The organism is Streptomyces sp. NPDC036815 (genome assembly GCF_055609205.1).
The window spans coordinates 1-230,686 of record NZ_JBVJPW010000009.1 but is presented as its reverse complement, the minus strand read 5'-3'; the positions used below and the strand labels follow the sequence as shown (position 1 = coordinate 230,686).

187 protein-coding genes, 1 tRNA gene and 5 pseudogenes (1 of these 193 cut by a window edge) are annotated in these 230,686 nt (G+C 72.0%); 112 read left to right on the top strand and 81 right to left on the bottom strand.

Going from position 1 to position 230,686, the window contains the following annotated elements:
* The 4 genes from ACZ69I_RS20475 to ACZ69I_RS20460 all read right to left on the bottom strand — a co-directional run.
* Nucleotides 1-624: the 5' portion of a hypothetical protein gene (locus ACZ69I_RS20475; protein WP_470833707.1), read on the bottom strand. It extends 549 nt beyond the left edge of the window; 624 of the gene's 1,173 nt are visible here — the first part of the coding sequence; its start codon is at nt 622-624; its stop codon lies beyond the left edge, outside the window.
* Complete coding sequence (locus ACZ69I_RS20470) at nt 621-2,759, bottom strand: DegT/DnrJ/EryC1/StrS family aminotransferase (protein ID WP_470833705.1); 2,139 nt, start codon at nt 2,757-2,759, stop codon at nt 621-623. Before ACZ69I_RS20470 ends, ACZ69I_RS20475 begins: the two co-directional genes overlap by 4 nt.
* A gap of 6 nt (nt 2,760-2,765) precedes the next feature.
* The gene (locus ACZ69I_RS20465) at nt 2,766-4,016 is read right to left on the bottom strand and encodes a radical SAM protein (RefSeq protein WP_470833703.1); all 1,251 of its coding nucleotides are present in this window, start codon (nt 4,014-4,016) and stop codon (nt 2,766-2,768) included.
* 1,007 nt (nt 4,017-5,023) lie between these two features.
* Complete coding sequence (locus ACZ69I_RS20460; RefSeq protein ID WP_470833702.1) at nt 5,024-7,810, bottom strand: helix-turn-helix transcriptional regulator; 2,787 nt, start codon at nt 7,808-7,810, stop codon at nt 5,024-5,026.
* Between the two features lie 136 nt (nt 7,811-7,946).
* On the opposite strand from ACZ69I_RS20460, the gene ACZ69I_RS20455 reads away from it, so the two are divergent.
* The gene (locus ACZ69I_RS20455) at nt 7,947-9,023 is read left to right on the top strand and encodes an NAD(P)H-dependent amine dehydrogenase family protein (RefSeq protein WP_470833700.1); all 1,077 of its coding nucleotides are present in this window, start codon (nt 7,947-7,949) and stop codon (nt 9,021-9,023) included.
* Nucleotides 9,024-9,026: 3 nt separating this feature from the next.
* The gene (locus ACZ69I_RS20450) at nt 9,027-9,518 is read left to right on the top strand and encodes a carboxymuconolactone decarboxylase family protein (RefSeq protein WP_470833699.1); all 492 of its coding nucleotides are present in this window, start codon (nt 9,027-9,029) and stop codon (nt 9,516-9,518) included.
* A 16-nt stretch (nt 9,519-9,534) separates the two neighbouring features.
* Here ACZ69I_RS20450 and ACZ69I_RS20445 read toward each other — a convergent pair whose 3' ends face one another.
* Nucleotides 9,535-11,172, bottom strand: a complete 1,638-nt coding sequence (locus tag ACZ69I_RS20445) for a GMC oxidoreductase (RefSeq protein WP_470833697.1) — start codon at nt 11,170-11,172, stop codon at nt 9,535-9,537.
* Between the two features lie 124 nt (nt 11,173-11,296).
* Nucleotides 11,297-12,748 carry an amidase gene (locus ACZ69I_RS20440; protein ID WP_470833853.1) on the bottom strand — a complete coding sequence of 484 codons (1,452 nt, stop codon included), beginning with the start codon at nt 12,746-12,748 and terminating at the stop codon, nt 11,297-11,299.
* Between the two features lie 135 nt (nt 12,749-12,883).
* Between ACZ69I_RS20440 and ACZ69I_RS20435 the strand changes: the two genes are divergently transcribed.
* Complete coding sequence (locus ACZ69I_RS20435; RefSeq protein ID WP_470833695.1) at nt 12,884-13,507, top strand: TetR/AcrR family transcriptional regulator; 624 nt, start codon at nt 12,884-12,886, stop codon at nt 13,505-13,507.
* A gap of 36 nt (nt 13,508-13,543) precedes the next feature.
* Here the strand turns inward: ACZ69I_RS20435 and ACZ69I_RS20430 are convergent, their stop codons facing one another.
* The gene (locus tag ACZ69I_RS20430) at nt 13,544-14,254 is read right to left on the bottom strand and encodes a TetR/AcrR family transcriptional regulator (protein ID WP_470833694.1); all 711 of its coding nucleotides are present in this window, start codon (nt 14,252-14,254) and stop codon (nt 13,544-13,546) included.
* 141 nt (nt 14,255-14,395) lie between these two features.
* On the opposite strand from ACZ69I_RS20430, the gene ACZ69I_RS20425 reads away from it, so the two are divergent.
* The 4 genes from ACZ69I_RS20425 to ACZ69I_RS20410 all read left to right on the top strand — a co-directional run bounded on the left by ACZ69I_RS20425 (nt 14,396) and on the right by ACZ69I_RS20410 (nt 21,325).
* Nucleotides 14,396-16,645 carry an MMPL family transporter gene (locus ACZ69I_RS20425; RefSeq protein ID WP_470833692.1) on the top strand — a complete coding sequence of 750 codons (2,250 nt, stop codon included), beginning with the start codon at nt 14,396-14,398 and terminating at the stop codon, nt 16,643-16,645.
* A 158-nt stretch (nt 16,646-16,803) separates the two neighbouring features.
* Nucleotides 16,804-18,723, top strand: a complete 1,920-nt coding sequence (locus ACZ69I_RS20420) for a helix-turn-helix domain-containing protein (protein WP_470833690.1) — start codon at nt 16,804-16,806, stop codon at nt 18,721-18,723.
* Nucleotides 18,724-18,797: 74 nt separating this feature from the next.
* Nucleotides 18,798-20,444 carry a cytochrome bc1 complex cytochrome b subunit gene (gene qcrB / locus ACZ69I_RS20415; RefSeq protein ID WP_470833688.1) on the top strand — a complete coding sequence of 549 codons (1,647 nt, stop codon included), beginning with the start codon at nt 18,798-18,800 and terminating at the stop codon, nt 20,442-20,444.
* A gap of 29 nt (nt 20,445-20,473) precedes the next feature.
* Entirely contained in the window at nt 20,474-21,325 is an 852-nt protein-coding gene (locus tag ACZ69I_RS20410; RefSeq protein ID WP_467673894.1) for a metallophosphoesterase family protein, read from the top strand.
* 9 nt (nt 21,326-21,334) lie between these two features.
* On the opposite strand, the gene ACZ69I_RS20405 is transcribed toward ACZ69I_RS20410, so the two are convergent.
* Together ACZ69I_RS20405 and ACZ69I_RS20400 are read right to left on the bottom strand one after the other, a co-directional pair.
* A complete protein-coding gene (locus tag ACZ69I_RS20405) occupies nt 21,335-23,221 on the bottom strand; it encodes a potassium channel family protein (protein WP_470833852.1) in 1,887 nt (628 codons plus the stop codon).
* A 99-nt stretch (nt 23,222-23,320) separates the two neighbouring features.
* On the bottom strand, nt 23,321-23,926 hold the full coding sequence (locus ACZ69I_RS20400; RefSeq protein WP_470833687.1) for a flavodoxin family protein: 606 nt from the start codon (nt 23,924-23,926) through the stop codon (nt 23,321-23,323).
* 656 nt (nt 23,927-24,582) lie between these two features.
* Here ACZ69I_RS20400 and ACZ69I_RS20395 point away from each other — a divergent pair.
* From ACZ69I_RS20395 to ACZ69I_RS20380, 4 genes are all read left to right on the top strand, one after another.
* Complete coding sequence (locus ACZ69I_RS20395) at nt 24,583-25,425, top strand: TetR/AcrR family transcriptional regulator (RefSeq protein ID WP_470833685.1); 843 nt, start codon at nt 24,583-24,585, stop codon at nt 25,423-25,425.
* Nucleotides 25,426-25,525: 100 nt separating this feature from the next.
* Nucleotides 25,526-26,419 (top strand): beta-keto acid cleavage family enzyme, encoded by an 894-nt coding sequence (locus ACZ69I_RS20390; protein ID WP_470833684.1) that lies wholly within the window; start codon nt 25,526-25,528, stop codon nt 26,417-26,419.
* Nucleotides 26,420-26,527: 108 nt separating this feature from the next.
* Nucleotides 26,528-27,511, top strand: coding sequence for a 3-hydroxyacyl-CoA dehydrogenase NAD-binding domain-containing protein (locus ACZ69I_RS20385; protein WP_470833682.1), 984 nt, complete (start codon nt 26,528-26,530; stop codon nt 27,509-27,511).
* Nucleotides 27,508-27,999, top strand: a complete 492-nt coding sequence (locus ACZ69I_RS20380; RefSeq protein WP_470833681.1) for a thioesterase family protein — start codon at nt 27,508-27,510, stop codon at nt 27,997-27,999. The genes ACZ69I_RS20385 and ACZ69I_RS20380 overlap by 4 nt, the downstream gene beginning before the upstream one ends.
* Nucleotides 28,000-28,053: 54 nt before the next feature.
* On the opposite strand, the gene ACZ69I_RS20375 is transcribed toward ACZ69I_RS20380, so the two are convergent.
* Both ACZ69I_RS20375 and ACZ69I_RS20370 read right to left on the bottom strand, forming a co-directional pair.
* Complete coding sequence (locus ACZ69I_RS20375; RefSeq protein WP_470833679.1) at nt 28,054-29,352, bottom strand: MFS transporter; 1,299 nt, start codon at nt 29,350-29,352, stop codon at nt 28,054-28,056.
* A 78-nt stretch (nt 29,353-29,430) separates the two neighbouring features.
* Entirely contained in the window at nt 29,431-30,291 is an 861-nt protein-coding gene (locus ACZ69I_RS20370; protein WP_467673381.1) for a hypothetical protein, read from the bottom strand.
* A gap of 142 nt (nt 30,292-30,433) precedes the next feature.
* Between ACZ69I_RS20370 and ACZ69I_RS20365 the strand changes: the two genes are divergently transcribed.
* Together ACZ69I_RS20365 and ACZ69I_RS20360 are read left to right on the top strand one after the other, a co-directional pair.
* On the top strand, nt 30,434-31,774 hold the full coding sequence (locus ACZ69I_RS20365) for a 6-phospho-beta-glucosidase (RefSeq protein ID WP_470833677.1): 1,341 nt from the start codon (nt 30,434-30,436) through the stop codon (nt 31,772-31,774).
* 33 nt (nt 31,775-31,807) lie between these two features.
* Entirely contained in the window at nt 31,808-32,197 is a 390-nt protein-coding gene (locus ACZ69I_RS20360) for a (2Fe-2S) ferredoxin domain-containing protein (protein ID WP_470833675.1), read from the top strand.
* Nucleotides 32,198-32,219: 22 nt separating this feature from the next.
* Here the strand turns inward: ACZ69I_RS20360 and ACZ69I_RS20355 are convergent, their stop codons facing one another.
* Complete coding sequence (locus tag ACZ69I_RS20355) at nt 32,220-32,720, bottom strand: FBP domain-containing protein (RefSeq protein ID WP_470833673.1); 501 nt, start codon at nt 32,718-32,720, stop codon at nt 32,220-32,222.
* A gap of 82 nt (nt 32,721-32,802) precedes the next feature.
* A complete protein-coding gene (locus ACZ69I_RS20350) occupies nt 32,803-33,726 on the bottom strand; it encodes an NADP-dependent oxidoreductase (RefSeq protein ID WP_470833672.1) in 924 nt (307 codons plus the stop codon).
* 181 nt (nt 33,727-33,907) lie between these two features.
* Here ACZ69I_RS20350 and ppk2 point away from each other — a divergent pair, with 181 nt between their 5' ends.
* A complete protein-coding gene (gene ppk2, locus ACZ69I_RS20345) occupies nt 33,908-34,867 on the top strand; it encodes a polyphosphate kinase 2 (protein WP_470833670.1) in 960 nt (319 codons plus the stop codon).
* Between the two features lie 42 nt (nt 34,868-34,909).
* Here ppk2 and ACZ69I_RS20340 read toward each other — a convergent pair whose 3' ends face one another.
* Nucleotides 34,910-36,157, bottom strand: a complete 1,248-nt coding sequence (locus ACZ69I_RS20340) for a serine hydrolase domain-containing protein (RefSeq protein WP_470833669.1) — start codon at nt 36,155-36,157, stop codon at nt 34,910-34,912.
* Nucleotides 36,158-36,266: 109 nt separating this feature from the next.
* Nucleotides 36,267-39,017, bottom strand: coding sequence for a magnesium-translocating P-type ATPase (gene mgtA / locus ACZ69I_RS20335; RefSeq protein WP_470833667.1), 2,751 nt, complete (start codon nt 39,015-39,017; stop codon nt 36,267-36,269).
* A 502-nt stretch (nt 39,018-39,519) separates the two neighbouring features.
* Between mgtA and ACZ69I_RS20330 the strand changes: the two genes are divergently transcribed.
* The 3 genes from ACZ69I_RS20330 to ACZ69I_RS20320 all read left to right on the top strand — a co-directional run bounded on the left by ACZ69I_RS20330 (nt 39,520) and on the right by ACZ69I_RS20320 (nt 45,327).
* Nucleotides 39,520-41,577, top strand: coding sequence for a phosphocholine-specific phospholipase C (locus ACZ69I_RS20330; RefSeq protein WP_470833666.1), 2,058 nt, complete (start codon nt 39,520-39,522; stop codon nt 41,575-41,577).
* Between the two features lie 68 nt (nt 41,578-41,645).
* Complete coding sequence (gene valS, locus ACZ69I_RS20325) at nt 41,646-44,246, top strand: valine--tRNA ligase (RefSeq protein ID WP_470833664.1); 2,601 nt, start codon at nt 41,646-41,648, stop codon at nt 44,244-44,246.
* An 88-nt stretch (nt 44,247-44,334) separates the two neighbouring features.
* Nucleotides 44,335-45,327: an LURP-one-related family protein gene (locus ACZ69I_RS20320; protein WP_470833662.1), complete on the top strand. Its 993-nt coding sequence runs from the start codon at nt 44,335-44,337 to the stop codon at nt 45,325-45,327.
* Between the two features lie 81 nt (nt 45,328-45,408).
* On the opposite strand, the gene ACZ69I_RS20315 is transcribed toward ACZ69I_RS20320, so the two are convergent.
* The gene (locus ACZ69I_RS20315; RefSeq protein ID WP_470833660.1) at nt 45,409-46,347 is read right to left on the bottom strand and encodes a DMT family transporter; all 939 of its coding nucleotides are present in this window, start codon (nt 46,345-46,347) and stop codon (nt 45,409-45,411) included.
* Nucleotides 46,344-47,246 carry a phosphatase PAP2 family protein gene (locus ACZ69I_RS20310; protein WP_470833658.1) on the bottom strand — a complete coding sequence of 301 codons (903 nt, stop codon included), beginning with the start codon at nt 47,244-47,246 and terminating at the stop codon, nt 46,344-46,346. The genes ACZ69I_RS20315 and ACZ69I_RS20310 overlap by 4 nt, the downstream gene beginning before the upstream one ends.
* 160 nt (nt 47,247-47,406) lie before the next feature.
* Between ACZ69I_RS20310 and ACZ69I_RS20305 the strand changes: the two genes are divergently transcribed.
* Nucleotides 47,407-47,991, top strand: a complete 585-nt coding sequence (locus ACZ69I_RS20305) for a TetR/AcrR family transcriptional regulator (RefSeq protein WP_467673355.1) — start codon at nt 47,407-47,409, stop codon at nt 47,989-47,991.
* Nucleotides 47,992-48,141: 150 nt separating this feature from the next.
* Here the strand turns inward: ACZ69I_RS20305 and ACZ69I_RS20300 are convergent, their stop codons facing one another.
* From ACZ69I_RS20300 to ACZ69I_RS20285, 4 genes are all read right to left on the bottom strand, one after another.
* Nucleotides 48,142-49,071, bottom strand: a complete 930-nt coding sequence (locus tag ACZ69I_RS20300; RefSeq protein WP_470833656.1) for a DUF2510 domain-containing protein — start codon at nt 49,069-49,071, stop codon at nt 48,142-48,144.
* A 65-nt stretch (nt 49,072-49,136) separates the two neighbouring features.
* Entirely contained in the window at nt 49,137-50,321 is a 1,185-nt protein-coding gene (locus tag ACZ69I_RS20295) for an anhydro-N-acetylmuramic acid kinase (RefSeq protein ID WP_467673351.1), read from the bottom strand.
* Between the two features lie 124 nt (nt 50,322-50,445).
* Nucleotides 50,446-51,453 carry an acyl-CoA dehydrogenase family protein gene (locus ACZ69I_RS20290; RefSeq protein WP_470833654.1) on the bottom strand — a complete coding sequence of 336 codons (1,008 nt, stop codon included), beginning with the start codon at nt 51,451-51,453 and terminating at the stop codon, nt 50,446-50,448.
* A complete protein-coding gene (locus ACZ69I_RS20285) occupies nt 51,453-52,742 on the bottom strand; it encodes an acyl-CoA dehydrogenase family protein (RefSeq protein WP_467673347.1) in 1,290 nt (429 codons plus the stop codon). The genes ACZ69I_RS20290 and ACZ69I_RS20285 overlap by 1 nt, the downstream gene beginning before the upstream one ends.
* Nucleotides 52,743-52,888: 146 nt before the next feature.
* Here ACZ69I_RS20285 and ACZ69I_RS20280 point away from each other — a divergent pair, with 146 nt between their 5' ends.
* The 4 genes from ACZ69I_RS20280 to ACZ69I_RS20265 all read left to right on the top strand — a co-directional run bounded on the left by ACZ69I_RS20280 (nt 52,889) and on the right by ACZ69I_RS20265 (nt 58,385).
* A complete protein-coding gene (locus tag ACZ69I_RS20280; protein ID WP_470833653.1) occupies nt 52,889-53,671 on the top strand; it encodes an SDR family oxidoreductase in 783 nt (260 codons plus the stop codon).
* A 15-nt stretch (nt 53,672-53,686) separates the two neighbouring features.
* Entirely contained in the window at nt 53,687-54,337 is a 651-nt protein-coding gene (locus ACZ69I_RS20275) for a TetR/AcrR family transcriptional regulator (RefSeq protein ID WP_470833651.1), read from the top strand.
* A 46-nt stretch (nt 54,338-54,383) separates the two neighbouring features.
* Nucleotides 54,384-55,541, top strand: coding sequence for an acetyl-CoA C-acetyltransferase (locus tag ACZ69I_RS20270; protein ID WP_470833650.1), 1,158 nt, complete (start codon nt 54,384-54,386; stop codon nt 55,539-55,541).
* Nucleotides 55,542-55,739: 198 nt separating this feature from the next.
* A complete protein-coding gene (locus ACZ69I_RS20265) occupies nt 55,740-58,385 on the top strand; it encodes an ATP-binding protein (protein WP_470833648.1) in 2,646 nt (881 codons plus the stop codon).
* 65 nt (nt 58,386-58,450) lie between these two features.
* Here the strand turns inward: ACZ69I_RS20265 and ACZ69I_RS20260 are convergent, their stop codons facing one another.
* Genes ACZ69I_RS20260 through ACZ69I_RS20245 form a run of 4 tightly spaced genes read right to left on the bottom strand, consistent with a single transcriptional unit; the run spans nt 58,451 to nt 61,975 of the window.
* Nucleotides 58,451-59,497 carry an NAD(P)H-dependent flavin oxidoreductase gene (locus ACZ69I_RS20260; RefSeq protein ID WP_470833850.1) on the bottom strand — a complete coding sequence of 349 codons (1,047 nt, stop codon included), beginning with the start codon at nt 59,495-59,497 and terminating at the stop codon, nt 58,451-58,453.
* A 38-nt stretch (nt 59,498-59,535) separates the two neighbouring features.
* Nucleotides 59,536-60,312 (bottom strand): CoA-transferase subunit beta, encoded by a 777-nt coding sequence (locus ACZ69I_RS20255; RefSeq protein ID WP_467673339.1) that lies wholly within the window; start codon nt 60,310-60,312, stop codon nt 59,536-59,538.
* Nucleotides 60,309-61,205 carry a CoA transferase subunit A gene (locus ACZ69I_RS20250; RefSeq protein WP_470833646.1) on the bottom strand — a complete coding sequence of 299 codons (897 nt, stop codon included), beginning with the start codon at nt 61,203-61,205 and terminating at the stop codon, nt 60,309-60,311. Before ACZ69I_RS20250 ends, ACZ69I_RS20255 begins: the two co-directional genes overlap by 4 nt.
* Nucleotides 61,202-61,975, bottom strand: coding sequence for an enoyl-CoA hydratase family protein (locus tag ACZ69I_RS20245; protein WP_470833645.1), 774 nt, complete (start codon nt 61,973-61,975; stop codon nt 61,202-61,204). Before ACZ69I_RS20245 ends, ACZ69I_RS20250 begins: the two co-directional genes overlap by 4 nt.
* Nucleotides 61,976-62,043: 68 nt before the next feature.
* Here ACZ69I_RS20245 and ACZ69I_RS20240 point away from each other — a divergent pair, with 68 nt between their 5' ends.
* From ACZ69I_RS20240 to ACZ69I_RS20230, 3 genes are all read left to right on the top strand, one after another.
* Nucleotides 62,044-62,808: an SDR family oxidoreductase gene (locus ACZ69I_RS20240; RefSeq protein ID WP_470833643.1), complete on the top strand. Its 765-nt coding sequence runs from the start codon at nt 62,044-62,046 to the stop codon at nt 62,806-62,808.
* A 21-nt stretch (nt 62,809-62,829) separates the two neighbouring features.
* Complete coding sequence (locus tag ACZ69I_RS20235) at nt 62,830-63,756, top strand: SDR family oxidoreductase (RefSeq protein WP_470833642.1); 927 nt, start codon at nt 62,830-62,832, stop codon at nt 63,754-63,756.
* A gap of 100 nt (nt 63,757-63,856) precedes the next feature.
* The gene (locus ACZ69I_RS20230) at nt 63,857-64,609 is read left to right on the top strand and encodes a type 1 glutamine amidotransferase (RefSeq protein ID WP_470833640.1); all 753 of its coding nucleotides are present in this window, start codon (nt 63,857-63,859) and stop codon (nt 64,607-64,609) included.
* Here the strand turns inward: ACZ69I_RS20230 and pcaDC are convergent.
* From pcaDC to ACZ69I_RS20200, 6 genes are all read right to left on the bottom strand, one after another.
* Nucleotides 64,606-65,751, bottom strand: a complete 1,146-nt coding sequence (gene pcaDC / locus ACZ69I_RS20225; protein WP_470833639.1) for a bifunctional 3-oxoadipate enol-lactonase/4-carboxymuconolactone decarboxylase PcaDC — start codon at nt 65,749-65,751, stop codon at nt 64,606-64,608. The genes ACZ69I_RS20230 and pcaDC overlap by 4 nt on opposite strands.
* Complete coding sequence (gene pcaB, locus ACZ69I_RS20220; protein WP_470833637.1) at nt 65,748-67,082, bottom strand: 3-carboxy-cis,cis-muconate cycloisomerase; 1,335 nt, start codon at nt 67,080-67,082, stop codon at nt 65,748-65,750. The genes pcaDC and pcaB overlap by 4 nt, the downstream gene beginning before the upstream one ends.
* On the bottom strand, nt 67,067-67,681 hold the full coding sequence (pcaG, locus tag ACZ69I_RS20215; RefSeq protein ID WP_470833636.1) for a protocatechuate 3,4-dioxygenase subunit alpha: 615 nt from the start codon (nt 67,679-67,681) through the stop codon (nt 67,067-67,069). The genes pcaB and pcaG overlap by 16 nt, the downstream gene beginning before the upstream one ends.
* Nucleotides 67,678-68,454, bottom strand: a complete 777-nt coding sequence (gene pcaH, locus ACZ69I_RS20210) for a protocatechuate 3,4-dioxygenase subunit beta (RefSeq protein ID WP_470833634.1) — start codon at nt 68,452-68,454, stop codon at nt 67,678-67,680. Before pcaH ends, pcaG begins: the two co-directional genes overlap by 4 nt.
* A 108-nt stretch (nt 68,455-68,562) precedes the next feature.
* A complete protein-coding gene (locus tag ACZ69I_RS20205) occupies nt 68,563-69,210 on the bottom strand; it encodes a CoA transferase subunit B (RefSeq protein ID WP_467673319.1) in 648 nt (215 codons plus the stop codon).
* Entirely contained in the window at nt 69,210-69,992 is a 783-nt protein-coding gene (locus ACZ69I_RS20200) for a CoA transferase subunit A (RefSeq protein WP_470833633.1), read from the bottom strand. The genes ACZ69I_RS20205 and ACZ69I_RS20200 overlap by 1 nt, the downstream gene beginning before the upstream one ends.
* A gap of 168 nt (nt 69,993-70,160) precedes the next feature.
* Here ACZ69I_RS20200 and ACZ69I_RS20195 point away from each other — a divergent pair, with 168 nt between their 5' ends.
* Complete coding sequence (locus ACZ69I_RS20195; RefSeq protein ID WP_470833632.1) at nt 70,161-70,628, top strand: MarR family winged helix-turn-helix transcriptional regulator; 468 nt, start codon at nt 70,161-70,163, stop codon at nt 70,626-70,628.
* A gap of 6 nt (nt 70,629-70,634) precedes the next feature.
* Here ACZ69I_RS20195 and ACZ69I_RS20190 read toward each other — a convergent pair whose 3' ends face one another.
* From ACZ69I_RS20190 to ACZ69I_RS20175, 4 genes and pseudogenes are all read right to left on the bottom strand, one after another.
* Complete coding sequence (locus ACZ69I_RS20190; RefSeq protein ID WP_470833630.1) at nt 70,635-71,582, bottom strand: DUF3048 domain-containing protein; 948 nt, start codon at nt 71,580-71,582, stop codon at nt 70,635-70,637.
* 43 nt (nt 71,583-71,625) lie between these two features.
* Nucleotides 71,626-73,410 (bottom strand): hydroxysqualene dehydroxylase, encoded by a 1,785-nt coding sequence (locus ACZ69I_RS20185; protein ID WP_470833629.1) that lies wholly within the window; start codon nt 73,408-73,410, stop codon nt 71,626-71,628.
* A gap of 163 nt (nt 73,411-73,573) precedes the next feature.
* Nucleotides 73,574-74,644, bottom strand: coding sequence for an ATP-dependent DNA ligase (locus tag ACZ69I_RS20180; RefSeq protein WP_470833628.1), 1,071 nt, complete (start codon nt 74,642-74,644; stop codon nt 73,574-73,576).
* Nucleotides 74,645-74,681: 37 nt separating this feature from the next.
* Nucleotides 74,682-74,801: pseudogene (locus ACZ69I_RS20175) on the bottom strand (winged helix-turn-helix transcriptional regulator); the annotation flags it as partial.
* A gap of 54 nt (nt 74,802-74,855) precedes the next feature.
* Between ACZ69I_RS20175 and ligD the strand changes: the two are divergent.
* Nucleotides 74,856-75,887, top strand: a complete 1,032-nt coding sequence (gene ligD, locus ACZ69I_RS20170; protein ID WP_470833626.1) for a non-homologous end-joining DNA ligase — start codon at nt 74,856-74,858, stop codon at nt 75,885-75,887.
* Between the two features lie 113 nt (nt 75,888-76,000).
* Here the strand turns inward: ligD and ACZ69I_RS20165 are convergent, their stop codons facing one another.
* On the bottom strand, nt 76,001-78,178 hold the full coding sequence (locus ACZ69I_RS20165) for an OmpL47-type beta-barrel domain-containing protein (protein ID WP_470833848.1): 2,178 nt from the start codon (nt 78,176-78,178) through the stop codon (nt 76,001-76,003).
* A gap of 59 nt (nt 78,179-78,237) precedes the next feature.
* Nucleotides 78,238-80,763: a ThuA domain-containing protein gene (locus ACZ69I_RS20160; protein ID WP_470833624.1), complete on the bottom strand. Its 2,526-nt coding sequence runs from the start codon at nt 80,761-80,763 to the stop codon at nt 78,238-78,240.
* 214 nt (nt 80,764-80,977) lie between these two features.
* Here ACZ69I_RS20160 and ACZ69I_RS20155 point away from each other — a divergent pair, with 214 nt between their 5' ends.
* Nucleotides 80,978-82,033 carry a multicopper oxidase domain-containing protein gene (locus ACZ69I_RS20155; protein WP_470833847.1) on the top strand — a complete coding sequence of 352 codons (1,056 nt, stop codon included), beginning with the start codon at nt 80,978-80,980 and terminating at the stop codon, nt 82,031-82,033.
* Nucleotides 82,034-82,552: 519 nt separating this feature from the next.
* Nucleotides 82,553-83,584, top strand: coding sequence for a LacI family DNA-binding transcriptional regulator (locus ACZ69I_RS20150; RefSeq protein WP_470833623.1), 1,032 nt, complete (start codon nt 82,553-82,555; stop codon nt 83,582-83,584).
* A 15-nt stretch (nt 83,585-83,599) separates the two neighbouring features.
* Here ACZ69I_RS20150 and ACZ69I_RS20145 read toward each other — a convergent pair whose 3' ends face one another.
* Nucleotides 83,600-84,838, bottom strand: a complete 1,239-nt coding sequence (locus tag ACZ69I_RS20145; protein ID WP_470833622.1) for a glycoside hydrolase family 64 protein — start codon at nt 84,836-84,838, stop codon at nt 83,600-83,602.
* Nucleotides 84,839-85,075: 237 nt separating this feature from the next.
* On the opposite strand from ACZ69I_RS20145, the gene ACZ69I_RS20140 reads away from it, so the two are divergent.
* The 4 genes from ACZ69I_RS20140 to ACZ69I_RS20125 all read left to right on the top strand — a co-directional run bounded on the left by ACZ69I_RS20140 (nt 85,076) and on the right by ACZ69I_RS20125 (nt 88,498).
* Nucleotides 85,076-85,879, top strand: coding sequence for a VOC family protein (locus tag ACZ69I_RS20140; RefSeq protein WP_470833621.1), 804 nt, complete (start codon nt 85,076-85,078; stop codon nt 85,877-85,879).
* A 282-nt stretch (nt 85,880-86,161) separates the two neighbouring features.
* Nucleotides 86,162-86,410, top strand: a complete 249-nt coding sequence (locus ACZ69I_RS20135) for a WhiB family transcriptional regulator (protein ID WP_467673294.1) — start codon at nt 86,162-86,164, stop codon at nt 86,408-86,410.
* Nucleotides 86,411-86,537: 127 nt separating this feature from the next.
* Nucleotides 86,538-87,272 (top strand): FadR/GntR family transcriptional regulator, encoded by a 735-nt coding sequence (locus tag ACZ69I_RS20130; protein ID WP_470833619.1) that lies wholly within the window; start codon nt 86,538-86,540, stop codon nt 87,270-87,272.
* The gene (locus ACZ69I_RS20125; protein ID WP_470833618.1) at nt 87,269-88,498 is read left to right on the top strand and encodes a CynX/NimT family MFS transporter; all 1,230 of its coding nucleotides are present in this window, start codon (nt 87,269-87,271) and stop codon (nt 88,496-88,498) included. Before ACZ69I_RS20130 ends, ACZ69I_RS20125 begins: the two co-directional genes overlap by 4 nt.
* A 165-nt stretch (nt 88,499-88,663) precedes the next feature.
* On the opposite strand, the pseudogene ACZ69I_RS20120 reads toward ACZ69I_RS20125, so the two are convergent.
* Nucleotides 88,664-89,032: pseudogene (locus ACZ69I_RS20120) on the bottom strand (AMP-binding protein); the annotation flags it as partial.
* A 130-nt stretch (nt 89,033-89,162) separates the two neighbouring features.
* Between ACZ69I_RS20120 and ACZ69I_RS20115 the strand changes: the two are divergent.
* A pseudogene (locus tag ACZ69I_RS20115) lies at nt 89,163-89,684 on the top strand (SDR family oxidoreductase); the annotation flags it as partial.
* 40 nt (nt 89,685-89,724) lie between these two features.
* On the top strand, nt 89,725-89,994 hold the full coding sequence (locus ACZ69I_RS20110; protein ID WP_470833865.1) for a hypothetical protein: 270 nt from the start codon (nt 89,725-89,727) through the stop codon (nt 89,992-89,994).
* A 43-nt stretch (nt 89,995-90,037) separates the two neighbouring features.
* Here the strand turns inward: ACZ69I_RS20110 and ACZ69I_RS20105 are convergent, their stop codons facing one another.
* From ACZ69I_RS20105 to ACZ69I_RS20085, 5 genes are all read right to left on the bottom strand, one after another.
* Nucleotides 90,038-92,509: a hypothetical protein gene (locus tag ACZ69I_RS20105; RefSeq protein ID WP_470833617.1), complete on the bottom strand. Its 2,472-nt coding sequence runs from the start codon at nt 92,507-92,509 to the stop codon at nt 90,038-90,040.
* Between the two features lie 168 nt (nt 92,510-92,677).
* Nucleotides 92,678-93,649, bottom strand: coding sequence for an acyl-ACP desaturase (locus ACZ69I_RS20100; protein ID WP_467673286.1), 972 nt, complete (start codon nt 93,647-93,649; stop codon nt 92,678-92,680).
* Between the two features lie 160 nt (nt 93,650-93,809).
* Nucleotides 93,810-94,586: a dimethylargininase gene (gene ddaH / locus ACZ69I_RS20095; protein WP_470833616.1), complete on the bottom strand. Its 777-nt coding sequence runs from the start codon at nt 94,584-94,586 to the stop codon at nt 93,810-93,812.
* 61 nt (nt 94,587-94,647) lie between these two features.
* The gene (locus tag ACZ69I_RS20090; protein WP_470833615.1) at nt 94,648-96,951 is read right to left on the bottom strand and encodes an ATP-binding cassette domain-containing protein; all 2,304 of its coding nucleotides are present in this window, start codon (nt 96,949-96,951) and stop codon (nt 94,648-94,650) included.
* 10 nt (nt 96,952-96,961) lie between these two features.
* A complete protein-coding gene (locus ACZ69I_RS20085) occupies nt 96,962-98,605 on the bottom strand; it encodes an ABC-F family ATP-binding cassette domain-containing protein (RefSeq protein WP_470833614.1) in 1,644 nt (547 codons plus the stop codon).
* Between the two features lie 303 nt (nt 98,606-98,908).
* On the opposite strand from ACZ69I_RS20085, the gene ACZ69I_RS20080 reads away from it, so the two are divergent.
* Nucleotides 98,909-99,592, top strand: a complete 684-nt coding sequence (locus ACZ69I_RS20080; protein ID WP_470833612.1) for a GOLPH3/VPS74 family protein — start codon at nt 98,909-98,911, stop codon at nt 99,590-99,592.
* Between the two features lie 14 nt (nt 99,593-99,606).
* Here ACZ69I_RS20080 and ssgD read toward each other — a convergent pair whose 3' ends face one another.
* On the bottom strand, nt 99,607-100,023 hold the full coding sequence (gene ssgD / locus ACZ69I_RS20075) for a spore wall synthesis regulator SsgD (protein WP_467673276.1): 417 nt from the start codon (nt 100,021-100,023) through the stop codon (nt 99,607-99,609).
* 222 nt (nt 100,024-100,245) lie between these two features.
* On the opposite strand from ssgD, the gene ACZ69I_RS20070 reads away from it, so the two are divergent.
* Nucleotides 100,246-101,346, top strand: coding sequence for a WD40/YVTN/BNR-like repeat-containing protein (locus ACZ69I_RS20070; protein ID WP_470833845.1), 1,101 nt, complete (start codon nt 100,246-100,248; stop codon nt 101,344-101,346).
* Between the two features lie 14 nt (nt 101,347-101,360).
* On the opposite strand, the gene ACZ69I_RS20065 is transcribed toward ACZ69I_RS20070, so the two are convergent.
* The 3 genes from ACZ69I_RS20065 to ACZ69I_RS20055 form a co-directional block, all read right to left on the bottom strand.
* Nucleotides 101,361-101,660, bottom strand: a complete 300-nt coding sequence (locus tag ACZ69I_RS20065) for a YciI family protein (RefSeq protein WP_467673274.1) — start codon at nt 101,658-101,660, stop codon at nt 101,361-101,363.
* Between the two features lie 50 nt (nt 101,661-101,710).
* Nucleotides 101,711-102,124 carry an ATP-binding protein gene (locus ACZ69I_RS20060; protein WP_470833611.1) on the bottom strand — a complete coding sequence of 138 codons (414 nt, stop codon included), beginning with the start codon at nt 102,122-102,124 and terminating at the stop codon, nt 101,711-101,713.
* A gap of 177 nt (nt 102,125-102,301) precedes the next feature.
* On the bottom strand, nt 102,302-103,468 hold the full coding sequence (locus ACZ69I_RS20055) for a PP2C family protein-serine/threonine phosphatase (protein WP_467673270.1): 1,167 nt from the start codon (nt 103,466-103,468) through the stop codon (nt 102,302-102,304).
* Nucleotides 103,469-103,573: 105 nt separating this feature from the next.
* On the opposite strand from ACZ69I_RS20055, the gene ACZ69I_RS20050 reads away from it, so the two are divergent.
* The 6 genes from ACZ69I_RS20050 (at nt 103,574) to ACZ69I_RS20025 (ending at nt 108,412) form a co-directional block, all read left to right on the top strand.
* The gene (locus ACZ69I_RS20050; RefSeq protein WP_467673268.1) at nt 103,574-104,074 is read left to right on the top strand and encodes a MarR family winged helix-turn-helix transcriptional regulator; all 501 of its coding nucleotides are present in this window, start codon (nt 103,574-103,576) and stop codon (nt 104,072-104,074) included.
* Nucleotides 104,075-104,349: 275 nt separating this feature from the next.
* On the top strand, nt 104,350-105,231 hold the full coding sequence (locus ACZ69I_RS20045; RefSeq protein ID WP_467673266.1) for an STAS domain-containing protein: 882 nt from the start codon (nt 104,350-104,352) through the stop codon (nt 105,229-105,231).
* Nucleotides 105,232-105,239: 8 nt separating this feature from the next.
* On the top strand, nt 105,240-105,635 hold the full coding sequence (locus ACZ69I_RS20040) for an STAS domain-containing protein (RefSeq protein ID WP_467673264.1): 396 nt from the start codon (nt 105,240-105,242) through the stop codon (nt 105,633-105,635).
* 118 nt (nt 105,636-105,753) lie between these two features.
* Nucleotides 105,754-106,137 carry an anti-sigma regulatory factor gene (locus tag ACZ69I_RS20035; protein WP_467673884.1) on the top strand — a complete coding sequence of 128 codons (384 nt, stop codon included), beginning with the start codon at nt 105,754-105,756 and terminating at the stop codon, nt 106,135-106,137.
* Entirely contained in the window at nt 106,134-107,138 is a 1,005-nt protein-coding gene (locus ACZ69I_RS20030; protein WP_470833610.1) for a SpoIIE family protein phosphatase, read from the top strand. Before ACZ69I_RS20035 ends, ACZ69I_RS20030 begins: the two co-directional genes overlap by 4 nt.
* Nucleotides 107,135-108,412, top strand: coding sequence for a PP2C family protein-serine/threonine phosphatase (locus ACZ69I_RS20025; protein ID WP_470833608.1), 1,278 nt, complete (start codon nt 107,135-107,137; stop codon nt 108,410-108,412). Before ACZ69I_RS20030 ends, ACZ69I_RS20025 begins: the two co-directional genes overlap by 4 nt.
* Here ACZ69I_RS20025 and ACZ69I_RS20020 read toward each other — a convergent pair.
* Both ACZ69I_RS20020 and ACZ69I_RS20015 read right to left on the bottom strand, forming a co-directional pair.
* Nucleotides 108,384-109,817 (bottom strand): flotillin family protein, encoded by a 1,434-nt coding sequence (locus ACZ69I_RS20020; protein ID WP_470833606.1) that lies wholly within the window; start codon nt 109,815-109,817, stop codon nt 108,384-108,386. The genes ACZ69I_RS20025 and ACZ69I_RS20020 overlap by 29 nt on opposite strands.
* Before the next feature lie 100 nt (nt 109,818-109,917).
* Complete coding sequence (locus ACZ69I_RS20015; RefSeq protein WP_467673882.1) at nt 109,918-110,433, bottom strand: hypothetical protein; 516 nt, start codon at nt 110,431-110,433, stop codon at nt 109,918-109,920.
* A gap of 180 nt (nt 110,434-110,613) precedes the next feature.
* On the opposite strand from ACZ69I_RS20015, the gene ACZ69I_RS20010 reads away from it, so the two are divergent.
* Both ACZ69I_RS20010 and ACZ69I_RS20005 read left to right on the top strand, forming a co-directional pair.
* Complete coding sequence (locus ACZ69I_RS20010; protein ID WP_470833605.1) at nt 110,614-111,345, top strand: endonuclease V; 732 nt, start codon at nt 110,614-110,616, stop codon at nt 111,343-111,345.
* 27 nt (nt 111,346-111,372) lie between these two features.
* The gene (locus tag ACZ69I_RS20005) at nt 111,373-112,818 is read left to right on the top strand and encodes a glyceraldehyde-3-phosphate dehydrogenase (RefSeq protein ID WP_470833604.1); all 1,446 of its coding nucleotides are present in this window, start codon (nt 111,373-111,375) and stop codon (nt 112,816-112,818) included.
* 59 nt (nt 112,819-112,877) lie between these two features.
* On the opposite strand, the gene ACZ69I_RS20000 is transcribed toward ACZ69I_RS20005, so the two are convergent.
* Together ACZ69I_RS20000 and ACZ69I_RS19995 are read right to left on the bottom strand one after the other, a co-directional pair.
* Nucleotides 112,878-114,098: a saccharopine dehydrogenase family protein gene (locus ACZ69I_RS20000; protein ID WP_470833602.1), complete on the bottom strand. Its 1,221-nt coding sequence runs from the start codon at nt 114,096-114,098 to the stop codon at nt 112,878-112,880.
* A gap of 78 nt (nt 114,099-114,176) precedes the next feature.
* Entirely contained in the window at nt 114,177-114,626 is a 450-nt protein-coding gene (locus tag ACZ69I_RS19995) for a 2-thiouracil desulfurase family protein (RefSeq protein ID WP_470833600.1), read from the bottom strand.
* Nucleotides 114,627-114,772: 146 nt separating this feature from the next.
* Here ACZ69I_RS19995 and ACZ69I_RS19990 point away from each other — a divergent pair, with 146 nt between their 5' ends.
* The 5 genes from ACZ69I_RS19990 (at nt 114,773) to ACZ69I_RS19970 (ending at nt 121,834) form a co-directional block, all read left to right on the top strand.
* Nucleotides 114,773-115,933 carry a CaiB/BaiF CoA transferase family protein gene (locus ACZ69I_RS19990; RefSeq protein WP_470833598.1) on the top strand — a complete coding sequence of 387 codons (1,161 nt, stop codon included), beginning with the start codon at nt 114,773-114,775 and terminating at the stop codon, nt 115,931-115,933.
* Nucleotides 115,933-116,958 carry an LLM class F420-dependent oxidoreductase gene (locus tag ACZ69I_RS19985; protein ID WP_470833597.1) on the top strand — a complete coding sequence of 342 codons (1,026 nt, stop codon included), beginning with the start codon at nt 115,933-115,935 and terminating at the stop codon, nt 116,956-116,958. Before ACZ69I_RS19990 ends, ACZ69I_RS19985 begins: the two co-directional genes overlap by 1 nt.
* 44 nt (nt 116,959-117,002) lie before the next feature.
* Nucleotides 117,003-118,145: an acyl-CoA dehydrogenase family protein gene (locus tag ACZ69I_RS19980; RefSeq protein WP_467673244.1), complete on the top strand. Its 1,143-nt coding sequence runs from the start codon at nt 117,003-117,005 to the stop codon at nt 118,143-118,145.
* 36 nt (nt 118,146-118,181) lie between these two features.
* Nucleotides 118,182-119,396 carry an acetyl-CoA C-acetyltransferase gene (locus ACZ69I_RS19975; protein ID WP_467673242.1) on the top strand — a complete coding sequence of 405 codons (1,215 nt, stop codon included), beginning with the start codon at nt 118,182-118,184 and terminating at the stop codon, nt 119,394-119,396.
* Nucleotides 119,397-119,650: 254 nt separating this feature from the next.
* A complete protein-coding gene (locus ACZ69I_RS19970; RefSeq protein WP_470833595.1) occupies nt 119,651-121,834 on the top strand; it encodes a 3-hydroxyacyl-CoA dehydrogenase NAD-binding domain-containing protein in 2,184 nt (727 codons plus the stop codon).
* 63 nt (nt 121,835-121,897) lie between these two features.
* On the opposite strand, the gene ACZ69I_RS19965 is transcribed toward ACZ69I_RS19970, so the two are convergent.
* Nucleotides 121,898-122,626, bottom strand: a complete 729-nt coding sequence (locus ACZ69I_RS19965; RefSeq protein WP_467673238.1) for a MerR family transcriptional regulator — start codon at nt 122,624-122,626, stop codon at nt 121,898-121,900.
* Nucleotides 122,627-122,832: 206 nt separating this feature from the next.
* On the opposite strand from ACZ69I_RS19965, the gene ACZ69I_RS19960 reads away from it, so the two are divergent.
* The 5 genes from ACZ69I_RS19960 to ACZ69I_RS19940 all read left to right on the top strand — a co-directional run bounded on the left by ACZ69I_RS19960 (nt 122,833) and on the right by ACZ69I_RS19940 (nt 128,864).
* Nucleotides 122,833-124,638, top strand: a complete 1,806-nt coding sequence (locus ACZ69I_RS19960) for an AMP-dependent synthetase/ligase (protein ID WP_470833593.1) — start codon at nt 122,833-122,835, stop codon at nt 124,636-124,638.
* Between the two features lie 158 nt (nt 124,639-124,796).
* Nucleotides 124,797-126,266 (top strand): amino acid permease, encoded by a 1,470-nt coding sequence (locus tag ACZ69I_RS19955; RefSeq protein ID WP_467673234.1) that lies wholly within the window; start codon nt 124,797-124,799, stop codon nt 126,264-126,266.
* A 133-nt stretch (nt 126,267-126,399) separates the two neighbouring features.
* On the top strand, nt 126,400-126,915 hold the full coding sequence (locus ACZ69I_RS19950; protein WP_470833592.1) for a hypothetical protein: 516 nt from the start codon (nt 126,400-126,402) through the stop codon (nt 126,913-126,915).
* A 71-nt stretch (nt 126,916-126,986) separates the two neighbouring features.
* Complete coding sequence (locus tag ACZ69I_RS19945; RefSeq protein WP_470833591.1) at nt 126,987-127,790, top strand: alpha/beta fold hydrolase; 804 nt, start codon at nt 126,987-126,989, stop codon at nt 127,788-127,790.
* A gap of 186 nt (nt 127,791-127,976) precedes the next feature.
* Nucleotides 127,977-128,864, top strand: a complete 888-nt coding sequence (locus tag ACZ69I_RS19940; protein ID WP_470833844.1) for an oxygenase MpaB family protein — start codon at nt 127,977-127,979, stop codon at nt 128,862-128,864.
* A gap of 30 nt (nt 128,865-128,894) precedes the next feature.
* On the opposite strand, the gene ACZ69I_RS19935 is transcribed toward ACZ69I_RS19940, so the two are convergent.
* Nucleotides 128,895-130,397: a M1 family metallopeptidase gene (locus ACZ69I_RS19935; RefSeq protein WP_470833590.1), complete on the bottom strand. Its 1,503-nt coding sequence runs from the start codon at nt 130,395-130,397 to the stop codon at nt 128,895-128,897.
* Nucleotides 130,398-130,599: 202 nt separating this feature from the next.
* On the opposite strand from ACZ69I_RS19935, the gene ACZ69I_RS19930 reads away from it, so the two are divergent.
* The 3 genes from ACZ69I_RS19930 to ACZ69I_RS19920 all read left to right on the top strand — a co-directional run bounded on the left by ACZ69I_RS19930 (nt 130,600) and on the right by ACZ69I_RS19920 (nt 135,661).
* A complete protein-coding gene (locus ACZ69I_RS19930; protein WP_470833589.1) occupies nt 130,600-132,570 on the top strand; it encodes a Xaa-Pro dipeptidyl-peptidase in 1,971 nt (656 codons plus the stop codon).
* Nucleotides 132,567-133,847: a M14 family metallopeptidase gene (locus tag ACZ69I_RS19925; RefSeq protein WP_470833588.1), complete on the top strand. Its 1,281-nt coding sequence runs from the start codon at nt 132,567-132,569 to the stop codon at nt 133,845-133,847. Before ACZ69I_RS19930 ends, ACZ69I_RS19925 begins: the two co-directional genes overlap by 4 nt.
* A 134-nt stretch (nt 133,848-133,981) precedes the next feature.
* On the top strand, nt 133,982-135,661 hold the full coding sequence (locus ACZ69I_RS19920) for a BCCT family transporter (RefSeq protein WP_470833843.1): 1,680 nt from the start codon (nt 133,982-133,984) through the stop codon (nt 135,659-135,661).
* A gap of 9 nt (nt 135,662-135,670) precedes the next feature.
* Here ACZ69I_RS19920 and ACZ69I_RS19915 read toward each other — a convergent pair whose 3' ends face one another.
* Nucleotides 135,671-136,624, bottom strand: a complete 954-nt coding sequence (locus ACZ69I_RS19915) for an FAD-dependent oxidoreductase (protein ID WP_470833587.1) — start codon at nt 136,622-136,624, stop codon at nt 135,671-135,673.
* 66 nt (nt 136,625-136,690) lie between these two features.
* On the opposite strand from ACZ69I_RS19915, the gene ACZ69I_RS19910 reads away from it, so the two are divergent.
* Together ACZ69I_RS19910 and ACZ69I_RS19905 are read left to right on the top strand one after the other, a co-directional pair.
* Entirely contained in the window at nt 136,691-137,722 is a 1,032-nt protein-coding gene (locus ACZ69I_RS19910; protein WP_467673218.1) for an oxidoreductase, read from the top strand.
* Nucleotides 137,723-137,756: 34 nt separating this feature from the next.
* Nucleotides 137,757-139,400 carry an ABC-F family ATP-binding cassette domain-containing protein gene (locus tag ACZ69I_RS19905; RefSeq protein WP_470833584.1) on the top strand — a complete coding sequence of 548 codons (1,644 nt, stop codon included), beginning with the start codon at nt 137,757-137,759 and terminating at the stop codon, nt 139,398-139,400.
* Between the two features lie 20 nt (nt 139,401-139,420).
* Here ACZ69I_RS19905 and ACZ69I_RS19900 read toward each other — a convergent pair whose 3' ends face one another.
* The 3 genes and pseudogenes from ACZ69I_RS19900 to ACZ69I_RS19890 form a co-directional block, all read right to left on the bottom strand.
* Nucleotides 139,421-141,868, bottom strand: a complete 2,448-nt coding sequence (locus tag ACZ69I_RS19900) for a Tex family protein (RefSeq protein ID WP_470833583.1) — start codon at nt 141,866-141,868, stop codon at nt 139,421-139,423.
* A gap of 111 nt (nt 141,869-141,979) precedes the next feature.
* Nucleotides 141,980-142,111 (bottom strand): annotated as a pseudogene (locus ACZ69I_RS19895) (LPFR motif small protein); the annotation flags it as partial.
* A gap of 91 nt (nt 142,112-142,202) precedes the next feature.
* Nucleotides 142,203-143,093: an SCO6745 family protein gene (locus tag ACZ69I_RS19890; RefSeq protein WP_470833582.1), complete on the bottom strand. Its 891-nt coding sequence runs from the start codon at nt 143,091-143,093 to the stop codon at nt 142,203-142,205.
* A 134-nt stretch (nt 143,094-143,227) separates the two neighbouring features.
* Between ACZ69I_RS19890 and ACZ69I_RS19885 the strand changes: the two genes are divergently transcribed.
* Nucleotides 143,228-144,253: a GlxA family transcriptional regulator gene (locus ACZ69I_RS19885; RefSeq protein WP_470833580.1), complete on the top strand. Its 1,026-nt coding sequence runs from the start codon at nt 143,228-143,230 to the stop codon at nt 144,251-144,253.
* A gap of 7 nt (nt 144,254-144,260) precedes the next feature.
* The gene (locus tag ACZ69I_RS19880) at nt 144,261-144,893 is read left to right on the top strand and encodes a DJ-1/PfpI family protein (protein WP_470833578.1); all 633 of its coding nucleotides are present in this window, start codon (nt 144,261-144,263) and stop codon (nt 144,891-144,893) included.
* A 16-nt stretch (nt 144,894-144,909) separates the two neighbouring features.
* Here the strand turns inward: ACZ69I_RS19880 and ACZ69I_RS19875 are convergent, their stop codons facing one another.
* Entirely contained in the window at nt 144,910-145,662 is a 753-nt protein-coding gene (locus tag ACZ69I_RS19875) for an enoyl-CoA hydratase/isomerase family protein (protein ID WP_467673206.1), read from the bottom strand.
* A gap of 122 nt (nt 145,663-145,784) precedes the next feature.
* On the opposite strand from ACZ69I_RS19875, the gene ACZ69I_RS19870 reads away from it, so the two are divergent.
* Both ACZ69I_RS19870 and ACZ69I_RS19865 read left to right on the top strand, forming a co-directional pair.
* Nucleotides 145,785-146,441, top strand: a complete 657-nt coding sequence (locus ACZ69I_RS19870; protein WP_470833576.1) for an HdeD family acid-resistance protein — start codon at nt 145,785-145,787, stop codon at nt 146,439-146,441.
* 129 nt (nt 146,442-146,570) lie between these two features.
* On the top strand, nt 146,571-147,044 hold the full coding sequence (locus tag ACZ69I_RS19865; RefSeq protein WP_467673878.1) for an ATP-binding protein: 474 nt from the start codon (nt 146,571-146,573) through the stop codon (nt 147,042-147,044).
* Between the two features lie 30 nt (nt 147,045-147,074).
* Here the strand turns inward: ACZ69I_RS19865 and ACZ69I_RS19860 are convergent, their stop codons facing one another.
* The 9 genes from ACZ69I_RS19860 to galE all read right to left on the bottom strand — a co-directional run bounded on the left by ACZ69I_RS19860 (nt 147,075) and on the right by galE (nt 156,534).
* Nucleotides 147,075-148,211, bottom strand: coding sequence for an LCP family protein (locus tag ACZ69I_RS19860; RefSeq protein ID WP_470833574.1), 1,137 nt, complete (start codon nt 148,209-148,211; stop codon nt 147,075-147,077).
* A gap of 29 nt (nt 148,212-148,240) precedes the next feature.
* Nucleotides 148,241-148,744, bottom strand: coding sequence for a transglycosylase SLT domain-containing protein (locus ACZ69I_RS19855; protein WP_470833572.1), 504 nt, complete (start codon nt 148,742-148,744; stop codon nt 148,241-148,243).
* 375 nt (nt 148,745-149,119) lie between these two features.
* The gene (gene gndA / locus ACZ69I_RS19850) at nt 149,120-150,559 is read right to left on the bottom strand and encodes an NADP-dependent phosphogluconate dehydrogenase (RefSeq protein WP_470833570.1); all 1,440 of its coding nucleotides are present in this window, start codon (nt 150,557-150,559) and stop codon (nt 149,120-149,122) included.
* 88 nt (nt 150,560-150,647) lie between these two features.
* Nucleotides 150,648-151,529: a glycoside hydrolase family 16 protein gene (locus ACZ69I_RS19845; protein WP_467673198.1), complete on the bottom strand. Its 882-nt coding sequence runs from the start codon at nt 151,527-151,529 to the stop codon at nt 150,648-150,650.
* A 198-nt stretch (nt 151,530-151,727) separates the two neighbouring features.
* Nucleotides 151,728-152,159, bottom strand: coding sequence for a GNAT family N-acetyltransferase (locus ACZ69I_RS19840; protein ID WP_470833569.1), 432 nt, complete (start codon nt 152,157-152,159; stop codon nt 151,728-151,730).
* A 66-nt stretch (nt 152,160-152,225) separates the two neighbouring features.
* Nucleotides 152,226-152,819, bottom strand: coding sequence for an isopentenyl-diphosphate Delta-isomerase (idi, locus tag ACZ69I_RS19835; protein ID WP_467673194.1), 594 nt, complete (start codon nt 152,817-152,819; stop codon nt 152,226-152,228).
* Nucleotides 152,820-152,929: 110 nt separating this feature from the next.
* Nucleotides 152,930-154,186 carry a GNAT family N-acetyltransferase gene (locus ACZ69I_RS19830; protein ID WP_470833567.1) on the bottom strand — a complete coding sequence of 419 codons (1,257 nt, stop codon included), beginning with the start codon at nt 154,184-154,186 and terminating at the stop codon, nt 152,930-152,932.
* 248 nt (nt 154,187-154,434) lie between these two features.
* Nucleotides 154,435-155,373, bottom strand: coding sequence for a cation diffusion facilitator family transporter (locus tag ACZ69I_RS19825; protein WP_470833565.1), 939 nt, complete (start codon nt 155,371-155,373; stop codon nt 154,435-154,437).
* A 177-nt stretch (nt 155,374-155,550) separates the two neighbouring features.
* Nucleotides 155,551-156,534, bottom strand: a complete 984-nt coding sequence (gene galE / locus ACZ69I_RS19820; RefSeq protein WP_470833563.1) for a UDP-glucose 4-epimerase GalE — start codon at nt 156,532-156,534, stop codon at nt 155,551-155,553.
* 301 nt (nt 156,535-156,835) lie between these two features.
* Between galE and ACZ69I_RS19815 the strand changes: the two genes are divergently transcribed.
* The 18 genes from ACZ69I_RS19815 (at nt 156,836) to ACZ69I_RS19730 (ending at nt 176,877) form a co-directional block, all read left to right on the top strand.
* Nucleotides 156,836-158,650: a DUF5941 domain-containing protein gene (locus ACZ69I_RS19815; RefSeq protein WP_470833841.1), complete on the top strand. Its 1,815-nt coding sequence runs from the start codon at nt 156,836-156,838 to the stop codon at nt 158,648-158,650.
* Nucleotides 158,647-159,384 carry a phosphocholine cytidylyltransferase family protein gene (locus ACZ69I_RS19810; RefSeq protein ID WP_467673186.1) on the top strand — a complete coding sequence of 246 codons (738 nt, stop codon included), beginning with the start codon at nt 158,647-158,649 and terminating at the stop codon, nt 159,382-159,384. The genes ACZ69I_RS19815 and ACZ69I_RS19810 overlap by 4 nt, the downstream gene beginning before the upstream one ends.
* Nucleotides 159,372-160,439, top strand: coding sequence for an iron-containing alcohol dehydrogenase family protein (locus ACZ69I_RS19805; protein ID WP_467673184.1), 1,068 nt, complete (start codon nt 159,372-159,374; stop codon nt 160,437-160,439). Before ACZ69I_RS19810 ends, ACZ69I_RS19805 begins: the two co-directional genes overlap by 13 nt.
* A complete protein-coding gene (locus ACZ69I_RS19800) occupies nt 160,417-161,196 on the top strand; it encodes a CDP-alcohol phosphatidyltransferase family protein (protein ID WP_389712071.1) in 780 nt (259 codons plus the stop codon). Before ACZ69I_RS19805 ends, ACZ69I_RS19800 begins: the two co-directional genes overlap by 23 nt.
* 17 nt (nt 161,197-161,213) lie before the next feature.
* A complete protein-coding gene (locus ACZ69I_RS19795) occupies nt 161,214-162,086 on the top strand; it encodes a glycosyltransferase family 2 protein (RefSeq protein WP_467673873.1) in 873 nt (290 codons plus the stop codon).
* Nucleotides 162,087-162,181: 95 nt separating this feature from the next.
* A complete protein-coding gene (locus tag ACZ69I_RS19790) occupies nt 162,182-163,120 on the top strand; it encodes an ABC transporter permease (RefSeq protein ID WP_389712070.1) in 939 nt (312 codons plus the stop codon).
* Nucleotides 163,113-163,898 (top strand): ABC transporter ATP-binding protein, encoded by a 786-nt coding sequence (locus ACZ69I_RS19785; protein WP_389712069.1) that lies wholly within the window; start codon nt 163,113-163,115, stop codon nt 163,896-163,898. The genes ACZ69I_RS19790 and ACZ69I_RS19785 overlap by 8 nt, the downstream gene beginning before the upstream one ends.
* A gap of 349 nt (nt 163,899-164,247) precedes the next feature.
* The gene (hpnC, locus tag ACZ69I_RS19780) at nt 164,248-165,141 is read left to right on the top strand and encodes a squalene synthase HpnC (protein WP_470833560.1); all 894 of its coding nucleotides are present in this window, start codon (nt 164,248-164,250) and stop codon (nt 165,139-165,141) included.
* The gene (gene hpnD, locus ACZ69I_RS19775) at nt 165,138-166,088 is read left to right on the top strand and encodes a presqualene diphosphate synthase HpnD (RefSeq protein WP_470833558.1); all 951 of its coding nucleotides are present in this window, start codon (nt 165,138-165,140) and stop codon (nt 166,086-166,088) included. The genes hpnC and hpnD overlap by 4 nt, the downstream gene beginning before the upstream one ends.
* Before the next feature lie 124 nt (nt 166,089-166,212).
* Entirely contained in the window at nt 166,213-167,622 is a 1,410-nt protein-coding gene (hpnE, locus tag ACZ69I_RS19770; RefSeq protein ID WP_470833839.1) for a hydroxysqualene dehydroxylase HpnE, read from the top strand.
* Nucleotides 167,619-168,752, top strand: coding sequence for a polyprenyl synthetase family protein (locus ACZ69I_RS19765; RefSeq protein ID WP_467673177.1), 1,134 nt, complete (start codon nt 167,619-167,621; stop codon nt 168,750-168,752). The genes hpnE and ACZ69I_RS19765 overlap by 4 nt, the downstream gene beginning before the upstream one ends.
* 135 nt (nt 168,753-168,887) lie before the next feature.
* Nucleotides 168,888-170,912: a squalene--hopene cyclase gene (shc, locus tag ACZ69I_RS19760; RefSeq protein WP_467673175.1), complete on the top strand. Its 2,025-nt coding sequence runs from the start codon at nt 168,888-168,890 to the stop codon at nt 170,910-170,912.
* Entirely contained in the window at nt 170,912-171,565 is a 654-nt protein-coding gene (locus ACZ69I_RS19755; RefSeq protein WP_467673173.1) for a phosphorylase family protein, read from the top strand. Before shc ends, ACZ69I_RS19755 begins: the two co-directional genes overlap by 1 nt.
* Before the next feature lie 5 nt (nt 171,566-171,570).
* Complete coding sequence (gene hpnH / locus ACZ69I_RS19750; protein ID WP_467673171.1) at nt 171,571-172,593, top strand: adenosyl-hopene transferase HpnH; 1,023 nt, start codon at nt 171,571-171,573, stop codon at nt 172,591-172,593.
* Nucleotides 172,594-172,679: 86 nt separating this feature from the next.
* The gene (gene dxs / locus ACZ69I_RS19745) at nt 172,680-174,590 is read left to right on the top strand and encodes a 1-deoxy-D-xylulose-5-phosphate synthase (protein ID WP_470833556.1); all 1,911 of its coding nucleotides are present in this window, start codon (nt 172,680-172,682) and stop codon (nt 174,588-174,590) included.
* On the top strand, nt 174,587-175,972 hold the full coding sequence (locus ACZ69I_RS19740) for an aspartate aminotransferase family protein (protein ID WP_467673167.1): 1,386 nt from the start codon (nt 174,587-174,589) through the stop codon (nt 175,970-175,972). Before dxs ends, ACZ69I_RS19740 begins: the two co-directional genes overlap by 4 nt.
* An 84-nt stretch (nt 175,973-176,056) precedes the next feature.
* On the top strand, nt 176,057-176,707 hold the full coding sequence (locus ACZ69I_RS19735; RefSeq protein ID WP_467673165.1) for a helix-turn-helix domain-containing protein: 651 nt from the start codon (nt 176,057-176,059) through the stop codon (nt 176,705-176,707).
* A 53-nt stretch (nt 176,708-176,760) separates the two neighbouring features.
* The gene (locus tag ACZ69I_RS19730; protein ID WP_389712427.1) at nt 176,761-176,877 is read left to right on the top strand and encodes a DUF6126 family protein; all 117 of its coding nucleotides are present in this window, start codon (nt 176,761-176,763) and stop codon (nt 176,875-176,877) included.
* 25 nt (nt 176,878-176,902) lie between these two features.
* Here the strand turns inward: ACZ69I_RS19730 and ACZ69I_RS19725 are convergent, their stop codons facing one another.
* Nucleotides 176,903-177,709, bottom strand: a complete 807-nt coding sequence (locus tag ACZ69I_RS19725; protein ID WP_470833554.1) for a tyrosine-protein phosphatase — start codon at nt 177,707-177,709, stop codon at nt 176,903-176,905.
* A 234-nt stretch (nt 177,710-177,943) separates the two neighbouring features.
* On the opposite strand from ACZ69I_RS19725, the gene ACZ69I_RS19720 reads away from it, so the two are divergent.
* Complete coding sequence (locus ACZ69I_RS19720; RefSeq protein WP_470833553.1) at nt 177,944-178,993, top strand: aldo/keto reductase; 1,050 nt, start codon at nt 177,944-177,946, stop codon at nt 178,991-178,993.
* A 22-nt stretch (nt 178,994-179,015) separates the two neighbouring features.
* Here ACZ69I_RS19720 and ACZ69I_RS19715 read toward each other — a convergent pair whose 3' ends face one another.
* Nucleotides 179,016-179,804: an ArsR/SmtB family transcription factor gene (locus ACZ69I_RS19715; protein WP_470833551.1), complete on the bottom strand. Its 789-nt coding sequence runs from the start codon at nt 179,802-179,804 to the stop codon at nt 179,016-179,018.
* A 156-nt stretch (nt 179,805-179,960) separates the two neighbouring features.
* On the opposite strand from ACZ69I_RS19715, the gene ACZ69I_RS19710 reads away from it, so the two are divergent.
* The 3 genes from ACZ69I_RS19710 to ACZ69I_RS19700 all read left to right on the top strand — a co-directional run bounded on the left by ACZ69I_RS19710 (nt 179,961) and on the right by ACZ69I_RS19700 (nt 184,458).
* Nucleotides 179,961-182,051: an alpha-galactosidase gene (locus ACZ69I_RS19710; RefSeq protein WP_470833549.1), complete on the top strand. Its 2,091-nt coding sequence runs from the start codon at nt 179,961-179,963 to the stop codon at nt 182,049-182,051.
* 129 nt (nt 182,052-182,180) lie between these two features.
* Complete coding sequence (locus ACZ69I_RS19705) at nt 182,181-183,014, top strand: SGNH/GDSL hydrolase family protein (protein ID WP_470833547.1); 834 nt, start codon at nt 182,181-182,183, stop codon at nt 183,012-183,014.
* Nucleotides 183,015-183,252: 238 nt separating this feature from the next.
* On the top strand, nt 183,253-184,458 hold the full coding sequence (locus tag ACZ69I_RS19700; protein WP_470833546.1) for an MBL fold metallo-hydrolase: 1,206 nt from the start codon (nt 183,253-183,255) through the stop codon (nt 184,456-184,458).
* Nucleotides 184,459-184,491: 33 nt separating this feature from the next.
* Here the strand turns inward: ACZ69I_RS19700 and ACZ69I_RS19695 are convergent, their stop codons facing one another.
* Complete coding sequence (locus tag ACZ69I_RS19695) at nt 184,492-185,010, bottom strand: CGNR zinc finger domain-containing protein (protein WP_470833545.1); 519 nt, start codon at nt 185,008-185,010, stop codon at nt 184,492-184,494.
* 308 nt (nt 185,011-185,318) lie between these two features.
* On the opposite strand from ACZ69I_RS19695, the gene ACZ69I_RS19690 reads away from it, so the two are divergent.
* The 5 genes from ACZ69I_RS19690 (at nt 185,319) to ACZ69I_RS19670 (ending at nt 189,174) form a co-directional block, all read left to right on the top strand.
* Complete coding sequence (locus ACZ69I_RS19690; protein WP_470833543.1) at nt 185,319-187,142, top strand: sensor histidine kinase; 1,824 nt, start codon at nt 185,319-185,321, stop codon at nt 187,140-187,142.
* 83 nt (nt 187,143-187,225) lie between these two features.
* On the top strand, nt 187,226-187,660 hold the full coding sequence (locus tag ACZ69I_RS19685; RefSeq protein WP_356259690.1) for a roadblock/LC7 domain-containing protein: 435 nt from the start codon (nt 187,226-187,228) through the stop codon (nt 187,658-187,660).
* 2 nt (nt 187,661-187,662) lie between these two features.
* The gene (locus ACZ69I_RS19680; RefSeq protein ID WP_470833541.1) at nt 187,663-188,034 is read left to right on the top strand and encodes a DUF742 domain-containing protein; all 372 of its coding nucleotides are present in this window, start codon (nt 187,663-187,665) and stop codon (nt 188,032-188,034) included.
* Nucleotides 188,012-188,605 (top strand): GTP-binding protein, encoded by a 594-nt coding sequence (locus ACZ69I_RS19675; protein WP_470833540.1) that lies wholly within the window; start codon nt 188,012-188,014, stop codon nt 188,603-188,605. Before ACZ69I_RS19680 ends, ACZ69I_RS19675 begins: the two co-directional genes overlap by 23 nt.
* The gene (locus tag ACZ69I_RS19670; RefSeq protein ID WP_470833538.1) at nt 188,602-189,174 is read left to right on the top strand and encodes a GAF domain-containing protein; all 573 of its coding nucleotides are present in this window, start codon (nt 188,602-188,604) and stop codon (nt 189,172-189,174) included. The genes ACZ69I_RS19675 and ACZ69I_RS19670 overlap by 4 nt, the downstream gene beginning before the upstream one ends.
* 50 nt (nt 189,175-189,224) lie before the next feature.
* Here ACZ69I_RS19670 and ACZ69I_RS19665 read toward each other — a convergent pair whose 3' ends face one another.
* Nucleotides 189,225-191,105: a DUF2264 domain-containing protein gene (locus ACZ69I_RS19665; protein WP_470833537.1), complete on the bottom strand. Its 1,881-nt coding sequence runs from the start codon at nt 191,103-191,105 to the stop codon at nt 189,225-189,227.
* 386 nt (nt 191,106-191,491) lie between these two features.
* On the opposite strand from ACZ69I_RS19665, the gene ACZ69I_RS19660 reads away from it, so the two are divergent.
* From ACZ69I_RS19660 to ACZ69I_RS19645, 4 genes are all read left to right on the top strand, one after another.
* A complete protein-coding gene (locus tag ACZ69I_RS19660; RefSeq protein ID WP_470833535.1) occupies nt 191,492-192,676 on the top strand; it encodes a Gfo/Idh/MocA family protein in 1,185 nt (394 codons plus the stop codon).
* Nucleotides 192,677-192,803: 127 nt separating this feature from the next.
* Nucleotides 192,804-193,832 (top strand): L-threonine 3-dehydrogenase, encoded by a 1,029-nt coding sequence (tdh, locus tag ACZ69I_RS19655; RefSeq protein WP_467673134.1) that lies wholly within the window; start codon nt 192,804-192,806, stop codon nt 193,830-193,832.
* Between the two features lie 46 nt (nt 193,833-193,878).
* Complete coding sequence (locus ACZ69I_RS19650) at nt 193,879-195,090, top strand: glycine C-acetyltransferase (protein ID WP_470833534.1); 1,212 nt, start codon at nt 193,879-193,881, stop codon at nt 195,088-195,090.
* A gap of 75 nt (nt 195,091-195,165) precedes the next feature.
* Nucleotides 195,166-196,065, top strand: coding sequence for a LysR family transcriptional regulator (locus ACZ69I_RS19645; RefSeq protein ID WP_470833532.1), 900 nt, complete (start codon nt 195,166-195,168; stop codon nt 196,063-196,065).
* Nucleotides 196,066-196,083: 18 nt separating this feature from the next.
* On the opposite strand, the gene ACZ69I_RS19640 is transcribed toward ACZ69I_RS19645, so the two are convergent.
* Entirely contained in the window at nt 196,084-197,154 is a 1,071-nt protein-coding gene (locus ACZ69I_RS19640; RefSeq protein WP_470833531.1) for an NADP-dependent oxidoreductase, read from the bottom strand.
* A 206-nt stretch (nt 197,155-197,360) separates the two neighbouring features.
* On the opposite strand from ACZ69I_RS19640, the gene ACZ69I_RS19635 reads away from it, so the two are divergent.
* The 11 genes and pseudogenes from ACZ69I_RS19635 (at nt 197,361) to ACZ69I_RS19585 (ending at nt 203,984) form a co-directional block, all read left to right on the top strand.
* Entirely contained in the window at nt 197,361-197,933 is a 573-nt protein-coding gene (locus ACZ69I_RS19635) for a TetR/AcrR family transcriptional regulator (protein WP_470833530.1), read from the top strand.
* A 73-nt stretch (nt 197,934-198,006) separates the two neighbouring features.
* Nucleotides 198,007-198,639 (top strand): hypothetical protein, encoded by a 633-nt coding sequence (locus ACZ69I_RS19630; RefSeq protein WP_470833528.1) that lies wholly within the window; start codon nt 198,007-198,009, stop codon nt 198,637-198,639.
* A gap of 133 nt (nt 198,640-198,772) precedes the next feature.
* Nucleotides 198,773-199,783 (top strand): aldo/keto reductase, encoded by a 1,011-nt coding sequence (locus tag ACZ69I_RS19625; protein ID WP_470833526.1) that lies wholly within the window; start codon nt 198,773-198,775, stop codon nt 199,781-199,783.
* 66 nt (nt 199,784-199,849) lie between these two features.
* Nucleotides 199,850-200,413 (top strand): helix-turn-helix domain-containing protein, encoded by a 564-nt coding sequence (locus ACZ69I_RS19620; RefSeq protein ID WP_470833524.1) that lies wholly within the window; start codon nt 199,850-199,852, stop codon nt 200,411-200,413.
* Nucleotides 200,410-200,985, top strand: a complete 576-nt coding sequence (locus ACZ69I_RS19615) for a GNAT family N-acetyltransferase (RefSeq protein ID WP_470833523.1) — start codon at nt 200,410-200,412, stop codon at nt 200,983-200,985. The genes ACZ69I_RS19620 and ACZ69I_RS19615 overlap by 4 nt, the downstream gene beginning before the upstream one ends.
* Nucleotides 200,986-201,299: 314 nt before the next feature.
* Nucleotides 201,300-202,280: an alpha/beta fold hydrolase gene (locus ACZ69I_RS19610; protein ID WP_470833522.1), complete on the top strand. Its 981-nt coding sequence runs from the start codon at nt 201,300-201,302 to the stop codon at nt 202,278-202,280.
* Between the two features lie 47 nt (nt 202,281-202,327).
* A complete protein-coding gene (locus tag ACZ69I_RS19605) occupies nt 202,328-202,708 on the top strand; it encodes an MmcQ/YjbR family DNA-binding protein (protein WP_470833520.1) in 381 nt (126 codons plus the stop codon).
* Nucleotides 202,709-202,875: 167 nt separating this feature from the next.
* A pseudogene (locus ACZ69I_RS19600) lies at nt 202,876-203,166 on the top strand (MFS transporter); the annotation flags it as partial.
* A gap of 228 nt (nt 203,167-203,394) precedes the next feature.
* Entirely contained in the window at nt 203,395-203,604 is a 210-nt protein-coding gene (locus ACZ69I_RS19595; protein ID WP_470833519.1) for a hypothetical protein, read from the top strand.
* Entirely contained in the window at nt 203,601-203,837 is a 237-nt protein-coding gene (locus ACZ69I_RS19590; RefSeq protein WP_470833837.1) for a hypothetical protein, read from the top strand. Before ACZ69I_RS19595 ends, ACZ69I_RS19590 begins: the two co-directional genes overlap by 4 nt.
* A 73-nt stretch (nt 203,838-203,910) precedes the next feature.
* A tRNA-Pro gene (locus ACZ69I_RS19585) sits at nt 203,911-203,984 on the top strand.
* 383 nt (nt 203,985-204,367) lie between these two features.
* Here the strand turns inward: ACZ69I_RS19585 and ACZ69I_RS19580 are convergent.
* Nucleotides 204,368-204,646 (bottom strand): hypothetical protein, encoded by a 279-nt coding sequence (locus ACZ69I_RS19580; protein ID WP_470833518.1) that lies wholly within the window; start codon nt 204,644-204,646, stop codon nt 204,368-204,370.
* Nucleotides 204,647-205,070: 424 nt separating this feature from the next.
* Between ACZ69I_RS19580 and ACZ69I_RS19575 the strand changes: the two genes are divergently transcribed.
* Nucleotides 205,071-205,832, top strand: coding sequence for a ZIP family metal transporter (locus tag ACZ69I_RS19575; RefSeq protein ID WP_470833516.1), 762 nt, complete (start codon nt 205,071-205,073; stop codon nt 205,830-205,832).
* A gap of 69 nt (nt 205,833-205,901) precedes the next feature.
* On the opposite strand, the gene ACZ69I_RS19570 is transcribed toward ACZ69I_RS19575, so the two are convergent.
* Nucleotides 205,902-206,663: a helix-turn-helix domain-containing protein gene (locus ACZ69I_RS19570; protein ID WP_467682520.1), complete on the bottom strand. Its 762-nt coding sequence runs from the start codon at nt 206,661-206,663 to the stop codon at nt 205,902-205,904.
* A gap of 311 nt (nt 206,664-206,974) precedes the next feature.
* Here ACZ69I_RS19570 and ACZ69I_RS19565 point away from each other — a divergent pair, with 311 nt between their 5' ends.
* Nucleotides 206,975-208,333 carry a cytochrome P450 gene (locus ACZ69I_RS19565; RefSeq protein ID WP_470833514.1) on the top strand — a complete coding sequence of 453 codons (1,359 nt, stop codon included), beginning with the start codon at nt 206,975-206,977 and terminating at the stop codon, nt 208,331-208,333.
* A 122-nt stretch (nt 208,334-208,455) separates the two neighbouring features.
* On the opposite strand, the gene ACZ69I_RS19560 is transcribed toward ACZ69I_RS19565, so the two are convergent.
* From ACZ69I_RS19560 to ACZ69I_RS19540, 5 genes are all read right to left on the bottom strand, one after another.
* A complete protein-coding gene (locus ACZ69I_RS19560; RefSeq protein WP_470833512.1) occupies nt 208,456-209,034 on the bottom strand; it encodes a dihydrofolate reductase family protein in 579 nt (192 codons plus the stop codon).
* Nucleotides 209,035-209,192: 158 nt separating this feature from the next.
* Nucleotides 209,193-209,510, bottom strand: a complete 318-nt coding sequence (locus ACZ69I_RS19555; protein ID WP_467682523.1) for an acyl carrier protein — start codon at nt 209,508-209,510, stop codon at nt 209,193-209,195.
* A 33-nt stretch (nt 209,511-209,543) separates the two neighbouring features.
* Nucleotides 209,544-211,907: a type I polyketide synthase gene (locus ACZ69I_RS19550; protein ID WP_470833510.1), complete on the bottom strand. Its 2,364-nt coding sequence runs from the start codon at nt 211,905-211,907 to the stop codon at nt 209,544-209,546.
* 125 nt (nt 211,908-212,032) lie between these two features.
* Complete coding sequence (locus ACZ69I_RS19545; RefSeq protein ID WP_470833508.1) at nt 212,033-212,947, bottom strand: alpha/beta fold hydrolase; 915 nt, start codon at nt 212,945-212,947, stop codon at nt 212,033-212,035.
* A 38-nt stretch (nt 212,948-212,985) separates the two neighbouring features.
* Nucleotides 212,986-213,852 (bottom strand): SAM-dependent methyltransferase, encoded by an 867-nt coding sequence (locus tag ACZ69I_RS19540; protein WP_470833507.1) that lies wholly within the window; start codon nt 213,850-213,852, stop codon nt 212,986-212,988.
* 209 nt (nt 213,853-214,061) lie between these two features.
* On the opposite strand from ACZ69I_RS19540, the gene ACZ69I_RS19535 reads away from it, so the two are divergent.
* A complete protein-coding gene (locus ACZ69I_RS19535; protein WP_467682526.1) occupies nt 214,062-215,594 on the top strand; it encodes a DHA2 family efflux MFS transporter permease subunit in 1,533 nt (510 codons plus the stop codon).
* A 13-nt stretch (nt 215,595-215,607) separates the two neighbouring features.
* Nucleotides 215,608-216,183 (top strand): acyl-CoA-like ligand-binding transcription factor, encoded by a 576-nt coding sequence (locus tag ACZ69I_RS19530; protein WP_467682527.1) that lies wholly within the window; start codon nt 215,608-215,610, stop codon nt 216,181-216,183.
* Between the two features lie 220 nt (nt 216,184-216,403).
* Here ACZ69I_RS19530 and ACZ69I_RS19525 read toward each other — a convergent pair whose 3' ends face one another.
* Nucleotides 216,404-217,186, bottom strand: coding sequence for a thioesterase II family protein (locus ACZ69I_RS19525; RefSeq protein WP_470833505.1), 783 nt, complete (start codon nt 217,184-217,186; stop codon nt 216,404-216,406).
* A 289-nt stretch (nt 217,187-217,475) separates the two neighbouring features.
* Between ACZ69I_RS19525 and ACZ69I_RS19520 the strand changes: the two genes are divergently transcribed.
* Complete coding sequence (locus ACZ69I_RS19520; protein WP_470833835.1) at nt 217,476-226,442, top strand: type I polyketide synthase; 8,967 nt, start codon at nt 217,476-217,478, stop codon at nt 226,440-226,442.
* Between the two features lie 6 nt (nt 226,443-226,448).
* A partial coding sequence (locus ACZ69I_RS19515; RefSeq protein WP_470833504.1) for a type I polyketide synthase occupies nt 226,449-230,686 on the top strand: 4,238 nt, incomplete at its 3' end.

Here is a 230,686-nt window from a genome sequence, read left to right as displayed (position 1 = left end):
CCCGGCGCCGCCGTACACGACCTGCCGGTCCGTGAGGCGCAGCAGCCCCTTCAGGGTTTTGTGGGCGGCGGGGTACAGGCCGAGGCGGGCCGGGGGCCAGCCGGCCGCGAGGAGGGCGGCGACGAGCCGGGCGGCGGAGAGCGGTTCGCGGCGGCTCGGGCGCACCCATACGCCGGCCGAGCGCTCGGCCTGATCGCAGACCGAATCCAGGCAGGTGAAGGTGTTGCCCGGCAGGGCGACCAGAGCCAGGTGGCCGTCCGGCTCGGGGGCGTCGCCCCGTGCGGCGAGGCCGTCACGGAGCATGGCGCACCACCGGTCGACCAGCGGACGCGGCAGCCCCGCGCTCTCCCAGAGGGCCGCGCGGAAGCCCTCGGCGCTCTGCTCGCCGATGCCGCCCACCGCGAGGGTCGCGTGGTCGAACAACTCCACTGCCTTGAGCAGGAGTTCACGGCGGCCCGTGAGTGGGGGCAGGCCGGGAAGCGTGCTGTCCCACCACCGGCGGTCCGCGTCGGCGACGATCTCCGGCACCAGGGAGAGCTCCCTGCCCGATGGCCCGGGCAGGGGCTCCCGGTCCAGCGACGACCGCCACTCACCCCTGCGGAACGCACGGAGCACCGCGGTCACGGCAGCTCGCTGCGGAGCGCGGCGGCCACCCGTAGCTGCTCGACCTCGGTGAGGGACGGGTACAGCGGCAGAGCGATGTGGTGCCGTGCGAACCAGCGGGCCCGCTCGAAGGGGCCGTCCCCGGCGTCGTGGCGCCGTCGTGGCGCGAAGTACGGGTGGTCGCACAGCAGTTGGTCGTAGACCTCACCGGCCAGGGACACGCCGTGCCGCTCCCGCAGCCGCTTCTTCAGGAGCGGCCGGTCGAGGGGGCCGTCCGCGTCGAGGTAGACGAGGTACTTGTAGAAGTTGCTGCCCGCGGCCCCGGGCACGACGTGCGGCCGGACGCCCGGCACCTCGGCGAGCAGCGCGTCGTACCGGGCGGCCAGCGCACGGCGGGCCGCGAGCGTACGGGAGAAGCGCTCCAGGTCCACCGTGCCGACGGCGGCGTGCAGTTCGCTCAGCCGCCAGTTGCCGCCGGGCCGGTCGTGCAGCGTGGAGCCCTGGGCGCTCTTGCCGTGGTCGCGCCAGCGCCGCACCTGCTCCAGGTCGTCCGCCGACGGGGCGCACAGCAGCCCGCCCTCGCCGCTGACGGCGACCTTGGTGGGGAAGAAGGAGAAGGCGCCGAACCGGCCGAAGCTCCCGGCCGGGCGCCCGTCGAGGGTGGCGCCGAGGGCGTGCGCGGCGTCCTCCACCACGGGGATGCCACGGTCCCGGGACTCGGCGAGCACCGCTTCGAGCGCGGGTGAGACGATGCCGCCGATGTGCACCGGCAGGACGGCGGCGGTGTCGGGGTGCCGGTCGAGAGCGGCGCGCAGGGCGTCCGGGTCCATGCCGAGCCCGTCGAGCTCGATGTCGACGAAGCGCACGGACGCCCCGGCGCGGACGGCGGCGGCCGCCGTGGCGAAGAACGTGTTGACCGGTACGAGTACCGTGCGGCCCGCCACGCCGATGATGCGCAGCGCGATCTCCAGCGCCGCCGAGCCGGAGGCGACCGCCGCCGTGTCCGCCCCGGTCCAGGGGCGGGCGAGCTCCTCGAAGCGGGCCACCTGCGGGCCCTGCGTGAGGATGCCGGAGGCGAGCGCGGCGTCGACGCGGTCGAGTACGGCGCGCCGGTCGGAGACCGCGAAGTGGATGCGCTGCGCGGGCACTTCGCCCCCGGCGGCCGGTCCCGAGGTGCTCGTGGCGGCCGGTTCGGGCAGCGTGCGGGTGAAGAAGTCCGCCGCGTGGCCGACGTGGGTGCCGTGCCCCATGGGGAGGCCGTGGATCTCCGCGTCGGCTCCGACGGCCGCGTACGTCTCCCGGACGCTGTCCGCGGCGGCCCGTGCGTCGGCCGGTTCCAGGTAGGAGTCGGCGGTGCCGTACTGGAGCTGGAGCGGGGCCGGGGCTAGGGCGCCGTACAGGTCGGGCAGGTCGGCGTACTCCAGGATGCCCGGGAGCACCGCGCCCTCGTAGCCGGTCAACAGCCGTTCGTACAGGGCCGGATAGCTGCCGACGTGGCTCGCCGCGCAGAGCGGGATGCCCCGGCGCTCGGTGAGCAGCGCCGTGTGCAGGGCGACCGCCGCGCCCAGGCTGTGGCCGAAGAGCCCGACGCGGCGCGGGTCGACGAGCGGATGCGCGGCGAGCACGTCGAGCGCGCCCAGGGCGTCGCCGACGAGGGCGCCGAGCAGGGAGCGGCCGGTGAGGGCGAACGCGTGGGCCAGCAGGGCTCCTTCGTCCCGCCCGGCCCTGCGGGCGGCGTCCATGCCGCCGCCGATGCCGTGGTCGAAGGAGAGCGTGACGAAGCCTGCCCGCGCCAGGTGTTCGGCGACGTTGCGGTCGGGGTGGTCCGGCGGCACGTCCCCGGTGAGCTGGTCGAGGCGGGCGTTCTTGCCGCCGAGGACGAGGACGGCCGGGCCGGGCGCGATGTCCCGCGGTGCGAGGAGGGTGCCGTGGAAGGAGCCGCGTACGGGGGATTCGAACAGGAGCCGTTCGTGGTGGAGGCCGTCGCGCGCCGAGACGGTCGATCCGGCGATGGCGAGCGGGGCCCGCTCCACGCGGGCAAGCCGCTCGACGACGGCACGGACCCGGCGGGCCCGGGCCGCGTGCTCGTCGGTGCTCTTGGCGTGCCGCAGGGCCGGCTCGGCGGCGAGGAGCCTCTGGACGTGACGTAGCTGCATGCGCGCTCAGACGAAGTCGCCGTGCAAGGTGCTCGGCACTTCCAGCGCGTAGGCGTCCAGGGCCTCGTCCAGTTTGATCTGGCCGCGTTTGAGGAGTTCCAGGAGTTCGTTCTGCGGCCGGTAGAAGCAGGATTTGCAAAGGTCGGTCCTGCGCGGGTTGGACGCCTCCCACTCGGCGCGCGGTCCGCCTTCGAGGACTTCCGCGTATCCTTGTTCGACGACATTGCCGATCAGATAGCGGCTGTTGAGATGCACCTGTGGGCAGGGATAGAGATTGCCGTCGGCGCCGACGGCCGTGACGAAACGGCTGTAGTGGCAGCGCTCGAAGTCGCCCTCGACCTCTTCGACCTGGTCCATCGGGCCGCGGTCGAGTTTCGGCACCGACACTTCGAAGGCGTCGGTGGAGAGTTCGGCGGCGCGGGTGAGGGATTCGGAGATCTCCGGCATCACGGATTCGATGGTCTCGTGGCCGAGCGCGCTGTAGAACTCGGGCTCGAAGCGCACGTAATGTGCTCCGGACTCATGGGCGATACGGGCCGCCTCCATGATTTCCCGGTAGTTCTGCAGGGTGATCACGTAGTTGAAGCCGATGCGGAAGTCGGGGTCGACGGCCCGCTCCCTGAGTTTGCCGACCGAGCCGATGAACTTCGAGAAGGTCTGCTCACGGTCCCGCGTGATGTCGTCGAAGGTGGCTTCCGTGCCGGCGTTCAGGCCGATGCGGACCCAGGTGTGCGTCTCGGCTACGCAGTCGGCGACCTTCGGGCGGCCCAGCCGCGAGCCGTTGGTGATCAGGCCGATCCGCAGCCCGGCCGCGTGTCCGGCCCGGCAGATCTCCGCGTACCCGGGGTGGATGGTGCACTCGCCGCTGCCGCAGAAGGTGACCGCGCGTCCGTCGTTCTCGGCGAATTCGCGCAGCAGTGTGACCGCCTTGTCGGTGGCGATCGAGTCCTTGAACGAGAACAGGTCGTAGAACTGTTCCTCGTTGGGAGAGTGGAAGTTGCAGAAATTGCACCGCATGTTGCAGGCGCCCATGATGCCGATGCGCATGTGGACCGGCTTGATCTCCTGGTCCGCCACGAATCGCCGCAGCAATTCGCCGTGGGCGAGGACTTTCTGGGGCGAGTGCGCCTGATCGAGGCTGACAATTGGCAGACCTTCACGATTTTGGGGGGCTGCCATTCCAATTTCGCCGACACCTGGTGTGCTGTTCACGAACCCCCCACGCATGATCGATGTGCGGTGACGTTGTTCGAGCATATTCCGGTATTAGGGACACTAGGGAGCGCCAGAAGTGCTGTCAATGGGTCTAGACAACCGGGTAGTTGATGGCGGAATCAGGCACCCCGGTCTGTTGGAAGGGCCGCCTCGAGCGGCGGCGGAGCGGGTCCCCTGAGCCGCGAGGATGTCCGTTCCGAACTACTCCGGTGCCCGGTTGCCGTGCAGGTGGAGCGTGGCGGGCCCGGGGCGGCCGGGGCCGCGGGGGAGGGCGGCGGCGCACACCCGAAGCGCATATGCCTGGTGCCCGTCAAGAGGCGGAAACTCGTCGCCCGTGGTCCGCGACGGTGCATGCGGGCCGGTGGGGGCGGGGTTGGTGGGGCCGACGGGACGGATGAGGCCCCGCCGCCGTCGACATCCTGGTCAACAGCGTCAACAGCGTCAACGGCGCGGGCACCCAGCACATCGCCCCCATCGAGGAGTTCGATCAGGCCCGCTTCGACCAGGCCCGCTTCGAGCACGCCGCGCTCGAAGGCGCCGCGCACGGCATCGCCCGGCAGTACGCCGGGCCAGAGGAAAACCCTGGGTTCGGGGGCCGCGCACAGTGGTTGAACCCCAAAACCACCGGCTCACCGACCTGGCGTTCGAGGCCGTACGTCGTGTGCGCCCCACCCGCACCGTGAGGCCCGGTCGCCCACCCGAGCACCCGTACCCGGACTCCAGGGTTTTCACGGTCGCCCCCGCCCGCGTACGGGGCGAAGGTATACCCACGGTCGCGGAGACGCGGCGGACCTGAACACCGGGATGGGGGAGCTGGGCCGGTGATCCGGACGTACCACGGGGGTGTACGCACGGAGGGTCAGTCGTGGATCGGGGGAGCGACCGTCGCGAGGGCGGGGGACGGGGGTGCCCGGAGGCACCCCCGTTCGGGTGCCGGACGTGGCCGTGACCGAGGCCTGCCGGCCCGACGGTCCGGCCGAGACCCGGACTGCCCCGCCCAGCCCTCTCACTCCGTTCCGACAGCCCCGGCTCCGACGCTCCCCACGGGCTCAGACCTCCGACACCTCGGGGGCCTCCGCGGCCTGGGCGAGCAGGCGGACCAGCTGCGCCCTGCGGTGCACCCCGTCGAGCTTGCGGTAGATGTTGGACAGGTGGAACTCGACGGTCTTCACGCTGAGGAAGAGCCGCTCCGCCACCTCGTGGTTGGTGAGACCCCGGCCGACCACCAGCGCGACCTGCAACTCCTGCGGGGTCAGCCGCTCCAACGGGGCCCGCTCGGGCCGCACTTCGGTGCCGCCCGCCGCGTGCAGCTCCGCCGCCACCCGCGCCGCCCACCCCGTCGCCCCGAGCCGCTCGAACGTGGCGAGCGCCCGCTCCAGGAGGCGCCGGGCCTCGCTGCGCCTGCCCTGCCTGCGCAACTGCTCGCCCCAGGCGAACTCGGTCCGGCCCCGCTCGAAGGGCACCGGACGTTCGGAGAGCAGCGCGAGGGACCGCCTCATGTGGCGCGAGGCGGCCTCCGGGTCCCCGGGTTCGAGCAGTCCGCGGCACCGGGCCGCGGCCCCCGCGGTGACGGGCCGGTGGCCGCGGCCCGCCTCGTACTCCAGGACGTCGAGGACCTCGCGGGCCTCGGCGGTCCGGTGCAGGTGGACGTAGGCGTCGGCCAGGTCGGCCGCCCACGTCAGGTACAGCCCGTCGCCCCGGCCGTGCCGCTGCGAGAAGGTCCGCACCTCCTCCAGGTGGCGCACCGCCTCCTCGAAGCGCCCGAGGCCCAGTTCGAGCAGGCCGAGGCCGCCGAGCGCCCGCGCCGCGTCCAGTTGCAGCTCGGTGGAGGCGGCCCACTCCATGGCCTGCGCCGCGTGCCGTCGGCAGTCCTCCTCGCGGTTGAGCGCGGCCTCGGTCCTGACCAGGGCGGCGAGGCCGCGCGAGACCTCGATGACCTGCCCGGTGGCCTCGGCCAGGCGCACCGCCTCGTCGGCGCTGGCGAGCGACGGCGTCCAGCGGCCCCGCCAGAACTCGACGACCGACAGCGTGCCGAGGAGGTGCGAGAGCAGCCCCACCGCACTGGAACCGCGCGCCGTGTACGCGGCGCGGTCCAACAGGCCGTGCGCCTCGTCGAGTTCCTCCGCCGCGAGGTGGCAGAGGCCGCCGACCCCGGCGACCGGATAGGGAAAGGTGGGGTCGGGGGAGGCGAGCGGCCCCGCCAGTTCGCGCAGGAGCGCCCGGCCCGCCTCGGCGTCCCCGCCGAGCAGCAGCACCAGGGTGCGCAACAGCCGTACGGGGACGAGCGGTTCGTGCGCGGCGTCGGCCAGCTCGACGGCCGTGGCGGAGGTGCGGTGGGCCGCCGTGAGGTCGCCGATCGCCAGCTCGGTCAGCGCGATACCGCCGAGCATCACCGCGGCGAGCGCCGGGTCGACTTTCTCCGCCTCGTCGACGGCCGACCTGAGCAGCTCGCGCGAGCGCGTGGGACGGCCCCGCTGCACGTCCAGGTAGCAGCGGAGCTGACGTATGTCGAGCTGGGTGCTCAGCTGTTCGGCGTGTTCCAGGGCGCGGTCCAGGATCGCGGCCGCTTCGTTCAGGGCCCCCGCGGCCTGCGAGGCGCGGGCTGCACAGAGCAGCCGCTCCGCCTTGCGCTGCCCCTCGGGGGTGAAGCGCGCGGCGCGCTCGTACAGCCGCGAGGCCAGCGGGTACGCGAGCGTCTCGGGGGCACCGGCGGCGGCGTTCTCCAGGAGGGACGCCACGTGCTCGTCCGGCTCGGCACCCGAGGCGGCCAGGTGCCAGGCGTACTGTTCGAGCGCCGGAGCGGTGGCTCCCTGGAGCGAGCGGGCGATGGCGTGGTGGGCCCGCCGCCTGCGCACGGGTGTCGCGCTGTGGTAGACCGCCGAGCGCACCAGCGGGTGCCGGAAGGCGTACCCGTCCCGCTCCTCGACGACCAGGCCCGCCCCCTCGGCGGCCTCCAGCGATTCGTAACTGAGCCCGTGCGCCCGCAGCGCCGCCTCCGTGCCCGCGAGGGGCCGCGTGCCGAGGACCGCGAGCAGCAGCATCGCGTCCTGCGCCTCCGAGGGCAGCCTGGCCACGGCGCTGCCGAACGTGTGCGCCAGCATCTCGCCGATGGGCAGGGGCGCCCCGGCGTCCTCGTCGTCGGCGCAGCTCCCGGCGAGCAGCGCGGGCAGTTCGATCAGGGCCAGCGGGTTGCCGCGCGCCTCCGTGAGCAGCCGGGCGGCCTCCCGCTCGGTGAGCTCGGCGGTGCCCTCCTCGGCGATCAGCCGGTGCGCGGACTCGGGGTCGAGACCGGTGAGGGTGAACGTGTCGATGGAGGCGAGCCGGGAGGCGGCCTCCTCCTGTTCGTCGCGGGCGGTGAACAGGACGACGACGCCCTCGCGGCCGAGCCTGCGGGTGGCGAAGGCGAGCGCGTCCAGGGAGTACGGGTCGAGCCACTGCGCGTCGTCGACGGTGACGAGGACCGGGTTGTCCTCGGCGAGCGCGCCGAGCAGGCTGAGCGTGCCCGCGGCCACCGCGAAACGGTCCTGGGCGACGGCGGGGCCGAGGGCCAGTGCGCCGGTGAGGGCGTCCGCCTGCCGGGCCGGGATGCGGTCGAGGAAGTGCAGGACGGGGCGCAGCAGATCGGCGAGGCCCACGTACGGCAGGTCGGACTCGACCTCGACGCCGCGGGTGGAGAGCAGCAGCAAGTCGTCGGCCTGCGCGGCGACATGGCTGACCAGGCTGGTCTTGCCGATCCCGGCCTCCCCGCGAATGAGCAGGGCGCCGCTCTCGCCCCCGCGTGCCTTGTCGATGAGAGCGAGAAGACGAGCGCATTCCGCGGAACGCCCAAGGAGCATACGTAAAGCGTACCGGCGGTAGGTGACTTCGGAGAGGGAGGGAAATGGACGTATCTCTTCTTCTCGGGCCGCGCCTCTGTCAACTTCTCGGGCCGCGCCTCTGTCAACCGTCGCCGCCCCTCGCTACCCTCCGCGCATGATTCCCACGGTGGTCTGGGGGACCGGCAACGTCGGCCGTGCGGCGGTGCGTGCCGTCGAGGCCCATCCCGGTCTGAGCCTCGCGGCGGTGCTCGTGCACGACCCCGCGAAAGTCGGCCGCGACGCGGGTGAACTGGCGGGCACGGCAACGCGGTTGGGGGTGGCCGCGACCGACGACATCGAGGCGGTGCTGGCCGCCCGGCCGCGCGCCGTGGTCTACGCGGCCTCCGGCGACCTGCGCCCCGACGAGGCGCTCGCCGACGTCGTGCGGGCGGTGCGGGCCGGTGCCGTGGTCGTCACGCCCGCGCTGTACCCGCTCTACGACCAGCGCGGCGCACCGGCGGAGTTCAGGGACCCGGTGCTCGCGGCGGTCGCGGAGGGCGGCGGCTCGCTGTTCGTCTCCGGCGTGGACCCCGGCTGGGGCAATGACGTGCTGCCGCTGCTGATCAGCGGACTCGGCTCCACCCTCGACGCGATCCGCTGCCAGGAGATCTTCGACTACTCCACGTACGACCAGGAGGAGTCGGTCCGGCACCTGATCGGCATGGGCCACCCCATGGAGTACGAGCCGCTCATGCTCGCGCCCTCGGTCCCGACCATGGTGTGGGGCGGGCAGATACGGCTGATGGCACGGTCGCTCGGCGTCGAACTCGACGCGATACGCGAGACGTTGGAGCGCCACCCGCTGGACACCACGGTGCGCACGCGCACGATGGGGGAGTTCGCGGCGGGCACCCAGGGCGCGGTGCGCTTCGAGGTGCGGGGCATCGTCGGGGGCGAACCCCGCATCGTCATCGAGCACGTCACCCGCATCCACCCCTCCTGCGCGCCCCACTGGCCCTCGCCCCCCGACGGCGGCGACGGCGCCCACCGGGTGATCATCGAGGGCCGTCCGCGCATCGAGGTCACGGTCGAGGCGACCGACGAGGGGGAGAACCGCTCCGCGGGCGGCAACGCCACCGCCGTGGGCCGCCTGGTGAACGCCGTCGACTGGCTGGCGCAGGCCGAACCGGGCCTCTACGACGCGCTCGACGTCCCGCTGCGCCCGGCGGCGGGCCGACTGGGAAGGAAGTGACCCATGACCGGACCCCTGCGCATCGACATCCCCGAGGGTCAGGAGGCGATCCCGTACGTGTGGGGCGACATGGTGCCCGAGATCGGGACGGCCGCGTCGAACTTCTCGCTCGCGGTGTACGCCCACACGACGCTCGGTCTGCGCGAGTTCGAGGCGGCCCGGCTGCGCGTCGCACAGATCAACGGCTGCGTGTTCTGCCAGGACTGGCGGACCGAGCGGGACGGCGAGAAGGTCGACGACGCGTTCGCCGACGCGGTCACCCAGTGGCGTACCACCGACGCCTTCGACGACCGCACGAGGCTGGCCGCGGAGTACGCGGAGCGGTACGCCCTGGACCACCACAACCTCGACGACGCCTTCTGGGCGCGGATGGCCGCGCACTACAGCCAGGCCGAGATCGTGGAGCTGAGCATGAGCATCGGATCGTGGCTCGCCTTCGGCCGGCTCAATCATGTGCTGGGGCTCGACACGGTGTGTGTGCTGCCGAAGCCCTGACCGGCCCGCGGCGGGATCACAGATCCGTCGCGACGATCTTCTCGATGTTCCGTTCGGCGAGCGCCGTGATGGTGACGAACGGATTGACGCTGGTGTTGCCGGGGATCAGGGCGCCGTCGATCACGTAGAGCCCCGGATAGCCCTGCAGGCGCCCGTAGTTGTCGGTGGCCCTGCCGAGCACCGCGCCGCCGAGCGGGTGGTAGGTGAGGTGGTCGCCCCAGATCTTGTACGTCCCGAAGAGGTCGGTCCGGTAGATCGTGCCCTCCTTGGAGTTGATCTTGTCGAAGATCGTCTTGGCGGCGTCGATGGACGTCTGTTTCCAGGCGGTCTGCCAGTTCAGCTCGGCCCGGTCCGCCGCGGCGTTCCAGGTGAACTCGGCGCGGTGCGGGGTCCTGGTGATCGACAGGTAGAACGAGGCGTACGTCTCGATGCCGGTGGGCAGCGGCGCGACCTCGGCGAAGGCACCGCCCGCGGCCCAGTTGTCGATGCCCGCCGTCGGGATGGACGACTGGAGCTTGCCGGTCGGGTCCCACAGGTGGTTGGCGCGGCCGCACATGACGTTGCCGTTGTCGCCCCAGCCCTTGCCGACCTCGCCGTTGAGGCGGGGCAGCGCGCCGGTGGCCTTCAGCTTGACCAGGAGCTTGCTGGTGCCGACGCTGCCCGCGGCGAAGAAGACCTTGCCCGCCGTCACGGACTTGGTGGCGGTGGTGTCGCCGCTGGTGTCGAGCTGGTCCATGGTGACCGTGTAGCCGCCGCCGGCCGCCGGAGCGACCGAAGTGACGCGGTGCAGCGGGGAGATGGTGACCCGCCCCGTCGCCCTGATGCGGGCGAGGTAGGTCTGCTGCAGGGACTTCTTGCCGTAGTTGTTGCCGTACAGGATCTCGCCCGCGAGCGCCGACTTCGGGACGGTGCCCGCCTGCTCCTTCTTCATGTACTCCCAGTCGTACACGTCGGGCACGAAGGTGAACTGGAAGCCGGAGCGCTGTGCGTGCTTGCGGCCGACCCGGGCGTACTGGTAGCACTCGGCCGTCTCGAACCAGGCGGGGTCGATGGTGTTCACGCCGAGCCCCGCGTTGGCGCGCGGGTAGTAGGTGCCGTACATCTCTCCCGCGTCGACCGTCGGCAGGACGGCGCCGAAGTTCTCGCGCTTCGGCGTGACCGCCATGCCGCCGTTGACCAGTGAGCCGCCGCCGACGCCGCGGCCCTGGTAGACGATGATGCCGCCGAACTCCTCGGCGTCCAGGATGCCGGTGTGCCGGGGGACGTCCTTGTCGATCGGGAAGCCGAGGAAGTTGCTGATCGGCTGCTTGGTCCTGCTGCGGAGCCAGAAGGAACGCAGGTCCGGTGCCGTGGTGTTGGCGAAGATCTTGCCGTCGGACCCGGGGGTGTCCCAGGCCATGCCCATCTCGACCATGTGTACGTCGACGCCCGCCTCGGCGAGCCGCAGGGCCGCGACGGAACCGCCGTACCCGGTGCCGATCACCAGGACCGGCACGTCGGCCCCGTCGGCGACCGGTGCGGCGGCGGCCCTCGCACGGGCCGGGCCGGCCTGACCGGCCAGCACGACCGCTCCCAGAATAGAACTCGTTCCAGCAATAAATCTTCGGCGTGACACACCGTCAATTCCGGTGTCACGCGCGGCAGATGCACTCATGTGATCTTCCTCACGTTTGGCTGAATCGAAACGAGTTCTACTGCGGAGCGAGTGTGAAGTCACGACATACCTGTAAGTAATTTCGAGCCGCCCCCGCAGTGGGCAGTGGGTCAGTGGGCAATGGTCAGTGGCCCGGCTGGTTCCCCGCCCACACCGCGGGGGTCCGGCCCGACCACGGGCTCGCCTGCTCCAGCTGGCCCGCGAGCCGGAAGAGCAGCCCCTCCCTCCCGTACCCGGCGGCGAACTGCATGCCGACCGGGAGCCCCGTGGCGGCGTCGGCCGTCACCGGCACGGACATCGCGGGCGCGCCGGTGACGTTGAACACCGCGGTGAACGGCGACAGGTCGAAGAGGCGGCGGAGCCAGCCGAGGCCGTCCATCGCCGCCGCGCCCTCGGCGTGCGTGCCCAGGGGCACGGGCAGCTCCGGCAGTGTCGGGGTGAGCAGCACGTCGTGCGTGCCGAAGTACCGTGCCAGGCTGCGGGCGACCCGGTTGCGGACCGCGAGAGCAGCGACGAACTCGGTGCCGCCGACCCGCTGCCCGTAGTGGTAACTGGCCAGTACGGGCGGCTCCAGGGTCGAGGAGTCGACGGGGCGGCCGAGGGCGGCGGCCAGTTCGTCGACCTGGGCCGCGAGGTTGGCCGTCCACTGCCGGGCGTTGGACAGGAGGAACTCCTCCCAGTCGGCGCCGAGTTCGACCTGCGTCTCTTCGACCCGGTGGCCGAGGGATTCGAGCAGCCGCACCGTGCGCGAGAGTGCGTCGGTCACGGGCGCGGTGGTGCGGTGACCGCCCCACGCGTGCGTGAGAACACCTATCCGCAGCGTGCCCGGGTCGCGGGTGACCTCCTCCGCGTACGGCCGGGGCGGCTCCTGGGCGGCGTAGGGGTCGCCCGGCTCGGGGCCGCTGATCCGGTCGAGGAGTGCCGCGCTGTCGCGCACGGTGCGGCTGACGCCGCCCTGCACGGCCAGGCCGTTGAAGATCTCGTCGAAGTCGGGGCCGACGGAGACGCGGCCGCGGGTGGGCTTCAGGCCGAAGAGACCGTTGTACGAGGCGGGGACCCGGATCGAGCCCGCGGCGTCGGTGGCGTGGGCGAGCGGGACCACCCCGGCGGCGACGGCCGCGCCCGCGCCCCCGCTGGACCCGCCCGCGCTGCGCCCGAGGTCCCACGGGTTGCGGGTCGCGCCGTACAGCACTGGTTCCGTCGTGGTGCTGTAGGCCATCTCCGGCGTGGCCGTCCTGCCGAACGTCACGAGACCCGCGCGGCGCAGGCGCCGCATCAGGAAGGAGTCGGCGGCGCTGACGTGGCCGGCCGCGAGGCGGCTGCCCAGTTCCATGCGCCTGCCGGCCATGGCGACCGCGATGTCCTTGATCAGGAAGGGCACACCGGCCAGCGGTGAACTGCCGGGCCGGGGCTCGTCGTCGGTCTGCCAGGTCTCCACGACGGCGTTGATCCGCGGATTGACCGCCCGCGCGGCCTCGCGGGCGGCGGCCTCCAGTTCGGCGGGGGTCACCTGCCCCGCGGCCACCAGCTCCGCGAGCCCGACCGCGTCGAATTGCACGTACTCGGTGATGCGCACTGTCACTCCCAGCAGAACAGCAGAGGAAACGATACCTAGTGGTGCCATCCGATACCGATCGGTATCGGATGGCACGGGCTGGTACCGTAGCAGGGGGTCAGAGGCCCAGCAACGAACCGACGTCACGGAGCAGCCATGGCATCCACCGTCAGCAGGCCGGACCGGGTGGCCCAGCTGCCGCCGCGTGAGCGCATCCTCGACGCGGCGGAGGAGCTCTTCCAGAGCGAGGGCATCCGGCGGGTGGGCGTCCAGGCGATCGCCGAGCGGGCAAGCACCACCAAGATGGCGATCTACCGGCACTTCGAGACCAAGGACGCGCTGGTCGCCGAGTGGCTGCGGATCGTGGCCGCCGACTACCAGGCCGCCTTCGACCGGGTCGAGGCCGACCACCCCGGACGCCCCGAGGAGCAGATCCTGGGCCTGGCGCGCTTCATCGCCGAGGGCCTGCCCGCGCTCTCGCACCGCGGCTGCCCGTTCATCAACTCCCTCGCCGAACTGCCCGACCGCTCCCACCCCGCCCGGCAGGTGATCGAGGAGCACAAGGCCCGCCAGACCCGCAGGCTGGTCGGCATGTGCGCCGCCGCCGGGCTGCCCGACCCCGAACAGGTCGCCGCCGAGATCACCTTCGTACTCGAAGGCGCCCAGGTCAGTACGCAGAACGGAAGCATCGACCGGCCGGGGGAGCGGCTGATGCGCATCGTCGAGGGGATCGTGGACCGGCACGGGACCGCCCCCGGGGCGGCGGCGACCGCCGGCTGACCGTCCGGCATCCGCACCGGGAACACGGCGCAGCTCTCAGGCGGCGGGAATCCTGCGGTGGATGTCGTCGAGCAGGTTGAGCATCGACACCCGGAAGATCTCGGCCTGGTGGTCGCCGAGGAACGACGTGTGCCCGAACACCTCCAGGACCACGAGGCCGTGCATGTGGCCCCACGCGCTCATGAACAGCGCGATCGCGGGTGGCGGCAGTTCGCCGAGGCCGGTCGGCGGCAGGCCCGCCATGTGCGCCCGCAGCGGCGCGGAGAGCGGGGGAGTGGTGGCCGCGGCGAGCTGCGCCCCGGTGAAGTCGCCGAACAGCACGCGTTCGAAGAGCGTGCTCATGCGGCGCGTCGCCCGGGTGGTCGGGCCGTCGGCGGGCGCCTCGTAGCCCCGCAGCGGTGTGCCGTAGAGGAGTTGGAAGCGCTCGGGATGGGCGAGCGCCCAACTGCGATAGCCCTCGGCGAGGATCACCAGGCGCGGCAGGTCCGGGCCGTCATCGGCGGTGTCGACGGCGGCCTCCAGGGCGTCGGCCAGGTCGTCGTACGCCTTGGTGAGGAGCACCGTGAGAAGGGCGTCCCGGTTCGGGAAGTAGTGGTAGAGCGCCTGCACGGTCATGCCGAGGGTGCGGGCGACGGCGCGCAACGACAGGGCGGCGGGCCCGACTTCGGTGATCTGCTGCTCGGCGGCCTCGACGATCTCCCGGGTGGCGGTGGCCCGGCGCCGTTCGCGCAGGGAGAGCTGGGGCATCGCGGGTTCCTCCCCCTGTGGAAGCCTGAGTGTTCGGAAAATCTAACACTGCCAAAACTTCTGTGCCCTCACTAGCGTCGTGCACGGCGGCGAGGCGTGCGTTTCGCGCCGTTTTCGTAGGGACACCGAAGGAGATCGGGCGTGTTTGAACGCATAGCCGACATGGCGATTCGCCGGTCACGGTTGGTACTCGTCGTCGCCGCCGTGGTGGTGGCCCTCATGGGCGCCCTGGGCGCGGGTGCGTTCGGGAAGCTGCAGGACGGCGGCTTTGAGGACCCGGCCTCGCAGTCCGCCCGCGCCCGGACCGTCATCGACGAGAAGTTCGGCGGCGAGACGAACCTGGTGCTGCTCGTCCGCGCCGCCGAGGGCCGCGTCGACGCCCCGGCCACCGAACTCACCGGCAGGGCCCTGGTGTCCGACCTCAGGAAGGAGCGGGGCCTGGAGAACGTGGTCTCGTACTGGGACACCGACAACCCCGACCTCCGCTCCGAGGACGGCCGCGAAGCCGTGATCCTCGCCCGGGTGAAGGGCGACGACGCGGAGCGGAAGGACAACGCCGAGAGCGTCATCGGCGACTACGCGGGAACGTACCGGGGCGACCTCACCGTCAAGGCCGGCGGCAGCACCGGCGTGAGCCACGAGATGGGGCCCCAGACCGGCAAGGACCTCGTCCTGGCGGAGAGCATCGCCGTGCCGCTGATCCTCCTGCTGCTCCTGGTCGTCTTCGGGAGCGTGGTCGCCGCGCTGCTGCCGCTGGCCATCGCGCTCATCGCCATCGTGGGCGTGTTCGCCCAGCTCTTCCTGCTCGGCAGCGTCACCGACGTCTCCATCTTCGCGGTCAACCTGACCACGGCACTCGGCCTCGGACTCGGCGTCGACTACGGCCTGTTGATGATCAGCCGGTTCCGCGAACAGCTCGCCGCCGGGGCGCGCGTGGAGGACGCCGTACGGACGACGATGAGCACCGCGGGCCGCACCGTCGCGTACTCCGCCGCGACCGTGGCGGCCGCACTCGCCGCGCTCATGGTGTTCCCGCAGTACTTCCTCCGCTCGTTCGGCTACTCCGGGGTCGGGGTCGTCGTCATCGCGGCCCTCGGCACCCTCTTCGTGATGCCGGCCCTGCTCAACGTCCTGGGGGACCGGGTCAACAACGGGCGGATGCCGTGGGTCGAGCCGGGGCGCGCCGCGGCCGCCGGAACGTCCGCGTGGGGCCGCCTCGCCCGCACCGTCATGCGGCGGCCCGCGCTCACCGCGCTGCCGGTCCTCGCGGTGCTCCTGGTGGCGGCGAGCCCACTCCTCGGCATCACCTTCGGCACGGCGGACGAACGCGTACTGCCGGAGGGTGCCGAGAGCCGCCAGGTGTCGGCGTCGCTGCGGGAGAACTTCAACGGCAACGACGCCGCTGCCCTGCACGTCGTCATCGACAAGGCCGTCGGCAAGGCCCCCTTGGCGCGGTACGCGGCCGGGCTCTCCGCGCTCGACGGGGTCGCCCGCGTCGAGACCGGCACCGGCGTCCACACCGACGGGCGCCCCCAGGCGAAGACACCCGGCAACCCGGCACTCGCCCGCCCCGCCGCACAGCAGCTCAACGTGGTGAGCACCCTGACGCCCAAGTCGGACGCCGCCCAGAACCTGGTCGACGAGGTCAGGGCGGCCACCCCGCCCGTAGGGACGCACCCGCTCGTGGGCGGCGCCGACGCCGAACTCGTCGACTCCAACGACTCCATCGGTGGCCAACTCCCGCTCGCCGTAGGCCTCATCGCCGTCACCACCTTCCTGCTGCTCTTCCTCTTCACCGGCAGCGTGGTGCAGCCGGTGCGTGCCCTGGTCCTCAACATGATCAGCCTGGGCGCGACCCTCGGCGCCATGACCTGGATCTTCCAGGACGGCCACCTCTCCTCGCTGCTCGGCTTCACCCCGCAGCCGATGGAGACCTCGATGACGGTGCTGATGTTCTGCGTCGCCTTCGGCCTCTCGATGGACTACGAGGTGTTCGTCACCAGCCGGATCAAGGAACTCCACGAGCAGGGCGAGGACAACGAGTCCGCCGTGGCCAACGGCCTCGGGCACACCGGGCGCATCGTCAGCGCGGCGGCCGTCCTGCTCGCGGTGAGCTTCTTCGCCTTCGGTACGGCCGAGATCAGCTTCCTGCAGCTGTTCGGCCTGGGCAGCGGCCTCGCCATCCTCATCGACGCCCTGGCCGTACGCGGCATCCTGCTGCCGGCCGCGATGCGGCTGCTCGGCCGCTCGGCCTGGTACGCGCCCGGCTTCCTGCGGAGGTTCCACGCCCGGTTCGGCCTCAGCGAGAAGGCCCCCGAGCCCGTGCGGGCGCCCGCCCCCGCCGTCTCCGCGGCCGAGCCGCCGTACGCCAACAGCTCGACGGACGCCTGAGAGCCTGGCTCTGAACCCGCCGAGCCCTCGATCGCGGTGCCCGCCTCCCTCCCCCGGAGGCGGGCACCGCTCTGCGCGCGGCGTCCCTCCCGGCGACCGCGCGGCGGATCCGGAACAGGCCATCGACCGCACCCACCCCGCCGGGAGACCATCGCCCCATGCTTCCCACCACCAAGGGCGCGGACCCCACCGACCCCCGGGGGGCCCTGCGCTGCCTGCTCGACCTGCTCGACCGGGGCGCACCCGCCGAGGAATTCGCGCGCCCCGCCGCCCGCGCCCGCGAGGCCGGCGCCACCACCGCGGACCTCGCCGCCCTCGACGAGGCCACCGACGTGGCGCTGCGCATCCACCGCACCCTGGGCACGCACCGCCGCCGCGAGGCCGAACTCACCGCCCTGTTCGACACCGCGAGCGACCTCGCGGCCCTGCGCGACGCGGACGCCGTGCTGCACGCCATCGTGCGCCGCGCCAAACTCCTCCTCGGCACGGACGTCACCTACCTCTCCCTCAACGACGAGGCGGCGGGCGACACCTACATGCGGGTGACCGACGGCAGTGTCGCCGCGGCCTTCCAGCAGTTGCGGCTCGGCATGGGCGAGGGACTCGGCGGGCTCGTCGCCCAGACCGCCCGCCCCTACGTCTCCGGCGACTACCAGCGGGACCCCCGCTTCCACCACACCGACGCCATCGACAGCGCCGTCCGCCAGGAGGGGCTGCGGGCCATCCTCGGCGTGCCGCTGCGCCTCGGCTCGCGCGTCATCGGCGTGCTGTACGCGGCCGACCGCGCCGCCCGCGAGTTCGCGACCGAGGAGATCGTGCTGCTCTCCTCCCTCGCCGACCACGCCGCCATCGCCATCGACGGGGCGCGCCTCCTGGAGGAGACCCGCGCCGCGCTCGTCGACCTCAACGCCGCCACCGAGACCATCCGCGCGCACAGCAGGGCCCTGCGCCGGGCCGAGCGGGCCCACGACCAGCTCACCGATCTCGTCCTGCGGGGCGGCGGCGCGGGCGACGTGGCCGACGGCATCGCCGCCCTCCTCGACGGCGGGGTCCTCATCCACGACGCGGACGGCGTCGAACTGGCCCGCACCGGCACCGGACCGCTGCCCCCGCCCGCGCCCGCCGTCGCGGCGTCGCGTGCCAGCGGCCGTGCCGTCCCGCAGGACGGCACCTGGGTGTGCGCGGTCCTGGCGGGACCCGAACTCCTCGGCAGCATCGCCCTGACCGGACGGCCCGAACTCGCCGACGCCGACCGGCGGTTGTTCGAGCGTGCGGGCGTCGTCACCGCCTTGCTGCTGCTCCTTCGCCGGTCGGTCGCCGAGACCGAGGACCGGGTCCGCGGCGAGCTCCTCGGTGACCTGCTCGGAGCCAACGGCGATCCGGCCGGCCTGGTCGGCCGCGCCCGCCGCCTCGGCGTCCGGCTCGACCGGCCGCACACGGTGTTCGTCGCCCACGGCGAGAGCGCGCCCCGGCCGCGGCTGCTCGCCGCGGCGCACCGCACCGCCCGCGCCCACAGCGGCCTTGCAGGCCTCCACCACGACAACGTGGTGATCGTGGCCCCCGCCGGCGTGCCCGGCACCGACGCCCGGGCGCTCGCCGCCGCACTGGGACAGGTCGTCGGCGCCCCGGTCACCGTGGGCGCGGCGGGTTCGGCCGCCGGGCCCACGGGGCTGCCCGATGCGCACGCCGAAGCCCTGCGCTGCTTCTCCGCACTGCGGGCGCTCGGCCGCACCGGCCACGGTGCGACGCTCGCGGACCTCGGCTTCGTCGGACTGCTCATCGGCGAACAGGCCGACCTGGGCGCCTACGTCCGGGCCACCCTCGGTCCCGTCCTGGACTACGACAGCGACCGCGGCACGGAGCTGCTGCGCACCCTGGAGGTGTACTTCGGCCAGGACCGCAGCCTCACCAGGGCCAGGACCGCGCTGCACGTGCACGTGAACACCGTGGTGCAGCGACTGGAACGCGTGGCGCGGCTGCTCGGCGACGACTGGAACACGCCGGCCCGCACTCTGGAGATCCAACTCGCCCTGCGCCTCCACCGGTTGGCGCCACTGGCGCGTGAGCCTCGCCCCTGATGAGTTGACACTTCCGCGCCTGTTGGATCCGTCACCCGGGCGACCTACCCTGGAACCGCCTGAAGGGGAGTCGCATGAGCGGACGCACTGAGCGCACCGGGACCGACGCACGACCTGTACGGCTCGGCAAAGGGGAGCGGATCGCCGACTGGGCGGACGGGAGACTCGGGATCAACTCCCTGGCCAAGAGCCAGATGCGCAAGATCTTCCCCGACCACTGGTCGTTCATGTTCGGGGAGATCTGCCTCTACAGCTTCATCATCCTCATCCTGACCGGGACCTACCTCACCCTGTTCTTCGATCCGAGCATGGCCGAAGTCGCCTACGACGGACGGTACGTGCCGCTCAAGGGCGTCCTGGTCTCCCGGGCGTACGAATCCACCGTGGACATCAGCATGGAGGTGCGCGGCGGACTGCTCATCCGGCAGATCCACCACTGGGCCGCGCTCGTCTTCGTCGCCGGGATGCTCGTGCACATGATGCGGGTGTTCTTCACCGGGGCGTTCCGCAAGCCGCGCGAGCTCAACTGGCTGTTCGGCTGGACCCTGTTGTTCCTCGGCATCCTCACCGGCCTCACCGGCTACTCGCTCCCCGACGACATGCTCTCCGGCACGGGCATCCGCTTCGCGCAGGGCGCCATCCTGGCCACCCCCGTCGTCGGGACGTACCTCTCCTTCTTCCTGTTCGGCGGGGAGTTCCCGGGGCAGGACATCATTCCGCGGCTCTACCCGATCCACGTACTGCTGCTGCCGGGCATCATGCTGGGGCTCGTCGTCGCCCACCTGATCCTGGTCTTCTACCACAAGCACACCCAGTTCGCCGGGCCCGGCAGAACCGAGAAGAACGTGGTCGGGGCGCCGCTCCTGCCCGTTTACATCGCCAAGGCGGGCGGCTTCTTCTTCCTCGTCTTCGGTGTGCTCGCGATCATGGGCGCGGTCGCCTCCATCAACCCGGTCTTCGCGATCGGCCCCTACCGGCCCGACATGGTCTCCACGGGCGCTCAACCCGACTGGTACCTCGGCTTCTCCGAGGGGCTGATCCGGGTGATGCCCAGCTGGGAGATCAATGCCTGGGGGCACACGCTCGAACTGGGCGTCTTCATCCCCTTCTCGCTCTTCCCGCTGATCCTGTTGGCCATCGGCGTCTATCCGTTCATCGAGTCCTGGGTCAAGGGGGACAAGAGGGAGCACCACATCGCGGACCGGCCGCGCAACGCACCCGTGCGCACCGGGCTCGGCGTCGCCTGGCTCGCCCTGTTCGGCGTGCTGATGGTCGGCGGCGGCAACGACCTGTGGGCCACCCACTTCCACCTCTCCATCAACGCGATCACCTGGTTCGTGCGGATCAGCTGCTTCCTGGCGCCCGCCCTCGCCTTCTTCGTCACCCACCGCGTCTGCCTCGGCCTGCAGCGCAAGGACCAGGAGAAGGTGCTGCACGGCCGGGAGACGGGCACCGTCAAACGCCTACCGCACGGCGAGTACGTGGAGATCCACGAACGCCTGCCGCAGGCCGAGCTGTACCGCCTGACCGCCCACGAACAGCCCCGGCCCTACGAGGTCGGCCCCCTGGTCGACGCCAACGGCGTAACCCGCAAGGTCCGAGCCTCCCAACGCCTGCGCGCCCGCCTCGCCCGCGCCATGTACGGCCCCAAGGCGCAGGTGCCCAAGCCGACGAAGGAGGAGTACCTGGCGATCCAGCGAGGCGAGGGCGACCACCACTGACCGTGCCGCTCGGTTAGCCTCGCAGCGTGATGGCATCCGAGAAGACTCCGAAACTGCTGGCGATCAGTGATCTGCACGTGGCGTACGCGGAGAACAGGAAGTACACCGAGACCATCCGGCCCCAGTCGGACGGGGACTGGCTGATAGTCGCCGGTGACGTCGCCGAGCGCATGGCCGACATCGAGTGGACGCTGCGCACGCTCGCCGGGCGCTTCGCCAAGGTGGTGTGGTCACCGGGCAACCACGAACTGTGGACGCCCAAGGACGATCCGGTCCAGCTGCGCGGCGAGGAGCGATACCGCCACATCGTCGAACTCTGCCGCGAGATGGGGGTGGCGACGCCCGAGGACCCCTACCCCGTGTGGCGCGGCGCGGGCGGCCCGGTCATGGTCGCCCCGCTCTTCCTCCTCTACGACTACACCTTCCGCCCCGAGGGCACGCACACGAAGGAGCAGGCGCTGGAGGTCGCCCACGAGGCGGGCGTCGTCTGCACGGACGAGTACTTCCTGCACCCCGACCCGTACGCGACCCGCGACGACTGGTCCCGCGCCCGGGTCAAGTACACCGAGGAGCGGCTCGCCGAGCGGCCCGAGGGAATGCGGACCGTCCTGATCAACCACTGGCCGCTGCTGCGCGAACCCACCCGCGTCCTGCGCTACCCCGAGTTCGCCCTGTGGTGCGGCACCGAGCGCTCCGCCGACTGGCACGTGCGGTACGAGGCGGCCGCCGTCGTCTACGGCCACCTGCACATACCGCGCACCACCGTGCACGACGGGGTGCCCCACATCGAGGCGTCCGTCGGCTACCCGCGCGAGTGGCGCAGGGACTTCCACCCCGACCCGCACCTGCGGCAGATCCTGCCGGTGCCCGAGGAGGACTGACCGGGCCGCTCAGAGCCGGTCCGGCAGCGGCCTGCGGGCGAGGAGTTCGGCCAGGCCCTGCCGGGTCGCGGCCAGGACGACGCGGTCCTGGGGGCGCAGCTCGTAGTCCGGGTCGAGCTCCCACTCCAGGCCCGAGGTGAGGCCGGTCCCCTCGCCCGGGGCGCGCTCCAGGGCGACGACCCGCCGCGCCCCGGGCTGGAACACGTCGGCGATCCTGCGGCCGGTCAGCTGCGGCTGCGACGAGACGTCCAGCGCGGCGAAGAGCAGCACGGACCGCTCCACGGGAAGCGCGCCCAGGATCTGGCGCCCCATCATCGCCCCGGCGAACGCGGGCGCGGCCAGCGCCGACACGCTGCGGCTGCGGGTGAGGGCGTTCGGATGGGCGGCGCGCAGGGTGCGGTAGACGGCGGTCGCGAACTCGTCGTCGTACAGCCGCAGCGCCACCCGCAGATCGGGCTTCACCGACCGTGCGTACAGGGCCGCTTCGAGGTTTATGGTGTCCGCGCTGGTCAGCGCGAGCAGCGCGTGCGCGCGGTGCACCTTGGCCGCCTCCAGGACGCCCTCCTCCGTCACGTCGCCGATCACGGTGGGCACGCGCAGGCGCCGCGCCAGGGAGATGCCGCGCGCCTCGGGGTCGGCCTCCACGCACACCACGGGAATGTCCAGCTCGCGCAGCCGGGCGAGCACCCGGGTGCCGATCTTTCCCAGGCCCAGCAGGACCACGTGGCCCGAGAGGCCGCGGGGCGGGCGGCGCAGCGAGGAGGCGGTGCGGAAGGTGCCGAGGGCCTCAAGGACGGCGGCGAAGAGGATCGGCAGGAGCAGCAGCCCGACGAGACCGGCGAGGAGCTGCAGGACCTGACGGCTCATCGGGCCGTCCGTGGCCGGGTCGTTGATGGAGAACAGGTCGAGGAGCGTCAGGTACGTCGCGTGCAGCGGAGTGGTGTCCTCGGTGGTGACGATCGACGCGATGGCCATGCCGACGACGGCCGCCGCGAACCCGGCCACCGACCAGCGCAGCCGCCGCGAGAACAGCTGGCGTAGCGGCACGCCGCGCCCGGCGAGGAACCCGGGCGGCGGAGTGGACCCCGAATAGGAGACGGCCTCGAGGACCAGGGCGCCCCGCCCCGGTGCGGCCGCCACGGCGTCGTCGTCCGGCAGCAGCCGCGGCCCGGCTCCGGAGTCCGCGTCGTCCGAACCCTCCGCCCCCGCCGGGTCGTTGGCGGTGGACGAGAGCAGCGCGAGGGTGGCGAGGCCGCGCGGTGCCACCTCGCCCGGCGCCGGTGGTGTGCGCTCCACCGCGCGCAGGAGCAGCCCGTAGGCGTGGACGACCTTGCTGGTCCCGGCGACCGCGGTGGCGGCGAGCGCCGGGGCGGCGGTGTCCGCGTCGGACAGGACGGTGACGCTGGCATCGGTGGTGGCGAGGCCCGCCACGACGGCTGCCTGGTCGAGCAGTTGCTCCAGGTGCTGGCCCAACTTCCGGTTGTACAGCCGGATCACGAGCCGCAGCCGGGGGTTGAGCCGCCGCGCGGCCAGCGCGGTGCGGATGTTGGTCTCGTCGTCGTCGTGCATCAGCGCGAGGGCGGCGGCCTGCGGGACGCCCGCGTCGACGAGCACGTCGTCGGTGAGCTCGACGGCCTCCAGGGTCCGTGGCGGGTCACTCGTGCCGCCGCCCTCGCCTTCCCCGTTCGCGGTCCCGTTCACCGCGCCCGCGGTGCGTGAGACGGCGGCGGTGATGCGGCCGAGCAGCAGCGCCGTGGTCCTGGCCCGGCCCGTCAGCCGGTTCCGCTCGCCGCGGCCCGCGGGCGGGACGACGAGGACGACCTGTTCGCCGTAGACGCCGCGGAGTTCGGCGGCGAGCCGGTGGGCCAGGACGTTGTCACCGCCGCACACGACCATGTGGCCGGTGGCGGGCGGTGAAGGGCGCTGTGGAGGGAGCGAGGATGCGTGCGACACAGACAGAAGAGTGCCTCACGTGCCACCCCGGTTCCGCGCGGACTACTCGGTGGGCGCCTGGTAGGGGGCGTCGCGCAGGAGGCGGGCGAGGTGGACCGTGTTGGCGGCCAGGGTGCGGGTGGTGCTCGCGACGCTGTCGGGGGTCTCGTCGAGGTCCTGGTAGTCGGTGCCCTGCATGGCCTCTCCCACCCAGTACGTGACGGCACCCGGCGCGAGGGAGAAGCCGACGTCGTTGAGGCCCTGGAAGACGTCGGCGCTCACCTTGTGGGCGCCGTCCTCGTTGCCCACCACCGCCACGGCGGCCGCCTTGCCGTAGAACAGCGGGCGCCCCTGGTCGTCGGTCTCGGAGGAGTCGGCGTTCAGACGTTCCAGGACGCGCTGACAGATGCTCGACGGGTGACCGAGCCAGATCGGCGTGGCCACCAGCAGGATGTCGGCCGCAAGGACCTTCTCCCGCAGGGCGGGCCAGGCGTCGCCTTCGCCCATGTCGGCGCCGATGCCGGGCTTCACGTCGTGGTCGGCGATCCGTACGGACTCCACCGTCACCTCCCGCTTCGCCAGCTCGGCGAGGACCTGCCCGGCCAGGCGGTCGCTGCTGGAAGCGGCGGGGGAGGGGGACAGGGTGCAGACGAGTGCCAAGGCGCGCATGGGAGCTCCTTCTTGTGGGGGTCGTGGTCGTGGTCGTGATGGACGGCGAGCGGCCGACACCTCCAGTCCCCTTGATCGTCGGCCGTGAAACACGTCCGGTCGCGCGGGCCCGGCGGGGTCGGGTGGGCTCGGGTCATCGGAGTTGTCGGTGATGAACGCGTAGGTGCCCGCGGACACGGCGGGTGCCCCGGGCGCGGCGGATGCCCCGGGCGCGGCGGATGCCCCGGGCGCGGCGGCACCGCGGCCGCCGGGCCCGACGGCGCCATGGCCGCCGTCAGAGCCGCCGAGGCCAGCGCCGAGAACACCGCGGTCACCCCTCGCCGCCACCGCCCGCACGGCGGCCTGTCCACCGGCTCCACCTGCTGGTCCACGTCCAACGCTCCTCGTCGCCCCCGCGCACCGACCGCGGCACGGATCCGGCCAAGACCACCACAGCGACCAGGACCGCCCCGCGTCCCCGACGCGCGACACCCGCCGACCACCCGTCCAGCCGCATGCGGACCTCCGACCTCTTGCCCGCGGAAGCCCGGGAGATCTATGTCACCTACTGATGCATCAGTCAGAATCGCAATCGCGGTCGCTTCTCGTTCTGTTTCTTGGAGACACAGCCATCACCTCGTTGCGTTCATCGCAACGCGCGAGTAGGGTCGACGACCATGCAGTACGACCCCGAGGTGGCGGACCGCGTCCGCAAGGTGATCGCCGACGCCGGTGTGACCCAGCGCGAATTCGCGCGCCGCATCGTCATGGACCCCTCCAAGCTCTCCCGCTCGCTGGGCGGCACCCGGCGCTTCACGGCGGCGGAGCTCGCCCGCGTCGCGGACACCGGCGGGGTCGACGCGGGCTGGCTGCTCGGCGCCGCCGCCCGCGGCCAGGAGCCTGCCGCGCGGCGCGAGCGCGCCGCGCCCCCCGAGGGCGGCCGCCCCCTGCAGATCGTCCGCGAGACCGTGCGCCTCATCGCGGAGCGCGGCTTCCACGCCGTCCGCGTCCAGGACATCGCCGCGGCCTGCAGCACCAGTACCGCCGCCATCCACTACCACTTCCCGGGCCGCGACGACCTCCTCGAAGCCGCCGTGCGCTGGTGCATGGACGAGGACACCGCGCGCCGGGCGGCCCGGATAGCGGACGCCGCCGACACCGCCGACGAACTGCGCCAGCTCATCGAGCTGCAGATCCCGCGCACCCCGCAGCAGCGCTGGCAGTGGAGCGTCTGGCTCGACCTGTGGGCGGAGGCCGCCCGCTCCACCGCCGTGGGCCGACTGCACGCCGACTACTACCGGCAGTGGCGCGGCACCGTCGCCGACGTCATCCGCCGCGGCATCGACGGAGGCGTCTTCCGCCCCGCCGACCCCGACTCCGCCGCGCTGCGCCTGACCGCGCTGATCGACGGGCTCGCCACCCAGGTGCTCGCCTCGGCCTCCGACGGCTCCGGCACAGGCCCCGACGACATGCACGAGGCCCTCACCGCCTACGTCGACGCGACGCTGACCGTGCGCTGACGGCGCGACTCCCTTGTTCGTCAATGCGTCAATGGTTCGACGTGTCTGGTCGTCGCATCCCCCGTACACACAACACCCCACCCCCGAGGGAGAGTTCCGCATGCCCGTGAACGACAACGTCATCATCACCTGCGCCCTGACCGGCGCGGGCGACACCGTGCGCAAGAGCCCGCACGTGCCCGTGACGCCCGAGCAGATAGCCGCCTCGGCGGTCGAGGCCGCCGAGGCGGGCGCCGCCGTCGTGCACATCCACGTCCGCGACCCCGAGACCGGTGCCCCCTCCCGCGACCCGCGGCTGTACCGCGAGGTCGTCGAGCGCATCAAGGAGACCGGTACCGACGTCGTCATCAACCTGACGGCGGGCATGGGCGGCGACCTCGTCATCGACCCGGACGAGCCGCTCAAGCACCTCCCCGGCACCGACCTCGTCAGCGGTCTCGACCGGCTCCCGCATGTCGAGGACCTGCTCCCCGACATCTGCACCCTGGACTGCGGCTCCCTCAACTTCGGCGACGGCAGCAACCTCTACGTCTCCACCCCCGACATGCTCCGCCAGGGCGCCAAGCGCATCCAGGAGCTCGGCGTCCGCCCCGAGCTGGAGATCTTCGACACCGGCCAGCTCTGGTTCGCCAAGCAGCTCCTCGCCGAAGGCCTGCTCGACGACCCGACCGTCTTTCAGCTCTGCATGGGCGTCCCGTGGGGCGCCCCCGCCGACCCGGGCGTCCTGCAGTCCATGGTCAACATGCTTCCCGAAGGCGCCCAGTGGGCCAGCTTCGCGCTCGGCCGCATGCAGATGCCGTGGGTCGCCCAGTCGATCCTGCTCGGCGGTCAGGTCCGGGTGGGCCTGGAGGACAACCTCTACCTCGGCAAGGGCAACAAGGCGACCAACGGACAACTCGTCGAGCGCGCCGTCCGGATCACCGAGTCGCTCGGCTCGCGCGTCGCCACGCCCGACGAGGCCCGCCGGAAGCTGGGCCTCAAGCCCCGCGGGTGATCGCCGCGCGCCGACTCGTCCGGGGGCCGCCCGTGCCCGGTCGCGCAGTCCCCCCACGCCCCCGAAGGGGCACCCCCACGCGCAGCCACGAAAGGATCCCCCATCCCAATGACCCCCACCTCCATGCCCCCCACCCCCATGACCACCACCCCTGAAGAAGTACGCCGCGTCGCCTGCATAGGTGCCGGTGTCATCGGCGGCGGCTGGGTCGCCCACTTCCTGGCCCGCGGCTACGACGTCACCGCCTGGGACCCGGCGCCCGGCGCCGAGCGGAAGCTGCGGCGGCTCGTCGAGGCCGCCTGGCCCGCCCTCACCCAGCTCGGCCTCGCCGACGGTGCCTCGCAGGACCGCCTCACCATCACCTCGTCCCTCGAAGAGGCCGTCGCCGACGCTCAGTTCGTGCAGGAGAGCGCCCCCGAGAAACTGGAGCTCAAGCGCGATCTGCTCGCGAAGCTGGACGCCGCCGCGCCCGCCGGTGTCGTCATCGCCTCCTCCACCTCGGGCTACCCGATGACCGACATGCAGACCGAGGCCGCCACCCCGGGCCGCCTCGTCGTCGGGCACCCCTTCAACCCGCCGTACCTGATCCCCCTCGTCGAGGTCGTCGGTGGCGAACTGACCGACGCCGACGCCGTGGCGTGGGCGTCCCGCTTCTACGAGGTCGCGGGCAAGTCCGTGATCACGATGAAGAGCGAAGTCCCGGGCTTCATCGCCAACCGCCTGCAGGAGGCCCTGTGGCGCGAGGCCCTGCACATGGTCGCCAACGGCGAGGCCACGGTCCAGGAGATCGACGACTCCATCACCGAGGGCCCGGGCCTGCGCTGGGCGTTCATGGGCCCCATGCTGACCTTCGCGCTCGCGGGCGGCGAGGGCGGCATGGCCCACATGCTCGACCACTTCGGCCCGTCCCTGAAGTCCCCGTGGACGCGCCTGGAAGCCCCCGAACTCGACAAGAAGCTGTACGACGCCGTCGTCGCCGGGTGCGACGAGGAGGCGGGCGGCCGCACCATCGCGGAGCTCGTCGCCGAGCGCGACCAGGGCGTCATCGACGTCCTGCGCGCCACGGGCCGCCTGAACGGAGGCAAGAAGTGAGCGAGTCCCTGCCCCTGCTGCACCGGACCGTGCGGCCCGAGTGGATCGACTACAACGGCCACATGAGCGAGGCCTTCTACGTCCTGGTCTTCGGCCACGCCACCGACGCCATGATGATCGAGACGGGTCTGCACGCCGGCTACCGCGAGTCCACCGGCTGCTCCCTCTACACGGTCGAGGCCCACGTCCGGTACCTGAACGACGTCGGTGAAGGCGCCCATCTCGCCATCCGCACCAGCCTGTTGGGCGCGGACGCCAAGAAGACGCGCCTCACGCACGAGATGTTCGTGGTCGAGGACGAGGGCGCAGACCCGGCCCCGGACGCCGCCCCCGTGGCGACCACCGAACTGCTCGCCCTCCACGTCGACCAGAACGCGGGCCGCACGACCCCCTTCCCGGCAGAGATCCGCGACCGCCTGACGAGCCTGGTGCAGACGCCCCCGGAGTGGGCGGGGCGCTCGATCGCCGAGGTGCCCCGGGCAGCTTAGGGGCGCGGGGAACCGCGCGCCCAGCCACCACGTAGCCGCACCCAGAGGACAGCCTCACCGCTCGAGAGGCTTGTGCGCAGTCTCCGGCAACCGCGAGTAGACAACCGAAGAGACCACACACAGCACGGCCACGTACGCGGGAAAGAGCCCGGGAGACCCGATCTCCTTGAACAGCGTTCCCACGTACGGGGCCGTGCCCCCGAACACCGCCACGGTCAACGAGTACGGAAACCCGATCCCGGCCGCCCGGACCCGCGCAGGGAACACCTCCGCGTTCACCGCCGCCGAGATCGACGTGAACCCGGTGAGCAGCACCATCCCCGCGCACTGCACGAGCAGCAGCGAAGTGAACGAACCGGTGAGGGACTTGAGCAGCGGCACGCTCAGGACGGCGAAGCCGATGCCGAAGAACAGCAGCAGCGGCCTGCGCCCCACGCGGTCCGAGAGCAGGCCGCCGACCGGCTGGAGCAGCGCGAAGAAGGCCAGTGAGACCGTGCCCGCGAGGAGCGCCTGGCTCTTGCCGATGTCCGTGTTCAGCTCGGCGTACGTCGGCAGGTACGACGTCCAGGTGTAGTAGGCGAGGGTGCCGCCCGCGGTGATGCCGCAGATCAGCAGGGACTGGCGCGGGTGGTGGCGCAGCGCGTCGAACAGGCCGGGGCGGTCGCCGTCGTCGGCGGGCGCCCGGTGGGTCTCGTGCGCGCCCTGCCTGATCCAGAACCCCACGAGGCTGAGCGCGGCACCGGCCAGGAAGGGCAGCCGCCAGCCCCAGCCGTCCATCTGCCCGTCGGAGAGCGTGGCGACCAGGAGCGCCGCGACGCCGGACGCCGCGAGCTGGCCCGCGCTCGTGGAGACGTACTGGAAACTGGAGAACAGCCCGCGCCGCCCGGGACCCGCCGACTCGACCAGGAACGTCGTCGACGCGGCGAACTCACCGCCCACCGACAGGCCCTGGAGCAGCCGGGCGAACACCAGGAAGACCGGGGCGAACACGCCCGCGGCCGCGTACGTGGGGGTCAGGCCGACCAGCAGGCTGCTGCCGCCCATGAGCAGGATGGTGACGGTCAGCGCGGCGCGCCTGCCGCGCCGGTCGGCGACCGCGCCCATGAGCAGGCCGCCGACGGGACGCATGAAGAAGCCCACCGCGAAGACGGCGAAGGTGGCGAGCAGCGGGACGAGGGAGTTGCCGGAACCCTTGGGGAAGACCTGGCCGGCGATGTACGTGGCGAGGAAGGTGTAGGCGTACCAGTCGTACCACTCCACGGCGTTGCCGACCGATGCGGCGAGCAGCTGCCGTATCGGGCGCCGCTCAGGAGCGGGGACGGTGGTCATCACCTGCTGGTCGTGCTGTGTCATGATCACGACCTTCCCCCACGCCGCGGCGCCCCACACGTCCTGTCCGGCAGGCGGACGGGGCGAGCGCTCGGAGCCGGCTCAGCCGGTGGTCGGCCGGTACGCGTGTACCGCCGTCGTCACCAGGCACGGCGCGGGCGGCACCACCTCGACGCGCAGGGTGCGGCGCGCGGCGTCGTAGTCGATGCCCTCCGTCTCGAACGTGCCGGAGCAGACGCTGCGCTGCGGGGCGGCGAAGAGGCTCGTGACGCGGCCGGTCACCGGCTTGCCGTCGAGCGGGCGCTCCAGGTCGACCTGGAGGACGGGGCGGTCCTCGGGCCACAGCTCCTTGGAGGCGTCGTTCGAGGCGCACACCAGACGGGAGGCGGAGACGAAGTCGCAGCCCTGGACGTCGCGGACCGGCTTGTCGAGCGAGATCTGCCCGGCCTGGGGGAGTGCGCCGCCGGTGGGCGGGGTCGAGGAGTTGAGGAGCGGGGCGGGGAAGACCTGGAGCCGGTTCTGGTCGCCCCACTCGCCGGAGACCAGCCACTGGTTGTCGGGGGAGAGGGCCGCGAAGGAGTTGTTGAGCTTCTCGCCCGCGTCGAGCTCGTGCTCGTAGAGATAGCGCTGCCCGCCCGGCGTCGTGACCGCGTACATCTTCGACCGCGCGCTGTCGCCGCCCTGGTAGGCGTCGAAGGTGTGGCCGTTCGCCACGTCCGGGTCGCCTATGTGGCCCCAGCCCTTCACGCGCAGGTCGAGCGGTATCGAGCCGAGCCCCCGGTAGAGGAGGCTGCCGTCCGCGCGGCTCGCCAGACCCTGGCTGCCGGTGAGCGAGTTGACGTACGAGGTGCCGGACTCCTGCCAGCCACCCGGCGCGGCGGGCGCGGCGGAGGCGCCGCCGCCCGTCATCACCGCCAGGGTGACGGCGCCGAACAGGGCGGTTGATGCCTTCCAGACGGTCATCGGGCGCTACCTCCGTGGGGGGTCGGAACGCTGCGGCGTCATCGTACGTAACGTGCGCCCCGGCGGCGTGCGTTACGCCGAGCCCGGTGCGGTACGTAACGTGAACATCGGTGATATCGGTCCGACAGAAGGCGGTTCAGACGTGAAACTGGCAATTCTCGGCGGGGGCGGGTTCCGCGTGCCGCTCGTGTACGGGGCTCTCCTCGGCGACCGCGCCGAGGGCCGCGTCACCGACGTCGTCCTGCACGACCTGGACGCCGCCCGGCTCGACGCCGTCGCCCGCGTCCTCGCCGAGCAGGCCACCGGAGTCCCGGACGCACCCACCGTCACCGCCACCACCGACCTCGACGAGGCGCTGCGCGGCGCCGACTTCGTCTTCTCCGCGATCCGCGTCGGCGGCCTGGAGGGGCGCGCCGCCGACGAGCGCGTCGCGCTCGCCGAGGGCGTCCTCGGGCAGGAGACGGTCGGCGCGGGCGGCATCGCGTACGGGCTGCGCACCGTGCCCGTCGCCGTCGACATCGCGCGCCGCGTCGCCCGGCTCGCCCCCGACGCCTGGGTCATCAACTTCACCAACCCGGCGGGCCTGGTCACCGAGGCCATGGCCCGTCACCTGGGCGGCCGCGTCATCGGCATCTGCGACTCGCCGGTGGGCCTCGGGCGCCGGGTCGCGCAGGTGCTCGGCGGCAACCCCGACGAAGCCTTCATCGACTACGTGGGCCTCAACCACCTCGGCTGGCTGCGCGGGCTGCACATCGCGGGCCGCGACGAACTGCCGCGGCTGCTCGCCGACCCCGGGCTCCTCGGCTCCTTCGAGCAGGGCAGGCTGTTCGGCGCCGACTGGCTGCGGACGCTCGGCATGATCCCCAACGAGTACCTGCACTACTACTACTTCAACCGCGAGACCGTGCGCGCCTACCAGCAGGCCGAACGGACCCGCGGCGCCTTCCTCCACACCCAACAGGCCCGCTTCTACGACGAGATGCGCAGCTCCGACACCCCGGCCCTCAAGACCTGGAACGCCACCCTCGCCGAGCGCGAGGCGGCGTACATGGCGGAGAACAGGGAGGCGGCGGGCGTGGGGGAGCGGGCCGAGGAGGACCTGGAGTCCGGCGGGTACGAGAAGGTCGCCCTCGCCCTGATGCGGGCCATCGCGCGCGACGAGCGGGCCACGCTGATCCTCAACGTCCGCAACGGCACGACCCTCGCCGCCCTCGACGCGGACGCCGTCATCGAGGTGCCCTGCTCCGTCGACGCCAACGGCGCCCACCCCATGGCGGTGGCCCCGCTGCCCGGCCACGCCACCGGCCTGGTGTGCGCGGTCAAGGCGGTCGAGCGGGAGGTGCTCGCGGCGGTGGACAGCGGTTCTTCGGCCACCGCCGTCAAGGCGTTCGCGCTGCACCCGCTCGTCGACTCCGTGACGGTCGCGCGGCGTCTCGTGGAGGGCTACCGGGGCGTGCATCCCGGACTCGCGTACCTGAGGTGATCACGGCCTTCGGGCACCTGAGATGATCACGACATGAGTCCCGTCGTCTCCATCGGTGCCGCCGCCCGCCGCCCCTGCACGCTCGTCGTGTGCCGGGGCTGCTGCTGCGGTGACGCGCGCAAGAACCCCGGCATCGACCACGCCTGGCAGCTGGAGCGGATGCGCTCCGCGGCGGCGGCCTCGCGCGGCCGGTTCACGGTGCGCACGAGCGACTGCCTCGGGCCGTGCGGGCAGGCCAACATCGTCGTGGTCCAGCCCTCGTACGAGGGGCGCAGGCGGGGCGGCCGGGCGGCCTGGGTCGGCTTCGTCACGGACGACGAGTCGCTCGAGGGGATACTCGCCTGGGCCGCCGCGGGCGGCCCGGGCCTGGCCGAGCCGTCGGCCGCGCTCGCGCTCCAGATGGTCGATCCCCGCGCGGTTTAGGGCCTGACCCGAACGAAAGGCCCTAGCCCGCGAGGATCTGGTCCAGGAAGCCGTCCAGGTTCCGTACGGTCCTGGCGTTCTGCTCCTCCGGCGTGAGGCTTTCCTCCAGGCGGCGCGTGAGCACCGTGGTCTTCTTCCCGCGTACGTAGAGGGAGCAGGCCAGATCCGCGCAGATGTACATGCCGACGGAGTTGCCCTGGCGGCCCGCCACCCCCGCCTTCGGGGCCACGAGCAGCGCGATCCCGGAACCGGACTGCGGCGTCACGCACACCGAACAGATGCTGGACTTGAGCAGGCTCTTGCGCGCCCCGGTCGAGGCGCGCAGGGCGATGCCCACGGGCTGACCGTCCCGCCACGTCACCACATAGCCGCGGTCGGGCGCCTTGGGGTCGCGCCAGCCGAGGAAGTCCAGGTCGGACCAGGGGGTGTCGGCGAAACCGGCAGGGAGGGTGAGTCTGCGGGCTTCGCCCTTGGAACAGTTGACGAAGGACGCGCGGATCTCGTTCTCACTGACGGACTTCATGATCCGGAAGGTACCAACGGGCCGTACCGGCCGTCGTGCCATTTTCTCCCGCCGCGGCTCCCCCGGACACCGGCGCCGGGTCTCACGCGGACACCTCGATCACGACCTTGCCCCGCGCGTGACCACCCTCCACCGCGCGCAGCGCCTCGTCCGCGCGCTCCAGGGGGTACCTCGCCGTCACGTGCGGGCGCAGCACTCCCGCCGCGGCGAGGAGCGCGACCTCGTCGAGGACCGCCGACGTACGGGCCCGCGCGACGGGGGCGCCGCCCAGTTCCGCCACGGTCTCCTTGGCCGCCGCCGTGATCAGCTTGCCGCGGTCGGTCAGGAGCTCCGCGAGCCCGGCCAGGTCCGCGCCGCCGACCAGGTCGAAGACCGCGTCGACGCGGTGGTCCGGCGCCGCCTCCCGAACGCGCTCGGCGAGCCGGGGCCCGGGCGGCACGTGCACGGCGCCGAGCGACTCGACGAACTCCTTCTTGCCCTCGCTCGCCGTGCCCACCACACGCAGCCCGAGGTGCCGGGCGATCTGCGTCGCGGCCACCCCGACACCGCCGCCGGCCCCGGTGACCAGCAGCGTCGACCCCGCGGGCAGATCGAGCTGCCGCAGCCCGTCGTAGGCGGTCGCCGCCGCCACGGGCAGCACCGCCGCGTCCGCGAAGGAGAGGACGGCCGGCTTGTGCGCGGCGATGTCCGCGGGGATCAGGGTGAACTCCGCGTACCCGCCGGTGACCGGATTGCCGAAGACCGCGTCGCCGGGCGCGAACCCCTCGACCCCGGCGCCGACCCGCTCCACGGTGCCCGCGACCTCGCTGCCCAGGACCTCGGGGCCGGTCAGGGGCGCCTGGCCGGGACGCCGTTTGCCCGCCCGCAGCTTCCAGTCGACCGGATTCACACCGGCTGCGCGCACCGCCACGAGCAACTGCCCGGGGCCGGGCTCCGGCTCGGCGAGGTCGAGGAACGCCTCCACCTCGGGACCGCCGTGTGCGGTGAATCCGTACGCCTTGGGCATCTGGCTCCCTCTCTCCGATCACCTGCCGACCGCCCGCCGCTCACGCGGCCGCCCGTCGGCTCACAGAGATGACGACCATCAGGATTCGTTGGCTATTCCCGCCCGCGGGTGCTGAGCCGCGGTCCTGGGGGCAAGCTGACGTTGAACGGGCCAGGGAGTACGCGAGGGAGAGGTCAACGCGGTGGAGCCGACCGATGGGAATGCCGACGATCTGCTCGAAGGGCTGTCCGTGGACGACGCCCGCCCGGAGCGCCCGGTGCTCCTGGACGAACAGGGGCGGCCCCTGCAGAGCTGGCGGGAGAACTACCCGTACACGGAGAAACTGGGCCGGCGGACGTACGAGCGGCACAAGCGGATACTGCAGATCGAGCTCCTGAAGCTGCAGAAGTCGGTGCGTGAGCGGGGGTGGCGCGTCGTCGTGCTGTGCGAGGGGCGTGACGCGGCCGGCAAGGGCGGCACGATCAAACGGTTCACCGAGCGCCTGAATCCGCGCGGCGCGCGGACGGTGGCGCTGGACAAGCCGAACGAGCAGGAGGCCGGCCAGTGGTACTTCCAGCGGTACGTCGCCCAGCTGCCGTCGGCGGGCGAGATCGTCTTCTTCGACCGGTCCTGGTACAACCGCGCCGGGGTCGAGCCGGTGATGGGGTTCTGCACGCCCCGTGAGCACCTGCACTTCCTGGAGCAGGCGCCGCTGTTCGAGAAGATGATCACCGATGACGGCATCATCCTCATCAAGTTCTGGTTCTCCGTCTCCAGGGCCGAACAGCGGACGCGCTTCGCGATCCGGCAGGTCGATCCGGTGCGCCAGTGGAAGCTCTCCTCCACCGACCTCGCCTCGCTGGACCTGTGGGACGCCTACACCTACGCGAAGGTGGAGATGTTCCGGGCCACAGACACGCCGCACGCCCCCTGGACCGTGGTGAAGACCAACGACAAGCGGCGCGGCCGCCTGGAGGCCATGCGCCACCTCCTGCTGCGGATCGACTACGAGGCCAAGGACCCCGAGGCGGTCGGCAAGGCCGATCCGCTGATCATCGGCCCCGCCAACACGCTCCTCGAACCGGGCGAGGACGCCACGGACCTCTCACCGAGCAAGCTCGCCCCCGACGAGCGAGGGCCGGGCCGCCACCCGCGCGCGTGAGGCCACCGCACACCCGTCCCTTCCGCGTGGCGTCATGCACCCTCAGCGCTCCCCGCCCCGGCCCTGCGCGCGGAGCTCCCGGTAGAGGGCGCCGACCAGGTGGATGCTGCGCAGATCCTCGCCCGAGGTCCCGGCACCCAGGCGGTTCATCACGTACGCGTACGAGACGCCGTTCTCCGGGTCGGCGAAGGCGTACGACCCGCCCATGCCGCCGTGCCCGAAGGCGCGGGGGTTGGGGCCCGCCTGCCCGAACTGGTTGAGCATGTAGCCGAGGGCCCACGGCCAGGTGTCGGCGAGCGGGGTGCCCGCCCGCAGGACGATGTCCGGCTCCTCGCCGTCGCTCTGGAGGGTGCGCAGCCGCTCCAGCGTGCCGGGGGAGAGGAGTCGTCCGCAGGCCAACTCCGCGTACACCGAGGCCAGTCCGCGCGCGGTGGCGTGGCCGTTGACCGCGGGGATCTCCGCGCTGCGGTAGGCCGCGCTGTGCACGTCGCCGAGCGGCAGATAGTGCAGCGCGAGGGTGACCGGCGCCATCGGATGGTCCGTGAGACCGCCGACCGGCGGCTTCGGGGCCTCGCCGAACGTGCTGCTCGCCGCCGACGAGGATGAGGATGAGGATGAGGACGAGGGCGACGACGGCTCGGCGGCACGCACGGGCGGCGCCAGCTCCGCGCACCGGGCGTGCTCGCTCGCCGGTGTGCCGACATGGACGTCGGCGCCCAGCGGACCGGTCAGCTCGGTGCGCAGGAACGTCCCGAGCGAGACGCCGCTGACGCGCCGCACCACCTCGCCGACCAGGAAGCCGAACGTCACCGCGTGGTAGCCCTGCGCCGTACCCGGCCGCCACCACGGCCGCGTCGCGGCCAGCGCCTCGGTGACCTTCTCCCAGTCGTACACCGCGCCCGGCGCCATGGGCTCGCTCGGCGCGATGAGCCCGGAGCGGTGACTCAGCAGCCAGCGCACCGGGATGTCGGCCTTGCCGGCCCGCGCGAACTCCGGCCAGTACCGCGCGACCGGCGCGTCCAGGTCCAACTCGCCCCGCTCGACGAGCAGATGGGCGCAGAGCGCGGTCATGCCCTTGGTGGTGGAGTAGATGTTCACCAGCGTGTCCCGCTCCCAGGGGCGGGTGCCCGTACGGTCCGCGTCGCCGCCCCACAGATCGACGACGACCTCACCGCCGACCGTGGCCGCGACGGACGCCCCGAGCTCGTCGCGCTCGGCGAAACTCCGCTCGAACTCCTCGCGCACGCCCTCGAATCCGGGGGCGCAGGTGCCGTGGACGTGCACAGTCATGACTCTCCTCGGTGGCCGGAGCGGGCAGACGGACGTGCCGTGGGCCACCATCCTTCCGCATGGTTGCCCATGGCACCTACCCCTGCGGCGCGCCGAGTGCGCCGTACGGCTACAGCCAGTCGTGACAGCGCCGGATGTACCAGCCCTTCACCACCTGGGTGAGCGCGCAGTACGCGAGCAGCGTCATGGCCAGCCACGGGAAGTAGCTCATCGGCAGCGGCTGCATCGACAGCGCCGCGGCCAGCGGTGAGAACGGCAGCCAGAGGCCGAAGGCCATGACCGCGCCTGTCATCAGGAGGACCGGCAGGGAGGCGCGGGACTGGAGGAACGGGATCTTCCGGGTGCGGATCATGTGGACGACGAGCGTCTGCGAGAGCAGGCCCTCCACGAACCAGCCCGTCTGGAACAGGGTCTGCTCCGCGGGGCTGTCGGCCCGGAAGACGTGCCACATGACCAGGAACGTCGTGATGTCGAAGACCGAGCTGACCGGGCCGACGCGCACCATGAACCGGCCGATGCCCCTGGCGTCCCAGGTCCGCGGCTTCTTCAGGTACTCCTTGTCCATGCGGTCCCAGGGGATCGCCAGCTGGCTGATGTCGTAGCAGAGGTTCTGCACCAGCAGGTGGATGGCGAGCATCGGCTGGAAGGGGAGGAAGGCCGAGGCCACCAGGACCGAGAAGACGTTGCCGAAGTTCGACGACGCCGTCATCTTGATGTACTTGATGGTGTTGCCGAACGTCTGACGCCCCATCAATACGCCCTGCTCCAGGACCGTCAGGTCCTTCTTCAGCAGGATGATGTCCGCGGACTCCTTGGCGATGTCCACGGCCGTGTCGACGGAGACGCCCACGTCCGCCTCGCGCAGCGCCGCCGCGTCGTTGATGCCGTCCCCGAGGAAGCCGACCGTGTGCCCTCCGGCCTTCAGGGCGCGCACGATCCGTGCCTTCTGGACCGGGTTGACCTTCGCGAACACCGTGGTCGTACGGGCCAGTTCGAGCAGTTCGCCGTCGTCCACGAGGTCGACTGTCGCGCCGGTGATCAGCTCGGTTGCGTCCAGGCCGACGTCGGCGCAGACCCGCGCGGCGACCAGTTCGTTGTCGCCGGTGACGACCTTGACGGCGACACCGCTCCCGGCGAGCGCGCGCAGGGCGTCTCCCGCGTCCTTCTTCGGCGGGTCGAGGAAGGCGAGGAAGCCGATGAGCGTCAGATCGGTCTCGTCCGCCACGGAGTAGGTGTCGCGCTCCACGGCGTCGGGGCCGGCGGGGAACGTGCGGGTCGCGACCGCAAGGACTCGCAGCCCTTCCCGGTTGTGGCGCTCGCCGAGGCGCGCGACCTGGGCGCGCAGCCGCTCGGTCAGCTCCACACGTGCGCCGCGGTCCATCAGGTGGCCGCACCGGTCCAGGACCTCCTCGACCGCTCCCTTGGTGATGAGGGTGTGCTCGGGGGCGGGTTCGGGGCCGTCGAGTCCGTCGCGGCGCAGGACGACGGACATCCGTCGCCGGGCGAAGTCGAAGGGGATCTCGTCGACCATCGTGAAGAGGTGGTCGACGACAACCTCCTCGGCCTCGTCGACGCGGTCGATGACGGCCTGGTCCATGAGGTTGCGCAGGCCCGTCTGGAAGTGGGCGTTGAGGTAGGCGTACTCCAGGACCTCGCGGTCCTCCTCGCCCCGCGCGTCGAGGTAGCGGTCGAGGACGACGCGGTCCTCGGTGAGCGTGCCCGTCTTGTCGGTGCACAGCACGTCCATCGCCCCGAGGTTCTGGATCGCGTTGAGCCGCTTGACGACGACCTGGCGCCTCGACATGGCGACGGCGCCGCGCGCCAGGTTCGCGGAGACCACCATCGGCAGCATCTCGGGGGTGAGCCCGACCGCCACGGAGATCGAGAACAGCAGCGCCTGGCCCCAGTCGCCCTTGGTGAAGCCGTTGATCGCGAAGACGACCGGGACCATCACCAGCATGAAGCGGATCAGCAGGAGGCTGACCCGGCGCACGCCGAGGTCGAAGGCGGTCTGCGGGCGTTCGCCGGTGAGCGCGCTCGCCATCGAGCCGAAGTAGGTGTGGGCGCCGGTCGCGACGACGACCCCGGTCGCCGTGCCGGAGGTCACCGACGTGCCCATCAGGCACAGGTTGTCGGCCTCGACGGGGTCCGTGGTCTCCTGCTGTCCGAGGTCGCGGGCGCGGGTGTCGGCCTTGGCGACCGGCAGCGACTCGCCGGACAGCGCGGCCTGAGCGACCATCAGGTCCTTGGCGGCGATCAGGCGCAGGTCGGCCGGGACCAGGTCGCCGGCGGCGAGCTTGACGAGGTCGCCGGGGACGACCTGCTCCATCGGGACCTCTTCGGCCGCCGCGGTCTCGCTCCACCGCCGCTGGACCGCGCACGAGGTGGTGACCAGGGCCTTGAGCGCCTCGGCCGACCGGGTCGAGCGGACCTCCTGCCAGAACCGGAGCAGGGCGCTGATCAGCACCATCGAAGAGAGAATCCAGACGCCGGGGTCGGCCGGGTCCTGCCAGTACATGACCGCGGCGAGCACGACGAGCACGCCGATGAAGGGATTCCGGAAGGACCCCGCGAGCTGCGCGGTCCAGTGCGGCGCGCGCTCATGGGCGACGGTGTTCGCGCCGTACCGCTCGACGCGCTCAAGGACCTGGTCCTGACGCAGGCCGCGGGTGGATGCGCCGAGGTCGCGCAGCACGTCGCGGGCGGGCCGCGCGCTGAACTCGGCCAGCCGGGCACCGACTTCACGGGTGCGGGCGTCCAGTTCGGCGGCCTTGCGGGTACGGGGGGTACGAGGGATACGGGGGGTACGGGGGTTCTCGCCTGGCGGGGCCAGGCGGACCTGGGGAATCAGCTTGTTCATGGCAGACCTCCCTTCGTGCGGGGACGTGGCGAAGCGCGCCCGTGCACGAGGACGTAGATGTGGTGTGAATGTGCCGTGAATACGCTCCTGGGCGTGCCGACGGTGGGCACGTCCGCGACGAGGCAGGGGTCACCGCCGTGACGTCAGATGACGGACAAACGTGACATCAGCCCGGCGGGGCGAGGGGGAAAGGCGGCGGAGAGCGGCCTCAGAGAAGCGCACCGGCGGCGCAAGGACTTCCTTCGGGACTCATCCCGAACACCTCCTTGCGGTCGCGGGACACGAGGACAGCGCCACGGAACGGCGCGCCGCCCCGTCAGGCATGCGCTTTGCCTTATGTCAAATATGGGACTTTGGTCCCGAAATGACGATGACTTGTGTCCCGCCCATCAGAGGTTGGACTTCTCTTCACACACCGGTCACCGGCTCTTCCGTATTGCTTGCTCCCCTTGGCACACTGCACCCGCTCGCGTCCCCCACATCCCACGAGGTCGGATCACACATGCCTGAACTCAATCGGCGTCGCTTCATGCAGCTGACCGGCGGCACCGCCGCCTTCGCGATGCTCAACCAGAGCATCGCGAAGGCCGCGTCCCTGCCCGCCAGGCGCGCCACCGGCACCATCAAGGACGTCGAGCACGTTGTCGTGCTGATGCAGGAAAACCGTTCCTTCGACCACTACTTCGGCACCATGAAGGGGGTACGGGGCTTCGGCGACCCGCGCCCGGTGACGCTGCCCAACGGCAAGCCGGTGTGGAACCAGCCGAGCGGCGCCAAGGAGGTCCTGCCGTTCCACCCGGACGCCAAGGACCTGGGGATGCAGTTCATCGCGGGCCTCGACCACGACTGGGCCGGTGGCCACAAGGCGTTCAACAACGGCGCGTACGACCAGTGGATCCCGGCGAAGTCCGAGCGGACGATGGCGTACCTCGAACGGGACGACATCCCCTTCCACTACGCCCTCGCCGACGCCTTCACGGTCTGCGACGACTACCACTGTTCGTTCATGGGGGCCACCGACCCCAACCGCTACTACATGCTGTCGGGCCACGTCGGCAACGACGGCAAGGGCGGCGGCCCGGTCCTCGGCAACCAGGAGGCGGGCTACGACTGGACGACGTACGCCGAGCGCCTGGAGCGGGCGGGCGTCTCCTGGAAGGTGTACCAGGACATCGGTGACGGTCTGGACGCGGCCGGACACTGGGGCTGGATCGACGACGCCTACCGGGGCAACTACGGCGACAACTCGCTGCTCTACTTCAACACGTTCCGCAACGCCAAGCCGGGCGACCCGCTCCACGAGAAGGCCCGCAAGGGAACCAACGCCAAGGCCGGTGACGGCTACTTCGACATCCTCAAGGCCGACGTGAAGGCGGACCGGCTGCCGCAGGTCTCCTACGTCGCGTGCCCCGAGGCCTTCACCGAGCACCCCAACTGGCCCGCGAACTACGGCGCCTGGTACATCTCGCAGATCCTGGACGCGCTCACCTCCAACCCCGAGGTGTGGGCGAAGACGGCGCTGTTCGTCACCTACGACGAGAACGACGGCTACTTCGACCACATCGTGCCGCCGTACGTGCCCAAGGACGCCAACCAGGGCAAGTCGACCGTGGACACCACGCTCGACTACTTCCCGGGCAACGCCTCCTACGCGGCCGGGCACTACGGCCTCGGCCAGCGCGTCCCGATGATCGTCGTCTCCCCGTGGAGCACCGGCGGCTACGTGAACTCCGAGGTCTTCGACCACACGTCGATCATCCGGTTCATGGAGCGGCGCTTCGGCGTCAAGGAGCCCAACATCTCGCCGTGGCGCCGGGCGATCTGCGGCGACCTCACCTCCGCCTTCGACTTCGGCGGCAAGGACACCGACCCGGCGGAGCTCCCCGACACCGCGTCCTTCGAGCCGCCGGACCACGAGCGCCACCCCGACTACCGGCCCAAGGCGCCCGGCTCCCCGATGCTGCCCAAGCAGGAGCGCGGCTCCCGGCCCGCCCGCGCGCTGCCGTACGCGCCGCTGGTGGACGGTGCGGCGGACGTCGCCGCGGGCAAGTTCACGCTCACCTTCAGCGGCGGCGCCAAGGCCGGCGTCTGCTTCCACGTCCGCTCCCAGAACCGCACCGACGGCCCCTGGACGTACACGGTGGAGGCGGGCAAGACGCTCTCCGACACGTGGAACTCGGCGTACTCCGGCGGATCGCACGACCTCTCGGTGTTCGGCCCCAACGGCTTCCTGCGCACCTTCAAGGGCCCCGGCAAGAAGGCGGGCCCCGAGGTCGTGGCCCGCCACGACGCCAGGACCGGCAACATCAGGCTGACCCTGAAGAACGCGGGCAGCACCGATGTGAACCTCACGGTGACCAACGCCTACGGCGGTGCGGGCCAGACCTTCAAGGTGAAGGCCGGAGCCTCCGTGGAGCACACCGTCGACCTGCGGCCCAGCAAGCGCTGGTACGACCTGACGGTCAAGTCCGACGCGGACAGCGGTTTCCTGCGGCGCCTCGCGGGCCACGTGGAGACCGGCGCGGCGGGCGTCAGCGACCCGGCGCTCATCACGGCCTGACCCATCCGGTGCCCCGGGCCGGAAAAGAGGAGGCCCCGGCCCGGGGCCGCTGGATAGCATCCACGGGCATGGCCCTCACCCCTCGCCGTGCCGGCGTCCCCGAGAAGCCCGTCCTCGACGGGCTCGAAGAGAAGTGGTCCCGGCGGTGGGACGCGTCGGGCGTGTATGCCTTCGACCGTTCACGGACGCGGGACGAGATCTTCTCCATCGACACCCCGCCGCCCACGGTCAGCGGCTCGCTGCACGTCGGCCACGTCTTCTCGTACACGCACACCGACGCCCTCGCCCGCTACCACCGCATGCGCGGCAAGGAAGTCTTCCATCCCATGGGATGGGACGACAACGGCCTGCCGACCGAGCGGCGTGTCCAGAACCACTTCGGCGTCCGGTGCGACCCCGCTCTCCCGTACGACCCGGACCTCGTCCCTCCCGCGCGGCCCGGTAAAGAGCAACTCCCCGTCTCCCGGAGGAACTTCATCGAGCTGTGCGAGCTGCTCACCGCCGAGGACGAGAAGGCCTTCGAGGAGCTGTGGCGGCGGCTCGGCCTCTCCGTCGACTGGTCCCGCACCTACCGGACCATCGACGCGGACGCCCGCGCGACCTCGCAGCTGGCGTTCCTGAACAACCTCGCGCGCGGTGAGGCGTACGTCGCCGAGGCGCCCACGCTGTGGGACGTCACGTTCCGGACGGCGGTCGCCCAGGCCGAGTTGGAGGACCGGGAGCGGCCCGCCGCCTATCACCGGCTCGCCTTCCACCGCGCGGACGGCGACGCCGTCCTCATCGACACGACCCGCCCCGAACTGCTCCCCGCGTGCGTCGCCCTCGTCGCGCACCCGGACGACGCGCGCTACCGGGACCTGATCGGCACGACGGTCCGCACCCCGCTGTTCGGCGTCGAGGTCCCTGTCGTCTCGCACCGCCTCGCGACGCCCGAGAAGGGCACCGGCGCCGCGATGGTCTGCACGTTCGGCGATACCACCGACGTCACGTGGTGGCGCGAACTCCGGCTCGCCACCCGGCCGGTGATCGGCTGGGACGGCCGCTTCCTCGCCGAGCCGCCGCAGGGCGTCGAGGCACCGGCCGCCGTCGCCGCGTACCAGGAGCTCGCCGGTGCCACCGCGCACACCGCCCGGGAACGCGTCGTCGGGATGCTGCGCGAGAGCGGCGACCTGACGGGCGAGCCGCGGGCCGTCACGCACGCGGTCAAGTTCTTCGAGAAGGGCGACAAGCCCCTGGAGATCGTCACGACCCGCCAGTGGTACGTCCGCAACGGCGGCCGGGACGCGGCCCTGCGCGAGCGGCTCCTCGCCCGGGGCACCGAGCTGGCCTGGCATCCGCCCCACATGCGGGTCCGCTACGAGAACTGGGTCGGCGGCCTCAACGGCGACTGGCTGATCAGCCGTCAGCGGTTCTTCGGCGTCCCGATCCCCGTCTGGTACCCGCTCGACGGCGCCGGACGGCCGGACCACGACCACCCGATCGTCCCCGACCGCGCCGCGCTGCCCGTCGACCCGAGCGCGGAGACCCCGCCCGGCTACCGTGCGGAGCAGCGGGGTGAACCGCACGGCTTCATCGGCGACCCGGACGTCATGGACACCTGGGCGACGTCCTCGCTCACCCCGCAGATCGCCGGCAAGTGGCTCGCGGACCCCGACCTGTTCGCACGGGTCTTCCCGATGGACCTGCGCCCCCAGGCCCACGAGATCATCCGTACCTGGCTGTTCTCCACGGTCGTGCGCGCGCACACCGAGCACGACGCGCTGCCCTGGCGCCACGCGGCGATCTCGGGCTGGATCCTCGACCCCGACCGCAAGAAGATGGCGAAGAGCAAGGGCAACGCGGTCACCCCGGACCACCTGCTCCGCCAACACGGCTCGGACGCGGTCCGCTACTGGGCGGCGAGCGGACGCCCGGGCACGGACACGGCCTTCGACGTCGGCCAGATGAAGATCGGCCGTCGGCTCGCCACGAAGCTGCTGAACGTCGGCAAGTTCGTCCTGAGCCTCGACGCACCGGGCCTCGACGAACCGGGCCTCGACGCACCGGGCCTCGACGCACCGGAGCCCCGGGCCGCCGTCACCGAGCCGCTCGACCGGGCGCTGCTCGCCGAGCTCGCGTCGACCGTCGAGGAGGCGACGCGCGCCTTCGACGCCTTCGACTACGCCCGCGCCCTGGTCCGTACGGAACAGCTCTTCTGGCGCTTCTGCGACGACTACGTGGAGCTGGTCAAGGCCCGCGCGTACGGCGACCACGGCGACGCGGCGGCGACCGGGTCGGCGCGGGCCGCGCTGCGTACGGCGCTCGACGTCCTGCTGCGGCTCTTCGCGCCGGTCCTGCCCTTCGTCACGGAGGAGGTCCGGTCGTGGTGGCAGGAGGGGTCGGTCCACCGCGCGAAGTGGCCGGACGCCACCGGGCTGCGGGCCCGCGCGGGCGACGCGGGGGTCCTGACGGTGGCCTCGGATGCCATCGCTGCCGTCCGCAAGGCCAAGTCGCAGGCCAGGCTGTCGATGCGGACGGAGGTCGCGAGGGTGACGGTCACGGCGCCGCGCGCCGCACTGGACCGCTTCGCGGCGGCCGCGGCCGACGTGCGGGCGGCGGGCAGGATCGGGGCGGTGGAGCTGCGGGAGGCCGGAGAAGCGGAGCCGTTGCGGGTCGATGTGGTGTTCTGAGCGGCTGGGGTGCGCTCCGGTTGAGGCGGACATCACAACTCTGCACGGGGCTGGCGGGCGGCCCGCACCCGGAGGGTAGGGTCACCGGGTGACCACGCATTCGAACACTCCTGCAGGCTGGTACCCGGACCCGCACGGCGCAGCCCAGCTCCTGCGCTGGTGGGACGGCTCCCAATGGACGGAGCACACCACCCCGGCCCAGCAGCAGGCCCCACAGGTCCCGCAGCAGGCGCAGCAGCAGCCCGCGCAGGCCCCGGCCGCCGCCCAGCAGCAGGCGCAGCCCGCCCAGCAGCAGGGCCAGTTCGGCCAGGCCCAGGCCCCGGCCCAGCAGGGCCAGTTCGGCCAGGCCCAGGCCGTCCAGCAGCAGGGCCAGTTCGGGCAGCCGCAGGCGCACCCGCAGGCCGCACCGGCCGTCGACCCGGCCAAGGTGCAGCGCCAGGTGCAGAAGCAGGCGGGCGTCGCGCCTTCCGCGCAGGGCGGCGGCACGCTGTTCACGGAGCCGGTCCTGGTCGTGAACCAGAAGGCCAAGCTCATCGAGCTCACGAACGAGTACAGCGTCATGGACCAGGCGGGCAACACGCTCGGCTCGGTCGTCCAGGTCGGCCAGAGCACGCTGAAGAAGGTCGCGCGCTTCGTCGCCAGTGTCGACCAGTTCATGACGCACAAGCTGGAGATCCGCGACGCGTACGGCCAGCCGCAGATGATGCTGACCCGCCCGCGGAAGTTCATGAAGTCGCGGGTGATCGTCGAGCGCCCGGACGGCCAGCAGGTCGGCGAGATCGTCCAGCAGAACATGATCGGCAAGATCAACTTCGGCATGATGGTCAACGGCCAGCAGGTCGGCGCCATCAAGGCGGAGAACTGGCGCGCCTGGAACTTCTCGATCGTCGACCACGCCGACAACGAGGTCGCCCGGATCACGAAGACCTGGGAAGGCCTCGCCAAGACGATGTTCACCACCGCGGACAACTACGTCCTGCAGATCCACTACCAGCTGCCCGAGCCGCTCCTGAGCCTGGTCGTGGCCACCGCGCTCACCGTGGACACGGCGCTGAAGCAGGACGCCCGGGGCCTCGGTTAACCGCACCCCCTCTCGTACGACAACGGCGCCGGTCGCCCCCTTCCGCAAGGGGGCGACCGGCGCCGTTGTCGTTTCTCCGGGTCAGACGCTCTGCAGGCCGGACGTGGCTGGTCGCGCGGTTCCCCGCGCCCCTTCGGGTGACCCGGGCCGGCCGGGAACGGCGAGCAGGGAGACCGGTTCCGGCTCGGCTGTCGGCTTCTGCGGCGACCGGGTGAGCACCACGACCCCGTACGCCGCCACCGCCGCCCCCGCCACCGCGAGCAGGATGCCGACGATCCCGCCCTGGAGGCGTTCGCCGAGCAGCGTCACGCCGATCACCGAGGCCGCGAGGGGGTTGGAGAGCGTCACCACGGCCAGCGGCGCGCCGAGGCCGCCGCGGTAGGCGGTCTGCGAGAGCAGAAGGCCACCGGCGGCGAACGCCGCGACGAGGAGGGCCACGACGATCACCTGCGGGCTGAGCAGCGGTCCCGAGCGGTCCGTCACGGCGACCGTCACGGTCTGCGTGAGCGCGGACGCGACGCCGGAGGCGAAGCCGGACGCGGTCGCGTGGCGCAGCCCCGGGCGGGTGCCGGGCCGGGAGAGGACCCCGATGACGGCCATGGTCGCGGCGGCCACGGTCAGCGCCTCCGGCACGGTCAGGCTGTCGTCGGGCGCGGGTCCCGACGCGGTCAGGAGCAGCGCGCCGAGGCCGATGAGCGTGAGGCCGGTGCCGCGCCACTCCAGGCGGGTCACCCGCCGTCCCGCGAGCCGGGCGCCGAGCGGCACCGCGGCGACCAGGGTGAGCGCGCCGAGCGGCTGGACCAGCGTGAGCGGCCCGTACTTCAGGGCCGCCACGTGCAGCAGCGCCGCGGACGCGTTGAGCCCGACCGACGACCACCACGGGCCGCTGCCGAGCATCCGCAGGACGCCGCTCTCGCCCTCGGTGACGCGCGAGGCGAGCCGCTCCTGCGCGACCGCCGCGGCGGCGTACGCGGCCGCCGAGACGAGGGAGAGTGCGACGGCCAGAAGCGTGGCGCTCATCGGCGGGCTCCCGAGGTGATGAGTTCCGGTGCGGGTGCGGGTGCGGGTGTGGGTGCGAGTGTGGCTGTGGGTGCCGGTGCAGGCACCGGCTGCGGCGCCGGTGCGGAGCCGCGTACGACCGTGGAGCGGCTCGCGCGCGGCAGCCGGAGCACCGCGAGCGCGATGCCGAGCAGCGCGGTCGCCACGAGGGCGTCGAGCCAGTAGTGGTTGGCGGTGCCGACCACCACGAGCAGGGTCAGCAGCGGGTGCAGCAGCCACAGCCAGCGCCACCGCGTCGAGGTGGCGACGATCATGCCGACGGCGAGCATCAGCGCCCAGCCGAAGTGCAGGGAAGGCATGGCCGCGAACTGGTTGGCCATGGTGTCGGTCGCGGGCTTGGCGGCGTACACGGACGGCCCGTAGACCTGCGCGGTGTCCACGAGGTGCGCGGCGCCCAGCATCCGCGGCGGCGCGAGCGGGAAGCCGAGGTGCAGCACGAGCGCGGCCGCGGTCAGCGCGGCGAGCACCCGCCGTGTCCAGACGTAGTGCCGGGGCCGGCGCAGGTACAGCCAGACCAGGAACAGCAGCGTCGCCGGGAAGTGCACCGTCGCGTAGTAGGTGTTCGCGACGTGGATCAGCGTGTCGCTGCTGAGCAGGGCGTCCTGCACGGCGCCCTCGCCGGGCAGGCGGAGCGTGCGCTCGGCGTCCCACACGCGGTGCGCGTTGCGGAAGGCCTCGCCGGTGTGTCCGTTGGCGAGCTGCCTGCCGAATTTGTAGACGAGGAAAAGTCCTACGACGAGGAGGAGCTCGCGGACGAGGGGCGGTCGGGCAGATGTGTCCGGCTTCCGGGCGGCGGTCGCGCCCGGCTCCCGGACCTCTATGTCCGGCTCCCGTTCGGCAGGCTCGGTTCGGGATTCCATCCCCCGGCCCCTTTGCGTGATGACTGGGTAGTGCGGTGCTGAGCGGAGGATCGCCCCACTCATCGATACGCCAGTGTACCGATACGGAGGCGTACCGGTACACTGGCGTATCGAAAGGTGTCGATCGAGCCGATCGGCTGCCGTACCGAGGAGAAGAGTCATGACGTCGACGTCGAGCCGCTCGAAGATCACGCCCGAGCGTGAGCAGGAGTTCTACGACGCCGTCCTCGAACAGCTCCGCGAGTGCGGGTACGACTCCCTGACCATGGAGGGCGTGGCCGCCCGCACCCGCTGCAGCAAGTCCACGCTCTACCGCCAGTGGAAGACCAAGCCCCAGTTCGTGGCCGCCGCGCTGCGCGCCAACCGCTGCGTGCGCTTCGCCGGGATCGACACCGGCAGTCTCGCCGGGGATCTGCGGGAGGCCGCCCGGGCCGCGGGCGAGCAGTCGGGGCGGGACACGATGCTGGTCCAGGCGCTCAGCCACGCGGTCCTGCAGGACGAGGAGCTGCAGCGGGCGCTGCGCGAGACGCTGGTCGAGCCGGAGCTCCAGGCCGTGGCCGCGATCATCCGGCGCGGCGTCGAGCGCGGCGAGATCGCCGAGGGCCACCCCGCCGTGGAGTTCCTCTCGGTGCAGCTGTTCGGCGTGCTGCGGGCCCGGCCGATCCTGGAGGGCGCGTACGCCGACGGGGAGTATCTGACCCGCTTCGTCGAGGCCTGTGTGCTTCCCGCACTGGGCCTCACCTGATCGTGGGCCCGGGTCTGTGGGATGACGACCCGGGCCTGCCCGCGCCGCACCGTGGGGACGGGGGCGGCGCGCACCCACGGGCCGGACGGGGTTCCTCCTGAGCGGCGAGGAACCCCGCCCGGCCCGCTGAGAGCTTTTCCTGAACTTCCGCTACACGTCCTTGCCCGCTCCGCCGCTGCCGCCGATGGGACCGGCTTTGATGCCCTCGGCGATCTTGTCCATGGTGGACAGTGCAGGGGCCTTGTCGTTCACGTCGATGCCCATGCGGACGATGATCAGCTTCGACTTGTCGGCGGGGGAGGGGAAGGCGAGCGATTCGACGTAGCCGTCGTCGCTCTTCTCCGTGACCGCCTTCCAGCGCACGAAGTAGCCCTTCTGGCCCGCCACGGTGACCGGCTCGGACGCCAGCACCTTGTGCGAGGTGATCTTGCCGTAGGTCTTGCCGCCGTAGCCTTCCTCGGCGTTCTTCTCGATGTCCGCCTTGGCCGCCGCCTCGGGGGTGTCGGCGTCGATCTTCAGCTGCTCGGCCGACTGGGAGAAGGCGCTGCCGCGCGTGCACTGCTCGTCGGTGTTCCCGGGGCAGGGGATGGGGTCGGTCTGCACCCCGCCGCCGTACTTCGTGCTCCCGCCGCGCCAGCCGTCCGGCACGGGAATCCTGATGCCGTTCACCGGGTCGCTCGCGAAGCCCGGCTCCTGCTCCGGTGCCCCGGGCTCCTCCGGCCCCTCGGGCGCCCGGGGCGATTCGGACCTGCCCGGGGCCCGCGGGCCGCCGACCGACGGTTCCTTCACCGCGGAGCCGTCCCCGTCGTCGTCGGAGGTCAGGGCGTACACGCCCCCGGCTATCCCGGCGAGGACGACGAGCACCACGCCGGCGGCTATCGCTATGCGCAGCCGCCGCCGCGGGGCGGGCGGCTGCCCGGGGTGCGCCGGGAAGGCAGGCTGCGTCGGATACGCCGCGGTGCCGGCGGCCGCCCGCACCTGGTCCGTCCACACGTTCCCGTCCCACCAGCGCTCGGTGGGAGGACCGCCGGCGATCTGGCCGGGATCGGGGTACCAGCCTGGGGGAGTCATCTGGGTCATGCCCGTCAGCGTATGAGCCCCGCCTGAAAGGTGGATGAGAGGGGCCCTCTCATCTCCGGCCCGCGCTACCAGCCCCCGTCCCCATGGCCGTTGACGACGAGCCGCACCGGCCCCTCGCCTTCCGCCGCCACCGTCGGCCACGGCGTCCCCCGCCGCCCCGGGGTGATCGAACCCAGCACGCTCGCGTGCCGCGCCCCCGTGCTCGCCGGGACGGTGCCCGGCAGTCCGTGCAGGGTCAGGAAACCGAGGACCGCGAAGGCGTAGGCCTCCTTCGCCGCGGACGGCAGGCCGAGCTCGTCGGAGGTACGCACCGGGATGCCGCTGCCCAACTCCTCGCGCAGGGCGGCCATCAGGGCGGGGTTGCGCGTCCCGCCGCCGGAGGCGACGACCTCGGTGGCCCCGACGGTGCGGACCGCGTCGGCGACGGTGCGGGCGGTGAGGCGGGTCAGCGTGGCGACGACGTCCTCTACGGGCAGCGCCTCGTACCCCCGCAGGGCCGTACGCAGGTAGGGCAGGTGGAAGAGCTCCTTGCCCGTCGTCTTCGGCGCCGCGAGCGCGTAGTACGGCTCGGTGAGGAGCCGGGCCAGAAGCCCCTCGTCGACCGCGCCGCTCCCGGCCAGCTCGCCGTCCAGGTCGTACGCGAGACGGCCGTCCGTCGCCTCGTGCACCGCCGCGTCCACGAGGGCGTTGGCGGGGCCCGTGTCGAAGGCGGTGCCGTCGGCGGCGGTGATGTTGGCGATGCCGCCGAGGTTCAGCGCGGCGGGGGCGCCGGGCCTGCCACGCAGCCACATCCGGTCCACCAGGCTGACCAGCGGCGCGCCCTGGCCGCCCGCCGCGATGTCACGGGGACGGAAGTCGGCGACCACCGGCAGCCCGGTGGCCTCGGCGATCCAGGCGGGCTGGCCGATCTGCAGGGTGCCGTGCACCTGCCCGTCCGCCACCCAGTGGTAGACGGTCTGGCCGTGCGAGGCGACCAGTTCGGCCCGTCCGTCGCACAGTTCGCGGTCGGCCTCGACCGCCGCGGCGGCGAAGGCCCGCCCGATCCGGGTGTCCAGGCGGCAGACCTCGGCGAGGGTGGTGGCGGCGGGCGGCAGCGCGGCGGCGAGAGCGGCGCGCAGCCCGTCCTCGTAGCCACGGCTGATCAGGCCGAGGGGGGTGAGCGTCAGACGGTCGCCGTCGAGGGTCAGATCGGCGGCTGCCGCGTCGATCGCGTCGTACGAGGTCCCTGACATGAGCCCGATCACGCGCACGTGGGGCCTCCTTCTCGGTCGGCTCACCAAATGTGCTTGATCATCGCATCCCGGGGGCCGCGCGCGACTCGTCTTCGGGAAAGCGGCACGGGGTGCAGACGCCGCCCGCCGCTCGGCGCACCCCTCACCCGGCGGCCGCCGCGCGTTCCCCGTACGCGGCGAGGGCCCGGCCGCGCCACAGCCCCGGGTCCCCCCAGGCGCTGCGCAGCGCCCGCGCCTTGGTGAGCCACAGGGACAGGTCGAACTCCGCCGTGTACCCGATCGCGCCGTGCAGTTGCAGCGCCGCGCGGGCCGTCGCGTACGCCGCCTCGCCCGCCGTCACCTTGGCGGCCGCGACATCGCCCGGGGCCATGGTCGTCGCGGCGCCGAACACCAGCGGCCGGGCGAACTCCAGGCGTACGAGGACGTCCGCGAGCCGGTGCTTGACCGCCTGGAACGACCCGATCGGCACCCCGAACTGGGTGCGCTGCTTCGCGTACGCCACGGTCCGCTCCAGCAGCGCGAGGCCCACGCCGAGCGACTGCGCGGCCGTGGCGAGTGCCGCCCACCGCATCGCGTGCCGTGCGGCGGCCGCCACGGCGGGGCCGGAGGCGAGCAACTCCCCGCCGGGCGACGGCGCGGCGAGGCGCCGTGCCGGGTCCAGGGACCGCCGTACGCGCGCGTGCCCCGGGGCCAGCCGCAGCGCGTCGTCCGACACGGCCAGGATCAGGTCCGCCGCGTCCGCGTCCAGGGCGTGCGGGCCGCCGTCGGGCAGTGACAGCGTCGCGCTCACCGCTCCCGAGGCCAGAAGGGGCAGCAGGCGCTTGGCCGGTTCCCGCTCACCCTCTTCGGCGAGGTGGGTCAGGAGCGCCGCAGCCGCCACCGTCTCGACGACCGGCCCCGGCACGGCGTGCCGCCCCAACTCCACGAAGGCGACGGCCGTCTCGACGGGCAACGGGCCCACGCCCTCGTACTCCTCGGGGACCGGCAGCGCGAAGACCCCCGCGTCCGCGAGCCGTGCCCACACCGCACGCCCCGGAGCGTGGTCGCCGCCGCCCCACGCGCGCGTGGCCGCCACCGTGCCGGCCGCCGTCAGCATCGCGTCCAGGGAGTGCGCGAACTCCCGCTGCTCGGCGTCGAGGAGGAACCTCATCAGCGCCGTCCCTTCGGCAGGCCGAGCAGCCGTTCGGCAATAATGTCGCGCTGGATCTCGTTGGTACCGGCGTAGATGGGGCCGGCGAGCGAAAAGACGTACCCTTCCGCCCAGTCGGCCCCGGGCGCGGCCGTGCCGTCGGTCAACTCCCCGTCCGGGCCGAGCAGGTCGAGCGCCGTCTCGTGCAGCGCGATGTCGTACTCCGACCAGAAGACCTTGTTGAGGCTGGACTCGGCGCCGATCCGCTCCCCGGCCAGGAACCGCGAGGCGTTGGACCAGGTGAACAGCGCGTAGGCGCGGGCGCCGATGACGGCGTCGGCGACCCGGTCGCGCAGCGCCGTGTCGGCCGGGTCCGCCCGGGCGCGCCACTGCCGGGCAAGACGGTCCGCCGAGGCGAGGAAGCGGCCGGGGGAGCGCAGTGTCAGGCCGCGTTCGCTGCCCGTCGCCGACATGGCGATCCGCCAGCCCTGGCCGGGCTCGCCGATCACGTCCTCGTCCGGCACGAACACGTCGTCCAGGAAGAGTTCGGCGAAGGCGGGCTTGCCGTCCAGGCGGCCGACGGGACGGACCGTCACGCCGGGGGCGTCGAGCGGGAACATCAGATACGTGAGGCCGTGGTGCGGCTTGCGCGCGTGCCGCTGGCCGTCGGGGTGTTTCCCGCCGCCCTCGTGCTTGTCTACGCCTGCGCGTTCCGCACCGCTCCCGGGTTCCGCACCGCTCCCGCGCACCTCACCGCTCGCGTGTTCCGCACCGCTCCCGTGCGGCTCGCTGCGGAACAGGCCGAACGCGCGATCGGCGAAGGCGGCCCGCGACGACCACGTCTTCTGCCCTCTGAGGAGCCAACCGCCCTCCGTGCGCCGGGCGGTGGAGCGCAGGGACGCGAGGTCGGAGCCCGATTCGGGCTCCGACCAGGCCTGTGCCCAGATCACCTCGCCGGACGCCATGGGCGGCAGCACCCGCGCACGCTGCTCCTCGGTGCCGAAGTCGAAGAGGGTGGGCGCGAGGAGGTTGATGCCGTTCTGCGAGACCCGGCCCGGCGCGCCCGCCGCGTAGTACTCCTCCTCGAACACCAGCCACTTGACTATGTCGACGCCCTGCCCGCCGTACTCCTCGGGCCAGGACACGACCGACCAGCGGTCGGCCGCGAGCGTGCGCTCCCACTCCCGGTGGGCGGCGAACCCCTCGCCGGTCTCCAGGGAGGGGAGCGGCGCGGCCGGTACGCGCGCGGCGAGCCAGTCGCGCGCCCGCTGCCTGAACTCCTCCTCCTCGGCGGTGAAGTCGAGGTCCATCAGTGGCCCACCTCTTCGGTTCCGGGGTGCGGGGCCGCGTCCGCGGCCGGGATCGTCACGCGCTCTTCCCTAACAAGTGTTTGGTAGATTACCCTGAAGGTGGCCGAAGAGTCGAGAGCCTGAATCCGGAATCGGGGGGGCAGCCCATGGACGCACCGGTCTATGTGCCCGCACACGGCCTGCTCGCGGGCCGCACCGCGGTGATCACGGCCGCCGCCGGGGCGGGCATCGGCGGCGCCACCACGCGCCGCTTCCTGGAGGAGGGTGCGCGGATCGTCATCGGCGACGCCCATGTGCGCAGGACCAAGGAGTCGGTGGCGGCCCTCGCAGAGGAGTTCGGCGCCGAGCGGGTGGACGGCATCCCGTGCGACGTCACCGACGCCGCGCAGATCGACGCCCTGTTCGACCTCGCGGAGCGGCGCCACGGCCACCTCGACATCGTGGTGAACAACGCCGGTCTCGGGGGGACGGCCGCCCTCACCGAGATGACCGACGAGCAGTGGGACAAGGTCATCGACGTCACGCTGAACGGCACGTTCCGCTCCACCCGGGCCGCCCTGCGCCGGATGCGTGCCACCGACCGTGGCGGCGTGATCGTGAACAACGCGTCGGTGCTCGGCTGGCGCGCCCAGGCCGGTCAGGCGCACTACGCCGCGGCGAAGGCCGGGGTCATGGCCCTCACCCGCTGCGCCGCGCTCGAAGCGGCCCCCGACGCCGTCCGGGTCAACGCGGTCGCGCCGAGCCTCGCCATGCACCCCCACCTCGCGAAGGCCACCTCGCCCGAGCTCCTCGAAGAGCTCACCGCGCGCGAGGCGTTCGGGAGGCACGCCGAGCCGTGGGAGATAGCCAACGTCATCGTCTTCCTGGCCAGTGGCTACTCCTCGTACATGACGGGGGAGACGGTCTCGGTCAGCAGCCAGCACGCCTAGGCGGAGAATGACCGTGTGTCGAAACCGAACCAGCGCACCAGCAGCCCCGAACAGCCCGCGGCGAAGAAGAAGCCCCAGGTGAGCCCCTCGCCCGAGCGGCGCCGTGAACTCCTCGCCATCGCCGCCGACGTCTTCGCCGAGCAGGGGTACAACGCCACGACGGTCCGCAAGATCGCCGACGCCGCGGGCATGCTCGCCGGCAGCCTTTACTACCACTTCGACTCGAAGGAGTCGATGCTCGAAGAGATCCTCCGCACCTTCCTCACCGAGCTGTGGGACGGGTACGAGACCGTGCTCCAGGCCCAGCTCGACCCCCGTGGAACGCTCGAAGCACTCGTCACCGAGTCCTTCCGGGAGATCGACCGGCACCGCGCCGCCGTCGCGATCTACCAGAAGGAGTCCAGGCATCTGGTCGCCCAGCAGCGCTTCCAGTACCTCTCGGACTCGCAGCAGCGCTTCGAGAAGGCCTGGCTGACCACGCTGGAGCGAGGCGTCGCGGAAGGCGTCTTCCGCGACGACCTGGACATCCGGCTCGCCTACCGCTTCGTGCGCGACACCGTCTGGGTCGCCGCGTCCTGGTACCGCCCCGGCGGAGGCCACAGCCCCGAGGAGATCGCCCGTCAGTACCTGTCGATGGTCCTGGACGGCATCTCCGTACGTACGTGAGCGGCGCGTCGTCGGACGGCGCCGCACGACCGAGGAGTACGCAGTCATGGCCGAGGCCTACATCGTCGAAGCGGTCCGCACCCCCGTCGGCAGGCGCAGGGGCGGGCTCAGCCAGGTCCACCCCGCCGACCTGGGCGCGCACGTCCTGGGCGCCCTCGTCGAGCGCACCGGCGTCGACCCCGCCGCCGTCGAGGACGTCGTCTTCGGCTGCCTGGACACGGTGGGACCGCAGGCCGGCGACATCGCCCGCACCAGCTGGCTGGCGGCCGGACTGCCCGAAGAGGTGCCCGGCGTGACCATCGACCGGCAGTGCGGCTCCTCGCAACAGGCCGTGCACTTCGCGGCGCAGGGCGTGCTGTCCGGCACCCAGGACCTCGTCGTCGCGGGCGGCACGCAGAACATGTCGATGATCCCCATCGCCTTCGCCTCCCGGCAGGCAGCCGAGCCCCTCGGCCTCACCCAAGGTCCCTACGCGGGCAGCGAAGGCTGGCGCGCGCGGTACGGCGCACAGCCCGTGAACCAGTTCCACGGCGCCCAGCTGATCGCCGAGAAGTGGGGCATATCCCGCCGCGACATGGAGGAGTTCGCGCTCCGCTCGCACCAGCGGGCGGTCCGCGCCATCGACGGGGGCCGCTTCGACCGCGAACTCGTCGCCCATGGAGACGTCACCACCGACGAGGGCCCGCGGCGCGACACCACCCTGGAGAAGATGGCCGGTCTCAAGCCCGTCCTCGACGACGGCACGATCACCGCCGCCTGCTCCTCCCAGGTCTCCGACGGCGCGGCTGCGCTGCTCATCGCGAGCGAACGGGCCGTACGGGAGCACGGGTTGACGCCCCGCGCCCGCATCCACCACCTCTCGGTGCGCGGCGAGGACCCCATCCGGATGCTCTCCGCACCGATCCCCGCCACCGCGTACGCACTGAAGAAGACCGGCATGGGCATCGGCGACATCGACCTCGTCGAGATCAACGAGGCGTTCGCGCCGGTCGTCCTCGCCTGGCTGAAGGAGACCGGCGCCGACCCGGCGAAGGTCAACGTAAACGGCGGTGCGATCGCGCTCGGCCACCCCCTCGGAGCCACCGGCGTCAGGCTGACGACCACGCTCCTGCACGAACTGGAGCGCACCGGCGGCAGGTTCGGACTCCAGACGATGTGCGAAGGCGGCGGGCAGGCCAACGTGACGATCATCGAACGCCTCTGAGAGCCTGTGCCCTGTCCCGGCCACCCCGGCCACCCGGCCGCGCCTCCGGCCGACGCACGGCCGGACACCGGCCGTCCGCGAAACGGACTGATCCTCACCCCTTGCGGGAGTACCTGCGCCGACCGCGCTCCATGGCGGCTCCGACCCGGCTAGTCTCGACTTCTGTACGTCGATTGAGCGACCCCGGGAGGTAGCGCGATGACGCAGGGACGGCCCGGTGGAGCCTGGGCCCCGCTGTACGAGCGCCATGCCGAACTCGCCGCGGCCACCCAGGCCGTGGAGAAGCTCTGCGCCGACGCGACGACCTCCGGTGGTCTCATCGCCTTCAGCGGCGAGGCGGGCATCGGCAAGACCGCGCTCCTGGCCGAGGTCCGCCGCCTCGCGGAGGGCCGCGCCACGGTCTGGACCGCACGCGGCGGTGAGGCGGTCACCTCCGTCCCCTTCAACGTCGTGCGCCAGCTCCTGCAGCCCGCCCTCGTCCACCTCGCCCCCGACCAGGCCCGCGAGTACTTCGGCGACTGCTACGACATCGCGGGCCCCGCCCTCGGCATAGCCGAGCCCGGCGGTCGCAGGCCGGACCCGCAGGGCGTCTGCGACGGCCTCGTCGAGGCGGTCTCCCGCCTCGCCCGGCTGCACTGGCCGCTCGTCCTGCTCATCGACGACGCGCACTGGGCCGACCAGGAAACGCTGCACTGGCTCGCCACGTTCGCCCAGCGCCTCGACGAACTCCCCGTACTCGTCGTGATCGCCCGCAGGCCCGGCGAGGCGGAGGGCGAGAGCGCACGCCATCTGGCCACCGTCGCCACTCAGGCGCGATCGTTCACCACCCTGCGCGCCCTCACCCCGGACGCCGCCGCGGGCCTGACCCGCGCCACGCTCGGCGAGCACGCCGACTCCCCGTTCTGCCGCGAGGTGTGGGCGGTCACCGGCGGCAATCCGTACGAGACGGTCGAGCTCCTCGCCAAGGTCCAGGACAGCGACCTCGATCCGGTGGAGAGCTCCGCCGACGAACTGCGCGCCCTCAACCGCACGGCCCGCGGCCGCGGCCTCGTCGCCCGCCTCGAAGGACTCGGCACCGACGCCACCCGTTTCGCCTGGGCCGCCGCCATCCTCGGCAGCTCCATCTCCGCGGAGCTGGCCGCCTCGCTCGCGGGCATGACCCCCGAGGCCGCCGAACGGTGCGCGGAGCGGCTCTGCGCGGCGCGCATCCTGGTCATCGGCGACGAGGGACTGGAGTTCGTCCACCCGCTGATCGCCACCACCGTCTACCGCTCCATCCCGGCCGCCACCCGCACCGCGATGCACGGCCAGGCGGCCTCCGTCGTCACCCACTCCGGCCACGGCGCCGCGGCCGCGTCCCGGCACCTCCTGGAAGTCCACCCGGACGACGACGCCGAACTCGTCGAGCAGCTGCGCCAAGCGGCCGCCGAACACCTCGCCGTCGGCGCTCCCGACGCCGCACGCCGGTGCCTGGAACGCGCCCTGCGCGAGCCGCCGCTGCCCGAGATCCACGCCCGCGTGCGCTACGAACTGGGCTGCGCCACGCTCCTCACCTCACCCGTCACCACCATCGGCCACCTGCGCGAGGCGCTCTCCACACCCGGCCTCGACCAGGATCTGCGCGTCGACGCGGTCTGCCGACTCTCCCAGGCCCTCGTCCACAACGACCAGCTGGAAGAGGGCCTGCGGGCCATCGCCGAGGAAGCCGCACGCCTCGAACCGGGCCCCGCGCGCCTGCGCCTGCAGGCCGTGCACTACATGTGGGAGGGCATCCACGCGGGCGAGGAGGACTCGCCGGGCCGCTCGCGGCGCCTCGCCAAGCTCGCCGGGCCCCTCGCCGGCCGCGACAACGCCGAGCGCGCCCTGCTGATCCTGCGCGCCTTCGACGCCATGACCCGCGGCGAGAGCGCGGAACTGGTCGTCGAGCTCTGCGACCGCGCCCTCGTCAACGGCCGCCTCGCCCCCGGACTCGGCTGGACCGACACGGAATGGAGCTTCGAACTCCGCCTGATGCTCGGCGGTTCGTACGCCTTCTCCGACCGGCTCGACCGTGCGGAGAGCCTCTTCACCGAGGCCGTGCGGGCCTACGAGACCGCGGGCTGGAGCGGCGGACACCTCGCCCTCTCGCACGCCTTCCTCGGCTATGTGTACCGCAGGCGCGGCAGGCTGACGGACGCCGAGCGGTCGCTGCGCGAGAGCCTGCGCCTGGCCGACCGCGTCGGCGAGGGCCTGCCGATGCACTGGGAGGCGGCCAGCATGCTCATCGACACCCTGCTGGCCCGCGGCCACGTGGCGGAGGCGGGCACCGTCGCCGAGCGGTACGGCTTCGCGCCACCCTCCGCCTCCACGATCTACGTACCCGACGCGCCGTCCGTACGCGGGCGGCTCCTGCTCGCCCTGGGACGCACGAAGGACGGGCTCAACGAACTGGAGGCCACGGCGAAGGCGTTGACCGCGCGCGGCCAGTACAACACCGTCCTCGCCCCCTGGGCGTACGACCTCGCCCGCGCCCTGGCCCACGAGGACCCGAAGCGGGCCGCGCACCTGGTCGCGGACGCCCGTATGCAGGCCGAACGGTTCGGCACGGACACCGCCATCGGCGAGGCCCTGCGGTGCGCGGCGGCGCTGGAGACCGGGCCGCGCTCCGTCGAGCTGTACCGCCAGGCCGCCACGTATCTGGAAGCGTCCCCCTGCGCGTACGAACACGCGGTCGCCCGCGTCGAGTACGGCATCGCGGCGGACTCGGCGACGGAGCTGGAGCGCGGGCTGACCCTGGCGCGGACCTGCGGCGCGGACGGGCTCGCCGACCGGGCGCTGGACCACCTGCCCCTGGTGCGCCGCTGACGCCCCGGGCCGCGAGCAGCACCGGATCGGCTCGTGAACGCTGGGTCCAAGCGGGGTTCGTGGCGTCAGAGAGCCTTCAAGCGCGCCACGGTCTCGCCCGCCTCGGCCATCGTCCGCTCCACCAGCTCCGCGCACGAGGGCAGGTCCTCGATCAGACCGGCGATCTGCCCCGAGGCCATCACCCCCAGCTCCAAACGGCCGTCCACCATCGCCGACTTGAGCATCATCGGCGTGTTCGCCGCGAGCAGGACCTGGCTCCAGGTCAGGTCCTTGCCGTGCCGCATCGCGAGCCCGTCGCGGGCCATCTGCCGCCACCCCATGCCGGACATCCTCCGGAACGCCGCCGCGTGCCGTACCGCGCGCGCCAGCGACGCGACCCGGCCCGAACGCTCCAGGTCCGCCACCAGCTCGGTCCGCAGCATCCGGTGCGGGAGGCCGTCCACGCGCGTGGTGAGCGTGACGTCCTTGACGGAGGCGGCCAGATAGCGGGCCTTGACCGCGTCCGGCACCGTCGAGTCCGAGGTGAGCAGGAAACGGGTGCCCATCGCCACGCCCGCCGCTCCGTAGGCGAGTGCGGCGACCAGACCGCGGCCGTCGTAGAAGCCGCCCGCCGCGACCACCGGTATGTCCACCGCGTCGACGACCTGCGGGAGCAGCACGGTCGTGGCGATGTCACCGGTGTGGCCGCCGCCCTCGCCGCCCTGCACGATCACCGCGTCCGCGCCCCACGCGGCGACCTTCTCGGCGTGCCGTCGCGCGCCGATGGAGGGGATGACCACCACGCCCGCGTCCTTCAGCTCGGCGATCAGCTCCCTGGACGGCGCCAGCGCGAAGGAGGCGACCCGGACGCCCTCCTCGACGATGACCCGGACCCGGTCCCGCGCGTCGCCCGCGTCCGCCCGCAGATTGACCCCGAAGGGCGCGGCAGTGCGGGACTTGACCTCGCGGACGGCCGCGCGCAGCTGCCCGAGGGTCATCGTGGCGGAGGCGAGGATGCCGAGCGCCCCGGCCGCGGCGGTCGCGGTGACCAGGCGGGGTCCCGCCACCCAGCCCATGCCGGTCTGCACGATCGGGTGCCGGACGCCGACCAGCCGGGTCAGCGGCGTCTCCAGGGCGGGGGCGCCGGGCGGCGTGGCGGGCGGCTCCGGCGTCACGGGCGCACCTCGCGGTCGCGCAGCCCGCGCGGGTCCACCACGTCCCGGATCAGCCGCAGCTCCTCGGCGGTCGGCTCACGGGTGAGAGGGACGGCGTCCGGCACGGCCAGGGCGAACGCGGTGGCCTCGCGCACCCGGTCGAGGGTGACGCCCGGGTGCAGGGAGACCAGGCGCATGGCGTGGTCGGGCGTCCCGAAGTCGAAGACGCCGAGGTCGGAGACGACCCGGCGCAGATCGTGGAAGCGGGTCGCGGAGGGACCGGCCGCGGCCGCGCTGTCGTACCCGACCCCGCTGATCATGTCGACCTTCTCGACGAAGACCCGCGTCGAATGCCTCGGAACCCAGTAACTCACCGGGTTGTTGAGGGTGTTGACCGGGGCGCCGCGCACTCCGAGGAGCTGCCGCTCGGGGCGCGCCCAGTCGCCGATGCACGAGATGTTCTGGTTGCCGAAGCGGTCGATCTGGCTCGCGCCCATCATCACGTGCCGCCGGCCGCCCATGACCATCGTCAGGTGCCTGCGGTACGGCAGCCATCCTTCCGTCACCGTCGACGCGGAGCCGACCGCGGGGACGTCGCCGATCAGCAGGGCCTCGCCGTCCGTGAGCAGCAGGTCGGGGGAGAAGGTCAGCTTGGCGAGGCGGGCCGCGACCGACGGGATCGTGCCCATGGGGGAGGCGAGTATCTCGCCGTCGCCCCGCCAGGCCTCCGCGCAGGCGATCACGCAGTACTCGGCGCGGGTGGCGGCCGCCGTGGCGGGGTCGGTGCGCGTCATCGCTGCTCCTTGTGCCAGGTCTGGACGGCCAGTTGGTAGGCGCGTTCGGTGCCCGAGAGGAAGCGGTCGCGGAAGGCGGACCAGGCCTGCGGGTCGGCGGCCGCGGTGACGTACTCCTTCTGGAAGGGCTCGTCGCGGCCGTAGTCGGGCACGCAGGACGTGAAGTGCGCCCCCTTGGGGGTCTCGGTCACGCCCGTCACCGAGTGCCGGGAGACCAGCATCGTCTGGGGCGCGGCGTGCGCCGTGAGCTCGCCGGGGTCGACGACGCGCTCGCACGAGACGTACGCGGTGTCGGCGGCCTCGCAGAACAGGTCGTCGAAGTAGGGGTCCGGGCCCAGGTACTGGCCGTTGCCGAAGGGGTCGGCGCGGTTCAGGTGCACCAGGGCCGCGTCCATCCGCAGGGCGGGTACGGCGACGAGCCGCTCCCCGTCCTCGTAGGGCGAAGTGACCGTCCGCAGCCGGGGATTGACCCGCAGGACGTCGGAGCCGAGTCCCGCGCGGATCGGCAGGAACGGCAGCCGCTGGGCGCCGGCGGTGAGGCCCTGCATGAACATCGCCTCGTCCAGCTCGACGAGTTCGAAGGCGGCGCGCTCGCGTGCCGCCCGGAAATGCGGTTCGAGGGGGATCGAGTCCAGGGTCGTGAAGGCGGTGATCAGCTTGCGGATGCGGCCGGCCGCGGCGAGCAGGCCGACGTCCGGGCCGCCGTACGAGACGACGGTCAGGTCCGTGACGTCGGAGCGCAGCAGCGCGCGCACCAGCGCCATCGGTTTGCGGCGCGAGCCCCAGCCGCCGATGCCGAGCGTCATGCCGCTCGACAGGCGCCCCACGATCTCGTCCGGCGACATCATCTTGTCGGTCCTGCCGCTGTTCCCGCTGTCGGTCCTGCCGCTCATGAATTGCCCTCCCCTTGTGCCCCGGCGTCTGCCTGCGCCCCGAAGCCGCCCCTGATGCGGTCGGCCAGGCCGCTGAGGTTCGCCTCGAAGGTGAAGCCCTGCTCGAAGCGGTAGCTGCGGTGCACGTCGACGGGGTCGATTCCGTTGATCGCGGCCTTCGCGAGCCGCAGCAGCGTGCCGTCCTTGCGGGCGATCTCCCGCGCGAGGTCCAGCGCCGCGTCGGCCAGCTCCCCGCGCGGGACGACGCGCCACACGGAGCCGTGCGCGTGCAGTTCGGCGGCGGTGGCGGTGCGCGAGGTGTAGTACAGGGCGCGCATCAGGTGCTGGGGCACGAGGCGGGCCAGGTGGGTGGCCGCGCCGAGGGCGCCCCGGTCCAGCTCGGGCAGGCCGAAGGTGGCGTCCTCGCTGGCCACGATCGCGTCCGCGTTCCCCACGAGGCCGATCCCGCCGCCCAGGCAGAAGCCGTGCACGGCCGCCACGACCGGGACCTCGCACTCGTACACCGCCGAAAACGCTTCGTAGCACCCGCGGTTGGCTCCTATCAACGCCGTGTGGCCGGTGTCGCGCTGCATCTCCTTGATGTCCACGCCCGCGTTGAACCCGCGGCCCTGCGCGGTCAGGACGACGCAGCGGGTCGCGGGGTCGCGCCCGGCCGCGCGCACGGCTTCCGCCAGGTCGTACCAGCCCTGTACCGGAAGGGCGTTGACGGGCGGGTGGTCGACGGTGACGACGGCCACGCCCTTGTCCGGGGCGGAGGTGGAGACAGACATCAGAGGATCCGCTACCTTTCGACCACACGCCTTCAACCAAACATTTGTTAGTTGGAAAGGTAGCAGCGATGACTGACACACGACAGGTGGTCGTCGTGACCGGCGGCACCCGCGGCGTCGGTGCCGGGATCGCCCGGAGCTTCCTCGCCGCGGGGGCGCGGGTCGTCGTCTGCGCCCGCAGGCCGCCGGAGCGGCCCGTCGAAGCGGCGGGCGGCGTCGCCGAGTTCAGGCCCCTCGACCTGCGCGACGCGGCGGCTGCCCACGCCTTCTTCGCCGAAGTGGCCGCGGACCACGGTGCGGTGGACGCCCTCGTGAACAACGCGGGGGGCACGCCGTTCGGACTGCTCGCCGAGACCGGACCGGCCCGCCAGGCGAAGATCGTCGAACTCAACCTCCTCGCGCCGCTGTACGCCTCCCTCGCGGCCCGGGACGTGATGTGCGCCCAGGAGACCGGCGGCAGCATCACGATGATCGGCAGCGTCAGCGGGACCCGGCCCTCGCCCGGCAGCGCCGCGTACGGCGCCGCGAAGGCGGGCCTGGAGAACCTCGCGGGAACCATGGCCGTCGAATGGGCCCCGGCCGTGCGCGTCAACACGGTCGTCCTCGGCCTCGCCCGCACCGAGAGCGCAGCTCTCCACTACGGCGACGAGGAGGGCATCGCCCGGGTCGCCCGCACCGTCCCCCTCGGCCGGCTCGCCGACCCCTCCGACGTCGGCGACGCCTGCGTGTTCCTGGCCTCCGACCGCGCCCGGTACATCAGCGGCGCCGCCCTCCGGCTGCACGGCGGCGGCGAGCGCCCCGCGTTCCTGGCCGCCGCGTCCGTCAACCACTGAACCCACCCGAGGAGTTCCGCCATGACGTCAGCTGCCGATTCCGGGCTCTGCGAGGGCCGCGTCGTGATCGTCACCGGGGCGGGCCGCGGCCTCGGCCGGGCGCACGCGCGCGCGTACGCCGCCGAAGGCGCCCGGGTCGTCGTCAACGACCTCGGGGTGGGCCCCGACGGCTCGGGGGAGTCGGGCGGGCCCGCCCACGACGTCGTCCAGGAGATCCGCGCGGCGGGCGGCGAAGCCGTCGCCCACGGCGGTGACATCGCCACGTCCGAAGGGGCCGCCTCGCTGGTGCGGACCGCGCTCGACACGTACGGCCGCCTCGACACCCTCGTGAACAACGCGGGCTTCCTGCGCGACCGGATGCTCGTCAACCTCGATGAGGACGACTGGGACGCCGTGCTGCGCGTCCACCTCAAAGGGCACTTCCTTCCCCTGAAGCACGCGGGCGCACACTGGCGTGCCGAGGCCAAGGCGGGCCGCGCGCCACACGCGTGCGTGGTCAACACCAGCTCGGGAGCGGGCCTCGCGGGCAGTGTCGGGCAGGGCAACTACAGCGCGGCCAAGGCGGGCATCCTCGGCCTGACCCTGGTCGCCGCGGCCGAACTGGGCGCCTATGGAGTGCGGGTGAACGCCATCGCCCCCGCGGCCCGCACCCGCATGACCGAGCAGACCTTCGCCGACACGATGGCCGCCCCCGACGACGGCGGCTTCGACGCGATGGCTCCGGAGAACGTGTCCCCGCTCGTGGTCTGGCTCGGCTCCACCGACTCCGCCGGAGTCACGGGCCGGGTCTTCGAGACCGAGGCGGGCCGCATCACGGTCATGGAGGGCTGGCGCCCCGGCCCGACCGCGGACAAGGGCGCCCGCCGCACCCCGGCGGAGGCGGGGGCCACGGCACGCGAACTGCTCGCGGAGGCGGGGGTGCCGGAGCCGGTGTACGGGGCGCGCTGACGGGGGCGGACCTCGGGCGTACGCCTCAAGTGCCGGGCTCAGCAGCCTGCTGACCTGCCACGTTAGAGTGAGGCCCCCGTTCCCGCCAAGGAGACTCCGCATGTCCGCGCACACCGTCCTGATCCTCCAGCACGTCGAGGTCGAGAAGCCCGGCCTGATCCTGGACGCGCTGGACGGGAGCGGGCTGCGCGTCGACGTGCGGAACCTGCTCGACGCGCCGGGGGCGTCGGCGAGCGACCTGCCGTCCGTGTCCGAGCTGGCGGGGCTCGTCGTGATGGGTGGGCCGATGATCGCCGATGACCTGGCGGGGCACCCGGCGTTGAAGCTGGAGCGGGATCTGCTGGCCGAGGCGGTGCGAGCCGGGGTCCCGACGCTGGGCGTGTGTCTGGGGGCCCAACTGCTCGCCCGCTCGCAGGGGCTGACGGTCCGCACCGGCGTCGAGCTCGGCCGGGACAGTGAGATCGGCTGGGCCCCGCTGCACGGCGTGGACCGGGACGACCCCGTTGTCGGACCGCTGGCCGACGCCCCTGCCGTACTCCACTGGCACGGCGACCGCATCGTGCCCGCGGAGGGGACCCGGGTGCTCGCCCGCACCGCCACCACCGAGTGCCAGGCGTTCCGGGCCGGGCCCGCGGCCTGGGGGCTTCAGTTCCACCTGGAGGTCACGCCGGGGCTCCTGGACGACTGGCTCGCCGAGCCGTCCTTCGCCACCGAGGCGGCGCAAGCCCTCGGCCCCGACGCGCTGGAGCGGCTGCGGGCCGACGCCCGCGCCGTCGCCCCGGAGTTGCGGCCCCTGGCGGAACGGAGCCTGGCCCAGCTGTGTGCCCTTTTCGTGGCGCGCGCCGGGTCCTAGGACCCTGCTTCCTCCGGCTCCTCCGCCAGCACGCGCTGGGCCACCGCGAACGCCGCGTTGGCCGCCGGGACGCCGCAGTAGACCGCCGTCTGCAGCAGGACCGCGCCGATCTCCTCGGGCGTCAGCCCGATCCCGCGGGCGGCGCGGACGTGCAGGGCCAGCTCGTCGAGGTGGCCGCGGGCGACCAGCGCGGTCATCGTGATCATGCTGCGTTCGCGGCGTGCCAGCGTGGGGTCGGTCCAGATCTCGCCCCACGCGTAGCGGGAGATGAAGTCCTGGAAGCGGGCCGTGAACGGCGTCGTGCTCGCCTGTGCGCGATCGACGTGCGCGTCCCCCAGCACGGCGCGCCGCACGGCCGTGCCGCTCTCCGGGGCGTCGCCGGTGAAGTGGGAGCGCAGGGCGGCCGCGACCGCGTCCGGGCGTTCGGCGGGCGCCAGGTGCGAGGCGCCCGCGAGCTCAAGGAGCGCGGCGCCCGGCACGGCGTCGACGATCTCCCGCGCGTGGGCGGGCGGCGTCGCCGGGTCCGCGCGCCCGGCGACGACCAGCGTGGGCGCCCCGATCGACGCCAGCGCGTCCCGCAGGTCGTACGAGGCCAGGGCGTCGCAGCAGGCGGCGTACGCCCCGGGATCGACCGCCCGGTGCGCGGCCACCAGGGCGGGCACCGTGAACCCGGGCGTGAACCACCGGCTCGCCGCCGACTCCGCGAGCCCCGCGAGGCCCTCGCGCCGCACCAGCGCGGCCCGCTCCCGCCACGGCTCGGCGCCGCCGAAGTGGGCCGAGGAGCAGATCACGGCGAGGCCCGCCACCCGGTCGGGGTGGCGCGCCGCGAGATGCAGCCCGACGGCGCCACCGAGCGAGACCCCGGCGTACGCGAAGCGGTCGACGCCGAGCGAGTCGGCGAGCGAGAGGACGAGGCGCGCGAGGTCGGCGACCGTCGCACCGGGGGCGATCAGGTCGGCGGGGGAACCGCCGTGGCCCGGCAGGTCCCAGCGCACGACCCGGTGGGACGTACGCAGAGCGGGCGCGACGCCGTCCCACAGGGCCATGGAGGTGCCCAAGGACGGGCCGAGGAGGAGCGGGGGAGCGGCGGCGGCCCCTTCGACGGTGTGGTGCGGCAGCCTGCCGCTCGCTGCGATGGTCAACGTCGCTCCAGGGCACGGTCGGTGAGAACACCGGCGAGACCGGTGTAGTGGGTGGGGTCGGTGAGCTCGGTGAGGTCGATGTCCCTGAGCGCGGGCTCGTCGGCGAGGAGCTCCGCGAGGGGGCGGCCCTCGGCATGGGCGCGTCCGGCGGCCCGGGTCAGCAGCTCCTTCGCGCGGGCCCGGCCGAGCAGCGGCGTGAGCTCGGCGGCCAGCCGTTCGGCGACGATCAACCCGCCCGTGAGGTCCAGGTGTTCGCGCATCGCCGCCGGATGCACGCGCAGGCCCTCGGCGAGCTCGGCCGCGTCCCGCGCCGCGCCGCCGGCCACCCGCAGCAGCTCGCGCAGCGGTTCCCACTCGGCGTGCCAGGCGCCCGCGGGCCGCTCGTCCTCGGCGGCCAGCGAGCCGTACAGGGTCGCGGCGAGGGCGGGTGCGCGGCGTGCGGCGGCGGCGATGAGCGTCGCGCGTACGGGGTTGGCCTTGTGCGGCATGGCGGACGAGCCGCCGCCCGAGCCCTCGGAGACCTCCGCGATCTCGGTGCGGGAGAGCGTGAGGACGTCGGCCGCGGTCTTGCCGAGGGCGCCGGTGGTCACGGCGAGGGCGGAGCCGAGGTCGGCGACGGGGGTACGGAGCGCGTGCCAGGGCAGTGGGGGCGCCCTCAGCGCGAGCTCCCGGGCGAAGGCGGAGACCAGCGACTCGGCCGCCGTGTCCGTCCCCCCGTACGCCCCGAACGCGGCCAGCGTCCCCGCCGCCCCGCCCAACTGCACCGGCAGCCCGCTCCGCACGGCCACCACCCGGTCCCGCCCGTCGAGGACCAGGGATCGCCAGCCCGCCGCCTTCAGCCCGAACGTCGTCGGCACCGCGTGCTGCGTGAGCGTGCGGCCCGGCAGCACGGTGTCCCGGTGCGCCCGGGCCAGCCCCGCCAACGCCCGCTCCGCGCGGGCGAGATCGGCGAGGAGCAGGTCGAGCGTCCGCGCGGACAGCAGCATCAGCGCCGTGTCCAGGATGTCCTGGCTCGTCGCGCCCCGGTGGACGTAGGGCGCCGCCTCCGCGGGCACGGCCGCCGTCAACTCCGCCACCAGCGGGATCACCGGATTCCCGCCCTCCCGCGCACGCAGGGCGATGTCCCGTACGTCGTACCGGCCGAGGTCGGCGGCGGCTTCCGTCACCGCCGTCGCGGCGGCCGCCGGCGCCAGGCCCACGGAGGCCTGCGCGCGGGTCAGCGCGGCCTCGACGGCCAGCAGGGCTCCGAGGAAGGCGCTGTCGGAGGTCGCGTCGGCGGCGGGCGACCCCGCCCACCCCGGCGAGAACAGGCCGCTCACGGCGACCCCCACGGAAACTCCAGGAAGACCGTCTCGCCCGCCCCCTGGAGGCGGATGTCGAACCGGTAGGTGCGCGGCGCCTCGCTCCGGGCGATCAGCGTGGCGCGCCGCTCGTCGGGCAGGGCGGTGAGCAGCGCGTCGCCGGGCTCGTCCACCAAGTACGCGCGCGTGTACAGGTGATGCAGCAGTCCGCGCGCGAAGACCGCGACCGCGATGTACGAGACGCCGCCGGGCGGCAGTGTCCGCACGGACCAGTGGCCGTCCGCGTCGGTCGGGACCCGGCCGAACCCGGTGAATGCGACACCGTCGCGCCCCACGACGCGTCCGGTGACGGGGTCGGCCCGCAGCGATCCGGGCGCTCCCGCGCGCGAGCCGTCGGGCGCGGGCTGCCAGGTCTCGATCAGGGCGTCGGGCACGACCCGCCCGGCGCCGTCGAACACGTACCCGTGGAGGGTGATCGTGTCCGGGTGGCCGGCGGGGGCGACCTCGCCGCCGCGCGGGAAGGGCAGCGCGTACCCGTAGAAGGGGCCGACGGTCTGGGAGGGCGTGGGGGCGTACGCGTCCGTGGACGGCGCGGCCCTCGGGCGCGGCGGTGTCGGTGGGTGCGTCATCGGCGCGGGTCGCCCTCCTCGAAGAGCGTCGCGGACGGGCCGTCCAGGACGATGTCCCAGCGGTGGCCGAGCGACCACTCGGGGACGGACAGGGTGTGGTCGTAGGCGCAGACGAGGCGCTCACGGGCCGACGCGTCGGTCACCGAGCGCAGCACCGGGTCGTACGGGAGCAGCGGGTCGCCGGGGAAGTACATCTGGGTCACGAGGCGCTGGGTGAACGCCGTGCCGAAGAGCGAGAAGTGCAGGTGGGCGGGGCGCCAGGCGTTGACGTGGTTGCGCCAGGGATAGGCGCCCGGCTTGATGGTCGTGAACGCGTATCCGCCGTCGTCGTCGGTGAGGCAGCGGCCGAAGCCGGTGAAGTTCGGGTCGAGGGGCGCCGGGTGCCGGTCCACCTGGTGGGCGTACCGTCCCGACGCGTTCGCCTGCCACAGCTCGACCAGCTGCCCGCGCAGGGGCCGCCCCCGGCGGTCCAGGACCCGGCCGCTGACGGTGATGCGCTCACCGAGCGGCTCGCCCGCGTGCTGCCGCGTCAGATCGCTGTCCAGGGCGGTGACGTCGGTGACGCCGAACGCGGGCCCGCTCAGCTCCACCGCATCCGGGTCGCGCAGCGGGACCAGCGGCCGCTTCGGGTGGCGCAGGTGGCTGCTGCGGTAGGGCGGGTAGTCGCGCGGCGGGTGGTGCGCGCCGGGCGACGCCGCCTGCGCCTTCGCGACTTCGGCGTCCATAGCGTCCTGGCTGAGTCCGTCGGGCAGCGGTTCGGTGGTGAGGGACATCTCTGCAGGCTCCGTACGAAGAAGGCGGACTACGAAGAAGGCGGACTACGAAGAAGGCGGATTACGAAGAAGTGGCGGAGGGTGCGGCCGCGCTGGAGCTCGCGGGAGTCACGTCGGGAACGCAGGGGGGACATGCACCCGCGCCGCCGTCTTCGCGGTGATCTCCGCGACGGTGACGCCCGGCGCCGGTTCGACCAGTTCCAGGCCGTGCGCGGCCACTTCGAGGACGCCGAGGTCGGTGATGATCCGGTCGACGCAGCCCTTGCCGGTCAGCGGCAGCGTGCACTCGTCGAGGATCTTCGGTGTGCCGTCCTTCGCGGTGTGCGTCATGACGACGAGGACCGTCCGTGCCCCGTGCACGAGGTCCATCGCGCCGCCGATGCCGGTGATCATCTTCCCGGGGACCGCCCAGTTGGCGAGGTCCCCGCGCGCGGAGACCTGCATCGCGCCCAGGACGGCGACGTCGATGTGGCCGCCGCGGATCATGCCGAACGAGAGCGCCGAGTCGAAGAAGGAGGCGCCGGGCAGCACGGTCACGGTCTCCTTGCCCGCGTTGATCAGATCGGGGTCGACCTCCGCCTCCGTGGGGTAGGGGCCCACTCCCAGGATGCCGTTCTCCGATTCGAGGACCACTTCGACGCCCGGTGGCAGGTGGTTGGGGATCAGGGTGGGCAGGCCGATGCCCAGGTTCACGTACTGGCCGTCGCGGAGTTCGCGTGCGGCGCGGGCGGCCATCTCCTCCCGGGTCCAGGCCATCAGCCGTCCACCGTGCCGGGCGTCGCGGGGCCGGTGACGGTGCGCCGCTCGATGCCCTTGTCGGCGGCCTGTTCGGGGGTGAGGGCCACCACCCGCTGCACGAAGATGCCGGGCAGGTGCACCGCGTCAGGATCGATCTCGCCCGGCTCCACCAGCTCCTCCACCTCCGCGACGGTCACGTGCCCGGCCATGGCGGCGAGTGGGTTGAAGTTGCGGGCGGACCTGCCGAACACGAGGTTCCCGTGCCGGTCGCCGCGGGCCGCGCGCACCAGCGCGTAGTCGGTGCGGATGCCGTGCTCCAGGACGTACGGGACGCCGTCGAACTCCCGTACCTCCTTGGCCGGGGACGCGAGCGCGACCCCGCCCTCGCCGTCGTAGCGCCAGGGCAGCCCGCCCTCGGCGACCTGCGTGCCCACCCCGGCGGGGGTGTAGAACGCCGGGATGCCGGTGCCGCCCGCGCGCAGCCGTTCGGCCAGCGTGCCCTGCGGGATCATCTCGACCTCCAGTTCGCCGCCCAGGTACTGCCGTGCGAACTCCTTGTTGGCGCCGATGTAGGAGCCGGTCACGCGGGCGATGCGGCCCGCCGCGAGCAGCACCGCGAGGCCCGAGTCCATGGCCCCGCAGTTGTTGGACACGACCTCCAGGTCCGAGACGCCGGACCGGTGCAGCGCGCGGATCAGCTCGTTCGGCACGCCGCTCAGGCCGAAACCGCCGACCGCCAGCGACGCCCCGTCCCGGACGTCGGCCACCGCGTCGGCAGCCGAGGCCACCACCTTGTCCATCCGTGCGCCCCCTCTCGTCCCGATCGATTAGTCAGCGCACTGACTATTCCGGCGAGGATAGGAGGCACGTCAACTGCCTGACAAGACCCGCACGTTCCGGGATCGGCGGCGAGTATTGTTCAGTGCGCCGACAAAACAAGTCGGGCAGCCGAAGAAGCGGAGGACCCCATGGCCGCGGTGGACCTGGCCACCCACCCCGGGCACCTGGCCCGGCGTTTGCAGCAGGCGCACCACCTGCTGTGGAACACGATGGTGTCCGAGGAGACCACCTCGCCCCAGTACGCCGTCCTCAACGCCCTGGTCGCCGAGCCCGGGCTCGACCAGCGCACCGTGGGCGAGCGGGTGGGCCTCGACCGGTCCACCATCGCCGAGGTCGTCGCGCGGCTGATCCGCCGCGGGCTGCTCGACAAGGTCCGCGATCCGGCGGACGGCCGCCGCTTCCTGCTGCGCCTCACCGACGAGGGCGGGCGCACGCACCGCAGACTGACCGTGCGCACCGCCCGGATGAACCAGGTCCTCCTCGCGCCGCTCTCCGCCGAGGAGCGGTCCGTCTTCCTCGACCTGATCCAGCGGGTCGCGGACGCGGCGGAGGACCTGCGCAACCCCGCGGAGCCGACGGCGGCAGCCGCCGACTGACCGGGCTCACCTCTTCGCGTACACCACCCACACCTGCCCCTTCGCGAACGCCAGCGGCCTGCCGTCGGCGGTCGTGAAGGCGGTGCCGTCCCCGGCCGACGGGCGCTTCCACCGCGCCTCGTACGCGCGCCCGTCCCGCAGCACGCTCGCGGAGCCCTCGCCGACCGTCTCGGTGAACGGCGAGACGCTGCCCGCGCGGTCGTGGAAGCGGGAGGACCGCACCTTCACGTACTGCACGACGACCGTCGACGGGCCGAGCTCCTTGCCGTCGGACGTCCGGGCCCGCCGCCCGTCCATCGTGACGCGCCAACGCCCCTCGTACTCCACCCAGTCGAAGGTGAAGCGCGCCGCGGGGAAGTCGACCGTCCGCCGGTGCTGCGGCGTACCGCCCGCCGGGCGCGGACCGAACCGGAATCCGGTGCTCGCCAGGGCGCCCGCGTGCGGCTGCGCCTTCAGGGCGGCCGGGCGTACGAAGAGGTTGTGCGGGGCGGCCCTGCCGCCGCCCCGGTAGTAGGCGCCGCCGGGCGCCCTGCCGGGCGGCAGGGCCCGCACCGGCGCGCCCGCGATCAGCGGCAGGAGCTTGGACTGCGCCCCGGAGAACGCGAGCGCGGGCCGGTCGAACTGCCGCAGGAGTTCGAGATCCGTCTCGCGCGCGCTGCGCACGGGGCCGACGGTGGGCGGCAGCCGCGAGGCGAACACCGCCATCAGGCGGCTGAGGCCCGCCTCCACCTGCTCGACGTAGACGACGTCCGCCGCGTCGAGGCCGGTCTGCGGGCGCGCCGCGCCCACGTTGTCGATCTTGACGGCGAGCACACCGCCCCGTCCCGCCCCCGCGGGCGGATTCCCGTCCGCCCCGGAGGGTTCGATGGTGCAGCCGGACGCCAGGGCGGCGAGCGTGATCGCCACCGCCGCCCCGGCCCGTGTACGCGCCCGCCGTCCCGTGTGCCGTCTCATGCGGGAGTCCTACCCCGAACGTGACCGGTCGCAGCCCGTCGACTCAGCCCAGATCGAGGGCGTTGCGCAGGCCGAGCCGGTAGCGGGTGCGGTCGTGGCGCTTGAGGATCTCGATCTCCGGGACGCGGTACAGCGGCGTCACCGTGCACCGCTTCTGGTCCGAACCCACCCGGTCGAGGAGGGCGTTGACCGCCTGGCGGGCCGCGGCGTTGGCGCCCTCCATCGTCGCGAGGTCGATGTCCACGGAGACGTAGTCACCGGCGAGGAAGAGGTTCGGGATCTTCGTGGCGGCCGACGGGCGGTTGTGGAACGTGCCGACGGGGTGGATCAGGAGCTGGTCCTCGTTGGTGGGGTTCGGCGTGCCGAGTCCGGACACGCCCGGGTCGAGGAACCACGAGTGCAGCTTGCTGTCGCTCAGGACCGTCCTGCCGGTGTCGTTGAGGGCCGCCTTGAGCTGGGCCCACACTTCCTTGGCGACCTCTTCGCGGGTGCACTGCTTGGCGGTCTTGCCGTACAGGATCCCCGGCCGGTCCCATTCGGAGATGTCCACCGACAGGCAGTCGACCGCGACGCCGTCCCCGTAGTCGGTGGGGAAGTCGCGCCCGGGCCAGTGCCCCGCCTGCGCGATGCCGGTCAGCGACCAGGGCGAGTCGATGAGGTTGAAGTGGCCCTTCACGACCGCGGGTCGCTCCGTCAGATAGAACTGGATGCCCGTCATCCAGTCCGTCTCCAGCTTGTCGCAGCGCGCCAACTGCGGGTCGGCCGCCTTCATCTGGGCACTCCACGTCCGTCGCGCGTGCTCCACCGGCATGGCCTGGACGTAGTGGTCGGCGGTGACGTCGCGCCGTACGCCTTCGGGGTCCTCGACGACGGTCTTGGTGATGCGGCCGCCGTCGAAGCCCAGCTCGCGCACGGTCCAGCCGATGCGGAACTCCACGCCGAGGTCCCTGAGGCGGGCCGCCCACGGGTCGATCCACGCCTCGTTCGTCGGGGCGTTCAGGATGCGGTCGGGCGGGCCGTCCGCGCCCTGGCCGAGCGCGTTGAGGACGAAGGCCTCACCGAGCGTGCCGACGGTGCGGGTGCTGGCCTCCTCGGCCTTCGTCGCCACGATGTTGCGGGTGACGCCGATGACGAGGATGCGCTGGTAGTCCTTCGACATCTTCTCGGCCCGGGTGAACTCCCACCAGGGCATCGACTCCCAGTCGTCCTCGCGGCGCTCGTCGCAGCTGGTGAGGAAGACCAGGGCGCGGTTCACGAAGTACGCGGCCTCGTGCGCGGGGAGGTTGAACGCGGTGTCGAGCAGCGCGCCGAGCGCCCGCCGGATGTCGTCGAGGGTGAGCTTCTCCGGCTTGCCGCCCGGCCAGGGGATCGGCATCCGGATGTCCTCGCGGCCGGTGCGGGCGAAGGACATCTCGCGCGGCGCGACCAGGTTGTCCCACACGCCGTTCGCGTTCCCGGGGAAGGGGATGCGCCGCATCGTGTCCGGGAGGTTGTGGTAGATGCCCGGGATGAAGCGGAAGCCGTGCTCGCCGGGCAGCGGTCTGCGGTTGCCCTTCGCGCTGTCCGGCACGTCCATGCTGCGCGCCTTGCCGCCGAGCGCCCGGCGTTCGTACACGGTGACCGCGAAGCCCCGCTCCGCCAGTTCGTGGGCGGCGGTCAGCCCCGCCACGCCGCCGCCGAGCACGGCCACGGACTGCCGCGCCCCGGAAGCTCCCGGTGCGGCCGCCGCGGGCAGCGCTCCCACCCCCAGCGCGGCCGCCCCGCCCACCGCCGCGGCCCTCGCCACGAACCCCCGCCGTGTATGCCCCTCGGCACCGCTGTGCCCCATGCCCCGCCCCCATTACCCTCGGTAACTGACGTGTCAGGCGAGGGAGCCTACGGTCACGGCCGGTGGGGTGGAAGGTGCGCGGGGGCCTGATCGCACATTGGCGTGATTGCGGTGGTCGCCGGGGTCTACGGGGGGTGCGGGGGCCTCGGGGCGCGTGCGCCCGTCAGCCGGGGGAGCCGAGCACGTCCGCCAGGTCGTACCGCACCGGCTGCTCCAGCTGCGCGTACGTACAGCTCCGCGGGTCCCGGTCCGCGCGCCACCGGCGGAAGGCGGCCGTGTGGCGGAAGCGCCGCCCGCCCTCCATGTGGTCGTACGCCACCTCGCACACCCGCTCCGGGCGCAGCGGCACCCAGGAGAGGTCCTTCTTGCCCGACCAGCGGCTCGGGGCGCCGGGCAGCCGCGCCGTCTCGTGGGCCGACTCGTCCGTCCAGGCCGCCCACGGGTGCCCGGCGGCGTCCGCCATCCGCAGTGGCTCCAGCTCCTCGACGAGCTCGGCGCGGCGCTTCATCGAGAACGCCGCGCACACGCCCACGTGCTGCAGGGCGCCTGCGTCGTCGTACAGCCCGAGCAGCAGTGAGCCGACGACGGGGCCGCTCTTGTGGAAGCGGTAGCCCGCGACGACGCAGTCCGCCGTGCGCTCGTGCTTGATCTTGAACATCAGGCGTTCGTTCTGCCGGTACGCCAGGTCGAGCGGCTTCGCGATGACGCCGTCGAGGCCCGCCCCCTCGTACTGCTCGAACCACGCCTGCGCGGTCTCGGGGTCCGTGGTGGCCGGCGCCAGATGGACGGGCGGCGTGACGCCGGACAGCGCCTTCACCAGGAGGGCGCGCCGGTCGGCGAGGCCCACGTCGAGCAGCGCCTCGTCCGCGAGCGCGAGCAGGTCGAAGGCCACGAACGACGCGGGCGTGCGTTCGGCCAGCAGGGTCACGCGGGAGGCCGCGGGGTGGATGCGCTCGGTGAGCGCGTCGAAGTCCAGGTGCCCGTCCCTGGCGATCACGATCTCGCCGTCCACCACGCAGCGTTCCGGGAGGCGCTCCCGCAGGGCCGTGACGAGCTCGGGGAAGTAGCGGGTCAGGGGCTTCCCGGTGCGGCTGCCGATCTCGACGTCCTGGCCGTCCCGGAAGGCGATCGCGCGGAACCCGTCCCACTTCGCCTCGTACTGCATGCCCGGTGGAATCTTCGCCACGGGCTTGGCGAGCATGGGCTTCACGGGCGGCATCACCGGCAGATCCATGGCCCAAATCTAGGAGGCGGCCGGGCTCCCCGCCTGTTCAGCCGGTGGACATCCGCCGCGTGATCCGGCCGAGCGGCTCGCCGACGTCCTGGCCGAATGCGGTGAGCCCGTAGGTGACCCGGGGTGGTGTCGTCGGCTCGACCTCGCGCCGGACCAGGCTCGCTTATCGTCCGGTATGCGATGAATGCCCGACGCGCATAGCGTGGCTCGCATGGGTGCAGCCAACGGCAAGAGCGCGGCCGTGCAGATCGACACGGGGGAGCGGGAGGTGCGGCTCTCCAGTCCTGACCGGGTCGTCTTTCCCGAGCGGGGGTTCACCAAGCTGGACCTCGCCGAGTACTTCGTGGCCGTCGGCCCCGGCATCCTCCGGGCGCTCCGGAACCGCCCCACCACCCTGCAGCGCTACCCGGACGGGGCGGCCGGTGAGTTCTTCTATCAGAAGCGCGTTCCGAAGAACCATCCCGACTGGATCCCCACCGCCACCATCTCCTTCCCCAGCGGCCGCACCGCCGACGAGATGTGCCCGACCGAGGTGGCCGCGGTCATCTGGGCCGCGCAGTACAACACCCTCACCTTCCACCCCTGGCCGGTGCGGAGCGACGACCTGGACCACCCCGACGAGCTCCGCATCGACCTCGACCCGCAGCCCGGCACGGACTACGCCGCCGCGGTGCGGGCCGCACACGAACTGCGCGCCGTCCTGGACGAGTTCGGCGGCCTCGTGGGCTGGCCCAAGACCTCCGGCGGCCGGGGCATGCACGTCTTCGTACCCATCGAGCCGCGCTGGACCTTCACCCAGGTGCGGCGGGCCGCGATCGCCTGCGGGCGGGAGCTGGAGCGGCGGATGCCGGACGCGGTGACCACGGCGTGGTGGAAGGAGGAGCGCGGTTCCAAGATCTTCGTGGACTACAACCAGACCGCGCGGGACCGCACGATCGCCTCCGCCTACTCGGTACGGGCCCGCCCGCACGCCCCCGTGTCGGCGCCGCTGCGCTGGGACGAGGTGGACGACGCCGTCCCGGAGGACTTCGACCTCGCCACGATGCCGAGGCGCTTCGCCGAGGTCGGCGACGTCCACGCGGGCATGGACGACCGGGCGTACTCCCTGGAGGCACTCCTCGAACTGGCCACCAAGGACGAGCAGGACCACGGGCTCGGAGACCTGCCGTACCCGCCGGAGTACCCGAAGATGCCGGGCGAGCCGAAACGCGTCCAGCCGAGCCGCGCCAGGCACGAGGAGTAGCGGGCGGGCACCCGCCTGGCACGGCGACGGCGCCTCCACCCGTACGGGTGGAGGCGCCGGAGCGTCGATCATCAAGCGCTCGCGAAGCGAAGCAGCCGGAAGAGGCCGACCGGCTACAGCTCCTTGATCCGCACGTCCCGGTACGAGATCACGTCAGTGACCCCGTGCACCTGGAGCCCGAGATAGCCGGACGAGTACCGCCGGCCGTCCGTGCCCGGGTCGTCGCCACGCGGCGGCGTGAACGTCTGGCCGCCCGTGTTGTCGAACTCGTTGATCAGGACGCCGTTGCGGTAGACCGAGTAGTGCTGGTCCACCACCTTGATCTCGTAGTCGTTCCACGTGCCCTTCGGGGTGACGTGCGCGCCGGCGAGCCCCACCCGGTCGAAGCCGTAGATCGAGCCCGTCTTGTACATGTCGCCGTCGGGCCTGTCGAGCGCCTGCACCTCGTGCCCGTACTTGATGGCGACCCACTCCGGACGCGACTCCTCCGGGTGGTCGTGGACCTGCGGGAAGCGCACGAACACGCCGCCGTTGGCGTTGCCGTTGCCCGGGGCGTCGTCCCGCCACTGGAGCTTCAGCGAGAAGTCGCCGTACTTGCGCTGGGGGAACCAGAGCATGCCCATGCCCTCGACGGTGGTGCTGCTCGTGATCGAACCGTCGGGGTTCAGGCCGAACTTGCCGCCGCCGACCTGCTCCCACTTGTCCAGGGAGGCCTGGGTGCCGTCGAAGATCTTGCGGTAGCCGTCCGTCTGGCCGGGCTTGCCGATGCCGGACTGCCTGGCGGCGCGGTTGATCTTGTTGTACTCCCGCTGGTCGATCTCACCCGCCTTCAGGAGCTTGTCCGTCACGCCCTTGACGTGCTTCAGGAAGAGCGCGTGCGAGGTCCACTCCTTTTCGTCCTCGATCAACTCACCTATACGGCAACGGGTGTTGGTGACGCGGTTGGGGATGCCCGTGTCGACCGTGCCCACGAAGACCGTCGAACGCTCGTCGAGCTCCGGGCAGTTGGGCGCAGGTACGCCACCGCCCCGCGCCACGGTGAAGGAGACGTCCAGCGCCGCCGAGGTGTTGCCCGCCTTGTCGCTCGCGCGGTACGCCACGGTGTGGCGCCCCACGCGGTCGACGACGACCGGGGCGGTGTACGCGAGGTACGGTCCGCCGTCCAGGGAGTACTCGACCTTGTCGACACCGGAGTCGGCGTCGGTCGCGGAGACAGTCACCTTCGCCCTGCCGACGTACGCGCCGTCCGAGTTCTTGTCGCCCTCGACCTTCGCGGTGGTCTCCGGCGGCGTCTTGTCCTCGACCGGCGGCGTGACCACCGTGAACTCGACGGCCTTCTCGGCCGCCTGGTTGCCCGCCTTGTCGGTGGCGCGGTAGCGGACCTTGTGGGCGCCCGCCTCGTGGACCATGACCGGCGCGGTGTACGCGGTCCAGGCGCCGTCGCCGATCGCGTACTCGATCCCGTTGACGCCGGAGCCGGTGTCGGAGGCCGTCACCGTGACCGTCGCCATGCCGACGTACTGCCCCTGGTCGTTCTTCTCCCCGGCCACCGTGGCGGACGTCTCGGGCGGCGTCCTGTCGTCCGTCGGCGGCGCGACGACCTTGAAGTCCGCGGACTTCTCGGCCGACACGTTGCCCGCCTTGTCGGTGGCCCGGTAGCGGATCCTGTGCGTGCCGACCTGGTCGACGACGACCGGTGCGGTGTACGGCTGCCAGGCGCCGTCCGCCCCGACCGCGTACTCGACCTTGTCGACGCCCGACCCCTCGTCCGTCGCGGTCACCGCGACCGTGGCCGAACCGACGTACTCACCGGCCGAGTTGGTGCTCCCCTCGACCTTGGCGGAGGTCTGCGGCGCGGTGGTGTCCTGGCCGCCGCCCTCGGTCACCACCAAGATGCCCTGCATCGATCCGTGGCCCGGGATGGTGCAGTGGTAGCGGTAGCGGCCCGGGGTGAGCGTGACCTCGGCGGTGTGCTTGCCGCCCTGGTCGTCGTTGGGGTTGGCCAGGATGTTCAGCGTGACGTCGTTGTTGTACTCCGGGTCGGAGACGTCGAACGTCAGCGTGTGCGGCATGCCGGTCGTGTTGCCGGTCGCCTCGCTATTCTCGAAGACGATCGTCGTCGGACCCGCCACCGCCGTGGTGGGCGCCGACTTGTACTGGGCGATGTCGTTGTCGGCGGTCCAGGTGAGGGTCTGCGCCGCGGCGGGCCCGGTGTCGTCGGGACGAGCCGCGGCCGTGGTCGAGGTCAGCCCGAGCACCATCAGGAGCGCCACGAGGAGCGCCGCGTACATTCTTCGCCGTCCGCCGGCGGTACGTGGCGTACCGCCCGGCCTGTTCCAGGACGTGCGCATCATCCCGCCCTCCTCGCCAGGTCGTCGGCGGCCGGGGTCGCCGCGCCGCCCTTGTACGTCACGCGCCACAGCGCCGACTTGGCGTCCGAGGTGAAGAAGCCCCTGCCGTAGTCGAGGACGTACAGCGAGCCGTCCCGCGCGAACTTCCAGTCCATGAGGTTCTTGATGCCGTCGTTGCCGATCGGGATGATCTTCTTCAGCGATTCGGCGTGCACGGGCAGACCGCCGCTGCCGACGTTCTTCGGGTCCATGAGGACCGCGTGCCGCGGCTGGTCACCGTCGTAGAAGTCGCCCACGAACCACTTGCCGTCCCAGTACGAGGGCCACTTGTCGGCGCTCTCGTTCGCGGCGTCATACCGGTAGACCGGGCCGTTCATGGTCGCCTGGCCGCCGCCCTTGAGCCACGGCAGGAGCGTCTTCTGCTCGGACGTCTTGTAGCTCGGCACGCCGCCTGCGTCGCGCGGGTAGTCGACGCCGCCGCCCTGCGGCGAGTACCAGATGTTGTTGGGTTCGGCGGGCGGGATGTTCACCAGGCCGTCGTTGTTGGGCGACTCGTTCTTGAGGTTCTTGCAGTCGTACCAGCCGAGCGGCTTCGTCGGGTCGGGCAGATTGCGGTCGCGGTAGGGCTGGTTGTTGCCCATGCAGTACGGCCAGCCGCGGTTGGAGGCGTGCGTGATCGCGGCGAACGTGTCGTACTTCGCGGGACCCCACGTCGTCGACGGGGCACCGGCGTCCGGGCCGACCCACCCCGCGTACAGGGTGTCCGTCTTCTTGTCGACGGAGATGCGCGCAGGGTTCCTGACGCCCATCACGTAGATCTCACCGCGCGTCTTGCCGCCGCCCTCGTCCTGCTCCTTGCCCGTGAAGAGGTTGCCTTCGGGGAGCGTGTACGTCCCGTCGGGCTCCGGGTGGATGCGCAGGATCTTGCCGTTGAGGTTGTTGGTGTTGCCGGCGGTGCGGCGTGCGTCCGCGAAGGAGACGCCCTTGAAGTTCGGCTGCGGGTTGTTGCCCGAGTAACCGTCGCTGAATCCGGAGGAGTTGTTGTCACCGGTCGCGATGTACAGGTTGTCCTTGGAGTCCCAGGCCATCCCGCCGCCCGCGTGGCAGCAACTGTGGATCTGCACCGGCCACTTGAGTAGCACCTTCTCGCTGCCCATGGCCAGCTTGTCGGTGCTCCGGTCGAGCGTGAAGCGGGAGACGTACCGCTCGGCCATGTGGGTCTCGCGGTTGATCTTCGCGTGGGGTGTGTAGTGCAGGTACACCCATCCGTTCTGCTCGAACTTCGGGTCGAGCTCGATGCCGAGGAGGCCCTCCTCGACCTTGATCAGCTCGTCGCCGCCGCCCTTGTTGCCGAAGACGGTCAGCGCGCCCGCGAGCGTCGACTTCCTGGTCTTCGGGTCGTAGACGTGGATCTCGCCCGTGCCCTTGCCGACGTCGGGGTTGTTCCAGTCGGTCACGACCGGCTGCGAGGAGTCGGCGCCGCCGCGGCCGATGTAGAGGACCTTGCCGTCGGGTGCGGTGACCAGGCCGTGCGGCTCGCCGATCTGGTCGTTCTTCCCCGGCTGGTTGGGCTGGGTGAGGCGCTCGGCCTTGTAGTTGGCGTTGATCGTGGCCTTGCAGTCGGCGCGTGCGAGGCGCGTGGTCCACAGCAGGGCGCCGCGCAGATGGCTGCGGAAGTCGGTTTCGTCGTACGAGGCCGCGGTGCCGCCCATGCCCGTGTAGAAGGACCGGCCGCCGTCGTAGTCGCGGCACCAGGACACCGGGTGGTCCGCGCCGTTCTTGCCCGCGCCCGGCTGGTACGTCGACTCCCGTACGCGGGCGACCGTGTGCACGTCGCCGGAGGGGTTCTTCGTCCAGTTCAGCCACTGGTCGGGGCGCTTCCACTGGAGCGGAAGGCCTTTGGTGGCCGGGTTCTCGCGGTCGCCGACCTCGACGGTCGCGCGCTGGACGTCCGTCGGGCCGGAATCCGCGGGGCGGGCGCCGACGAGTCCGGTGAACCAGTTCGAGTACGGTTCGGCGCGGGCCGCGTCGTGGATGCCGAGGAAGCCGCCGCCGGCCTCCATGTAAGCCTCGAGGCCCGCTTCCTGCTCGGGGTCGAGGATGTCGCCGCCGCCGGTCAGGAACGTGACGGTGTTGAACTTGCCGAGCTTGGCCGCGTCGGTGAAGACGGCCGGGTCGTCCGTGGCCTCGATCCTGAACCGCTGGGCGGCCGGGCCGGACCGGCCGATCTTCTCGATGGCCTCGATACCGGCGTCGACGACGGGGGATTCGTCGCCGCCCGCCGCGGAGCCGTGGAAGACCAGGACCTTCACGTTGGCCCCGCCGGGCGGCGAGGGCAGAGACATCGTTGTCAACGCCGGTTCCGGGTACGGCCGCGCGGACGCGGCCTGCGTCGAGAGCGCCCCGGTGACCAGGGCGCCGGACAGCAGCGCGGCGGCCCAGGCCCGGCGCGAGTGGCTCGATATCGGTCGTGATCTGCTCAACCCTCGTACTGCCAAGGGCCTTTGATGCGGTGTGCGCCGCATGAGTACACCCACCCCTCGTCGGTCACAGCAACAGCGCCGACGAAGCTAGACCTCTTTTCGCAACTCGCCAATAGGTATCACCGTGATAGCACCAACTTTGTCCTGCGTGTGGATAAACAAAGATCCGGCCGATACCGTGTGGCCGTCCCCGGGGCCCTCGACGCCCCGTCAGTCTCCGTACCGCAGTGGGGGGTTCGTCATGGCTCGACGCAACTTGGACAGGCGGAGTTTCAACCGGCGGATGCTCGTGGGCGGCGCGGCGGCGGCAGCGGGGGTGACATCGTTGTCGGTCGCGGGCGCGCCCGACGCGAGCACGGCCGAGGCGCCGAGGACCGCGCCCGCGGGCGGCGAGGTCAAGCGCATCAAGCTGTACGCGGAGAAGCTCCCGGACGGGCAGATGGGATACGGCCTGGAGAAGGGCAAGGCGACCATTCCCGGGCCGCTCATCGAGCTCAACGAGGGCGACACCCTGCACATCGAGTTCGAGAACACCATGGACGTGGACGCCAGCCTGCACGTTCACGGCATGGACTACGAGATCTCCAGCGACGGCACCCGGCACACCAGGAGCCACGTCGAGCCGGGCGGCAAGCGCACGTACACCTGGCGCACGCACGCCCCGGGCCGCCGCAAGGACGGCACCTGGCGCCCCGGCACCGCGGGCTACTGGCACTACCACGACCACGTGGTCGGCACCGATCACGGCACCGGCGGCGTCCGCAAGGGGCTCTACGGGCCGCTGATCGTGCGGCGCAAGGGCGACCCGCTGCCCGACAAGACCTTCACGATCGTCTTCAACGACATGACGATCAACAACAAGGCGGGCCACGACAGTCCGGCCTTCGAGGCCACCGTGGGCGACCGCGTCGAGTTCGTCTCGATCACCCACGGCGAGTACTACCACACGTTCCACGTGCACGGTCATCGCTGGGCGGACAACCGCACAGGCCTGCTGACCGGTCCCGACGACCCGAGCCAGATCCTCGACGACAAGATCACGGGGCCGGGTGACTCCTTCGGTTTCCAAGTCGTCGCGGGGGAGGGCGTGGGCGCCGGCGCCTGGATGTACCACTGCCATGTGCAGAGCCACTCGGACATGGGCATGGCCGGGCTGTTCCTGGTCAAGAAGGCGGACGGCACGATCCCGGACTACGAGCCCCATCACGCGGCGGCGTCGAAACGGTCATCGAAGTCCCCGTCCAGGACCGAGTCCGGGGAATCCTCGAAGTCCCCGACCAAGGAGGGCGCCGGGGAGCACGCGCACCACTAGTCACTGACCTGGATGCCGTGCTGGGCGCGGTCCCTCCAGGACTCGGCCCCGGCCGGGGCAGCGGCTCATCGCGGCGCACCACGAGCGTCGCGAGCAGGGCGGCGAGGTCGAAGGCGAGATCGCGCGCGAAACCGCCGGCCGCCCCAGACCGTCCAGCCCCTCGGCGCTCCAGCTCTCGCCGCGCGGATACGTGAGACGCGCCCGCATGTCGTCCCGGAGCTCGTCGCCGATCGCCGGCTCGCGCAGCGCCCACTCCGGCTCGGCGGGGCCTCCGCCGCGTCGGACGCGGCCCTGGCGCGGACGGCCCTGTCCGGGTCCCGCAGGGCCGCGGCCAACTCCTCGTGGAGCGCGGCCCGCTTGCGCTGTCTCCGCTTCTTGAAGAAGAAGGCAGCGCAGGCGCGCCGGGCCGCGCAGCGACCGCATGCCGGACCGGCGCGCTCGGCCCTCCCCTGCCCGACGGGTCACCGGCGGCGATACGGGAGGATGCCTCCTGACACCGTCAGGGAGGAGTGACCGAAGGTGACCGAGGAACCGCGCCCCACCCTGGAGGCCGTGGCCGCCCGCGCCGGAGTCTCCAGAGCCACCGTGTCCCGTGTCGTCAACGGCGATCCGGGGGTGCGGGAGGTGCTGGCAGAGAAGGTGCGGCACGCGGTCGACGAGCTCGGCTACGTGCCCAACCGCGCCGCCCGCAGCCTGGTCACCCGGCGCCACGACGCGGTCGCCGTGGTGATCGCCGAGCCCGAGACCCGGGTGTTCGCCGACCCGTTCTTCGCGCTGCAACTTCGGGGCATCAGCAAGGAGTTGACCTCCCAGGACATTCAGCTGGTGCTGCTGCTCACCGAGGGGCGGGACGACCACGAGCGGGTCGGCCGGTATCTCGCGGGAGGCCATGTCGACGGCGCCCTCGTCTTCTCGCTGCACCTCGACGACCCGCTGCCCGGCATCATCCGGAGCGCGGGCGTGCCCACGGTGTTCGGCGGACGCCCCGGCTGGCCGCAGGAAGGCGGTGCCGGGCCGAGGGTGTCGTACGTGGACTGCGACAACCGGGGCGGCGCCCGTGAGGCGGTGCGCCATCTGGTCGGCCTGGGTCGCGCCCGCGTCGCGCACATCACCGGCGCCCTCGACCAGACCTCCGCGGTCGACCGGCTCGACGGATTCCGCGACGTCCTCGGCGACGTCGATCCGCGGCTGATCGCCGAGGGCGACTTCACGCCCGCGGGCGGCGAGCGCGCGATGCGGGAACTGCTGGACAGGGAACCGGAGTTGGACGCGGTCTTCGCCGCCAACGACCTGACCGCGTCCGGCGCCCTCCGGGTGCTGCGCGAGCGGGGCAGGAGGGTGCCGGACGACGTGGCGGTGGTCGGCTTCGACGACATGTATCCGGTGGCCGAGCAGACCGACCCGCCGCTGACGACGGTGCGTCAGGACATCGAGGAGATGGGCCGGTTGATGGCCCGGATGCTGCTGCGCGGCAGAACGGCCGAGGAGCCCGCCGCCGAACCGGCCGGAGTGGTCCTGCCGACGTCCCTGGTGCGCAGGGCCTCGGCCTGATCCGAACGAAGGACCCTAGGACCCCACGCTCACCGTGAAGCGCCGCGGATTGCCGTCGTGCGCGGCGCCCGACACGTCGGGCTGCCCGTCGGGGCGTACGTCGTCGTACGGAAACGCGTACCCGATGGGGGAGTTGGCGTGCACCACCCGTGACCAGTGGTTGGTCACCGTGCCCCGGTAGTAGTCGGCCGTCGTCGTGCCGCCCGGCTGCTCGGGGTGGGTGAGCATGATGCTGCGGTTGAAGCCGGCGGCGAGCCGGGCGAGCAGGCCCTTCTTGTCGTCGGGGTCGCCCGGGTTGTTGGCGAACGGCCCGTGGTTGCAGGTGAAGATGTCCTTCGAGGTGGGTTTGGCGAAGGAGTGGCCGCCGTTGAACGTCAGGATGTCGCCGCTGACGCGCCCGGTGAACACGCCCCGGCCGCCCTGCAGGTCGATCCTGAGGTCCGTGGAGCGGTACTTGTCCCAGACCTGGTCGACGTAGCCGTTCCACACGTCGCGGAACGGCATCCGGTCCGGCCTGTCGAAGTACGGCGCCATGAGGTTCTGCGGCGAGATCACCCGCAGCACGCCGCCACCGGAGCCGCGGATGACCAGCTTGTCCCACGGCTGCCCGTCCTTCGCCGCCTGCGCCACGAGGTCCGCGGCGATCCTGCCGACGGCGCCGTCGGGCAGCGGGGCGACGGTGTGCGTGGCGTCGCCGGTCAGGGTCAGGCCGATGGGCAGCGCGGTGACGAGGTCGACGTAACTGATGTTGGCGTAGAGCTGCTGGGGGTTGAAGGTGAACTCGCAGAACGACCAGGTGCGGCCGTAGTTGCGGTCCTCGGGGGTCGCGAAGGCGGGTTCGACGAGGGCCGGGCCCGGGTTGAGGAAGAAGTCCAGCTTGTCGTCGCGCACGAAGTAGATCCGGGCGCCGTACATCTGAGGCAGGGTCAGCACCTTCGGCGCGGATCCGGCGGCGCCGAGGGGGATGGCGCAGTCGACGGGCAGGGGGGTCTGGGGCGCCGAGGGCGACTCGGGACGGTAGACGCCGCCGTCCGGCTTGAGCAGTACCCAGCGGCCGGTGCCTTGTTCGTGGCCGGTGACGTAGGCGCGGACCTGGCCGGGGAGGGATTTGTTCGCGAGGGCCAGTTCGCAGGTGGCGGGCGCGGCCCGGCCGCCCGCCCGGGCGTCGGGGCCGAGGGCGCTGCCCCAGAGGGGGTGGCCGAGGGCGCCCGCGGCGCCGGCTGTGGAGGTCAGGAACGTTCGACGCGATATCACGGAAAGTCTCCTGCGCGGTTGCGTGGGGGGAGGTTGTGGGGGTGCCTTCAGGGATGCCTCGGGGGTGATGCACCACTGTCCCGACGGCTGAATGCGGCGTCAAGAGTTGTGACTGAGAGCGCTCTCAAAAATATTCTCTCTTCATCAAATGGCGACGTGGGGCGGGAAGAGGCGGATTGTCAGTGCCCAGTGCCAGACTCGGAAGAACGGAAGAGACATGCGACAAAGGAGTCGATCATGCTCAATAACCGTTTCGTGACGGGCGCCCCTGTCTGGGTGGACATGTGCGCGCCCGACCTCGGCAGCGTCGGGGAGTTCTACCGCTCCCTGTTCGGCTGGGAGCTGCGGCAGGGCGCCGAGGACGTGGGCGGCTACAGCCAGTATCAGCTCGCCGACCGCACCGCCGCGGGTGCGATGGCCCTTTCCGCCGATGAGGCGCCCCCGTCCTGGACGCTCTACTTCCGCACACCGGAGGTGGACGCCACGGCGAAGGCGGTCGAGCAGGCCGGCGGCCGGACGCTCTTCGAGGCCGTGGACATCCTCGACCTCGGCCGCATGGCGGGCCTCGTCGATGCCGCGGGCGTCCCGTTCTCCGTGTGGCAGCAGGGCGAGCTCAAGGGTCTCGATGTCCTGAACGAACCGGGCGGCCTGGTCTGGACCGAGCTGTACACCCCGGATGTCGCGGCGGCCGTCGCGTTCTACGGCGCGGTGTTCGGCTGGCAGACGACCGAGGCCGCCTTCCCCGGCGGGTCGTACACGATGGTGCACCCCGCGGACGGTACCGCGGACGACATGTTCGGCGGGGTGGTGCCGCTCGCCGCCGACCCCGTCGAAGCGGATGCGGGGGCGTATTGGCTGCCGTACTTCCAGGTGACCGACTGCGACGACGCGGTCGCCACGGCCCGGCAGGGTGGGGGCACGGTCCGGATGGACACCGTGGAGATGGAGGGCGTGGGCCGCTTCGCGAAGCTCGCGGACCCGGCGGGAGCGCGGTTCGCGGTGCTGCAGCCGTCTCCCTCCGGTGTGCAGGGAGGTGCGTGACCGGCGGTTGTTGAGGGCCCGGCACCGCTCATCATCCCCGCCTTGCTGTCCCCCCCGCACCCGGGCAGGTGGTTTCGCGAGGCCGTTTCGCGAGGGCGTTTCGCGAGGGCGTTTCACGGTGTCGGGTGATGGGCAGTGCTCACGGGGCGTACGGGTGGGGCCTGCGGGCGGAGCGTACGGGGCGGGTCGCGCGGAGCCGCGTACAGGCGAGGGAGGCTCGCCCGGTCGTTCGTTGATCAATCGTTGATTGCTTGTTTCGCGCGATGGGACAGCATCGGCGGCATGCAGATCGACATGACAGCCGAGCCGGAACTCGCCTGGCAGGAGCAGGCGCTGTGCGCCCAGACCGGAGCAGACTTCTTCTTCCCCGAGCCCGGTAGCTCGGTGCGCGAGGCGAAGGACATCTGCCGGATGTGCGAGATGCGCGCGGCCTGCCTGGAGTACGCACTGAAGAACGACGAGCGATTCGGCGTCTGGGGTGGCCTCTCCGAGAAGGAGCGGTACGCCCTCAGACGCGAATCCCACGCCTGAGACATCGCTCCTCACACCCGCCGAGCCCGGCCGCGTCAGCGAACGCGACCGGGCTCGGCGGGCAGTCGTGCGCCCCAAGGCGTCATGCGATGTTCAAATGTCTGACCTCTGTATGTATGCTGTTTCCATGAAACCGATCAGTACACCGCGGCGGGCCGCAAGCCTGTCCGCGCAGCTCGTGGACAGCCTTCGCGCACACATCGAAGCGGGGGGCTGGCCGGTCGGGACGCGGATTCCGCCGGAGCAGGCCCTCATCGAGGAGCTCGGGGTCGGGCGCAGCACGCTGCGGGAGGCGCTCGGCGCGCTCGTGCACCTGGGCCTGCTGGAAGCCCGGGTCGGGGACGGCACGTATGTCCGGGCGTCGAGCGAGCTCCAGTCGGTCATGGTGCGGCGAGCGAGTTCCGCGCAGCGGGACAACGTACTCGAACTGCGCACCGTCCTGGAGGAGTACGCCTCGGGGGCCGCCGCCCTGCGTCGCAGCGAGGATCAACTGAACCAATTGCGGGCGCTGTTGGCCGACGCCGACGCGGCCTGCGCGGGCGAGGACATGTCCGCGGCCGGTAACGTCGACGCGCTGTTCCACCGGGCCGTCGTCCGGGCGAGCGGAAACGACCTCCTGATCGAGGTGTACGACTACCTCGGCACGGCGCTCACCTCCTCCCTGGGGGGCCTGCCCTGGGACGCCACCGCCGCCGAGCGGCATGCGGACTTGCACCGGCGACTGGTCGACGCGATCGAGGCCCGCGACGAGGACGGCGCCAGGACCGCGGCGGCCGCGATCGTCCAGCTCACCCGCGACCACGAGGGCGAACCCGCCCGCGACCACGAGGACAAGGCGACAAGAGCGGCGGACGGGCGGTGAGTCCACGGCTCGCCGCGATATCCCGCAGGCGCTCCGACACGGGGGCGCAAGGTCTCGATCCCACCGATACCGCCGTCCCGATCGGGCTCGTCCTCGCGATCTGCCTCGTGGCGGCGAACCTGCGCACCAGCCTCACCGGCGTCGGCACGCTGCTGCCGCAGATCGAGCACGGCAGTGGCCTGACGGCGAGCTGGGGCGGGCTGCTGAGCACCCTTCCGCTGCTGACGTTCGCCGCGACATCGCCTCTCGTGGCCCGCGCCTCGCACCGCTTCGGCACCGCGCGCCTGCTGGTGGCCGCGCTCGGCGCGCTGTCCGTCGGCACGGTCGTCCGGTCGCTCCCCTCGGTGATCTGCCTCTTCGCCGGGACCGTGCTGCTGTCCGCCGCCATCGCGTTCGGCAATGTGCTGCTGCCCGCACTGATCAGGCGGAACGTGCCCGCCCACCGCATCCACGGCGTCAGCGCCCTCTACATCACCGTCATGGGTGTCACGGCCGCGGTCTCCTCCGGGATCTCCGCGCCGCTCGCCCACGCCCTGCCCGGCTCCTGGCACACCGCCCTCGCCTGGGGGCTGGCCTTCACCGTGGTGGCGTTCGTCGTCTGGCTGCCCCGGATGCGGGACGACGGGCCGCGGTCCGCCGGTGGCGTGACCCGCAGCCCGGCGCCCTGGCGGTCGCGGCTCGCCTGGCAGGTCAGCATGTTCATGGGCCTGCAGTCCCTGGCCTTCTACACCGCCGTCGCCTGGCTGCCCAGCATTCTGATTCACCACGGCGCGAGCAGCACCTCGGCCGGCTGGATGCTCTTCTACTACCAGTTGGTCGCCCTGGCGGCCAGCAGCCTCCTGCCCCTGCTCACCCGGGGCCGTCACGACCAGCGATGGACCGCGGCCGCGGCTTCGCTCGTCATGGCCGGTGGGTTCGCCGTGCTCCTCTCCGCCCCCGGCCTGTCCGTCGTGGCGTGCACCCTGCTCGGCCTGGGCGGCGGCGTGTGCCTGGTCCTCGCGCTGACCTTCCAGAGCGAGCGTGCGGCCGGCGCCGGTGGAGCCGCCGCTCTTGCGGGCATGGCGCAGTCCATCGGGTACCTCGTGGCGGCGGCAGGACCTCTCCTCCTCGGCATCCTGCACGACGCCACGAACAGCTGGACCCTCCCGCTCGTGGTCCTGGCCGTCCTCGGCCTGGTCATGGCAGGTGCCGGATACGGCGCGGGGCGCGACCGCCACGTGCTGTGACGCGCCCCGCTGATCACCCCCCCCCACACGAACGGTCTTCAAGACCGTGAAACGGTTCGACACACTCACCGCCAGCGACGGTGCGTCCACCGCGAGTTGGAGGGCGACCTCCAGGTGGGCCGTGTCCACCGCGAGCAGGCGCGGTGCGGTCTGCGCGACGACGGGGGCCAGTTGCTCCGCGGAGGCACCGGCCTGCAGAGGGACACTTACGGTACCGGCGCGGACGCACGCCAACTCCGCGATGGTGTGCTCGACGCTTGTGGGACCGAGCAGTGCGACGAAGTCGTGCTGCTGTAGGGCGAGTTCAGCATGGTGCCGCCACTCGGAGGCCACCGGGCCGACCCGTTTCCCAGGGCGAGTTCGTGGCCGTGCCCCGCCTGGAGAACCTCTTCGCCGACAGCCCGCTCGTCGAGCAGGTCTTCGTCTACGGCAACAGCGCCCGCGCCTACCTGCTCGCGGTCGTCGTGCCCACCCGCGACGCGCTCGACCGCATCGGCGGGGACACCGGGCGCCTCCGGACGAGCCTGCGCGCATCCTTGCGGCACATCGCTGCCGCGGCCGGGCTCAACTCGTATGAGATCCCACGGGACTTCCTCATCGGGACCTGGCCGACCACATCGAGAAGGCCCTCGCGTCGGGACACCGCCGCCCCACCGCCGACAGCATGCACGGCCCGGGCGCGACGCGGCTCGTCGCCGGTGATCTGGCACTGGACGCGTTCCTCGGTGCGGAGACCATGGCGACGGCCGCCGGGCAGGACGGCCCGCTGCCCGAGGCCCGGACCGTCCTGCTGACCGGCGCCAACGGCTACCTGGGCCGCTTCCTGTGCCTCGAATGGCTGGAGCGTGTCGGGGAGCGCGACGGCACGCTGGTGTGCGTGGTCCGTGGCGGCACCGACGAGTCGGCCCGGGCGCGCCTCGACGCGGCCTTCGACGGCGGGGACCCGGAACTCCTGCTGCGCTACCAGGAGGTGGCCGCCGACCACCTGGAGGTGCTCGCGGGCGACGTGGGGGAGAGCGACCTCGGGCTCGACAGGGAGACCTGGCAGCGGCTGGCCGACACCGTGGACCTGATCGTTCACCCGGCGGCGCTCGTCAACCATGTCCTACCGTACGAGCAGCTGTTCGGCCCCAACGTGCTCGGCACGGCCGAACTGATCCGACTCGCGGTCACCTCCCGGATCAAGCGGTTCACCTTCCTGTCGACGGTCGCCGTCGTCTTCGGTGGTGCGCGTCGACGACTACGACGAGTGGCTCGACCGCTTCGAGACCGCCATGCGCGGCCTGCCCCACCGGCAGCGACAGCACACGCTGCCCCCCCTGCTGCACGCCTTCGCGCGACCGGCGGAGCCGGTGCCCGGATCAGCCCTGCCGGCGCACCGGTTCCGCGCCGCGGTGCGGGCCGCCGCCTTCAACGAGGAGACCGACATCCCGCACCTGTCACCGGACCTGATCGCCAAATACGTGGCGGACCTCCGCTCGCAACACCTCCTGTGACCGGACGCGCCACTCCGCCTGCTGCTCCGTCCGTGCGCACACCTCAGGCGTACGTCACGACGAACCGCCGCGTCCCCGCGGGCACATGGACGTCATCACCGGAGACGGGCAGCTCCCGGCCGTCCGCCGCCACCGACCGCACCTGCCCGAACCGGCACGGGTAGACGTACCGCACCCCCTCCGGAGCCTGGGTGACCTCGACGGTCACCGCCCGCCGGCCGGCGTCGTGCGTGAGCCGGTACCCGAAGGGCTCACCGAACAGCGTCGGCGCCGACTCGACGGCCACCGTCTCCCCGTCCGGCACCCAGTGGGGACGTACGCCCGGTGCGATGTACACATGCGGGTCGTGGTCCTCGTCCGCCTCGAAGAGCAGGATGTCGCGGATCAGGAGCAGGTACTCGGCGGCGGCCCAGCCGTGCGGGATGTCGCCCATGTACCAGGGGCGGGACGGCACTTCGTGGAAGTCCGAGGCGACGGTGAACGCGTGCTGCTCGTTCCAGGCGCCGAGCGCGACCGCCCGTTCCTGCGTGCGCGGGAACGACGCCCGGACGATCCAGCCGAGCAGTGCGTCCATCCGGGCCGGATCTCCGGCGAGCAGATACGCGTGCGCCAACTGCGTGGTCAGGTACGGGCCGTAGGCGTTCCACGCGGCCTCGTGCCGATAGCCGCCCGACACGAAGTGGGCGTACATCGTGTCGAGTGTGGAGCGCGCCGCCGCGTCGATGTCCGGGCCCAGTTTGCTGCCCATGTGCAGGCGCAGCGGATGGAAGAAGGCCGCGGCGCCGATCATCGTCGAGTCGAGCCGTCCCACGTCGCCGGGTCCGGTGGGAATGTACGTCTCCCAGGCCCCGCGCCCGCGCTGCTCCGCGAGGACCCAGCGCACCGAGGCCGCCGTCGCCTGCTTCATGTCGTCGAAGGCGGCCCAGAGTTCGGGCACGTCCGGCGAGCCGATGCGCTCGGCGAGCCGCGCCGCCTCGTACAGCCCGGCCAGCGCCCACAGGTCGTCCCAGTAGTGTGGCTTGTCGCGCTCGCCCAGGTGCTCCGCGCTCCAGCCGCTGTGCAGCAGGCCGTACTGGTCGCGGTTGTCGCGCAGCCACCGGGCGCCGTCGACGACGTACGGCGTGTAGAGCTTCGCGCCGAACCCCGCGGCCCGGCCCCGCACGCGGTCGAAGCGGCCGATCGCCCAGAGCGCCTGGCCGTTGCTGTCCCACTCGCGGTCGTCGCGCTCGTGCGGACCGCCGTAGAAGCCGTACTCGGCGCACGGGCCGATCCGGCCCGTGCCGCGGTTGAACTTCAGCGGGTAGTGCGTGCCCAGCTGGCGCTCGGCGAGCGCGTCGTCGCCCACCAGCGAGCAGGCCGTGGCCTCGACGGACGAGTCACGGATCCAGAACGAGTCGTAGACCGTCGGCCCCGGGTGGATCTCCCCGTGGTCGGAGAGGATGAGCAGCTGCGCCCGGGACTCCCGGAAGAGGTCGGTCAAGTGTGTGACCGGGCGCGGCAGTTCGGGCTGGAGGCCCTGGCCGACCAGCTTCGACGTCCAGAACGTCCGGTTGGCCGCCTCCAGATCGGCGGCCGGGGTCGCCGTGATCTCGACCAGGTCGTCGGCCCCGCTGTACAGGTCGACGGGCAGCCGCACGTCCAGCTCGAACACGGCGTCGTCGATGACCCGGAACGGCCAGGCGAACGCCGCGCTGCACATCCCGGCGATCTGGTCCTGCGCCTGAGCCGCGCCGTTCAGCTTGCCGCCCATCACCAGGTCGTGGAACGGGCTGTGCGCCAGATAGGTGCCGGGGTCGTAGCTGAAGTCCGGGTTGCCGTACACGCCGTACTGCTCGGGGGCCGTGTCGAACACCGGGCCCCAGCCGCTGTTGGTCTCCACCCGGTTCTCCGCCGGGAGGTGCCGCAGGAACGTCAGTCGCCGGTCGGTGATCTGGCGGCCGTTGCGGTCGTGCCGCTGGAAGCCGCTCGGTCCCGTCGGCACGACCGCCGCGCAGAGCCAGCCCTCGCGCGGCTGCCCGGTCGCGCTGCCCACCGTCAGGCGGGTCACGACGAGGTCGCGCTGTCGCACGCCCACGGTCGTCGCGAAGGTGCGCTGCACGAGCTCGACGCCGTCCGGCGTACGGAAGTCCGTGAGGACCACCGGCAGATACGGGGCCTCCATGCGCTGCCCCACCGTGCCGGCCTCGGCCAGCTGCGGCAGGTGCAGGGCGCCCGTCGCCGGGTCGTACAGGAAGAAGAGCAGGCAGTACTTGTCGTAGACCGGCTCGATCTCACCGGCCTGGCCGACCAGGGACTCCTGGTGGTGGTCCTTCACGCCCACCATGTGCCAGTAGCGGTAGAGGGCGTTGGAGGCCAGGGCGGCCTCCTTCGATTCGTACGTGCCGGAGTCGAAGTCGTCGCTCCAGCGCCGGAAGGCCTGCTGCGCCCACCAGGGCACGGGGTAGGGCACCTGCGCCCTGCCCGTCCAACTGCGCCACATGACCTCGTAGAACATCCATTCATGGGTCTGCGCCATGGGTTCACCCCCTCGCCCACCGTTGCACCGCGCAGGGCGGTCGTAAATCGATACGACTCCTGCCGGGACAACGGGCGCGGAACGGGTGGGGCGAGGACGTATGGACGAGGAGGGCGGGATCAGCGAGGGTGAACGGCCCCGGGGCGCGGACCCCGGGGCCGTACGGCGTCAGGCGTCGCGCGCCGCCATCCGGGCCTTGCGGGCGGCGAGGCGCTCGTCGAACTTCGAGGCCTCCGCGTCGAGGCCGCTCATGAAGAAGCCGAGCTCCTCCTGGGCCTTCAGGCCCTCGGGGCCGAGGCCGTCGATCTCCAGGACCTTCAGGAAGCGCAGCACGGGCTGGAGCACGTCGTCGTGGTGGATGCGCATGTTGTAGACCTCGCCGATGGCCATCTGCGCGGCGGCCCGCTCGAAGCCGGGCATGCCGTGGCCCGGCATCCGGAAGTTGACCACCACGTCGCGCACGGCCTGCATCGTCAGGTCGGGGGCGAGCTCGAAGGCGGCCTTCAGGAGGTTCCGGTAGAAGACCATGTGGAGGTTCTCGTCGGTGGCGATGCGCGCCAGCATGCGGTCGCAGACCGGGTCGCCGGACTGGTGTCCGGTGTTGCGGTGCGAGATGCGGGTCGCCAGCTCCTGGAAGGCGACGTACGCGACCGAGTGCAGCATCGAGTGGCGGTTGTCCGACTCGAAGCCCTCGCTCATGTGCGCCATGCGGAACTGCTCGAGCTGGTCCGGGTCGACGGCGCGCGAGGCGAGGAGGTAGTCGCGCATCACGATGCCGTGCCGGCCCTCCTCCGCCGTCCAGCGGTGCACCCAGGTGCCCCAGGCGCCGTCGCGGCCGAAGAGGGAGGCGATCTCGTGGTGGTAGCTGGGGAGGTTGTCCTCGGTGAGCAGGTTGACGACCAGGGCGATACGCCCGATGTCGGTGACCGGGGACTGGCCCTTCTCCCACGCCTCGCCGTCCTCGAAGATGCCGGGGAAGTTGCGGGCGTCGGAGAACGGGACGTACTCGTGGGGCATCCAGTCCTTGGCCACCTTGAGGTGGCGATTGAGTTCCTGCTCGACCACTTCCTCCAGCGCGTACAGCAGCCGGGCGTCGGTCCAGCTGTCCGCGCTGCCGAGGTGGGGAGAGGTGATCGTCACGGGGGCTCCAGAAGGGGGACGGGAGTTCTTACGGCGGCGCGAGCGGTGCACCGCCTACCTACGGTCTCGTAGGTTACGTTGCCGTAGGTTAAACCCGCCGTAAAGGGTCCGTGAGGCGGGGCCCCGCCCGTCCCCTGGGCAACAACGGCCTCAATGCTGGTCAGCCGTACAGTTCACGCAGCCGCACTGAGAGGCACGTCACACACCCTTCGAGCTTCTCGAACTCACTGATGTCCACCGCAACCGGCTCGAATCCGAGATCGGCGAAGAGCTCCGCGCTCTTCGGCGCGCTCGCCGCCATCAGCAGTTTCGGGCCACCGAGCAGCACCACGTGCGCGCCCGCCTCCTCCGGTACGGGCAGGAGGCGCGGGAAGAGCGAGGCGCTGTCGACCAGCGGCTCGTATCCGATCACCGTCCCGTCCGGCAGCGCCGTCACCGCGGACTTCAGATGCAGGACGCTGGTCACCGGGACGGGCACGATCCGCGCCCCCAGCGGTTCGAAGACGGCCCGCAGCTGCCGCACCCCGTCCGCGTTCGTCCTGCCGCCCCGCCCCACGTAGAGCGTGTCGCCGATCTTGAGGACGTCGCCGCCGTCGAGCGTGCCGGGCTCCCACACCCAGTTCACCGAGCAGCCGAGCCGGGCCACCGCCTCCTCGACCCCCGGCGTCTCGTCCCGCCGGGAGTCCGCGCCCGGCCGGGCGATCAGCGCCACGTTGCGGAAGACGACCACCGCGTCCTCGACGAAGACCGCGTCCGGGCAGGCGTCGGCCGGTTCCACCTCGAAGATCTCCCAGCCGTGCCGGTCGAGGGCCGCCGCGTACGCCTCCCACTGCTCCGCCGCGCGCCGCGTGTCCACCGGGGTGCGTGCCAGGTGGGTGACCAGGCCCTCGGCGAGGCGTGGGCCGGGGCGGCGGATCAGGGCCTTCTTGCTGGGCACGGCTGACTCTCCTCACGCGGCGGGTCGCCGCCGCCCTCGCCGGGCGGGGTCGTGCCGCACATCATGCAGCGCGCTCACGCTCCAGGCCCAGAGTGCTTCGCAGATGATCCGCCGTGAACGACCCCTCGGCGCCGAGCAGCTCCGCGGGCGTCCCCTCGAACACGATCCGCCCGCCGTGCTTGCCGCCGTCGGGGCCCAGGTCGATCACCCAGTCCGCGTGCTTGACGACATCGAGGTTGTGCTCGACGACGAGCACCGTGTTGCCCGCGTCGACGAGCCGGTCGAGCAGCGCGAGCAGCCCGTCGACGTCCGCCATGTGCAGGCCGGTGGTCGGCTCGTCCAGGACATACGTCGTGCCCGTGCGGTGCAGCTGGGTGGCGAGCTTGATGCGCTGGCGTTCGCCGCCGGAGAGCGTGCTCAGCGGCTGCCCGAGCGTGAGGTAGGTGAGACCCACGTCCCGCAGAGCGCGCAGCCGGCGGCGTACCGCCGTGTCGTCGAAGCGCTCGAAGAAGTCCAGTGCCCGCCCGGCCGTCATCCCGAGCACGTCCACGACGGACCGGCCGTCCACGGTGAGCCGCAGCACCTCGTCCTTGAACCGGCGCCCTTCGCACGCCTCGCACGTGGTGGTCACCGGGTCCATGAACGCCAGGTCGCTGTAGATGATCCCGCGCCCCTGGCAACGCTCGCACGCACCGTGGGAGTTGAAGCTGAACAGGCTGGCCTTCGCGCCCGTCTCCCGCGCGAAGAGCTTGCGCACCGTGTCCATGATCCCGAGATACGTCGCCGGGGTGGAGCGGCCCGAGATGCCGATGGAGGACTGGTCCACGACCACGGCCTCCGGGTGCGCCGCGGTGAACGCCCTCGACACCAGCGTGCTCTTGCCGGACCCGGCGACGCCGGTGACCGCCGTGAGCACCCCGGTCGGCACCCGCACGCTCACGTCCTTGAGGTTGTGCAGCGCGGCCTTCTCGATCCAGTGGCCGCCGCGCGCCTCGCGCGGGTGCTCCTTGACGCCGGTGGTGCGCCGCAGATGGCGCCCGGTGAGGGTGTCGGCCCGCCGCAGTTCGTCCGGCGTGCCCTCGAAGACGACCAGGCCGCCGTCGGTGCCCGCCCCGGGGCCCATGTCGACGACGTGGTCGGCGACCGCGATCACGTCCGGATCGTGCTCCACGACGAGCACGGTGTTGCCCTTGTCGCGCAGCCGCAGCAGGAGGTCGTTCAGGCGCCCCACGTCGCGCGGGTGCAGGCCGACGCTCGGCTCGTCGAAGATGTACGTCATGCCGGTGAGGCTGGAGCCGAGGTGGCGCACCATCTTCAGGCGCTGCCCCTCGCCGCCGGAGAGCGTGGAGGTCTCGCGGTCGAGGCTGAGGTAGCCGAGGCCGATCGCCTCGATCCGTTCGAGCGCCGCGACGGCGGCCCGGGCGATCGGCCCCGCCACCGCGCCCTCGACGCGTCCCAACTCCCGGATCAGGTCGGTCACTTCCATCCGGGTGCAGTCGGCGATGCCCAGGCCGTTGACGCGGGTGGCGAGCGCCGCGGGATGGAGCCGGGCCCCGTGGCAGGCCGGGCAGGCGCCTTCGTGCAGGAAGCCCTGCACCAGGTCACGGGTCTTCTGGGAGAGCGTCGAGAGGTCGCGGTTGAGGTAGAGCCGCTCGAACCGGTCGGCGAGCCCCTCGTAGTCGATGTCCCGCGCGCCGCCCGTGTTGTTGACGTTGACCTTCGCCTTCCGGCGCCCGCCACGGAGCAGGAACTGCCGTTCTTTGTCGGTGAATTCACCGACCGGCTTGTGCGCGTCCAGGTCGGGCGAGTTCGTGTACGTCTGGCCCTGCCAGGTCCCCGCGGTGAACGGCGGGAAGAGGATCGCGCCGTCCGCCAGGGACCTGGCGGGGTCGAGGATGCGGTCGTAGTCGGGCCGCACGGTGCGGCCGAGCCCGTCACACCCCGGGCACATGCCCGAGGGGTCGTTGAACGAGTAGGCCGCCGCCGGGCCCGCGCTCGGCGTGCCGTGCCGGGAGAACAGCACACGGATCACGGAGTAGATGTCCGTCATCGTGCCCACGGTGGAGCGGGAGTGGCCGCCGATCGGCTTCTGGTCGACGACGATCGCGGGCGAGAGCTCCTCGATGGCGTCCGCCTGCGGCCGCTCGTACTTCGGCAGCCGGTTGCGGACGTACCAGGTGAACGTCTCGCCCAGCTGGCGCTGCGACTCGACCGCGATCGTGTCGAAGACGACCGACGACTTCCCGGACCCGGACACCCCCGTGAAGACCGTGAGCCTGCCCTTGGGAATGCGCAGGCTCACCTCCCTGAGGTTGTTCTCCCGGGCTCCGTCAATGGTGATGTACTGGTGCGATTCCTGGTGCATGCACCCGACGCTAGGCAAAATACCCGACAGCTTCTGTCTTCTTTTCCTGGGTGATCTCCTTCAGTTCCCCGTCCAGGAGCAGCCACCGCGTGATGCCGATGGACTCCAGGAACGGCAGGTCGTGACTGGCCACGATCAGCGAGCCCCGGTACGACTCCAGGGCCGTCGAGAGCTGCTGCACGCTTGCCATGTCCAGGTTGTTCGTCGGCTCGTCGAGCATGAGGAGCTGCGGCGCGGGCTCGGCGAGCAGCAGCGCCGCGAGCGTCGCGCGGAACCGCTCGCCGCCCGACAGGGTCGCCGCCCGCTGATCCGCCTTGGCCCCCTTGAACAGGAAGCGGGCGAGACGCGCCCTGACGCGGTTGTTCGTCGCCTCGGGGGCGTACGCCGCCACGTTCTCGGCGACGGTCAGCTCACCGTCGAGCACGTCGAGGCGCTGCGGCAGGAAGCGCGTCGGGACGTGGGCGACGGCCTCCCCGGAGACCGGCGCGAGCTCCCCGGCGATGGTGCGCAGAAGCGTGCTCTTGCCCGCGCCGTTGCGTCCGATCAGCGCGATCCGCTCCGGGCCGCGCAGCTCGAACTCGCCCTCCACCCGCGCTCCGTAGCGCAGTTCGAGGCCGCTCAGGGTGAGCACGGTGCGCCCCGGGTGGACGAGGGTGTGCGGCAGGTCGACGCGGATCTCGTCGTCGTCCCGCACCGCCTCCACGGCGTCGTCGAGGCGCTCCTTGGCCTCGGCGAGCTTCTCCTCGTGCATGATGCGGTGCTTGCCCGCGGACTCCTGCGCGGCCCGCTTGCGCGCCCCCATGAGGATCTTCGGCTGGCTTCTGCTGTCCTGGATCTTCTGGCCGTACCGCTTGCGGCGGGCCAGCTTCACCTGGGCGTCGGCCAGGTCGCGCTTCTGCTTCTTCAGGTCGGACTCGGCGACGCGCACCATGCGCTCCGCCGCCTCCTGCTCGGTGGCGAGCGCCTCCTCGTACGCGGAGAAGTTGCCGCCGTACCAGGTGACCTCGCCATCCCGCAGGTCGGCGATCTGGTCGACGAGGTCCAGCAGTTCCCGGTCGTGGCTGACCACGACAAGGACGCCGGACCACGCCTCGACGGCCGCGTACAGGCGCCGACGTGCGTACAGGTCGAGGTTGTTGGTCGGCTCGTCGAGCAGCAGCACGTCGGGGCGGCGCAGCAGCAGCGCGGCCAGGCGCAGCAGCACCGACTCGCCGCCGGAGACCTCGCCCGTGGTGCGGTCAAGGCCGATGTGGCCGAGGCCGAGCTGGTCGAGGGTGGCGCGGGCGCGCTCCTCGACGTCCCAGTCGTCCCCGACCGCGGCGAAGTGCTCCTCACGCACGTCGCCCGCCTCGATGGCGTGCAGCGCGGCGCGGGCCGTGGCGATGCCGAGCACGTCGTCCACGCGCAGGCCGGTGTCGAGGGTGACGTTCTGCGGCAGGTAACCGATCTCGCCCGCGACGCGCACGGTGCCCTCGGTGGGGGTCAGCTCACCGGCGATCAGCTTCAACAGGGTTGACTTTCCTGACCCGTTGGCGCCGATCAGGCCGGTCCTGCCGGGTCCGAAGGAGACCTGGAGGCCGTCGAGGACGGCGGTGCCGTCGGCCCAGGCGAAGGAGAGCGACGTACAGGCGACGGAGGTGGGGAAAGTAGACATACGGGCCTCGCGGTTGCGTGGTGTGGAGCGCGGTCAGGGGCAACGCGTTCGAGACACCGCGGCAGGGGTGTGAGGCCGGAGAAACGAGAAAAGGCCTGTGCCGGGGGACGGGACGGCTCGTATGCCGAGGTCGCACGCGACGTGCACGACAGCGAAAGCTGTGTGACGCGGTGTCTCATGACCTCAGACGAGCAACGTCCTTCTCCTATCGACGGCAACAGAACCGTTCTAGACCGTAGGAGCCCGTGGGGACCGTGTCAACGCCTTATCGTGAGGGCTCGCGACATCCGAAGAGGAGGCACCGTGCACTTCGGAACGCTGTCCCTGCCCGCCAGGCTCTACCTGCTCTCGTGGCACCCGGACAAGCGCAGGTTCGCCGGGGGACCCGATCTCCACCTCGTCGTCCGGGCCGGCGCCCTCGCGGAGCTCGCCCAGCGCGGCATGCTCCTGGAGACGGACGGCATCGTCACCCCGGTCGTCGACGCCCGCACCGGCGACCCAGTCCTCGACGCCCTCCTCGAACTCGTCGAACAGTCCCGTCCGCGCACGTGGCGGGGGTGGATGGCACACCGCTCCCGCGCCACCCTGCGCGCGGTCCGCGACCAGCTCGCCGTCCACGGCTATCTGCGCGAGGGGCGCAGACGCGTCCTCGGGCTCTTCCCCGCCCGGCAGTGGGAACTGGAACGTGTCGGATACGCCGAGGCGCTGCACGCGGAGACGCTCGCCGTCCTGAGCGGCCCGCGGGACGTCACGGAGATCACCGAGAGTGACGCGGCGCTCGCCGTCTGCGCCGCCACCGGCAAACTGCGCCCCGTCGCGACCGGCAGGGACCGCAGGCGGTACCAGGACCGCATCGAGGTCCTGACCGACCGCGGCGGCGACTCACCGGAGCTGCGCACCCTGCTGCACCACCTCCGCAAGGCGCTCGCCTCCGCCGTCGCGGCGGCCGAGGCGGCGCGCTCGTCGGGCGGTGGAGGGGGCGGCTGACCGGGCGGGCCGGGTCAGCAGGCGTCCCGCATCAGCTCGGCGAGGTCCTGGTCCAGATCGACGTGCCGGTGCTCCTGGCCGACCGGGACCAGCACCGTCGTGCGGTGCAGGAAGCGGTGGAGGTCGCCGGTGCGCACGTGGACGATCGCGGTGCCCTCGGGGGCGTGGAACTCCACGACCGTGCGGTCGAAACCGTACGGCCGTACGCGCACGTCGCCGTCACCCACCGCCCGCTCCACGCCGTGGATGAGCAGCTCGCGGGCGAAGGTCCAGTAGACCTCGACGCCCTCCAGGGTCGCGGGCGCGGGGAAGCTCATGCGCACGGCGAAGGGGTCCTGCGGGTCGTAGTGGAGGGTCGCGGGAATGGTCGGCATCCGCGGCGCGGCGGCGACGAGGCGGGCCTCTACGGCTTGCTCGATGACGGTGGACAACGCCTGCTCCCTCACTGACTGCTGGACGACTGGGGTCGGCACTTGACTAGACGACGGAAAGACGGGATCCGTGCACACGGAGGGTGGGCCGGACCGAGTGACCTCTGTCACCGCGACACCGTGGCGGCGCCCGCGGTTCCCGGCGCCCGTCGCACGGGGGACCCCTTCAGGCCATCTGGACGAGCCTGCGCGCGTCGGCTAGCTTCGCCCGGCATGAGGGGCATGGGGAAGACGAAGTCGACGAGGCGGACGATACTCACGGGACTCTGCGGGGCGGCGCTCGCCGGGGCCGTCCTCGCGGCTCCCGGCACCGCACGGGCGGACGGCCCGGCGCACCACCCGGACCGGAGTCCGCGCTGGCAGCTCAAGGACAGCGGCACCGACGCACGCTTCCGCGGCCTCGCCGCCGTCAGCCGGGACACCGCCTGGGCGGCCGGTACGAAGGGAACCGTGCTGCGGACGTCCGACGGCGGCAAGACCTGGCGCGAAGTCTCCCCGCCGGGAGCCGCCGCCCTCGAATTCCGGGACGTCGAGGCCTTCGACGGCCGGCGCGCGGTGGTGCTCGCCATCGGTGAGGGCGAGGCCTCGCGGGTGCTGCGGACGTCCGACGGCGGCAAGACCTGGACGGAGTCCTTCCGCAACACCGACGCCAAGGCCTTCTACGACTGCATGACCTTCTTCGACCGCCGCCACGGCCTGGCCATGAGCGATCCGGTCGACGGCAAGTACCGCATGCTCTCCACCGCCGACGGCGGCCGTTCCTGGAAGGTCCTGCCGAACGCAGGCATGCCCGCCGCGCAGGAGGGCGAGGCCGGCTTCGCGGCCAGCGGCCAGTGCCTGGTGAGCTCGGGGCCGCGCGACGTGTGGCTGGCCACCGGCGGGGCGGCGCGGGCGCGCGTCCTGCACTCCGGGGACCGCGGGCTGACCTGGACGGGCACCGACGCGCCGATCCCTGCGGGCGACCCGGCCCGCGGCGTCTTCGGGCTCGCCTTCCGCGACCGTGCGCACGGCCTCGCGGTCGGCGGCGACTACCGGGCGGGCCAGGCCTCGCCGAAGGCGGCGGCGGTCACCCGGGACGGCGGCCGCCGCTGGGACCCGGCGGGGCGCCCGCCGCCCGCCTACCGCTCGGGCGTGACGTGGCTCCCGCACAGCCGCTCCACGGCCCTCGCCGTCGGCCCCACGGGCACCGACCTCACCACGGACGGCGGCCGGAGCTGGCGGACGGTCGACTCGGGCTCGTACGACACCGTCGACTGCGCCCGGGACCGGGGCTGCTGGGCCTCGGGGGAGAAGGGGCGCATCGCCCGCCTGGAGCGGGACTGAGCCTGTGCCGCCGGTCAGGCGGGGAGCTGCTCGCGGTACGGGGCGAGCTCCGGTGCCGTCTTCGTCGCGCAGAACTCGGTGACGCGGTACTCGCAGACCCCGGCCAGCGTGAACGGGTCCGTCGCGAGGAGCTTCTCGATCCGCGCGCGGTCGTCCGCGACGGCGATGATCACGCCGCCGTCGCGGGGGTTCTTGCGGCCGGAGGCGATGAACACCCCGGCCTCGTACTGCTCGTCGAGCCAGCGGACGTGGGCGGCCAGCTGCTCGTCGACGGCGGCGAGCGGCGCGGTGTAGGTCAATTCGAGGATGAACATGATCGCGAGGCTACCGGGCTCCCCGCGCGCCCGGCCGGGGACCTCGGGCGCTACCGCGCCAGTTCCGCCCGGATCGTCTTTCCGGTGGGGTCGAGCGTGACGCGGACGGCTCTGGCCAGCTGCTGGACCATGGGCCAGCCGAAGCCGCCGGTGCCGCCCTCCAGGTCGGGGGTGCGCTGCCGCGGCGGACGCGGGTCCGCGTCGGTGACGGCGACGGTGATGACGTCGCCGTGGGCGTGCAGGCGCAGCGCGCACAGGGCGCCGCGGGCATGGCGCACCACGTTGGTGATGAGCTCGGAGACGACGAGTTCTATGCTCGCGGCGTGCTGGTCGTCCACGGCGGGACTGAGCCCCTCGACGAAGCCGCGGGTGAGCTCCCGCGCGTCGGAGACCGCCTCGGGGCTCTTGTCGAAGGTGGCCGTGGCCGGTGGCCCGGTGCTGAGCGCTTTGTGCTGTGTCCGCATGAGCCTCCTCCTTCATGGGTTGGCCAGACCGAACGGTGGCCGTACGAGAGGAACTCTTGCCCGAAAAGTGGCGGGTTCAACGCCCTGTTGCGCGGGAGAAATGCCCAGGAGGAGTGCCGAACCGCCGCTCCGCGGCAGGCCGGGCGTCGAACCCGCACGTCGACCGGGTGCGGGAGGTCAGGCGCGCCCTCGCCAGTCCAGGCACACGATCATCGCGTCGTCCTCGGCGTCGATCGGCCCGCGGTACCCCGCGAGCTCCTTCAGCACCGCGCGCGGCACCTGCGAGGGCGGCAGGAGGCGGGTGCTCGTCATCGCCCGGCCGAGCGCCCGCTCGCTGTAGCGCTCGCCCGTCGGCGACGCCGTGTTGTAGACGCCGTCGCTGACGAACAGGAGCCGGTCGCCGGGCCGGACCCGGAAGTGCTCCGTGGTGTACGGGGTGTCCTCGGACATGCCGAGCGGGAGCTGCGCGTCCAGTTCGACGGGCCCCGGCCTGCCGTCGCGCACCCGCCACATCGTCGGAGAGCCCGCGTCGATGATCTCCGTCTCGCCCGTGCCGAGGTGGAAGCGCAGGAGCAGCACGGAGAGGTGGGCGGCGCCCTGGAAGTGTCCGTAGACGGCCTGGTCGGCCAGGCAGGCCTGGTCGGTCAGGGACAGGCCCGCCCGGCGGGCGTTGCGCATCGCGCTGACAGCCAGATTGGTGAGCAGGGCGGCCTGGATGCCCGTCCCCATCCCGTTGGAGATGGTGAGGGTGAGGTGGTCGGCGGAGGTCGACCAGTCGAAGTTGTCGCCGTAGATGGCGTACGCCGGTTCGAGCTGGGCCCCGAGGTCGTACTCGGGGCGGGAGCAGGAGCGGCCGGGCAGCAGCTGCCACTGCATCTCGGCGGCGAGGGTGAGCCGCTCGGCCCGCCGGGCCTGGAGGTAGAGGTCGGTGTCGCGCTCCGCCACCACGATCGCGTGGCCCAGGATCTCGGCCACGTCGGCGAGTTCGCCGACGGTGGCGGGGTCACAGGCCGGGGCGGGGAGGTGCACGGTGAGGATGCCGATGCGGTCTCCCCGTACGGTCACGGGGAGGTGGACGGTGCTCAGGTCCGCGGGGCCGTCCGGCTCGACGTACGGTTCCTGGGCCCCGAACGCACGGCCGGGCGCGCTGGTGTGGACCGGAACGGGCGCCGCGGTAAACGGAAGGGCGTTGACCGGTTGGAGTATGGTCATCGCGTAGTCGGCCATGAGCAGCTCGGCGGAGTGGGCCGCGTAGTGAACAGCGAGAGCCTCCTGCACCGCTTCCACGAGCGCGTGCGGTGCGGATTTGCGCAGTGCACGTTCCACTGCCGTGAATCTGTCCACGTGTCTGGTACCACCTGTTCCGGTTCGGATGAGCTTGTGAAGGAGCCGTGGCCGCCCATGCCTCAGCGACTGACAGGGCCATTGCGAAGTGTCACAGTTGAGGGCATGGATTCCGAAACTTCCGTCGGGGGCCGCCGGGACGCGGCCGCGCATGCTGCCCGGGAAGTCATCGAGCTGCTCGAAGTGCTGTGGAGCAGGGGCAGGGACATCACGCCGACAGCACCTGTCTCGTCGTCGCAGCTGCGTGTGCTGTACGCCCTGGACGGTGCTCAGGGGATCAATCTCCGCACCCTCGGCGAGTATCTGGGGTCGGCGCCGTCGTCGGTGAGTCGTATGTGTGACCGCCTTCACGCCTTGGGCTTCATCGAGCGGTCGCTCAGCTCCGTCAGCCGCCGTGAGCTCGAACTGCGCTTGTCGAGCCGGGGAGAAAATTACCTCAACGAACTGCGGGCCCGCCGGGAAAGCGCGCTGCTCGAAGCCATCTCGGCCATGCGGCCCGCGGAACGCTCGGCCCTGGTGAAGGGGTTGAGCGGCTTCCACGCCGCGGTGGAGTGCACCACGCCCCGGCCGGGTCCGGCGGGCGACCGTGCGGCGGAGTCCGCCTGACGGCCTGAGCGGCACGGCGTCGCGGGCCGTGCGGTGCCCGTTCGCCTGATTGCGCGGGTTTACTTCGGGCGTATCCAGGTACATGCAGACGGTCGTGAAGGACCGAGAGCTGTGGGGTTCGGGTGAATGAGGCGCTGTGGCCCGGCGAGTGGCCGGACCCCGGCGGCAAGGGTGCGGCTGAATCGCGTAGTTGACGCATCGTGGCCTCTGCCTGCGGAAGATCGTCGCCCTCGGTTAACATTTGCCGTGCGACAACAATTGCTAAGGTGGGTGGAATGAACACCAGTGAACCCGAGGCCCGGTTGCGCGTCATCACCGCCCTGCGTGAGCAGGGGGAGAGGGTCGCCGATCGCTGGGTGGAGCTCCAGTCGGCACAGGCGGTCCTGGAGACGGGCATCACCGAGGCCGAACTGAACGAGGAGGCCGACTCCCTGGTCGAGACGCTGCTGGCCGGCCTGGAGACGGACTATCCGGTGCAGCAGGTCGTCGCCTCGCACCAGGGCCTGCGCCAGGCCATCGCCGACCTCTCGCTGCGCCGCGCCAGAGGAGGTGCCTCGGCCTCCGCCACCTACATGGCCGTGCTCACCCTCAAGGAAGCGCTGCTGGAAGCCGTGCAGCAGGACACGCGTGACGTCACCGCGTTGTACCAGGCGGCCCTGTTCATCAACCGGCTCCTCGACACCGCGGGCGCCAAGTCCTTCGAGATCTTCGTCGAGGGCCGTGAGGAGATCATCCGGCGCCAGAGCCGCCAGCTCCTCGAAGTGTCCACTCCCGTGGTGCGCATCTGGGACCGGGTCCTGGCCGTCCCGCTGATCGGTACGCTCGACACGACCCGCACCCAGGTCGTGATGGAGAACCTGCTGGAGGCCATCGAGCGGGACGAGGCGCAGGTCGCCATCATCGACATCACCGGCGTGCCCACCGTGGACACCGCGGTGGCGCACCACCTGATGCAGACGGTCAACGCCGTACGGCTGATGGGCGCCGACTGTGTGATCAGCGGCATCCGCCCGCCGATCGCCCAGATCATCGCCCAGCTCGGCATCGACCTCTCGCGCATCCTGACGCGCGCGACGCTGGCCGACGCCCTCGCCGCCGCCATTCCCCTGCTCACGGACCAGCCGGAGCAGCGGTCCTCGCTCGCGGATGCGCGGTGAGCGGCGGCTTGAGCGGCGTACCGATTCTGCGGCTCGGCGACGTGCTCGTCACCGGCCTGCTGAACGAACTCGACGACCGGGCGGCGCTCGCCTTCACCGAGGAGCTCACGGAGCGCATCGTCGCCGACCGGGCGCGCGCGATCCTGATCGACATCTCGCGCCTGGAGATCATCGACTCCTTCGTGGCACGCACCCTGATGGAACTGACGACCACGGCGCGGCTGTTGGGGGCGCGGGTGATAGTGGCGGGCATGCGGCCGGCGGTCGCGATCACGCTGGTGGAACTGGGGCTGCAGCTGTCCGGCGTGGAGACCACGCTCAACGCGGAGCAGGGGATGATCGCGCTGGGCTGGCAGCCCTCCTCGCGATCACCCAAGGGGAGCCCAGTTGTCCCTCTACGGTGACCTCGACAACAAGCCCGCCGTCCCCGCGCCCGCCCGCGGTGAGCGGCCGTCGGCGAGCTGGTCTGCGGGCCTCTCGGCGCTCTCCGCGGAGAGCGGGGGCGTCCGTGACGAGCACGCCATCCGGGCCGAGGAGGACCTGCTCTCGGTGCGGCACGCCGTGCGTGAAGCGACCTTGAGGGCGGGTTTCGGACTGGTGGACCAGACCCGCATCGTCACGGCCGCCAGCGAACTGGCCCGCAACGCCTACGTACACGGCGGCGGGGGCTCGCTCAGCCTGGAGATCATCGGGCAGGGCGAGAACCGGGGACTGCGGCTCACGGTCAGCGACCAGGGGCCGGGCATCGCCGATCTCGACCAGGCGTTCACCGACGGCTACACCACCGGCGCCGGTCTGGGGCACGGCCTGGGCGGCGCGCGCCGCCTCATGGACGAGTTCACGGTGCAGACCACCCCCGGCCGGGGCACGACCATCACCGCCGTGCGCTGGAACGGACGACGGTGAACGCCTGGGCGGCGGCGCGCACCCTGCACATCGCCATAGACCACCCGAGCGCTGTGCAGAGTGCGGCCGACCAGGCCCGGTCGGTGGCGCGTGGCATGCCCGGGGCGCTGCCCGACCAGGCGGCCGTCCTCGCCAGCGAGTTGGCAAGCAACATCCTCAAGCACGCCAGGAACGGCGCCGTGTTCGTCCAGAAGTCGCCCCTCGGCGGCAGTCTGGACGTCATGGCCGTCGACAGCGGCCCCGGCATGCCCGACATCGACCTGAGCCTGAGGGACGGGTACAGCACCACCAAGACGATGGGCGCGGGCCTGGGCGCCGCGCGCCGGATCGCCACCGACTTCGTCATCCGCTCGGACGCGGGGCTCGGCACGCTCGCCCACGCCCGCGTCGCCGAACCGGACGCGCCGCGCACCCCGGCCGCCCTCGGGGCGCTCTGCCTGCCCGCCGACGGGGAGGACGCGAGCGGCGACGGGTACGCCGTCGCCGAGCACGACGGCGTCCGCACCGCCCTCGTGATCGACGGTCTCGGCCACGGCCCCGAGGCGGCGACGGCCGCCCAGCGCGCCGAACGCACCTTCCTCGCGAACCCCGTCGCCCCGCTGGCGGACCTCCTCACCGCACTGCACAAGGCGCTGCGCCACACGCGCGGCGCCGCCGTGGCCGCCCTGCGCGTCACCGGCGACCGTGCCGAGTTCTGCGGGATCGGCAACGTCCGCGCCGCCGCCGTCACCCCGCACGGCATCCACCACCAACTGGTCGGCCAGGCCGGCATCGTCGGCTACCACCTGCCCACGCCCAAGAGCCAGTTCGTGGACCTGACCGCGCACACCACCCTGATCCTGTACACCGACGGGATCGACCACCGGTGGACCTACAGCCCGTCCGCCGCGCGCCTCACGCTGCCCCCGATGCTCCTGTCGGCCTCCCTGGCCCACACGCACCGGCGCCGTCGTGACGACGCCACCGTCCTGGCCCTCGGCCCGCACCCGGGAATGAGATGACCCGCGAAACCTTCCGTACGCTCAAGGCCCTGCGGCACACCGTACGAAGCATCGCCCTGGGGCACCGCCTGCCCGCCGACGAACGGGCGCGCCTCGTCCTGTCGCTCAGCGAGGTCGCGGCCGCGGCCCTCGGCGGCGGCCGCCCCGTCACCCTGCTCAGCGGCCGGGAGACGCGGGAGGACGGTGCTCCCCTGCTGACCCTCGCCCTGCGCCTGCCGCACCAGTGCACCGGCGCGCAGGTGGCGACGGACCGCCTGCCGCTGCGCGCGCGGACCCAGCCCGACGGCACGTTCGTGTGGAACCTGCCGCTGCCGCCCGGCGGCCAGCAGGCGACCCGCCCGGCGCTCGCCCCCGGCCAGGCGGCGCAGCACGGCGAAACCGACGTCGCCCTCCTTGAGGAGGAGCTCCGGGCGGCGCTGGCCCGCGCCGACACCCTGGCGGACGAACACCAGCGCCTGAAGCACGAACTCGCCGAGACCAACAGCGGCGTCCTGGCCCTCTACGTGCAGCTCGAAGAGCGCGACGAGCAGCTGCGCACCGCGCACGGCCGCACCCTGCGCGCCCTGGAGGACGCGCTGCGCCCCAGGCCACTGCACGTCGACGGGCTCGAACTTGCCGTGCACTACGCCCCGGCCAGCGACGACGCACCCACCGGCGGCGACCTGTACGACTGGTTCACGCTGCCGGACGGAACGGTCCACATCACCGTCGTCGACGCGATCGGGCACGGGATCACCAGCACCCGTACCGCGCTGACCGTCACCCACGCGGTGCGCACCCTCGCGCTCGAGGGCCACCCGCTGGAGAGCATCGTGGCCCGGACCGACACCATCCTGGCGCCCTTCGACCAGAACGTCATGGCCACCCTGCTGCTGGCCCGCCTCGACCCGGCGAGCGGCACGCTCTCGCTGGCCAACGGCAGCCACCCGCCGGCCCTACTCGCCCACGGGGACGGCAGCACGACCTACCTGGAGGTGCGCGGGCGCGGCATCGGCTTCCCGCTGCCCGGCAGCGACCGCGTCCTGACCACGACCATGGAGGACGACGACGTGCTGCTCCTCTACACCGACGGCCTCACCGAGAGCCGCCGGGACCCCATCGAGGGGGAGGCCCAGCTCAAGGAGGCCCTGTGCCGCCACCGCACGCGACCGACGGAGCAGATCCCCGGCCTGCTGGCCGAGGACCTGCTCCGCGACGTGCTTCACCTGGACGACACCCTGGCCATCGCGATGCGGTGTACGGGGGTCAGTCGGTCACCTCGATCCGGCCGTTGACGGCGGCCGGGGCCGGGGCCGGAGTCGGGGCGGCCTGCTTGCTGCCGGTGAGGTTCTTCAGGAGCTCCGCGAGGTCGACTCCCGTGGTGGAGTTGAGGAGTTCGACCCCCTGGGCGACGTTGTCGGCGACCGTACGGGAGAGCTGACTCGCCCCGTCCGTCGAGATCACCGTCATCTTGTCCACCGCGCTGAGCGGCTCGGACGCCTTGGCGACCACGCTCGGCAGGACCTCGACGAGCATCTGCAGGACGGCGGCGTCCCCGTACCGCGTGAAGGCGTCCGCCTTCTTGTGCATCGCCTCCGCCTCGGCGGTGCCCTTCGCGCCGATCGCGGCGGCCTCCGCCTCGCCCTCCAGGCGTACGGCGTCGGCGAGCGCGGCACGGTGTGCCTTCTCGCCCTCACCGGTGAGGCGGGCGCGCTCCGCGTCGGCCTCCGCCTGCTTGACCAGGCCGATCCTGCGGGCCTCCGCCTCCTGCTCGGCCTGGTAGCGGGCGGCGTCGGCCGGCTTGCGGACCTTGGTGTCCAACTCCCGGTCGGTCAGCGCGGCCTGGCGCTGGGCGACCTTCTCCTGCTCGGACAGGACGTCCTGCCGCCTGGCCGCCTCGGCGAGGGGTCCCGCGGCGCCCGCGCGCGCCGCGGCCTCGTCCGTCTCGGCCTTGATCTCGGCCTGCTTGAGCGCGAACGTCCGCTGGGCGATCGCGATCTCCTCCTCGGCCTTCAGCCGCGCCTGCTCGGCGGCACGGCGCGCCACCGCCTCCGCGATGTCCGCCTCCTGCTTGGCGCGGGCGGCCTCGGGGCGCCCGAGGTCCTCCAGGTAGGAGCCCTCGGTGGTGATGTCCTGGATCTGGAAGGCGTCGAGGACCAGGCCCTGCCCGGACAGGCTGGCCTCGGCCTCCTCGGCGACCTGACCGGCGAACGCGGCACGGTCGCGGATGATGTCCTCGACCGACATGCGCCCCACGATGGAGCGCAGCGCGCCGGAGAGCACCTCCTGGGTGAAGCCGACGATGCCGTCCTGCTGCACGAGGAACCGCTGGGCCGCGGCCCGTATCGAGTCCTCGGTGCCGCCGACCTTGACGATGGCGACGCCTTCGAGGTTCGCCTTGACGCCGCGCAGCGTGACCGCGCCGCGCACGGCGATGGGGATGTGCCGCGAGGACAGGTCGAGGGTGAACTTCTGCTGCACGAACGGCACGACGAAGACGCCGCCGCCGACCACGACCTTCTGGCCGCTGTTGTCGGTCATGACCCGGCCGGTGTCCGGGTCGGTGGACTTCTTGCCGCGCCGCCCGGTCACGATGAAGGCCTCGCTGGGCCCGGCGACCTTGTAGCGCGTGATGACGACGAGCGCCAAGAGGACGAGGAGTACGACGACTCCGACGACGGCGGTCAGGACTGGACTCATGGTGCATTCCCCCCTGCCACCCGGGGACGGCAGATCGGTTACGTGAAGTGGTGCGGCCGACGCGTGGGCGGCGACCGGTGCGAGCGGGCCCGGCGCGCGGTCAGCGCTCCACGGGCCGCACCGCCACCGAGGTCGGCGACAGCGTCGCGTCGACCCAGATCTCGGTGCCCCGCGCCACGGCGAACGGGCTGCGGGCCGCGAACTTCACCGGCTGGCCCGCGAGGCGCAGCAGCACCTCGCCGTAGCCGTCGGCCGGGATCGCGGTGACCACGGACCCCGCCGTGCCGACGAGGTCGTCGCCGCGCGGGGTGCGGGCGGTCTGGTCCCGCATCAGGGCCCGGGTGAACTTCCACGTCACCCAGCCCGCTGCGGTTCCGGCGCAGGCGCCCGCGACGGTGGCGGGGCCCGCGCCGAAGCCGGTCGTACCGAGGACGAGCGCTCCGCCGAAGCCGAGCATCGAGACGAACCCGGCGACGACGGGCAGCGAAAGCAGCCCGTCGAAGAGCCCGTCCGGCGCGCCCGCCCCTCCGAAGAGGCCTTCGAGCACGCCGTCCAGGGCGAGCGAGAGCGCAAGCAGCACGATCCCGGCGATGCCGAGACCGAGAAACACCGTCATCGGATCACTTCCCCCGTCCGTGCCGTCCACCTCGGTACGGAGGGATGGTGACATGGCGGAGGAGACTGGATCATTGCCGGATTCCGGCAATCTTTACGCGTCTTTGATGCCGGTCGGCCGTGGGCTCTGCGGCGGCCGCGGGGGAGGGGAGGGGCCGGGCCGATTAGGCTGCCCCGCACTATGACCAGCTACGCCGTGCCCGCCGACTGGCCCACCGACGAGCCGACGGCGCGCGCCGTCCAGGACGAGCTGCGCGCTCGCGTCGTCCTCGACGAGAAGGGCCCGCCGCCCGGCGCAGGACACGTGACGGGGGTGGACGTCGCCTACGACGACGAGCGGGACGTCGTCGCCGCGGCCGTCGTCGTCCTCGACGCCGCGACGCTCGACGTGGTCGAGGAGTCGACGGCGGTGGGCACGGTGGCGTTTCCGTACGTGCCGGGACTGCTGGCCTTCCGCGAGATCCCGACGGTCCTCGCCGCGCTCGCCGGCCTGCGGGCCGACCCCGGCCTGGTCGTCTGCGACGGATACGGCGTCGCCCACCCGCGCCGCTTCGGCCTCGCGAGCCACCTCGGCGTGCTGACGGGCCTTGCGACGATCGGCGTCGCCAAGAATCCGTTCACCTTCACCTACGAGGACCCCGCCGCCGCGCGCGGGAGCGCGGCGCCGCTGCTGGACGGCGCCGAGGAGGTCGGCCGTGCGCTGCGTACGCGCGAGGGCGTGAAGCCGGTCTTCGTCTCGGCGGGCCACCGGGTGAGCCTGGCCAACGCCTGCGCGCACACCCTGCGCCTCACGCCCCGCTTCCGGCTCCCGGAATCCACCCGCCGCGCGGACGCCCTGTGCCGTTCCGTGCTGCGCGAGGCCTGCGCACGGCACCGGGTTGAAGGATCAAATGAGGGGCGAGTTAGCATATGAGCGCCGCCTAGCTCGAAAGATACTCCTGTGACTGTCAATGACGACTCGTTCACCAATTGGAAGCACCGTGAGGAGATCGCGGAGTCGATGATCCCGATCATCGGGAAGCTGCACCGCGAGCGGGACGTCACGGTCCTGCTGCACAGCCGCTCCCTGGTGAACAAGTCGGTGGTCAGCATTCTGAAGACCCACCGATTCGCCCGGCAGATCGCCGGCGAGGAGCTCTCGGTCACCGAGACGCTGCCGTTCCTGCAGGCTCTCACCACCCTCGATCTCGGCCCCTCGCAGATCGACCTCGGCATGCTCGCCGCGACGTACCGGGCCGACGGCCGCGGTCTGTCGGTCGCGGAGTTCACCGCCGAGGCCGTCTCCGGCGCCACCGGTGAGAACAAGATCGAGTGCCGCGAGGGCCGCGACGTCGTCCTCTACGGCTTCGGCCGCATCGGCCGCCTCGTCGCCCGCCTGCTGATCGAGAAGTCCGGCTCCGGCAACGGCCTGCGGCTGCGCGCCGTCGTCGTCCGCAAGGGCGGCGAGCAGGACATCGTCAAGCGCGCCTCGCTGCTGCGCCGCGACTCCATCCACGGCCAGTTCCAGGGCACGATCACCGTCGACGAGGCGACCAGCACGATCGTCGCCAACGGCAACGAGATCAAGGTGATCTACGCCAACGACCCGTCCGAGGTCGACTACACGGCGTACGGCATCAAGGACGCCATCCTCATCGACAACACCGGCAAGTGGCGCGACCGCGAGGGCCTCTCGCAGCACCTGCGCCCCGGTGTCGACAAGGTCGTCCTCACCGCGCCGGGCAAGGGCGACGTCCCGAACATCGTGCACGGCGTCAACCACGACACGATCAAGCCCGACGAGCAGATCCTGTCCTGCGCCTCCTGCACCACCAACGCGATCGTGCCGCCGCTGAAGGCGATGGCGGACGAGTACGGCGTCGTGCGCGGCCACGTGGAGACCGTCCACTCGTTCACCAACGACCAGAACCTCCTGGACAACTTCCACAAGGCCGACCGCCGCGGCCGCTCGGCGCCGCTGAACATGGTCATCACCGAGACCGGCGCGGCCTCCGCCGTCGCCAAGGCGCTGCCCGACCTCAAGGCGCCGATCACCGGCAGCTCGATCCGCGTCCCGGTCCCGGACGTCTCGATCGCGATCCTCAGCCTGCGGCTCGGCCGCGAGACCACCCGCGAGGAAGTCCTCGAACACCTCCGCAACGTCTCGCTGACCTCGCCGCTCAAGCGCCAGATCGACTTCACCAGCGCGCCCGACGCGGTCTCGAACGACTTCATCGGCTCGCGCCACGCCTCGATCATCGACGCCGGCGCCACCAAGGTCGACGGCGACAACGCGATCCTCTACCTCTGGTACGACAACGAGTTCGGCTACTCGTGCCAGGTCATCCGGGTCGTCCAGCACGTCTCCGGAGTCGAGTACCCGACCTACCCGGTGCCGGTGCTCTGATCCACGGTCGGCGAGGGCCCCGCACGGTGACGTGCGGGGCCCTCGCCGTCATGCCCGCGCTAGCGCACGGACGCCACCCGGAACGTCAGCCCCGCGGCCTGCAGCCGCTCGATCAGCGCGTCGCCCATCGCCGTCGCCGTGGTGACCTGCCCGGCCGTCGGAGGCAGCTCGTCGAGCGCCAGGCACAGGGCCGACTCGCCCAGCATCCGCGCCGTCTCGTCGTAGCCGGGGTCGCCGCCCGCGACCTCGGTGAACACCCGCATCCCGCCGCCCTCGCCGACGAACCGCACCGAGAACCACGACGCGGCCCGGCGCTGCGGGCTCGGCCCGTCGCCTGGCTTGAGCCGCCCGGACAGCCACCGCCGCACGGGCGGCAGCTGCGCGGCCGTCAGCAGACCGCCGAGGGCCGCCGGGGCGCCCAGCGCGACCGGCAGCGACCGCACGGCCGCGTAGTGCCGGTAGCGGAAGTCCGGCCCGTACCGCTCCAGGGCGCGCGCCGAGCGCTGCACCACCTGCGGGTCGATCGTCGGCAACGGCAGCGCCCACGCGCCGACCTCGCCCGCGTACCGGGGCGCGCCCGGCGGGGCGTACGCCTTGCGTCCGACGAGGCGGGGCTCGTGCTGCTTGCGCTCCCGTGCGGCGGCCAGCATCTGGGGCCCCCGCCCGAACTGGTTGAGCGCGGAGGCGAAGGTGCCGCCCGAGAACCGCGCGCCGACCCGGACGAAGCCGTCGACGCGCAGCGGCACTCCTTCGGGCAGCTGCTGCACGGTGAAGTAGGCGCCCAGGTCGTGCGGGACCGAGTCGAAGCCGCAGGAGTGCACGAGCCGCGCGCCCGTCTCCCGCGCGCGGGCGTCGTGCCGCACGTACATGAGGTCGACGAACTCGGGCTCACCCGTCAGGTCCACGTAGTCCGTGCCCGCTTCGGCGCACGCGGCCACCAGTTCCTGCCCGTACGTCAGGTACGGGCCGACGGTCGAGGCGACCACGCGCGCGTGGGCGGCCATATCCCGCAGCGAAGCGGGGTCCGCCACATCGGCGTGGACCAGCGGCAGTTCGGCGCACGCCGGGTCGATGGCGGCGAGCCGCTCCCGCAGCGCCTCCAGCTTCGTGGTGTCGCGCCCCGCGACGGCCCAGCGCACCCCTTCGGGGGCGTGGGCGGCGAGATGCTCCGCGGTCAGCATGCCCACGAACCCCGTCGCTCCGAAGAGCACGATGTCGTACGCGCGATCGCTGTTCTTGCCCTGCTGGCTCTTGCTGTTACCACCGGTCTTGGCAGTCATGGCACCTCTCCGCCGTGCGCCCCGTGCAGTTGTGGGTGGCCGAGGCTAGCGTGCGGCGAGCGCGCCGCGATCACGAGGTCACACGCCCGGCGCCGTGCGGACCGTGATGCCGTGCCGCTCCAGGAGCGCCGCGGTGACCCCGTCGCCCGCCACCAGCTCACCGCCGAACGACCCGTCGTACACCGCCCCGCGCCCGCACGAGGGACTGCGCGGCATCAGCAGCGCCTCCGCGCACCCGCCGTGCCGCGCGGCCGCCAGCGCGCGCCGCGCACCGGCCACGAACTGGGCCGTCACGTCGCGCCCGGTGTCCTCGACCACCCGGGCGGTGCCGTCCAGGACGTCGTGGCCGTCGCCTCCCACGAGCTCGGCGGGGCGGCGCGGCGTCGGCAGGCCCCCGGCGGCCTCGGGGCAGAACGAGACGACCGGGCGACCCGCCACGGCCTCGTCGAGCTCGGGCGAGGGCTTGGCACGGCCGTCGTAGCGGCACGGAACTCCTCGCAGACACGCGCTGACCAGTACGGAATCCATGGATTCAGGTTAGGTGCCGGACCGCCGCGGCCCCGGTGGCGGACCGAAATTGGCTAAGCGCTTGCTCGCCAGGGGCTTGTGCGCGGTGGAACACGTTCTTAGCATCACTGGTGTTACATCAGTTGTGTCATAGTGCTGGGGGCTCAATGGCTGTGCCGGACAAGGGCGTTCACGGACCGCTGGCCGGAGTGCGCGTGGTGGAGCTCGCGGGCATCGGCCCCGGCCCGTTCGCCGCCATGCTCCTCGCCGATCTCGGCGCCGACGTCGTGCGCGTCGACCGCCCGCGCGGCGGCGGCCTCGCGATCGACCCCGAGTACGACGTGACCAACCGCAACAAGCGCTCCGTCGTCGTCGACCTGAAGGCGGCCGACGGGGCCGCCCGCGTCCTCGACCTCATCGAACGCGCCGACGTCCTCATCGAGGGCTACCGGCCCGGCGTGGCCGAACGCCTCGGCGTCGGCCCCGAGGAGTGCCGGGCCCGCAACCCGAGGCTCGTCTACGGCCGGATGACCGGCTGGGGCCAGGAGGGGCCGCTCGCCCAGCGCGCCGGGCACGACATCGCGTACATCGCCATCACCGGCACCCTCGGCATGATCGGCAACCCCGGCGAACCGCCCGCGATCCCCGCGAACCTCGTGGGCGACTACGCGGGCGGCTCGCTCTACCTCGTCGTCGGCATCCTCGCGGCACTGCACCACGCGCGCGTGCACGGCGCCGGACAGGTCGTGGACGCCGCGATCGTGGACGGCGCGGCGCACCTCTCCGCGATGATCCACGGCATGCTCGCGGCCGGCGGCTGGCAGGACCGCCGCGGCGCCAACCTCCTCGACGGCGGCTGCCCCTTCTACGGGAACTACGAGACCGCCGACGGCGGCTACATGGCCGTCGGCTCCCTGGAGCAGCAGTTCTACGACGAGTTCATCGCGCTGCTCGGCCTCACGGAGCAGGCGCCTGCCCGCAAGGACCTGGCCCGCTGGGGCGAGTTGCGCGAGGCCGTCGCCGCCCGCTTCAAGGAACGCACCCGCGAGGAGTGGACGGCCGTCTTCGAGGACTCCGACGCGTGCGTGGCACCCGTCCTCTCCCTGCGCGAGGCCCCCGGCCACCCGCACCTCGCCGCCCGCGGCACCTTCGTCGACCACGGCGGCATCACCCAGCCCGCCCCCGCTCCCCGCTTCTCCGCCACCCCGACCCGGGTCCGCTCCGGACCCGCGCAGCCCGGCGCCGACACCGCCGAGGTGGCCCGCGACTGGGACGTACCGGCCCTCGCGGAGCCCGCCGAGCCCTCGAAGGAAGAGGAAGACCACTGATGCAGCTCTCGTCCCCGCTCGCCTACGCGGGCGACCCGCGCGAGGCCGCCGACCACGTCGCGGCCCTGGAGTCCGCGGGCCTCGACGCGGTGTGGGTCGCGGAGGCGTACGGCTTCGACTCGCCCACGGTCATGGGCTACCTGGCGGCCCGCACGGAGCGCATGACGATCGGCGCCGCCATCCTCAACGTCTACTCCCGCACGCCCGCCCTCATCGCCCAGACCGCCGCCGGGCTCGACGCGGTCTCGGGCGGGCGCGCCATCATCGGCCTCGGCGCCTCGGGCCCGCAGGTCGTCGAGGGCTGGCACGGCAGGGCGTACGACAGGCCGCTCGGCCGCACGCGCGAGGCCATCGAGCTGACCCGCCGCATCCTGCGCCGCGAGGTCATCGACCACCACGGCATCACGGACATGCCGCTGCCTCCGGAGAAGGGCGGCAGGCTCGGCAAGCCCCTGAAGATCCTCACCAGGCCGGTACGCCCCGAAGTCCCGCTCTACGTCGCCTCCCTGGGGCCCGCCAACGTGACGATGACAGCGGAGATCGCCGATGGCTGGCTGCCCACGCTCTTCATCCCGGAGAAGGCCCACCAGGTGTGGGGCGCGGCGCTCGCCGAGGGCCGGGCACGGCGCGATCCGTCGCTCGGACCGCTGCAGACCGTCGCCGGGGGACTGCTGGCCATCGGCGACGACGCGGCGGCCGTGCGCGACGCGGCCCGCCCGCAGATCGCCCTCTACGTGGGCGGCATGGGCGCCAGGGGGAAGAACTTCTACAACGACCTCGCGGTGGCCTACGGCTACGAGAAGGAAGCCGCGCGCATCCAGGAGCTCTATCTCGCCGGGAAGAAGAAGGAGGCGGAGGCCGCGGTCCCGGACGAGTTCTGCGAGCTCATGTCGCTGTGCGGGCCCGAGGGCTACGTACGCGAACGCGTCGAGGCCTTCCGGGCGGCCGGCGTCACCATGCTCAACGTCATACCCGTCGGCCCCGAGCCGGCCAGGTTGATCGAAACCGTCAAGGGCTGGCTCTAGCAGGGCTCGCTGGTTCACCGAGGGCTCCAGGAGGCCACGTACAGATGAAGCGGCAGATCTTCTCCGCCGAGCACGACGCGTTCCGCGAGAGCGTCCGCACCTTCCTCGCGAAGGAGGTGCTCCCGCACTACGAGCAGTGGGAGAAGGACGGCATCGTCTCCCGCGAGGCGTGGCTCGCGGCCGGCAAACAGGGGCTCCTCGGGCTCGCCGTCCCCGAGGAGTACGGAGGCGGCGGCACCACCGACTTCCGCTACTCCGCCGTCCTCGCCGAGGAGTTCACGCGCGCGGGCGCCGCCGGACTCGCCGTCGGCCTGCACAACGACATCATCGGCCCCTACCTGACCTCGCTCGCCACCGAGGAGCAGAAGCGCCGCTGGCTGCCCGGCTTCTGCTCCGGCGAGACGATCACCGCCATCGCGATGACCGAGCCCGGCGCGGGCTCCGACCTCCAGGCCATCAGGACCGCCGCGGAGGACCGCGGCGACCACTGGGTGCTCAACGGCTCCAAGACGTTCATCTCCAACGGCATCCTCGCCGACCTCGTCATCGTCGTCGCCAAGACGTCGCCCGAAGGCGGCGCCCACGGCCTGTCCCTCCTCGTCGTCGAGCGCGGCATGGAAGGCTTCGAGCGGGGCCGCAACCTCGACAAGATCGGCCAGAAGTCCCAGGACACGGCGGAGCTCTTCTTCAACGACGTACGCGTCCCCAAGGAGAACCTGCTCGGCGAGCTCAACGGCGCGTTCATCCACCTGATGACGAACCTCGCGCAGGAGCGCATGGGCATCGCCGTCGCCGGGATCGCCGCCGCCGAACACCTCCTGGAGATCACCACGACGTACGTCAAGGAGCGCGAGGCCTTCGGGCGGCCGCTGGCCAGGCTGCAGCACATCCGCTTCGAGATCGCGGAGATGGCCACCGAGTGCGCCGTCACCCGCACCTTCCTCGACCGGTGCATCGTCGATCACTCGAACGGGGAACTCGACGCCGTGCATGCGTCGATGGCGAAGTGGTGGGCCACCGAGCTGCAGAAGCGCGTCGCCGACCGCTGTCTGCAACTGCACGGCGGATACGGCTACATGGCGGAGTACCGCGTCGCGAAGGCCTTCACCGACGGACGCATCCAGACCATCTACGGCGGTACGACCGAGATCATGAAGGAGATCATCGGTCGCTCCCTCCTCGGCTGACCCTCACCCTCCCGGACACCCCCGAAAGGCTCACGCGTGACCACCGAAGCGTACGTATACGACGCGATCCGCACCCCGCGCGGACGCGGCAAGGCCAGTGGCGCCCTGCACGGCACGAAGCCCATCGACCTCGTCGTCGGCCTGATCCACGAGATCCAGGCCCGCTTCCCCGGCCTCGACCCGGCCGCCATCGACGACATCGTCCTCGGCGTGGTGGGGCCGGTCGGCGACCAGGGCTCCGACATCGCGCGGATCGCCGCCATCGCCGCGGGGCTGCCCGACACGGTCGCCGGTGTCCAGGAGAACCGCTTCTGCGCCTCGGGCCTCGAAGCGGTCAACCTCGCCGCGATGAAGGTCCGCTCGGGCTGGGAGGACCTGGTGCTCGCGGGCGGCGTCGAGTCGATGTCACGGGTGCCGATGGCCTCGGACGGCGGCGCCTGGTTCGCCGACCCGATGACCAACTTCGAGACCGGGTTCGCGCCGCAGGGCATCGGCGCCGACCTCATCGCCACCGTCGAGGGCTTCTCGCGGCGGGACGTCGACGAGTACGCGGCCCTGTCCCAGGAGCGCGCCGCCGCGGCCTGGAAGGACGGCCGCTTCGGCAAGTCCGTCGTGCCGGTCAAGGACCGCAACGGCCTGGTCGTCCTCGACCACGACGAGCACCTGCGCCCCGGCACCACCGCCGACTCCCTCGCCAAGCTGAAGCCGTCCTTCAAGGACATCGGCGACCTGGGCGGCTTCGACGCGGTGGCGCTGCAGAAGTACCACTGGATCGAGGAGATCGACCACGTCCACCACGCGGGCAACTCCTCCGGCATCGTGGACGGCGCCTCGCTGGTCGCCGTCGGCAGCAAGGAGGTCGGCGAGCGGTTCGGCCTCGCGCCGCGTGCGCGGATCGTGTCCGCGGCCGTGTCCGGTTCCGAGCCGCTGATCATGCTGACCGGGCCGGCACCGGCGACGCGGAAGGCTCTCGCCAAGGCAGGGCTCACCATCGACGACATCGACCTCGTGGAGATCAACGAGGCGTTCGCGGCGGTCGTGCTGCGTTTCGTCAAGGACATGGGGCTGTCCCTGGACAAGGTGAACGTCAACGGCGGCGCGATCGCGCTCGGTCACCCGCTGGGCGCGACCGGCGCGATGATCCTGGGAACGCTCGTGGACGAGCTGGAGCGGCGGGACCTCCGGTATGGGCTGGCCACGTTGTGTGTGGGGGGCGGTATGGGCATCGCCACGATCGTCGAGCGGCTGTAGGGGTCCCGCCGTAGGGGCGCAGGGTGCGTCGCCGACCGCGGGTGCGTCGTGGCTGCTCGCGCAGTTCCCCGCGCCCCTGAAGGCTTGCGGCTCCGCCGCGCCTTTCCCGCGACGCGTGCCTGAGACCGCGCACGGAGTGCGCGTCTCAGGGGCGCGGGGAACTGCGCGACCAGCCCCTACCGGCGGCCCGTCGGCCACGCAACCCTCCGCCCCTCCCAGAATCCGCCTGCCACACACTTCACGGAGACAAAGACATGACCGACCGCACGACCATCCGCTGGGAACAGGACGACACCGGTGTCGTCACCCTCGTCCTGGACGACCCCAACCAGTCCGCCAACACCATGAACCAGGCGTTCAAGGACTCCATCGCGGCGATCGCCGACCGCGCGGAGGCCGCCGTCCAGGCCGACAAGGACGCGATCCGCGGGTTCATCTACACCTCCGCCAAGAAGACCTTCTTCGCCGGCGGCGACCTCAAGGACATGATCAAGGTCGGCCCCGAGAACGCCCAGCAGGCGTTCGACACCGGCACCGAGATCAAGAGGTCGCTGCGCCGCATCGAGACCCTCGGCAAGCCCGTCGTCGCCGCCATCAACGGCGCGGCGCTCGGCGGCGGTTACGAGATCGCCCTCGCCTCGCACCACCGCGTCGCCCTGAAAGTGTCCGGGTCCAAGATCGGGCTGCCCGAGGTCACCCTCGGCCTGCTCCCGGCCGGTGGCGGCGTCACCCGCACCGTACGCCTCATGGGCATCACCGACGCGCTCCTGAAGGTGCTCCTCCAGGGCACCCAGTACAACCCCGAGCGCGCCCTGGAGAACGGCCTCGTCCACGAACTGGCCGCCACGCCCGAGGAGATGTTCGAGAAGGCCCGCGCCTTCATCGACGCCAACCCCGAGTCGCAGCAGCCCTGGGACAAGCCGGGCTACCGCATCCCGGGCGGCACCCCCGCCCACCCGAAGTTCGCGGCGAACCTCCCGGCCTTCCCCGCCAACCTCAAGAAGCAGACCGCGGGCGCCAACTACCCCGCCCCGCGCAACATCCTCGCGGCGGCCGTCGAGGGCTCCCAGGTCGACTTCGAGACCGCGCTGACCATCGAGGCCCGGTACTTCACCGAGCTGGTCACCGGCCAGGTCGCCAAGAACATGATCCAGGCGTTCTTCTTCGACCTCCAGGCCGTCAACTCCGGCGCCAACCGTCCCAAGGGCGTCGAGCCGCGGCAGGTCCGCAAGGTCGCCGTGCTGGGCGCCGGGATGATGGGCGCGGGCATCGCGTACTCGTGTGCCCGCGCGGGCATCGAGGTCATCCTGAAGGACGTCTCCGCCGAGGCGGCCGGGAAGGGCAAGGGCTACTCCGAGAAGCTCTGCGCCAAGGCCGTCCAGCGAGGACGCACGACCCAGGAGAAGGCCGACGCGCTGCTCGCCCGCATCACGCCGACCGCGGACCCGCAGGCCCTGGCGGGCTGCGACGCGGTGATCGAGGCGGTCTTCGAGGACACCTCGCTCAAGCACAAGGTGTTCCAGGAGATCCAGGACGTCGTCGAGCCGGACGCGCTGCTCTGCTCCAACACCTCGACCCTGCCGATCACCACCCTGGCCGAGGGCGTCACACGCCCGGTCGACTTCATCGGCCTGCACTTCTTCTCGCCCGTCGACAAGATGCCGCTGGTCGAGATCATCAAGGGCGAGCGGACGGGCGACGAGGCGCTGGCCCGCGCCTTCGACCTGGTGCGCCAGATCAACAAGACGCCGATCGTCGTCAACGACTCGCGCGGCTTCTTCACCTCGCGCGTCATCGGGCACTTCATCAACGAGGGCGTCGCGATGGTCGGCGAGGGCATCGAGCCCGCCTCCGTCGAGCAGGCGGCGGCCCAGGCGGGCTACCCCGCCAAGGTGCTCTCCCTCATGGACGAGCTGACGCTGACCCTGCCCCGCAAGATCCGCAACGAGACGAAGCGCGCCGTCGAGGAGGCGGGCGGCACCTGGGCCGGCCACCCCTCGGACACCGTCATCGACCGCATGGTCGACGAGTTCGAGCGCCCCGGCAGGAGCGGGGGAGCGGGCTTCTACGACTACGTGGACGGCAAGCGGGCCAAGCTCTGGCCGGGGCTGCGCGAGCATTTCACCAAGCCGGGGCACGAGATCCCGTTCAAGGACATGCAGGAGAGGATGCTCTTCTCCGAAGCGCTCGACACCGTACGCCTGCTGGAGGAGGGCGTCCTGACGTCGGTCGCCGACGCCAACATCGGCTCCATCCTCGGCATCGGGTTCCCGGGCTGGACGGGCGGCGTGCTGCAGTACATCAACGGCTACGAAGCCGGCCTGCCCGGCTTCGTGGCACGCGCGCGTGAGCTCGGCGAGCGCTACGGGGAGCGATTCGACCCGCCCGCGCTGCTGGTCGAGAAGGCGGCGAACGGCGAGAAGTTCAGCGACGGCTGACCTCGGCGGGACGCGGCGCCGGGCGCGACGGCGGCTCCCGTCAAGGTGTGCACACGGAGTGGCTCAGGTCTCCTTGAGCCACTCCCGCAGCTCCTCCTTGAGCGAGCGCTGGAACGCGGTCACCAGCGCCTGGACCACCAGCGGCTGCATGTGGGCCGAGAGCGAGCGCATCGCGGCGACGTGCTCGGCGTCCGACCCGCCCGCGCGGTGGGGCCCGCCGACCTCGTCGCGGAAGAGCCGGGACAGCTCGTGGGCGGCCGAGCGGGTGTGCTCCATCAGGACCGTGCGCGCCGCGAGGATCGTCTCGTGCGCGATGGGCACGTCGAGGAGCTGCACGCCCAGGCGCAGCAGCCCCGGATCCACGCGGTACGTCCCGGCCGCCCGGGTCCTGGCGATCACCCCCATCGCCGCCAGCCGGTCCAGGTCCGCCTCGCCGAGCGGGCGGCCCGACCGGCGCTCCAGCTCGGCGAGGGGCACGTCCTCCGCCGAGTCAGGCGCCCACGAGGCCACCACGGCGCGGTGGATGGCCAGATCGTGGGCGCTCAGGTCCGCGGGCAGCTGCTCCACGTACCGCTCGATCGCCGCGAGTGTCATGCCCTGGTGCTGCAACTCCTCGATGAGCGCGAGCCGGGACAGGTGTTCCTGGCCGTAGTGGCCGACGCGGCGCGGGCCGATCACCGGCGGCGGCAGCAACCCCTTGGTGCTGTAGAAGCGGATCGTGCGGACCGTGACGCCTGCGCGTGCGGCCAGTTCGTCGACCGTGAGCGTCGGCTCCTCGGTTTCCGTCGCCATGACGGCGCCCTCCCTCCCCGGCCGGCTCTCCGGACGTCTCCCCGTCTGCGCAGTGGTCCGGTGCCTGTCCGGGCGTGCATCAATCCGGTGCAACAGTATTGCTGGCACACCAGTGTTGTGAAACCCTCCGGGCCAGTCACCCGCTCGTCCACCGCTCCGCACGCACCCGTCCGCTCACGCACAGCCGATGGCGCCAGGAGGCGGTCATGACCACGATCCCGCGGCTTCCCGGGGACCCCGCCGACATCACGCTCCCCGCGCTGCTGCTCCGCAACGCCGAGGACCACGGAGATCTTCCCGCGCTCTCCTGGCGCGCGGGCGAGGAGTGGTCGACACTCACCTGGCGCGAGGCGCGCCGCAAGGTCGCCGTCCTCGCCGCCGGTTACGCCGCGCTCGGCGTCGAGCGCGGCGAGCACGTCCTGATGATGATGGGCAACCGCCCCGAGCACTGGCTGAGCGACCTCGCGCTGGTGCATCTGGGTGCCGTGCCCGTCACCGTGTACGGCACCGCGGCCCCCGAACAGGTCGCGCACATCGTCCGGCACAGCCGGGCCCGCTTCGCGATCGTCGAGGGTGCCCGCGAACTGCCGCGCTGGGAGCCGCTGCTGGCGGACGGCACCGCCCCGCTGGAGCGCCTCGTCGTCGTGGAGGGAGCCGAGGCGGGCACCCACCGCACGTACGGCTCCCTGCACGCCACCGGCAGCCGCCGCCACGACCCCGCCGCCTTCGAGAAGTCCTGGCGCGAGATCCGCCCGGCCGACCCGCTCACCGTCGTCTACACCTCGGGCACCACGGGCGACCCCAAGGGCGTCCGCCTCTCCCACCGCAACGTGCTCATCGGCGGCATCGCCCTGGACGGCGTCGTCGAGTTCCCCGCACACGCCGGGCACATCTGCTACCTGCCCTTCGCGCACATAGCGGAGCGCCTGCTCGGCATCTACCTGCCGGTGCTGCGCGCCGCCCACGTCCACCTGTGCGCGGACCCCGCCCAGGTGGCCGCCACCGCGCGCGAGCTGCATCCCGTCCAGCTCTTCGGCGTTCCGCGCGTGTGGGAGAAGCTCGCCGCCTCCGTACGGGCGGCGCTCGCCGGGCTGCCCGAGGAGCGCCGCCGCGCGATCGAGGCCGCCAGCGACACGGCGCGCGAGCACGTCGCCTGCCGGGAGCGGGGAGAAGAGCCCTCCGCCGCGCTGCGGACCGCGTACGAGCGGGCCAAGCGGGACGTCCTCGATCCACTGCTCGCCCTCGCCGGATTCGACCGGCTCGTGTGGACGGCGAGCGCCTCCGCGCCGATGCCGCTCGACGTGTCCAGGTTCTGGGCCGGCTTCGGACTGGTGATCATGGACGCGTGGGGGCTCACCGAGACCTCCGGCGTGGTCACGACGAACAGCCCGGACGGGTTCCGGCTCGGGTCGGTGGGGCGGCCCCTGGAAGGCCTCGACGTCCGCGTCGCCGCCGACGGCGAGATCCTGGTGCGGGGCGCGACGGTCTTCGACGGCTATCTGCGGGCCGACGGCGGTGTCGACGGCGCCTGCGACGCGGACGGCTGGTTCGCCACCGGCGACATCGGGCGGCTCGACGCGGACGGCTACCTCTGGCTCACCGACCGCAAGAAGGAAATGATCGTGACGTCGACGGGGAAGAACGTCTCGCCCGCCCTCGTCGAGAACGCGCTCAAGGAGCACCCGCTGATCGGCCAGGCCCTCGTCCACGGGGACGGCCGCTCCTATCTCGTCGCCCTCCTCGTCCTGGACCGGGAGATGGCGCCCGCCTGGGCCGCCGCGCGCGGGACAGAGGGAGATCCGGCCACCGGTGAAGCCGTGCGGGAAGAGGTGGCGCGGGCCGTGGCGGCCGCCAACGCGCGCCTGAACCGCACCGAGCAGATCAAGCGCTACCGCCTGCTCACGGAGGAATGGAGCCCGGAGACCGGCGAGCTCACTCCGTCCCTGAAACTCCGCCGCCGGGTGATCCGCGACAAGTACTGGCAGGTCATCGAGGCTTTGTATACCCCTTGATCACTATGTGAGAAGTTCCGCTATGTGACGTGCGCCACCGCGTGGGGCGCGGTGGGTGGGGGAAGGTGTCCCGTCGGTCCGCGCGCGTCAGGGGTGCGCGGGCCGGAGCACATCCGGACCCCGGAGCTCTTCCGGGCACCAGAGAGTAGATCCACCACGTGAGCAAGGAAGCCGTAGATTCGGCCACCCTGGAGGCGCCCCGCACGGACGCTCCCCAGGCCCCCGCGGACGCGGGCGACGCCGGATACAGCAAGGACCTCAAGGCCCGTCACGTCAACATGATCGCGATCGGTGGCGCGATCGGCACCGGCCTCTTCCTGGGGGCGGGCGGCCGCCTCCACTCGGCGGGCCCCGCGCTCGCCCTCGCGTACCTCGTGTGCGGCATCTTCGCGTTCTTCGTGGTCAGGGCGCTCGGCGAGATGGTCCTCTACCGGCCGTCCTCCGGTTCGTTCGTGTCGTACGCGCGCGAGTTCCTCGGCGAGAAGGGCGCGTTCTTCGCCGGTTGGATGTACTTCCTCAATTGGTCGACCACCTGCATCGCCGACATCACGGCGATCGCGCTCTACACGCACTACTGGAGCTTCTTCACCGACATACCCCAGTGGGTGCTCGCGCTGATCGCCCTCGCGGTCGTGCTCTCGGTGAACCTCGTCTCGGTGAAGTACTTCGGCGAGATGGAGTTCTGGTTCTCGATCATCAAGGTGGCCGCGCTGAGCGCCTTCATGATCATCGGCATCTGGCTCCTCGCCAGCCAGCACAAGGTGGGCGGCGAGACGCCGGGCCTCAACATGATCACCGACCACGGCGGCCTCATGCCGAACGGCGTGATGCCGGTCGTGATCGTGATGCAGGGCGTCGTCTTCGCGTACGCCTCGCTCGAACTGGTCGGCGTCGCGGCGGGCGAGACCGCCGAGCCGCAGAAGGTCGTCCCGCGCGCGGTGAACTCGATCATGTGGCGCGTCGGCGTCTTCTACGTCGGCTCCGTGATCCTGCTCGCGCTGCTGCTCCCGGGCGCGGTGTACTCGGCCGACCAGAGCCCGTTCGTGACGGTCCTGTCCAAGATCGGCGTCCCGGCCGCCGGTGACGTGATGAACTTCGTGGTCCTCACCGCGGCCATGTCCTCGCTGAACTCCGGCCTGTACTCCACCGGCCGCATCCTGCGCTCGATGGCGATGTCGGGCTCCGCCCCGCGGTTCACGGCCAAGATGAACCGGAACCAGGTGCCCTACGGCGGCATCCTGCTCACCGCGTCGCTCGGCGTCGTCGGCGTCGGCCTCAACAAGATCGTCCCGGGCAAGGCCTTCGAGATCGTCCTGAACGTGGCCTCGCTCGGCATCATCGGCACCTGGATCACGATCATGGTCTGCCACCTCGCCTTCGTGCGGAGCGCCAAGCGCGGCGAGATCACCCGGCCGAAGTTCCAGCTCCCCTTCAGCGGCGTCACCGAGTACGTGACGATCGCCTTCCTGCTCGCCGTCCTCTGCCTGATGTGGAAGGACGCCGAGGTCGGCCGCAAGACGCTGTTCCTGATCCCGGTCGTGGGCCTCGCGCTGGTCGCGGGCTGGTTCGGCGTACGGCGCCGGGTGAGCCGAGAGGCGCAGAGCCTCTCGGCGCCGAAGGACCGATAGCGGGATCGCGGTGACGGTCCGCGGCGGCTTCGGGGGCCGAGTGTCCCGCGCCGCGGCCGGTCACCGTCCGCTCCGCGGCAACTGCGGAGCAGGTGTGCGTTGTTGCGCACGGATGAGCGGGTAGAGCACGGGCATGCAGCTCATCCCCACGGAACTCGGACCGACCGGTCCGAAGGCCCAGGAACTGGCGCTCGCCGCCGTCCTGTGCGGCGCCCTCTGTCTCCTGGCCGGACGACTCCTGCCCCGCTTCGGCCGTGTCCTCGAAGAGCGGGCGCTGATCCTCGCGGGCGCGGGGGACGAGGTGCGGGCCCGCGGGACGCTGCCCGGCGGGGCCGGACTCGTCCGCGCGGCGGCTCCGGGGGCAGCCGACGGGGAGAGCGACGCGGCGTGCGCCACCGGGCAGGCCGGAGTCGAGGCGGAACGCGCCGCGGCGGAGGCGGAACTGCGCGGCCAGGTCTCCGAGTGGGCGTCCGAGCTGGCGAGCCGCATCGCCTCCGAGCCGCTCACCGGACCGCGTCCGGCGCCGGACTTCGGGCCGGGCCCTGAGCAGGTCCTGGGACCGGCCGAGGGGCCCGCCGTCCTGCGGTCCGCCGAACCGGGCGAGCCCGACCCCCGGCCCGGCACCGGCCCGGCGGGTTCCGGCCGCTAGTCGTATGCATTCGCGCCCTCGTCCGCCGTGGCCCCTGGCGGCGCCGTCCGCCTCCCCGGACACTCGGCCGCATGGACGTCATGGTCTCGGTCAAGGACGGCGAACTGTGGGCGCACGACTCGGGTGAACCGGGCGGCACGAGCGGCCGGGGCGGCGAAAGCCTCCCTCTGGTCCTGCTGCATCCCGGGGTGGCCGACTCCCGCGTGTGGGACGGCATCCTGCCCCGCCTCGCGGAACGGCACCGAGTGATCCACTACGACACCCGGGGGTACGGCAGGTCGCCGGCCCCGACCGCCCCGTACTCCCAGGTCGAGGACCTCATCGCCGTCCTCGACCACTTCGGGGCGGCCCGCGCGGTCCTCGCCGGATCGAGCATGGGCGGCGCGACGGCCATCGGCCTGGCGCTCCGCGATCCGGCGCGGGTGGCGAGCCTCGCGCTGCTGGTCCCCGGCGTCACCGGCGCCGACGAACTGACCTCCGCGGAGTTCATGGCGGAGGTGGGCAGGCTCGCCGGGGCGGGCGACATCGACGGCATCGTGGCGCTGCTGCGGCACACCGCGGGCGCCGCGGCCACCGGGGACGACCCGGAGGTCGAGGCGTACCTGCGGGCGGTGATCCCGGCGTGGTTCGCCAACGCCCCCCACCACCTGCCGGACCCGCCCGCCTACGACCGGCTCGGCGAGCTCGACGTGCCCTGCGTCCTCGCCCTCGGGGAACGGGACAGGCCCGAGGTGATCCGCGTGAACGAGACGATGGCGCGGCGCATCCCGGGCTGCCGCCTGGTGCGGCTCGCACGGAGCGACCACTTCCCGACGGTGCGGGAGCCGGACGCGGTCATCGACGTCATCCTGGACGCGTACGCCGCGGCGCGCTGACGCCTCCCGGGCCCCGGGGGAGCGGAGTTGCCCCCGCGGACCGGTTTCGCCGCGCACGGTCGCATACTGGAATGCGCACGAACAGGGCACGGCCGAGGAGCACGCCGCATGAACCCCGCCGGCGACAGCGACATACGCGACGACAGCGACGCAGGTGACGTCAGCGACGCAGGTGACGTCAGCGGCATGCGCGGCGGCAGCGTCGCCCGCGGGGACCGGCGCCCCGACCCCGAACCGCCACCACCCGGCGGCATCCTGTGGAGCATCGCGGGAGACATCCGCATGGTCCTGATGCTGCCGCCCGCGCTCACCCTGCAGGTGGCGCATCCGGCGGTCGGCGCGGGGGTCGACGACCACTCGGTGTTCCGGACCGACCCGTGGGGGCGGGGCGAGCGCTCGGTGCGTTCGCTCCTGCTGTGGGTGTACGGCGGGGACGAGGCCGCCGCGGAGGGCCGCAGACTGCGCGCGCTGCACCGCACCATCCTGGGCACGGACGCCCACGGCCGCCGCTACCACGCGCTGACGCCCGCGTACTACGCCTGGGTCCACGCCACCGGCTTCCCCGTCTACCAGCACGCGCAGAAGTACCTGGGCCGCCGCCCCTTCACCGAGGCGCAGGAACGGCAGTTGTACGCGGAGTGGCTCCAGGTCGGGCGGATCCTCGGCATACACGACCGGGACATGCCGCAGACGCTGGAGGAGTTCTGGCCGTACTACCGCACGGTCCTCGCCGAGGAGATCGAGCTCACGGCGGTCGCCGAGGAGCTGACCGCCGTCGACGCCGCCGTCCCGCCGCCGGACCGGGGCCCGCTCGTCCTGCGGGCCGTGCTCCGCGCCCTGTGGCCGCTGCTGCTGCCTCCGCTGGCCCGCTTCCGCCACTTCGTCACCGTCGGCCTGATGCCTCCGGACGCCCGCGCGGCGATCGGCCTGCCGTGGACGGCGGACCAGGAGCGCAGGCTGCGCAGGTTCGGCAAGGTGGTCCGCACGGTGGTGCCGCTCCTGCCGGAGCGGCTGCGCTACCTGCCGGAGCCGCGGAAGGCACGGGCGCGGCACCGGGCCGCCGCCGGGAGGTGAACCCGGACGGCGGCGCGGTACCGCCGTTCGTCAGTGACCGTGACCGTGCTCGTGCACGCCGTTCGTCGCCGCGATCTGCTTCCACGACTTCGGCTTGGCCGGGGCCTTGGCGGAGCGGGCGATCCCGGCGTCCCGCACGGCGGGAGCCGCCGGGCGCGACGGCTGGTAGAGCCACGTGTCGAACAGCTCCGCGAGCGGCTTGCCCGAGACCTTCTCGGCGAACTTCACGAAGTCGTTCACCTTGGCGTTGCCGTACGCGTGCTGCTGCGGCCACTTCTTGAGGATCGCGAAGAACGTCTTGTCCCCGACCTCGTTGCGCAGCGCCTGCAGGGCGACCGCGCCCCGGTCGTAGACCGCGCCGTGGAACTGGTTGTCCGGGCCCGGGTCGCCCGGCTTGACCTGCCAGAACGGGTCGTCGGCGGGGTGCTGTGCGTACACGTAGTCCGCGAGCTCCTGCGCGGTGCCCTCGCCCTCCTTCTCCGACCACAGCCACTGGCTGTAGCGGGCGAAGCCCTCGTTGACCCAGATGTCCTTCCAGCCGTCCACGGACACGCTGTCGCCGTACCACTGGTGGGCCAGCTCGTGGACGACGATCGACGCGTTCGCTCCGTTGGCGAAGGCGGCGGGGCTGTAGAAGGGCCGCGTCTGGGTCTCCAGGGCGTAGCTGCTCTTCACGTTCGGGACGTACCCGCCGAGCGCGTTGAACGGGTACTTCCCGAAGACCGTCTCCAGCCATTCGGCGACCTCGGTGGTCCGCTCGATGCTGGCCCGGGCCGCGCCGGCGTTGTCGCCGAGGTCCTTGCTGTAGGCGTTGAGGACCGGCAGGCCGCCCTCGGTCTTGTCGGTCGTGATGTCGAACTTGCCGACGGCGAGCGTGGCGAGGTAGCTCGCCTGCGGCTTGTTGGACCGCCAGTTGTAGCGGGTCCAGCCCAGCTTCGAACTCTGCGACTGCAGGACGCCGTTGGAGATCGCCTGGGTGCCGTCGGGCACGGAGACGGACACGTCGTACGTCGCCTTGTCCAGCGGGTGGTCATTGGAGGGGAACCACCACACGGCCGCCTCCGGCTCCTGGGCCGCGACACCGCCGTCCGGCGTCCGGTGCCAGGCGTTGTAGCCGTTTATCTTCAGCTCGGACGGCTTGCCCGCGTACCGCACGACGACGGTGACCGCCGCGCCCTTGGGCAGTCCGGCCGGCGGCGTGATCTCCAGCTCCTGGTCGCCGGTCTTCTCGAACTTCGCCTTCTTGCCGTTGACCCGCACCTCGGAGACCTTGAGGCCGAAGTCGAGGTTGAAGCGCGAAAGGTCCTGGGTGGTGCGGGCGTTGATCGTCGCCGTGCCTTCGAGCAGGTCGGTCTTGGGCTGGTACTTCAGCCGCAGGTCGTAGTGCGAGACGTCGTATCCGCCGTTGCCGCTGGCCGGGTAGTAGGGGTCGCCGATGCCCGGGGCCCCGGGGGTGAAGTCCGCGGCCGATGCCGGGATCGCCAGCAGCAGAGAGGCCGCGAGTGCGCCCGGGGCGATGAGTCTGCGGTGCACGTCAAGCTCCAAGTCGTAGGGGCTGAAGATCTGTTCCTCTGGCCGACGAGCTTATTCAGCCCCTCCCGCCCACGTCATGTCCATGGCCCCGGTCGTCATACGATCGCCATGCGGCCGACATGTGCCTCAATGTCCCATGCACCTGACGCGACGTCGGGCGGCCCTCTGTCGCGCGGCAGTTCACCGGTGTACCTTCCGCGCCATGCCGATACGTGCGCGACGCACCCGCCTCCTGTGGAGAACGCTCCTCGCGGCCGCCCTGGCCGCCCTGATCGCCACCCTCATGTCCCCGGGCGCAGCGCAGGGGGCCGCACAGGCCCCGCGCACCCCGGGCGAGAGCAAGCCCGTGTACTCGTACGAGGACGCGATACGCGAGTCCGTCTGGGTGGACATCGCGGTCGACGGCGACGCGGACGGCAGGACCGACCGCGTCGCCGTCGACATCGTCCGGCCCCGTGAACCGGACCGCACGGGCCGCCGAATACCCGTGATCATGGACGCCAGCCCCTACTACGCGTGCTGCGGGCGGGGCAACGAGAGCCAGAAGAAGACGTACGACGCGGACGGCAACCCCGTCCGGTTCCCCCTGTACTACGACAACTACTTCGTGCCCCGCGGCTACGGCTACGTCGCCGTGGACCTCGCGGGCACCAACCGCTCCGACGGGTGCGTCGACGTCGGCGGCCGCTCCGACGTCCGGTCCGCCAAGGCCGTCGTCGACTGGCTGAACGGCCGCGCCCGCGGCTACACGAGCCGTACGGGGAACGACCGCACGGAGGCGACGTGGACCAACGGCGCCACCGGAATGATCGGCAAGAGCTACGACGGAACCGTCGCCAACGGCGTGGCTGCCACCGGAGTCAAGGGTCTGAAGACCATCGTGCCGATCGGCGCGATCTCCTCCTGGTACGACTACTACTTCGCCAAGGGCGCGCCCCTCTACGGCAGCGGCCCCGACGGCCTGTCGAACGCCGTGGAGAGCCCCGAGGCCCGCGCCCGCTGCGGCGCCGTGCAGCAGCGCCTGATCGACGGGGCGCCGCGCTCCGGCGACTGGACCGGCCTGTGGAGCGAACGGAACCACGTGCCGGATGCCGGCAAGGTGCGCGCCAGCGTGTTCGCCGTGCACGGCATGCAGGACCTCAACGTCCGCACGAAGCACTTCGGCCAGTGGTGGGACGCCCTCGCGAAGAACGGCGTCGACCGCAAGGTGTGGCTCAGCCAGGCCGGGCACGTCGACCCGTTCGACCTGCGCCGCGGCGCCTGGGTGCGCACGCTGCACCGCTGGTTCGACCACGAACTCCTCGGCTACGACAACGGCGTCGACCGCGAGCCGATGGCCGACATCGAGCGCGCCCCGGACCACTGGACCACCGACCGGGTCTGGCCCCCGCGCGGCACCCGCACCGTCGGACTGCACCCCGCCAAGGGCACCTCCCCCGGCGTCGGCACCCTCGGCCCGCGCCCCGGCAAGGGCACCGAGACCTTCACCGACGACCGGCGGCTGAGCGAGACGGACTGGGCCGGGCGCGTCGACACGTCAACACCCGCCAAGGCGGGCTTCGTCAGCAAGCCCCTCGGGCGCGACCTGCGCCTCTCCGGCTCCTCCACGGTGACCGTCACCGCGACCCCGACCACCCGCACCGCCCACCTCTCCGCGGTCCTGGTCGACGTCGGCCCCGACACCATCCGCGACTACGCCGCGGCGGGCGAGGGCATCACCACCCTTCCCGAGCGCACCTGTTGGGGCGCGAGCACCACGGGTGACAGCGCCTGCTTCAAGGAGACCCGGGCCAGGACCGCCGCCGTCGACTACACGATCTTCAGCCGGGGCTGGGCCGACCTCGGCAACTGGGCGGACGCCGGGCACGGCCGCCCGCTCACCCCGGGCAAGCCGCACACCATCACCCTCGACCTCGCCGCGAGCGACCACGTGGTGCCCAAGGGCCACCGCCTGGCGCTGATCGTCGCGGGCACCGACAAGAACCTCATCGAACCGCCCGCCGACACCCCGACCCTCACCCTCGACCTGGCCCGCACCTCGGCGAAGCTGCCGCTGGTCGGCGGCGCCGGCGCCTTCACCACCACCGCATCCGTGACGTCCGGAGAGTTCCGTCTCGACGGCGTGGCCCCGCCGCGCCGGATCAACCCCCGCCCGGGAGGCAGCACTTCATGAGACCCCGCATCCGCACCCTGGCGCTCGCCTGCGCCGCCACCGCGCTGGCCGCGCCGCTCCTGACGGCGCCCGCGCAGGCGACGCCGACCCCGCCCCGTACCGGATTCGAGGAGACGGACGGGGCGCGCTGGACCAGCCAGCCCGAGGAGCAGGACCTGCTCGCCACCGTGGACAGGGCGGCCGAGAGGGTCTCGGTGAGCCGCATCGGCACCACCGAGGAGGGCCGCCCCCTCCAGCTGGTCCGCATCGGCGAACGTCGCACGAGGAACACCGTGTTGCTGATCTGCAGCCAGCACGGCGACGAGCCGTCGGGCCGCGAGGCCTGTCTGTCCACGATCCGCGACCTGGCGTACGCGAAGGACAGGAAGACCAGACGCTTCCTCTCCCGCACCACGCTCCTGGTCGTGCCCACCGCCAACCCCGACGGCCGCGCCGCCGACACCCGCGGCAACTCCGACGGCGTGGACATCAACCGTGACCACCTCTCCCTGCGCACCGCCGAGGCCCGCGCCATGGCCGCGGTGATCCGCGACCGCGAGCCCGATGTCATCTACGACCTGCACGAGTACGGCGCCACGCCCAAGTACTACGACAAGGACCTGTTCGACCTCTGGCCGCGCAACCTCAACACGGCTGATGCGGTGCACCGAGAGGCGCAGACCCTGTCGAAGGCGTACGTGCGACCGGCCGCGGAGCACGACGGGTACACCACCGGCACGTACGGCATCTGGACCGACCCCGTCACCGGCGATCCCGTCAAGCAGACCGCGGGCGACGGCCAGGAGCGCATCCTGCGCAACATGTCCGGCATCAAGCACGCGGCGGGCCTCCTCATCGAGAGCCGCGTCGACCCGATGACGGAGGCCGAGAAGAAGGACGAGGCGCTGAACAACCGGCGCCGCGTGGCCTCCCAACGCTCGGCGCTCGGCGGCCTCGTCGCGTTCGCGGACGAGCGCCGCGGGCGGCTGGAGGCAGCCACCGGATCGGCCCGCGCCGAGGGTTACCGCGACCGGGGCCCGGTCTACGTGGGCGGCGCCGACAACGATCCCGCCGAACCGGCCGAGGTCATCCAGAACCCGCCGTGCGGCTACCGCCTGACCACCGCTCAGTACCGCGACGTCAAGGACGAACTGGCGCTGCACGGGGTCACCGTGCAGCGCCAGACGTCCGGCGCGTACGTCCCGCTGCGGCAGTCCGCGCGGCGCCTCGTCCCGCTGCTGCTCGACGAGCGGGCGCCGTACCGCATGGTCACAGCTCGGCCCGACCTGGCCTGTTGAGGAAGTGAGAGGTGCGTCACATGTGGTAGGGGGTAGCGGAGGACAAAGTCCGGAATCAATCGACCCCTTGAAAGGTGTCACTTGTGACGCAGGATCAGCATAAAGCGGACGACGGGGGAGGGGCGCAAGAGATCATGGCGCCCGCCCACGGCGGCCGGTCCCCACAGACGGACCGGGTGGTCTTCGGCGTGACCGCCGTGCTCACGCTGGCGTTCGTGGTCTGGGGCGCGGTGTCGACGGACTCGCTCAAGGATGTCTCCACGGACATGCTCGAGGGTCTGATGCACAACGGCGGTTGGTTCTTCATGCTGACCGCCACCGGGTTCGTCGTCTTCGCGCTCTGGCTGGCCGTCAGCCGGTACGGCAAGATCACGCTCGGCCGGGAGGGCGAGGACCCGGAGTTCCGCACCGTCTCCTGGGTCGCGATGATGTTCAGCGCCGGTATGGGCATCGGCCTGATGTTCTACGGAGTGAGCGAGCCGCTGGCCCACTTCACCACGCCGCCGCCCGGCACCGACCCGGCCGACGCGCCCGCGGCGATGGAGACCGCGATGGCCACCACCCTCTTCCACTGGACGCTCCACCCGTGGGCGATCTACGCGGTCGTGGGCCTGGCCATCGCGTACAGCACCTTCCGGCGCAACCGGCGGCAGACCATCAGCGCCGTCTTCGAGCCGGTCATCGGCGAGAAGCACGCCCACGGCGCCTGGGGCCGGGTCATCGACATCCTGGCCATCTTCGCCACGCTCTTCGGCTCCGCCGCGTCCCTCGGCCTCGGCGCCCTGCAGATCGGCAGCGGCATCGAGGTGCTCGACTGGATGGAGGACGCGGGCACGGGCCTGCTCGTCGTCATCATCGCCGTGCTGACCCTGGCCTTCGTGGCGTCCGCCATCTCCGGTGTGGAGAAGGGCGTCCAGTGGCTGTCGAACATCAACATGGTGCTCGCCGCGCTGCTCGTGGTCTTCGTCTTCGTCGCGGGCCCGACGGTCATCATCCTCGACATGGTCCCCACGTCGCTCGGTGCCTACCTCGACGACCTGCCCCAGCTGATCGGCCGCACCGAGGCGTCCAGCGGCAAGGGCGTCGCGGACTGGCTGAGCAGCTGGACGGTCTTCTACTGGGCCTGGTGGATCTCCTGGACGCCCTTCGTCGGCATGTTCATCGCGCGCATCAGCCGCGGCCGTACGATCCGTCAGTTCGTCGGCGGCGTCATCCTGGTGCCCAGCACTGTCAGCCTCATCTGGTTCGCCGTGTTCGGCGGCAGCGCCATGACCGTCGCCGACCGCGGTGGCCTCAAGGGCGAGACGACCCAGGAGGCGCAGCTCTTCGGTCTGCTCCACGAGTACCCGATCGCCACGGTGACCAGCCTCCTGGTGATGATCCTCGTCGGCATCTTCTTCGTCTCGGGCGCCGACGCCGCGTCCATCGTCATGGGCACGCTCTCCCAGAAGGGGGCCCTGGAGCCCGGCCGGTTCGTCGTCATCTTCTGGGGCATCGTGACCGGCGCCGTCGGCGCGGTCATGCTGCTGATCGGCGACGGTTCGGACGACGCGCTCACCGGCCTGCGCAACCTCACCATCCTGGTCGCCGCCCCCTTCACCCTCGTGATGATCGGCATGTGCGTGGCCCTGATGCGGGACCTGCGCCACGACCCGCTGATCGTGCGCGGTGAACACGGCACCGAGGTCCTGGAGAAGGCCGTCATCGCCGGCCACGAGCACCACGACGGTGACTTCGAGCTCCGGATCGGCCCCGCGGGCGACGACAGCGGCGACGGCCCGGAACAGGACAACGACCCGGCCACCCCCCGCTGACCGGCCGCGTCAGGAGGCGGCGCCCGCCAGCCGCGCCGCCTCCTCGGCGCACCCCCACGCGACCGTGACACCCGCGCCCCCGTGCCCGTAGTTGTGCACGAGGACCCGGCCCTCCGCGGCCCCGTCCCGCTCCAGGCGCACCCGGTGCCGGGCGGGCCGCAGCCCCACCCGGTGCGCGAGGACCCGCGCCCCCGCGATCTCCGGCCGCACGACCGCGCACCGCGCGACGATGGCGGCGGCCACGGCCGGGTCGGGCTCCGTGGACCAGACACCGACCTCGGCGGTCCCGCCGAGCAGCAGACCGCCCGGCTGCGGAAAGAAGTACGTGGTCTCCCGCGACCCGGAATCGGCGGCCGTGAACCACGTCTCGATCCCCGGGTTCTCCACGACGACGAGCTGCCCCCGCACCGGGTGCACCGCGTCGTCCCGTACGAGCTCGCGCGCCCCGAGGCCCGAGCAGTTGACCACGACGGGCGCCTCGGCCAGGGGCTCCGCGAGCCGCCCGGCCGTCCGCTCCTCCACCACCCCGCCCGCGGCGCGCAGCCGCTCCCGCAGCCAGCCGAGATGGACCGGCATGTCGATGAGCGGCAGCCGGGCACGCAGTCCCTGCCCCGCGTACTCGCCGGGCTCCGCCGCCCGCAGACCCGCCACCCGGGCGGCCCAGGACCCGAGCGCGTCCAGCCGCTCCCCGGCGAGTACCCCCTCGACCATGCGTACGCCGCCGAGCCCGCCGCGGGCCGCCAACTCCCCGTACACGGCGAGGGACCGGAGCGCCCAGTCACCGGCCGCCGCCACCGGCTCGATCCGGTAGGGCCACCACAGGGCGCCCGCGACGGCCGAGGTCGTCCGCTCGGCGGGCTCCCTGCTCCACACCCGCACCCGGCGCCCGAGCTCCGCGCACACGACGGCGGTGGTGAGTCCGACGACCCCACCGCCCACCACGATCACATCGGCATCCCGCATTCCAGGAACGTAGCCGAATGTGCGATGCCGTGCTCACATCACACGTCAGGTGGGGATACTCACAGCATGTCTGCCGAGTACGCGACCTTCGGTCTGGCACCGGCCATGCGCGCCGGTGGGGTTCTCGCGGGCGGTGGCTACCAAGTGCACCGCGATTTCGTCGACTTCATCGTGGACGGCCGCCCCTTGCTCTTCCAGCTCTCCGACCTCGACGCGGTGTCGCCGCTGGCCGCCGACATCCCGCCCGCCATCTTCACCGCACACGTCCGCCGGCTGCTCCTGGAGGCGCAGGCGCCGCTGCGCGACGGGCGGTACGTCATCTACGGCTGCCCCGAGTGCGAGGGACTGGAGTGCGGCGCGGTCACGGCGGTGATCGAGAAGAGCGCCGACGGCAGGGACGACTTCGTCTGGCGCGACTTCGCCTGGCAGACCTCCGAACCGGTCGACCTCGTCCTCAACGGGTACCACGGCATAGGGCCGTTCCGCTTCCGCGGTGAGGAATACCGGTCCGCGCTGGGGCAGTTGCTCACCGACGACGAGCAACGGGCCCGCCGCCGGGTCCTGCTCATCGGCGCCCGCGTGGCGCTCCTCGCCAAGCTGGCCGCGGCGCTGCGCACGATCGGCGTCGGCGCGGAGATCGCGGCGGACGCGGCGGGCGTCCCGCCCGACGAACTCCGCACCTACGGCGCGGTCGCCTTCGGCCGCGCGGTCCCCGACGCCGTACGCCGGTCCGTCCGCTCCGCCTTCGACCGGGCCGGCGTCCGGGTCGCCTACGTCGACGGGCTCGCTCCGGTCGTCCCGCTCCTCGTCGCCCAGATCGAGTACGCGCTGGACCGCAGCCCGCGCGACCGGCGCCGCCTCACCCGGCTCGTCGCCGGGGCGCACTGGGCAGAGGTGGAGGTCACGTCGGCGTGCCGGGTCCGGTTGACGGTGTACCGGGTGGACCGGCTGTCGCGCACCCACCTCCACGACGTCGTCGACGAGGTCCTCGAACCGGGGGTGCACCGGGTCTCCCTCCCCGCCAGGGCCACGAAGGGGCACGCCTACGTGGTGGCCCGGACCTCCACGAACGTCCTGGTCAGCTCAGCCTCGGTGTAGGTGGGGCGGCCCCGCCACCTACAATCGTCCCCTGATGACCGCAACCCTCGTCGCCAAAGATCTCGCCGCCGGCCACGGCGACCGCACGCTCTTCTCCGGTCTGGAACTGGTCGTCGCCCCCGGCGACGTCATCGGTCTCGTCGGGGCCAACGGAGCGGGGAAGTCCACGCTGCTGCGGCTCCTCGCGGGCCTCGACACCCCTGAAGGGGGTGAGCTGAGGCTCTCGCCGCCCACCGCGTCCGTGGGGCACCTGCCCCAGGAGCCGGAGCGGCGGCCGGGCGAGACTATCCGCGCCTTCCTGGCCCGCCGCACCGGCGTCGCCGAGGCCCAGCGCGTCATGGACGAGGCCACGCAGGCGCTCGTCGACGGCGCCCCGGGCGCGGACGACGCGTACGCGAACAGCCTGGAGCACTGGCTTGCGCTCGGCGGCGCGGACCTCGACGAGCGCGCCGAGGAGGTCACCGACTCCCTCGGCCTCGCCGTCGGCCTCGACCAGCCGATGACGTCCCTCTCGGGCGGCCAGGCGGCCCGCGCGGGCCTCGCCTCCCTCCTCCTGTCCCGGTACGACGTGTTCCTGCTCGACGAGCCGACCAACGACCTCGACCTGGCGGGCCTGGAGAGGCTGGAGAGCTTCGTACGGGGGCTGCGCGCGGGCACGGTCGTGGTCAGCCACGACCGCGAGTTCCTCACCCGCACGGTCACCAAGGTCCTCGAACTCGACCTGGCCCAGCAGCAGATCAACCTCTACGGCGGCGGCTACGACGCGTACCTGGAGGAGCGGGAGACGGCCCGGCGGCACGCCCGCGACGACTACGAGGAGTACGCCGACAAGAAGTCCGCGCTCCAGAGCCGCGCGCAGATGCAGCGCGGCTGGATGGACAAGGGCGTCAAGAACGCCCGCCGCAAGGCGGGCGACAACGACAAGCTCGGCCGGAAGTTCCGCAGCGAGGCCAGCGAGAAGCAGGCCTCCAAGGCCCGCCAGACGCAGCGGATGCTGGAGCGCCTCGACGTCGTCGAGGAACCCCGCAAGGAGTGGGAGCTGCGGATGGAGATCGCGGCGGCCCCGCGCTCCGGCGCGGTGGTCGCGGGCCTGCGCGACGCCGAGGTGCGCCGCGGCGCGTTCACGCTGGGCCCGGTGACCCTGCAGATCGACTGGGCGGACCGCGTGGCCATCACCGGGGCGAACGGCTCGGGCAAGTCGACGCTGCTCGCCGCCCTCTTGGAACGCGTACCACTGGACGCGGGCCACGCGGCCCTGGGCTCGGGCGTCCTGGTGGGGGAGGTCGACCAGGCCCGTGCGCTGTTCCACGGGAAGGAGTCGCTGATCGACGCGTTCTGCGCCGCCGTACCGGACACGGAACCGGCCGAAGTCCGCACGCTGCTCGCCAAGTTCGGCCTGCGCGCGGACCACGTGCTGCGGTCGGCGGCCACGCTGTCGCCCGGCGAGCGGACCCGCGCGGCCCTGGCCCTGCTCCAGGGCAGGGGCGTCAACCTCCTGGTCCTCGACGAGCCGACGAACCACCTCGACCTGCCCGCGATCGAGCAGCTGGAGTCGGCCCTGGAGTCCTACGAGGGCACGCTGCTCCTCGTCACGCACGACCGCAGGATGCTCGACGCGGTCCGGGTGACGCGCCGCCTGGTGGTGGCGGAGGGCAGAGTGACCGAGCTGTCACTCTGACCTCCGCGCCGCCCCGGGCGTCAGCGTTGCTTGGGGTCCACGAGACCGGCCCGGCGCAGCGCCTCGGCCATCGCGTCGTTGGCGGGCGGCGGGCCCTGCCGCTGCGGCTTCTGCCCCCGCTGGCCACCTCGCTGCCCCTGACCCTGGCCCTGCTGCCGTCGGCCCTGACCGCCGCCCTGGCCACCGCCTTGACCGCCGCCGCCCTGCCGCTGCTGGGGCGGACGCCCGCCGCCCCGCTTCGGCTGCTCCCCGTCGGAACCGGCCGCGGCGGGCTCGTCGTCCAGCCGGAGTGTCAGCGAGATCCGCTTGCGCGGGATGTCGACGTCCATGACCTTCACCTTGACGATCTCGCCGGGCTTGACGACGTCGCGCGGGTCCTTGACGAAGGTCTTCGACATGGCGGACACGTGCACCAGCCCGTCCTGGTGCACCCCTACGTCGACGAACGCGCCGAACGCGGCCACGTTTGTGACGACGCCTTCGAGCACCATCCCGCCGGCCAGGTCGGAGATCTTCTCGACGCCGTCCTTGAAGGTCGCCGTCTTGAAGGCGGGACGCGGGTCGCGACCGGGCTTCTCCAGCTCCTTCAGGATGTCCGTGACCGTGGGCAGGCCGAAGGACTCGTCCACGAAGTCGTCCGGCTTCAGCGAGCGCAGCGCCCCCGTGTTGCCGATCAGCGAACCGACCGCGCCACCCGCCGACTTCACCATCTTGCGCACCACGGGGTACGCCTCCGGGTGCACGCTCGAGGCGTCCAGCGGGTCGTCGCCGCCGCGGATGCGGAGGAAGCCCGCGCACTGCTCGTACGCCTTCGGGCCGAGCCGGGCCACGTCCTTGAGGCCCTTGCGGTTCTTGAAGGGGCCGTTCGCGTCGCGGTGCGAGACGATGTTCTCCGCGAGGCCCGCGCCGATGCCGGAGACCCGGGCGAGGAGCGGGGCGGACGCGGTGTTCACGTCGACGCCGACGCCGTTCACACAGTCCTCGACGACCGCGTCGAGCGAGCGTGAGAGCTTCACCTCGGAGAGGTCGTGCTGGTACTGGCCGACGCCGATCGACTTCGGGTCGATCTTCACCAGTTCGGCCAGCGGGTCCTGCAGGCGCCGGGCGATGGAGACCGCGCCGCGGATCGACACGTCGAGGTCGGGCAGTTCCTGGGAGGCGAAGGCCGAAGCGGAGTACACGGAGGCGCCCGCCTCGGAGACCATCACCTTGGTGAGCTTCAACTCGGGGTGCTTGTCGATGAGTTCGGCGGCGAGCTTGTCGGTCTCGCGCGACGCCGTGCCGTTCCCGATGGCGATCAGGTCGACCTCGTGCTCCCGGGCGAGCTTCGCGAGCGTGGCCAGGGCCTGGTCCCACTTGTTCGCGGGGACGTGCGGGTGGATCGTGTCGGTCGCGACGACCTTGCCGGTGGCGTCGACGACAGCCACCTTCACACCCGTACGGAAACCAGGGTCGAGGCCGAGTGTCGCGCGCGTGCCCGCGGGCGCCGCGAGCAGCAGGTCGCGCAGGTTCGAGGCGAAGACCCGCACCGCCTCGTCCTCGGCGGCGGTCCGCAGCCGCAGCCGCAGGTCGATCCCGAGGTGGACGAGGATCCGGGTCCGCCAGGACCAGCGGACCGTGTCCTGGAGCCACTTGTCGCCGGGCCTGCCGCGGTCGGCGATCCCGAAGCGGTGGGCGACGATGCCCTCGTACGAGGACGGGGTCCCCGGCGTGGCGTCGGTCTCCTCGGGCTCCAGGGTGAGGTCGAGGACCTCTTCCTTCTCGCCGCGCAGCATGGCGAGGACGCGGTGCGAGGGGAGCTCGGTGAAGGGCTCGGCGAAGTCGAAGTAGTCGGCGAACTTGGCGCCCGCCTCCTCCTTGCCCTCGCGGACCTTGGCGGCGAGCCGGCCGCGCACCCACATGCGCTCGCGCAGCTCGCCGATGAGGTCGGCGTCCTCCGAGAACCGCTCGGCGAGGATCGCCCGGGCGCCGTCGAGCGCGGCCTGCGGGTCGGCGACGCCCTTGTCGGCGTCCACGAACGCGGCGGCGGCGGCCTGCGGTTCGACGGACGGGTCCGCGAGCAGCCCGTCGGCCAGCGGCTCCAGGCCCGCCTCGCGGGCGATCTGGGCCTTCGTGCGCCGCTTCGGCTTGAAGGGCAGGTAGATGTCCTCGAGCCGCGCCTTGGTGTCCGCCTCGCGGATCCGCGTCTCCAGCTCGTCGGTGAGCTTGCCCTGCTCGCGGACCGAGTCGAGGATCGCGGCGCGGCGGTCCTCCAGCTCGCGCAGGTAGCGCAGCCGCTCCTCGAGCGTGCGCAGCTGCGCGTCGTCGAGCATCTCGGTCGCTTCCTTGCGGTAGCGCGCGATGAAGGGCACCGTGGACCCGCCGTCGAGCAGGTCGACGGCGGCCTTCACCTGCCGCTCCCGTACGCCGAGCTCCTCGGCGATCCTGCCTTCGATGGTCGCAGGGGTGGACGTCTTCAAAGCTGCCACGTTCCGGTACCGCCTTCTCGCTGAGGTTGCCGGGCAATTGTGGCAGGTGGCGCCGACAGAGGGTGATCAGACCCGGCGGGTACGCCCCGTACGGCCGGTCCGCCGGCCGGTGCTCCGCCCGCCCCGCCCCGCGGAACGGGAGGCTCCGCCGAACAGCCGCGCCACGGCCCGGAACGGCAGGGTGACGACGGTGGCGATGGCCCCCGCGATCTGGCGCAGTACGTCCGCTATGGCACGGAACATGGGTGTCCCCTCTCGTCTCCCGGCGCGGCCGGGGTGCCGGCCGGGAGACGTCCGGGTACCTCGGAGCGGCGGAGCCATGCCGATCCGGCCCTCAGCGCTTGCCGAGCAGGTCCGCGGGGAACGCTCCGGCCTGCAGCGCGGTCCCGGTGAACAGGGTGCCCAGCTCCGTCAGCCGCTCGACGCCGGCGGCGCCCAGGTGCTCGTACGGCGCCCGGTCGAGGCGGTCCGTCTCGGCCTCGACGTCCCGGCGCAGCGCCACGCCCGCCTCCGTCAACTCGCCCTCACCGTCGAGCAGTCCGCGCCCGCGCAGCCGCTCGACCGCGGCGTCCCACTCCTCCTGGTTCCAGCCCCGGGTGGCGAAGACCCACTTCGGCCGGGTGCCCTTGCCGGTCGCGGCGTGGGTCACCATGGCCTCCAGGCCGTCGAGTTCGGCGGAGAGCAGCACGGCGAGGTGGCCGTCGCCGCGGTGTTCGCGCAGCAGTGTCGCCGCGTGCCAGTACGCGAGGTGCGGCTCGTCGGGGACGGGCAGATCGGCGTGCGCGGCGTACAGGGGACGGGCGCCGCGGGTGCAGGCCTCGGTGGCGCGCAGCGCGAGCCCGGCGGCCTCCGCCATCTCCGGCGAGCCGACCAGCTCGTCGCCGAGGAGCCGGCGCAGCGTCGCGTCGACGACGCGCATGCGTGCGCCGCGCACCTCGGTGGGGACGGCGCTCTTCCACACCTCGGGCACGTGCGCGGCGACGAGCTCGTACTTGTAGTTGTAGAAGGTGGCGGCAACCGTGCCGGGGCCGACGGCGCCCAGGGCCGCCGCGCGCAGGGCGAAGTTGACCGCCGCGCGGTGCGTCACCCCGAACGCGGCCATCTCCCGCGCGGCGTCGGGCGAGAAGTAGTGCGTCGAGTGCAGCGCGTTGAGCACGCCGTGACAGCGGCGTCCCGCGCGCGGGGGCAGTGCCGCGGCCGTGGGGGAGGTCGTCGAAGAGGTCATGGGTGCACGGTACCTACTGGTTGGTATGTCGTCCGCAGGAGCCCCGGTGCACGGGGTCCACGCGGTCTCCCAATGGCAGGAAAGGTGGGGTGCTCGTCATTGCGGCCATCGGGGGCCGGGCGAAGAATCGGGGCATGGAGCAGCGAACCGTCCTGGTCGTCCTCTTCGACGACGTCCAGAGCCTCGACGTCACGGGCCCCGTGGAGGTGTTCGCGGGGGCCGCACCCGCCCTCGGCGACCCGGAGAGCGGCTATCGCGTGCGCACCGCCTCCCTGGACGGCGCCCCCGTACGCACGTCCAGCGGCCTCACCCTGGTCCCGGACTCCGCGCTGGCCGACGCCCCCGCGCCGCACACCCTGCTGGTCCCCGGCGGACCGGGCACCCGCCCCGCCGACCCGGCCCTGACCGACTGGCTGCGCACCCACGGCCCGCGCGCGCAGCGCCTCGTCTCGGTCTGCACCGGCGCCATCCGGCTCGCCGAGGCGGGCCTCCTGGAGGGGCGCCGCGCGACGACGCACTGGGCCTACTGCGAGAAGCTGGCCAGGGACCATCCGGGAATCGACGTCGATCCGGACCCCATCTACGTGCGCGACGGCCGCGTCGCGACATCCGCCGGGGTCACCGCGGGCATCGACCTGGCCCTCGCGCTGGTCGAGGAGGACTTCGGCCGTGAGGTGGCGCTGACCATCGCCCGGCACCTGGTGGTCTTCCTGCGGCGGCCGGGCAACCAGGCACAGTTCAGCGTCCAGCTGGCCGCGCAGACCGCGCGGCGCGAGCCGCTGCGCGAGGTCCAGCAGTGGATCACCGAGCACCCGGACGACGACCTGTCGGTCGAGGCGCTCGCCGCCCGCGCCCGGCTCTCGCCCCGGCACTTCGCCCGCGCCTTCCAGGCGGACACCGGGCTCACGCCGGGCAAGTACGTCGAGCGCGTCCGTATCGAGCACGCCCGCCGTCTGCTCGAGGACACCGACGACGGGGTCGAGCAGGTCTCGCGCGCCAGCGGCTACGGCACTCCGGAGGCCATGCGCCGCGCCTTCGTCAGGACGCTCGGCGCGGCGCCCGCCGAGTACCGCCGCCGTTTCCACCCACTCCCGGCCGTACCGGCCGGGGCATCCGCCAGTCGCCCCACACGTCACCCCACCCCTCACTCCAACCGATAGGGACACCATGCAGATCGCCATCGCCCTGTACGAGCGCTTCACCGTCCTGGACGCCATCGGCCCGTACCAGATGCTGAACTCACTGCCGGGTCACGAGACCGTCTTCGTGGCCGAGCAGGCGGGGCCCGTGCGCGACGACAGCGGCTCCCTCGCCCTCGTCGCCGACAAGTCCTTCGCCGAGGTCCGCAGCCCCGACATCGTGGTGGTGCCCGGCGGCCCGGGGCAGAGCGACCAGATGGAGAACGAGGCGCTCCTCGACTGGCTGCGCACGGTCGACGCCACGAGCACCTGGACGACGTCGGTGTGCACGGGCTCCTTGGCGCTGGCCGCGGCCGGTCTCCTGAAGGGCCGCCGCGCCACCTCGCACTGGTGTGCCCTGAGCGAGCTGGACCGGCTCGGTGTCGAGTCGACGGGGGAGCGGGTCGTCTTCGACGGCAAGTACGTCACCGGAGCGGGCGTCTCCGCGGGCATCGACATGGGCCTGACGCTGGCGGGCCGGATCGCGGGCGACGAGCACGCGCAGAGCGTCCAGCTGATGACCGAGTACGACCCCCAGCCGCCCTACAACGCCGGGTCCCCCGAGAAGGCGCCCGCGCACATCGTCGCGAAGTTCCGCGACCGGAGCCGATTCCAGCAGTAGGCGCGGGCCGGGCGGCTCAGCCGGTCCGCGGGGACCAGGTGAAGTCCGGCGGCCTGCGCTCCAGGAAGGCGGCGACACCCTCGGCGGTGTCGCCGCTGCCGCGTGCCTGCAGCGTCCAGTGCGCGTCCCGGTCCGTGCGCCCCGCCGCGAACTCCTTCGCCGCGGCCTGGGTCAGCTGCGAGCGCGAGGCGAGGACCCGGGTGAACTCCGCGACCCGCTTGTCCAGACCGTCGGCCGGCAGCACCTCGTCCACCAGGCCGGTGCGCAGCGCCCGCTCCGCGTCGATCAACTCGCCGGAGAAGAGCAGGTACTTGGCGGCGGAGGGGCCCACGAGCGAGACCAGGCGGCGCGTGGACGACGCCGGGTAGACGATGCCCAGCTTGGCCGGTGTGACGCCGAAGGAGGCGCCCTCGTCGGCGAACCGCAGGTCGCACGCGCCCGCCAGCTGGGCGCCGCCGCCCACGCAGTAGCCGCGCACGGCGGCGAGCGTCGGCTTGGGGAAGGCGGCGAGGGCGTCCTCGGCCCTTACCGCGGCGTCCTGCGCGGTGCCCGGCGACTCGCGCAGCGAGGAGATGTCGGCCCCCGCGCAGAAGGTGTCGCCCGCGCCGGTGAGCACGACGGCACGCACGGCCGGGTCGGCGCCGAGGGCCGCGAAGAGCGGCGGCACCTGGCCCCACATGTCCGCGGTCATGGCGTTGCGCTTGGCCGGATGGTCGATGACGACGGTGGCGACACCGTCCGTGACGGTGTGCCTCAGCTGCGGCTCCATGCGCCGGATGCTATCCGCACCCCTCGAACGTACGATCAAGAAGGGTGGAACAGAAGGTACATAAAGGAGCGCAGGGCGCACATGGGGCGCGGAAGGCTCTGCCGAGCGAGAGGGAGACGCTGATGGCCCGACCCAAGGACGCCAGGACCACCGGACCCACCGGGCCGGGGACCGGCAGAGCGGGTGCCCGGGGCGCCAAGCTCAGCCGCGGCTTCGGCTGGCTCGCCCTGCTCGGCGTGATCCTCGCCGTGGCCGGGCTCGTCGGCCTCGTCTACACCGGCGTCGCCACGCTGACCTCGATGCTCCTGTTCGGCTGGCTGCTGCTCGTCGGCGGCGTCGTGGGCCTGCTGCACGCCGTGCAGTCACGGGGCACCAGCTTCTTCTGGCTGGGTGTGGTCGTCGCCGCGCTGAACCTCGCGGCGGGTGTCGTGATCATCCGCAGGCCCGAGGTGGCGGCGGAGGCGCTGACCATGTTCGCGGCCCTGCTCTTCCTCACGGGCGGAGTGTTCCGCCTGGTCGGCAGCCTCGTGGTGCGCGGCCCGCAGTTCGCCCTGACCCTGCTGCAGGGCGCCTTCGGCCTGCTGATCGGCATCCTGGTCCTCGCCGAGTGGCCCAGCAGCAGCCAGTACGTGATCGGGTGCTTCTTCTCCCTCGCGCTGCTCTTCGACGGCCTCGGTCTGATCGCCACGGGCATCGGAGGGCGCCGCATCGTCAGCCTCGTACAACCTGAAGAACAATTGAAATCGGAACAACAGGGGCAGGATCAGTCGCACAACTGACGGCGTCATGCGCCACCGATCAAATCCCGTCGATAGTCGCTGACTTCTGGTCAGCGACGCGGTCCGGGCCGGGGCGTTCCCAACACTCGATGTGTGGCGACAATCGAGCGCAAGGGCGGCGACCGGACGATGGAGAACGGCGGGAGGCGGCCCGGCCCACTCCCCGGCGACGACGGACCATTGCCCTACGAGGGCGTATGGCGTTTCACCGCCCCCGCCGTCGACGCCTCCGTGCCCCAGGCGCGGCACGCGGTGCGCGACCTGCTGGCCCGGCAGGGCGTGCCGGCCCCGGACGACCTCGTCCACGGCCTGCTGCTCATCGTCTCCGAGCTGGTCACCAACGCGGTGCGCCACGCGGCCCTGCTCTCGCCGATGCTCGCGGTGGAGATCGCCGTGGGCGCCGAGTGGGTACGGGTGTCCGTCGAGGACAACCACCCCTACCGCCCGACGGCCCTCGTGGCGGACCACGGCCAGACGGGCGGCAGGGGACTTCTCCTCGTCCGCGAGATCACCGAGGAGGCGGGCGGCGCCTGCGACGTCGAGCACACCGCGAGCGGGGGGAAGGTCATCTGGGCGGCGCTGCCCCTCAAGCCCGGCGGTTGAGGCGCCTCTCGCGGTGCGCCCCGACCGGACTCAGGAACCGGCCGAGACCGGTGAGTCCGTCCGGTCGCCCACCGAGTCCTGGGTGACGGACTTCGGTATCGCCCGGTCCTCGCGCAGGGCGTTCCAGACCTGGTGCGAGGCCTTGTCCAGCGGCTTGACCCGGCCCGCGTCCTGCGCGTCGTAGGTGACCGGCATGGTCACCATGTCGGTGTGCTCGGGGCTGATGTCCTTCAGCTCCTTGGCGAGGCCCAGGAGCTTGTCCGCGGAGGCCAGGTCGGAGTCGGCGCTGACGGTCTTGGTCGCGGTGTCCGCCAGGCCGTAGGACTTGCCGGGGTCGCCGAGCGGGTCGACGGTGTGGACGCGGTGGATCAGGGCCTTGACGAAGGCCTGCTGGAGCTGGATGCGGCCGAGGTCGCTGCCGTCGCCCACGCCGTGCCGGGTGCGGACGAGCTCGAGCGCCTGCTTGCCCTTCAGCGTGTGCTTGCCGGCGGTCAGCGAGAGACCGCTGTTGTGGTCCTTGATGGCCTTGTGGGTGGTGATGTCCACGCCGCCGAGCTCGTCGATGAGCTTCTGGAACCCCTTGAAGTCGACTTCGAGGTAGTGGTCCATGCGGACGCCCGACATCTTCTCCACCGTCTTCACGGTGCAGGCGGGCCCGCCCACCTGGTAGGACGAGTTGAACATGGCCTGCTGAGCGCCCGCCGCGCCGCCACCGTGGGACTGCGCGCACTGGGGCCGCTGGACCATGGTGTCGCGCGGAATGCTGACGACCGAGGCCTTCTTGTGGGTCTTGTCCACGTGCAGGACCATCGCCGTGTCGGCCCGGGCGCCGCTGACGCCGCTGCCGTACTCGCCGTGCGTCCCGGCCCGGGAGTCGGAGCCGAGCAGGAGGATGTTCATCGAACCGTCGCGCTGCTCGGCGGGCCGGTCCTTGCCCAGGGCGGCGTTCACGTCCGTGCCCTGGATGTTGCCGTTGAGGTGCTGCCAGGCGTAGGCCACGCCTCCGCCACCGACGATGACCGCGCCCAGGGCGCCCCACGCGACGTAGCGCAGGGCCTTCTTCCGGGGCTTGCGTCGGGAGCGGCGTACCCGCGCGGGCCCGTAGTGGGGCGCCGCGGGGCCGTCGGCCGGGTGCGCCGGGTGCTCGTTCCCGCTCTCGTGCGGCATGCGCTGACTCTCCTCGTCGACCGGGCGGCTCAGTAGGCGGAGTCGACGTTGTCGATGGAGCCGTACTTGTCGGCGGCGTAGTTGGCGGCCGCGGTGATGTTGGCGACCGGGTCGGTCAGGGAGTTTGCGGTGCCGTCGACGTGGTAGGCGTCGAAGGTCGGCTGGATGACCTGGAGCAGGCCCTTGGACGGGGTGCCGTTCTGCGCGTTGACGTCCCAGCCGTTCTGGGCGTTCGGGTCGCCGGCGGACTCGCGCATGATGTTGCGGTGCAGGCCCTCGTAGGAACCGGGGATGCCCTTCGACTTCATGATGTCGAGGGACTCGCGGATCCAGCCGTCGAGGTTGTCGGCGTGCGGCTTCTTGGCGGCCTGCGCCTGCGCGGCGGCCGCCGTGCCGACCTTGGCCGACTCCGCTGCGTGCGCGGCGGAGGGCGCCATCGTGAGGGCCGCTGCCGCGGCACCGGCGGTGGCGATGCCGGCGACGGAGAACTTGCGGAAGCGGGCGGCACGGTTCGGCGTCTGGGTCGTGGCCATGCGGGGATAACTCCTCAGTGGGGACGTGGGGGGCTCGATCCGAAGGCGGGCTTCTGTGCCCGGTGGGGATCCGGGAGCCCCGGAGACCTCAGCCAGAGTTAGGGGTGCCGGGCGCTGGGCGCAATGGTGTGACGTACTACCCCGGTACGCAGACGTCCCCGGGCAAAGCGGCCCATACCCGCGCCTCGGCCCCCGGCCCCCGCCCTCACCCCGCTACTACCGTCCTTAGCATGTGACGTGGCCCCTATGAGTGGGCTCACAGGCCCAGGCCCCCCGATATGGCCTGGGTCACCGACATGACGACGGCCCGGGCGGTTCCCACCGGCCCGAGCCGTCTCCCGGTCTCCCGGGGTCCCCCATCCCTTGGTGCGCCGCCTAGGCGCCGGTCTCCGAGCGGTCACCGCCCCAGAGCGTGTGGAACGACCCCGCGCGGTCGACCCGCCGGTAGGTGTGCGCGCCGAAGAAGTCCCGCTGGCCCTGGGTGAGCGCGGCGGGCAGCCGTTCGGCGCGCAGCCCGTCGTAGTACGCGAGCGCCGCCGCGAAGCCCGGCGTCGGCACGCCCTGCTCGGTCGCGGCGACCAGGACGGCCCGCCAGTCGTCCTGCGCCCCCGCGATCTCGTCCGCGAAGCCCTTGTCCGACAGGAGCGAGACCAGGCCGGGCCGGGCCTCGTAGGCGGCGGTGATCCGGTCCAGGAACGCCGCCCGGATGATGCAGCCACCGCGCCAGATACGGGCCACCGCGCCCAGGTCGATGTCCCAGTCGTACGTCTCGCTGCCCGCGGCGACCTCGTGGAAGCCCTGCGTGTACGACACGATCTTCGAGGCGTACAGCGCCTGCTCGACCTGGTCGGCGAAGGCACCGGCCGCCGCTCCGCTCAGGGGCTCGGCCGTGGGGCCCGCGAGCTCCTTCGACGCGGCGCGCAGGTCGGCGTGGCCCGACAGCGAGCGGGCGAACACCGCCTCGGCGATGCCCGACACCGGCACGCCCAGGTCCAGCGCGATCTGCACCGTCCAGCGCCCGGTGCCCTTCTGCTCGGCCTGGTCCTGCACGACGTCCACGAAGGGCTTCCCGGTGGCGGCGTCCACGTGGGAGAGGACCTCCGCCGTGATCTCGATCAGGTACGAGTCGAGGCGGCCCGTGTTCCACGTGCGGAAGACGTCGGCGATCTGCGCGGGGGAGTACCCGGCCACGTCCCGCAGCAACTGGTAGGCCTCGCCGATGAGTTGCATGTCGGCGTACTCGATGCCGTTGTGCACCATCTTCACGAAGTGACCGGCGCCGTCCGGGCCGACGTGCGTGACGCACGGGGCGCCGTCCTTCGCCTTCGCGGAGATCTTCTCCAGCATCGGGCCGAGCGAGGCGTACGACTCGGTGCTGCCGCCCGGCATGATGCTCGGCCCGTGCAGCGCACCCTCCTCGCCGCCGGAGACGCCGGTGCCGACGAAGTGGATGCCCTGCTCGCGCAGCTCCTTCTCGCGGCGCCGGGTGTCGGCGAAGTGCGCGTTGCCACCGTCGACGATCATGTCGCCGGGCTCCAGGAGCGGCGCGAACTCCTTGATCACCGCGTCGGTCGGCTCACCGGCCTTCACCATGATCACGAGGCGTCGCGGCCGTTCGAGGGCGGCCACGAACTCCTCGGCGGTCTCGGCCGGCACGAAGATGCCCTCCTCGCCGAACTCCCGCACCAGGTCGTGGGTGCGGGAGGCGGTGCGGTTGTGGAGGGCGACCGCGTACCCGTTGCGGGCGAAGTTGCGGGCGAGGTTGCGCCCCATGACGGCGAGGCCCGTGACCCCGATCTGGGCTGTAGTGCTCATGCCTGTCGCTCCTGGGAAGAGGGGTGGAAACGCCATTGTTCAGCGCCGCGGCTGCCGCACATGGTGCCCTCTTCCCGGGCGGCGTGTCTCAGTTGCCGGTCGTGACGTGCACGTAGTCCACGACGAGCTGCTGGGGGAAGGAGGTGCTGCCGTTCGGGTCGCCGGGCCAGTAGCCGCCGACCGCGAGGTTGAGGATGAGGAAGAAGGGCTTGTCGAAGACCCAGCGGTTGCCGTTCAGGTCGGCCGGGGTGCGGGTCTGGTAGACGGTGCCGTCCACGGACCAGCTGACGCGGTTCGGCGACCAGTCCACGGCGAACGTGTGGAACGTGTCCGCGAACGCCTGGCCGCCGGGCAGCGTGTAGCCCGCGCCGATCCCGCCCGAGCCGGAGTAGCCGGGGCCGTGCAGGGTCCCGTGCACGGTGCCCGGTTCGAAGCCGACGTTCTCCATCACGTCGATCTCGCCGCTGCCGGGCCAGCCCACGCTGCCGATGTCGGCGCCGAGCATCCAGAACGCGGGCCACATGCCCTGGCCGCGCGGCACCTTCATGCGGGCCTCGACGTGGCCGTAGGTCTGGGTGAACCTGCCCGCGGTGTTCAGGCGGGCCGAGGTGTACTCGCACCTGCCGTACCAGCACTGGTAGTTGCCGGGGTTCTCCTTGCGGGCGGTGATGACCAGGTTGCCCCGGCCGTCGAGTGCGGCGTTCTTGTTGCCCGAGGTGTAGTACTGCCGCTCGTGGTTGTTGACGTTGTCGCCCGTCTCGATCTGCCACTTCGAACCGTCGACCGCCGACCCGGCGGGGCCGTTGAAGTCGTCGGTGAACGAGGCCGCCGCGGCCGCCGGTGCGGGGGCGGGGGATCGGGGCGCGGGCTCGGCGGAAGCCGAGGGGAGCACGGCGAGGCTCGCGGCGCCGCAGGCAAGGGCGAGCGCGCAGAGCTTGGTGCGGCGGCGGGGGGAGGTGTGCACGGTCATCACATCGCTTCGCGTGGGGGCGGTGGCAGATGGGGCATGCGCATGACAAATAACGCCGGGACCCGTCCGCGGCGAGGGGGCGACCGCGGCGGTCCGGCTGTCTTCACTTCGTTCAGTACTTGGTTCAGTACTTGATTTAAGGCAGACTCCGAGCCCTCGTCAAGGAGTTAGCGCGTACCAAGGGCCCTGGCGCGCGGCTCACCGTGCGGGCATCGAGCGGTACATGCCGATCGAGTCGTGCGTGGCCGTGTCGGCGAAGCCGAACTTCTCGTAGAGGAAGCGCGCCGGGCCGTCGGCGATCAGCGAGACGTACGCGGTCGCGGGCGCGCGGCGCTCCAGCTCCCCGGTGAGCGCGGCCATGATCCGCTTGCCGAGGCCCTGGCCCTGGTGGTCCGGGTGCACGCAGATGTCGACGATCTGGAACGCGGTGCCGCCGTCACCGATGATGCGGCCCATGCCGACGGGCTCTCCCTCGTGCCGCAGCACCACGCCGTACCAGGTGTTCGGCAGGGCGAGGGCGACGGCCTCGGGCGCCCGGTCGGAGAGGCCGGCCACGGTGCGCAGGTGGCGGAAGGTCTCGACGGACGGCACTCCCGCGCGGAGCTCGTAAGAGTCACTATCGGCATGCATGCATTACATGCTAGCGAACCGCCGCCGGACCGGAGTCCGGCGGCGATCCCGTGACGGTCCGGTTGGCTACCAGCCCGCGGAGGGCCCGGTCAGCTCCTTGATCGCGGGCCGGGCCGCGTCGAGCACGGTCATGAACCACGCGGAGAACGGCTCGCGCTCGTGGCGTTCGGCCAGCTCCGCGGCCGTCACGAACGCGGTCCCGCCGATCTCGTCGGGGTCCGGGCTCAGCGCGGCCTGCACCATGCCCACGAAGAGGTGGTTGAACTCCTGCTCCACGAGCCCCGAGTCGGGGTCCGGGTGGTTGTAGCGCACCGTGCCCGCCTCGGCGAGCAGCGACGGCGAGACGCCGAGCTCCTCGTACGTACGCCGCGCGGCCGCCGCGAACGGCGCCTCGCCCGGATAGGGGTGGCCGCAGCAGGTGTTCGACCAGACGCCGGGGGAGTGGTACTTGCCGAGGGCGCGCTGCTGGAGAAGCAGGCGCCCCTGCTCGTCGAAGAGGAAGACGGAGAACGCCCGGTGCAGCTGCCCGGGCGCCTGGTGCGCGGAGAGTTTCTCCGCTGTGCCGATCGTCCTGCCGTCCTCGTCGACGAGTTCGAGCAAGATCGCTTCTCCGGCGCCGTTCGACGAGTCGTTCGCCGCGGTGGCAGGTGTGATCGGCATACCCATCCTTCGCTTCGGTCTTCGAGTCCCAAGTCTGCCGTACGTTCCGGACGCCCCCGGCACTTCGGGGACCCGCATGTCCCGCCGCGCCGGGGCGCCCGGTGAGGCGGTCAGACGCCGAAGGCGGCCGGATACTGGATCGTGCCCCGCGCGGGCCCAGCGGAATCGCCGGATCCGTCCAGTACGAGCGCCATCATCGCCTCGTCGGGCACCTCGAAACCTGGCCGGATTCCGTACCCGGAAGCGGGCTTGAATCCGAACCGCGGATAGTACGAGGGATGCCCGAGCACGAGGACGAGCCGCTCCCCACGCGCGCGTGCCGCGTCGAGCAGCGCGCGGACCACGGCCGATCCCGCCCCCGTCCGCTGGTGTGCGGGCAGGACGGCCACGGGGGCGAGGGCCAGCGCGGGCGCCCCGCCCACCAGGCAGCGGGTGAGCAGCGCGTGCGCGGCCACGGAGCCGTCGGGCGCCTCGGCGACGTACGACAGGCCCGGCAGCCAGGCCCCGGGATCGGCGCGCAACGCGTCGACCAGGTCGGCCTCCGCCTCGGTCGCGAAGGCGGCCGCGTGCACGGCGTGCACCGCGGCGACGTCCGACGCGGTCTCGGGACGGGTCGGCCAGGTGTCCGTGGGCCGCAGGACGTAGCCCGCGTAACCGAACTCCGTGCCGTGCTCGCGCCGCATCGCGATCTCCTCGCGGGTGGCGGCGAGCGCCTCGGCCATGCCGGGAGCGCGGGGGTCCGCCGCGTCCGCGCGCGCGGCCAGCGGCCCGTAGTACTCGTCCCAGTCGGACTCGGGCTGCGGGTGCACGCCGAGCACGGAGTACCCGGCGCCGGTCGCGGCCCGGAGGTTCTCCGCGCCGGTACGGAGGGCGTAGTGCCGGTCCCAGAAGGCGCGGGCCGCGGCGGACGGCTCGGCTGTCGTCCACTCGCACTCGGTCAGGACGAGCGCCCCGCCGGGAGCGAGCAGCCGCCGCCAGGCGCGCAGCGCGGTGTCGAAGCCGATGGAGTAGACCGAGCTCTCGGCCCAGACCAGGTCGAACGAGCCGTCCGGGAAGGGGAGTTCGGCCATGTCGGCGTTGAGCGTGGTGATCGATCCTTCGAGCCCGTGTGCCCGCGCGGCCGCGCGGAGCTCGTCGAGGAACGGCTCGTGCAGATCGACGGCGGTCACCTCGGCGCCGGCCTCGGCGGCGAGGAGCAGTGCGGCCCTGCCGGGGCCGCAGCCCAGGTCGAGGACGCGCGGCCGCGCGGGCGGCGCTCCCGCGAGGGAGAGCAGCCGCCGGGTGGTGGCGTCGGAGCCGGGGCCCTGCCGGTCGAGCCCGTGGTGCAGGGCGAAGAAGGCATGGCTGAGCGCAGTGTGGTCGGTCAACGTGGGAAACCCTTGAGTGAGGGGCCCGCGGACGTACGGAGCGTCAGGCGCGAGCCCGGGAAGCGGGGATGCACGTGTCGCCGCGCGGAGCAGCGTCGGCCGCGACAGTCATCAACCCACCTCCAGAGAACTCAAGAACGCCGGCCACGATAACACCGAAGGTGATATCGGCGAAGGTGATATCGGCGCCGTGCGCCGGAGCGGCGGGGGCCGGGGCGCAGAGCCTGTTCCGAACCAAGGACAGGTTCTCAGTGGCAGAGCTTCGCCTCGTGCTCCGCGTGTCCGCTCGGCTCCAGCTGGAAGGTGCAGTGCTCGACGTCGAAGTGGTCGCCCAGGCAGCCCTGCAGCTCGTGCAGCATCTTCTCGTGGCCGATGGAGTCGAGGGTGTAGGAGCTCACCACCACGTGGGCGGAGAGCACCGGCAGGCCCGAGGTGATGGTCCAGGCGTGCAGGTCGTGGACCTCCTCGACGCCCGGCAGCTCGAGGATGTGGGCCCGCACCTCGGCCATGTCGACCCCCTTGGGAGCCGACTCGAGGAGCACGTTCAGGGTCTCCTTCAGGAGCTTGACCGTACGCGGGACGATCATGAATCCGATGACGAGCGAGGCGATCGGGTCGGCGGCCTGCCACCCGGTGGCCATGATGACGACGGCGGCGATGATGACCGTGACCGAGCCGAGGGTGTCCGCGACGACCTCCAGGAAGGCGCCCCGCACATTGAGACTGTCCCGCTGGCCGCGCATCAGCAGGGACAGCGAGATCATGTTCGCGACGAGACCGAAGACGCCGAAGTAGACGGCGAGGCTCCCCTCGGTCTGCGCGGGCGTGATGAACCGCTCGACCGCCTCGTACAGCACGTAGCCGCCCACGCCGAGCAGCAGCAGACAGTTGGCGAGCGCGGCGAGTATCTCCGCGCGGGCGTAGCCGAAGGTGCGGTTCTCGGTCGGCGGCCTGTTCGCGAAGTGGATCGCGAGCAGGGCCATGCCGAGGCCCAGGGCGTCGGTGGCCATGTGCGTCGCGTCCGCGACGAGCGCGAGCGAGTCCGCCATGACACCGCCCACGATCTGGGCCACCATCACCGTGAGCGTGATGGCGAGGGCCGTGCGGAGGCGGCCCTTGTAGGCGTTGGCCGCCGTCCCCGTGGCCGGTACCCCGTGCGTGTGTCCGTGATCGTGCCCAGCCCCCATGGAGCCGCCTCCCCAGTGGTCGTCGGTTCTGCCGTTCGCCGGTCGCGCGACCACAGTGAACTACGGGTGGGGGGTATCTGGCAACGCGGCACTGAACACCGTTGTCATCTCCCTGACCTGCGAAAATGGCAATGATTGCCGTCTGGCGGAGGGGTGCAGGTCAGGGCGTCGGAACGATCAGCCGCGGACCGCTCCGGGGTGGTGCAGACACCAGCCCGCCCACGCGGACTCGACCATCTCGCGCACCCCGCGCCGGGCCGTCCAGCCGAGCTCATCGGCCGCCCTGCGGGCGTCGGCCACGGCGCGCGGGGCGTCGCCGGGGCGGGCCGGCTCCACCACTGCGGGCCGGGTGTCGCCGCTCACCTCGCCGATGAGCGTGACGAGTTCGCGTACGGAAACACCGCGCCCCCGCCCGATGTTCACCGTCAGATCGCCCTCGGCGCCCGCCGCGAGCCTGCGGGCCGCCGCGAGGTGTGCCTCGGCGAGGTCGCAGACGTGCACGTAGTCACGGACGCAGGTGCCGTCCGGGGTCGGATGGGTGTCGCCGAAGATCCGCGGCGCCTCGTCGCGCCGCAGCCGGTCGAAGACCATCGGGATCACGTTGTAGACGCCGGTGTCCGCGAGCTCGGGGGAGGCGGCGCCCGCCACGTTGAAGTACCGCAGGCAGACGGTCCCGATGCCGTGCGCCCGCCCCGCCGCCCGCACCAGCCACTCACCGGCGAGCTTCGTCTCGCCATAGGGGCTGACCGGGACGCAGGGAGTGTCCTCCCGTACGAACTCCGCGTCCGGCGGGTCTCCGTACACCGCGGCCGACGAGGAGAACACGAACCGCTTGATGCCCGCCTCCGCCACCGCTTCGAGCAGCGTCGTCAGGCCTCCCAGGTTCTCCCGGTAGTAGCGCAGCGGCTGCTCGACCGACTCCCCGACCTGCTTGCGGGCCGCGAGATGCACCACACCGGTGACCCCGTGCTCGGCGAAGACCCGGCGCAGCAGCGCCCCGTCCAGCGCGGAGCCCTTCACGAGGGGCATGTCCGCGGGCAGGCGCTGCGGTACGCCCGACGAGATGTCGTCCAGTACGACGACGCCCTCCCCGGCACCGGCCATGACCCGCGCCACATGGGCCCCGATGTATCCCGCTCCACCTGTGATCAGCCATGTCATGGGCGCCCACCCTAAGCGAACACCGGGGGGCGGGCCCGCCACGGGGACAGGTGGCCGCTATGCGGGCAAGCCGGGCGCGGGGCGGGCGCGGTTTGTGGCGGCGGCCCCCCATCCACCATGATGATCGCGAAGCCGAGGCCCTCGCAGGCCGCCCTTATCGGGGCGTGAACGGGTGATGAACGCCCGCTTCCCATCATCCGATAGCCTCAGCCGACGTGCCGCCCGGCCGCCATGGCCAGGGGCGCTCCCCTTACACATGTGCCCGGCGCGAGCCGCGCCGGTACTCAAGGAGTGACTTCGTCTGTCGACCGCCATCCTCACCGGTCAGCCGGTCCCCGGGTCGCCGCTCGAAGGCGATCTGCGGTCCCTGGGCTTCGACGTGCGGGTCGCCTCCGACGCGGCGGACGTCGAGACGCTGCTTGCCGCCGTGCCGGGCGACCAGCGGGTCGCGGTCGTCGACGCGCGCTTCGTCGGTCACGTCCACGCCCTGCGCCTCGGCCTCACCGACCCCCGCTTCGCCGCCAGTGCCGTCCCCGGCGCCGTCACGGCCAAGCCGGAGGCCCGCACGGAACTGACGCGCGCCCTGCGGGCGAGCGCGGGAACCGCGGGCGGCGTCATGACGCTCGACGCGCTCCCGCACGACATCGCGGCGGCCATGGAGTCCGGCGCCGTCGACGTGCACCGCCCCGACCTCGGCACCCTCGTCGCCACCGTGCCCAGCGATCCGCAGGCCCGCAACGAGGCACGCCAGGCCGTCGCCGCCGTCGACGACGAGGCCGTACGCCTGCGCACCGCGGTCAAGTCGCGCGACGGCTTCTTCACCACGTACTGCATCTCCCCCTACTCGCGCTACATCGCCCGCTGGTGCGCCCGCAGGGGCCTCACCCCGAACCAGGTCACCACCGCCTCGCTGCTCACCGCCCTGATCGCGGCGGGCTGCGCGGCGACCGGCACCCGCGGCGGCTTCGTCGCGGCGGGCCTGCTGCTCCTCTTCTCCTTCGTCCTGGACTGCACCGACGGGCAGCTCGCCCGCTACTCCCTGCAGTACTCGACGCTGGGCGCCTGGCTGGACGCGACGTTCGACCGCGCCAAGGAGTACGCCTACTACGCGGGCCTCGCGCTCGGGGCGGCCCGCGGTGGCGACGACGTGTGGGCGCTCGCCCTCGGCGCGATGGTCCTGCAGACCTGCCGGCACGTCGTGGACTTCTCCTTCAACGAGGCGAACTCCGACAGCACGGCCGCCACGGCCAACACCAGCCCCACCGCGGCCCTCTCGGACAAGCTCGACAGCGTCGGGTGGACGGTCTGGGTGCGCCGCATGATCGTGCTGCCCATCGGTGAGCGCTGGGCGATGATCGCCGTGCTCACCGCGGTGACCACGCCGCGCATCACCCTGGTCGTCCTGCTCATCGGCTGCGCGCTCGCGGCCTGCTACACCACGGCCGGACGTGTCCTGCGCTCGGTGACCCGCAAGGCGACCCGCACCGACCGCGCCGCGCACGCCCTCGCCGAGCTCGCCGACAACGGCCCGCTCGCCGACGCCTTCGCCGCCCTGAGGCCCCGAGTCACCTGGCTGCGGCCCGCCCCGGTCCTCGCCTTCGTCGGCGGAGCCGTCGTCGTCGCCGCGACCCTGACCGCCCCCTACGGCGGCCCCGCCGTCGTGGCCGCGGCCGCGCTCTACGTCGCCCTCTCGGGCCTCGCCCTGATCATGCCCCTCAAGGCCCCCCTCGACTGGCTGGTCCCGCCGTTCTTCCGCGCCGCCGAGTACGGCACGATCCTGGCCCTGGCGGCCCGGGCCGACGTGGACGGAGCGCTTCCGGCGGCTTTCGGGCTCGTGGCCGCGGTCGCCTACCATCACTACGACACGGTGTACCGCATCAAGGGCGGCACCGGTGCGCCCCCGCGCTGGCTGGTGCGGACGATCGGCGGCCAGGACGGCAGGACCCTCGTGGTCGCGCTGGCCGCGACCTTGCTGCCCGCCACAGATTTCCCCGTCGCGCTCACGGCACTCGCCGTGGCCGTGGCACTCGTGGTGCTCGTCGAGAGCATCCGCTTCTGGGTGACCGCCCACAAAGTCGGCGCACCCGCCGTACACGATGAAGGAGAACCCGCATGATCGGCCTCGTGCTCGCGGCAGGCGCCGGACGGCGTCTTCGCCCCTACACCGACACCCTGCCCAAGGCTCTGGTGCCGGTCGACGGTGAGACCACGATTCTCGACCTGACGCTCGGCAACTTCGCCGAGATCGGTCTGACCGAGGTCGCGATCATCGTCGGTTACAAGAAGGAGGCCGTCTACGAGCGCAAGGCGGCGCTCGAGGCGAAGTACAACCTCAAGCTGACCCTGATCGACAACGACAAGGCCGAGGAGTGGAACAACGCCTACTCCCTGTGGTGCGGCCGTGACGCGATCAAGCACGACGTGATCCTCGCCAACGGCGACACCGTGCACCCGGTCTCCGTCGAGAAGACGCTGCTCGCCGCGCGCGGCAACGGCCAGAAGATCATCCTCGCCCTCGACACGGTGAAGCAGCTCGCCGACGAGGAGATGAAGGTCATCGTCGACGACGCCAAGGGCGTGCAGCGCATCACCAAGCTGATGGACCCCTCCGAGGCCACCGGCGAGTACATCGGCGTCACCCTCATCGAGGGCTCCGCCGCCGACGAGCTCGCCGACGCCCTGAAGACCACCTTCGAGCGCGACCCCGACCTCTACTACGAGGACGGCTACCAGGAGCTCGTCAACCGCGGCTTCAAGGTGGACGTGGCCCCGATCGGCGACGTCTCGTGGGTCGAGATCGACAACCACGACGACCTCGCCAAGGGCCGGGAGATCGCGTGCCAGTACTGACGAGGCTCATCCCCTCGCCGGTCGTCGTCGACATCCGGCCGGGGGCGATCGACGACCTGGCCGGAGTCCTGGCCGACCAGCGGATCTGCTCGTCGACCGGCAAGCTCGCCATCGCCATCAGCGGTGGCTCGGGCGCGGTGCTCCGCGAGCGGCTGATGCCGTCGCTGAGCGGCGCGGAGTGGTTCGAGGTCGGTGGCGGCACGCTCGACGACGCCATCAAGCTCGGCGAAGCCATCAGGAAGTCGGGCCGCTACGACGCGATCGTCGGCCTCGGCGGCGGCAAGATCATCGACTGTGCCAAGTTCGCCGCGGCGCGCGTGGGTCTGCCGCTGGTCGCCGTCGCGACGAACCTGTCGCACGACGGCCTCTGCTCGCCCGTCGCCACCCTGGACAACGACGCGGGCCGCGGCTCGTACGGCGTGCCGAACCCCATCGCGGTCGTGATCGACCTCGACATCATCCGCGAGGCCCCGGTCCGCTTCGTCCGCTCCGGCATCGGCGACGCGCTGTCCAACATCTCCGCGATCCGTGACTGGGAGCTGGCCGCCCGTGAGCGCGGCGAGGACATCGACGGCCTCGCGGCCGCCATGGCCCGCCAGGCCGGCGAGGCGGTTCTGCGCCACCCCGGCGGTGTCGGCGACGACGCCTTCCTGCAGGTCCTGGCCGAGGGCCTGGTCCTCACCGGCATCGCGATGTCCATCTCCGGCGACTCCCGCCCGGCGTCCGGCGCGTGCCACGAGATCAACCACGCCTTCGACCTGCTCTTCCCCAAGCGCGCCGCCAGCCACGGCGAGCAGTGCGGCCTGGGCGCGGCGTTCGCGATGCACCTGCGCGGTGCCCGCGAGGAGTCGGCGTTCATGGCCTCGGTGCTGCGCAGGCACGGTCTTCCCGTGCTGCCGGAGGAGATCGGCTTCACCGTGGACGAGTTCGTCCAGGTCGTGGAGTTCGCTCCGCAGACCCGGCCGGGCCGCTACACGATCCTCGAACACCTCGACCTGTCCACCGACCAGATCAGGGACGCATACGCCGACTATGCAAAAGCCATCGGTAGCTGAGCTCCGCCCGGTTGTTCACCCCCCGGGTGTGAAGGACCGGCGGAGCGGCGAACACTGGGCCGGCCGGCTCTACATGCGCGAGGTCTCCCTGCGTATCGACCGGCACCTGGTGAACACGAAGGTCACGCCCAACCAGCTGACCTACGTGATGACCGTGGCCGGCGCCCTCGCCGCCCCGGCCCTGCTGGTGCCCGGGATCACGGGCGCCGTGCTCGGCGTGCTCGCGGTCCAGCTCTATCTGCTGCTCGACTGCGTCGACGGCGAGATCGCCCGCTGGAAGAAGCAGTACTCGATGTCCGGGGTCTACCTGGACCGGGTCGCCGCCTACCTGTGCGACGCCGCGGTCCTGGTCGGCTTCGGTCTGCGGGCCGCCGACATCTGGGGCTCGGGGCGCATCGACTGGCTGTGGGCCTTCCTCGGCACGCTGGCCGCGCTCGGCGCGATCCTGATCAAGGCCGAGACCGACCTCGTCGGCGTCGCCCGCCACCAGACGGGCAAGGAGCCGGTCAAGGAGTCCGCGGCCGAGCCGCGCTCCTCCGGCATGGCGCTGGCCCGCAGGGCCGCCGCGGCGCTGAAGTTCCACCGGCTGATCCTCGGTGTCGAGGCGTCGCTGCTGATCCTGGTGATCGCGTTCGTGGACCAGGCCAGGGGCGACCTGTTCTTCTCGCGCCTGGGCGTGGCCGTCCTCGCGGGCATCGCGCTGCTGCAGACCCTGCTCCACCTCGTGTCCATCCTCGTATCGAGCAGGTTGAAGTGAGCACCCCGGCACAGAAGCTGAAGGTCGGCGCCGTCATCATCACGATGGGCAACCGGCCGCAGGAGCTGCGCGCCCTCCTCGACTCGGTCGCCAAGCAGGACGGCGACCCGGTCGAGGTGGTCGTGGTCGGCAACGGCGCCCCCGTCCCCGAGGTTCCCGCGGGCGTACGCACCGTCGAGCTGCCCGAGAACCTCGGCATCCCCGGCGGCCGCAACGTCGGCATCGAGGCCTTCGGCCCCGGCGGCACCGACGTCGACATCCTGCTCTTCCTGGACGACGACGGCCTGCTCGCGAACATGGACACGGCCCAGCTGTGCCGCGAGGCCTTCGCCGCCGACGCGGAGCTCGGCATCATCAGCTTCCGCATCGCGGACCCGGAGACGGGGGAGACCCAGCGCCGCCACGTGCCGCGCCTGCGGGCCTCCGACCCGATGCGCTCCTCGCGCGTGACGACCTTCCTCGGCGGCGCCAACGCCGTCCGTACGAAGGTCCTCGCCGAGGTCGGCGGTCTGCCCGGCGAGTTCTTCTACGCGCACGAGGAGACCGACCTCGCCTGGCGCGCGCTGAACGCCGGCTGGATGATCGACTACCGCTCGGACATGGTCCTCTTCCACCCCACGACGGCCCCCTCCCGGCACGCGGTCTACCACCGGATGGTGGCCCGCAACCGCGTCTGGCTGGCCCGTCGCAACCTCCCCGCCCCGCTGGTCCCGGTCTACCTCGGTGTCTGGATGCTGCTCACCCTCGCCCGGCGCCCCTCGGGCCCGGCCCTGAAGGCCTGGTTCGGCGGCTTCAAGGAGGGCTGGACCACGCCCTGCGGACCTCGCAGGCCCATGAAGTGGCGTACGGTGTGGCGGCTGACCCGACTCGGTCGACCTCCTGTCATCTGACAAGCTCGGGTCTGAGAGCATTCGGGCCATACCCCGGTCCCTGGCCCACGCCTACGCCCGACCGGCTGCGCATCTGAAGACGAAAGTTTCCACTCGTGAGTGAGACAACGCATGACGGCGGAGTCGCGGTGACCGCGTCTCCGTCGCCCGATGACGGGCTCTCCCGATCCGAACTCGCCGCCAAGTACGGTCTGACCGTCAGCGGCGCCCGGCCCGGACTTTTCGAGTACGTCCGCCAGCTCTGGGGACGACGCCACTTCATCCTCGCCTTCTCGCAGGCGAAGCTGACCGCCCAGTACAGCCAGGCCAAGCTCGGCCAGCTCTGGCAGGTGGCGACGCCGCTGTTGAACGCGGCGGTCTACTTCTTCATCTTCGGACTGCTCCTCGGCGCGAGGAAGGGCATTCCGCACGAGATCTACGTGCCCTTCCTGGTGACGGGCGTCTTCGTCTTCACCTTCACGCAGAGCTCGGTGATGGCGGGCGTGCGGGCGATCGCCGGAAACCTCGGCCTGGTCAGGGCCCTGCACTTCCCGCGGGCCTCGCTGCCGATCTCCTTCGCGCTCCAGCAGCTCCAGCAGCTGCTTTTCTCGATGATCGTGCTCGTCGTGATCATGGTCGGGTTCGGGATCTACCCGGCCTTCTCCTGGCTGCTCGTGGTGCCCGCGCTGGCCCTGCAGTTCGTCTTCAACACCGGGCTCGCGCTGATCTTCGCCCGGATGGGCAGCAAGACGCCCGACCTGGCGCAGCTGATGCCGTTCGTGATGCGCACCTGGATGTACGCCTCGGGCGTCATGTTCAGCATCCCCGCGATGCTCGCGGACAAGAAGGACGTGCCCGGCTGGGTCGGGGACGTGCTCCAGTGGAACCCGGCCTCGATCTACATGGACCTGATCCGCTTCGCCCTGATCGACGACTACGGATCCTCCTACCTGCCCCCGCACGTGTGGATCTTCGCCATCGGCTGGGCGGTCGTGATCGGCGCGGTCGGCTTCGTGTACTTCTGGAAGGCTGAGGAGCGCTACGGCCGTGGCTGACGACAAGATCACCGACAAGGGGCACATCCCCACCGTCATCGCCGACGAGCTGCACATCGTCTACCGCGTCAACGGCGCGAAGACGGGCAAGGGCAGCGCCACCTCCGCGCTGAGCCGCATGCTGCGGCGCGGCGAGGAGCGCGGGGTGCGCAAGGTGCACGCCGTGCGCGGCGTCAGCTTCACCTCCTACCGCGGCGAGGCCATCGGCCTGATCGGCTCCAACGGCTCGGGCAAGTCGACGCTCCTGCGTGCCATCGCCGGCCTGCTGCCCGCCGAGAAGGGCAAGGTCTACACCGACGGCCAGCCCTCGCTGCTCGGTGTGAACGCGGCCCTGATGAACGACCTGACGGGCGAGCGCAACGTCATCCTCGGCGGGCTCGCCATGGGCATGTCCCGCGAGCAGATCAGGGAGCGCTACCAGGAGATCGTCGACTTCTCGGGCATCAACGAGAAGGGCGACTTCATCACCCTGCCGATGCGCACCTACTCCTCCGGCATGGCGGCCCGCCTGCGCTTCTCCATCGCGGCGGCCAAGGACCACGACGTCCTGATGATCGACGAGGCCCTGGCCACCGGCGACCGGAAGTTCCAGAAGCGCTCCGAGGCCCGCATCCGCGAGCTCCGCAAGCACGCGGGCACGGTCTTCCTGGTCAGCCACAACAACAAGTCCATCCGTGACACCTGCGACCGCGTCCTGTGGCTGGAGCGCGGCGAGCTGCGCATGGACGGCCCGACCGACGAGGTCATAAAGGAGTACGAGAAGTTCACGGGCAAGTAGTCCGTTCGAGCCAACGGGCGCGCACCCGTTCGACAGCAGTGCCCCGCCGGGAGGAATCCGGCGGGGCACTGTCATGGCATGGTGTCTCCCCTGAGCCACATGGGTCACTCAACTCGCGTGTGCCCAGGGAAGATTGAGGCCAATCGGTGTGTTGTTGTGATGCGCCGAACACCCCGACGATGGCTGAGTGGTTGTACAACGTAAGCTGTAGCAGTGCTGATTCGCGGCAAGTGGGGCGATATCGCGCGGCGTCCCGGCCCGGAGCACGGCCCGCCTCGGAGAGGGCTGGGCGGCGTGTCCGAAATAGGATGTATTGGGTCGGCAGTGTAGAACGGGAGATGTGACGGCAATGGCTACGGATGATCTCCAGCTCCGCGATGCATCCGCCGTCCTCGACAAGGCCGCGGACGAGAACTTCCCGGTGGCTCCCTTCTTTCTGCCCCGGGCCTGGCGTGACGACCTCATGGCCGTCTACGGCGTCGTCCGCCTCATCGACGACATCGGCGACGGCGACCTCGCGCCCGGTGCCGCCCACGCCCGCCACCTCGGCCTCGAAGGCCCCGGCGACCCGCTGAGCCTCCTGTACGCCGTCGAGGCCGATCTGGGCAAGGTCTTCGGCGGCGCCGACCCCGGCCACCCGCTGGTGCGGGCGCTGCGGCCGGCCGCCGAGCGCGGGACCCTGACGGTGGAGCCCTTCCTCGGCCTGCTGGAGGCCAACCGCCGGGACCAGCGCGTCACCCGCTACGAGACCTACGACGACCTCGTCGCGTACTGCGCGCTCTCCGCGAACCCGATCGGCCGACTCGTCCTGGCCATCACCGGTACGGAGACCCCCGAGCGCATCCGCCGCTCGGACGCCGTCTGCACCGGCCTGCAGATCGTCGAGCACATCCAGGACGTCGCCGAAGACCTGCGGCGCGGCCGCATCTACCTGCCGGTTGAGGACATGAAGCAGTTCCACGTGAGCGAGTCAGACCTGTCCCGGCCGACAGCGGGCGCATCGGTGCGCGCCCTGGTCGCCTACGAAACGGAACGCGCCCGGTGCCTCCTGAATGAAGGCACCCCCCTGGTGGGTAGCGTCCACGGCAGGCTGAAGCTGCTGCTTGCCGGATTCGTGGCAGGGGGGAGAGCGGCGGTCCGGGCGATCGTCGCCGCGGGGTACGACGTACTGCCCGGACCACCCAGACCCACCAAGCCACGCATGCTGCGCGAGGCGGGTGCAGTTCTGCGAGGAGAGGGGTGAGCCGGGCAGTGGAGTCGGATCCGCGCGTGTCCGCGTCGGTGCTCGCCGCGTACGGCTACTGCGAGGCCGTGACCGGACAGCAGGCACGCAACTTCGCGTACGGCATCAGGTTGCTGCCGACGCCGAAGCGGCGGGCCATGTCCGCGCTCTACGCCCTCTCGCGGCGGGTGGACGACATCGGCGACGGCGTGCTCGCGCCGGAGATCAAGACGGCCCGGCTCGACGACACCCGGGCCCTGCTCGCCCGGATCCGCGCGGGCGAGGTGCACGAGGACGACACCGACCCGGTGGCGGTCGCCCTCGCGCACGCGGCGACCCACTTCCCGATCCCGATGGACGGCCTCGACGAACTCATCGACGGCGTCCTCATGGACGTACGCGGTGGGACGTACGAGACGTGGGAGGACCTGAAGGTCTACTGCCGCTGCGTGGCGGGGGCGATCGGGCGGCTCTCCCTCGGCGTGTTCGGCACCGAACGGGGGGCGCTCCACGCCGAGCGCGCGCCCGAGTATGCCGACACGCTCGGTCTCGCGCTCCAACTGACCAACATTCTCCGGGACGTTCGCGAGGACGCGCAGGACGGGCGGACCTATCTGCCCGCCGACGACCTCGCCAAGTTCGGCTGCTCCGCCGGGTTCACCGGATCCGAGCCGCCCGCCGGGTCCGACTTCGCGGGCCTCGTCCACTTCGAGGTGCGCCGCGCCCGGGCCCTGTTCGCCGAGGGCTACCGCCTGCTGCCCATGCTCGACCGGCGCAGCGGCGCCTGCGTCGCGGCCATGGCCGGCATCTACCGCAGGCTGCTCGACCGCATCGAGCGCGATCCCGAGGCGGTGCTGCGCGGCCGCGTCTCGCTGCCGGGGCGCGAGAAGGCGTACGTCGCCGTGCGCGGGCTGTCCGGACTCGACGCGCGGAGCGTGTCACGACAGACCGTCTGGAGGCGTGCGTGATGCGCGTCCGGAGTGATCGTGGGGCGGCTGGGGCGGCGTCCGCGAAGCGGCGGGCAACCCTCCGCTCCGAGGCCGCGTCCCAGACTGCAACGGCCGAAGGGGTGGGGGCGTGAAGAGCGAGGACATGCAGCCCGAAGGGGCGGACGTGGACGCCGAAGGCCGCTCCGAAGGGGCGGCCGCCGTGGTGGTCGGCGGCGGCCTCGCGGGCGTCACCGCCGCGCTCGCGCTCGCCGACGCGGGACTGCGCGTGACGCTGCTCGAAGGGCGGCCGCGGCTCGGCGGGCTCGCGTTCTCCTTCCGGCGCGGCGCCCTGACCGTCGACAACGGCCAGCACGTCTATCTGCGCTGCTGCACCGCCTACCGGTGGTTCCTCGACCGCGTCGAGGGCGCGCACCTCGCGCCCCTGCAGGAACGTCTCGACGTGCCCGTGCTCGACGCCGACCGGAACCGGCTCGGCCGACTCCGGCGCACCGCGCTGCCCGTGCCGCTGCACCTGGCGGCGAGCCTGGCCACGTACCCGCACCTGTCGCTCGCCGAGCGCGCCAACGTGGGGCGCGCGGCGCTCGCCCTCAAGGGGCTCGACCCGACCGATCCCGTCCTGGACGGCCAGGACTTCGGCAGCTGGCTGGCCCGGCACGGTCAGTCGCCGCGCGCCATCGAAGCGCTCTGGGACCTCGTGGGCGTCGCGACGCTCAACGCCGTCGCGAAAGACGCCTCGCTGGGGCTCGCCGCGATGGTGTTCAAGACCGGGCTGCTCTCCGAACCGGGCGCCGCCGACATCGGCTGGGCCCAGGTGCCCCTCGGTGATCTGCACGACAAACTGGCCCGCAAGGCGCTCGACGCCGCGGGAGTCCGTACGGAACTGAAGACACGAGTCACCTCCATCTCCCGTACGGACAACGGCGGTTGGCGCGTGGAGGTTCCCGGCGAGAGCATCGAGGCCGAAACCGTCGTGCTCGCCGTGCCGCAGCACGAGGCGCACGACCTCCTCCCGGACGGCGCGCTCGACCGGCCCGAGCGGCTGCTCGACATCGACACCGCGCCGATCCTCAACATCCACGTCGTGTACGACAGGAAGGTGCTGAAGCGGCCGTTCTTCGCCGCCCTCGGCACCCCCGTGCAGTGGGTCTTCGACCGGACCGAGGCGTCCGGCCTGGCCGAGGGGCAGTACCTGGCGCTCTCCCAGTCCGTCGCGCAGAACGAGATCGACGCGCCCGTCGCCGCGCTGCGAGAGCGCTATCTGCCCGAACTGGAACGGCTGTTGCCCGCGGCGCACGGCGCAGAGGTGCGGGACTTCTTCGTCACCCGCGAGCGCACGGCGACGTTCGCGCCCACACCCGGCGTCGGCAGGCTCCGCCCCGGTGCCCGCACCAAGGCCCGCGGCCTGTACCTCGCGGGCGCGTGGACCGCCACCGGGTGGCCCGCGACCATGGAGAGCGCCGTACGCAGCGGCATCAGCGCGGCCGAGGCCGCCCTCTCCACCCTCGACCGCCCCCGTGACCACCTCTTCTCGTTCGAGGAGGCGGCGGCGTGAAGCTCGACCACCTGGGGTCAGGTCCCCAGGGAACCAGCACCGGAACAAGAGGAGAAACTGTGCCGACTGTGCCCTCGGCCGAGAAAACGGCTGCCGACACGGTGGACGTGACCTCACTGCTCGAACAAGGAAGGACGCTGGCCACCCCGGTGCTGCGGGCCGCGGTGGACCGTCTGGCGCCGCCCATGGACACCGTGGCCGCCTACCACTTCGGCTGGATCGACGCCGAGGGCAACCCCTCCGACGGCGACGGCGGCAAGGCCGTGCGTCCCGCGCTCGCCCTGCTCTCCGCCGAGGCGGCGGGCGCGCCCCCCGAGGTCGGCGTGCCCGGCGCGGTCGCCGTCGAGCTCGTACACAACTTCTCCCTGCTGCACGACGACCTGATGGACGGCGACGAGCAGCGCCGCCACCGCGACACCGTGTGGAAGGTGCACGGCCCCGCGCAGGCCATCCTCGTCGGCGACGCCCTCTTCGCCCTCGGCAACGAGATCCTCCTGGAGCTCGGCACCGTCGAGGCGGGCCGCGCCACCCGCCGCCTCATCACCGCCACGCGCGCGCTGATCGACGGCCAGGCGCAGGACATCAGCTACGAGCACCGCGACCGGGTCACCGTCGAGGAGTGCCTGGAGATGGAGGGCAAGAAGACCGGCGCCCTGCTCGCCTGCGCGGTCTCCATCGGCGCCGTGCTCGGCGGCGCGGACGACCACACCGCCGACACCCTGGAGAAGTACGGCTACCACCTCGGCCTCGCCTTCCAGGCCGTGGACGACCTGCTCGGCATCTGGGGCGACCCGGAGGCCACCGGAAAGCAGACGTGGAGCGATCTGCGTCAGCGCAAGAAGTCGCTGCCCGTGGTGGCCGCGCTCGCCGCGGGCGGACCCGCGTCGGAGCGGCTCGGCGAACTGCTCGCCGCGGACGCCAAGAGCAGCGAGTTCGAGAACTTCTCCGAGGAGGAGTTCGCCGCGCGCGCCGCCCTGATCGAGGAGTCGGGCGGCCGCGAGTGGACCGCCAAGGAGGCCCGGCGCCAGCACGCCATCGCCATCGAGGCGCTGGACGGTGTCCGGATGCCGGAGCGGGTGCGGGCGCAGCTCGTCGCGCTCGCCGACTTCGTCGTCGTACGAGAGAGATGAGGGTGATTGCGCGGACATCCGGGAGCTCCGGGGTGTGACCCCCTGGACACCCAGGCAGTCGCCGGCCGGCGCCCCGCGTCGGCCGACGGCGGACCCACAGCAGACGTAGCCACCGCACTGCACGAAGGGGAAGCCATGACAGCGACGACCGACGGAAGCACCGGAGCGGCCACGCCCCGCGCAGCCTCGGCCAGCCGACCCACCGAATCCGTGGAACGGACCGACACGACCGTCGCGACGTCGGACACCCGCGAAGCCGCCGCGGGCGCCATGCGCCGGTCCACGGAGTACCTGCTCTCCCGGCAGGACGCCCAGGGGTGGTGGAAGGGCGACCTCGAGACCAATGTGACCATGGACTCCGAGGACCTCTTGCTCCGCCAGTTCCTCGGCATCCGGGACGAGCCGACCACGCGCGCCGCCGCGCTGTTCATCCGCGGCGAGCAGCGCGACGATGGCACCTGGGCCACCTTCTTCGGCGGGCCCGGCGAACTCTCCACCACCATCGAGGCGTACGTCGCCCTGCGCCTGGCCGGCGACCGGCCCGACGAGCCGCACATGGCGAAGGCCTCGGCGTGGATCCGCGAGCACGGCGGCATCGCCTCGGCCCGTGTCTTCACCCGGATCTGGCTCGCCCTGTTCGGCTGGTGGAAGTGGGACGACCTGCCCGAACTCCCGCCCGAGCTCATCTACTTCCCGCAGTGGGTGCCGCTCAACATCTATGACTTCGGCTGCTGGGCGCGGCAGACCATAGTGCCCCTGACCATCGTCTCCGCCAAGCGGCCGGTCCGCCCCGCGCCCTTCGCCCTGGACGAGCTGCACACCGACGCACGCGTGCCGAACCCCGCCAAACCCCTCGCCCCCGTGGGCAGTTGGGACGGCGTCTTCCAACGGCTCGACAAGGCGCTGCACGTCTACCACAAGGTCGCGCCGCGCTTCGTGCGCAGGGCCGCGATGAACAGCGCGGCCCGCTGGATCATCGAGCGGCAGGAGAACGACGGCTGCTGGGGCGGGATCCAGCCGCCCGCCGTCTACTCGATCATCGCGCTGCACCTGCTTGGCTACGACCTGGACCACCCCGTGCTGAAGGCCGGGCTCGCCTCCCTCGACCGGTTCGCCGTGTGGCGCGAGGACGGCGCCCGCATGATCGAGGCGTGCCAGTCGCCGGTGTGGGACACCTGCCTGGCGACGATCGCGCTCGCGGACGCCGGACTGCCCGCGGACCACCCGCAGTTGGTCAAGGCCGCGGACTGGATGATCTCCGAACAGATCGTGCGGCCGGGCGACTGGTCGGTGCGCAGGCCCGCCCTCGCGCCGGGCGGCTGGGCCTTCGAGTTCCACAACGACAACTACCCGGACATCGACGACACCGCCGAGGTCGCCCTCGCGCTGCGCCGGGTCGCGCACCCGGACAAGGCGCGCCTGGAGAACGCCATCGAGCGCGGGATGCGCTGGACCCTCGGCATGCAGTCGAAGAACGGCGCCTGGGCCGCCTTCGACGTCGACAACACCAGCCCCTTCCCCAACCGGCTGCCGTTCTGCGACTTCGGCGAGGTCATCGACCCGCCGTCCGCCGACGTCACCGGCCACGTGGTGGAGATGCTCGCCGTCGAGGGCAAGTCCCACGACCCCCGCACCCGGCGCGGCATCGAGTGGCTCCTCGCCGAACAGGAGGAGAACGGCGCCTGGTTCGGACGCTGGGGCGTCAACTACATCTACGGCACGGGGTCGGTGGTGCCCGCCCTGGTCACGGCGGGCCTGCCGGCCGCGCACCCGGCGATCCGGCGCGCGGTGCGGTGGGTCGAGTCGGTGCAGAACGACGACGGCGGCTGGGGCGAGGACCTGCGCTCCTACCGCGACCGCGGCTGGGTCGGCCACGGCACGTCGTCCGCCTCGCAGACCGCCTGGGCGCTGCTCGCGCTGCTCGCGGCGGGTGAGGCCGGGGGCACGTCCGCGGAGCGGGGCATCGCCTGGCTGGTCGAGAACCAGCGCGCGGACGGCTCCTGGGACGAGCCGTACTTCACGGGCACCGGCTTCCCCTGGGACTTCTCCATCAACTACCACCTGTACCGGCAGGTGTTCCCGCTCACCGCGCTCGGCAGGTACGTCAACGGAGAGCCCTTCGCGAAAGGCTCCGCCGCACGTCCGGGCAAGGGCAGCTGATGGACCGGACCCCGGCTCCGCGGCCGGGCACCGTGCCGCTGCTGATCGCGTGCGCGCTCGGCATCGAACGCTTCGCCCTGCGCACGGGCGACCGCAGCGGCGCCCCCCGCCCCATGACGGTGCTGCGCACCGGCATGGGCCCCAAGAACGCCGAGCGCGCCGTCGACGACGCGCTCGGCAAGGAAACCCTGCGCGACGCGGCCGTCCTGGCCACCGGCTTCTGTGCCGGACTCGCCCCCGGTATGCGCCCCGGCGACCTCGTCGTCGCCGAGGAGACCAGGGACGCGCGCGGCAGCACCGCCTGCACGGGGGCCGGTCTGCTGGTCGAGGAGCTGGCGCGGGCCCTGCCCGGACGCGCCGTGCACACCGGACCGCTCACCGGCTCCGACCACGTCGTACGGGGCCAGGAGCGCGGCGAGCTCCTGGCCACCGGCGCGATCGCGGTGGACATGGAGTCCGCCGCGACGCTGCGCAGTGCCGTACGCGCCGGACAGCGGCCCGTTGCCGCCGTCCGGGTGGTCGTGGATGCCCCTCAGTACGAACTCGTCCGCATCGGCACGGTGCGCGGTGGAATATCAGCCTTCCGCGTTCTTCGTGCCGTGCTCCCCGCTTTCTTTGAATGGCACCGTTCTTCGCTGCTCCCCCGGAGGTGAGCCAGATGGCCATGCCGCTTCGTCAGTCCATCAAGGTAGCTACGTATCTCTTTGAACAGAAGCTGCGCAAGCGCGACAAATTTCCGCTGATCGTCGAATTGGAACCGCTCTTCGCCTGCAACCTCAAGTGCGAGGGGTGCGGCAAGATCCAGCACCCGGCCGGGGTGCTCAAGCAGCGCATGCCGGTGGCGCAGGCCGTGGGCGCGGTGCTCGAATCGGGCGCGCCGATGGTCTCCATCGCCGGTGGCGAGCCGCTGATGCATCCTCAGATCGATGAGATCGTGCGGCAGTTGGTGGCGAAGAAGAAGTACGTCTTCCTCTGCACCAACGCGATGCTGTTGCGGAAGAAGATTGAGAAGTTCACGCCCTCGCCGTATTTCGCGTTCGCCGTGCACATCGACGGCATGCGGGAGCGGCACGACGAGTCCGTCGCGAAGGAGGGCGTGTTCGACGAGGCGGTGGAGGCCATCAAGGAGGCCAAGCGGCGCGGCTTCCGGGTCACCACCAACTCGACCTTCTTCAACACCGACACCCCCCAGACCATCATCGAGGTCCTGAACTTCCTCAACGACGACCTCCAGGTCGACGAGATGATGCTCTCGCCCGCCTACGCCTACGAGAAGGCGCCCGACCAGGAGCACTTCCTCGGCGTCGACCAGACCCGGGAGCTCTTCAAGAAGGCCTTCGCCGGCGGCAACCGGCGCCGCTGGCGCCTCAACCACTCGCCGCTCTTCCTGGACTTCCTGGAGGGCAAGGCGGACTTCCCGTGCACCGCGTGGGCGATCCCGAACTACTCGCTCTTCGGCTGGCAGCGTCCCTGCTACCTGATGAGCGACGGCTACGTCCCCACGTACCGCCAGCTCATCGAGGAGACCGACTGGAACAAGTACGGCCGCGGCAAGGATCCGCGGTGCGCCAACTGCATGGCGCACTGCGGCTACGAACCGACCGCCGTCCTCGCCACCATGGGTTCCCTCAAGGAGTCCATCAGGGCGGCCCGCGAGACGGTCTCAGGCAACCGCGGGTGACGCACGTGAACGGGCGGGCCGGGGCACTCCGTCAGGGGTGCCCCCCGTCACCGTGAGCTGAGAAGAACCAGAGAGGGGGCCCGAGCATGACCATTCTCGAGACCATCCGGGGGCCGCGGGACCTGAAGAGGCTTTCCGGCGCCGAGCTCGGCGAACTGGCGGGGGAGATCCGGGAGTTCCTGGTGCACGCGGTCGCCAGGACGGGCGGCCATCTCGGGCCCAATCTGGGGGTGGTGGAACTCTCCATCGCACTCCACCGGGTCTTCGAGTCGCCCGTCGACCGGCTCGTGTGGGACACCGGCCACCAGAGCTACGTGCACAAACTGCTCACCGGACGGCAGGACTTCTCCAAGCTCCGCGGCAAGGGCGGCCTCTCCGGCTACCCCTCGCGCGAGGAGTCCGAGCACGACATCGTCGAGAACAGCCACGCCTCGACCGCGCTCGGCTGGGCGGACGGCCTCGCCAAGGCGCGCCAGGTCCTCGGCGAGCGGGGGCACGTCGTCGCCGTCATCGGGGACGGCGCGCTCACCGGGGGCATGGCCTGGGAGGCGCTCAACAACATCGCGGCGGCCAAGGACCGGCCGCTGATCATCGTCGTGAACGACAACGAGCGCTCGTACGCGCCGACCATCGGCGGCCTCGCCAACCACCTCGCCACGCTCCGCACGACGGACGGCTACGAGCGGGTGCTCGCCTGGGGCAAGGACATGCTCCAGCGCACTCCCGTCGTCGGCAAGACGCTGTACGAGTCGCTGCACGGCGCCAAGAAGGGGTTCAAGGACGCCTTCGCGCCGCAGGGCATGTTCGAGGACCTGGGGCTCAAGTACGTGGGGCCGATCGACGGGCACGACATCGGCGCCGTCGAGTCGGCCCTGCGGCGCGCGAAGCGCTTCCACGGCCCCGTGCTCATCCACTGCCTGACCGACAAGGGCCGCGGCTACGAACCCGCGCTCGCCGACGAGGCGGACCGCTTCCACACCGTGGGCGTGATGGACCCGCTCACCTGCGAGCCGCTCGCACCCGCGGGCGGGCCCTCCTGGACCTCGGTGTTCGGGGACGAGATCGTCCGCATCGGCGCCGAGCGCCGGGACGTCGTCGCCATCACCGCTGCGATGCTCGGCCCGGTCGGCCTGACGGAGTTCGCGGCCGCCTACCCCGACCGGGTGTGGGATGTCGGCATCGCCGAGCAGCACGCCGCGGTGTCCGCCGCCGGGCTCGCGACGGGCGGCCTCCACCCGGTCGTCGCCGTCTACGCCACGTTCCTCAACCGCGCCTTCGACCAGCTCCTGATGGACGTCGCGCTGCACCGGTGCGGGGTCACCTTCGTGCTCGACCGTGCGGGGGTCACGGGTGTCGACGGCGCCTCCCACAACGGCATGTGGGACATGTCCATCCTGCAGGTCGTGCCGGGGCTGCGGATCGCCGCGCCGCGCGACGCCGACCAGCTGAGGGCGCAGCTGCGGGAGGCGGTCGCCGTGGACGACGCGCCGACGCTGCTGCGGTTCCCCAAGGAGTCGGTGGGGCCCGCGATCCCCGCCGTCGACCGGCTCGGCGGCATGGACCTGCTGCTGACGGACGACGATCCCGACGTGCTGCTCGTCGCGGTCGGGGTGATGGCGCCGGTCTGCCTGCAGGCCGCCGAGCTGCTCCGGGCGCGCGGGCTGCGCTGCACCGTCGTCGACCCGCGCTGGGTCAAGCCCGTCGACGCCGAGCTGCCGGGGCTCGCCGCGCACCACCGGCTGGTGGCGGTCGTCGAGGACAACAGCCGCGCCGCCGGGGTCGGCGCCGCGGTCGCGCTGGCCCTCGGCGAGGCCGAAGTGGACGTGCCCGTACGGCGGTTCGGCATCCCCGAGCAGTTCCTCGCGCACGCCAAACGGGGCGAGGTCCTCGCCGACCTCGGGCTCACCCCGGTCGAGATCGCGGGACGGATCGGCGCCACGCTCGCGGCCAAGGAGGGCGCACAGGAGCAGGGTTCAGGCAAGGAGCACAGCGCATGACCAAGGAGTTCGACCTCGGCAGACTCCTCGCCGAGCGGGGCGCCGAGCGGTACGAGCTGCACACGCGGCACCTCAACCACCAACTGCCGCGCATGCTGCACACCATCGGCTTCGACAAGGTCTACGAGCGGGCCGAGGGCGCGTACTTCTGGGACGCGGAGGGCAACGACTACCTCGATATGCTCGCGGGCTTCGGCGTGATGGGCCTCGGCCGGCACCACCCCGTCGTACGCAAGGCGCTGCACGACGTCCTCGACGCCTCGCTCGCCGACCTCACCCGCTTCGACTGCCAGCCGCTGCCCGGCCTGCTCGCGGAGCGGCTGCTCAGCCACAGCCCGCACCTGGACCGGGTCTTCTTCGGCAACAGCGGCACGGAAGCCGTCGAGACGGCACTGAAGTTCGCGCGCTACGCGACCGGGAAGCCGCGGGTGCTCTACTGCGCGCACGCCTTCCACGGGCTGACCACCGGCTCGCTCTCCGTCAACGGCGAGGACGGGTTCAGGGACGGCTTCGCGCCGCTCCTGCCCGACACCGCGGTGCCGCTCGGCGATCTGGACGCGCTGCGCCGGGAGTTGGCGAAGGGCGACGTCGCCGGGCTGATCGTCGAGCCCATCCAGGGCAAGGGCGTGCACGAGCCACCGCCCGGGTACCTGCGCGCGGCCCAGGAGCTGCTGCGCCGGCACAAGGCGCTGCTGATCGCCGACGAGGTGCAGACGGGCCTCGGCAGAACCGGCGACTTCTACGCGTACCAGCACGAGGAGGGCGTCGAGCCCGATCTGGTCTGCGTCGCCAAGGCGCTCTCGGGCGGCTACGTGCCGGTCGGCGCGACGCTCGGCAAGGACTGGATCTTCAAGAAGGTCTACTCGTCGATGGACCGGGTGCTCGTGCACTCGGCGAGCTTCGGCTCGAACGCGCAGGCCATGGCGGCGGGCCTCGCCGTGCTCGCCGTCATGGAGGACGAGAAGGTCGTCGAGAACGCCCGGGCCACGGGGGAGCTGCTGAAGTCCCGCCTCGCCGCGCTAGTGGACCGTTACGAGCTGCTGAGTGAGGTGCGCGGCCGGGGCCTGATGGTCGGCATCGAGTTCGGGCGGCCCAAGTCGCTGAAGCTGCGCGGGCGTTGGACGATGCTGCAGGCCGCCCGCAAGGGGCTCTTCGCGCAGATGGTCGTCGTACCGCTGCTGCAGAAGCACCGCATCCTCACCCAGGTGTCCGGGGACCATCTGGAGGTCATCAAGCTGATCCCGCCGCTGACCGTGGGGGAGAAGGAGGTGGACCGCTTCGTGGCCGCCTTCACGGCGGTGATGGACGACGCGCACAGCGGCGGCGGCCTGATGTGGGACTTCGGCAGGACGCTGGTGAAGCAGGCGGTCGCGCACCGCTGAGAGCCGACGCCCGGCGCAGCCTGCGGAATTTGCCTCTCGGGCAAGAAATTTGCCCGGGAGGCAACGCTCTGGCTCAATCAGGGTATGAGCCCTGCCGAGCCCACGGAGCCCGACCCGGGGGCGGCCGCCGAGCCGTCACCGGCGGCCGACGCGCTGCCCGCCGTGGCGCCCCAGCTGCGCGAACTGCGCCGCCGGGCGTCCCTCACGCTGGAGGCCGCCGCCCGTACCGCGGGGCTCTCGCCCGCCCACCTCTCCCGCCTGGAGACCGGGCAGCGCCAGCCCTCGCTGCCGATGCTGCTCACGCTCGCACGCGTCTACGGTACGACGGTCTCGGAGCTGCTCGGCGAGACGGTCGCGGACCGGGACGCGGTCGTCCGCGCACCGGACATGGAACCGACCCGGGCGGGCGGCTGGACCTACTGGCAGGCGGGCGCCCCGGGACGCGGCATGCAGGCGCTGCGCGTGCACGTACCGCACGGCGCGCAGGGCGACATCGTGCGCGTCCACCCCGGCGAGGAGTGGCTGTACGTCCTGAAGGGGCGGCTGCGACTGCACCTCGGGGACACCGTGCACCTGCTCGAACCGGGGGACAGCGCGCACTTCGACTCGCTGACCCCGCACCGCATCGCCGCCGCCGACCGGGACGGCGCCGACTTCCTCTTCGTCCACACCTTGCTGCAGAGCCCCGCCACCGCGCTGTGCCTCGGCGGCCCCACCCAGGGAGAACCGACATGACGGAACCGGAACAGCAGGCAGCCCCGCAGCCGGAGCGGCCCGCCCGCAACACCATGCAGGAGAAGTTCCCCCGGGCGCTCTGGGTCCGGCTGATCATCTATGTGGCGGTGGGCCACATCTTCGCGGCCTTCATCTACCTGCTGTTCGAGCTGGGCGCGAAGAACCAGTAGGAGCCCGCCTCGGCCGAGGGGCCGCTCAGTCGAGGAGCCGCTCGCGGAGGCGCTCACGGGTCCCGGCGCTCACCTTGAGCCCGTCGGTGAAGTACGTGTCCACGTCGCCCCAGGTCTGCTCGATCGTCTCGTACGCCGCCGCCAGGTACTCGGCGCGGGCGTCGAAGAGCGGGTCGAGGAGTTCCATGACCTCGGGCGGCGTCGCGTTCGACGAGCTGTCGGAGCGGTGCACCTTGTAGCGGCGGTGCGACGCGCTCGACTCGAGGTAGTCGGCCTCTATCGCGTCGCGCTCGACGCCCACGGCGAGCAGCGTCACGGCTATGGAGAGGCCCGCGCGGTCCTTGCCCGCCGCGCAGTGCATCAGCGCGGGCACGCTGTCCTCGGCGAGGGCGTGCAGCACCTTGCTGTGCTCGGCGGTGCGCTCCTTGATGATCGTGCGGTACGCGGTCTCCATGCGGCCCGCGGCCCGGCCGTCGGAGAGGATCCCGCGCAGCTGGTCGAGGTCGCCGTCGCGCACCATCTTCCAGAACTCGGCGCCGTCGGCCGGGTCGGTCAGCGGCAGATTCACGTTGCGCACGCCCGGCAGCTCGATGTCGGGGCCTTCGAGGCGCTGGTCGGCGGCGTTGCGGAAGTCGAAGACCGTGTGCAGGCCCAGCGAGGAGAGGAAGGCGGCGTCGCTCGCGGTGGCGTGCGCCAGGTGACCGCTGCGGAAGAGCACGCCCGGGCGGACGCGCCGGCCGTCCACCGTCGGCAGACCGCCCACGTCACGGAAATTGCGCACTCCGGTCAGCTCGGGCTCCGACAGCTCTGACGGCGGGACCTGCTGTGTCACGGGCTCTCCTCGAAACTCTGCGGCCGGCGCGGCTCGCCGGGTGGATGCGTCTTTGACGATACGACATGGGTACCTGAGGCAATCACCCCTGCGACGGAGCTCCTCCCGGGCCCCTCGGCGGCCCCGGCCTGCCACCTCACGCGCTGTTCACGGGGGCGATATTCGCTTGCCCTGGAGCGCTCTCCAACTCGTACAGTCACGGAGCTCAACAGGACATCGGCCAAGGAGAGTTGCATGCGCCATCGGGTTCTGGGCGGGACCGGCATCGAGGTCAGCCCCTACTGCCTGGGCACCATGATGTTCGGGCCCATCGGCAACGCCGACCACGACGACTGCGTCCGGATCACCCACGCCGCCCTGGACGCGGGCATCAACTTCGTCGACACCGCCGACATGTACTCGGCCGGGGAGTCGGAGACGATCGTCGGCAAGGCGCTCAAGGGCCGCCGCGACGACGTTGTCCTCGCGACCAAGGTCCACTTCCCGATGGGGGAGGGCCCCAACCGGGGCGGCAACTCGCGGCGCTGGATCGTCCACGAGGTGGAGGAGAGCCTTCGGCGGCTCGGGACGGACTGGATCGACCTCTACCAGGTGCACCGGCCCGATCACACGACCGACGTCGAGGAGACGCTCTCCGCGCTGACCGACCTGGTGCGCCAGGGCAAGATCAGGGCGTTCGGCTGCTCCACCTTCCCCGCGGACGAGATCGTCGAGGCGCACCACGTCGCCGAGCGCAGGGGACTCCAGCGGTTCCGCACCGAGCAGCCGCCGTACTCGCTGCTGGCCCGGGGGATCGAGAAGCACGTGCTGCCGGTGGCACAGCGCCTGGGCATGGGCGTGCTGACCTGGTCCCCGCTGGCCTCGGGGTTCCTGACCGGCCGCTACCGCCTCGGCCGGAGCGCCGACCTGAGCAGTGGGCGGCCCACCGTGTTCCCGGACCGCTTCGACCCCTCGGCGCCGCGCACCGTCGCGAAGCTGGAGGCCGTCGAGCAGTTGGTCGCCGTCGCCGACGAGGTGGGGTGTTCCCTGCCGGAGCTCGCGACGGCCTTCCCGCTCGCCCACCCGGCCGTCACGTCGGTGATCATCGGGCCGCGCACGATGGAGCAGCTGCAGGACACGCTCAAGGGCGCCTCCGTGGTCCTCGACGACGCGGCCCTCGACCGCATCGACGCGATCGTCCCGCCCGGCACCGACATCTACCCGCCGGACGGCGTCTGGGCCCCGCCGTCGCTCACCGCACCGGAACTCCGGCGCCGTCCGGCCGCCGCCAGGTCCGCCGTCTGAGGCGAGCCCTCGACACGCACCCTCAGCGGGAGTCGCCCAGGGGCTCGCCGGTCTCCAGGAGCGTCTTGAGGCTGGAGAGGATGGGCGGCCATCCCTGGCTGCACATGGAGTGCAGGGTGCCGGCCGCGTCGAAGTCGTGCGTGACGGTCAGCTTGACCTGGTCGCCCTGCGGCTCCAGGTCGAAGGTGACCGTCGAACGGCGCTCGCTCGCGAGCTCCGCCCGCAGCTCCTCGCCGATGCCGTTGGCCTCGGCCCACTGGGGGCTGAAGGTGTGCCAGGTGTACGCGAGCCTGCGGTGCGGCTCGTGGACGAGGACGACCTGCTCGGGGTCCTCGGTGGTGGCCCCGGTCTCGGTCCAGGTCATCGGGGACCCGGGCGCCCAGTCGGTGGCGAAGCTCACGCCCCAGTAGCGGCTGGTGAAGGCCGGATCGGTCAGCGCCTGCCAGAGCCGCTCGGGGGTGGTGCGGATGTACGTCGTGTACACGAACGTCCTGCTGTCCATGGGGGTCTGCTCCAATGCTCTCTTCAGGTCCGCGAGGGCGTGCGCCCGGCCGCGGTCGAACCGGTTGATCCAGCGTTCGGCGATGGCGTTGATCGGAGCGGCGTTCAGGTAGTGCAGCTTCTCCCGCCCCCGCCGCACCGTGGTCACCAGCTCGGCTTCCTCCAGCACGGTCAGGTGCTTGCTCACCGACTGGCGGGCCATGTCCAGGCCCGCGCACAGCTCCCGCAGGGTCTGTCCGTTGCGGTCCCGCAACCGGTCGAGGAGCTGCCGTCGGCTCGGATCGGCAAGGGCCTTGAATGCCGCGTCCACTCTCTGTCACCCCCAGTCATGCAGCTGAAAGGCTGCCTGTCCATCATTGGCACCCAATTGGCTGCGTGTCAATCGGAAGCGGCGTACGCTGACGGGCCTGGCGTGCCGTACGTCCCTGACGCGCCTGCGGCAGACCTTGGCTCGGGCGGGGGTCCGATGATCGAGACCGGCACCGATGGCCGTGTGTGGCTGCTCTCCGGGCCTACCAGCAGCTACGCCCTGCGGCTCACGGAACGCGACGAACTGCTGCACCTCCACTGGGGGCCGCGGATCACCCTCGCCGACGCCGAGGCCCTGGCCGCCGAGCCGCTGCCGGCGGGGCGGCCCTTCGAATCGCCGCTCGACGGCCGCGAGGAGTACCCCGTGGAGGGCGGGCCACGCTTCGTGCCGCCCGCCCTCTCAGTGCGCGGCGGCGGGGTGCGCGGCACCGAGTGGCAGTACCGCGGCGCGGCGGCCGACGACGACGAGCTCCAGGTCCACTTCTTCGACCCCCTGCACCACCTACAGATCACGCTCGGTTACCGGCTGCGCGGCGACATCGTCGAGCGTCGGGCGATCCTCGTCCTCGACCGGGCGGCCGGGGCGCCGGAACTGGAGCTGCTGCGCGCGGACGCTGCGACCTGGACCCTGCCCCGGCGGGACCACTGGCGCCTCTCCCAGCTGCACGGCCGCTGGGCCGCCGAGTCACGCCTCGCGCGCTCCGCCCTGACGTACGGCGAGCAGGTCATCGGCAGCCGCCGTGGGCACACCGGGCACCACCACCTGCCCTGGGTCGCCCTCGACGCGGAAGGGGCCACCGAGGAGAGCGGCGAGGTCTACACCTGCGCGCTCGCCTGGTCCGGGTCGTGGCGCATCTCCGTGCACCGGCTGCCGGACGGCGCCGTGCAGATCACCGGCGGCAGCGGACACGACGACTCGGGGCAGCTGTGCCTGGCTCCGGGGACCGCCGTCGCCACCCCCGTCTTCGCGGGGCTCTGGTCCGACCGGGGTTTCGGCGGCGCCAGCCGTGCCTGGCACGCCTATCAGCGCCGGTACGTGATCCCGGACGCCGGGACGCCCCGGCCGGTGCTCTACAACTCCTGGGAGGCCACCGGCTTCGACATCTCCGAGGGGCAGCAGCGCGAGCTCGCCCGGCGGGCCGCCGCGCTCGGCGTGGAGCTGTTCGTCGTCGACGACGCGTGGTTCGGCGGGCGGGTCAGCGACCGGGCGGGCCTCGGCGACTGGACGCCCAACCCCGACCGCTTCCCCGACGGGCTCGCACCGCTCGCCGACGAGGTGCACGCCCTGTGCATGCGGTTCGGGATCTGGGTGGAGCCGGAAATGGTCAACCCCGACAGCGACCTCTACCGCGCGCACCCCGACTGGGTGCAGCACCAACAGGGCCGTACGCGCACGGAGTTCCGCAACCAGCTGGTGCTCGACCTCACGCGCGAGGACGTCCGCGCCCACCTGTACCAGCGGCTCGACGCCCTCCTCTCCGGCGCCGCGATCGACTACGTGAAGTGGGACTTCAACCGCCCGTTCACCGATGTCGGAAGGCCCGGCGCGGCCTGCCCGCAGGCGCTGTGGACGGGCCATGTGCACGCCCTTTACGACCTGTTGGACCGGCTGCGCGCGGCGCACCCCACGGTGGCCTTCGAGTCCTGCTCGGGCGGTGGCGGGCGGGTCGACCTCGGCATCCTCTCCCGGACCGACCAGGTGTGGACCTCCGACAACACCGATCCGCTGGACCGGCTGGCCATCCAGCACGGCTTCAGCCAGCTGCACCCCGCGCGCGTGATGGCCGCCTGGGTCACCGACAGCCCGAACGTCCAGCTGAACGGGCGGGTCAGCTCGCTGAGCTTCCGATTCGTGAGCGCGATGGCGGGGGTCCTCGGCATCGGCGGAGATCTCACCCGGTGGAGCGAGGACGAGCTCGCCGAGGCCCGCGACTGGGTGGATCTCTACAAGGAGATCAGGCCGGTGGTCCAGCTCGGGGACCTCTACCGGCTCCGCCCCGCGGACGGCGGGCCGTGCGCCGTGCAGTACGTCCGCGGGGAGACGTCCGTCGTCCTGGCCTGGCTACCGGCGCAGGCGTACGGCGAGGAACCGGCGCCGTTGCGGCTGCGGGGGCTCGACCCCGGGGCGGCCTACTTCTGTGCGGACACGGGGGAGACGCACCGGGGTGCCGTGCTGCTCCACCGCGGGCTGCGGACCGGGCTCGCGGGCGACCTCGACGCGGCGGTGTTCCGGCTGCGCCGGGTGTGACGTGCACCGAAAGGTGGACCCTGCACTTATTCCGAGTTGAACGAAACTTGACCGGTGGCTTATCTCACGCCCCGTCAACCCCTCCCTACGGTGGCGTAGGTCACTTAGGGAGGTGAAGGATGTTACCCCGTGAGCGCAGAGTGGACATCCTTCATCAGACACCCCATCAACAACGGCGTATTCAACTCCTACGCGGCGCTCGGCGACAGCTTCACCGAGGGCGTGGGCGACCCCGGTCCCGACGGTGCCTTCGTCGGCTGGGCCGACCGGCTCGCCGTCCTCCTCGACGACCGGGTGCCCGAGCACACCTTCCGGTACGCCAACCTCGCCGTCCGCGGCAAGCTCCTCGACCAGGTCGTCGAGGACCAGCTGCCGCGCGCCAAAGAGCTCGCCCCCGACCTGGTGACGTTCTGCGCCGGGGGCAACGACATCATCCGTCCCGGCACCGACCCCGACGAGGTCGCCGAGCGGTTCGAACGGGCCGTGGCCGACCTCTCGTCGGCGATCGGCACGGTCATGGTGACCACCGGGTTCGACACCCGCGGCGTCGCGGTGCTCAAGCACCTGCGCGGCAAGATCGCCACGTACAACATGCACGTCCGGGCCATCGCCGACCGGTACGGCTGCCCCGTGCTCGACCTGTGGTCCCTCAGGACCGTGCAGGACCGCAGGGCCTGGGACGGCGACCGGCTGCACCTCTCCGCCGAGGGGCACACGCGCGTGGCGCTGCGCGCCGGTCAGGTCCTGGGCCTCGACGTGCCCGCGGACCCCGACCAGGCGTGGCCCCCGCTGCCGCCGCGCGGCACCCTCGAGGTGCGGCGCGACGACATCCACTGGGCGCGCGAGTACCTGGTGCCGTGGATCGGGCGGCGCATCCGGGGCGAGAGCTCGGGCGACCACGTGGAGGCGAAGGGCTTCCGCAACCCGCACACCATCAAGATGCAGATCGAGGCCGCTTCCTGAACAACGGCCACTGGATCGATTCTGCGAAGACCGTCAGGCGCCCCGTCCGCGGGGCGCCTGACGGTGTGTGTGCCCTCGTCGCGCCCCGTACCCGGCCCCTCGCACCGGGGGAGGTCCTGGGGAGACCCCGGGAAGAGGAGCTTCGCGGACGTGGCAGGGGTCTCGGCCGCCCGCGCAGGACTCGCCGCGGGCCGGTGGACATAATGAAGAGGCCTATCCACCCCCCTCAGGAGGTCCCGTGTCCCGGTCCCTGATCCCCGGGCTCCGCTCGCTGCGCACCGCACCCTTCGGCGCGGATCCCGCAGGTGCCCGGCTGGCCCGGATCCGCAGATCCCCGAACTACTCCGTTGCCGAGGGCTCCTTCCAGAACCCCGTGGGCGCCCGGACCCGGCCGACCGGGTCAAGCCTGGAGTTCGCCAAGATCTACTTCCGCAAGGAGGAGCGGCTGCGCCGCGGCCCGGCGGGCACGATCCCGGTGCACCCCACGACCCTCGCCGACCTCGCGAGGCCGTCGGCCGACGGGCTTCGCGTCACCTGGATGGGTCACTCCAGCGTCCTGGTGGAGATCGACGGGCACCGGGTGCTCTTCGACCCGGTGTGGGGCGAGCGGTGTTCGCCGTTCTCCTTCGCCGGGCCCAAGCGGCTGCACCCGGTGCCGGTGCCCCTCGCGGCCCTCGGCCCGGTCGACGCCGTGGTGATCTCGCACGACCACTACGACCACCTGGACATGCCCACCATCAAGGCGCTGGCCGGCACCGACACGGTGTTCGCGGTCCCGCTCGGCGTCGGCGCCCATCTGGAGCGGTGGGGCGTACCGGCGGACCGGCTGCGCGAGCTGGACTGGAACGAGACGGCGAAGGTGGGCGGGCTGACCCTGACCGCCACCCCCGCGCGGCACTTCTGCGGCCGGGGCCTGCGCAACCAGCAGCACACGCTGTGGGCGTCCTGGGCGGTGGCAGGACCGGAGCACCGCGTCTACCACAGCGGCGACACCGGCTACTTCCCCGGTTTCGGCGACATCGGCGCGGAGCACGGCCCGTTCGACGTCACGATGATCCAGATCGGCGCGTACTCGGAGTGGTGGCCGGACATCCACATGACGCCGGACGAGGGCATGCAGGCCCACCTGGACCTGCAGGGCGGCCGGCCGCGGGGTGTGCTCCTGCCGATCCACTGGGGGACGTTCAACCTCGCCCCGCACGCCTGGTCCGAGCCCGGCGAGGGCACGGTCGCGGCCGCGCGCAGGGCGGGCGCCACGGTCGCGCTGCCCTGTCCCGGTGAGCCCTTCGAGCCCGGGGCGGACTCCGTGCCGGGTTCCCTGTGGTGGCGCGGGGTGGCGGTGGAGCCGCACGGCGGCTGGCTCGGGGCGTCGACCCTGGTCGTCCGCTCGGTCGCGGGACCCACGTCGGGCGACGGGGAGCACGAGACGACGCCCGTCGGGTAGCGGTGCCAACGGGGCCGGGGCCGCACGCGTCGCTCAGGCGGCGCGTGCGCGGTGCCGGCGGACCGCGTCGCGGTTGGCGCAGCGCTGGGAGCAGTAGCGCTGCCGCCCCGTTCGGGAGGTGTCCGCGAAGATCGTGACGCACTCGGTGACGGCGCAGCGCCGCAGCCGGTGCATGCCGCGGCCCGCCAGGTGCAGCGCCGTACCGACGGAGATCAGCGAGAAGAGCAGGGCGCCGAGCGGCTGCCGGGCGTCGCGGTAGTGCAGGTGCCAGCCGCTGCCCGCGTGGTCGGTCAGCCGCGGGTGGGCGGCGGCCGACGCCAGCATGGCGTTGACCAGCTCGGCGCGCTCGTGTTCCGCGGTGGCGTCGACCACCTCCTCCCAGGCGTCCAGAGTGGCCCGGGTGTGCGCCAAGTCCTCGGGCGTGACCGGCTGTTCCAGGGTGAGACCCGCGGCGGCGCAGCGGTCCGCGAGCTCCTGGACGTTGGCCGGGCGGCGGTTGGCGAGGTCGGCGGCCAGGTTCACGGCGCCCTCCCCGTAAGGGTTCAGGTGCATATGGTCATTACAGCAGCCTGACGGCCACGAGGCACCCCTCGTACGAGAGCGGCCTCCCCGTACGAGACATGAATCGGACCTGCGTACGAGGCGTCATACCAGAGCGGGACGCTGCACCGCTGACTTTGTCAACTGCCCACCGCACGTGATGCGTTGCCGACTACCGTGTGTGGCCGTCGGGCGACGCAGGGATCACGACGCAGGGCTGACGTCGCGACCTGCCGGCCGGCACGGCGATGCCGCAAGCACGCCGCAAAGGGGAGTCGGGCCGACCGCTGGACCCTCGTCGCCACGTACCGAGGACGCAGATGTCTCATCTCCGCGCACCGGCCGCCCGCACGGACCGCCGTGAGGGCGGCCGCCACGGCAGGCCAGGCAGCCGCAGCGCCGCACTGCCCGAGACCCACATACGGCCGCAGCTCCTGCGCATGGCGGTGCTGCCCGCCGTCGCCGTGGGCCTGAGCGCCTGCGCGGCCGTGCTGTTCACGCTGCGCTCGACCGGCGCCCGGCCGGGCCCGGTCCTGCTCGCCGTCCTCACCGCGGCCGCCCTGGTCGGCCTCGCGGGCATCGTCACCGCGGCCGTCGCCGCCGAACGCGCCGCGAAGACCCTGCACGACCGGGTCGGCGCGCTGCGCCGCAGCACCGCGCGCGGCCAGGCCGAACTGCGCACCGTCGTCGAACAGTTGCGCCGCGGCGACCAGCCGCCCGCGCCGGGCGCACCCACCCGGGCCAGAGCGGGCGGCGACGAGTTCGACCAGCTCGCCGACGAGCTGACCCGCGCCCAGGACGCCGCCGTCGGCGCCGTCGTGCAGGCCTCCCAGCTCTCCAGCCACGCGGGCAGCGAACAGAAGGTCGAGGTCTTCGTCAATCTCGCCCGACGGCTGCAGTCGCTCGTACACCGGGAGATCTCCCTGCTCGACGAGTTGGAGAACGAGGTCGAGGACCCCGAACTGCTCAAGGGCCTCTTCCACGTCGACCACCTCGCGACCCGCATCCGCAGGCACGCCGAGAACCTGGCCGTGCTCGGCGGCGCGGTCTCCCGGCGCCAGTGGAGCAACCCCGTCTCCATGACCGAGGTGATGCGCTCGGCCATCGCCGAGGTCGAGCAGTACTCCCGCGTCAAACTGGTGCCCCCGATCGACGGCACCCTGCGCGGGCACGCCGTCGCCGACGTCATCCACCTGCTCGCCGAACTCGTCGAGAACGCCACGGTGTTCTCCGCGCCGCACACCCAGGTCCTGCTGCGCGCCAACGCGGTGACCGCCGGGATCGCCGTCGAGGTCGAGGACCGCGGCCTCGGCATGCCCGTCACCGAGCAGACCAAGATGAACCGGCTGCTCACCGACCCCGACCAGGTCAACGTCGCGCACCTGCTGCAGGACGGCCGCATCGGTCTCTACGTGGTCGCCGCGCTCGCCCGCAGGCACGGTGTGGCGGTGCGGCTGCAGACCAACATCTACGGCGGCGTGCAGGCCGTACTGATCCTGCCGCAGGAGCTGTTGGGCGCCGAACAGCAGGCGGAGCCCGGCACCCGGCGCCGTCCCGAGGCCGAGGAGGCCGCGCGGGGTGCCGCGCCGGACACGGGCGGTCCCGGAGCCGTACGGGACGACGCGCTCGACGCCACCCCGGTGTGGCCGACCGCCGCCCTCCCGACGGAGCCCCCCGCTCCCGGCCCGCTCCCCGACCCGCAGCCCCGCCCCGACGCCACGGCACCCACACCCGCGCCGTACCGCCCGCGCACCGCGAACGGCACCGCGCCCGCCCCCCTGCCCGTGCGCGGCTCCCGTCAGGACCGCCCCACGCCGGCCGACGCCGCCCCCGGTATCCGGCCCAAGGACCGGCAGGCCGCCGCCGAGCACGCCGGGGCGCCGCCGACACCGCTCGGCGACGCCGTGCGCGGCCGCGTCGGCAGACCGCAGCTCCCCAAGCGGCGCGCCCAGGAACACCTCGCGCCCCAGCTCCGCGACACCCCGGCGCCGCGGCCCGACATCGGCCACGTGGGCCACGACCCGGGCCTGATGGCGGCGTTCCAGCGCGGGATCGGCCTCGCCGAGGCGCAGGACGCCCGCGACCCCACCCCGCTGGAGCACGAGGTCGGTGCCCCCCACGACGGACGAGGACAAGGCGGCTGACCAGCACCGGCAGGCCCGGCACCCCCCACCACCTCTGCCAAGGCAGACCTACGTACGTTCGTACCTCAAGGAGTCGATCCACCATGGCGAGCGATGCGCCGACCGGCCATGTATCCGATCTCGACTGGCTGATGAGCGGCCTCGTGCAGCGCGTGCCGCACACCCACAGCGCGGTCTTGCTCTCCTCCGACGGACTCGTGAAGTCGGTACACGGCCTCGATCCGGACAGCGCCGACCACATGGCGGCCCTCGCCTCGGGGCTCTACTCGCTCGGGCGCAGCGCGGGCATCCGGTTCGGCGACGGCGGGGACGTCCGGCAGGTCGTCGTGGAACTGGACTCCACGCTCCTGTTCGTCTCGACCGCCGGTTCGGGCACCTGTCTGGCCGTGCTCGCCGGACGCGACGCCGACGCGGCCGTCCTCGGCTACGAGATGGCGATGCTGGTCAAGAGCGTGCGCCCGTATCTGATCACCGCCCCGCGGCAGCCCGCGGGCGAACCCGCGTCGATGAGGCGCTGACCGTGGCGGCCCCGCACGACGGGCCCTGGCTCGACGACGCCGCCGGGCGGCTCGTCCGCCCCTACACGGTCAGCAACGGACGGACCAGACCGAGCAGCCAACTCGACCTGCTCTCGCTGGTGATGGCGACAGGATCCACCCCCCTCGGCTACCTCGGGCCCGAGCACTCCACGGCCCTCGGCCTGTGCGAAGCGCCCACCTCGGTGGCCGAGATCGCGGCCCAGCTGAAGCTGCCCGCGGTCGTGGCCAAAGTGATCCTCTCGGATCTCCTCGACTGCGGGGCCCTCACCCAGAAGGCCCCGGACTTCTACCACAACCCCACTGACCGGTCTTTGTTGGAGGCAGTGCTCGATGGACTACGACGACAGCTCTGACCCCTTCCCCACCGCACTCAAGATCCTGGTCGCCGGCGGCTTCGGGGTCGGCAAGACGACCTTCGTGGGCGCGGTCAGCGAGATCGCGCCGCTGAGCACCGAGGAACTGCTGACCACCGTCAGCGAAGGCACCGACGACCTGTCGGGCGTGGAGAACAAGACCACCACCACCGTCGCCATGGACTTCGGACGGATCACGCTCGACCCGGAGCACGTGCTGTACCTCTTCGGCACACCGGGGCAGGAGCGGTTCTGGTTCATGTGGGACGAGCTCTCCGAAGGGGCCCTCGGCGCGGTGGTGCTCGCCGACACCCGCCGTCTGGAGGACTGCTTCGCGGCCGTGGACTTCTTCGAACAGCGCGGCATGGGCTTCATCGTGGCGATCAACGAATTCGACGGAGCCCACCGCTACGAACCCGAGGAGGTGCGCTCCGCCATCGACCTCGACCCTCAAGTGCCCGTCGTGCGCTGCGACGCGCGCATTTCGAGCTCCGGCATCCAGACACTCCTCATCCTCGTCAAACACCTCCTCAACCATGCCCCGGCGCCGAGCTACGGAGCCCACACGTGATGTACGACCCGACCGGGCACCTGCTCCTCACCCCCGTCGACAAGGAAGCTCCCGCCCGGGTGCGGCGGCTGCGCGGACTCGGCATCGGGCAGTACGCGGAACCGGCCTTCGACGTCTTCGCCGAACGGCTCGCCGAGCTGACCGGTGCGCCCTGCTCCATGGTCAACTTCATCGACGAGGAACGCCAGTTCTTCGCCGGACTGCACGCGCCGCACGGCACCCTCGTCGCCGCCGAAGCGGCCCCCGGATCCGCCGCGGACGGCGAGGCCCGCCGCTACATGGCCCGCGACCACGGTTACTGCCCGCACGTCGTGGTGCGCCGCAAGGCCCTCGTCCTGGAGGACGTCCGCGACTACCCCCGGTTCGCGGGCAACCCCGTGGTGGACGAGAGCGGCATCCGCTCGTACCTGGGCGCGCCCCTGATCGACCGCACGGGGATCGTCCTCGGCACGGTCTGCGTCGTCGACGTCGAACCGCGCCGCTGGGGCACCGCGGGGCTCGACACGATCAAGCGCATGGCGGCGGAGCTGGTCGAGCAGATCCACCGGCGGGAGGCGGGCGGGATCTGAGGCGGGTGGCCGGCGGGGTTGCTGTTGAGCGAGGCGCCCCTTCCATGTCCTCAGAGGTCGAGCTCGGTCCCGTCGGGGAAGCGGACACGGACGCGGTCGGCGTCCACCGCGCATGTGACGGACTCCTGCAGCGCCCGCGGATGGACCGTGTCGCGTGACAGGGCGACCAGGGTGACGTGGACGCTGTCGCCGCCGGGGTGGGCCGCCGAGGTCAGGAACGGCGTCGCGGAGTGCGGCCCGTACGCGTTCGCCGCCACCTCGCGGGCGAGGCCCGCCTCCTCGTCCCAGCCGTACAGGCCGACGACCGCGCTGGTCAGACCGGTGGTCGTGCGGGCGAGGGCCCAGCAGGAGCCCTGCTCGGCGTGCGGCTGCGCCTCGTCGGCCACCGCGTGGCCGCCCTCGCGGACTCGCGCGCCCTCGGGCGCCCGCACCCGGTGCACGCGGATCTCCCACGGCCCGTGCAGCGCGCTCGTCGACTCGATGGCGAACTCCTCGTCGCCGCCCGGGTATTGGGCATCGTGGCGGGACGCTGCCACCCGGCCCGAGCAGCTCAGCGGGTGGACGCGGCGGCGGCGCGAGGCCGTGCCGTCGGGGGAGAGGAGTGCCAGGTGGTTGTCGACGGTGCGCTCCCAGGCGCGGGGTGCGGTCTCCGGGGCGGTCGCCGTCGAGTAGCCGAACTTGGCGTAGTGCGGGTCGTCCTGGGCGGGGCCTTCGAGGGGGTTGTGGTCGCTGCCGTGGTTGACCAGGCGGACGATGCCGTCGTGCCGGGTGCCGTGCAGCAGCCAGCCGGGCTGCGGGAGCGCCGTGTACTGGTCGGACTCCTCGACGGGGAGCGGCAGTTCGCGCTCCGTCCAGGCCGGGTGGCCGGCGGGCAGCAGCAGGCCCAGGAAGCCCTTGCTCGCCCAGTACGGGGAGGCCGGGCCCGAGTAGGCCTGGGTCGCGGGCAGGAACGTCCCGTACCAGCCGAGCGGCAGGAGCCCGCGCTCGTCGGGGATGCCGCGCTCCACGAAGTGCCGTGCGGCGCCGGAGGCGAGGCGCCGGGTCAGGCCGGGCGCGAGCGGGGTGCAGTCGGCGAGGGCGCCCATCCAGACGGGCGCGGCGGCCGCGAAGCGGTAGGTCAGGGAACGGCCCTGGTGGACGGGGGTGCCGTCGCCGCCGAAGAAGTGCGGGTAGGTGGTGAGGAATTGGGCGAGCCGCTCGCGGTAGACCTTGGCGCGGCCGCCGTCCTCGTCGCCCGCGATCCGCGCCCACAGCAGCGGGTACAGGTGCATCGCCCAGCCGTTGTAGTAGTCGAAGTTCCGCCCGTCGCCGTCGGTGTACCAGCCGTCGCCTCGGTACCAGTCCTCGATGCGGTCCAGTCCGCCGTCGATGTCCGACTGGCTGTACGGTGCGCCGACCGAGGCGAGGAACTGCTCGGACACCACCTGGAAGAGGCGCCAGTTGTTGTCCCAGGTCCTTCCGCCGACGAAGCCCGAGAACCAGTCGACCACCCGCTCCTGGACCCGGGTGTCGAGCCTGTCCCAGATCCAGCGGCGCGTCTCGTGCAGTCCGATGGCGATCGACGCGGCTTCGACCATCTGCTGTGAGCAGTCGGTGAGTTGGGGCCATGCCTCACCGCTCTCCCGGTCGGTGCCCGTCGTCAGGCCCCGCGCGTAGCGCTCGATGAGGCGGGGGCTGACGTCGCCGCCCGCCCCCGCGATCCGGAAGGCGGCGAGCAGGAACGACCGCGCGTATCCCTCGAGGCCGTCCGACACGACCCCCGACCAACTGGTGCGGCCCGGCAGCCGGTACTGCGCGAACCCCGGTGTCGCATACGGGACGAGCGCCTCCAACTGCCGGTCGGCGAGCGCTTCCCAGTGCCCCCGGGTCCATCCGGTGAGCGGGGAGCGGACGCGGTCGGTCGGCGGCAGGTGCAGGTGCGGTGCGGGCATGGTGGGTGTGACTCCTCGGGCGGGGGAGGGGAGGGGCGGGCGTCGGGGCTCACGGATGCGCCGATTCCGAGCCAGCATGTAAGCGGTTGCTACCGGGCGCAAGAGAGCCTCGCCACGATGAGGATCCGGGCGAGAACGACGCATCCGTCGGCACCTTCCTGCGCCGCTGGCTCTTCGACCTCGACAACCCGCCCATGCCCGGCCATCCGGACTGGGGCAGCGCGCGGTAGGGCAAGCGACGCCGCCGCAGTGCAGCCCCGGCCCACCCGCGGACACGTGGATTCCGTACACGTGCATTCATAGTGCACACGTCTCGACACCGGCCGGGCGGCCGGATAGATAAGGATCAAGCTCACCGCACCACCGGCACAAGCGAAGGAAGTTCCATGACCGACCTCCGTCTCGGCGTCCTCGGCTTCGGACTGCGGGGCTCGCTGGCCCGTACCGCCCACCGGCCGGACGCGGGCTCCCGCGTCACCGCGCTGGCCGAACACGACGCCGCGGCCCGGGCCGAGGCGGCCATGGCCTTCCCCGGCGCGCTGATATCCGGCGACCACCGCAAGGTGGTCGAGGACCCGGACGTCGACGCGATCGTCGTCCTCACCCCCGACCACACCCACGCGGAGCTCGCCTGCGAGGCACTGCGCGCGGGCAAGCCCGTCTTCGTCGAGAAGCCCCTGGACATCGGCATCGAGGCGTGCGACGAGATCCTGCGGACCGCGTACGAGACGGGCACCCGGCTGTACGTCGGGCACAACATGCGCCACATGCCCGTGGTCCGGCTGATGCGCGACATCATCGAGCGCGGCGGGATCGGCGAGGTCAAGACGGTCTGGGTGCGCCACTTCGTCGGCTACGGAGGCGATTGGTACTTCAAGGACTGGCACGCCGAACGGCAGTACACCACCGGCCTGTTGCTGCAGAAGGCCGCCCACGACATCGACGTCCTGCACTGGCTCGGCCACGGCTACACGCGCCAAGTGCAGGCCCTCGGCGACCTCATGGTCTACGGCGGCAATCCGCACCGCCGCGCGCCGGGCGAGCCGAAGACCGACGACTGGTACACCGAGGACGGCCACTGGCCGCCGCACACCCAGCGCGGCCTCAACGCCGTCATCGACGTCGAGGACGTGTCCCTGGTCAACATGCGCCTCGACAACGGCGTCCTCGCCGCCTACCAGCAGTGCCACTTCACCCCCGACTACTGGCGCAACTACACCGTCATCGGCGACGCGGGCCGCCTCGAGAACTTCGGCGACGGGCCCGGAGCCGCGGTGAAGGTGTGGAACGCGCGCCGCTCGGGCTACCGGGGCGAGGCCGACGCCGAGTACCTGGTGCCGGACGCCGAGGACGACGCGGGGCACGGCGGCGCCGACCCGCTGCTCATGGACGAGTTCGTACGCTTCGCACGCGAGGGAGGGCGCACCGACACCTCGCCGGTCGCGGCGCGCATGGCGGTGGCGGCCGGAGTCCGGGCGACGCAGTCGCTGCGGGACGGCGGGACACCGAGGGAGGTACCGGCGCTCGATCCGGAGCTGATCGACTACTTCGAACGCGGTCAGACCCGCTGAACCACGAGGCCTGAAGGAAAGCTGCGGCGGCGCTTAAGAAATCCTCGATGGACCGGGGCGCCGCCGTAGGGAAGATTCCTGTCCCGTCGGGGGAAGAAACGAACGACGTACGACGGGAGCCGTAGCGGTGAAGGCGCTGGTCAAGGAGAAGGCGGAGCCGGGTCTCAGCCTGAAGGACGTGCCGGAGCCGAGGACGGGCCACGGTGACGTCCTGATCAAGGTGCTCCGCACCGGGATCTGCGGTACCGATCTGCACATCCGGGCCTGGGACGGCTGGGCGCAGCAGTCGATCAGCGCGCCGCTGGTGGTCGGCCACGAGTTCGTCGGCGAGGTCGTCGAGGTGGGCCGTGACGTCGCCGACATCACGGTGGGTGACCTGGTGAGCGGTGAGGGCCACCTGGTCTGCGGCAAGTGCCGCAACTGCCTGGCCGGACGGCGCCACCTCTGCCGTGCCACGGTCGGCCTCGGCGTCGGACGTGACGGGGCCTTCGCGGAGTACGTGGCGCTGCCCGCGGGCAACGTCTGGGTCCACCGCGTCCCGGTCGACCTCGACGTCGCCGCGATCTTCGACCCGTTCGGCAACGCCGTGCACACGGCCCTGTCCTTCCCGCTCGTCGGCGAGGACGTGCTGATCACGGGCGCCGGGCCCATCGGCCTCATGGCGGCGGCCGTCGCCCGGCACGCCGGCGCGCGCAACGTCGTGATCACCGACGTCAGCGAGGAGCGCCTCGAACTGGCCCGCAAGGTCGGCGTGAGCCTCGCCCTGAACGTCGCGGACTCCGCGATCGCCGACGGCCAGCGCGAGCTCGGCCTGCGCGAGGGCTTCGACGTCGGCCTGGAGATGTCCGGCAACCCGCGCGCGATGCGCGACATGGTGGCCAACATGACCCACGGCGGCAAGATCGCCATGCTCGGCCTGCCCGCCGAGGACTTCGCCGTCGACTGGGCGCGGATCGTCACCTCGATGATCACCATCAAGGGCATCTACGGCCGCGAGATGTTCGAGACCTGGTACGCGATGTCGGTGCTGCTCGAAGGCGGCCTCGACCTGGCGCCCGTCATCACCGGCCGGTACGGCCACCGCGACTTCGAGGCCGCCTTCGACGACGCGGCGAGCGGCCGCGGCGGCAAGGTCATCCTCGACTGGACCTCCTGACCCTCCCCGGCGCACGCCCCCACGGCAAACCCCTAAGGATTCCCGCATGTTCGACTCCGTACGCGAAGACCTCCAGGCCACCCTCGACGAGATCCGCGCCGCCGGTCTGCACAAGCCCGAGCGCGTCATCGGCACCCCGCAGTCCGCGACCGTCGCCGTCACCGCGGGCGGCCGCCCCGGCGAGGTCCTGAACTTCTGCGCGAACAACTACCTCGGCCTCGCCGACCACCCGGACGTCGTCGCCGCCGCGCACGAGGCCCTGGACCGCTGGGGCTACGGCATGGCCTCGGTCCGCTTCATCTGCGGCACGCAGGAGGTGCACAAGGAGCTGGAGGCGCGGCTGTCCGCCTTCCTCGGCCAGGAGGACACGATCCTCTACTCCTCGTGCTTCGACGCCAACGGAGGCGTCTTCGAGACGCTGCTCGGCGCCGAGGACGCGGTGATCTCCGACGCCCTCAACCACGCCTCGATCATCGACGGCATCCGCCTCTCCAAGGCCCGCCGCTTCCGCTACGCCAACCGCGACATGGCCGACCTGGAGCAGCAGCTCAAGGAGGCCACCGAGGGCGGCGCCCGGCGCAAGCTGATCGTCACCGACGGCGTCTTCTCCATGGACGGCTACGTCGCCCCGCTCGCGGAGATCTGCGACCTCGCCGAGCGCTACGACGCGATGGTCATGGTCGACGACTCGCACGCCGTCGGCTTCGTGGGCCCCGGCGGCCGCGGCACCCCCGAGCTGCACGGCGTCATGGACCGCGTCGACATCATCACGGGCACCCTCGGCAAGGCCCTCGGCGGCGCCTCCGGCGGCTACGTCGCGGCCCGCGCCGAGATCGTCGCCCTGCTGCGCCAGCGCTCGCGCCCGTACCTCTTCTCGAACACCCTCGCCCCGGTGATCGCGGCGGCCTCGCTGAAGGTCCTCGACCTGCTGGAGTCGGCCGGTGACCTGCGGGAACACCTCGCCGCGAACACGGCTCTCTTCCGCTCGCGGATGACCGAGGAGGGCTTCGACGTCCTGCCCGGCGACCACGCCATCGCGCCGGTCATGATCGGCGACGCGGCCGTGGCGGGCCGGATGGCCGAGCTGCTCCTGGAGCGCGGCGTGTACGTGATCGGCTTCTCCTACCCGGTGGTGCCGCAGGGCAAGGCGCGCATCCGCGTCCAGCTGTCGGCCGCGCACTCCACGGAGGACGTGAACCGCGCGGTCGACGCGTTCGTCGCGGCCCGTGCGGAGCTGGCGGAGGCGGGCCAGGCCTGACGCCTGCGGCCCGCCCGGGTCACCGGGCGGGGCCGGTGGTGCGCGTGGGGCCGCCGGTTTGGGAGAATCGACAACATGATCGAAGCGCGGCGGCTGCACATCCTCCGTGCGGTGGCCGACCACCGCACGGTCACGGCCGCTGCCGCCGCGCTCTACCTCACCCCGTCCGCCGTGTCCCAGCAGCTCACCGCCCTGGAGCAGGAGACGGGCCACCGTCTCGTCGAGCGCTCGGCGCGCGGGGTGCGCCTGACGGCGGCCGGCGAGATCCTGCTCACGCACACCAACGCCGTCCTGGCCCAGCTGGAGCGCGCCGAGGCCGAGCTCACCGCGTACAGCTCCGGCGAAGCGGGCACGGTGACCGTCGCCGCCTTCGCCACTGGCATCGGCCTCGTGGTCGCCCCCGCCCTCGCCCGCCTCGCCGGGTCGGCGCCCGGGATCCGAGTCCGCGTGCAGGACGCGGAGGGCGACGCGAGCCTGCCGATGGTCCTCGACCGGCAGGTGGACGTGGCCGTCGCCGTCGAGTACCGGGGAGCCCCCGGCGCGGACGATCCGCGACTCACCCGCGTGCCGCTCTACGCGGAGCCCTTCGACGCGGTGCTCCCGCGCGGCCACCGCCTCGTCGACGCGGAACGGGTGGCCCTCGCCGAACTCGCCAAGGACGCGTGGATCGGCCCCTTCGCGGGCAACCCCTGCCACGACGTGGTCGTCCTCGCCTGCGAACAGGCGGGATTCCAGCCCCTGTTGGAGCACTGGTCAGACGACTTCCGCGCGGTGGTCGCCCTCGCCTCGGCCGGTGCCGGAGTCGCCCTGGTGCCGCGCTCGGCGCTGCGCGGCATGGACGTGTCGGGAGCCGTGGTGCGCCCCGTGGAGGGCGCGGCCCCCACGCGCAGGGTGTTCGCGGCGGTGCGGTGCGGCGCGGAGGGCCATCCGCTGATCCGTCCGGTGCTGGACGCGCTGGGGGAGGCGGCGGGCTGACGGCGGTTCGCGCCGTGGTCAGCCGGACAGGTCCTGGGCGACCGTGAGCGCGATCTTGCCCTGGATGTGTCCCCGGGCGGCGCGTTCGTGGGCGGCCCTGGCGTCCGCGAGGGGGAACGTGCTGTCGAGCGCGACACGCAGCGTGCCCGCGTCCAGCAAGCGGCCCAGTTCGGCGAGTTGCGCGCCGTTCGACCTGACCTGGGTGAGCGTGACGGTGATGCCCAGCCTCGCGTTCTCCTCCTCGTCGAACGCGCCGAAGTACACCGGGTAGAGGGCCCCGCCGCGCTTGATGGTGCGCAGGAAGCGCCTGCTGTCGGGGCCGCCGACGGTGTCCAGGACGAGGTCGACGCTGCGCACGACGTCCTCGGGCCGCCCCTTCGTGTAGTCGATGAACTCGTCGGCGCCGAGTTCACGCAGGAACGCCTCGTGAGTGCCGGAGGCCACGGCGATGACGCGGGCCCCCTTCCACTTGGCCAGCTGCAGAGCGAGGTGGCCGACGCCGCCGGCGGCACCGTTGACGAGCACCGTGGTCCCGCTGCCGAGGGGCATCGGGCGGTGCTGGGCCTCCTGGAACGGTGAGGGGTGGTCGTGCCCGAGCTCGATCAGGTACTGCCACGCCGTCAGCCCGGACATGGGCAGAGCGGCGGCGTGCGTGTGGTCGACGGTGCGCGGCTTGTGGGCCAGGTCGGTCGCCGGAGCGGTGACGTACTCGGCGTAGGCGCTGCCCTGGAGAGTGGTGGGGAAGCGCAGGAGGCCCATCACCTCGTCCCCGATCGAGAAGCGGTCGGTGTCGAGGCCGGTGCCGGGGCTGGGACCGGTGCCGGTGCCGACTCCGGGGCCCAGGGCTTCCACGACGCCCGATATATCGGTTCCCGGAACAAGGGGAAGGTGGATCGGGGGCTTGAGCTCGGCGGGCACGTCGGGCATTCCCTCACGTGCGTACCAGTCGGGAGGGTTGACCCCGGCCGCGCGCACACGGACGAGAACCTCGCCCGGCCCCGGTTCGGGCACGGGTGCCTCCTCGTAACGCAGGACTTCGGGGCCGCCGAACTCGTGCAGCCGGATCGCCCTCATCGTGCGTGCAGCCATCGTCTTCTCCTGTTCGCGCCGCGGGATACGCTGATTCGGATCAGCGATCCACATAAGTGGACCACTGATCCGAATATATGGACCACTGATCCGTTTAGTCAATCGATCCGGGAGGACGGGCACCCGGGCTGGACGGATACGGTCACCCGGGCTGGACGGATATCTGGGCTGGACGGACACCGAGCCGGACGGACAAAGGAGGACAGGTGCGGGCCGACGCCAAGAAGAACCGCGACCACCTGCTCGCAGTAGCGGGTGCCGCCATCGCCGAGCAGGGCGTCGACGACGTGTCCCTGCGCGACATCGCACGCCGCGCCGGGGTCGGACTCGCGACGCTGCTGCGGCACTTCCCGACGCGCGAGGCGCTGCTCGACGCTCTGCTCCGCACGAGTTTCGACGACCTGACGGCGAAGGCGGCCGACCTCGAGGCGTCGAGTACGCCCGAGGACGCCCTCGTTTCGTGGGTGCGTGACGGCGTCGCCTGGACGACCGAGTACCGGGGCGTGACCGCGCTCATGGCGGCCGCCATCGAGGACACCGAATCCGCGCTCCACGCCTCGTGCGTCGCTCTGCGTGCCGCCGGTGCACGGCTCCTCGTCCGCGCCCAGGCCGCGGGCAAGGCGCGGAGCGACATCGACGGCGCCGACCTGTTCGCGCTGATCGCCATGCTCGCCTGGCTCGGCGATCAGCCCTCGCTCGCGCCACGCGCCGACCGCCTCTTCGGCGTCGTCGCGAGCGCGATCCTGACGCGTACGGAGAGCGGTGAAAGCACCTGCTGAGCAGGGAAGTTGGGGCATCGGCCGCGCTGGCCCCGGGCCGGTCATCGGCGCTGCCTTTCGGTACGATGACCGAATGAAAGATCGGGGGAGCACACTGAAGGTCACAGCCGTCCTGGCGCTGTCGGCGCTCGCGCTGACCGGATTCACGACGGGTCGGGGCCACGGTGGCGGCAGCCGCCACGGCGGCGGCGGTGGAGGCGGTTGCAGCAGTTCGAGCCAGGACCACGACAGTTCTTCGTCGAGCAGCTCGGGTTCGTCCGGCTACGGGTCGTCGGGATCGTCGACCTCGGGCGGCTCGGGCTACGACGACGATGACGACGTGTACGGCAGCAGTAGCGGGAGGACCGGCGCGAGCGGCGGCAGCGGCTACAACCGGCGCCCGACGGGCGGGTCCACCGCCTCCAGCTCCTCGGACGGCAGCGGCGACGCGCTGAAGGACGGCAAGGCCGAGCTGGTGCGCTGCGCGACCAAGTCGGCCCCGTACGCGACCGTCAAGGTCACGAACGGCAACGACCGCACCGCCCGCTTCTGGGCGTCGGTCACCTTCGTGGACGCGGACGGCATCACCATCATCGAGCGCAGCGAGAAGGTCAAGGTCCCCGCCAAGGGCAAGGCGACGGTCCGCGTGGAGATCACGGGCGGGGGCCTGACCGAATCGGTCGACCACTGCGAAGTCGACCCCCAGGCGCTCCCGGCGTCGGGCTGACGCCGGGCCTCCGTCGGCCCCGCCCGGGGGTTGTGACAGGAGATCAGGGAACAGGGCTGCCCAGAGGGCTGCGGCAACGTCCTGAGCTGTCGGGCTTGCGTGAGAGCGCACTCCAGCTCCTAGGTTCGCAAGCATGAGATACATCAAACTCGGAACGACCGGACTGGAAGTCTCCGCCATCACTCTCGGCTGCATGAGCTTCGGCGAGCCGGACCGGGGCGGCGAGCCCTGGTCGCTGGGCGCGGACGCCAGCCGGGACATCATCAAGCAGGCCCTCGAGGGTGGAGTCAACTTCCTCGACACGGCCAATGGGTACAGCGCCGGGAGCAGTGAGGAGATCGTCGGTCAGGCGGTCAAGGACTTCACCCGGCGCGAGGAGGTCGTTCTCTCCACCAAGGTCTGGATGCGGATGCGCCCCGGCCCGAACGGCGCCGGGCTGTCCCGCAAGGCGATCTTCGCCGAGCTCGACGCCTCCCTGAAGCGACTGGGGACCGACTACATCGACGTGTACCAGATCCACCGCTGGGACTACGACACCCCGATCGAGGAGACGCTCGAGGCGCTGCACGACGCGGTCAAGTCGGGGAAGGTCCGCTACATCGGAGCCTCTTCCATGCACGCCTGGCAGTTCACCAAGGCCCTGTACCTGGCCGACCTGAACGGCTGGACCCGGTTCGTGTCGATGCAGGACCACTACAACCTCATCCACCGGGAAGTGGAGCGGGAGATGCTCCCGCTCTGCGTCGACCAGGGTGTCGGCGTGATCCCGTGGAGCCCGCTGGCGCGGGGCAGGCTGACGCGGGCCCGGGGCGCCGTCACGGCGCGTGCCGGTACCGACCCGGGCGGCGAGATCCTCTACCGCGACGAGGACCAGGCAGTGGCCGAGCGCGTCCACGAGGTCGCGGGCAGGCGGGGCCTGTCCCCGGCCCAGGTCGCCCTGGCCTGGGTCATGCGCAACCCGGCGGTGACCTCGCCCGTCGTCGGAGTGACCAAGTCGGCCCAGCTGGCCGACGCGCTCGCCGCGGTGGACGTCGAACTCGACGAGGACGAGGCCGCCTACCTGGAGGAGCCCTACCGGCCGCACGAGGCCGCCTACCTGGAGGAGTCCTTCTACAAGCCCCACCCTGTGGCGGGCTCCCGGTAGTCCGTGTGACGCGCGCAGACCGGCACCCCTTTACCGTCATCCCACATCAGGGATACCGTGCCAGATATGGAACACGAAGGAGTTGACGCCCGCCTCGCCGCCCGCCTGTCCGAGCTCCGCGCCGAACGCGGCTGGTCCCTGGGCGAGTTGGCCGAACTCAGCGGCATCAGCCGCTCCACCCTGTCCCGGGCCGAACGTGCGGAGATCAGTCCCACGGCGGCGCTCCTGAACCGGCTCTGCGCCGTCTACGAACGGACCATGTCGCAACTCCTGAGCGAGGTGGAGGCGGAGCCCGCGCAACTGGTGCCCGCGGTCGACCAGGCCGTCTGGGCCGACGACGACGCGGGGTTCATGCGTTGGGCGGTCTCCCCGCCGCGCACCGGGATGCGCGGCGAACTGGTCGAGGTCCGGCTGCAGCCCGGCGCCGACATCGCGTACGACCGGCCGCCCGTCCTCGGTCTGGAGCAGCACATCTGGGTGCTCGAAGGATCCCTGGAAGTCACCGTGCAGGGGGAGGCGCACACGCTGGGCGTCGGGGACTGCCTGCGCTTCCGGCTGTGGGGCGCGTCGCGGTTCCGCTGCCGCGGTGAGGAGGCCGTGCGGTACGCGCTCGTGGTGGTGAAACCGTGAGCGCCGCCGCCACCCGCACCCGCGTCGCCCGCCTCGATGGAGCTCAACTCCACGCATCGGCGGACTCGTTGGCCGACCTCCTGGTCGACACCGTGCGGGGCGGCAACTCGCTCGGCTTCCTCGCCGGCCTGGACCGTGCCACCGCCGCCGCCTGGTGGCGCGGGCTCGGCCCGGCCGTCGGGGAAGGGCGGCTCGCCGTCTGGGTGGCCCGCGGCGAGGGGGCGGACGCCGGACGCGTCATGGGCACCGTCGGTGTCGCGTTCGTCGACAAGCCCAACGGCCGCCACCGCGCCGAGATCGTCAAGCTCATGGTGCACCCCGCCGCGCGCGGGCAAGGACTCGCCCGCGCGCTCCTGGCCGTCGCCGAGGAGGCGGCAGCACAAGCGGGCGTGACGCTCCTCGTCCTCGACACCGAGACCGGCAGCCCCGCCGAGTCCCTCTACGAGAGGGCGGGTTGGACCCGGTCGGGAACCATCCCCGACTACGCGACGGACCCGTCCGGCACCCCGCGCCCGACCACGTTCTTCCACAAGCGGCTCGGCGCCGGACGGACCGGCGCGGAGCCGTCGTGAACGGAGCGGATTCGTCCGGGGTGCCGTGCTCGACCGGCCGCTGCTGGACACGGGCTGCCGGACGGCTCACCGGTCACGTACGCGTGGGATTTCGGCGGCGACGGCGAGGGTGACGGAACGAGCGGCTCGACGAGGCCTCGTCGGCTGTGCGCCGCAGAAAGCGCTTTCACGGCGCCGGGCCCGGGCTAGGTCCCGTTTCGGCGGAGAGCCCATCGCTCCGCAGGGGCGCCCCGACCCGCCCGCATGACGTCCCGCGTGCGGGGGAGGCTGCCCCGTACAAGCCAGCCAGCCGCACCCTCAGGGAGCCCCTCACCATGGCCGACCGAGCCGATGCCACCACCCCCTCCGCCGCCGCGTACACCGCGGGACTGCTGAACGCGGCGGACGGCGTGCCCGTCGCCACCTACACCTGGCTGCCGGCCGACGGCAGGCCCCGCGCCTACGTCCAGATCGCGCACGGAGCCGCCGAGCACGCCCTGCGTTACGACCGCTTCGCCCGCCATCTGACCGCGCACGGTTACGGCGTGGTCGCCTCCGACCACCGGGGCCACGGCGCCACCGCCCAGGCCACGGGCGGCTACGGCGTCACGTCGGAGGGGACGGACCCGGACGGCGCCGACAGCTGGCGGGCGATCGTCGACGACCTCAAGGCCATCGGTGACCAGGTGCGCACCCTGCACCCCGGCACGCCGTTCTTCCTCCTCGGGCACAGCCTCGGCTCGATGCTCGCGCGGGACTACGCGCAGGAGTACGCCGACAGCCTCGCGGGCGTGATCCTGTCGGGTACGTTCCGCTCGCTGCCCGGCGCCGACATCGAGGGGGCGATCGCCCGCCTGGAGCGTGAGGTCGGCGAACGGGGCCGCGCCGCCAGGTCCTCGTACGTCCCCGACCTCTTCGCCTCGTTCAACGACGCGTACACCCATCGCACCGGCTTCGAGTGGCTCTCGCGGGACGAGGCCGAGGTCGACGCGTACGCGGCCGACGAACGCTGCGGCTTCGCGTTCTCCGCGGGGCTCTCCCTGGACTGGGTGCGGGCCGTGCGGAAGATCAACGATCCGCGCAACCTCGCGCGCGTGCCCGCCGATCTGCCCGTCCACATCGCGGTCGGCGAGGAGGACCCCTGCAACCAGGGGATGACGCTGGTCCACGAACTCCTGGAGGACTTCCGGTACGCGGGCGCCGAGGACCTGACGTGGAAGGGCTACCCGGGCGCACGCCACGAGATCCTCAACGAGACCAACCGCGACGAGGTCCAGGAGGACCTGACGTCCTGGCTGGACAAGCGGGTGCTGTGAGCCTCGGATCAAGGTGACTGTCAGTGGCGTTGGCTACGGTTCATGGCATGTCGAAGTCCAGATCCCGTTCCCGCGTCACGTCCGACGACGTGCGCCGCATCGCGCTCGCCCTGCCGGAGACGGTGGAGAAGGTGGCGTGGAGCATGCCCACCTTCCGGGTGGCCGGAAAGATGTTCGTGACGGTCCCCGACGACGAGACGTCCTTCGCCGTGCGCTGTCCGAAGGTCGAGCGCGACGAACTGGTCCTCGCGGAGCCGGGCAAGTTCTGGGTCGCCGCCCACGAGGCGGGTTCCGCCTGGGTGCGGGTGCGCCTCGAGGCGCTGGACGCCGACGAGCTCAAGGACATCCTGGCCGACTCCTGGCGGCAGGCCGCCCCGCCCCGACTCCTCGAAGAGCACCCCGAGTTGGGGGTCGCGACCACGGAGTGAACAGATAGGGAGCGCTGTCTGTGTCCCGTGGCATGATCCCCCCCACGGCTGCGGGGAGGGGCGAGGCCAGGGTGGTCGTGCCGACGGGTTCGGACGCGAGGAAAGGGCCGGGGCGGCGTCGGGTCAGCACGGGGAGCAAAGGGAGTACGGGGGAAGGTGGCCGGGGCATCCGGTCGCGGGACTTCGGACTGTTCTTCGCGGCCCGCGCCATCGCCGAGCTCGGGGACACCATGCTGCCGGTCGCCCTCGCCGCCGGCCTGCTGCGGCACGGACCCGGACCCGGCGCCGGTGCCGTCGGTCTCGCGACGGCCGCCACCACGGTGTGTTTCGCGGGCCTGGTCATCTTCGGCGGAGTCTTCGCCGACCGCTTCAGCACCCGCCTCCTCATGATCGGCGCGGACGCCGTCCGGCTCGGCACCCAGTCGCTCGCCGCGGTACTGGCGATACGCGGCCTGGTACGGGCGGACTCGGGTGCACGGAGCGGACCGCGGGCCGCGCGGCGCTCGGTCGGCCCGGACGTCCGCCCGGACCCCGAACCGGCGCGCTCCGCGCCGTAGTGCGGGACGACGGCTCGGCTCACCGCTCTTCTGGCCCGTCCGCCTGCCCACACACTGCTGATCCGGCCCGTCCGCTTGCCCTCTCACGTCCGCTTGCCCCGGAAATCGAACGTGTGATCCCATCGAAGTATGCGTCACACCATCCCCCGCGAGCTCATCCGTACCCAGCGAGAGTGGACCCTTACGTACGAGAAACTGGCTGACCAGCCGGGGCGCACCGCTCTGCGGCGCCGGCTGATCCACCTGACCGCCCGGCTGCACTTCCATCCACGCCTGCGCGACCCCGCCGCCCGCGTGCGGTTGCGCCGCCTGGCCCGGTGCCGCGCATCGGACTCATGATGTCCGCGATCGTCGTCCAGCCCGCGGCCCCGGGTGGCGGGCGTCGCGTCATGGTGGGTTCCGTCGCTCTGGGGCTGGCCCACGACGACCGCGACCTGATCGAGTTCCTGCGGCGGGCCGGGCTCGAGGACGCGGAAGGCCTGGTGCTGGGGGACTCCCCGCTCATCGAATGGCGGGGCGAGGGTCCGCACCAGTACGAGGCCGGTGGTGAGGGCCCCCAGGGAAAGGGGTGAGCGATCACCGGTCGGAGTGCGGTATTGTTTCGGTGCGCGTTCGGCCAGGGGAAACCCCAGGTCACACGGGCACCGGGACGTGGCGCAGCTTGGTAGCGCACTTGACTGGGGGTCAAGGGGTCGCAGGTTCAAATCCTGTCGTCCCGACTGGAGACAGTCGCAGGTCGAAGGGCCGTATCAGAGTGATCTGATACGGCCCTTCAGCCGTTTTTGGGGACCAGCTGGGGACCAACGCCCTTGACCGCGTCAGCGGGCGACCCTCCCACCTGGCGCGACAACCTCACTCGGTTCCTGAAGCGCTACAGCACGGGCACCGTGGTGCCGGTTCGAGACCTCCCGGCACGGCTCCGGACACTGGTCCCGGTCTCCCCGTGGGATATCGCGGGGCCGCCACCTACGACATCTTCTCCGCACGCGACACCTCGTCCAGGCCGAGGAGGCGGAGGCCCTGCTGATGACGGCTATGACGACGGCCCCTGACGCCGAGGCGGCAGGGGCCAGGCCGGCTCATGCGGCCGGGGCACGCGAGATCAGGGGTTGTAGACCCAGCCGGAGCAGCCCACGTGGTCCTCGCAGACGCGGAACTGGGTGATGTGGGTGCCGGGGAAGTCGGTCCACGGCCCCCACGTCCCGTCGTTGCCGTTGCCGTCCCAGACGTAGGAGTGCCCGCCGGCCGCCGTGTAAACCTCGGCGTACACGCCGTTGCCGTCGCTCTCCCCGTCATAGGCCCGTGCGCCTCCCGACCACGCCTCGGCCCGGTCACTCCCGTGGCCGACGGACGCCGCCGACGCGGACGACACGGTGGCCACTCCGATCAACGTCGCAACACCCACCACTGTCGCGGACCTGACAAGCCCTCGAGTTCTCACAGCTGTCCCCTCTCGTTATGAACCTCTGCCATGCGCAAGCAGACGTTGTCAGTCCCGCTTCAACCCTGTAAGGCCCCATCGGAGGAATGGCCTATACCTCCACTACTTACGGCTTGCAGTACCTCGCGCCCCGCTGACGCCGTATCAGCACCGCTGCGCCATCGGCCGCGAACCCGACCGGGGCATCAACGAGCAGCTGGGGCACTGACGAAACTTGCGCCTTGCGCCGCACCGACATCCCCCTGCGCGCGACAACGCGGTGTGCTCTCCGAAGAGCCGACGGCACTTTGCTAAGCCATGCCATGCCAAGGAAGGCGCTGCCCCACCAGGTGAGATCGACACCGCGTCGGGTACCGGTACCGCCATGGCTGAAGTAGTGCAGGCGGGTTTGTGGGGATTGCTGGGCGGCTCGGCGTTGCTGCTCGGCGCTGCCTTGGGGTACATGCTGCGGGTGCCGCAGAAGGTGATTGCGACGGTGATGGCCTTTGGTGCGGGCGTGCTGCTCTCCGCCGTCTCCTTCGAGCTGATCAGCGAAGCCTATGACCAGGCAGGGCTCACCCCGGCGGCTGTCGGTGCGCTCGGGGGTGCGGCCGCCTACACACTGGGAAATCTCTGGCTGGCCCGGCGCGGCGCACGGCACCGCAAACGCTCCGGCAACCGGGCGGCGCATGCGCAGCCTTCGGAAGACGAACACGGCGGCTCGGGGCTGGCCTTGGCCTTGGGAGCGCTGTTGGACGGCGTTCCCGAGTCGGCCGTCATCGGCGTCAGTCTCTTGGAGGGCGGGACGGTGAGTCTGGTGACGGTAGCCGCAGTGTTCATCAGCAATGTGCCTGAAGGGCTGTCCAGTTCAGCGGGGATGAAGCGTGCCGGGCGCACCAGGACGTACGTTTTTGGCGTCTGGGGGGCCATCGCGGCGACCAGTACCGTTTCCGCTGTCCTGGGCTACGCGGTCATCGGCGCGTTCCCTCCCTCAGTGATCGCCGCGGTCACGGCAGTTGCCGCCGGCGCCATCATCGCCATGATCGCTGACACGATGATCCCAGAAGCGTTCGAGGACGCTCATCTCGCGATTGGACTGATCACCGTTTGCGGATTCCTGGTCTCCTTCGCCCTCTCACATGCCTGAAGCCTCTCGCATGCCTGAAGTTCGGCAGGGCAGAGAAGGTGGTCGGCGGTCGGGATCGAAGGGAGGAGCTCAGAGCCTGCGGGCGCGCTGCAGTCGTTGCAGGTTCGCGCCGAGCGTACGGGCAGTGCGCTGGGCCGAGGCGACGACGGCGGGCAGGCGGCGGGTGTCGGGGACCCCCACCCCGACCGCTGCGACGATCCGGCCCGAAGAGGCGTGGACCGGTGTCGCCAGGCACGCGTGCCGCGCGTCCCCCTCGTACTCATGGACCTCCGCGCCGCGTTCGCGCGCCCGGTTCAGGCGGCGCTTCCACTGGGCCGTGGAATACCCCGGGGCCGGTTCCTCGGGTGGTGCGAAAGCCCCGAACACGACGTCTGCCGCGCTGTCGGGGGGCAGGGTCTGCCCCCGCAGGAAGGGGAAGAGCTCGCTGACTGCTCCAGGGATTCCGTGGACGACGGTCAGGCCGGTGGCGGAGGGCGCGACCACGCAGACGGTGGCCCCGGTGGCCGCCGTCAGCTGGCGCAGAGGCAGATCGGAGGCTCTGCTCAGCAAGTGGTGGTGACGGGAGGGGCTCATGCGCGCGATCGTCGAGCCCACGCGATAGCGGACTCCGCACTGTTCCACCGCGCCCAGAGCGGCCAGTTGGGACAACAGGCGGTGGACGGTGGACTTCGACAGCCCCGTGTTCACGGACAGATCAGTCAGTCGTGCCTCGCCGAGGCGGGACAGCTCCTCCAGTACCGCGAAAGCCCCCTCCAGGACCCCACGCCCTGTTGCCGGGTTCCTGGTCCCGTTGTGCGGGAGATCTGTCCCTTGGTGCTGCTCCACTGCCATGCCTCGTCCCCCGGTCCCCGGCCCCGGCTGCGGCATCACGGGTTCCGCTGAGCGGAACCGCGTACGTGCGCGTCGCCGGCACGCACACACACTGGACAAGGCATAACACTTCACGGCACACGGCTCAACGTACTTATGCGGTAGTGGAGTTGACCTGTATCCGATGTATCCGATGTATGCGGGACGGAGGAGAAGCGCTGCACGGTCATCGACCGGTCCGCGGCGCCGGGTTTCCGGACACCGCCGGATACCACCGGACATCGCCGGACACCGTCGGCCGCCACCGAACGTCAGTTTTCCCGAGGAGATTCATGGCAACCCACACGACGCCCCGTGCCTCCGGCGCCCTGCCGTTCGCCGGGCACGCTCCGCGCATGCTGCGCGATCCCCTCAGATTCCTGTCGTCCCTTCCGGCCCAGGGTGACCTGGTCGACGTCCGGCTGGGCACCATGAAGGTCACCGTGGTCTGTGACAGGGAACTGACGCGTCAGCTGCTGCTCGCGGACGACACCTGCGACAAGGGCGGCCCCTGGTACGACCGCATCCGGGAAACCATCGGCAATGGGCTGGTCACCTGCCCCCACAACGTGCACCGCCGCCAGCGGCGGCTGATCCAGCCGTCCTTCCACCCTTCCCGCCTGCCCGGGTACGCCCGGACGATGATCGCCCGGGCCACCGCACTCAGCGACAGCTGGCACGACGGCCAGGTCATCGACGTGCCCCCGGTCATGCTCAGCCTGTCCATGAGGGCACTGCTGCAGAATCTGTTCTCCAGCACCCTGAGCCCGCGGACGGCCGAAGACGCGATCGACGACCTCGGCACCATCCTGTACGCCATCCACCGCAGGACCATGCTGCCCCCGGCCCTCAACCGGCTGCCCACGGTCGGCAACCGCCGCTATCACGCGGCCGGACAGCGCCTGCGCCGCAACCTGCAGACGGTCATCGCTGGTCAACGGCAGGCCGGGAGGGACCACGGAGATCTCCTTTCGGCCATGCTGTCCGCACGGGACACCGCCGACGACGGCAGCGAGAGCACCCTGGCCGACGCCGAGATCAGTGACCAGCTCATCACCTTCTTCGCCGCCGGGTCCGAGACCATGGCCAACCTCCTGTCGTGGATGCTGCACCTGCTCTCCCGGCACCCGGAGATCGAAAAGCGCCTGCACGCCGAGGTCGACTCCGTCCTGGCCGGCGCACCCCCCGCATGCCTGGACGACCTGGACCGGCTTCCGTTCCTCAACCGCGTGATGCGCGAAACACTGCGGCTCTATCCGCCGGTATGGATGGTCACCCGCGAGGTGACCGCGGAGACCACCCTGGCCGCTCACGTCATCCCGGCCGGCTCAGCCGTCATGCTCAGCCCCTACCTCCTGCACCGCCAGAGCGACGTCTACCCGGACCCCGAGCGCTTCGACCCCGACCGCTGGGACAGCGCGCACAGCCCACAGCCACCGCGCCACGCCTTCATCCCCTTCGGCCTGGGTCCCCGCAAATGCATCGGCGACCAGTACGGCACGGCCTTGGCCGCTTTGGCCCTGGCGACGTTCAGCAGCCGCTGGCAGCTGTCCGCGTTGTCGGATGCCGAGGTGCGGGCCGTCGCGCACACCTCACTCACCCCTGCCACGCTGCGCCTTCGCGCTACCGCGCGGCCTCAGCTGCGCCGGTGACGGGGAGTTGCCGACGACGCCGGGGAGGGTGCACACCTCGGTGTTTGACCGGGTGCGGGCGCCTTCGAGGAGGTGGGGCACGGCCGCCCTGTGGGCTGCGTGGCTGCGGCGCAGCTCCCGGCCTAGTCGGCAGGTGTCCCGCGCGTCACGCGGTGGCGGAGGTAGACGACTCGCGAGGTGAAGGTGCGGCTCTCGACGAGTTCGAGATCCACCCGGCGCTCGTGCCGCGGGAAGAACGGGATCCCGCCGCCGACGAGGACCGGGTAGATCCTGGCGCGGTACTCGTCGATCAGGCCTGCGGCGGCCACCTCGGCGGCGAGCGTCGCGCCGCCGATCGCGATGTCGCCCTCTCCCGGCTCGGCCCGCAACCGCTCGATCTCCTCCGCCGGGCTGCCGGAGGCCAGGCGGGCGTTGCCCCGCACCGCCGACAGCGTGGTGGAGAACACCACCTTCGGGAGCGCGTTCCAGATCGCGGCGAACTCGCGCATCAGGCCGTCGAGCGCGGGATCCTGCTCGGCGGTCTCCCAGTACAGCATCGTCTCGTACAGGCGGCGGCCCATGAGGTGGGCGCCGAGCCCCCGCACCTCGTCGGTGGCGAGGCGAAAGACGTCGTCGTCGGGTGTGCTCCAGTCGAAGCCGCCGTCGGGCCCGACGGTGTACCCGTCGAGCGAGACGCTCATCGAATAGGTCACATCGCGCATCGGAAGTCCTCCTCGGAACGGCGTCGGGACAGAGCTGCAGCTGCACAGTGTCACGAAGCAGCTGTCCGTCACCGCGATGCTGACGGTGTTTCACCTCCGGTGCGGAAAAGCAGGAAGGCGCCCGACGGGTGCCGACCCGGGGCGCCTTTTCCGCCATGTCACGCGGTGGTGTGGGCCAGCTCCTGGCTGAGGTGATGGGCGAGCTGGGCGGGGGTGGGGTTCTCGACGATGGCCACCATCGCGATCTCCATGCCGGTCAACGTCATCAGGGTCTTGGTGAGTTCGAGGGCGGTGAGGGAGTTGAGGCCGTTCTCCAGGAAGTTGCTGTCGTCGTCGAGGGACGTGTTGAGCAGCGTGCCGGCCTGCGTGCGGATCGTGTCGGTGAGCAGCTGCTCGCGCTCCTCGGGAGTGGCCGTGGCGAGCTGCTTCTCCAGCTCGGTGGCGTCCTGGCCGGGGGTGTTGCCGGTGCTGGTCATGGATGCTCCTGTGTGAGTGGGTTGTCGGCGTGGTCACACCGAGGGGTGCGTGGTGTGGTCGTGCAGCCAGTGGCGTGTGGCCTGGAAGGGGTACGTCGGGAGGTCGACGGGCCGGGGGCGGGCGGTGCGCCGCACCAGCGGGGTCCAGTCGACGGTGCCGCCCGTGGTGTGGTGCCGCGCGAGTGCGACGAGGAGGTCGTGCACCGCGGGCGTGTCGGGGGAGGGGGCGTCGGGGTCCGGGGGCGCGGCGGTGGGGGGTGAGGTGAGGTGGTGGTGCCAGTAGGCGGGGGACGTGAGGGGCGGGTCCGCCGGAGCCGTGCTCGTGAGGGTGAGCGTGGGGGAGCGGAACGTCAGCTGTGTCAGTACGGGTTCGTAGGCATCGGGCGTGGGCGGCCGTGCGCCGTCCGCCATGAGCGCGGTGTGGGCGGCGGCGAGACGGCACGCGTCGTCGAGTTCGAGGACTCCCGCGGCGTACGCGGCGGCGATGTGACCGACGCCGTCGCCGGTGAGGGTGTGCGGCTGGACCCCGGCTTCGAGGAGCAGCCGGGCGGACGCGACGTGGGCCGCGAAGCGCAGCAGCTCGGCGGGCAGCGGGGTGGCCGCCCGCGCGCCGAGCAGGTCGCGGGCTTCGTCGTGGACGGTCGCGAACAGGGGGAAGGCCGCGTGCAGCTCGGTGCCCGGTGCAGCGTCGGCGGACGGCCCGCCGTCGAAGTGCCAGACGACCTTCCTGGGGCTCGCGGAACCGTCGTCGGGGACGCTCCGCGCCAGGGCGGGGTGGTCGTCGCCCGCCGCCAACGCGCGGACGGCCGCGAGCAGTTCGGCGCCGTCTTCGCCGGTGAGGACGGCACGGTGCTCCAGAGGGCTGCGGGTGGTGGCGAGCGCGTAGGCGACGTCGGCGGGCGAGGGCGCGGGGTCGGTGGCCGTCAGGTGGGTGACGAGGGCCGCCGCCTGCGCCCGGAGCGCTTCGGGGGTCCGCGCCGACAGGGTCCAGGCCACCACCGGCGAACCGGCGGGCGCCTCGGCCGGTACGTCGTCGAGGGCCGGCGGCTCCTCCAGGATGAGGTGGGCGTTCGTACCGGACGTGGCGAACGCCGAGATGCCGACCCGCCGGGGTTCCTCGCGGCGGGGCCAGTCGACGGCCTCGGTCAGCAGCTGGACCCCGCCCTTCTTCCAGGCCGCGAGCGGGGTGGGCCGGTCCACGTGCAGCGTCGGGGGGAGCGTGCCGTGCCGGAGGGCCTGGACCATCTTGATGAGCGCGGCGGTACCGGCGGCGCCCTGGGTGTGGCCGGTGTTGGACTTGACGGAGCCCAGCCACAGGGGGCGGTCGGCGGGCCGGTTGGCGCCGTACGTGGCGAGGAGGGCCTGGACCTCGATGGCGTCGCCGATGGGCGTGCCCGTCCCGTGCGCCTCGACGGCGTCGACCTGGTGCGGGGCGAGCCCGGCGTCGGCGAGGGCAGCGCGGATCACGTGCTGCTGGGAGGGGCCGTTGGGGGCGGCCAGGCCGTATCCGGCACCGTCCTGGTTCACCGCGGAGCCGCGGATCACGGCGAGCACGGGGTGGTCCTCGCGCCGCGCGTCGCTGAGCCGTTCCAGGAGGACGAGTCCGACGCCCTCGCCCAGGCCCATGCCGTCCGCCGCGGCGGCGAACGGCTTGCAACGGCCGTCAGGCGCGAGGGACTTCTGGTGGGCGAAGGCGTGGAACGTGTGCGGCGTCGACATGACCGTGCCGCCACCGGCCAGGGCGAGCCTGCACTCCCCGCGGCGCAGCGCCTGACAGGCCAGGTGGAGGGCGACCAGCGAGGACGAGCAGGCCGTGTCCACGCTGATGGCGGGACCTTCGAGGCCCAGCGCGTAGGCGATGCGGCCGGAGACGAGACTGCCGGAGGTGCCGCCGCCGAGGTAGGGCAGCAACTCGTCGGGCGCGGTCTCCAGGCGTGTCGCGTAGTCGTGACCGGTGGCGCCGACGTAGACGCCGGTGAGCGTGGAGCGCAAGGTGTGCGGGGCGATGCGGCCGCGTTCGACGGTCTCCCAGGCGAGGTGCAGCATGACGCGCTGCAGCGGCTCGGTGGCCACGGCCTCGGTCGCGCCGATGCCGAAGAAGCCCGCGTCGAAACCGGCCGCGTCGTCGAGGAAGCCGCCGAGTTCCGCGTACGGGGGGTCCTCCGGCAGCTCCCAGGCGCGGTCGTCGGGAAATCCGGTGACGGCGTCGCGTCCCTCGGAGACCAGGTCCCACAGGTCGTCGGGGGTGCGGGTCTTGCCCGGCAGTCGGCAGGCCATGGACACGACGGCGATCGGCTCGTGCTGCGCGGCCTCGAGCTCGCGCAGCCGCTGCTGCGTCCGGTGCAGCTCGGCGGTGGTCCACTTGAGGTATTCGACGAGCTTCTCTTCGTCGGCCACGGGATGCGCCACGGGTTTCGCCACGGGAATGGTCAGCCTTCCTGTTCTCGCGCGTGAAGCCTCAGGTGGGACTGCGTGGGCAGGCGTGAGCCGCGCACGGTTATTGCCAGGGTCGTCGCGCCTGCTTAAGCGGGTCTAACCCCCGCCTTGCCGCCGGGACGCGGCGCTCTCGCGGGCGCGGGCAGCTCGCGTGCAAGCAGCAGGAGGTCGGCGGCGATCTCGTCGGGCGCCCCGGCGTGCAGGTCGTGGTCGGAGCCGGGGTACCAGCGCACCGTCACCTGTTCCAGTGCCGCCTGCGCGGCGGCCACCCATGCGCGTACCTGGTCGGCCAGTTGGGGGATGGCCGGGATGATGGGCAGCAGCCGGACCGGCACGGTGATCTTCGGGTACCAGTCGGCGGGGGCCTCCCGCTGCAGGCTCTCGACGATCGACATGACCTGGTCCGAGGTCAGGCGGGGTACGAGCAGGCCGTCCGGCCCCACGTGGTAGTCCGCGAGGCGCGCCTCGATGGAGGTGTCCGACCATTGGGGGTGCGTGGCCTTCAGGTAGGCGCGCATGTCGGCGGCGCTCGTGGTGCCCTCCTGCGCGCGCCGGACCACCTCGGCGGTGCGTTCCCAGAAGGCGCGCATCACCGGCCCGTCGAACTCGTACCAGCCACCGTCGATCAGGACGAGACCGGAGACCAGGCCGGGCCGTTCGGCCGCCAGGCGCAGCGCGAGGTGCGCGCCCCAGGAGTGTCCCGCGACCAGGGCGCCGGACAGGCCGAGGACGGTGACCGCCTCGGCCAGATCCGTGACGACGGCCGCGTTCTCGTACCCGTCCGGCGGCGCGTCCGATGCGCCGTGGCCGCGGTGGTCGACGGCGTACACCGGGTGCCCGGCGGCGGCCACGCGTTCGGCGACCTCGTCCCACATCCGGGCGTTCGAGAGCATGCCGTGCAGCAGCAGGAACGGGCGGCCCGCGGCGCCCGGACCGCCTGCGGGCCGGTGCCGGACGTTGAGGGAGACGGTCGTCGACACGGGGACGCGGAGGTTCTTCACAGGCGGGCCCTTGGGGTGGGGGACTGGCTGACGCGGTGTCAGGGGCGCTGTGCGGTGGCGAAGATGTACCCGAGTTCGGGCATCTTGCCGAGCGCCGCCTGGTTGTGCAGGAAGAGCTCGTACCCCTCGACGCCGATGATGTCGACGTACTCGTCCCGGTGGGCACGGATCCACTCGACGTAACCGTCGTACGTCTTGGCGGTCTCGCGGGTGATGTCGGTCAGTTCGAGGACCGTCCAGCCGGCCGCGCGGAAGATGTCCGGGTACGCGCCGATGTCGGTGAGCGCGGCGTAGATGGTGGTGTCGCTGACGGTGGCGGTCCGCGGCTTGTCGGGGTCGGGGTTGAGGTAGACCATGTCGGCGATGGGCATCCGCGCGCCGGGCTTCACCACGCGCAGGGCCTCGGTGAGGACCCGCTGCTTGTCGGGCATGTGGAGCATGGACTCCAGCGCCCAGCAGTGGTCGAAGGACCCGTCGTCGAACGGCAGGTTCATGGCGTCGACCTGCTCGAAGCGGACGCGGTCGGCGAGCCCGGCCTCCCGCGCCCGGCGGTTGCCGCGCTCGACCTGGCGGGCGCTGACGGAGATGCCGAGCACCTCGACGTCGCGGGCGCGGGCCAGCTGCATCGCCGGGGTGCCGTTGCCGCAGCCGATGTCGAGGACGCGGTCGCCGGGGCCGGGGTCGAGGCGGCGGATCATCTCGTCCGTCATCTGCACCATGGCCTGGTCGAACGTGGCCTCTTGGCGCCCGGCGTCGAACCAGTAGCCGTAGTGCAGATTGCCGTCTCCGAGCTGGGTCATCAGGTCGAAGACCTTGTGGTCGTAGTAGTGGCCGATGTCGCTGGGCTCGGGGGCGACGGTCTTGTTCACCGTCGGGGGCTTCTTGGTCGTCGCGTTCTTCGTCACGGCCCCAGCGTCACGGCGCGGAACCGGGCGTCACAACCCCACCCCCGCCCCTCAACAGCCCCTACGGCCGCCTGCCGCCCACCCCTAGTGGACCGGAACCGGAACGAGCCGGAACGAGCCGGAACGAGCCGGAACGAGTGCTACCCCTCCGAAAAAAATGAGAGTACGCTCCGACTAGATATTGAGCTCTCTTTAGGAGGTCGACTCTCGTGTCGGATCTGGGTGCGCGGCGGTGGTGGGCCGTCGGGGCTCTCGTACTCGCGTCAATGGTCGTGGGCTTCGATGTGACGATCCTGAGCCTGGCGCTGCCGGCCATGGCCGACGATCTGGGTGCGAACAACGTCGAGCTGCAGTGGTTCGTCACCTCGTACACGCTGGTGTTCGCGGCGGGAATGATCCCCGCGGGCATGCTCGGTGACCGCTTCGGGCGTAAGAAGGTCCTGCTCAGCGCCCTGGTGATCTTCGGCATCAGCTCGCTGGCCTGTGCCTACGCCACGTCGTCCGGCACGTTCATCGGCGCGCGTGCGGTGCTCGGCCTGGGGGCCGCGCTGATCATGCCGACCACGCTGTCGCTCCTGCCGGTCATGTTCTCCGACGAGGAGCGGCCCAAGGCGATCGGAGCGGTGGCCGGTGCGGCCATGCTGGCCTATCCGCTCGGCCCGATCCTGGGCGGCTACCTGCTCAACCACTTCTGGTGGGGCTCGGTCTTCCTGATCAACGTGCCGGTGGTGATCCTCGCCTTCCTCGCGGTCTCCGCCTGGCTCCCGGAGTCGAAGGCCAAGGAGGCCAAACCGTTCGACGTGGGCGGCCTGGTGTTCTCCAGCGTCGGTCTCGCCGCGATGACGTACGGCGTGATCCAGGGCGGCGAGAAGGGCTGGACGGACGTCACCACCCTGGTACCGACCCTCGGCGGCATGCTCGCCATCGTGATCTTCGTGTTCTGGGAGAAGAGGGTCGCCGACCCGCTGGTCGACCTCTCGCTGTTCCGCTCGGCCCGGTTCACCTCCGGCACCATGCTCGGCACGGTGATCAACTTCACCATGTTCGGCGTGCTGTTCACCATGCCGCAGTACTACCAAGCGGTCCTGGGCACCGACGCGATGGGCAGCGGCTTCCGACTCCTTCCGATGGTCGGCGGTCTGCTCGTCGGTGTGACGGTCGCCAACAAGGTCGCCAAGGGGCTCGGCCCGAAGACCTCGGTCGGACTCGGCTTCGCGCTGCTGGCCGCCGCCCTGTTCTACGGCGCCACCACGGCCACCGACAGCGGCACGGGCCTGGCCGCCGCATGGACCGCGGTGTATGGCCTCGGCCTCGGCATCGCCCTTCCCACGGCCATGGACGCGGCGCTCGGCGCGCTGTCGGAGGACTCCGCCGGCGTGGGATCCGGCGTCAACCAGTCGATCCGCACGCTCGGCGGCAGCTTCGGCGCGGCCATCCTCGGCTCCGTGCTCAACTCCGGCTACCGCGGCAAGCTCGAACTCGACGGAGTGCCCGCACAGGCGCACGACGCGGCCAAGGACTCGGTCTTCGGCGGCCTCGCGGTCGCCCGGGCACTGAAGTCCTCCGCACTCGGCGACTCGGTGCGCGCCGCGTACGTCCACGCCCTTGACGTGGTCCTCGTGGTGTCCGGCGCCCTGGGCCTGCTCGGTGTGCTGCTCGCCGTGGTGTGGCTGCCCCGCCATGTTGGTCAGAGCACCGCCAAGACAGCAGAATCTGAGCATGAAGCCGCAGACGCAGTCTGACCAGGGCAAAACCGTGCCTGGACTGAGAGAACGCAAGAAGGCCAGAACGAAGGCCGCGATTCAGCGGGAGGCGGTGCGCTTGTTCAGGGAACAGGGCTACTCCGCCACGACCATCGAGCAGATCGCCGAAGCCGCCGAGGTCGCCCCCAGCACCGTCTTCCGCTACTTCGCGACCAAGCAGGACCTGGTCTTCTCTCACGACTACGATCTGCCGTTCGCGATCATGTTCCAGGCCCAGTCGCCCGACCTGACGCCGATCCAGGCCGAACGGCAGGCCATCAGGTCGATGTTGCAGGACATTCCCGCGCAGGAACTGGCCCTCCAGCGCGAGCGATTCGTCCTCATCCTCTCCGAACCGGAGCTCTGGGGCGCCAGCCTCGGCAACATCGGCCAGACCATGGAGCTCATGGGCGAACAGGTCGCCAAACGGTCCGGCCGCGATCCGCGCGACCCGGCGGTGCGCGCCTACACCGGCGCCGTGTTCGGAGTGATGCTGCAGATCTCGATGGACTGGGCGAACGACCCGGACATGGACTTCGCGACCACTCTGGACGAGGCGCTCCACTGCCTGGAGGACCTGCGGCCCTGAGAGCCCTGGAAGCCCTGAGATCCCTGAGACGTCGTACGCGAAAGCCACGGCAGCCGCGTACGACCCCCGCGCCCCTCCATTCCCCCGCAGGGGCGCGGGGACCCCGGGGGAAGAGACGACCGCGCGCGGCCACGGTCCCCCCGGCTGCCGCGCCCGGTCCAGCCTGGCGTGCTCCGACTTCCCTCGGCGGAGCACGCCAGGGGTAGGTCCCGCGAGGGCTTCAGATACCGGTTCCCGCCGCCAGCGCGGCGGTGACCACGGCGGCCACCCGCTCCTGGCAGCCGTCGAGATAGAAGTGCCCACCTGGCAGCACCCGCAGATCGAACCCCGCCGTGGTGCGCTCCCGCCAGGACGCGGCCTCCTCGGGAGTGGTCCGCTCGTCGGCGTCGCCGATCAGCGCCGTGATCGGGCAGTCCAGCCGCTCGGGCCCCGGCGCCTCGTACGTACCCACGGCCCGGTAGTCGGCCCGCAGCGCGGGCAGGATCAGCGCCTGGAGCTCGGGGCTGGTGAAGAACCGCTCGTCGGTGCCGCCCATCGCCCGCAGATGCGCCAGGATGTCCGCGTCCCCGAGCGCCTTCGCCGCGCCGGAGGGACGGTAGGGCCGCGCGATCCCGCCGGAGGCGAACAGGTGCACCGGCAGTCCCGGGCCCGACGGGTCCCGCAGGCGCCGCGCCACCTCGAACGCCACGATGGCACCCAGACTGTGCCCGAACAGGGCGAACGGCTTCCCGTCGCGCGGCAGTTCAGGCACCACACCGTCGGCGAGAGCGGCCACTGAATCGAGACACGGCTCCGTGTGCCGGTCCTGTCGCCCCGGATACTGCACGGACAGCACCTCCACGCCGGGCGCGAGCAGCCCGGAAAGCCCGAAGAAGTAGCTCGCCGAACCACCCGCGAACGGGAAGCACACCAGCCTCACGGGCGCCGCAGCGGCATCGTGGTACCGGCGCAGCCACACCCCGGCCCCGGTCTTCGGCTCTGCCCGCGCCGTGCCCCTGTCCATCGCACCCCCTCTCGTCACGCGCTGCCGTGACCGGCCGCTCGCCCTCTGATGCTGACCGCAGGCCATAGCGCGCGTCTAAAGCGGCAGGCGCGCGTCTTGGGCGGCGGGCGCGCGGCTCTGACAGCAGGCGTGTGGCTCGGGCGGCAGGCGGCTAGCCGGGGTTTGGTTCGACTTTAGAGACCCCGCCCACGATGAGGCCGGTACTCGTAGCGATCTCCGATTTCGGACCGGGAGCGCCGTTGATGTCTTGTGGCAGCCAGTTGTTCCCAGCGCGACCGCAGCTGACGTGATGGCCACGGTCTCCTCGTCCGCGTCCGGCGACAGCCTCCGGTCCGAGCCGGTCGCGGTCGTCGGGATGGCCTGCCGACTGCCCGGCGCGTCCGGTCAGGCCGCGTTCTGGCGCCTGTTGAGCGAGGGGCGCAGCGCCGTGCGCGCCGCACCGCCCGAACACCGCCGAGCCGACTCCGGCCTCCGGGGACCCGGCGGTTTCCTGGACCGGATCGACGAGTTCGACGCGGCGTTCTTCGGCATCAGTCCCCGCGAGGCCGTCGCCATGGACCCCCAGCAGCGGCTGCTCCTCGAACTGAGCTGGGAAGCCCTGGAGGACGCGGGTATCCGCCCGCCCACCTTGGCGCAGAGCCGTACCGGCGTCTTCGTCGGCGCCCTCTGGGACGACTACACCCACGTCCTGAACCGCACCACCGAGGTCGCCGTCACCCGCCACACCATGACCGGCGTGCACCGCAGCATTCTGGCCAACCGCATCTCGTACACGTACCACCTGGCCGGGCCGAGCCTGACCGTCGACACCGCGCAGTCCTCCTCGCTCGTCGCCGTGCACCTGGCCTGCGAGAGCATCAGGAACGGCGAGAGCGACACCGCGTTCGCGGGTGGCGTCAACCTCATCTGCTCGCCGCGCGGCACCGAACTGGCCGAGGCCCGTTTCGGCGGGCTCTCGGCCACCGGCCGCTGCCACACCTTCGACGCCCGCGCCGACGGTTTCGTGCGCGGCGAGGGCGGCGGGCTCGTGGTGCTCAAGCCGCTCGCCGCGGCGCGGCGCGACGGCGACACCGTGTACTGCGTCATCAAGGGCAGCGCCGTCAACAGCGACGGCGCGACCGACGGCCTCACCCTGCCCAGCGGACCGGCGCAACAGGACGTGGTGCGCCAGGCCTGCCGCCGGGCCCGCGTCACGCCGGACCAGATCCAGTACGTCGAACTGCACGGCACCGGCACCCCGGTGGGCGACCCGATCGAGGCCGCCGCGCTCGGCGCCGCGCTCGGACGGCACGAGGCGCGCACCGCCCCGCTGGCCGTCGGCTCCGCCAAGACGAACGTCGGCCACCTCGAAGCCGCCGCCGGCATCGTCGGACTGCTCAAGACGGCCCTGAGCATCCACCACCGGCGGCTCGCGCCGAGCCTGAACTTCACCTCTCCCCACCCGGCCATCCCGATGGCCGACCTCGGCCTGACCGTCCAGCGGCGCGCCGACGACTGGCCGCGCCCCGAACAGCCCCTGATCGCCGGGGTGTCATCGTTCGGCATGGGCGGCACCAACAGCCACCTCGTCCTGGCCGCGCCACCCGCGCCACCCGCCCCGCCCGAGCCCCCCGCGACCGCCGCGACACCCCAGGAACCCGCCCCCCGTCGCACCACCGCCACACCCCCCACGCCTTGGCCGATCGGCGCCCACAGCACCCCTGCACTGCGCGCCCAGGCCGGACGGCTGCACGCACACCTGACCGACGGCCCCGCCCCCGACGCCGCCCGGGTCGGCCACGCCCTCGCCACCACCCGCGCGCCCCTCCTCCACCGAGCCGTCCTGCTCGGCGACGACCCCGCCGAACTGCTCGACTCCCTGGCCGCGCTGGCCGAGGGGACGGAGACCTCCTCCGTGGTGCGGGGCGAGGCGGACGGCGACGGCAAACTGGCCTTCCTGTTCAGCGGTCAGGGAGCCCAAAGGCTGGGAATGGGGCGTGAGTTGTACGCCGGGTTTCCCGTCTTCGCGGAGGCTCTCGACGAGGCGTTCGCGGCGCTTGACGCGCATCTCGACCGCCCGCTGCGCCAGATCGTCTTTGGCGATGGCGATGGCGATGGCGATGGCGATGGCGGCGACGGCGACGGCGACGGTAGCGGGGAGGGCGGCGGTGGTGCCGAGTGCCGGGCGCTCCTCGACCGGACCGCCTACACCCAGCCCGCGCTCTTCGCGATCGAGACGAGCCTGTACCGACTGGCGGCCTCCTTCGGGCTGCGGCCGGACTACGTCCTCGGCCACTCGGTCGGCGAGATCACCGCCGCGCACGTGGCCGGTGTCCTCTCGCTGCCGGACGCGAGCGCGCTGGTAGCGGCGCGCGGGCGGCTCATGCAGGCGGTGCGGGCGCCCGGCGCTATGGCGGCGTGGCAGGCGAGCGCGGACGAGGCCGCCGAGCTGCTCGCCGGACACGAGGAGCACGTCACCGTCGCCGCCGTCAACGGCCCCGACTCCGTGGTGATCTCCGGCGATCGCGACACCGTCGAAGCGCTGACGGCAACCTGGCAGGGGCGCGGCCGCAAGGCGCACCGCCTGAAGGTCAGCCACGCTTTCCACTCGCCGCACATGGACTCCGTACTCGACGAACTGCGCGCCGTCGCGGCCGGGCTGACCTTCCGTACGCCGACCGTTCCCGTCGTCTCCAACGTCACCGGCGAGCCCCTGAGCGGCGCGGAGCACGCCGACCCCGAGTACTGGGCACGGCACGCGCGCCAACCCGTCCGGTTCCTGTCCGGCGTACGGGGGCTGTGCGAGCGCGGCGTGACCACCTTCGTCGAACTCGGCCCGGACGCACCGCTGTCCGCGATGGCCCGCGCGTGCTTCCCCGCCACCGGAGGCCCGGGGCGTCCGCGCCCGGCGGCGGTGGCCGCGTGTCGTCGTGGGCGCGGCGAGGCGGGCACGTTCATGTCGGCTCTGGCGCAGGCGTATGTGCGCGGTGCCGAGGTCGACTTCAGCTCCGTGTACGGGACGGTCGGTGGCGGGGCCGGTGCCACCGGTCGCATGAGCCTGCCCACCTACGCCTTCCAGCGCGAGCGCCACTGGCCCGGTGCCCTTCCGGCGTGGGTGGATCCCGTAGCGGACGAGAGGCACGCGGAGTCCGTCGCGGACCAGAACCAGAACCAGAACCAGAACCAGAACCAGAACCAGAACCAGAACCAGGGTGAGGCCGAGGGGCACGCCGAGCCTGCGGCAGCCGGGGAGCGCGGGCTCGGACCCGCGCGGACCGAGCTCGCCGGGCGGCTTGCCGCACTCTCGGCCGCCGATCAGGAGCGCACCCTCCTCGGCCTGGTGGTCAAGCACGTGGCCGTGGTGCTGGGCACCGACTCCCGCGCGGTCGAAACCGCTCGTACGTTCAAGAAGCTGGGCTTCGACTCGATGGCAGCGGCCGAGTTGAGTGAGCGGCTGGGCGCGGCGACCGGCCTGCCCCTGCCCGCCACGCTCACCTTCGACCACCCGACCCCTCTGGCCGTAGCCACCCACCTCCGGGCCCAACTCGTGCGAGTGGACGCCGCATTGGGCGCAACGGCAACCCCCGCCGGCGTGGCCGACGACCCGATCGCCATCGTGGCCATGAGCTGCCGCTACCCGGGCGGCGCGGCCTCGCCGGAAGACCTGTGGCGGCTGGTCGCCGAGGGCGCCGACGCGATCGGCGAGTTCCCCACCGACCGCGGCTGGGATCTGGACCGCCTGTTCCACCCCGACGCCACCCGGTCGGGCACCAGCAGCACGCGACAGGGCGGCTTCCTGTACGACGCCGCCGACTTCGACGCCGAGTTCTTCGACATCAGCCCCCGCGAGGCGCTGGCGGTCGACCCGCAGCAGCGCCTGCTCCTCGAATGCGCCTGGGAGGCCTTCGAACGGGCGGGCCTGGACCCGCGCGCCCTCAAGGGCAGCCCCACCGGAGTCTTCGTCGGCATGACGGGCCAGGACTACGGCCCCCGGCTCCACGAGCCGTCCCGGTCCACCGACGGCTATCTGCTGACCGGCAGCACCCCCAGCGTCGCCTCGGGCCGCCTCGCGTTCAGTTTCGGCCTCGAAGGGCCCGCCCTGACCGTGGACACCGCCTGCTCATCGTCCCTGGTCGCGCTCCACCTGGCGGCCCAGGCGCTGCGGCGCGGCGAGTGCGGCCTGGCCCTCGCCGGAGGCGCCACCGTCCTTGCCACGCCCGGCATGTTCACCGAGTTCTCGCGCCAGCGGGGGCTCGCCCCGGACGGCCGCTGCAAGCCCTTCGCCGAGGGCGCCGACGGCACGGGATGGGCCGAGGGCGTGGGCCTGGTCCTCCTCGAACGCCTCTCCGAGGCGCGGCGCAAGGGACACGAGGTCCTCGCGGTGATCCGGGGCTCCGCGGTCAACCAGGACGGCGCGAGCAACGGCCTGACCGCCCCCAACGGTCCCTCGCAGCAGCGTGTCATCCGCACCGCGCTCGCGGACGCCCGGCTCACGGCCGACGAGGTCGACGCGGTGGAGGCGCACGGCACGGGCACCACGTTGGGCGACCCGATCGAGGCGCAGGCGCTCCTTGCCACGTACGGCCAAGGCCGTTCCGACGAGCGGCCGTTGTGGCTCGGCTCGGTGAAGTCGAACATCGGTCACACGCAGGCCGCCGCCGGTGTGGCGGGCGTCATCAAGATGGTGATGGCGCTGCGCCACGAGCGGCTGCCCGCCACGCTGCACGTCGACGAACCGAGCGGGCACGTGGACTGGTCGACGGGCGCGGTCCGGCTGCTCACCGAGCCGGTGGCCTGGCCCCGCGCCGAACGCCCGCGCCGCGCCGCCGTGTCCTCCTTCGGCATCTCCGGCACGAACGCGCACCTCGTCCTCGAGGAGGCGGATGCGCAGGAGGGCGAGGGGATCAGGGCCGGGCGGGAGCCTCGGGGCGAGTCCGGCTGGTCGGTGAAGCGTGGTGTGCTCCCGTGGGTGGTCTCCGGGCGCAACGGGGCCGCACTGCGTGAACAAGCGGCGCGGTTGGGCGAGTTCGTGGTCCGCGACCCGGCCGCGACGGCGACGGACGTGGCCCGGGCTCTGGTCACCACCCGGTCGGTGTTCGAGCACCGGGCTGTGGTCGTGGGCGGGGACAGGGCCGCGCTGACGGCCGGTCTTGGTGCGCTGGCGGCAGGTGAGGCCTCGGCGGGGGTGGTGTCCGGGGTCGCGGGTGATGTGGGTCCGGGGCCGGTGTTGGTGTTTCCTGGGCAGGGGTCGCAGTGGGTGGGGATGGGCGCCCAACTCCTCGACGAGTCACCGGTGTTCGCGTCCCGCATCACGGAGTGCGGGCAGGCCCTGGCGGCGTACGTGGACTGGTCCTTGAGCGACGTGTTGCGCGGGGACGGGAGCGAGCTGTCGCGGGTCGACGTCGTGCAGCCGGTGCTGTGGGCCGTCATGGTCTCGCTCGCCGCCGTATGGGCCGACAGCGGCGTCACCCCCGCCGCGGTCGTCGGTCACTCCCAGGGGGAGATCGCGGCAGCCGTCGTCGCCGGGGCGCTCACCCTGGAGGACGGTGCCAAGATCGTGGCGCTGCGCAGCCAGGCGCTGCGGCGGCTCTCGGGCGGCGGCGCCATGGCCTCCCTCGGGGTGGGCCGGGAGCAGGCCGCCGAACTGGTGGCGAGCCACCCCGGCGTGGGCATCGCCGCCGTCAACGGGCCCTCCTCCACCGTCATTTCGGGCCCACCGGGCCAGGTGGCCTCGGTGGTCGCCGATGCCGAGGCACGCGAGCTGCGGGGCCGCGTCATCGACGTGGACTACGCCTCGCACAGCCCGCAGGTCGACGCCATCACGGAAGAACTGACGCGCGTTCTCGCGGGCATCCGTCCCGTCGCCGCCTCCGTGGCGTTCTACTCGGCCGTGACCGGGACCCGCGCCGACCCCACCACCCTCGACACCGCGTACTGGGTCACCAACCTGCGGCAGCCGGTACGGTTCGCCGACGCCGTCGGCGCGCTCCTCGCCGACGGGCACCGGGTCTTCATCGAGGCCAGCAGCCATCCGGTCCTCACCCTGGGGCTCCAGGAGACCTTCGAAGAGGCCGGGGTCGCCGCTGTCACCGTCCCGACGCTGCGGCGCGAGGACGGCGGCCTGTCGTGCCTGGCCCGGTCGCTGGCGCAGGCCTTCTGTGCCGGGTGCGAGGTCGGGTGGGAGAGCTGGTTCCCGCCCGCCGACCCGGCCGCCCCGGACTCCTTGGAGCTGCCCACGTACGCCTTCCAGCGGCGCCGCTACTGGCTGGACGCCCCCGCGGGCACCCAGGACGCGGCAGGCCTGGGCCTGGCCCCCGCCGGGCACCCGCTCCTCGGTGCGGCCACCGAACTCGCCGACGGCGACGTACGCCTGCTCACCGGCCGCATCAGCCGCCACAGTCACCCCTGGCTCGCCCAGCACACCCTTTTCGGCACGGCTGTCGTCCCCGCAGCCGTCCTCGCGGAATGGGCACTGCGCGCCGCCGACGAAGCCGGGTGCGCGGGCGTCGACGACCTCACGCTGCAGGCTCCGCTGACGTTGCCCGACACGGCGGGCGTGCAGGTGCAGCTCGTCGTGGGGTCGGTGGACGCGGAGGACGGGTGTCGCGCGTTCCACGTCTACGCCCGGCCCGAGGACGAGGGCGGCCCCGACGGCAGCGGTGCGCCCTGGACCTGTCACGCCGAAGGCCGGTTGCGCACGGCGGCCTCCCCGGCGCCCGTCCCGGTGGCCCCGGGCGACGCGGCGTGGCCGCCGGCCGGCGCCGAGACCGTGGAACCCAGCGGTCTTTACGAGCGGGCTGCCGAGTCCGGCGTCGGCTACGGGCCCGCCTTCACCGGGCTGCGCGCCCTGTGGCGGCGGGGTGCGGAGTTGTTCGCCGAGGTGACGCTGCCTCAAGAGGCGCTGGATCCGGGCGGGTTCGGCATCCACCCGGCTCTCCTCGACGCCGCGCTGCACCCCGCCGTCCTCGGTGAGCTGCCCGCCGAGGGCGACCACGTGTGGCTGCCCTTCGCCCTGAGTGGGGTGTCCCTCTGGGCCACGGGAGCCACGTCCGTACGCGTCCGGCTCACCCCGCTCGACGCCGATGGGGCCGGATCGGCATCACGGACGGGACGGTCCTGGCGGGTCCGGGTGAGTGATCCGACCGGGGCCGATGTGCTGACCTGCGAGGGCCTGGTGCTCATGGCGGCGGGCTCGCGGGAGCTGCGGGCCGCGGGCCGACGGACCTCCGAGCTGTACGAGGTGCAGTGGATACCGGTACCCGGGCCCGACGGCGTGGAGGCGGTCGACCGCTCGGAGTGGGTCTTCCTGGGGGAGCGCGCGGCCCCCGGCGCGAGCGAGCGGAAGTACCTGGATACGGACTCTCTGGGCGAGGCCCTGGACACCGGGGCGCCTGTCCCGCCGGTGGTCGTACTGTCCCTCGCCACGAGCACCGTTCCCGCGGACATCCCGATTGCCGCCGCGGACGAAGATGAGGCGGCCCTCGGCCTGGCGGCGGTGCGGCGGGCCACGGACCTCGTCGAGCGCTGGCTCGCCGACCGCCGTCTCGCCGACACACGTCTGGTGCTGATCACACGCGAGGCGGTCGCCACGGGTGACGGGCACCGTGCCGCTCCCGCGTCCGCCGCCGTACGAGGTGTGATCCGCGCCGCGCAGACTAGGCACCCCGGCCGCTTCCTCCTCGCCGACACAGACATCGCTCCCCACGACGCACATACCGACGCGGACCTGGGGAACGCCGTGGCGACGGCACTCGCCCACGACGAGCCCGAAATCGCCCTCCGCGCGGGACGGGTACTGGTACCGCGACTCGCGGCGGTCCCGGACGACACCACATCCGCCGACACCGTTACCGCCATGGCCACCGCCGAGGGTGACGAGCGCGCGCTCGACCCCGGCGGCACCGTACTGCTCGCCGGTACGGCCGTCTCACTGGTCACCGACCTCGCCGAACACCTCGTACACACCGGCCAGTGCGAGCGGCTGCTGCTGGTGGCCGATGGCGCCGAACTGCACACGTGTGTCGAGGAGTTGCGTGCCAAGGGTGCCACCGTCGACGTGGTCGCCGCACACCCGTCGGACCCGGTCGCCGCGCTCGCCGATGCCGTCGCCGCCATCGACGCGGAGCACCCGTTGACGGGAGTCGTCCACGTCACCGCCGCCTCGGACGTTGCCGCCTCCGCCGAGGCGTGGGCGGAGAGCGCGGGCGTCACCGCGGCCCTGCACGCAGCGACCGCCCAGCACTCCCCGGCGCTCTTCGCCGTCGTCTCCCCGGTGGGCGCGGACCTGGGCATCACACGGTCGGTGGCTGCTTCCGGCGCGGACGCCTTCCGTGAGGCGCTCGCCCTGAGACGGCACACCGCGACCACGACGGGCCTGGCCCTGACCTACGGACCGCCCGCCGCGACGCGGCCCGGCATCAAGGGCACGGCACCGGGAGAGCTGCCCGCCCTGCTCGACGCCGCCCGCCGGGACGACATGTGCCGACGAGGCCGCCACGACGGGCGCCCCCTCGTCGGAATCCGGCTAGCCCTCCGCGGCCTGGCCGCCGACGACGCCTCCACTCTGCCCGCACCGCTGCGCGCCCTGTCCGCCGCACAGGCCCCGGCCCGCCGGACCGCCGCCGACCGCAAGCCCCCCACGGACTGGTCAGCCCGCCTGGCAGGTCTCTCCACCGCCGAACAACTCCGGTTGCTCGTCGACGCCGTACGGGGCCACGCCGCCGCGGTCCTCGGCCGGACCGACCCCGAGGCCCTGCGCGGCGACGCCACCTTCAAACAACTGGGCCTGGATTCGCTGACCGCGGTCGAACTGCGCAACCGGCTCGTGGAGGACACGGGACTGCGCCTGCCCGCCGCCCTCGTCTTCCGCCACCCGACCCCGGCGGCCATCGCCGGACACCTGCGCGAGCGGCTGACCGCCCGAGCCGGGACGCCGACGGCCGGGCCCGCCGCCCAGGTGCTTGCCGGGCCCGCCGACGCCGGGACCGTGCTGAGTGACCTGACTCGCGTGGAGAACTCCCTGACAATGCTCGCCGCCGAGCTGTCCCACGGGGAATCGGGCGAGATCACGACCCGGCTGGAGTCGCTCCTCGCCCGCTGGAAGACCACGAACGCCATCACCAAAGCCACCGTGAACGGCGCCGCGGGCGAGGACGACGACAATGCCGCCGACCGGCTCAAGGTGGCGTCCGCCGACCAGATCTTCGACTTCATCGACAACGAGCTGGGTGTCGGGCCCGACACCTCGCGCGCGACCCCCACTCCGAAGGCCGGGTGACCCCACATGGCGAGTGAAGAGCAACTGGTCGAATATCTGCGCAGGGTGACCACCGAGCTCCACGACACGCGCCGACGCCTCGCGCAGGAGGAGGACCGCAGGCAGGAGCCGGTGGCCGTCGTCGGCATGGCCTGCCGGTTCCCCGGCGGCGTGGCCTCTCCGGAGGACCTCTGGGACCTGGTGGCCGCGGGCAAGGACGCCATCGAGGACTTCCCCACCGACCGGGGCTGGGACCTGGAGTCCCTGTACCACCCGGACCCGGCCACCTACGGCACCAGCTACGTGCGCCACGGCGGATTCGTGGACGACGCGGGCTCCTTCGACGCCGACTTCTTCGGCATCAGCCCGCGCGAGGCCCTGGCGATGGACCCGCAGCAGCGGTTGATGCTGGAGACGTCCTGGGAGCTCTTCGAGCGTTCCGGTATCGATCCCGTCTCCCTCAAGGGCAGCCGCACCGGCGTCTACGCCGGAGTGTCCAGCGAGGACTACATGTCCCAACTCCCGCGTATACCAGAGGGGTTCGAGGGCCACGCCACGACCGGCAGCCTGACCAGTGTCATCTCGGGGCGAGTGGCCTACACCTACGGCCTGGAAGGCCCCGCCGTCACCGTCGACACGGCCTGCTCCGCCTCTCTCGTCGCGATCCACCTGGCAAGCCAGGCCCTGCGCCAGCGCGAGTGCGACCTGGCCCTCGCGGGCGGTGTGCTGGTGCTGTCGAGCCCGCTGATGTTCACCGAATTCTGCCGCCAGCGCGGCCTGGCACCCGACGGCCGCTGCAAGCCGTTCGCCGCCGCGGCCGACGGCACCGGGTTCTCCGAGGGCATCGGCCTGATCCTCCTGGAGCGCCTCTCCGACGCCCGCCGCAACGGCCACCACGTCCTGGCCGTCATCCGCGGTTCGGCCGTGAACCAGGACGGCGCGAGCAACGGCCTGACCGCCCCCAACGACGCCGCGCAGGAACAGGTGATCCGCGCCGCCCTCGACAACGCCCGGCTCACCCCCGCCGAGGTGGACGCCGTCGAGGCGCACGGCACCGGCACCAAGTTGGGCGACCCCATCGAGGCCGGTGCCCTGCTCGCCACCTACGGCCGCCACCGCGACCGGCCCCTCCTGCTCGGCTCCCTCAAGTCCAACATCGGCCACACCCACGCCACCGCCGGGGTCGCCGGCGTCATCAAGACCGTCATGGCCATCCGCAACGGCCTGGTGCCCGCCACGCTCCACGTCGAGGAACTGAGCCCGCACGTGGACTGGGACGCGGGAGCGGTCGAGGTCGTCACCGAACCCACCGAGTGGCCCGACACCGGCCGCCCGAGGAGGGCCGGGGTGTCCGCGTTCGGCATCTCGGGCACGAACGCACACCTGATCCTTGAGCAGTCAGCCGAGGACGCGACAGTGGAAGTCGAGCGGCCCGCCCCTGAGCACGTCTCGGGCTCGGTCGTGCCATGGGTGCTCTCCGGGCGGACCGAGGAGACGTTGAGCGAACAGGCCCGTCGCTTGGGCGAGTTCGTCGCGGGCGATACGGAGGCGCTGCCGACCGAGGTGGGGTGGTCGCTGGCCACGACGCGGTCGGTGTTCGAGCACCGGGCGGTGGTCGTGGGCCGGGACAGGGAGGCGCTGACGGCTGGCCTCGGCGCGTTGGCCGCGGGTCAGGCGGCACAGTTGCAGGGTGTGGTGTCCGGGGTGGCGGATGATGTGGGTCCGGGGCCGGTGTTGGTGTTTCCGGGGCAGGGCTCGCAGTGGGTGGGGATGGGGGCTCAGCTCCTGGATGAGTCGCCGGTGTTCGCTGATCGGATCGCGGAGTGTGAGCAGGCGCTGTCGGCGTATGTGGACTGGTCGCTGAGGGATGTGTTGCGCGGGGATGGCAGTGAGCTGTCCCGGGTGGAGGTCGTGCAGCCGGTGCTGTGGGCCGTGATGGTCTCCCTGGCTGCGGTGTGGGCGGATTACGGGATGAGGCCCGCTGCTGTGGTGGGGCACTCGCAGGGGGAGATGGCTGCCGCGTGTGTGGCGGGTGCTTTGTCGCTGGAGGATGCGGCGCGGATTGTGGCCGTACGCAGTGAGGCCCTCCGCCAGCTTCAGGGGCACGGTGACATGGCGTCGCTGCTGGCGAGCCGACTCGGCGAGGCGGCACCCGGTGCCGCTGAACTGGCCTCCTCAATAGGCGAGTTGGGCGCTACCGTGACCATGGCGACTGCCGACGTCAGCGACGTGGAGTCGGTCGCCGAGCTGATCGGATCGGTGGACCCGGCGCACCCGCTGACCGGCGTGATCCACGCCGCCGGCGTCCTGGACGACGCCATCGTCACCGCGCAGACCCCCGAGAGCCTCGCCCGGGTATGGGCCGCGAAGGCGACCGCGGCACGGCTGCTGCACGAGGCGACCCGCGAGACGCCCCTCGGTCTGTTCGTGGTCTTCTCCTCGGCGGCCGCCTCCCTCGGCAGCCCCGGCCAGGCCAACTACGCGGCCGCGAACGCCTACTGCGACGCCCTCGTGCAACACCGCCGCGCCCAGGGGCTCGCGGGACTCTCGATCGCCTGGGGCCTGTGGCAGGCGACCAGCGGCATGACCGGGCAGCTGAGCCGGACGGACCTGGCCCGCATGAAGCGCACGGGATTCGCCGCCCTCTCCGACGAAGGCGGCCTCGCGCTGCTCGACGCGGCCCGCGCCCATGACCGCGCGTACGTGGTCGCGGCCGACCTCGACCCGCACGCCGTGACGGACGGCCTGTCCCCGCTCCTGCGCACGCTCATCGCCTCCGGGCCGCGGCGGCGCGTGGCCTCCGAAGGCCTCGCCGACGGCGCCCTCGCGAGCCGTCTGGCAGGCCTCGACGAGGAGGGCCGCCTGCAGCTCCTCACCGACGTCGTACGCGAGTACGTCGCGGCCGTCCTCGGCCACGGCTCGGCGGCCCGGGTGAAGGTCGACATCGCCTTCAAGGACCTGGGCTTCGACTCGCTGACCGCGGTGGAACTGCGCAACCGCCTCTCGGCAGCCTGCGGCGAACGGCTGCCCGCCACGCTCGTCTTCGACCACCCCACACCCCAGGCGCTCGCCACCCACCTGGCACACCGCCTGGCGGGCGCGCCGGCCCCCGCGCCCGCGACCGCACCCGTCGCACCGCGTTCGAGTCAGGCGGCGTCCGACACCGACGACCCGGTCGCGATCGTCGCCATGACCTGCCGGTTCCCGGGCGGCGTCGCCTCCCCCGAGGACCTGTGGCGCCTGCTCGACGCCCGTACGGACGCGATGGGCGCCTTCCCGACCGACCGCGGCTGGGACCTGGAACGCCTCTTCCACCCCGACCCCGAACACACCGGCACCAGTTACACGGACCAGGGCGGCTTCCTGCCGGATGCGGGTGATTTCGACGCGGCGTTCTTCGGGATCAATCCGCGTGAGGCGTTGGCGATGGATCCGCAGCAGCGGTTGCTGTTGGAGGCGTCGTGGGAGGTGTTCGAGCGGGCGGGTATCGATCCGACGACACTCAAGGGCAGCCTGACCGGCACCTACGTCGGCCTGATGAACCACGACTACGCCAAGTCGTTCCCCGAGGCCGACGCCCAGCTGGAGGGGTACGCCTACCTGGCGAGCACCGGCAGCATGGTGTCCGGCCGCGTCGCCTACACCTTCGGCCTCGAAGGCCCGGCGGTGACGGTGGACACGGCGTGTTCCTCGTCGTTGGTCTCCATCCACCTGGCGGCACAGGCACTGCGCCAGGGCGAATGCGATCTGGCCCTGGCGGGCGGCGTCTCCGTCGTGGCCGACCCCGACATGTTCGCGGGCTTCTCGCGTCAGCGCGGCCTGTCCCCGGACGGCCGCTGCAAGCCGTACGCGGCCGCGGCCGACGGGGTCGGATTCTCCGAGGGCGTGGGCGTCCTCCTGCTGGAACGCCTCTCGGACGCCCGCCGCAACGGACATCACGTACTCGCCGTCGTACGGGGTTCAGCGGTGAATCAGGACGGTGCGAGCAATGGTCTGACGGCTCCGAGTGGTCCGTCGCAGGAGCGGGTGATTCGGCAGGCGTTGGCGAGTGGGTGTTTGTCGGCTGGTGATGTGGATGTGGTGGAGGGGCACGGTACGGGGACGACGTTGGGTGATCCGATCGAGGCGCAGGCGTTGTTGGCGACGTATGGGCGGGGTCGGTCGGGGGGTCGGCCGTTGTGGCTGGGTTCGGTGAAGTCGAACATTGGTCATACGCAGGCTGCTGCGGGTGTGGCGGGTGTCATCAAGATGGTGATGGCGATGCG

Coding starts and splice junctions, on each gene's coding strand:
- ACZ69I_RS20470 (WP_470833705.1), bottom strand. CDS start 2,759: ATGCAGCTACGTCACGTCCAGAGGCTCCTCGCCGCCGAGCCGGCCCTG.
- ACZ69I_RS20465 (WP_470833703.1), bottom strand. CDS start 4,016: ATGCTCGAACAACGTCACCGCACATCGATCATGCGTGGGGGGTTCGTG.
- ACZ69I_RS20460 (WP_470833702.1), bottom strand. CDS start 7,810: ATGCTCCTTGGGCGTTCCGCGGAATGCGCTCGTCTTCTCGCTCTCATC.
- ACZ69I_RS20455 (WP_470833700.1), top strand. CDS start 7,947: ATGATTCCCACGGTGGTCTGGGGGACCGGCAACGTCGGCCGTGCGGCG.
- ACZ69I_RS20450 (WP_470833699.1), top strand. CDS start 9,027: ATGACCGGACCCCTGCGCATCGACATCCCCGAGGGTCAGGAGGCGATC.
- ACZ69I_RS20445 (WP_470833697.1), bottom strand. CDS start 11,172: ATGAGTGCATCTGCCGCGCGTGACACCGGAATTGACGGTGTGTCACGC.
- ACZ69I_RS20435 (WP_470833695.1), top strand. CDS start 12,884: ATGGCATCCACCGTCAGCAGGCCGGACCGGGTGGCCCAGCTGCCGCCG.
- ACZ69I_RS20430 (WP_470833694.1), bottom strand. CDS start 14,254: ATGCCCCAGCTCTCCCTGCGCGAACGGCGCCGGGCCACCGCCACCCGG.
- ACZ69I_RS20420 (WP_470833690.1), top strand. CDS start 16,804: ATGCTTCCCACCACCAAGGGCGCGGACCCCACCGACCCCCGGGGGGCC.
- qcrB (WP_470833688.1), top strand. CDS start 18,798: ATGAGCGGACGCACTGAGCGCACCGGGACCGACGCACGACCTGTACGG.
- ACZ69I_RS20410 (WP_467673894.1), top strand. CDS start 20,474: ATGGCATCCGAGAAGACTCCGAAACTGCTGGCGATCAGTGATCTGCAC.
- ACZ69I_RS20405 (WP_470833852.1), bottom strand. CDS start 23,221: ATGGTCGTGTGCGGCGGTGACAACGTCCTGGCCCACCGGCTCGCCGCC.
- ACZ69I_RS20400 (WP_470833687.1), bottom strand. CDS start 23,926: ATGCGCGCCTTGGCACTCGTCTGCACCCTGTCCCCCTCCCCCGCCGCT.
- ACZ69I_RS20395 (WP_470833685.1), top strand. CDS start 24,583: ATGCAGTACGACCCCGAGGTGGCGGACCGCGTCCGCAAGGTGATCGCC.
- ACZ69I_RS20390 (WP_470833684.1), top strand. CDS start 25,526: ATGCCCGTGAACGACAACGTCATCATCACCTGCGCCCTGACCGGCGCG.
- ACZ69I_RS20385 (WP_470833682.1), top strand. CDS start 26,528: ATGACCCCCACCTCCATGCCCCCCACCCCCATGACCACCACCCCTGAA.
- ACZ69I_RS20375 (WP_470833679.1), bottom strand. CDS start 29,352: ATGACACAGCACGACCAGCAGGTGATGACCACCGTCCCCGCTCCTGAG.
- ACZ69I_RS20370 (WP_467673381.1), bottom strand. CDS start 30,291: ATGACCGTCTGGAAGGCATCAACCGCCCTGTTCGGCGCCGTCACCCTG.
- ACZ69I_RS20360 (WP_470833675.1), top strand. CDS start 31,808: ATGAGTCCCGTCGTCTCCATCGGTGCCGCCGCCCGCCGCCCCTGCACG.
- ACZ69I_RS20355 (WP_470833673.1), bottom strand. CDS start 32,720: ATGAAGTCCGTCAGTGAGAACGAGATCCGCGCGTCCTTCGTCAACTGT.
- ACZ69I_RS20350 (WP_470833672.1), bottom strand. CDS start 33,726: ATGCCCAAGGCGTACGGATTCACCGCACACGGCGGTCCCGAGGTGGAG.
- ACZ69I_RS20340 (WP_470833669.1), bottom strand. CDS start 36,157: ATGACTGTGCACGTCCACGGCACCTGCGCCCCCGGATTCGAGGGCGTG.
- mgtA (WP_470833667.1), bottom strand. CDS start 39,017: ATGAACAAGCTGATTCCCCAGGTCCGCCTGGCCCCGCCAGGCGAGAAC.
- ACZ69I_RS20330 (WP_470833666.1), top strand. CDS start 39,520: ATGCCTGAACTCAATCGGCGTCGCTTCATGCAGCTGACCGGCGGCACC.
- valS (WP_470833664.1), top strand. CDS start 41,646: ATGGCCCTCACCCCTCGCCGTGCCGGCGTCCCCGAGAAGCCCGTCCTC.
- ACZ69I_RS20315 (WP_470833660.1), bottom strand. CDS start 46,347: ATGAGCGCCACGCTTCTGGCCGTCGCACTCTCCCTCGTCTCGGCGGCC.
- ACZ69I_RS20310 (WP_470833658.1), bottom strand. CDS start 47,246: ATGGAATCCCGAACCGAGCCTGCCGAACGGGAGCCGGACATAGAGGTC.
- ACZ69I_RS20305 (WP_467673355.1), top strand. CDS start 47,407: ATGACGTCGACGTCGAGCCGCTCGAAGATCACGCCCGAGCGTGAGCAG.
- ACZ69I_RS20300 (WP_470833656.1), bottom strand. CDS start 49,071: ATGACCCAGATGACTCCCCCAGGCTGGTACCCCGATCCCGGCCAGATC.
- ACZ69I_RS20290 (WP_470833654.1), bottom strand. CDS start 51,453: ATGAGGTTCCTCCTCGACGCCGAGCAGCGGGAGTTCGCGCACTCCCTG.
- ACZ69I_RS20285 (WP_467673347.1), bottom strand. CDS start 52,742: ATGGACCTCGACTTCACCGCCGAGGAGGAGGAGTTCAGGCAGCGGGCG.
- ACZ69I_RS20280 (WP_470833653.1), top strand. CDS start 52,889: ATGGACGCACCGGTCTATGTGCCCGCACACGGCCTGCTCGCGGGCCGC.
- ACZ69I_RS20270 (WP_470833650.1), top strand. CDS start 54,384: ATGGCCGAGGCCTACATCGTCGAAGCGGTCCGCACCCCCGTCGGCAGG.
- ACZ69I_RS20265 (WP_470833648.1), top strand. CDS start 55,740: ATGACGCAGGGACGGCCCGGTGGAGCCTGGGCCCCGCTGTACGAGCGC.
- ACZ69I_RS20255 (WP_467673339.1), bottom strand. CDS start 60,312: ATGACGCGCACCGACCCCGCCACGGCGGCCGCCACCCGCGCCGAGTAC.
- ACZ69I_RS20250 (WP_470833646.1), bottom strand. CDS start 61,205: ATGAGCGGCAGGACCGACAGCGGGAACAGCGGCAGGACCGACAAGATG.
- ACZ69I_RS20245 (WP_470833645.1), bottom strand. CDS start 61,975: ATGTCTGTCTCCACCTCCGCCCCGGACAAGGGCGTGGCCGTCGTCACC.
- ACZ69I_RS20240 (WP_470833643.1), top strand. CDS start 62,044: ATGACTGACACACGACAGGTGGTCGTCGTGACCGGCGGCACCCGCGGC.
- ACZ69I_RS20235 (WP_470833642.1), top strand. CDS start 62,830: ATGACGTCAGCTGCCGATTCCGGGCTCTGCGAGGGCCGCGTCGTGATC.
- ACZ69I_RS20230 (WP_470833640.1), top strand. CDS start 63,857: ATGTCCGCGCACACCGTCCTGATCCTCCAGCACGTCGAGGTCGAGAAG.
- pcaG (WP_470833636.1), bottom strand. CDS start 67,681: ATGACGCACCCACCGACACCGCCGCGCCCGAGGGCCGCGCCGTCCACG.
- pcaH (WP_470833634.1), bottom strand. CDS start 68,454: ATGTCCCTCACCACCGAACCGCTGCCCGACGGACTCAGCCAGGACGCT.
- ACZ69I_RS20205 (WP_467673319.1), bottom strand. CDS start 69,210: ATGGCCTGGACCCGGGAGGAGATGGCCGCCCGCGCCGCACGCGAACTC.
- ACZ69I_RS20200 (WP_470833633.1), bottom strand. CDS start 69,992: ATGGACAAGGTGGTGGCCTCGGCTGCCGACGCGGTGGCCGACGTCCGG.
- ACZ69I_RS20195 (WP_470833632.1), top strand. CDS start 70,161: ATGGCCGCGGTGGACCTGGCCACCCACCCCGGGCACCTGGCCCGGCGT.
- ACZ69I_RS20190 (WP_470833630.1), bottom strand. CDS start 71,582: ATGAGACGGCACACGGGACGGCGGGCGCGTACACGGGCCGGGGCGGCG.
- ACZ69I_RS20185 (WP_470833629.1), bottom strand. CDS start 73,410: ATGGGGCACAGCGGTGCCGAGGGGCATACACGGCGGGGGTTCGTGGCG.
- ACZ69I_RS20180 (WP_470833628.1), bottom strand. CDS start 74,644: ATGGATCTGCCGGTGATGCCGCCCGTGAAGCCCATGCTCGCCAAGCCC.
- ligD (WP_470833626.1), top strand. CDS start 74,856: ATGGGTGCAGCCAACGGCAAGAGCGCGGCCGTGCAGATCGACACGGGG.
- ACZ69I_RS20165 (WP_470833848.1), bottom strand. CDS start 78,178: ATGTACGCGGCGCTCCTCGTGGCGCTCCTGATGGTGCTCGGGCTGACC.
- ACZ69I_RS20160 (WP_470833624.1), bottom strand. CDS start 80,763: ATGCGGCGCACACCGCATCAAAGGCCCTTGGCAGTACGAGGGTTGAGC.
- ACZ69I_RS20140 (WP_470833621.1), top strand. CDS start 85,076: ATGCTCAATAACCGTTTCGTGACGGGCGCCCCTGTCTGGGTGGACATG.
- ACZ69I_RS20135 (WP_467673294.1), top strand. CDS start 86,162: ATGCAGATCGACATGACAGCCGAGCCGGAACTCGCCTGGCAGGAGCAG.
- ACZ69I_RS20130 (WP_470833619.1), top strand. CDS start 86,538: ATGAAACCGATCAGTACACCGCGGCGGGCCGCAAGCCTGTCCGCGCAG.
- ACZ69I_RS20105 (WP_470833617.1), bottom strand. CDS start 92,509: ATGGCGCAGACCCATGAATGGATGTTCTACGAGGTCATGTGGCGCAGT.
- ACZ69I_RS20090 (WP_470833615.1), bottom strand. CDS start 96,951: ATGCACCAGGAATCGCACCAGTACATCACCATTGACGGAGCCCGGGAG.
- ACZ69I_RS20085 (WP_470833614.1), bottom strand. CDS start 98,605: ATGTCTACTTTCCCCACCTCCGTCGCCTGTACGTCGCTCTCCTTCGCC.
- ACZ69I_RS20070 (WP_470833845.1), top strand. CDS start 100,246: ATGGGGAAGACGAAGTCGACGAGGCGGACGATACTCACGGGACTCTGC.
- ACZ69I_RS20065 (WP_467673274.1), bottom strand. CDS start 101,660: ATGTTCATCCTCGAATTGACCTACACCGCGCCGCTCGCCGCCGTCGAC.
- ACZ69I_RS20060 (WP_470833611.1), bottom strand. CDS start 102,124: ATGCGGACACAGCACAAAGCGCTCAGCACCGGGCCACCGGCCACGGCC.
- ACZ69I_RS20050 (WP_467673268.1), top strand. CDS start 103,574: ATGGATTCCGAAACTTCCGTCGGGGGCCGCCGGGACGCGGCCGCGCAT.
- ACZ69I_RS20045 (WP_467673266.1), top strand. CDS start 104,350: ATGAACACCAGTGAACCCGAGGCCCGGTTGCGCGTCATCACCGCCCTG.
- ACZ69I_RS20025 (WP_470833608.1), top strand. CDS start 107,135: ATGACCCGCGAAACCTTCCGTACGCTCAAGGCCCTGCGGCACACCGTA.
- ACZ69I_RS20020 (WP_470833606.1), bottom strand. CDS start 109,817: ATGAGTCCAGTCCTGACCGCCGTCGTCGGAGTCGTCGTACTCCTCGTC.
- ACZ69I_RS20015 (WP_467673882.1), bottom strand. CDS start 110,433: ATGACGGTGTTTCTCGGTCTCGGCATCGCCGGGATCGTGCTGCTTGCG.
- ACZ69I_RS20010 (WP_470833605.1), top strand. CDS start 110,614: ATGACCAGCTACGCCGTGCCCGCCGACTGGCCCACCGACGAGCCGACG.
- ACZ69I_RS20000 (WP_470833602.1), bottom strand. CDS start 114,098: ATGACTGCCAAGACCGGTGGTAACAGCAAGAGCCAGCAGGGCAAGAAC.
- ACZ69I_RS19995 (WP_470833600.1), bottom strand. CDS start 114,626: ATGGATTCCGTACTGGTCAGCGCGTGTCTGCGAGGAGTTCCGTGCCGC.
- ACZ69I_RS19990 (WP_470833598.1), top strand. CDS start 114,773: ATGGCTGTGCCGGACAAGGGCGTTCACGGACCGCTGGCCGGAGTGCGC.
- ACZ69I_RS19985 (WP_470833597.1), top strand. CDS start 115,933: ATGCAGCTCTCGTCCCCGCTCGCCTACGCGGGCGACCCGCGCGAGGCC.
- ACZ69I_RS19980 (WP_467673244.1), top strand. CDS start 117,003: ATGAAGCGGCAGATCTTCTCCGCCGAGCACGACGCGTTCCGCGAGAGC.
- ACZ69I_RS19970 (WP_470833595.1), top strand. CDS start 119,651: ATGACCGACCGCACGACCATCCGCTGGGAACAGGACGACACCGGTGTC.
- ACZ69I_RS19965 (WP_467673238.1), bottom strand. CDS start 122,626: ATGGCGACGGAAACCGAGGAGCCGACGCTCACGGTCGACGAACTGGCC.
- ACZ69I_RS19960 (WP_470833593.1), top strand. CDS start 122,833: ATGACCACGATCCCGCGGCTTCCCGGGGACCCCGCCGACATCACGCTC.
- ACZ69I_RS19950 (WP_470833592.1), top strand. CDS start 126,400: ATGCAGCTCATCCCCACGGAACTCGGACCGACCGGTCCGAAGGCCCAG.
- ACZ69I_RS19945 (WP_470833591.1), top strand. CDS start 126,987: ATGGACGTCATGGTCTCGGTCAAGGACGGCGAACTGTGGGCGCACGAC.
- ACZ69I_RS19940 (WP_470833844.1), top strand. CDS start 127,977: ATGCGCGGCGGCAGCGTCGCCCGCGGGGACCGGCGCCCCGACCCCGAA.
- ACZ69I_RS19930 (WP_470833589.1), top strand. CDS start 130,600: ATGCCGATACGTGCGCGACGCACCCGCCTCCTGTGGAGAACGCTCCTC.
- ACZ69I_RS19925 (WP_470833588.1), top strand. CDS start 132,567: ATGAGACCCCGCATCCGCACCCTGGCGCTCGCCTGCGCCGCCACCGCG.
- ACZ69I_RS19920 (WP_470833843.1), top strand. CDS start 133,982: ATGGCGCCCGCCCACGGCGGCCGGTCCCCACAGACGGACCGGGTGGTC.
- ACZ69I_RS19915 (WP_470833587.1), bottom strand. CDS start 136,624: ATGCGGGATGCCGATGTGATCGTGGTGGGCGGTGGGGTCGTCGGACTC.
- ACZ69I_RS19910 (WP_467673218.1), top strand. CDS start 136,691: ATGTCTGCCGAGTACGCGACCTTCGGTCTGGCACCGGCCATGCGCGCC.
- ACZ69I_RS19905 (WP_470833584.1), top strand. CDS start 137,757: ATGACCGCAACCCTCGTCGCCAAAGATCTCGCCGCCGGCCACGGCGAC.
- ACZ69I_RS19890 (WP_470833582.1), bottom strand. CDS start 143,093: ATGACCTCTTCGACGACCTCCCCCACGGCCGCGGCACTGCCCCCGCGC.
- ACZ69I_RS19885 (WP_470833580.1), top strand. CDS start 143,228: ATGGAGCAGCGAACCGTCCTGGTCGTCCTCTTCGACGACGTCCAGAGC.
- ACZ69I_RS19880 (WP_470833578.1), top strand. CDS start 144,261: ATGCAGATCGCCATCGCCCTGTACGAGCGCTTCACCGTCCTGGACGCC.
- ACZ69I_RS19875 (WP_467673206.1), bottom strand. CDS start 145,662: ATGGAGCCGCAGCTGAGGCACACCGTCACGGACGGTGTCGCCACCGTC.
- ACZ69I_RS19870 (WP_470833576.1), top strand. CDS start 145,785: ATGGCCCGACCCAAGGACGCCAGGACCACCGGACCCACCGGGCCGGGG.
- ACZ69I_RS19865 (WP_467673878.1), top strand. CDS start 146,571: ATGGAGAACGGCGGGAGGCGGCCCGGCCCACTCCCCGGCGACGACGGA.
- ACZ69I_RS19860 (WP_470833574.1), bottom strand. CDS start 148,211: ATGCCGCACGAGAGCGGGAACGAGCACCCGGCGCACCCGGCCGACGGC.
- ACZ69I_RS19855 (WP_470833572.1), bottom strand. CDS start 148,744: ATGGCCACGACCCAGACGCCGAACCGTGCCGCCCGCTTCCGCAAGTTC.
- gndA (WP_470833570.1), bottom strand. CDS start 150,559: ATGAGCACTACAGCCCAGATCGGGGTCACGGGCCTCGCCGTCATGGGG.
- ACZ69I_RS19845 (WP_467673198.1), bottom strand. CDS start 151,529: ATGACCGTGCACACCTCCCCCCGCCGCCGCACCAAGCTCTGCGCGCTC.
- ACZ69I_RS19840 (WP_470833569.1), bottom strand. CDS start 152,159: ATGCATGCCGATAGTGACTCTTACGAGCTCCGCGCGGGAGTGCCGTCC.
- idi (WP_467673194.1), bottom strand. CDS start 152,819: ATGCCGATCACACCTGCCACCGCGGCGAACGACTCGTCGAACGGCGCC.
- ACZ69I_RS19825 (WP_470833565.1), bottom strand. CDS start 155,373: ATGGGGGCTGGGCACGATCACGGACACACGCACGGGGTACCGGCCACG.
- galE (WP_470833563.1), bottom strand. CDS start 156,534: ATGACATGGCTGATCACAGGTGGAGCGGGATACATCGGGGCCCATGTG.
- ACZ69I_RS19810 (WP_467673186.1), top strand. CDS start 158,647: ATGATCGGCCTCGTGCTCGCGGCAGGCGCCGGACGGCGTCTTCGCCCC.
- ACZ69I_RS19800 (WP_389712071.1), top strand. CDS start 160,417: ATGCAAAAGCCATCGGTAGCTGAGCTCCGCCCGGTTGTTCACCCCCCG.
- hpnC (WP_470833560.1), top strand. CDS start 164,248: ATGGCTACGGATGATCTCCAGCTCCGCGATGCATCCGCCGTCCTCGAC.
- hpnE (WP_470833839.1), top strand. CDS start 166,213: ATGCAGCCCGAAGGGGCGGACGTGGACGCCGAAGGCCGCTCCGAAGGG.
- shc (WP_467673175.1), top strand. CDS start 168,888: ATGACAGCGACGACCGACGGAAGCACCGGAGCGGCCACGCCCCGCGCA.
- ACZ69I_RS19755 (WP_467673173.1), top strand. CDS start 170,912: ATGGACCGGACCCCGGCTCCGCGGCCGGGCACCGTGCCGCTGCTGATC.
- hpnH (WP_467673171.1), top strand. CDS start 171,571: ATGGCCATGCCGCTTCGTCAGTCCATCAAGGTAGCTACGTATCTCTTT.
- dxs (WP_470833556.1), top strand. CDS start 172,680: ATGACCATTCTCGAGACCATCCGGGGGCCGCGGGACCTGAAGAGGCTT.
- ACZ69I_RS19740 (WP_467673167.1), top strand. CDS start 174,587: ATGACCAAGGAGTTCGACCTCGGCAGACTCCTCGCCGAGCGGGGCGCC.
- ACZ69I_RS19735 (WP_467673165.1), top strand. CDS start 176,057: ATGAGCCCTGCCGAGCCCACGGAGCCCGACCCGGGGGCGGCCGCCGAG.
- ACZ69I_RS19730 (WP_389712427.1), top strand. CDS start 176,761: ATGCAGGAGAAGTTCCCCCGGGCGCTCTGGGTCCGGCTGATCATCTAT.
- ACZ69I_RS19720 (WP_470833553.1), top strand. CDS start 177,944: ATGCGCCATCGGGTTCTGGGCGGGACCGGCATCGAGGTCAGCCCCTAC.
- ACZ69I_RS19710 (WP_470833549.1), top strand. CDS start 179,961: ATGATCGAGACCGGCACCGATGGCCGTGTGTGGCTGCTCTCCGGGCCT.
- ACZ69I_RS19695 (WP_470833545.1), bottom strand. CDS start 185,010: ATGCACCTGAACCCTTACGGGGAGGGCGCCGTGAACCTGGCCGCCGAC.
- ACZ69I_RS19690 (WP_470833543.1), top strand. CDS start 185,319: ATGTCTCATCTCCGCGCACCGGCCGCCCGCACGGACCGCCGTGAGGGC.
- ACZ69I_RS19685 (WP_356259690.1), top strand. CDS start 187,226: ATGGCGAGCGATGCGCCGACCGGCCATGTATCCGATCTCGACTGGCTG.
- ACZ69I_RS19675 (WP_470833540.1), top strand. CDS start 188,012: ATGGACTACGACGACAGCTCTGACCCCTTCCCCACCGCACTCAAGATC.
- ACZ69I_RS19665 (WP_470833537.1), bottom strand. CDS start 191,105: ATGCCCGCACCGCACCTGCACCTGCCGCCGACCGACCGCGTCCGCTCC.
- ACZ69I_RS19660 (WP_470833535.1), top strand. CDS start 191,492: ATGACCGACCTCCGTCTCGGCGTCCTCGGCTTCGGACTGCGGGGCTCG.
- ACZ69I_RS19650 (WP_470833534.1), top strand. CDS start 193,879: ATGTTCGACTCCGTACGCGAAGACCTCCAGGCCACCCTCGACGAGATC.
- ACZ69I_RS19645 (WP_470833532.1), top strand. CDS start 195,166: ATGATCGAAGCGCGGCGGCTGCACATCCTCCGTGCGGTGGCCGACCAC.
- ACZ69I_RS19640 (WP_470833531.1), bottom strand. CDS start 197,154: ATGGCTGCACGCACGATGAGGGCGATCCGGCTGCACGAGTTCGGCGGC.
- ACZ69I_RS19630 (WP_470833528.1), top strand. CDS start 198,007: ATGAAAGATCGGGGGAGCACACTGAAGGTCACAGCCGTCCTGGCGCTG.
- ACZ69I_RS19625 (WP_470833526.1), top strand. CDS start 198,773: ATGAGATACATCAAACTCGGAACGACCGGACTGGAAGTCTCCGCCATC.
- ACZ69I_RS19620 (WP_470833524.1), top strand. CDS start 199,850: ATGGAACACGAAGGAGTTGACGCCCGCCTCGCCGCCCGCCTGTCCGAG.
- ACZ69I_RS19610 (WP_470833522.1), top strand. CDS start 201,300: ATGGCCGACCGAGCCGATGCCACCACCCCCTCCGCCGCCGCGTACACC.
- ACZ69I_RS19605 (WP_470833520.1), top strand. CDS start 202,328: ATGTCGAAGTCCAGATCCCGTTCCCGCGTCACGTCCGACGACGTGCGC.
- ACZ69I_RS19595 (WP_470833519.1), top strand. CDS start 203,395: ATGCGTCACACCATCCCCCGCGAGCTCATCCGTACCCAGCGAGAGTGG.
- ACZ69I_RS19590 (WP_470833837.1), top strand. CDS start 203,601: ATGATGTCCGCGATCGTCGTCCAGCCCGCGGCCCCGGGTGGCGGGCGT.
- ACZ69I_RS19575 (WP_470833516.1), top strand. CDS start 205,071: ATGGCTGAAGTAGTGCAGGCGGGTTTGTGGGGATTGCTGGGCGGCTCG.
- ACZ69I_RS19570 (WP_467682520.1), bottom strand. CDS start 206,663: ATGGCAGTGGAGCAGCACCAAGGGACAGATCTCCCGCACAACGGGACC.
- ACZ69I_RS19565 (WP_470833514.1), top strand. CDS start 206,975: ATGGCAACCCACACGACGCCCCGTGCCTCCGGCGCCCTGCCGTTCGCC.
- ACZ69I_RS19560 (WP_470833512.1), bottom strand. CDS start 209,034: ATGCGCGATGTGACCTATTCGATGAGCGTCTCGCTCGACGGGTACACC.
- ACZ69I_RS19555 (WP_467682523.1), bottom strand. CDS start 209,510: ATGACCAGCACCGGCAACACCCCCGGCCAGGACGCCACCGAGCTGGAG.
- ACZ69I_RS19525 (WP_470833505.1), bottom strand. CDS start 217,186: ATGGACAGGGGCACGGCGCGGGCAGAGCCGAAGACCGGGGCCGGGGTG.
- ACZ69I_RS19520 (WP_470833835.1), top strand. CDS start 217,476: ATGGCCACGGTCTCCTCGTCCGCGTCCGGCGACAGCCTCCGGTCCGAG.